The following is a 227,341-nucleotide window of genomic DNA, read 5'->3' on the forward strand; positions in this document are numbered from 1 at the left end:
CACGCCGCCAGCGTTCATCCTGAGCCAGGATCAAACTCTCCGTTGAAGTAAAACAGACACAACCGGCACCCCCGGGAAAACGGGAGAAACCAGCTGCACAAAATTTGAAACCAGCCAAAAACACCAGACCACACCACGGGGTGGCGGGCCCGGCAAATTCAACCAATTCAATACAATAAATTGGTATCAACAAACTTGGCACACTATTGAGTTCTCAAACAACAGACACATTCGAATACTTACCGAAACAATTCATTTCCACGAATTTTTTATTTCGCTTTTCTTCGCTGCGATGTTTACAGCTTATTTCATTCATTTCCACTTTGCAAATTCGCGATTTTCATCGGAATTTCGCTTTGTGGAGCGAATCCGCCCAGCAGAATTGAAGCAATTTTCATTATGTGCGCCTGGCGCATGAAGAATTGCTTCTCATTTGTGGGGGTTTGTCACCACTCAACGGCGGCAACTCAGAAAACAATACACGCTCCTCCCCGACCGTGCAAATCGGCCGGGGAGGAGCGTGCAGGTGCGTATTCAGTACTGGTCAGTATCCGGTACTGCTCAGGACGCGGCGACTTCCACCGTTGCCAAGTTCTTCTTGCCCCGGCGCAGAAGCAGGTAGCGCCCGTGCAGCAACTCGCTGGCCGCAATGACGGCGTCGGGGTCGGATACCTTCGCATTGTTGACGTAGGCGCCGCCCTCCCCCACAGTGCGGCGAGCGGCGGACTTGCTCTCGGACAGACCCGAGGCAACCAGCAGCTCGATGATGCCCAGGGCGCCGGCGCCGACCGTGGCGGAGGGCAGCTCGGAGGTCGCCGCCTTCAATGTCGCTTCGTCGAGTACGGAGAGGTCGCCGTTGCCGAACACCGCGGCGGAAGCCGCAATGACCTTCTCGGTGGCGTCCACGCCATGGACGAGCGAGGTCACCTCGTAGGCCAGCTTCCGCTGGCCCTCGCGGGCGAAGGGCCGTTCGGCGATCGCGAGCTCCAGTTCCTCAATCTCGGCGCGGCTCAGGAAGGTGAACACTTTGAGTCGGTCCGCGACGTCGGCGTCCGCCGTGTTAAGCCAGAACTGGTAAAACGCGTACGGGCTGCACATGGCTGGATCCAGCCAGATCGCGTTGCCCTCGCTCTTGCCGAACTTGGTGCCGTCAGAGTTGGTGATGAGCGGCGTTCCCAGTGCGTGGACGTGCTTGCCCTCAACCTTGCGGATGAGCTCGGTGCCACTGGTGAGGTTGCCCCACTGATCCGAGCCGCCGGTCTGCAGCATGCAGCCGTAGTCACGGAACAACTGCAGGTAGTCCATGCCCTGCAGGATCTGGTAGCTGAACTCCGTGTAGCTGATGCCTTCGTCGGAACTGAGGCGGGAGGCAACGGCGTCCTTGCGGAGCATGGTGCCGACACGGTAGTGCTTGCCGATCTCGCGCAGGAAGTCGATGGCGCTCAGGGGCGCCGTCCAATCCAGGTTGTTGACCATCCGGGCAGCGTTGTCGCCCTCGAAGCTCAGGAACCTACGGACCTGGGCCTGAAGGTAGCCCACCCACTCAGACACTGTGTCCTTGGTGTTCAGGGTGCGTTCCGCCGTCGGACGCGGATCACCAATCAAGCCCGTGGAGCCGCCCACCAGTCCGAGCGGCTTGTGGCCGGCCAGCTGGATCCGGCGCATGAGCAGCAGCTGGACAAGGTTGCCCAGGTGCAGGCTCGGCGCGGTCGGATCGAAACCGCAGTAATACGTCACGGGGTCGCCGGCGAGGAGCTTTTCGAGCTCCGCCTCATCCGTGGAGACGTGGACAAGGCCGCGCCATTTCAGCTCCTGCCAGATATTGGCAAAGCTGGGATCGTTCTGCTGGGCATCGAGAATATTTAGCTGGGACACGGAATCTAAGTTAGCAGGATCAACCGGGCCGCAGCGCAGGTGACGCCTGCCGGCCCGGACCTACTCCTCGATGCCCGCCGGGACTCCGGCGGCGGCGATGAGCCGCAATCGCTGGGTGGGCCGGGTCATGGCCACGTACAAGTCACCCACCCGCCCGTGCTCATGGTTGAGCATGTCCGTCGGTTCCAGGACCACGACGCCGTCGAACTCCAGTCCCTTTGCCTCACGGGGACTGATGACCACGATGTCCTGCGCGTAGCTCCCCGCGCCCGTCCCGACCCGGTGGCCATACACGGCCCGCAGTGCCGCGCTGGCCTCGGGGAGAAGATCGCCGTCGGCGATGACCGCCAGCAGGCCGCCCTCGATGGCGTCCAGTTCCTCCGGAAGCACCTCGACGAGCTTGTTGACGATCTGGCCATGGCCGACCTTGTCGATGACCGGGGACCAGCGCCCCTCCCGCACGGCCTTGGGCGCCGAAACCACCAGTCCGGCCGCGGTCGCCATGCGGGCCGCGGCCTCGGCGATCTGGGACGGGGTGCGGTAGTTGACGGTCAGCTCCTCGAGCTGCCAGCGGTCGCCGAACATGGGCCCCAGCGCGCTGTGCCAGGAGTTGGCGCCGGCAACGGAACTGGTCTGGGCGATGTCGCCCACGATCGTAAAGGACTTCAGCGGGCAGCGTCGGACCAGCAGCCGCCACTGCATGGGTGACAGCTCCTGCGCCTCGTCCACCACAATGTGCCCGAAGGCCCAGGAACGGTCCGTGGTGGCACGCTCTGCAGCGGTCAGCCGCGTCTCACGCTCCTGGTTCTGGTCCACCAGGTCTTCGGCCGTGACAAGGACATCCACGCCGGCGGTTTCCATATTGACCAGGGTCTGCTTGGCGTTGGCCAGGTCGCGGGCACGGTCCTGTTCCTGCTGCGCCAAGCCGCGCCCGGCGGCGGCATCAAGCTCGCCAAGCAATTCGGCAGCCTCATCCAGCAGCGGAACGTCGGACTCGGTCCAGGGCGAATCGGCCGGGCGGAGCAGCAGCGCGCGTTCTTCCGGGCTGAGGTTCGGGGTGCATGCCTCGAGGATGGCCGGCTTGCTGAGCAGCTCCCCCACGAGTTTCTCCGGGGTCATCGGCATCCAGCACAGGTTCAGGGCGATCCGGACATCCCGGGCCGAGCGGACATCCTCAGCCAGGTAGGAGCGGTCGGCGTTGTTGCCGATGTTGCCTGCCTCCACCAGCTCCGTCATCTGCTCGGTCAATTCGCGGAGCAGGATCTTGACGAAGGAGACGCGGGCCTCGTTGTGCGGTTTGCCCGTGGCGCGCGCCCTCTCCTTGGCGCGGCGGACCTGCCTGGGTGTGAGGACCAGTTTGCGGCCGTCCACCTCGAGGGTCCGGTTTCCGGCCGGAATGCGCTGCCGGTTGGCCACGGCGTTGGCGACCACCTCGGCCATGTCGAGCCGGCCCTTGATGGCGGCGACGGCGGCGTCCGGCTCGGCGACGGCGGTGATGCCGGGCATCAGCCGGCCCAGGCTTGCCATGACGACGCCGGTCTCGCCGAGCGAGGGCAGCACGCGTTCGATGTACTTCATGAAGGACGACGTCGGCCCCACCAGCAGGACGCCGGCGCTCTTGAGCCGGTCCCGGTGTGTGTAAAGCAGGTACGCAGCGCGGTGCAGGGCGACGGCGGTCTTGCCCGTGCCCGGGCCACCCTGGACCACGAGGGCGCCGGAGATGGAGGAACGGATGATCCGGTCCTGCTCGGACTGGATGGTGCCGACGATGTCTGACATCCGGCCCGTCCGCTTGGAGTTCAGTGCAGCCAGCAGGGCGCCCTCGCCCTGGAGCGAATCGTTGTCGGCGAGCATGTCGGCGTCGAGCACGTCGTCCTCGATTGCCTTGACCTCGCGGCCCTGCAGGATCAGGTGACGGCGGCGGCGGACGCCCTGCCGGTCGAACGCCGTGGCCTGGTAGAAATGCCCGGCCTCGGGCGCACGCCAGTCCACCATGAGCCGCTGCAGGTCCTCGGTGGTCAGGCCGATGCGGCCGATGTACTGGGCCTCTCCGGAATCCAGATCCAGGCGGCCGAACACGAGCCGGTCATCGACGGCGTCGAGCTGGGCGAGGCGGTCCTCGTAGAGGGCGGCGAAGGCATCGCGTTCGGAAACGTTCTGCATGGTGCCCACGGCACCGGCCCGGCGCACCTGGGCCAGCTGGGTGCGCTTCTCCGCCCGCAACTCATCGAGCCGGGCGTAAAGTCCGGCCACATAGTCGCGTTCATGGGCCAAATCAGCGTCGTGCATCGAACGTTCCCCTATCGAAAAAGACAGACCCACCATTCTACAGCCATTTCGGCGGCAAGGCTGTTGCATGTCGCCGAACAATGCCAAGGCAGTCTTCGTCAGGGAATTCTACCGACACGTCCCGGATGGTCCAGCCCGGCAGGCCCGCTAGACCCGCAGCAGGGACCGGACGTTGTGGCCGGTCAGGGCCGTGCGGCCGCCAAGTTCGTCGAGTTCCATGACCACGCCGATCCCGGCCACATGGATCCCGCACCGCTCGAACAGCCGCGCCGCGGCGCCGAGCGTTCCGCCCGTGGCGAGCACGTCGTCGAGGATCAGCACCCGGCTGCCGGGCGCCAGGTCCGTGGTGTGCAGCTCAAGGGTGGCGGTGCCGTACTCCAGGGCGTAGTCCTCGGAGAACACCTCGCGCGGCAGCTTGCCGGCCTTGCGGACCGTGATGACTCCGGTCCCGGTGGCGTAGGCGGCGGCCGCCGCGAGCAGGAAGCCGCGGGCTTCCACTCCGGCGACGGCGTCGAACTGGCCCTGGAAAGGTCCCACCAGGGCATCGACGACGGCCCCGAAGGCGGCCCCGTCTGCGAACACCGGGGTCAGGTCCTTGAAGCTGACCCCGGGTTTGGGATAGTCCGGGATGGTGGCGCACAGGCTCTTGATCAGCTCATCCACCGGCGTTGCAGTCGTCGTCTGGTTCAGGTCGCTTTGATTCACCCATCCACCTTACTGGCTGGTAGCGGGAACCCCCCGGGCCCCGGCCTCCCGGGCCGGCGGCTCCGCGGCAACCCACCGGCCATCCAATGTTCACGCAGTCGGTGCCGGATTCGCCGCTCCTGTCCATCGCGCCGGTGATTGAATGCTCGAATGCGACACGAAATCGTCCTCTCGGGCCATGGGGTTCGGCTGGTTCCGCTGGTCCCGCACCATGCGGCAGGTCTCTTCGATTTTGTGGACGCCGGCATGTGGGCAGGCATGGCAGCACCGATGCCGGGGACGGCCCGTGAGCTGGCGGCGCTGTTCCGGTCACGGCTGGAGGATCCCGCCACCATCCCGTTCGCCGTGACGGACGGGCGCACCGGCGCCCTGCTGGGCACGACGTCCCTCCGCGACTACGTTCCGGACCAGCAACGCCTGGAAATCGGCGGAACATTCTACGGGCGGCAGTTCTGGGGCAGCCACGTCAATCCGGCGAGCAAGCACATGCTCCTCGCCTACGCCTATGAGGTACTGGAAGTGGACCGGGTGGCTTTCCGCTGCGACGCCCGCAACACCCGGAGCGCGACGGCGATCGAACGGCTCGGCGCACAATTCGAGGGGGTCCTCCGCGGCCACCGCGCGGCGCCAGGCGGGGGACGCGCGGACACAGCCGTCTTCTCGATCCTCTCGCAGGAGTGGCCGCAAGTACGCGAAGACCTGCGGCGCCGGCTCGCCCCCTTCGCCGTCGGCGCCGACTTCTCGCTGGGCAGCTTCGCCGCCACCTGGAACCACTAATCCCCTGCCGGTGGACGAAGGGCGTCCGGAGGAACGGGAGGACCGGCATCTGGAGGCAAGGAGTCCGGTTCCGGCGGGCGGAGGAGCTCGTTGGCAAGCCCGTAGGAGACAATGTCCAGCGCTTTTCGGAGCGCGCGCTCGGAGTCGAACCTGCCGGCCGCCACGCGGCTCAGCCGGGCGTAGTCCCCCGCCCATCCGGACCGGCGGAACCTGTCGGCGTCACCGTGAAGGAGCCGTCCGTAGAGGACGTCCTCGAACAAGTCATGGTCAGCCAGGGCGATTTCGGCCATCAGCGCCTCGCGGTCCCGGATCATCCCGTTGGTAAACATCCCGGCCGCTTCCGCTGCGCCCTCGGCTAGCCGGGGGTCCCCCGAGTAGTTGCACAGGCGCAGCGCCCGCACCACGAGTTTGAGCGAAACATGTTCTTCGGGGACGATGAATTTGCGCAGCAGGGCCGCGCGGAAGAGCTCAACCCAGTGCCGGCGCTCGGCCTCGACGGAGTCCGCCGCGACCTGCCGGCCGTCAGGGGTGAACAGTTCCACCATGCGGAAGTATTCGGTGGCCAGCTCCGCGAACATCTGGAGCCGCTCCAGCTCACTGCCCGGTTTTCCGCGCTTCCCCTCGCCCATAATGCTCCATCATCCCCCACCGCATGTGCCGGCATCAGGGCACGGGGCGGAGGTGCATGCAGTGGCAGCAACCTCACGCGCCGCGGACCCTTGACGCCTTTGCCGGCTTTGCCGGCTTTGCCGCTTTTGGCGCCTTTGCCGCCTTGTAGCGGGAGACGGTCGGGTCGCCGCTGAGCCAGAACCGCCAGGGGTACTCGTGGCTGCCGCCGTCGCCGGAGACGCCGACGCGCGGACCGGAGCTGATGCCCGCAGCGACCCCCTCCGGCGGGTGCGCGGCCGGTTCCAGCCGGAACGGCGGCGCGAGGGCATCCCGCCCGCTGTCTGCCGTCGTCAGCCCCAGCGCGGTGGCCAGCCGGGCAGGCCCGCTCGCGAGGTCGACATCCGATTTCGATGTCGGCCGCCTGGCCCTCGCCAGCTCATGTCCCGCGACCACTTCGCCGGCCCGCAGCAGGAGCGCCGACGCCACGCCCTCGGGCCCGCACACGATATTGGCGCAATGGTGCATCCCGTACGTGAAATACACGTAGAGGTGGCCGGCCGGGCCGAACATCGGGGCGTTGCGGGCCGTTTGGCCGCGGAAGGTGTGGGACCCGGGGTCAGGGTGGTGCGAATCATGCGGGCCCAGGTATGCCTCCACTTCGGTAATCCGAACCGAGACGGGTCCGCCGGGCCCGTCGTGCGTCAATACCGCGCCGAGGATCAGCGGCGCCACGTGCCGGGCATCGGCCGAGAGCAGCTCGCGGACGGACCCGGCCGCGCCGGACTCCGCGCCGGACTCGGCCGGAAGCGGGCTGGAAGTCATGCTCAGACTTTAACAAACACCGCCGACGGAGCGTACGGCCGTGTCCGAATTCCGCTAGCAGCTGCTCCGCGAAGCTGGCAGGATGGGGTGATGGACTTCTGGCAGCGCTACCGGGCAATCGATGCCCGGGACACCCGATTCGACGGGCAGTTCTACACGGCTGTCCGGACCACCGGCATCTATTGCCGGCCCTCGTGCCCCGCGCGGACACCCAAGGCGGACAATGTCACGTTCTATGAAACGTCCGCCGCGGCGCACGACGCCGGCTACCGCGCGTGCAAACGCTGCCTGCCCGAGGCCGTGCCGGGTACGCCGGCCTGGAACGTGCGCTCCGATATCGCCGGCCGGGCCATGCGGCTCATCAATGACGGCGTGATCAACCGCGACGGCGTCGAGGGGCTCGCGGCCCGGCTCGGATACTCCTCGCGCCAGCTCAACCGGATCCTCAGCCACGAACTCGGCGCCGGCCCGCTGTCCCTGGCCCGGGCCAGCCGCGCCCAGACTGCCCGCACCTTGCTGGTCTCCACCACCATGAAAGTCTCGGACATCGCCTTCGCCGCCGGATTCAGCAGCGTTCGCCAGTTCAACGAGACCATCGGCGAGGTCTTTGCGATGACGCCTTCCGCGCTCCGTGCCACAGCCAGGCATCACCGCTCCCCCGCGGCGACCACAGCGCTCACGCTCAACCTTCCGTACCGCGAACCGTTCGACCCGGGCGTCTTCGATTTCCTGGCCGTCCGCGCCATCCCCGGGATCGAGGAAGGTACCTCCACTTCCTATGCCAGGACCCTGCGGCTGACCCACGGCGATGCCCGCTTCCGGGTGGATTACGACGCTGGCGCGGCCGGGCGCCCGCTCGTGCTGACCATTGGCGCCGTCGACCTCCGGGATCTGGCCGCCCTGCTGAGCAGGGTCCGCCGGCTGCTGGACCTGGACGCCGATCCGGTCGCCATCGATGCCGCCCTCGCGGCCGACTCCCGGCTTGCCGCCGCGGTGGCGCGCACGCCGGGCATGCGGATGCCCGGCGCCGTTGATCCGCAGGAACTGCTGATCCGGGCCATGATCGGCCAACAGATCACCGTGGCCGCCGCGCGGACCGCCCTGGTCCAGCTTTCCGTGGCGGGGAGCGCGAGCCTGGTGCCCGACGACGGACTCCACCGGCTGTTCCCGACGGCCGCCGAGATCGCCGGGACGGGATTCGAACTGCTCCGCGGCCCGCAGCGGCGGATCGATGCTGTCCGGGGCGCCGCGGCGGCGATGGCCTCGGGCGACCTCGACTTCGGCTACGGCGATGACGTGCAGGGACTGGAGGCCAAACTCCTGCCCCTGGCCGGCGTCGGGCCGTGGACCGTCGGATACGTCGCGATGCGGGTCATCGGCGCGCCGGATGTGTTCCTGGCCAACGACGCCGCTGTCCGCAACGGTATCCGTTCACTCGCCGCTACCCCCGACGGCGCCACCCTCACCCCGGATTTCCGTGAGGTCAGCCCCTGGCGCTCCTACGCCACCATGCACCTGTGGCGCGCAGCAGCGGCTGCCCAAGCCGCGGCGCGCAAGCCCTCCCTGCCGCCGAGGCAGGCTCCACCGCAGAACCACAAGCAGACTCCGAAGCAGACTCCGACGGAAGCGAAACCATGAAAGCCCAGCTGTTGACCATGTCCACCCCGGACGGTCCGTTCACCATCATTGCCCGGGACGGGGCTGTCCTGTCGTCGGGCTGGACCGCCGTTCCCGGCGAGCTGACCGGGCAGATCCACGCTGACCTGCTTCCGGCCGAATTCGAGACCGTCACCGGGCTCGGCGATATCTCCGAGGCCGTGGAGGCGTTCTACGCCGGCGATCCGGAGCCGGCCATGGTAGTGCCGGTGCTGCAGAAGTCCGGTCCGTTCCGCAGCCATGCCTGGGACGTGCTGCGCACGGTCGCGCCGGGGCGCCCGGTGACCTACACGGAGTATGCGGGGCTGTCCGGCAATGCCAAGGCCGTCCGCGCGGCGGCCAGTGCTTGCGCCTTCAACGCGGCGGCCCTGTTTGTTCCCTGCCACCGCGTCATCCGCACCGACGGGACGCTGGGCGGCTTCCGCTGGGGGCTGGCCGTCAAGGGCAGCCTGTTGGACCGGGAACGCGAAGCAGCCCTCGCGGCGGCACGGCCCTAGGCCATAATCCACAGGCCCGCCGGACCCGGGCGTGCTCAGTTGTTGACGGGCACACTGTGTGCGAGGAACGGCCTGCCGGACCCGGGCCTGCTCAGTTGTTGACCGGCACACTGTGTGCGAGGAACGGCCTGCCGGAGCCGGGCCTGCTCAGTTCTTGACCGGCACACTGTGTGCGAGGAACGGCCTGCCGGACCCGGGCCTGCTCAGTTCTTGACCGGCACACCGGCAGGCCAGGGCAGCAGCTCCGGAAGGTCGACGCCGTCGGCCGCGGCGGTGGCGCGCAGGCTGCCGAGGGTGGGCGTGCGGCCGGCGAGCCACGCGGCGATGTCCGTGAGCATGCCGTTGATCACGGTTGATTTTCCGCCGCTCCCGATGGCCACCGCGGGCAGGCCGAGTGGCTGCAGCACGAAGCGCTGGCCCTCGGGTACCCGGGCGGAGAGGAACTCGAAAAGGTGCCCGCAGAAGGGGCGGCTCCAGGTTTCCGGTCCGTGGCCGGTGCCGAGGTCGGCGGCATGGATGACGAGTTCACGCCACAGTGCCAGGCCGCCGTCGAACACGACTCCTCCGCGGTAGGTGATGGGCTCACGCCAGCCGGCCGCGTCGAGGGAGTCGAAGGCGCGCAGGGCCCGATCCAACGCTGCGTCGAGGTCGGCCCGGTGCTGCGCGAGGGTGTGGCCGGCCGCCATCTCGATGGCGCGGTTCCGCCCCTCGAAGCCGCCGTCATAGAGTTCGATGCCCTCGCCGCGGGCGGCATATTCGAGCTGCCGGCCCATCGCGCTGGCGATTCCGCAGATATGGGCCAGCACGTGCCCGCGGCTCCAGCCGGGCAGTTCCGACGGAGCTTTGATGTCCTGTTCCGTCAGCTTCGCGGCGATTCCGGCCACGACTCCGGCGGCGCGGTGCAGTTCTGCCCGAAGGTTCTCTGGTGTGATTGAGGTCATGGCGCCCATCCTAAACCGAGCCACCCGATTAAATTGGATTAACTGAGCGTTGCCCGGTCAGCGGGGCGCGTAGCGGTGCCGGATGTGTCGGCGGTCGTGGCGGGCCTGCCAGAATTCGATTTCGCGGGGCCGGATGGCGTAGAGCTGCCACTGCGGATTGTCACCGCCGTCGGCACCGGGCCGGGCGCGCCAGTCGGCGGCCGATGCTTCCGCGGACAGCTCCACGACGTCCCCGGCCACCCGCACCTGGCGGCCCTGCTGCTGCCAGAAGAAGTTCAGCGACGCGTGCGGGTTGGCCGTGAGCTCCTTGCCCTTGCGGGATTCCCGGGAGGTTGCGAAGTGCCAGCCGTCGGCGTCGATGTCCTTCAGGATCAGCATCCGCGACGACGGCCGGCCCTGCTCATCGGCGGTGGCCAGGCTGCACGCGTTGGGCTGCGGCACCCCGGCCGCCAGGGCCTCGTCCAGCCACTGCCGGAACAGCTCCGCAGGGTCCGCGGGCGCCTGCGCCGGATCAAAATCCGGCAACTCGGCCGGGAAATCGGGCAGCGCGCGCAGGAAACCGCGGAACGATTCGCTCATCCCGCCATGCTAGCCGGGAGTTGTCCGGCGGCAAACGCACAACGCTCCCTCACTTTCGGCAGGAAATCCACAGACGCTCCCGCAATTGGTGCGGGAGCGTCGGTGGAAACACGACCGGAAGTGAGGGAGCGTCTGTGGCTACCCTGCGTACTCGCGCACGCCGGCGAGCTCGCCCTCGAGGGCAAGCAGCTGGCGTTCGACGGCGGCCGGTGCGGTGCCGCCCTGAGAGTTCCGGCTGTTGAGCGAACCCTCGGTGGACAGGACCGTGCGGACCTCCGGCGTCAGGTGCCCCGAGATGGCGGCGTATTCCTGGTCCGTGAGGTCCCAGAGCTCGACGCCGCGGCTTTCGGCCTGCTTGACTGCGGCGCCGGAGAGCTCGTGCGCCTCACGGAACGGCACACCCTGGCGGACCAGCCATTCGGCGATGTCCGTCGCCAGCGCGAAACCCTGGGGAGCCAGCGCTTCCATCCGTTCGGTGTTGAACGTCAGCGTCGCGATCATCCCGGAGACTGCCGGGAGCAGGACCTCCAGGGTGTCGGCGGCGTCGAAGACCGGTTCCTTGTCCTCCTGCAGGTCGCGGTTGTAGGCGAGCGGCAGGCCCTTCAGGGTGGCCAGCAGCCCGGTCAGGTTGCCGATCAGCCGGCCCGCCTTGCCGCGGGCCAGTTCCGCCACGTCCGGGTTCTTCTTCTGCGGCATGATGGAGGAGCCGGTGGAGTAGGAATCGTGCAGGGTGACGAAGGAGAACTCCTTCGTGGCCCACAGGATCACTTCCTCCGAGACCCGGGACAGGTCCACGCCAATCATGGTCGTGATCCAGGCGAACTCGGCGAAGACGTCGCGGGAGGCGGTGCCGTCGATCGAGTTGTGCGTCGCCGAGAAGAAGCCCAGGTCCGCGGCGACGGCCTCGGGGTCCAGGCCGAGCGAGGAGCCCGCCAGGGCACCGGAGCCGTAGGGCGAAACCCCGGCGCGCTTGTCCCAGTCGCCCAGCCGCTGAACGTCGCGCAGCAGCGCCCAGGCGTGGGCCAGAAGGTGGTGGCTGAGCAGGACCGGCTGGGCGTGCTGCAGGTGGGTGCGGCCGGGCATGGCCACTCCCTGGTGCGCCTTGGCCTGGTCCACGAGCGCGTCAATCGTGGCGAGCACGCCGCGGGCGATGATCCGGGCGTGGTCGCGCAGGAACATCCGGCCCAGGGTGGCCACCTGGTCGTTGCGGGACCGGCCGGCGCGGAGCTTGCCGCCGAGCTGGGTGCCGGCGCGCTCGATCAGGCCGCGCTCCAGCGAACCGTGCACGTCCTCATCGGACTCCGCCGGCAGGTAGGCACCGGAGGCGACGTCCTCATCCAGCTGGGTCAGCGCGGCCAGCATGCCGTCGAGTTCGGCGTCGTCCAGCAGCCCGGCTTTGTGCAGCACTCGGGCGTGCGCCTTGGACCCGGCGATGTCGTAGCGGGCCAGCCGCCAGTCGAAGTGCGTGGACTTGCTCAGCGCGGCGAGGGCGTCCGCGGGGCCGCCGGCGAACCGGCCGCCCCACAGCGCTCCCGTATTAGTAGCTTCGGATTTGGTCCCCGGGCGCACCCCGGCCTCGCTTCGCTCGGCCGGGGACCCCTGCGCCCGTGGGCCCTGCTGCTGACTCACTTTCCTGCGACGCGGATGTCGCGGCCGGAAGCAACCTTGGCGGACATGCCCCACAGCTCGATGAAGCCGCGCGCCATCGACTGGTCGAAGGTGTCTCCGGTGTCGTACGTGGCGAGGTCGAAGTCGTAGAGCGAGGTCTCGGAGCGGCGTCCGTTGACGATCGCCTGGCCGCCGTGCAGCACCATGCGGATGTCGCCGGAGACGTACTTCTGGGTGTCCTCGATGAAGGCGTCGAGGGAGCGCTTGAGCGGCGAGAACCACTGGCCGTCGTAAACCAGCTCGGCCCAGCGCTGGCCGACGGTCGCCTTGAAGCGGGCCTGCTCGCGCTCGATCGTGATGTCTTCGAGGTGCTTGTGCGCCGTGATGAGCGCCATGGCGCCCGGTGCCTCGTAGATCTCGCGGGACTTGATGCCCACGAGGCGGTCCTCGACGACGTCGATCCGGCCCACGCCCTGGGCGCCGGCACGGCGGTTGAGTTCCTTGATGGCCTGCAGCGGGGTGACCTTGACGCCGTCGATGGCGACCGGCACGCCGGCTTCGAAGGAGATGGTGACCTCATCCGGTGCCGGCGGGAATTCCGGGGTGGCAGTGTAGTCGTAGATGTCCTTGGTGGGGGCGTTCCAGATGTCTTCGAGGTAGCCGGTTTCGACGGCGCGGCCCCAGACGTTCTGGTCGATCGAGTACGGGTTCTTCTTGGTGGTCTCGATCGGCAGTCCCTTTTCCTCGGCGAAGGCGATGGCCTTATCGCGGGTCAGGGCGAGGTCGCGGACCGGGGCGATGCACTTCAGGTCCGGACCGAGGGTCTGGATGCCGACTTCGAAGCGGACCTGGTCGTTGCCCTTGCCGGTGCAGCCGTGGGCGACGGTGGTGGCGCCGAATTCGCGGGCGGCCTTGACCAGGTGCTTGACGATCACCGGGCGGGAGATGGCCGAGACCAGCGGGTAGTGGCCCTGGTAGAGGGCGTTGGCCTTCAGCGTGGGCACGCAGTACTCGTTGGCGAACTCGTCGCTGGCGTCGGCGACGTAGGCCTCGACGGCGCCGCAGCCCAGCGCGCGTTGGCGGATGGTCTCCAGCGATTCGCCGCCCTGTCCGACGTCGACCGCCACGGCGATGACCTCGGCGCCGGTGGCTTCACCGATCCAGCCGATGGCTACGGAAGTATCCAGGCCACCGGAGTAGGCCAGAACAATACGCTCAGTCACGGAAATGCTCCTTAGTTGTTGGTGATGCTTTAAGTCTGGGAAAAGCTCTGTTGCAAGCCTGTCACACAGCCCGGGTGCCCGGTCCTGTTAAGGGGCTCATGGTGTTGCTTATTGGCCGGCTTCCTCGGCGAACTGCAGGAAGCGTGCGGCGATGTCCGCGCCGCCCAGGGGGTCCCGGGTGACAAGCAGGACGGTGTCGTCCCCCGCGATGGTGCCCAGGATCGAGGGCATCACGGAGTGGTCGATGGCGAGGGCCAGGAAGTTCGCGGCGCCCGGCGGGGTCCGAAGCACCACGAGGTTGGCGGAGGCCTCGGCGGTGACGAGCAGTTCCCCGCACAGCCGGGTCAGCCGGGCGTCGAGGATTTCCTGGGTGACGCCGCTCTTGGCCGCCCGTTCGCCGCCCTCCCCCGGGACGGCGTAGACCAGCACGCCGTCCTTGCCGCGGACCCGGACGGCGCCGAGTTCCACGAGGTCGCGGGACAGCGTGGCCTGGGTGACCTGGACGCCGTCGTCCGCGAGCAGCGCCGCGAGCTCGGCCTGGGAACGGACAGATTCGCCCGTGAGGATCGCCGTGATCCGCGCCTGCCGGGCTGTCTTGGTGGCCGGGCTGGCCCCAGGAGAGGCTGGCTGGACGGACATCAGGCCGGGCCGCCCACCGGTGCCAGCCCATCGACCGGTGCGAGCCCGTCAACCACAGCCAGACCGGAGCGGTGCATGAGCCAGGCCATGAGTGCTTTCTGCGCGTGCAGCCGGTTTTCGGCCTCGTCCCAGACCACCGACTGCGGGCCGTCAATGACGTCCGCGGCGATCTCGTAGCCCCGGTAGGCCGGCAGGCAGTGCAGCACGACGGCGTCCGGCGCCGCGAGCTTCATCGCGTCGGCATCCACGGAATAGGCGCGGAACAGCTTCATCCGCGCTTCCTTCTCCGCCTCCTGGCCCATGGAAACCCACGTGTCGGTCGCGACGACGTCGGCGCCCAGGAGGGCTTCGGCGGCGTCGACCGTCACCAGCACCGAGCCGCCGGTCTCAGCGGCACGGTCCTCGGCGGCGGCGATGATCTCCGGAGACGGCAGGTAGCCCTCCGGGCCCGCGATGCGCACGTTCATGCCCGCCGTCACGCCGGCCAGCAGGTAGGAGTTCGCCATGTTGTTGGCCGAGTCGCCCAGGTACGCCATGGTCAGGCCCTGGAGCGAGCCCCTGTGCTCCTTGACCGTCAGCAGATCGGCCAGGAGCTGGCACGGGTGGTAGTCATCGCACAGGGCGTTGATGACCGGAACGCGGGAGTTCGCGGCCATGGCCACGAGCCCGGCATGCGCACCCGTGCGCCACACAATGGTCGAGACCATGCGTTCGAGCACCTTGGCAGTGTCCTCGACCGATTCTTTGTGCCCGATCTGCGCCTCGCCGGGGTTGATGATGAGCGCGTTGCCGCCCATGTCCGCGATGCCGGTGGCGAAGGAGACCCTGGTCCGGGTGGAGGTCTTGTCGAAGATGACGGCCACCGTCCGGCGGCCGTTGCCGTCCGCGGCAAAGGGCTGCACGCTGTAGGGCGCGGCCTTCATCCGGACGGCGAGCTCGAGGACCTCGGCCTGCTCGGCCGGGCTGAGGTCCGTGTCCTTGAGGAAGTGGCGGACGGGTCTTGTCGAGAGTTCAGTTGTGGTCACGGCGGCGGTCACTTGGCGTCCTTTGCAGCGTTGGTCTTGGCGGTCTCGAGCAGCGCGGGCAGGGCGGCCAGGAAAAGGTCTGCCTGCTCGGTGGTCAGGATCAGCGGGGGCGCCAGCCGGATGGTGCGCGGGCCCGGGCTGTTGACGATGAACCCGGCGTCGAGGCCGGCGGCCACGACGCCCGGGGCGACGTCGGCGTCGAGGTCGAAGCCGATCAGCAGCCCCTCGCCGCGGACCTCGGTCACGCCGGCGATTCCGGCGAGGCCGGAGCGCAGATGCTCCCCCAGGTTCCGCACGTGGGCCAGGATGTCCTGGTTTTCCAGGACGTGCAGGGTGGCGAGGGCAGCGGCGGTGGCCACCGGGTTGCCGCCGAATGTCGTCCCGTGCTGGCCGGCGGTCAGCAGCGCGGATGATTCCGGGCCGAACGTGACGAGCGCGCCGACCGGGAAGCCGCCGCCCAGGCCCTTGGCGAGGGTCACGGCGTCGGGCACGATCCCGGCGTCCTCGCTGGCCAGCCACTTGCCGGTGCGGCCGATGCCGGTCTGGACCTCGTCGAGGATCAGCAGGGCGCCGGCCGCGCTCGTGGCCTCGCGGGCCGCCTTGAGGTAGCCGGCAGGCAGCGGCCGGACGCCGGCCTCGCCCTGGATCGGTTCGAGGAAGACGGCGGCCGTGGTCTCGTCGATGGCGGCTTGGAGGGCCTCGATGTCACCGAACGGAACATGCACGACGCCGCCGGGCAGCGGCGCGAACGGCGCCCGGTAGGCCTCCTTGGAGGTCAGTGCGAGGGCGCCCATGGTGCGCCCGTGGAAGGCGCCTTCGAGCGCGATGATCTTGGTGCGCGGCTTCGCTGCTGAGTCGGGGCCGCCGCCACTGTTCCGGCGCGCCAGCTTGAAGGCCGCCTCGACGGCTTCGGTGCCGGAGTTGGCGAAGAACACCTTGGAACCGGCCGGCGCCTTGGACAGTTCCAGCAGCTTCTCGGCCAAGGCGATCTGGGTGGGGCTTGTGAAGAAGTTCGAGACGTGGCCCAGGGTGGCCAGCTGGCTGGAGATCACCGAGGTCACGAATGGGTGGGCGTGGCCGAGGGCGTTCACCGCGATGCCGCCGAGCAGGTCCAGGTATTCCTTGCCGTCGGCGTCCCATACGAGGCAGCCGGCGCCGCGGACCAGGACCCGCTGCGGGGTGCCGAAGACGCCCAGCAGGGAGGACGAGTAGCGGGACAACCACTGCGCGCCACTACTCTTTCCAGTCATAACGGAAGCTGTGGGGGCCGAGCCGGCAATGGGGGCCCCGCCCGTCCCCCCACCCCTGTTGCGGCCTTCAGCGGAATGGCTCAGTTCAGTGCTGCTCACTATGCGTTCACTTCCTCGTCGGGGACGACCTGGGTGCCGATGCCGGCGGTCGTAAAGATTTCCAGGAGCATCGAGTGCGGCAGACGGCCGTCCACGATGTGGGCGCGCTCGACGCCGTCGTCAATGGCTTTCAGGCACGCCGCCATCTTCGGGATCATGCCGGACTCAAGGCGCGGCAGCATCTCGCGCAGCTCGGACGCCGTCAGCGACGAGATGAGCGATGACCTGTCCGGCCAGTTGGCGTAGAGGCCTTCAACATCGGTCAGGATGACCAGCTTGGAGGCACCCAGGGCCGAGGCGACCGCGGCGGCCGCCGTGTCCGCGTTGACGTTAAGTACCTGACCGGTGGTGGATCCGGCGTCGTCAATTTCCGGGGCGACGGTGGAGATCACGGGAATCCGGCCGGCCGCGAGGATGTCCACGATGCCTTCCGGGTTCACCCCGACCACCTCGCCCACCAGGCCCAGGTCCACCTCTTCGCCGTCCACCACGGTGCCGGTGCGGACGGCGCGGAGCAGGCCGCCGTCCTCGCCGGACATCCCGACGGCGTACGGGCCGTGGGAGTTGATCAGGCCCACGAGTTCGCGGCCCACCTGGCCGGTGAGGACCATCCGGACCACGTCCATGGCCTCGGGCGTGGTGACGCGCAGGCCGCCCTTGAATTCGGATTCGATCCCGAGCCGGCTGAGCATGGCGTTGATCTGCGGCCCGCCGCCATGCACCACCACCGGGTGGATGCCGACGTGGTGCAGGAACACGACGTCCTCGGCGAAGGCGCGGCGGAGCTCGTCGTTGACCATGGCGTTGCCGCCGTACTTGATCACCATGGTGCTGCCGGCAAAGCGCTGGATCCAGGGCAGCGCCTCGATCAGGGTGGCGGCTTTGTCCCGGGCGTCGGACTGGGAGGTGGTCTCGCGTGTCTGGGTGCTCATGGGCGTTCGTCCTTCCGGGAACGGCCTAGCTGGAGTAGGCGCTGTTTTCGTGGACGTAGTCGTGGGTGAGGTCGTTCGTGAGGATCGTGGCCTCGGCTGTGCCGGCCTGCAGGTCGATTTCGACGAGGACCTCGCGCGGTTCGAGGTCCACGAGGTTCCGGTCATCGCCGATGCTGCCGTTGCGGCAGATCTGCACGCCGTTCATGGACACGTTCAGCTGGTCCGGTTCGAAGGCCGCGTCGGTGGTGCCGACGGCGGACAGCACGCGGCCCCAGTTGGGGTCCTTGCCGAAGATCGCGGTCTTGAACAGGTTGGAGCGGGCGACGGCGCGGCTGACGATTTCGGCGTCCCGCTCGCTCGCGGCGTTGAACGTCCGGATCGCGATGTCGTGGCTGGCGCCCTCGGCGTCGCCGATCAGTTTGCGGGCCAGCTCGGCGCAGACCTGGGTCAGGCCCGTGCCGAAGTCGGCGGCGGACGGCGCGGCGCCGGAGGCCCCGGATGCCAGCAGCACCACGGTGTCGTTAGTGGACATGCAGCCGTCCGAGTCCGCCCGGTCGAAAGTGACCCGGGTGGCGTTGCGAAGTTCGGCGTCGAGCACGTCCGGCGGGACGTCGGCGTCCGTGGTGAGGACCACCAGCATGGTGGCCAGACCCGGGGCCAGCATGCCGGCGCCCTTGGCCATGCCGCCGATGGTGAACTGTGTGCCGTCCGCGGCCGTGCCGGTGAAGACGGCCTGCTTGGACACCGAGTCCGTGGTCATGATCGCGGTGGCTGCCGCGGGGCCGCCGTCGGCGGCCAGGGCGGCGGTGGCGGAACCGATCCCGGCCAGGATTTTCTCCATGGGGAGCTGTTCGCCAATCAGTCCGGTGGAGCAGACCACGACGTCGGTGGCGGAGACGCCGAGGGCTTCGGCGGTCTTTTCCGCGGTGGTGTGCGTGTTCTGGAACCCCTGGGGCCCGGTGCAGGCGTTGGCCCCGCCGGAATTGAGGATCACGGCATCCACGCGGCCGTCCTTGACCACTTCGCGGGACCAGTGCACGGGGGCCGCGGCGACGCGGTTGGACGTGAAGACCGCCGCGGCGGCCTTGGACGGGCCGTCGTTGACCACGAGGGCCACGTCCGGCTTGCCGGAAGCCTTGAGCCCGGCCGTCACGCCGGCGGCGCGGAATCCCTGCGGTGCGGTGATGCTCACGGTGCGACTCCCTGGAGGTTGAGGCCGGCGGATTCCGCCAGGCCGAGGGCGATATTCATGGACTGCACGGCCCCGCCGGCGGTCCCCTTGGTCAGGTTGTCGATGGCGCAGCACACGATCACGCGACCGGTGTGCTCATCGAAGGCGAGCTGCATGACCGTGTGGTTCGATCCCTGGACCGATTTGGTGGAGGGCCACTGGCCCTCCGGGAGCAGGTGCACGAACGGTTCGTCGTCGTAGGCCTCGGCCCATGCGCGGCGGAGCTCCTCGGCGGTGACACTGCGGTCTGGCTGCTGCCGCACCTTGGCTGTCGCCGTCGTGAGGATGCCGCGGCTCATCGGTGCCAGCGTGGGCGTGAAGGAGACGGTGACCGGGGCCCCCAGCGCCTTGGAGAGTCCCTGCTCGATCTCGGGGGTGTGCCGGTGTCCCCCGCCGACCCCGTAGGGGCTCATGGAGCCCATGACTTCGGCGCCGATCAGGTTGACCTTGGCAGCTTTGCCGGCCCCTGACGTTCCGGAGGCGGAAACGATCACGACGTCGTCGCCCTCCAGCAGCTGGTTGCTGAAGCCGGGAGTGAGGGCCAGCAGGGCCGAGGTCGGGTAGCAGCCGGGGACGGCGATCCGGGTGGCGCCGCGGAGGGCATCGCGCTGGCCGGGCAGTTCAGGGAGGCCGTAGGGCCAGGTTCCGGCGTGGGCCGAACCGTAGAACTTCTCCCAGGCCTCCGGGTCCTCGAGGCGGTGGTCCGCGCCGGCGTCGATGACCAGGGTCCCGGCGGGCAGCTGCGCCGCGATCTCCGCGGATGCCCCGTGCGGAAGAGCCAGGAACACGACGTCGTGCCCGGCCAGGTTATCCACGGTGGTGTCTTCAAGGATCCGGTCCGCGAGGCCATGGAGATGCGGCTGCAATTCCCCTAGTCTGGAACCGGCGTTGCTGTGGGCCGTGATGGCGCCGATGGTGACGTCGGGATGACCGGCGAGGAGCCGCAGGACCTCGCCGCCGGCATAGCCGCTCGCCCCGGAGACGGCAACAGAAATAGTCATAAGCACGACTATACAGCAAGAGTATGCATAGATGCCGATATTTATGCATCGATGGGCGTGTGTCCGAGGCCTCCGAATGGCCCGCCGCGGAAACCCGGGGGCGTATGCTTGGTAAAGGGTGATCCAGACCGTGCCGCTGCGAATGTCAGCTGCAGCGTTGCCCGTAACCGTGACGAGGCAAGCGCCCTATGACCGCCACTTCCACCCTTACCGCCGAAACGCAGGCGCGGCCGCCATCGCGCGTCCGGCAGCCCAACGCCGTAGTCCTGAGCTACTCGGAACTCCTCAAGAGCGTCAAGACGGCCGGCCTCCTCGAACGGCGCGTCGGGTTCTACATCACGGTGTTCGCCAGCCTGGTGCTCCTGATGGCCGCCACCTGGTTCGGGTTCGCGCTGATCGGTGACAGCTGGTTCCAGCTCCTGATCGCCGCCGCCCTGGGCATCATCTGCACGCAGTTGAGCTTCCTGGCCCACGAGGCCGGGCACCGGCAGATCTTCGCGTCCCGCCGCGCCAACGACTGGGCAGCACGCCTGCTCGCCACCTCCGTGGCCGGGATCAGCTACTCCTGGTGGGAGCAGAAGCACGGCGCGCACCACAACCACCCGAACGTCATCTCCAAGGACCCGGACATCGCGCCCGGCCCCATCGCCTTCCACCCCGAAGCCGTAGCCGACCGCCAGGGACGCCTCGCGTTCCTGACCCGCAAGCAGGGCTGGTTCTTCTTCCCGCTCCTGTTCCTGGTGGGCCTGGGACTGCAGATCGACTCCGTGAAATTCATCGTCCGCCGGGCCAAGGTCACACACCGCTGGGTCGAAATCCCGATCCTCGCGGTCCGGCTCAGCCTCCTGCCGGTCCTCGCGTTCACCTTCCTGCCACTGGGCATGGCGTTCGCCTTCATCGGCGTCCAGCTGGCCGTGTTCGGCTTCTACATGGGCGCGTCCTTCGCGCCGAACCACAAGGGCATGCCGGTGCTGCCGGCAGACAGCCGGGTGGACTTCTTCAGCCGCCAGGTCCTGACTTCCCGGAACATCTCGGGCGGCCGCTTCATGGACATCCTGCTCGGCGGCCTCAACCGCCAGGCCGAACACCACCTCTTCCCGGACATGGCCCGCCCGCAGCTGCACCAGGCCGCCAAGATCGTCCGCGAGTACTGCGCCAAGCACCAGGTCCCGTACACGGAAACCACGCTGATGCAGTCGTACGCCATCATTGTCCGCTACCTCAACGACGTCGGACTCGCCGCGGGCCGCCACTTCGAATGCCCGATGGCAACGGTAACCCGCCGCTACTAAAGCTCGGACCGCCGGCGGCCGCGCAGGGGCCGCCGCCTCCGGGCGACGTCGGCCTTAACATCACGTGACGGCTGGTTACGGAAGGCCCCTTCATGGTTACCCCCGGTGTCCCTAGGATGGACCCAGGGACCGGGACAGAATTCCCCGCCCGGAAAAGGAGCCACATGATGCACGCAATCGTCGCCCGCCAGGCCGGCGGCCCCGAGGTCCTCGAACTCGACAAGACAGCCCGGCCCGTTCCCGGGCCCGGCCAGCTGCTGGTCAAGGTCGCGGCCGCGGGCGTGAACTTCATTGACACCTACAAGCGCAGCGGCGTCTACAAGGTCAGCTACCCCTTCACGCCAGGTTCCGAGGCCGCGGGCACCGTGGAGGAGGTCGGCGACGCCGTCACCGGGTTTGCTCCCGGTGACCGGGTGGCCACGGCCGAGGGCACTGACTGCTACGCCGGCTATGCACTCGTCGATGAGGACAAAGCCCTCCCGGTTCCCGACGGCCTTGATGATTTCACCGCCGCCGCGCTGCCGCTGCAGGGCGTGACGGCCCACTACCTGATCAACTCCACCTTCAAGGTCGAGTCCGGCCACACCGTGCTGCTCCACGCCGGCGCCGGCGGTGTGGGGCTCCTGATGATCCAGTTGCTCAAGGCCAGGGGCGCCAACGTCATCACCACCGTTTCGACCGATGCGAAAGAGCAGCTGGCCCGCGAGGCCGGCGCCGACCACGTGCTGCGCTACGACGGTTTCGCCGACCGGGTCCGGGATCTGACCAACGGCACCGGCGCGGATGTGGTGTACGACGGCGTCGGAAAAGACACTTTCGACGCCTCCCTGGCGTCCCTGCGCATCCGGGGAATGCTGGTCCTCTTCGGCGCAGCGTCTGGCCCGGTCCCGCCGTTGGACCCGCAGCGGCTCAACGCCGGCGGCTCGCTGTACCTCACGCGGCCCACCATGGGCCATTACCTGCGCGACGCCCGGGAACGCCGCTGGCGCTCCGACGAAGTCTTTGCCGCCGCGGCCGAGGGCAGCCTCAAGGTCAGGATCGGCGCACGCTACCCTCTCGGCGAGGCATCCCGTGCCCACGAGGACCTTGAACAGCGCCGCACCACCGGCAAAGTCATCCTCGTCCCCTAAGCTGCACGGTCCCCCAAGCCGCGCTGAAACACTATCCGTTCATCTCCTGCAGGGACAATGCGCCAGTGACCGAGCAACGACTGACCCCCAGTGAAGCCCCCGACGCCGGTGCGGTGCAGAGTCTTGCCGCTCCCCCTCTCACCGTCCACGAGCCCCAGCTGCCGGGTGCCCTTTCCGCCCCGCCGGAGCGGACGCTGATAGACATCATCCGGGATACTGCCGCCCGGTACCCGGACGCTTCGGCGCTCGACGACGGCCACCGTTCGCTCAGTTACGCCCAGCTCATGGACGAGGTCAGGGCCACCGCCCGGAAACTGCACCTCGCCGGGCTGGGTGCAGGCGACAAGATCGGCGTCCGGATCCCGTCCGGCACCAACGAACTCTACGTCTCGATCCTGGCGGTGCTGCTGGTCGGTGCGGCCTATGTCCCCGTGGACGCCGACGATCCCGATGAGCGGGCCAAGCTGGTCTTCGGGGAGGCGAGGGTGGCCGGCATCCTCCGCGCCGGCGGGAAGATCGTTACGGACAGCAACCACCCCCGCCCGTTCCCCGACGCGAGGCCGCCCGGCCCCGACGACGACGCGTGGGTCATTTTCACCTCCGGCTCCACCGGCACCCCCAAGGGCGTCGCGGTCCAGCACCGCTCGGCCGCCGCGTTCGTGGACGCCGAGGCCCGCATCTTCCTGCAGGCCGATCCGGTGGGCCCGCAGGACCGGGTGCTGGCCGGCCTGTCGGTTGCCTTCGATGCCTCCTGCGAGGAAATGTGGCTCGCGTGGCGCCACGGCGCCTGCCTGGTTCCGGCGCCCCGGGCGCTGGTGCGGACCGGCATGGACCTCGGCCCCTGGCTCATCAGCCACGGCATCACCGTGGTCTCCACCGTCCCTACACTCGCCGCTCTCTGGCCCGTCGAGTCACTGGAAAGTGTCCGGCTGCTGATCTTCGGCGGGGAGGCGTGCCCGCCCGACCTTGCCGAACGGCTCGCCATCGAAGGACGCGAAGTCTGGAACACCTACGGGCCCACCGAGGCCACCGTGGTCGCGTGCGCCGCGCAGCTCGGCGCCCCCGGCCCCGTCCGGATCGGCCTGCCGCTGGACGGCTGGGACCTCGCCGTCGTCGACACCGATTCGGTGCCCGTCGCTGAAGGCGCGGTGGGCGAACTCATCATCGGCGGCGTCGGGCTGGCCCGGTACCTTGACCCGGTCAAGGACGCGGAAAAATATGCCCCCATGCCGTCCCTGGGCTGGCCGCGCGCCTACCGCTCCGGCGACCTCGTCAGGTACGAAGCCGAAGGCCTCATTTTCCAGGGCCGCGCCGATGAGCAGGTCAAGCTCGGCGGCCGCCGGATTGAGCTCGGCGAAATCGACGCCGCCCTGCAGTCCCTGCCGGATATCGCCGGCGCCGCCGCCGCCGTGCAGACCACCGCGGCCGGCAACCAGATCCTGGTCGGCTACCTGGCCGCCGTCGCGGGCCGTGACATCGACCTCGCGGCCGCCCGCGAACTGCTGGGCGAACGCCTGCCCGCGCCCCTCATTCCGCTGCTGACGCTCGTCGATTCGCTGCCGACCAAGACCAGCGGCAAAGTGGACCGCCACGCCCTGCCCTGGCCACTCAGCGGAACCGGAGCGGCAGAGGCCGAAGGTGCCCCGCTGAACCTGCCGGAGGACGCGCAGTGGATCGTGGAGCAGTGGAGCGCCGTGCTGGGAAGCCCGGTCACCAGCCTCGATGCCGACTTCTTCGCCTACGGCGGCGGCTCGCTGGCCGCCGCACAGCTCGTGTCCGCCCTCCGCGTCCGCTATCCCACCATCACGGTGGCCGATATCTACGCGACACCCAGGGTGGGCGCCCTGGTGGACGAGGCCCGGCAGTCGCTGCCGGAGGGTGGCGCCGTCGCTGCCCCGGAGCGGACCGTCCGGCCCACCGCGCGGAAGTCGCAGGCCTTCCAGACGCTCCTGGGCATTCCCTTGCACATCCTGGTCGGCATGCGCTGGCTGACCTACCTGATGGCAGCCAACAACCTGCTGGCCGCCTTCGCCGGATTCAGCGCCGCGCCAACGATCTCATGGTGGTGGGTGGGCGCTTCCTGGCTGGTCTTCGTCAGTCCCGCCGGGCGGATGCTGCTCTCCGTTGCCGCGGCCCGCATCCTGCTGCGCAACGTGGTGCCTGGCACCTATCCCCGGTCCGGGCGGGTGCACCTCCGGCTCTGGCTCGCGGAACAGATCCAGGACCTGGCCGGCGCCATCAGCCTGGCCAGCGCGCCTTGGGTGCCCTACTACGCGAAAGCGCTCGGGGCGAAGATCGGCGAGAACGTCCAGCTGCACTCGCTGCCGCCCGTCACCGGGCTGCTGACCCTCGGCACAGGGTCCAACATCGAGCCCGAAGTCGATCTGTCCGGTTGGTGGATCGACGGCGACCGTGTCCACATCGGCGCCATCCGGATTGGCCCCGGCGCAAGCGTGGGGGCCCGCAGCACGCTGATGCCGGGAGCCACGGTGGGTGCCGGGGCGCAGGTGGAGCCGGGTTCCGCTGTGATCGGCAAGGTCAAGGCGGGCCAGCTCGTGGCCGGGTCGCCGGCCGAGCGCCGTGGCAAGGCCCGGCACTCGTGGCCGGACTCCCCGGACGAGCACCGGCTGATGGGCCGGCTGTGGTTCGCCGGTTTCGCCGCCGCCTCCGCCATGCTGGCGCTCATCCCCTACGTCTCCGCCGCCGTCGCGGCCTTGGTGATCTTCGCGTTCATCCAGGGCAGCCCCTCCCTGCCCGCGGCGCTGCCCGGCATAGCGCTCTCGATCCCGCTGGCGGCGCTGGCATGGTTCCTGACCAACCTGCTGCTGATCCTGGCCACGACGAGGCTCCTCAGCGTCGGCCTCGCTGAAGGCTACTACCGGGTCCGGAGCCGGATCGGGTGGCAGGTCTGGGCGACCGAGCGGGTACTGGATCTGGCCCGTGATCTGCTGTTCCCGATCTACGCCAGCCTCTTTACGCCGGTCTGGCTGCGGCTTCTCGGTGCGAAGGTCGGCCGCAACGTGGAGGCCTCGACAGTGCTGCTGATCCCGCGCATGACCACCGTGGGCGAAGGCGCGTTCCTGGCCGACGACACGATGGTGGCGTCCTACGAACTCGACGGCGGCTGGATGCACATAGCCCCGGCCAAGATCGGCAAGCGGTCTTTCCTGGGCAACTCGGGCATGACGGCGGCCGGGCGCAGCGTGCCCAAGAACTCCCTCGTGGCCGTCTTGTCCGCGACGCCGGCCAAGGCGAAGTCCGGCACCTCATGGCTCGGCAGCCCGCCTGTGCGGCTGCGGCGCACCGCCATCGCCTCCGACGACACGCGGACCTACCAGCCGCCCCAGAGGCTGAAGGTCGCGCGCGCCCTGTGGGAGCTGTGCCGGTTCGTCCCGGTCATGCTGACAGTCGTTATCGCCGTCGGCGTCATGCTCGCGTTCGACGCGATGGCGGCCCTGTTCAACTACGGAATCGCCGCTCTCCTGAGCGGGGTGGTGATCCTGCTCGCCGGGGCCACGGCCGCGGGCAGTGCCGTCGTGGCCAAGTGGCTGCTGGTGGGCCGAATCCGTCCCGGCGAGCACCCGCTGTGGAGCTCCTTCATTTGGCGGAACGAGGTAGTGGACACATTCATTGAGATGGTCAGCGCCCCGTGGTTCGCGCGCGCTGCCACGGGGACACCAGCGCTGGTGTGGTGGCTGCGGGCTCTCGGTGCGAAAATCGGTGCCGGTACCTGGTGCGAAAGCTACTGGCTGCCGGAGGCGGACCTCGTCACCCTCGGCAGGAATTCGACCGTCAACCGCGGGTGCGTGGTCCAGACCCATCTGTTCCATGACCGTGTCATGAGCATCGACACTGTTACGCTCGATGACGGAGCCACCATGGGCCCGCACGGCGTCATCCTGCCGCAGGCCAGGATTGGCAGCGGCGGCACGGTGGGGCCGGCGTCCCTCGTCATGCGGGGCGAAACCGTCCCTGCCGGGACGTACTGGATGGGCAATCCGGTCAGCCCCTGGGACGGGCCGGCACCGCCCGCCGGGCCCCGTTAGGCCCGGCGCCTGCGCACGTCCACCAGCACCACAACCGAAGGTCCGTCCATTGAGCACCAGCGCACCAAGCAGCAGCGGCGCCGCCGCCCGCGGGGAGATCAGCGGGGAAATCAGCCGCGAAATCAGCCGGGCCACCAGCCCGGAAGCCGGCGCCCCGGACCCCTACATGCCCGGCCACGGGACCAATGCCTACCGCGTCACCCGGTATGAACTCGATCTGGACTACCGGGTCAGCAGCAACCGCCTTGCCGGGCACGCCGTCCTGCACGCCATCACGCAGCTCCCGACGTCGGCGATCGTCCTGGACCTGGCCGGCTTGCGGGCCACGAAGATCCAGCTCAACGGGCGCAGGGTACGCCGGTTCACCCAGCGGGCCGAGCAGCTCGTCGTCTACCCCGACAACCCGCTGCTCGCCACCGAGGCCTTCACGCTGGACATCCGCTACGAGGGCTACCCCGCACCGCGCCGCGGTGTGTGGGGCGAAGTGGGCTGGGAAGAGCTCTCCGATGGCGTGCTGGTCGCCGGGCAGCCCAACGGCGCAGCCTCCTGGTTTCCGTGCAATGACCACCCGCGGGATAAAGCGACTTACCTCATCACCGTTACCACCGACGCGAACTACCGGGCCGTGTGCAACGGCGTGCTGCTCTCCCGCACCAGCAGGGCCAGCCGCGAGACCTGGGTCTTCGAGCAGGCCGAACCCATGGCCACCTACCTGGCCACGGTCCAGATCGGCCGCTACGAGCTCCTGACGCTCAATGCCGACCGGCCCTCAGGGCACGTTCCGCAGTATGTGGCCGTGCCGGCGTCGCTGCAGGCGGGCGCCCGGGCCGCCCTGGCACGCCAGCCCGACATGATGCGGACCTTCACCAGCTGTTTTGGTCCGTACCCCTTCCCGGAGTACACGGTGGTGGTCACCGACGACGTCCTGGAAATCCCGCTGGAAGCGCAGACACTGTCCATCCTGGGGCCCAACCATCTGCGGCAGGACTGGGAATCACAGCGGATGATCGCCCACGAACTCGCCCACCAGTGGTTCGGGAATTCCCTGACCACGGCGACCTGGAAGGACATCTGGCTGCACGAGGGCTTTGCCTGCTACGCGGAATGGATCTGGTCTGAAGAGGCCGGCATCATGTCGGCGGCGGCCCGCGCCCGCGCCGCCTGGCGCAAGCTCGCCGCTGCCCCGCAGGACCTGATGGTGGGCGACCCCGGCCCGGAACTGATGTTTGATGACCGGGTCTACAAACGCGGCGCCCTGGCCCTGCACGCCCTGCGGGTACGTTGCGGCGACCTGGCGTTCTTCGCCCTGCTGCACGACTGGACGGACCGTTTCCGCCACGGCACCGTGACCACCGCCGACTTCATCGTCGCGGCCGCCCACACGACAGGCCTGGACGCAGAGGCCCTGTTGCACCCCTGGCTGTTCGCCGACGCCCTGCCGCCGCTCCCGCAGGCAACGCCGCCCAAGATCTGAGGGCAGAGTTCCGGTGGCAAACTGCCGGCGGCACAATGCCGAGGGCAAATTGCCGACGTCGGCCGGCCGACGGCAGATTGCCGACGGCGGCCGGAACCTGACGCAGCGGCCGGCTGCAAAAAAGTCGGAGCCGGCAGGTTTATGGAAGGCCCGCCAGGGCGACGGCGGCCACGAGATCAGCGGGCAGGCCTGTCTCTGCCGGCGGCAGGTCCCGGAGCCCTGAGCGGCCGTTCACTGTCGGCGCCAGCACGTCCAGGGTGTCCGGTGCCGTCTGCAGCCCGGTGCCCAGCATTTTGAGCCAGGCCTCCTTGCGCGCCCACAGGCGCGCCCTGCCCTGCAGCATCGCGATGCCGGCCAGTCCGGCGAGGTGCCGTTGTTCCGCCGGGGTCAACACGACGTCGTCGAACCCGTCGAAGTCCGCCCGGGCCGGATCCTCGACGTCGATGCCCAGATGCTCGCCGGGGTCCGGGTCCACGACCCCGGCCAGTAGCGTCCAGCCGGCCGCACGGGACAGACTCAGCAGCAGCGGCGCCGCCTGGCCCCGGAGCAGGTAGCCGGGCCGGCCGTGTGAGATGTCTGTGCCGGTGCCGCACCGTGGGCAGCTGTACCAGGCGGTGAGATCCGATGCCGGAACGCCGAGCAGGCCGGCGGCGAACCGGCGCTGCGCGAGCCGCCCGTACAGGAAGTCCTCCCGGGTCCGCGGGGTCATGGCCCGGGCCCGGAGGAGCTCGGCCCCGTCCAGCAGGGAGCGCGAGTCGCGTTCCAGCTCCGGTTCCGGGTACAGGTCTGATGCCGCGGCCACCGGTGCCCCCAGGTCCCTGGGAACACCGGGGTCGCCGGGAACACCGGGGTCGCCGGGAACGCGAAAGGGCGGGCAGGCACGCACAACAAGGTGTGATGCCATGACCCGCCCCTTTCAGCTAATCTGCGCTGTCACCGGCGCAGTTCTCAGCGCTGCACCGCTCCGAATCGTTCGTGGGCGGCGGCCACGGCACCTTCACGGGCCTCCGAGGCCTCGTCCGCGGTCAGCGTGCGGTCGTCGGCGCGGAAGCGCAGGCTGAACGCCAGCGACTTCTTGCCTTCCTCGATGCCCTTGCCCGCGTAGACGTCGAACAACGCGACGTCCTCGAGCAGTTCGCCGGCGCCTTCACGCAGTGCAGCCAGCACCTCCCCCGCCGGGACATCCTGCGCCACCACCAGGGCCACGTCCTGCGTGGCCACCGGGTACGTCGAGATGTGCCGGGCCACGATCACGTCGGCGGCGGCCTCGAAGAGGGCGTCGGCGTTCAGTTCCAGCGCCACGGAACGGGCCGGCATGTCGTGCGCCGCCAGCAGCTTCGGGTGCAGCTCGCCGGCGTAGCCCACCACTTCGCCGGTGCGCAGTTCAAGCTGCGCGGCCCGGCCCGGGTGGAAGGCCTGATGCCGGCCCTGCGTGACCAGGAGCTCGACGCCGAGCACGTCGCCGGCGATCCGGGCGATGTCCACCGCGTCCGCCCAGTCCCAGGCCCGCGGGGCGTGGCCCGGGGCGGCGGGAGAGTCGTGACCGGTGAGCACGGCGCCCAGGTGCAGCGGCTGGTCCGGGACGCCGTCGTACAGGGCATCGAGCACATCGTCGCCGGGCTTGACGCCAAGCGGCGGAATCGCGGAGGTGCCCAGCTTCTCGCCCGGCAGGAACACGAGCCCGGCCTCGAAGAGGGCGAGGTCGCGGAAGCCTCGGGAGTGGTTGCGCTTGGCCACCTCGATCAGGCCCGGCAGGACGGAGGTCCGCAGGAAGCCGTGCTCCTCGCTGATCGGGTTGGCCAGCTTGAGGGCCTTGCGCGCCGCACCCTCGGCGGGGACGCCAAAGGTGTCATTGGCGGCCTTCGAGACGAACGGATACGCCAGCACCTCGGTGAGCCCGGCGTCGGCGAGGGCCTGGATCAGGCGGCGGCGCTGCTGCTGGACGCGGGTCAGGCCACGGCCCGGAGGCGCCACCGGCAGGGTCGCCGGGATCTTGTCATAGCCAACCAGCCGGGCGATTTCCTCGGTGAGGTCGTCCTTGGTCTCGAGGTCCTGGCGCCAGCTCGGGGCGGTCACCGTGTAGCCGTTGCCGGACTTGGCAACGACGGCGCCGAGGTCCTCGAGCGAGGTCAGGATCTGTTCCTCGGTGAAGTCGATCCCGATCCGGGCTGCCGCGTACTCTGCCGGCAGCTCGATGGTGACGGCGTCCGGCGCGGTCCCGACGTCGGTCCCGGCCTCGTCGGCCGTTCCGCCGGCGAGTTCGACCAGCAGGTCCACCACACGCTGGGCGGCCACATCGGCCACCTGCCAGTCCACGCCGCGTTCGAAGCGCTTGGACGCCTCGGACGGCAGCTTGTGCCGGCGGCGGGCGCGGGCGATCGAAACCTCGTCGAAATGCGCGGCCTCGACCAGGACGTTCGTGGTGGTGTCCGAGACTTCGGTGTGGGCACCGCCCATGACACCGGCGATTCCGATGGGCCCGGATTCGTCCGTGATCAGCAGATCCTCGACGTCGAGCGTGCGCTCCTTGTCGTCCAGGGTGGTGATCTTCTCCCCCGCCGTGGCCCGCCGGACCACGATGTCGCCGGCCAGCTTGTCCAGGTCATAGCAGTGGTTCGGCTGCCCGAGCTCGAGCATGACGTAGTTGGAGATGTCCACCGGAAGGGAGATGGACCGGATGCCGGCGAGCCGGAGACGGGAGGTCATCCACGGCGGGGTGGGCCGGGTGGCGTCCACACCGCGCACGGTACGGGCCACGAAACGGTCGCAGCCGGGCTTGCCGTAGATGGGGGCGTCGTCGTTGAGCTTGACGCCGTAGCCGCCGGAGAGCGACTGCGGAACCTGGACCTTGGATACGGGGTCCGTGAAGACGGTGCCGGTGGCGTGCGCGTATTCGCGGGCCGCGCCGCGGATGGAGAACGCATACCCCCGGTCTGGTGTCACATTGATCTCGGCCGCCTGGTCGTAGAGGCCCAGCAGCTCCATGGCGTCGGTGCCGATTTCCGGATCCAGCCCGATCCGGGACAGCACCAGGATGCCGTCGTGGTCCTCGCCGATGCCGAGTTCCCGCACGGACGCGATCATGCCGGCGGAGAGGTGTCCGTAGGTTTTCCGCGCGGAGATGTGGAAGTCTCCCGGCAGCACGGCACCCGGGAGGGTGACCACCACTTTGTCGCCCTCAACGAAGTTGTGGGCGCCGCAGATGATGCCCTGGACGCCGGAGGGGTCGATGCCGTCGCCGGTGAGCGTCTGCGGCTGGCCCTCGGGGACAACGCGGACCTGGCACCAGTTGATGGTCTTGCCGTTGGTCTGGGGTTCCTTGACGATGCTGAGCACCTGGCCCACCACGATGGGCCCCCGGAGGGCGTCCGTGGGGCGGTGGACTGCTTCCTCTTCAAAGCCGACCTTGACGAGTTCGGCCATGACGTCTTCGGCCGATGCTCCGGCCGGTACCTGCGCGAATTCGCGCAGCCAGGAAAGTGGGATACGCACTGTTAGATCTCCATCCCGAAGTGCTCGCTGAAACGTACGTCGCCTTCAATCATGTCGCGCATGTCGCCAACCTCGTTGCGGAACATGAGGGTGCGTTCGATGCCCATGCCGAAGGCAAAGCCTGAATAGATGTCCGGGTCGATGCCTGCGGCGCGCAGGACGTTGGCGTTGACCATGCCGCAGCCGCCCCACTCGATCCAGCTGGGGCCGCCCTTGGCGCCCGGGTGCCAGATGTCGAGCTCGGCGGACGGCTCGGTGAACGGGAAATAGTTGGGGCGCAGCCGGATCTGGGCTTCCGCGCCGAACATCTGGCGTGCGAAGTGCTCCAGTGTGCCGCGGAGGTCCGCCATGCTCAGCTTCTTGTCGATGGCCAGGCCCTCGAACTGGTGGAACACCGGGGTGTGCGTCGCGTCGAGCTCGTCCGTACGGAACACCTTGCCCGGGCACAGCACGTAGATGGGCAGCTCCCGTTCCAGCATGGAGCGGACCTGCACCGGCGAAGTGTGCGTGCGCATGAGCAGGTGGGCCTCGGGCGGCTCGACGAAGAACGTGTCCTGCATGTCGCGGGCGGGGTGGTCCGGCTTGAAGTTCAGGGCATCGAAGTTGAACCATTCGGACTCGACCTCGGGTCCCTCGGCGATTTCCCAGCCCATGCCGACAAAGATGTCCGCCACGCGGTCCTGCAGCGTGGACAGCGGGTGGCGTGCACCGGCCTTGCGCCGGCGCGGCGCTGCCGTGACATCCACGGTCTCTTCGACGAGGATCCGCGCGTCGTTTTCGGCCTCGAGCGCGACCGTGCGGTCCGCGAGCGCCTTGTTGACCCGTCCCCTCGAGGCACCCATGAGCTTGCCGGCGGCGGCCTTCTGGTCCTTGGGCAGCGCGCCGATCTCACGGTTGGCGAGGCTCAGGGCGGACTTCTCGCCCGTGTGCGCGAGGCGCACGGCCTTAAGTTCATCGAGGGTCGCGGCGGCGGCGATGGCGGCAACGGCCTGGTCTACGGCGGCGGTAATGGCGGCTTCATCCAGAGGATTCGGGACGGCTGCGCCCGGCAAAGTTTCAGTCATCTACTGTTCTTAGCTACGAGTCGGATCATGCCAACAGCGTGCGCCGGGCACAGGGCGCGGCGCAGGTTGTCGGCAAGGCTTGTGGTCACTGTCCCCAGTCTAGTAGACGGCCGTCGGCGGCATGGCACGGCAGCCCCGCACGTGGCGCCGCGGTGCCGGCTGCTCCTGGGCACGCCGACGCCGGGATCCCACGGCACGGGACATCCCGGCGGGCCCCTGACTGCCGGGCGCACCCCCGGCTACCATGGCCTCATGACGCCCGGACAACGGCTTCGCCAGATCGCCAACCTGCTCAACGGCTCCACCCTGCTGGGCCTGCTGCTGGCAGCCTGTGCGCGGACAACCGTCAGCTCCGGTCCGCGCGGATTGCTGATCGCGGGCCGGTACCGCTGGCCGTTGCCGTTTGCTGCGGCCTTCACGGTGGGCAACGTGATCCTCTTCCGCGCCGGACCGGAATCCGCCCGCACCAATCCAGTGCTGCTGGGCCACGAAGAGCGCCACAGCACCCAATACGCCTGGTGCCTCGGGCTGCCCTTCCTTCCGCTGTACTTCATAGCCGCCGGCTGGTCCCTCTGGCGCACGGGCAACCCGGGCAGCGCCAACATCTTCGAGCGCCACGCCGGCCTGGAAGCAGGCGGCTACCCCCGGCCCGGCATGCCCGGGACCAGACCAAGCACGCACCGCAGATTGGGCGTGCCCGCCCCCGAACGTTACGAGGCCTGACATGACAGACAGCCCCCGCAGCATCTCCGTTGCAGGAACCGGCACCGCCGAAGCGGTGCCGGACCTGCTGACCGTGTCGATAGGCGTGGAATGCCGCCGCGATACCGTGGCCGAGGCCTACACCGAGGCGGGAACACGGTCAGCCGCCATCACGTCGGAGCTCCGGCAACACGGGGTGGACGACGCGGACTTGTCCACGTCCGGGCTGAACGTCCGGGCCGAGCTGAACTGGCAGGATGGCCGGGGCCAGACCGTAACCGGCTATCTGGCCTCCAGCACGCTCACCGTCAGGATCCGCGAGTTGTCCGCGTCCTCGCAGATCCTTGCCGCGGCGGTTGCCGCCGGCGGCGACGCCGTCCGGCTGAACGGGCTGACCCTCGGCTTCGCCGACTCCTCGGCCGTGGAGGCCCGGGCCCGGGAGGCCGCCTGGCAGGACGCCCGCACCACCGCCGAGCATTACGCCTCCCTCGCGGGAACCGGGCTGGGCAGGGTCCTGTCCCTCACCCAGCACACCGGTTTCCAGGCGCCGATCCCCGTGGCGAAGATGCAGCGGGAGGTGGCGGTCGCCTCACTCACCGTCGAGGCCGGCGAGTCGGGCGTCACCGCCACGATCGGCGTCGTCTGGGAACTGCTGGACTGATTGTCCAGTAATTGTGGGAGTAGTTGTTTCGCGTCGCCGACGGCGGCCGCCTCCGGTTCGGGCGCGGCCGGATGACCCGCTGGAGCTAGTGGGTTGCGCCCGCAGGGAGCTTGAGATCCGCCGTCGTCGCCAGCGCAGTGCGCACGACGACGGCGAGCGCCGACGCCATCTGGGCGGCCGGCAGCGATGGGGCGCTGCTCCCGGCCGGAAGCTGGGTGTCCTCGTAGGGGACGTGGACAAAGCCTCCCCTGGTGCCCGGACGTAGCCGCAGGGCGTGCATGAGCGCGTAGAAGACATGGTTGCAGACATAGGTCCCGGCACTCTGGGATACTTCGGCCGGGATCTGCTCTGCGCTCAACGCCGCGAGCGCCGCCTTGACGGGCAGCGACGTGAAATAGGCTGCCGGTCCGCCCTGAACCACGGGTTCGTCCACAGGCTGGTTGCCGGCATTGTCCGGAATCCGGGCGTCGTCACAATTAATGGCTACCCGTTCCAGCGAGATGCGCGCCCTTCCGCCGGCCTGGCCGGCGCACAGCACAAGCTCCGGCGTGAAACGCTCGAGGGCCTCCGCCAGCACCTTGGCCGACTCGCCGAAGACGCAGGGCAATTCCACCGCCTCGACATCCAGCCCTTCGGATTGGAGCAGCCGTGCCGCCGAGCGGGCCGCTGCCCACGACGGGTTGGCCGTAGCGCCGCCAAATGGCTCGAACCCGGTCAGGAGAATCATGGCCCCAGCCTAGCAACGCGCTCCCACTGCCGCGGCAAGGCGGCACCCCGCGGCACCCTCAACCCTGGCCCGTCCACGCTTGGCCCCCAGGGCAGGTGCCGCTCCGGCCGCCTCACGCGTGCGTCCGCGTCGGCAGGGTGAGGATTTCGGCCCCGTCGCTGGTGATGGCGATCGTGTGCTCACTATGTGCTGTCCGGCAGCCGGTCGCGCTCCGGAGCGTCCACCCGTCGGCGTCGGTGATGAGCTCAGCGGTGTCGGCCATGACCCATGGCTCCAGTGCGAGCAGCAGCCCGGGGCGCAGCTTGAAGCCCCGGCCCGGCCGTCCGGCGTTGGGAACGTGCGGGTCCTGGTGCATGGTCGATCCGATGCCATGGCCCCCGAACTCGGTGTTGATCGGGTACCCCGCCTCTGCAAGGACTGAGCCGATGGCGTGGGAGATGTCGCCGATCCGGGCGCCGGGCCGGGCAGCGGCTATCCCTGCGCCCAGCGCGCGCTCCGTCGCGCTGATCATCGCGACGCTTTCCGGGGGCTTTGAGTCTCCCACGATGAAGCTGATGGCGGAGTCCGCGGCGACTCCTCGCTTGGAGACGGCGAGGTCGAGTGTCACCAGGTCGCCATCGGCCAGCGTGTAGTCGCGTGGCAGCCCGTGGAGCACGGCGTCGTTGACTGCCGTGCAGATGTAGTGTCCGAACGGCCCGCGGCCGAAGGATGGCTCGTAATCGACGTAACAGGACTGCGCACCAGCCTCGGCGATCAGGGCCCGCGCCCAACGGTCGAGGTCCAGGAGGTTCGTGCCGACCGTGCTGCGGCTCTTCAGCGTCTGCAGGATGTCAGCGACAAGGGCGCCAGTCTCTTTTGCCCGGGCCACTTCGGTGGGATTCAGGATCTCGATCATGCGGCGCCTTTCTCACGTTTCCAATAACTATACCGGTCATATTATCCCGGTATAATCGAGGCCATGGTCAGGTTGCCGCTCACATTCGCAGAGATCGAGCGCGGACAGCGCCTCGGCGCCCTGTTGCGCCGCGCCAGGGGGAAGCGCTCGATGCTCGACATCGCGCTCGATGCACAGGTCTCACCGGAGACACTGCGGAAGATCGAGACGGGCCGCGTAGCGACCCCCGCCTTCCCGACCATCGCCGCCATCGCCGATGTCCTCGGACTCTCCCTCGATGCGGTGTGGGCCGAGGTCAACCAGACTAAACGCGGCACTGAACCGACCGGCCCTGATCACAACGCCCGTGAGTGGCTGGCTTCGTAAGCCCCCATCCCCGCAGCTGCGCAGGCCGCCCCAGGCTGCAACCGGCGGCCTCATGGCCCGTCAGCATCCTTGACATTTAGTCGAACATACATTCGAATGTAGGCATGAGATGGGACGCACAGGCACTTGAGCGCGGCGATTCCCCGGCCGCCGTTTCCACCGCTTCGCCCACGGCTGCCCTGCTGCCGCTGGCCGGACTCGTGCGGACGGTCTCCACACCGGAGTTTGCCGGGATCACCTTCCATGAGGTCGCCGCCAAATCGGTGCTCAACAAGGTGGTCGCCGGTTCCCGGATGCCGTTCGACTGGACCATCAACCCCTACCGCGGCTGCAGCCATGCGTGCGTCTACTGCTTTGCCCGGAAGAGCCACACCTACCTCGACTTCGACGCCGGCCTGGACTTTGACAGCCAGGTGGTGGTCAAGATCAACGCCGCCGAAGTCCTGCGCAAGGAACTGGCCAAGTCCTCCTGGCGGCACGAGCACGTGGCCCTTGGCACCAACACCGACCCCTACCAGCGCGCCGAGGGCCGCTACCAGCTCATGCCCGGCATCATTGGCGCCCTGGCCGATTCCGGCACTCCGCTGTCCATCCTCACCAAAGGCACGCTCCTGGCCCGGGACATCCCGCTCCTCAAGCATGCGGCGGCTCAGGTGCCGGTCGGGGTGGGCATTTCGCTGGCCATGACCAACGAGCAGCTGTCCGAGGCCGTGGAGCCGGGCACGCCTGGGCCACGGGCCCGGCTGAAGCTTATCTCCCGCCTGCGGGAAGCGGGCCTGCCGTGCGGTGTCATGGCCATGCCCATCCTGCCGTGGCTCTCCGACAGTGATGAGGCCCTCGATTCCCTCTTCGGGGCCCTCGCGGTGGCCGGTGCCACAGGGGTCACGGCCGGCGCGCTGTACCTGAAGCCGGGCACGCGTGAATGGTTCATGCAGTGGATCGCCCGGGAACATCCGCAATTGGCGGGCAAGTACCGCCGCCTGTACGGCAGCGGGTCATACGCATCCAAGGAATACCGGGCGTGGCTGGCAGGGCGGGTCCGGTATTTCAAGGACCTGCACGGCTTCTCCGGATCGCAGGGCTTCAGCCACCGGGACCTTGACGGGGGCAGCGACCATGACAACGCCCGGGAGGAAGAAGCCCAGTACCCGGCCGGGAGCATCCCGGACACCGCCCGGCACGCAAGCCCACGCCACTCGGGCGCTGCCGATTCCGGCGCCAATTCTTCCGGCGCCATCCATTCCGCCACCGCCCAGCCCACACTGTTCTGAAGTCCGCTCCACCTCAAGCACACGGAGCCATCAGCACCCCCTGCGCAGTGAGCTGGGCGGAAAGCGCCCTGAGCCGCCTGGCGCAGGATGCCTAGAGCGCCTTGACCGCGCCGAGCACCCTGGCCAGCGAATCCTTGGCGTCCCCGAACAGGAGGGTGGTCTTGGGATCGTGCAGGAGCTCGTTCTCGATGCCGGCAAATCCCGGCCGCATCGACCGCTTCAGGAACACGACCTGCTGGGCCTGCACCACTTCCAGGATCGGCATCCCGTAAATCGGCGAACCCGGGGAGGACTTGGCCGCCGGGTTGACGACGTCATTGGCCCCGACTACTAGAACGATGTCCGTGGTCGCGAATTCGGGATTGACTTCCGCGAGCTCGCGCAGTGACTCGTACGGCACGTTGGCCTCGGCCAGCAGCACGTTCATGTGGCCCGGCATGCGCCCCGCGACGGGGTGGATGGCGAACACGACGTCCACGCCGCGGGCGCCCAGTGCCGCGGCAAGCTCCGCCACAGTGTGCTGGCCCTGGGCCACGGCGAGCCCATAACCGGGAACGATCACCACCCGCTGGGCGTAGCCGAGCTGGACGGCAATGTCCTCCGGGGACGAGGAACGCACTGGCCGGTCGCTTAGGGCGGTGGAACCCGCCGTCGAGCCGCCCTTGAACGCCCCGAACATGATTCCGCCGACCCCGCGCCCCATGGCCGAGGCCATGACCTTGGTCAGGATGGTGCCGCTCGCGCCCACGAGGGTCCCGGCGACCAGCAGCAGGACATTGCCCAGGACCACGCCGGACGCTGCCACGGCCAGCCCCGTGAAGGCATTCAGTAGGGAGATCACGATTGGCACGTCCGCCCCGCCCACGGGCAGCACCAGGAGCAGCCCGGCGGCGAGGCCCAGGCCCAGCAGTGCGAGCGACCAGCCCAGCGACCCGGTCAGGACCACCAGAGCTCCTGAGGTGACCGCCCCCAGCAGGACGGCCCCCATCACCCAGGGCATCCCGGGGAACAACAGCGGCCGGGTGCTGATGAGCTCCTGCAGCTTGCCCACGGTCACCGCGGAGCCGGCGAAGGACACCGCGCCCACGAGCATGGTGAAGACCACGGCCAGGCGGACCCAGGGATCCTCCTGGTGGCCAAGTTCCAGTACGGCGACGAGCGCCGCGGCCCCGCCTCCGACGCCGTTGAAGAGCGCCACGAGTTGGGGCATCTGGGTCATCTGCACCCGCCGTGCCACGGGGAAGGCAATCGCGGAGCCCACGGCGATGGCCGCGAGGATGAGCGGAACGTTTTCCAGCCGCGCCGAGAAGAAGACGGTGACGACGGCGAGGAGCGCCCCGGCGGCGCCGATGGCGTTGCCGCGGCGGGCCGTTCGTGGCGAGCTGAGGCCCTTGAGCGCCAGGATGAAGCAGACGGCGGCCACAAGGTAGAGCAGGGCTGTCCATTCGGGGCTCAGGAGGCTCATTTGGACTCCCCCGCCGCGCCGGCGGAGCTCCCCTCTCCGGGGTGTCCTTCGCCCGCGGTTCCGCCGGCCTTGGCGGCGCCGGTTGAGGCGGGGATGCGTGTCCGCTTGTGGGCGCTGAACATCTCCAGCATCCGGTCTGTGACCACAAAGCCGCCCACCAGGTTTAGGGTGGCCAGGACGACGGCCAGGAGCGCGATGCCGAGTATCCACGGGTCACTGGCCTGACCGGCCACGATGATGGCGCCGACCAGGATGATGCCGTGGATGGCGTTGGCGCCGGACATGAGCGGTGTGTGCAGTTTGCTGGTGACCTTGGAGACGACTTCGAAGCCGACGAACACCGCGAGTACCACCACGGTCAGCAACGCGACGGGGCCCATCACGCCTCCCTTTCCAATGCTTCCGCGGTAGGGGCGTGCCGCACCGTGCCGCCATGGGTCAGGCACGTTCCGGCGACCACGTCGTCGTCGAAGTCCGGTGCCACCAAGCCGCAGTCGGTCATGAGCGCGAGGAAGTTGCTGACGTTCCGGGCGAAAAGCCGGGACGCGTCCGAGGGCATGGCGGATGCCGCGTCCTGCAAACCCACGAGCGTGACCGATCCGCCGTCGACCGGCACCTGCACGTCCTGGCCGGCGATCACGCCTTCGACGTTGCCTCCGGACTCCGCGGCGAGGTCGACGACGACGGACCCTGCCCGCATGCCGGCCACCATGGCGGTGGTCACCAGCAAGGGAGCGGGGCGGCCGGGAATGGCGGCCGTCGTGATCAGGACGTCCGCCGCCGCTACATGGGGGGCCAGGAGGCTGCGCTGGCGTTGCGCCCGGTCCTCACCGAGGGCACGGGCGTAGCCTCCGGTTCCGTCTGCCGCCACATCGATGTCCAGGTTGATGAAAGTGCCGCCCATCGAGGCGACTTCCTCGGCGGAGGCGGCCCGGATGTCATTGGCCGAGACCCGGGCGCCGAGCCGCTTCGCCGTGCCGATCGCCTGCAGCCCGGCGACACCGGCCCCCAGGACCAGCACCCTCGCCGGCGGGATGGTGCCGGCGGCGGTCATGTAGAGCGGGAAGAACCGCGGGTAGCGGACGGCGGCTTCCAGCACGGCGCGGTAGCCCGTGACCAGGGACTGGGAGCTGAGCGCGTCCATGGACTGCGCCCGGGAGATCCGCGGAAGCAGTTCCAGGGCGAACGAGGTGATCCCGGCCGCGGCGAGTGTCCGGACGGTCGGCAGTTCCGAGGACGGCGACGCCAGCCCGATAGTGACCGTGCCGGGCCGCAGCCTGGCCGCGGCCTCCGGGGTGAGCGGGCGGACATGCAGCAGGACGTCCAGGGCCTCGAACGGGAGCTCGGAGATCACCGTCGCGCCGGCCTCCTTGAAGGCGGCGTCGGCGAAGCCTGCTTCGGTGCCGGCACCGCTCTCGACCAGGAGATGGAGCCCGAGGGCTGTCAGCTGACGGGCCGTCTCCGGTGTGGCCGCGACGCGGCGTTCCCCGGCTCGCTGCTCTCGTCCAACACCGACTTGCACGGGCCACTCCTCTCGGTTGGGATCAGAGTAGGCACATGCCTGACGGTTTGGCGAGAGGCGGGCTCCCGAAGCGCGGCGGCGAGTCCGGTCAGCGGCCCAGGCCCGCTTCCACTCCGCGCGGCCCGGTGGCCTGCACTGCCGCCAGGAGGGCCTCGACGATGGGGAGGTCCGCCGGGATCCACGGCAGGTCCAGAACCCCAGCCGGATTGCGGAGGTCGAGCCAGCGCAGTTCGTCGTGGTCCTCCAACGGCCGGGGTTCCCCCTGCGCGAGCTCCGCGAACCAGACCCTCATCGCCGCCTTCGCGTTGAGCGGCCAGCCCGCGGCGGTTTCCGCGGGCAGCTCCGCACCGAGCCGCACCAGCACGCCCAGTTCTTCCCGGAGCTCGCGGCGCAGGGCGTCCTCGGCGGCCTCGCCGGGCTCGACCTTTCCGCCCGGGAACTCCCACATTCCGGCAAACTGCGGCGGCGCCGTGCGCCGCGCCACAAGGAGCATGCCCGGGTCGGCCAGGGAGTCCACTACTGCGCCGCCAACGACGCCTATGAGTCCAGTCACGCCCTCAAGTCTAAGGCGGGCGAAAGGTCCGGCGCCCGGGGGCCGGAGCCGGGGCCGGAGTCGACGCCGGCCCGGGTAGGGGACAATGGTGGAGGCGGCCGCCACGACACCTACCGGAATATTCGGCGCCCCCTCCCGGTTCTTAAAAGCATATTTATCTGTCCGATCCATCCGGTCTCTCCCGGAAAATCACTCCGAAAAGACGAATGACAACCACCACACACGCCCCGGCGCCGTCCAAGACCGGCACCCGTCACGTCGCCCTGGCAATCATTGCCCTCGCGATGGGCGGCTTTGGCATCGGCACCACGGAATTCACCATGATGGGCCTGCTCAAGGAGATCGAACAGGGCCTGAACATCAGCACGCCCGAGGCAGGTCACCTGATTTCGGCCTACGCCCTCGGCGTCGTGATCGGCGCGCCGGTGCTGGCCGCGGTCGGAGCCAAACTCCCGCGGAAGTATCTGGCCCTCGGGCTCATGCTCTTCTTCAGCATCGCCAACCTCAGTTCCTTCCTCGCCCCGGACTACGGCTCAATGCTGCTGTCCCGGTTCGCCGCAGGACTCCCCCACGGCGCCTTCTTCGGGGTCGCGGCCGTGATTGCCGCCTCCCTGGTGGCGCCGACCAAGCGGGGTTGGGCCATTTCGATGGTCATGGCCGGGCTGACGGTGTCCAACGTCATTGGCGTCCCCTTCGCCACATGGCTGGGCCAGAACTACGGGTGGCGGCTGCTGTTCCTGCTGGTGGGCCTGATCGGCATCATTACGCTCTTCATGCTGTGGAAGTTCGTCCCGTTCCAGAAACCGCACGCGGATGCCAGCTTCCGCCGGGAGCTCGGCGCGCTCAAGCGGCTGCAGGTGTGGCTTGCCATCCTGGTCGGTATCGTCGGCTTCGGCGGGTTCTTCGCGACATACACCTACATTGCGCACACCATGACCTCCGTCGCCGGCCTCCCGGCGGCCTGGCTGCCGCTGGTCGTGGCGCTGTACGGCGTGGGCATGGTGGTGGGCAACATCGTCGGCGGCCGGATCGCTGACAAGTCCGTCATGGGCACGATTTACTGGGTGCTGCCCGGCACGGCGGTGGCCCTCGTGGTTTATGCCGTGGGCGTCCACTGGGCCTGGTCCGCGCTGGTCATGGTGTTCGTCGTTGGCGCCGCCGGGTCCATGCTCGTTCCCGCCCTGCAGACCAGGCTGCTGGATGCGTCCCCTGATGCACCGTCGCTGGCATCCTCGCTGAACCATGCTGCGCTCAACGTAGCCAACGCCCTCGGTGCCTTCCTGGGCGGCCTGGTGATCGCCTGGGGCTGGGGCTACGTCGCCCCCGCGCTCGTGGGCGCCGTCCTGGCCGTGCTGGGTCTCGGGGTCGCCGCCTTCAGCGGCGCCGTGGAACGCAAGCGGCCGCTGGCCTCCTAGCCACCCCCGCCGCCACGGCAGAACCGCCCCGCCAGAACAGCCCCAGCCAACGGCAGCGGCCGAGGCCGAGGCCGCAGCGTGCAAAATGCTCCAAAAAACAGCAGTCCGGTCCAGTGATGCACTGGACCGGACTGCTGTTTTGTTGAAGGGCTGCCGTTCCATCTGGCGGCTGCCGTTCTCCCTATGGGCTCTGTGCTACCTATGGGCCGCGCGGCTCAGGGGGCGCTGACGCGCTGCACGTCCGGCTCCAGGTAGATGACCCGGGCAATCGGGACGGCTTCGCGGACCCGAACCTCCGCGTCATCAATTGCCTTGGCAATGTCCTGGCCCGAGTCCGAGCGGCCGATGCTGATCTTGGCCGCCACCAGCAGCTCCTCAGGGCCAAGGTGCATGGTCTTGAGGTGAATGATGCTCGTGCCGCCGGCCTCGATCGCGCTGCGGATCTTGGCGACGTCATCGCGGGTGGCCGACTCGCCCAGCAGCAGGGACTTGGTTTCCATGGCCAGGACCACGGCGATCGCCACGAGCAGCAGACCGATCATCGCGGTGCCGAGGGCGTCCCAGATGCCGTTCCCGGTCAGGAGCGTCAGGCCCACGCCGAAGAGCGCGAACACCAGGCCCACGAGGGCACCGAAATCCTCGAGCAGGATGACCGGGAGTTCCGGCTGCTTGGCGTTGCGGATGAATTTAACCCAGCTTTGCTTCCCGCGGAGCGGGTTGGATTCGATGATCGCTGTCCGGAACGAGAAGGACTCGGCAATGATCGCGCCGATCAGGACGGCCAGCGGCACCCACCAGAAGTCACCCTCGATGGCGTGCGGGTGCTGGATTTTTCCCCAGGCCTCGTACAGTGCGAACAGGCCGCCGACGCTGAAAAGCACAATCGAAACGATGAAGGCGTAGATGTAACGCTCGCGGCCGTAGCCGAAGGGGTGCTCGGGGCTCGCTTCCCGCTTCGCGCGTTTGCCGCCGAGCAGGAGCAGCAGCTGGTTGCCGGAGTCTGCGAGGGAGTGAATCGCCTCGGCCAGCATGGACGAGGACAGCGTCAGAAAGTAGGCGACGAACTTCAAAACGGCGATGGTCAGGTTTGCGGCCAGCGCCGCTAGAATCGCCTTGGTACCGCCATTTGCAGCCACGTGAGCTTCTCCTTATGGGGTTCTTCCGGGGTGTACGCGAACACCGGAAGAACCCAGCGCCCACAAGGAATACCGTACCGGTTTCCGGGCCGGCGCCGAACCGCGGCAGGGACCAACGCTGCCACGTAACGATTGAGCAGTCCCCTGCTGACAAGCAATCCGCCCTATGTTAGCTTGAAGCCATATTCGGAATTCACAATTTGGATGCCGAAAAATATGTAGGAGGAGACATGGGCTTTCTTGGCTGGATCATTCTCGGACTCATAGTGGGTGCAATCGTCAAGGCACTCTTGCCCGGCAGGGTCGGTGGCGGCTGGGTTACCAGCCTCGTGCTCGGCGTCGTTGGCGCAATTGTTGGCGGCTGGATCGGGGACCTGCTGTTCGGCGGCGGCAAGATGGAATTCTGGAATCTCGGTTCCTGGCTCCTGGCCATCGTCGGTGGCCTCGCGGCCGCGCTCATCTACGGCGCCATCACAGGGCGCAACAAGACCACCACCTAATTCTTCAAAGCACTGGCCGCACACTTTGTGTGGGGGGCGGCAGTGACAGCACGACGGCGGGGCTCACCATTCGGTGGGCCCCGCCGTTCGTTTGGCCTGCTTTTTTCGGGCAGGAATTCCTGCCGGACCCGCCGGTTTCCTGCTGGGCATCTAGGGGGTTTGCTGGGAGCGGGCGCTGGCGTACAGGCAGACGGTGGCTGCGGTGCCGAGGTTCAGGCTTTCCGCTTCCCCATACACCGGCACGGCCACCCGGTGGTCGGCAAGCGCAATCTCGTCCTCGGACAGGCCTTGGGCCTCGTTGCCGAAGAGCCAGGCGGTCGGCTGTTCCAGGGCATAAACCGATTCGGCGGCGGAGGCCCCCAGGCGGCGGGCCGCGTTCTCGTCCTGGAGGCGGTCCAGGTCCAGCTGTCCCTTGCCGTCCGCGGCCAGCACGCCGACGCCACGCTCCCGGCAGCGGGCCACGACTTCCTCGACCTCCGCGCCGAGTACAACCGGCAGATGGAACAGGGAACCCGCCGTCGACCGGACGGCCTTGGGGTTGTAGATGTCCACGCTCGAGCCGGTCAGGATGACAGCGTCGGCGCCGGCGGCGTCGGCCGCCCGCAACACGGTGCCGGCGTTGCCGGGGTCACGGACCTGGCACAGGACGGCAATCAGCCGCGGGCCGGCGTCGAGCACGTGCTCCAGGCTGACGTCCAGGAAGCCGCAGACGGCGACGATGCCCTGTGGGGTGACGGTGTCAGCCATCGCAGCGATCACTTCGTCGGTTGCAAGGTGCGCGTGGGTTCCCTCGGCCAGCTGCTCCAGCTCCGGGTGGCGGTCCAGGCAGGCCTCGGTGGCGTACACCGCATAGACGATGCCGGGCTCCCCCGCGGCGATCCTCTTCCGGTGCAGGACCAAGGCCTCACGGACCGCCTGCGGGCCTTCGGCCAGGAACTCGCGACGCTTTAAACGGGCCGGGCGCCCGGCAAGCTGTGCCACCTTCCTCATCCGATCAGCTCGGGGGTTGGAGAGTGGAAAGTCTTGCGGGCGCCCGGTTTCGTTCATATAAGAACCTTAGTGGCTATTGCCGCCGGCTCTTGAACGAGGCAGTCTTTCAACTGCCGGAGGAACTACTTTGCAGCCTCGTCGGCGGCCTTCTTGGCAGCAGGCTTCTTCGCGGGAGCCTTCTTGGCAGCCTTGGGAGCCGGGGCAGCCTCAGCCTGGACGGCCGGAGCGGACGTGTCGGCAGGCAGCGAGTCCTTGGCGACCTTGACCAGCGCGGCGAAGGCGTTGGCGTCGGAAACGGCCAGCTCGGCCAGCATGCGGCGGTCAACCTCAACCTCAGCGGCCTTCAGGCCCTGGATCAGGCGGTTGTAGGTCAGGCCGTTGGCGCGGGATGCAGCGTTGATGCGCTGGATCCAAAGGCGGCGGAAGTCGCCCTTCTTCTTCTTGCGGTCACCGTAGCTGTATACAAACGAGTGCAGCAGCTGCTCTTTTGCCTTGCGGTACAGGCGTGAACGCTGTCCGCGGTAACCCTTTGCGCGTTCGAGGATAACCCGGCGCTTCTTGTGGGCGTTAACCGCCCTCTTCACACGTGCCACGTGCGTACTCCTTAGAAAATTTCTGATCCCAAGCGTCTACTGCCGGAACGGTCCGGCTGGCCTGAGAAGCCTTTTTGGTAGTTGACTGCTGCCAGGTGGCGAACAGTCAGAGAACTTGGAACTTAGATGCCGAGCATCTTCCGGATGACCTTGGCGTCGCCCTTGAAGACGATCTTGTCGCCGGCAAGGCGACGGGTCAGCCGGGAGGACTTGTGCTCGAGGTAGTGGCGGCGGTTGGCCTGCTGGCGGCGCAGCTTGCCGGTACCGGTCAGCTTGAAGCGCTTCTTAGCACCGCTGTGGGTCTTCATCTTCGGCATGGGAACCGATCTCCTTACGTATCCGCAGAAAAGTCTGCAGCTCTTTCGTGCAGCCACCCCTGCGGGCGGCGTGCTGGTTGTCTGCTGCCGGACATTGCTGTCCGGCAGCCGTGAACTAGTTGGTCTTCTTGGTGCCAGGCTTGGCGGCTGCCCGGGGGGCGGCCGGCCGTGCGGCGGGCTTCGGCGCTGCGGGCCTCGGTACCGGCTTCGGAGCGGCAACCGGTTTCGGTGCTGCTGCCGGAGCGGCTGCCTTTTCCTCGGGAGCCTTCGCTGCCGCCGGGGCCGGAGCGGCCTTCGGAGCCGCGGGAGCCTTGGCAGCGGCAGGCTTCTCGGCTGCCTTCGGAGCCGCCGGAGCCTTCGCTGCTGCAGGCTTCTCAGCCACCTTCGGAGCCGCCGGAGCCTTCGCTGCTACCGGCTCCTCGGCCGCCTTCGGAGCGACCTCCGTCGGCGCGTCCTGGGCGGGGGCCACGTCGGCCTTGGTCTCTTCGACCGGAGCCGCTTCAACCTTGGCTTCTTCAACCTTGGTCTCTTCAACCTTGGCTTCTTCGGCGGGGGCCTCAGCTGCGGGTGCCTCCGACGATACGACGTAGCCTTCCGGCAGGAGGTCGGACAGCGTCTGGGTCAGCGGGGCGTTGCCACCGGAAACATCGACGCGTCCCGAAGCCTTGGCTTCGTTCTCAGCCTTGGCTTCTGCGCGCTGCGTTGCGCGGCGTGCCTCCGCCTTGGCTTCGGCCTTGTTCTTCAGCGGGCCAACCACCATGACCATGTTGCGGCCATCGATGCGCGGGCTGGACTCCACCACACCAACTTCGGCGACGTCGTCGGCGAAGCGCTGGAGCAGGCGGATGCCCATCTCGGGGCGCTGCTGCTCGCGGCCGCGGAACTGGATCATGGCCTTGACCTTGTCACCGGCACCGAGGAAGCGGAGCGCGTGGCCGCGCTTCGTTTCGTAGTCGTGGGTGTCGATCTTCAGGCGGAAACGGATTTCCTTCAGGACCGTGTTGGTCTGGTTCTTCCGGGCCTCGCGTGCCTTGACAGCGGCTTCGTACTTGTACTTGCCGAAGTCCATCAGCTTGCACACCGGAGGCTTCGCCTGCGGTGCAACTTCAACGAGATCAAGATCGGACTCGGCAGCCAAACGCAGGGCATCCTCAATACGGACAATTCCTACTTGTTCGCCTGCAGGGCCGACCAGCCGCACCTCGGGGACGCGGATACGCTCATTGATTCTTGGCTCGCTAATGTTAAAGCTCCTGTGTTCGTGAGGGGTATTCCACCGGCAAAAAGAGAAGGCCCCCAATTGCCGGAGCAATCGAAGGCCTCGAGATCGGAACTGCCGCCCTCAATGGGGCAACATGCACTTCCTGGGGACCGGAGTCCGAGGTAGTGCCCGACCAGGTACCCGGCAACCTTGACTCCTGGAGAGGAGGGGCTTCCCGAAGGAAGTTTCGCGGCTGACGCGGGTGGGAGAGAACTCCGCTTGCAAACTAAAGCCAACTCTACAGAAAGACACCCGCTCAACGCACGTATGCGTCGCCGGGCGCCAACTTCAGTGACTAGCACTGTCAGTCAGAACAACTGCATTCTATAAAAGCTTGAGAATAACGACATTTAGTCGGTCTGTGACAAGCTTACCAGCATGAGCACTTCAGATAGTAATTCCCACGTCTTCGAGCCCGCGGCCGCCCAGGCGGACGTCTCGCAGCAGATCCGCGACATCTCGGAAGTCCCGTCGATCGAGGTCATCACCACGGCCGCCGTGCACCTGATGAGCGCCGCCGCTGTAAAGCTCGGCCTCGCCGCCGAGGAAAATGCCCAGGAACTCAAGGACCTGGACGAGGCCCGCAAGCTGATCACCGCCCTCGCCGGTCTGGTGACCGCGGCGGCGCCCGAAATCGGCTCACAACACGCTGGACCGTTGCGCGACGGACTCCGTTCGCTCCAGCTGGCCTTCCGCGAAGAATCGATCATCCCGGACGCTCCCGGCAAGGGCCCGGGCGAGAAGTACACCGGCCCCGTCAACTAAGCACTCTTCAGCCAGGACATCGCCGGCGTGCGGACCACCCAGGTCCGCCCGCCGGCGTCGTTATTTTCCGTTCGGTGGATTTCCCGCTCGCACGATTTTCCGTTCGCGGGTTTCCCGTCCGCACTGCCAGGCGCGTGCCCGGATTGGCGCAGTGGGGCCGGCCCGCGTTCAGACGCGGGCCAGGCGGCTGCGCCGGACCTGTTGCAGGGCCAGCCCCACCAGGCAGAGGGCCACACCCGCCAACCCCACTGAGACGAAGCCGGCCGACGGGCCGACGAGGTCGATGAAGAGCCCGGCAAGCGGCGCGCCCAGGGCCACCCCGCCGGTGAGCGATGACCCGTACCAGCCCATGGCCTCGCCGCGCCGGCTTTCATCCACCAGTTCTGCCACCTTTTCCGAGGCCGCGGACAACACCGGCGCGCACAGCAGACCCGGCAGCAACGCGAGCAGGCTGAGCGTCCAGACGTCGGTCGCGAAGGCCATCGGGATCGTCAGCGCTGACATGCCCAGCAGCAGGAGGATCGGGGAAATGGCCCGGTGCATGGCACCGTAGAGGACGCCGCCCACCACCGAGGCCGCGCACCAGAAGAGGAATACGATGCCGATTTCGGCCTGGTGGCCGCCGGTCTGGAGCGCCGCGACGATCCCGACGTCGGTGCCGCTGAGGACCATGCCGGCACCGGCGCCGACGGCAAACACGGAGGCTACGGCGGCGGTGAACCAGCTGAAGTTGTGGATGACCCTGTGGCGCAGGCCGGAGCCCCGCCGGCGGCGCTCCCCGGCGGCGGCCGCCAGGGGTGCCAGTTCGGCTGCGGCTTCCTGCAGGCGGGCCGGCGCGGCGGCGACCACTGCGGCTTCCGCGCACTCCAGCTCCTGCGCCTCCAGCCCGGCGTCCGGGGAAGCACTCCGGGTGGGCGGGTTGAACCACATGAGGAAGAGCCCGGAGACGGATGTGGCCACTCCCACGACTGTCAGGCCCAGGACGGACTGGCCGCTGGTGGCGACGACGGCGCCGACGGCCGGGCCGATCATGAAGACCAGCTCGGTGGCGATTGCGTCGAGCGCAAAGGCAGTCCGGCGCTGTTCCCCGGGGGCCAGCACGCCCAGCGACTGCCGCACCACGCTGAAGATGGGCAGGGTCAACAGGCCCCCGATGAAGACCAGGGGCAGCAGGGCCTCGTACGACACGTGCGGCACGATCGACCAGATCACGGCCTCGGAGACCACGGACGGAATGAGCGCTTTTCTCAGGCCGACGGTGTCGACCCGGCGTCCGCGCCAGGGCGCGCCGACGGCGATACCGATCGTCATCACGGCGGCGGCCGCTCCGGCCGCGGCGTAGCCCTGGCCGAGGGTCAGGACGATGTGCAGGGTCAGCAGGACTCCGGCCGCCGAGTGCGGTATGCGGGCGATCATGCCGACCAGCAGGAGGCGCCTGATGGGCCGGACGGCCAGCAGCTGACGGTAAAGCGCGAAATTCACGGACTATATCCTTCTGGTACTGCCGCGGCAGCACCGGGAGGTCCCCCCGTTGGGCCGTCAGCTATGGTGCTGCGCGCTGCAGCTTGACCTCGATCGAATCAACCCGCTCGGCAAAGATTTCATTCCGGGCCCAGGCGTTGTTGAGGCCGGCGACGATCGACTGCACGCCGGCGGCGTCGAGACCGTCTTCAAGGTAGAGGACCACACGGAGTTCCGGGCCGGCTCCCCCACCGGGGAGCCGCCTGCCATCGGCCGTGGCCGAGGCAACTCCACCCCCCGGATGAATTTCAACACGGCGGACCGCCGGAAAGCCAACCGCGCCTTCCCCGAGTGCTCCCGCGAGATCGGGATCGGCGTACGACGGCGTCCAGGGCTGCTGCTGGGCGAGGGCCCAGACTGCCGGCCGGCGGACCACGAACGTCACTTCCGAGCCGGGATCGAGCACGAGCAACTCCGCGCCCTCAGCGACAGCTGACAAGGCGGCCCGGGCCGCGTACACGGCGACCGGCCTGGCCTCCGGGTGCCACGCCGTCAGTGACGCCGCCGAGGTGAATACCGGCATGGCCGTCCGCCCGTCCGGCGCCTTGAGCGTCACCAGGGCCATGTCGGCCTGCTTGTCCGAGTGCAGCGGATCCCCGTGGGGGCCGGCCGCGGCCTCGCCTTCTTCGGCGAGCTGGGCGAGAATCGGCACGAATACCCGGGCGGTGGCCAGCGCGGCCACCACGGCCGCCTCGTCGCCGGTGCCCGCGGCGAGGCTGGACAAAGCCGCCAGATAGCCGGCGTCGGCGGTGCCGTCGTCGTCGTCGAAATTGTGGATCTTGGCGTCATCGCCGGACAGGCTGCGCCCTGCCCAGGGTTGGCCGGCGGAGTCGGTGGCCCCGCCCGCGCCGGCAAGGGCCGCCGCAATGTGCCCGGGCAGCTGCCTGACGGGACCAGCCCCGGTCGCCTCCTGCACTGCCGCAGGAGGGTTACTCGGGTCGTGGGCGTCGTGGGTGTGCGTCATTGGCGTCTTCGCCGCTAGCGGCGGCCGGCGACGTCGAGGGCCTCGGGCAGGGTGAAGTTGCCGTTGTAGAGGGCCTTGCCGACGATGGCGCCTTCGACGCCGAGCGGCACCAGGGAACGCAGGACCTTGAGATCCTCGAGGCTGGAAATGCCGCCGGAGGCGACCACCGGCTTGCCCGTTTTCTCGACCATCTGGCGCAGCAGTTCGACGTTGGGACCCTGGAGCGTGCCGTCCTTGGTCACATCGGTCACGACGTACCGGGCGCAGCCGGCGTCCTCAAGGCGGCCGAGCACGTCCCAGAGGTCCCCGCCTTCCTTGGTCCAGCCCCGGCCGGCGAGGGTGGTGCCGCGGACATCCAGGCCGACGGCAATCTTGTCGCCGAAGCGCTCGATCACCCGGGCCGTCCATTCCGGGTTCTCCAGTGCCGCCGTGCCCAGGTTGACGCGGGCGACGCCGAGGTCGAGGGCCTTCTCAAGGGATTCGTCGTCGCGCAGGCCGCCGGAGAGCTCCACCTTGATATCGAGCCGGCCGACGACCTCGCGCAGGAGCTCGGCGTTGGAACCGCGCCCGAACGCGGCGTCCAGGTCGACCAGATGCACCCATTCAGCCCCCTGCTGCTGCCAGTTGAGGGCGGCCTCCAGCGGGGTGCCGTAGCTCGTCTCGCTGCCGGCTTCGCCCTGTACGAGCCGGACGGCCTGTCCGTTGACGACGTCGACGGCGGGCAGGAGCTCGAGTACGGGCAGCGGGGTTTCGGTGGTCATCGTGGAGTCCTCAGCTTGGGGATGGTGGTGGGGAGGGGGCGGTCAGGACGCCGGCAGGGTCAGGAGGTAGGCGGCCAGCAGCGACATGCCGGCGAGGATGTAGAAAACGATCTGCACCCAGAGCGGACTTTTCTGCTGGCGGAAGGAGATCCCGCCGCCAACCAGCAGGCCGGCCACGCCCATGAGCACCAGGGACCACATTTAGGCGGTCCCTTCCGGGGCTGCGGTCCGGTCCGGGGCTGCGGGGCGCAGGCCCTGGACCCAGTTGCGCAGCAGCCGGGCGCCGGCGTCGCCGGACTTCTCCGGGTGGAACTGGGTGGCACACAGCGGGCCGTTTTCCACGGCCGCGATGAACGGGGCACCGTGGTCGGACCAGGTCACCAGCGGTGCAGCCATTCGCGGCTGGATGACGTCGAAGTCCCACTTCTGGACACCGTAGGAGTGCACGAAGTAGAAGCGCTCGCCCTCGACCCCGGCGAAGAGCCTGGACCCTTCGGGGACGGCGACGGTGTTCCAGCCCATGTGGGGCACGACGTCGGCAGGCAACAGTTCCACCTTGCCGGGCCACTCCCCCATGCCCTCGGCTTCGGTGCCGTGTTCGACGCCGGCCTCGAACAGCACTTGGAGCCCGACGCAGATGGCCAGCACGGGGCGGCCTCCGGCGACTCGGCGGCCGATCATGCGGATGGCGTCAACGGCCTTGAGTTCGCGCATGACGGTTTCGAAGGCGCCGACACCGGGGACGACGAGGCCGTCGGCATTGAGGACATCTTCAGGCTTGGAGCTGAGGATGACTTCGGCGCCGGCCCGCTCGAGCGCGCGGACGGCGGATCGGACATTCCCGGAGCCGTAGTCCAGCACCGTGACGGTGGGCTTTCCCTCCGGGGAGACCGGCTTGGTCGCGGCGGCTGGGTCGATGATGGCCCCGTCTCGGAGCAGCGGGCCGGTCACAAAGCACCCTTTGTCGACGGGATGCCTTCGACGCGGGGATCCGGCTCGACGGCTGCGCGCAGGGCACGGGCAAAGGCTTTGAACTGGGCCTCGACGATGTGGTGGGGGTCGCGCCCGGCAGTGACGTTCATGTGCAGGCAGATCCCGGCGTGAAGGGTGATCGCCTCGAAGACGTGGCGGGTCAGGGAGCCGGTAAAGTGGCCGCCGATCAGGTGGTATTCCTGGCCTGCCGGCTCGCCGGCGTGGACCAGGTAGGGACGGCCGGAGACGTCCACGACAGCTTGCGCGAGGGCCTCATCGAGGGGAACGGTCGCCTCGCCAAACCGGCGGATCCCGGCTTTGTTGCCCAGGGCGGTCCGCAGAACCTCGCCGAAGGTGATCGCCACGTCCTCGACAGTGTGGTGGACATCGATGTGGGTGTCGCCGGTGGCCTTGACGGTCATGTCAATCAGGGAGTGCTTGCTGAGGGCCGTCAGCATGTGGTCGTAGAACGGGACCGACGTGCTGATGTCTGAAACGCCGGTGCCGTCCAGGTTGATCTCGACCAGGACCGAGGACTCACTGGTGGTCCGTTCCATGCGTGCGGTCCGGCCCTCGGCGGTGGTGGATCCGGTGTTGCTCATGTAGATGTGTCCTTTGGAAGAAGGCAGGGTGTTGGGCAATCTGCGGGGACGATCGGGCTCCCCACCAAGTCTAGGCCTGCGGCTTTGCGGAGCCGGCCAGGATGAGTTCAAGCGCCTCCAGGAAGGCTGTGGTTTCCGTCTCAGTGCCGGCGGTGACGCGAAGGTGCCCCGGAATGCCCACGTCGCGGATCAGGACACCGGCCTCCAACATGCGCTGCCAAACCTCATGGGGGTTCTCGAGGCCGCCGAAGAACACGTAGTTGGAATCGGACGCGGCCGGCGTCAGGCCCAGCCGCGTCAGTTCCGACACGATCCGGTCGCGCTGGCGCTTGATGTCCTCGACGTCCGCCATGAGCGCCTCCCGGTGGTGCAGGGCAGCCAGGGCCGCGGCCTGGGTGATGGCGGAAAGGTGGTACGGGAGACGGACCAGGCGCAGGGCATCCGCGACCTCCGGGGCCGCGGCCATGTAGCCGAGGCGCGCGCCGGCGAGGGCGAAGGCCTTGCTCATGGTGCGCGAGACAATGAGCCGCTCCCGGCCAGGCAGCAGCGTGAGGGCACTGGGCGTGCCGTCGTGGGCGAACTCGTGGTAGGCCTCGTCGACGATCACGATGGTCTGGCTGGCCTCGCCGGCGTCATAGACGGCCTCGACCACATCAAGGCCCAGCCCCGTTCCGGTCGGGTTGTTCGGGGAGCAGAGGAAGACAATGTTGGGCTGAAGCTCGCGGACTTGCTGTGCCGCCGATTCCGCGCTGAGCCCGTAGTCTGACGCGCGGGCCCCGACGATGTATTCCGTATCCGTGCCGGAGGCCAGCAGCGGGTACATCGAATACGTGGGAGGGAACCCGAGGGCCGTCCGGCCGGGGCCGCCGAAGGCCTGGAGGATTTGCTGAAGGACCTCGTTGGAACCGTTCGCGGCCCAGATGTTCTCCGCGCCCAGCCCATGGCCAAGGTATTCTGCGAGGGCTTCGCGCAACTCGGTGAACTCGCGGTCCGGATAGCGGTTCAGCCCGGCTGCGGCGGCGCTCACGGCCTCTGTGATCGCGGCGCGGACATCGGCCGGGACCCCATGGGTGTTCTCGTTGACGTTGAGCAGGATGGGGACGTCCAGCTGCGGCGCGCCATACGGACGCAGGCCACGCAGATTGGTTCGGAGGGGCAGTCGGTTGAGGCGCTCAAGCTGGTCAGTCACGTGACCAGTTTAAGTGGTAGCGGGACGGGCGCTGAAACTGTGACGCCCGCGACGGCACCCGAGGTGGTTACTTGGACGGGACGAACAGCTGCTGGCCCGGCATCACACGCGCGGCGTCCAGATTGTTCAGCTGCACGATGTCGGCCACGACGTCGCGGGGATCGCGCTCCGGAGCCACCGACCCGGCAATGGCCCAGAGGGACTCCCCTGGTTGGACTGTGACGGATACGGTCGGAGTCACCGAGAGCTGGTCCGCGGAATCTGCCGCTTTCGCGGGAGCGTTGAGGAATCCGCTGAAGGACAGGACGAACGCCGCCAGCAGGATCAGGGGGACGCCGAAAAAGACGAAGCGTCCGCGCCGGGTGAGCCGCAGCGGCGGCTGCTTGGTCCGGCCGGCGGAAACCGCAGCCGTGGCTCCTCGCGGCGCCTGCGACGGTGCGGAGCCGCGGCGCCGGGCGTTGAGCGGGTACACGTTGCCGTGACGGGAGCTGCCGCGGTGGCGGGTCGTGACGCCCTGAATGTTGGTGCCGTCAAACGCGCTTGAAACTGACATGAACTGAGCCCTCCTGGACCATAAGTTGCCGCCCGGCGTACTCACGTACTCGCCGCCAACCGGCCGAACCTTCGAACATAGAACCGAACATCGCTTGCGAACCCAGATCGTCGGAATCGAACACATATTCGAATCTTGCTATGTCTGTTTTAGCACTTACTAACGAACGATGTCGAGACTCGCTAGAACAAATGTTTGAAAAAGGTCTGTGGCTGGCCTATTTTTGAGGGACAGGACAACCACTTTCGAACTCCCGTGGGAGTTCATTCGTAGTTGATCAGCAGGGTCTGACATTTCAGGCCGGAAGTTCCCGGTGACAGCAGCCACGGCAGCCGGGCGGAACGGAAAGGCGTTGGCGAACATGGCAGCACAAGCCACCGGCGGCAGGGCCACCCCACGGAGCCCGCAGCCCGCCCGGGCCCCCAAGAGCCTCACCGTCCGGCAAAAGAAAATCCTGGAGACCATCCAGCGGTCCGTTACGGACAAGGGCTATCCGCCGTCCATGCGGGAAATCGGCGACACCGTCGGTCTCGCCAGCCTGTCGAGCGTGACCCACCAGCTCTCCCAACTGGAAAAGCTCGGCTACCTGCGGCGTGATCCGAAGCGGCCCCGGGCCATGGAAGTGCTCATGCCGCTGACCCTGGACGAGGGGACCACGCCGATATCGGGTATCGAGAAGTCCAGCCCCTTGCGGGCCGTCGGCGGCCTGTCGGTAACCGAGCTCGCCAGCGCCACTGACACGGCAATGGTGCCGTTCGTCGGACGCATCGCCGCCGGCGGGCCGATCCTCGCGGACCAAGTGGTGGAGGACGTCATGCCGCTGCCCCGCCAGCTCGTGGGCCATGGCGAACTCTTCATGCTCAAAGTGGCCGGTGATTCGATGATCGACGCCGCCATCTGCGACGGCGACTGGGTGGTTGTCCGCCGCCAGGGTGATGCCGTGAACGGCGACATCGTTGCCGCCCTGCTGGACGACGAAGCCACTGTCAAGACATTCCGCCAGCGCGACGGCCACACCTGGCTGTTGCCGCAAAACACCCAGTACGAGCCCATCCTGGGCGACCACGCCGTCATCATGGGCAAGGTCGTCTCGGTGCTGCGCTCGCTCTAAACTGCGTTCGCTCTAAACCGCGCTCCCTTTAGCCAACCCACGCCAGGCCGCCAGTTCGGAGCGGCCACCCCGCGGCGGATTTCCGCGCAGGGTGGCGGCCCGGTTTGGGGCCTAGGCCTTCGCGGAGTCTTTCGCCAGGCGCTTCAGGGCTGCCATGGCTATCGATGAATCGGTGGTGGGCCAGAACGGCGGCAGCGCGGCGCGCAGGAAGCCGCCGTAACGCTCCGTGGAGAGCCGTGAATCCAGCACAGCCACCACGCCCTTATCCGAGGTCGAGCGGATCAGCCGACCCGCGCCCTGCGCGAGGCGGATGGCTGCGTGCGTCGCCGAGACTGCCATGAAGCCATTGCCGCCGGCCTGGGCAACGGCCCGCGAACGTGCCGTCATCAGCGGGTCGTCCGGCCGCGGGAAGGGAATCCGGTCGATGACCACCAGCCGGCAGGACACGCCAGGGACATCGACGCCCTGCCAGAGGGACATGGTGCCGAACAAACACGTGTCAGGTTCGTCGGCAAACTGCCGCACGAGCGCCGTCATGGTCGATTCCCCCTGGCACAGGATGCTGAGGCCCAGCCGGGGCCGCATAGCCTCGGCTGCTTCCTCTGCGGCGCGCCGCGAGGAGAACAGGCACAGGGCGCCCCCGCCGGAGGCGCGGATCAGCTTCTCAAGTTCGTCCAGGGCCTCGGGGGACGTTCCTCGGCCGGGTTTGGGCAGGTGCCGGGCGACGTAGAGGATGCCCTGCTTCGGGTAGTCGAACGGGGAGCCGACGTCGACGCCGGTCCAGCTCGGGGCGCCGTTGCCAACCAGGCCCAGGCCGCCGGCGGCGGGTTCGAAGGCAGCGCCGATGGCCAGTGTGGCCGAGGTCAGGATGACGGTGTGGTCCGCGAACAGGCCCTCGCGCAACCGTCCTGCGACGCTCAGCGGGGCGACATTGATCAAGGCCGGCGCGCTCTCGTCCGGCTGGGAATAGCCCTGCGCCGGGTCGAAGCTGCTGTTGCGCGAGAACCACACGACTTCGCGGTTTTCGCGCGCGGCCAAGAGGCGTTCACAGAGTTCCAGGATCACCATGAGGCGCGAGCGGGCCAGCTGCCGTCCGCCGTCCGCCGTCGTCGAGCTGTCCCCCTTGGAATCGGACAGCGCGGCGCGGCACGCGTCGCGCAGCTGGTCGATGCAGTCAAGCTGCTCGCTGTTCAGGCCATTGGGCATCAGCCCGCTGGGGACGCCGTCGATGGCCAGCTCCAGGTGGGCAACGGCATTGTTCAGCGCATCCACGGTGATGCCCGTGTGCTTCCGGGCCCCGGACGCGGCGGCGTGCACCATCGCCACGGAGAGCTGGCCAGTGACCGCACCCGTGACGCGGTCCTGAAGTTCGTGTGCTTCGTCCACCACGACGACGTCGTACTCGGGCAGCACCGCCAGGCCCTCGAAGGCACTGACGGCGAGCATGGCGTGGTTGGTGACCACGACGTCGGCATCGGCGGCGTTCTGCCGTGCCAGCTCGCTGAAGCATTCGGCCGCGAGCGGGCATTTCTGCGCACCGAGGCACTCCATGGAGGTGACCGAGACCTGGCGCCAGGCCCGGTCCGTGACGCCGGGCATGAGCTCGTCGCGGTCCCCCGTGGCGGTTTCCTCGGCCCATTCGCGCAGGCGGACAACTTCCTTGCCCAGCTGGGAGGACGGCCCGCCAAGTGCGGCAGCGAAATGCGGCACGCTGGTGTCTTCGCCGAGGGAAAACAGCTGTCCCTCGGAAGGTTCTTCGGACGGGAACCCGCCCTCGAGTTTGTGCCGGCAGACGTAGTTGGACCGGCCCTTGACCAGGGCGACCTTGACGGGCCGCTCCAGGGCAGGCGTGATGGTCTTGAGCAGCCTGGGCAGGTCACGGCCCACAATCTGCGTCTGCAGCGCCAGGGTGGCGGTGGAGACCAGCGTGGGTTTGTTGCTGGTCAGCGAATGCGCGATCAGCGGAATCAGGTAGGCCAGCGACTTGCCGGTGCCGGTGCCGGCCTGGACCAGCAGGTGGTCGCCGCTATCTATCGCGCGCGCCACCTGCCGGGCCATTTCATGCTGGCCATCGCGGCTCTGACCGCCCATGCCGGACACGGCACGGTCGAGCAGCTTTACAACAAACTCCTCGCCGGCCGCGCCAGCAACCGAACCGGCGCCGGTGTCTGCTTCGGCTGATCCAGCTTCAGCTGGATCGGCGTCAGTTGAATCGGCGTCTGCCGGTTCGGCGTCGGCCCTGGTCACCGCGGCCTCAGTCATTGCTGATGAAGGGATCCAGTTCGGCGGCGAGTCCTTCACGAACCATCACCACGGCGCGGGTCCCGGTTTCCTCGTGGTCGAGGCTGAGGATCTCGGCGTCGCTTTCGTGGAGCTTGCTGATCAGATCCCCGCGGTTGTACGGGATGAGCAGTTCAAGCTTCACGCTGGGCCGCGGAATGCCGTCGCTGATGGCCTTGAGCAGTTCCGGAATGCCTTCGCCGGTGCGGGCCGAGACCACCACGTGGCGCGGCTCGCGCTGCTTGAGCCGTTCGACCACGAACGGGTCAGCGGCGTCGGCCTTGTTCAGGACAATGATTTCCGGAACCTTGCGCGCGTCGACTTCGCTGAAGACCGTCCGGACAGCGGCGATCTGGCCTTCCGGATCCGGGTGCGAGACGTCCACGACATGCAGGATCAGGTCAGAGTCGGCCACCTCTTCCAGCGTGGAGCGGAATGCCTCCACGAGCTGGGTGGGCAGGGAACGGACAAAGCCCACGGTGTCGGCCAGGGTGTATCCCAGCCCGTCAGCGGTTTCGGCCTTGCGGACGGTGGGGTCCAGGGTGGCGAACAGGGCGTTTTCCACCAGCACCCCGGCATCGGTCAGCCGGTTCAGCAGCGAGGACTTCCCGGCGTTGGTGTACCCGGCGATCGCGACAGAAGGCACGGCATTACGACGGCGGTTGGCGCGCTTCGTTTCCCGGGCAGGCTTCATGGCGGCGATTTCGCGCCGCAGCTTGGCCATCCGGGTGCGGATCCGACGGCGGTCCAGTTCGATCTTGGTCTCACCGGGACCACGCGAGCCCATGCCGGCACCGGCGCCGCCCACCTGGCCACCGGCCTGGCGGGACATCGACTCACCCCAGCCGCGCAGGCGCGGAAGCAGGTATTCGAGCTGAGCGAGCTCCACCTGTGCCTTGCCTTCACGGCTCTTGGCGTGCTGGGCGAAAATGTCCAGGATCAGCGCTGTGCGGTCAATGACCTTGACCTTGACGATGTCCTCCAGGCCGCGCCGCTGGGACGGGGCCAATTCGGCGTCGACGACGACGGTGTCGGCGCCGGTGGACATCACGATGGCCTTGAGCTCCTGTGCCTTGCCGGAGCCGAGGAATGTCCCGGGATCGGGCTTGGCGCGCCGCTGGACGAGCCCGTCGAGGACCTCGGAGCCGGCCGTCTCAGCGAGGGCGGCAAGTTCGCGCAGGGAGTTCTCGGCGTCCGCGAGGGTGCCCTCGGTCCAGAGGCCGGCCAGGACGACGCGCTCAAGGCGCAACTGCCGGTATTCGACCTCTGTGACGTCTTCGAGTTCGGTGGACAGGCCGGCCTTGCGGCGCAGTGCGTGCCGTTCCTCAAGGTCCTGCTGGTCGCCGTCGAAGTTGGTGTAGACCTCGTCCAGGCGGGAGATGGCCTGCGCCTTGCCGAGCACCGACGTCGGGCTGTTGGTACCAGCGCCGGCGGCGGTGCCGTGGCTGGTGCCGCCGCCGCGGCCTGGGGCGGGGGTGTCCTTGGAAAGGATCCGGTCGATTACAGCTTGAATCTCCTCAGGGCTCATGTCCTGGGCTGCTGAATCGGGTCCGGTGTTGGGGTGGCTGGTCATGGTCTCCTTTAAAGGTTCGGCTCTTTCACAATAGTGCCGATTGTTGCTCTGTGGGGCGGTATTCGCGCTGGGCTGACGGCGGGGGGTCATGCGGGCCTCCTGGAATGCCTGCGGCAACGGCGCCGGGGCAGGGCTGGCTCCGTGCGGAGCGGCGGCTGGGTGAGGATGGGAGCGGCAAGAAATGCGCGCGGCTGTGGGGAACACAGTGAGGTAGTTGTCGTCCGCTGGGCCTCGGATCAGCCGAGGAGTGCCGCGCCCCTGAAACACGGTGCCTGAGAAACACGGGCACCGCGCAACACACGTCTGGGAAACAGAGTGTCTGGGACAGCGGCTGGATTCCAAGTGGTGCGGGGGCCCGCGGGTGAGAAAACTCACCCTGCAATGGCGCACTCAGCGGAAGGCGTTTACCTGCGTCGCTACGGAGTCCCTCGAGTCCCTGACAAAGGACGGGACGGGACCGTGCCGGCTACTTGGAGATCAGGATCATGTTTTGTAGCGTAGCAGACGCCGGCGCCCCGGCCCGGTTTCCCATACGGGCTGGCCGCGAACTAATCTGGCCCATTATGGAGTCTGCACACTATTTCAGCGCCCAGCCGGCCGGGCCCTTCACCCGTAAGCCGCTCACCGTGGATCTTGCCGGTGAGACGCGCCGGCTGCAGACGTCCTCGGGGATCTTCAGCCCGGACGGGATCGACAAGGGAACGGCCGTGCTGCTCGCCGATGTCCCGGCGCCGTCGCCGCAGGGCAACCTGCTGGATATCGGCTGCGGTTGGGGACCGATCGCCCTGACCATGGCCCTGCGGGCACCGCACGCCCAGGTCTACGCGGTGGACGTGAACGAACGCTGCGTGACCCTGACCAATGAAAACGCCGGGCTGTTGGGGCTGCGCAACGTATCCGCCAGCACGCCGGACGCCGTGGACCCCGACCTGCGCTTTGACACCATCTGGTCCAACCCGCCGATCAGGATCGGCAAGGATGAGCTTCATGCCCTCCTGCGCCTGTGGATTCCCAGGCTGGCGCCGGGCGGATCGGCCTGGCTCGTGGTCCAGAAAAACCTCGGCTCGGACTCGCTGCAGCGCTGGCTCTCGGCGGAGCTCGACGCCAGCTTCAACGTGACCCGGGAGAGCACGTCGAAGTCGTTCCGGATCCTTCGAATCAGGAAAGCGTCCCGCTAGCGACGATCACGGCCGGGCCGCTGAGTTCGACGTGTTCGTGCCCCTCCGGGCCCAGGAAGAATTTCACGCCGACGACGCCGCCGGGGACGTGGACGTTCCACGCGTCCGGTGCGCCCTGGCCGGCCCAGTGGCGAATCGCGACGGCGGCGGCGCAGGCGCCCGTGCCGCATGACTGGGTCTCCCCCACTCCGCGCTCGTGGACCCGCATGGTGATGGTGCCGGTGCCGTCGTGGACCAGTGGTTCGGAAGGCACAACGAATTCGACGTTGGTGCCGTGCGGCGGCGTCGGGTCCACCCGGGGGGCCGTGAACAGCTGCGTGGCCTCCAGTTCGGCAGTTTCGGCCAGGGCCACGACGGTGTGCGGGTTGCCCATGCTGACGGAGAGGGCGGGCCGCGCCACTTCAAGCCCGTCGGCGCTGACCAGCGAGTCCATGGCCCGCGCGGTCGCTTCGCCCGGGAAAATGAATTCCCAGGGGCCCATGTCCACGGCGTAGCCCGCAGCTGTCCGGACGATCGTCTTGGCACCGCCCCGGGTTCCAATGACGAGCGATTCGCCGGCCGGCAGGTCCACGAGGCCTTCGGCGATGAGGAAGTGCACAAAGACGCGGACGCCGTTGCCGCACATCTCGGAGAGCGAGCCGTCGCCGTTGCGGTAGTCCATGAACCACTCGGCATCGGGGTGCGCGGTCAGCAATTGCAGTCCCTCCGGCAGGAGCCGGGAAGGCACGGCGCGGATCAGGCCGTCGCCGCCGATGCCGCGGTGCCGGTCGCAGAGCGCCGCGACGTGCTCCGGGCTGAGCTCGAGCGTGCCGTTAGGGTCTGCGATCAGGACAAAGTCGTTGCCCGTTCCGTGGCCTTTGGAAAACTTCAGACCGCTCAGCGGTGCGGTATCGCCGGCAGTACGGTCAACGGCTACGGCTTGGGATTCGTCCATGCTCCAAGGTTACCGTTCCGCCCCGACCGCTCCCGCCCCGTGGCCTAAGCGCTACGCCGGAGGCAGAACCGTCGTAGCCCGGCAGAGGCCGGCAGCCGCGGCCACGAGGTCAGGATCGTGCCAGCCCAGCCAGGTGACCCGGGGATCCGCCCGGAACCAGGTCAGCTGGCGGCGCGCGAACTGCCGCGTGGCGATGATGGTTTCGTCCGCGGCCTGCTCCACGTTGGAGGCACCGTCGAGCACCCGGAGGAACTGGGCGTAGCCGAGGGCCCGCGGCGCGGTCCGGCCGCTGCGTAGCCCTGCGGCGTCCAGCCGGCGGACTTCGTCCAGGAGCCCCCGGTCCACCATCGCGTGGACCCGGTCGGCCAGGCGCTGCCGGAGCAGTTCCCGGTCCACCTCGAGTCCGATCTGGACGGCAGGCTGGAAGTATTGACGGGCCGGCATGAAGGAGCTGAATGGCCGCCCGGTGAGCTCGAAGACTTCCAGGGCGCGGATGATCCTGCGCTCATCGCCGAGTCTGCCTGCGGAGACGGGGTCCACTGCCTCGAGCCGTTGCCGCAGGGGCGCGGGTCCCGCGGTAGCCAGTTCCGCCTCGAGCCGGCCGCGGATGCCCGGGTCCGTGCCGGGGAATTCCAGGACATCAAGGGCGGCGCGGACGTAGAGTCCGGAGCCGCCGGCCAGGATGGCCCGCTTACCCCGGCCGTGGATGTCGGCGATCAACGCCCGGGCCTGCTGCTGGAAGTCCGAGACGCTCGCTTCCTCGGTCACGTCCAGAATGTCCAGCAGGTGATGTGGCACACCGCGCCGCTCCGCCTCGGTGATCTTGGCGGTGCCGATATCCATGCCGCGGTAGAACTGCATCGAGTCGGCGTTGATGACTTCACCGTCGAGTTCGAGGGCGAGGGAGACGGCCAGGTCTGATTTGCCGGATCCTGTGGGCCCGACGACGGCGATCACCGGCGGCGCGGCCGGCTGTGCCCCCGGCACCGACGCAGTTTGGGACGTGTCCTGGCGGACTGTGTCCTGTTGGGCTGCGTTCTGGACTGCTGCGTTCTGGACTGCTTCGTTCCGGGGGGCGCCCTGAGGGCCGGGCACGGCGCTAACGGCCGCGGACCGGGAGGCTGGGCATGCCCAGCGACACGCCGGAGGTGCCCGACGCGCTAGTCTTGCCCGCGGGGCTAATCTTGCCCGCCGGGCCAGCGCCGCAGGAATCTGCCTGGGAACGGTCCCAGGCATCGCCGGCGCGGGACCGGCGCAGGCTGTAGTCCTCGGCCGAGGCGGGGTCGGAGACGAGATGGAACGCCGCCGCCTCCGTGATGATGACGGTCACCAGATCGCCTGGCCGGGGCGCTTCGGCTCCAGCGGGCACCGAGAAGTGCACCAGCCGCTGGTCCTGGGACCGGCCGGAGAGGCGGTGGGTTTCCCCAGCCTTGCGGCCCGACTGGGCCGTCACCATGACCTCGACGCGGCGGCCAAGCTGCCGGGCGTTTTCCTCGGCGGCAATCCGGTCCTGCAGGGCAGTGAGGCGCTCGAAGCGTTCCTGGACCACGGCCTTGGGCAGCTGGTCCGGCAGGTCCGCGGCGGGCGTGCCCGGCCGCTTGGAGTACTGGAAGGTGAAGGCGGTGGCGAACCGGGACTTCTCCACGACGTCGAGGGTGGCCTGGAAGTCCTCCTCGGTCTCGCCGGGGAACCCGACGATGATGTCGGTGGAGATGGCGGCGTGCGGGATTTTCTCGCGGACCTTGTCCAGGATGCCCAGGAACTTGGTCGAGCGGTAGGACCGCTTCATGTCCTTGAGGACCTTGTCCGAGCCGGACTGCAGGGGCATGTGCAGCTGCGGCATGACGTTGGGGGTCTCGGCCATGGCGTCGATGACGTCGTCGGTGAAGGCCGCCGGGTGCGGGCTGGTGAACCGGACCCGCTCCAGGCCAGGGATGTCGCCGCACGCACGCAGGAGCTTGGAGAACGCCTGCCGGTCGCCGAATTCGACGCCGTAGGAGTTCACGTTCTGGCCCAGCAGGGTGACCTCGATGGCACCGTCGTCCACGAGCGCCTGGATTTCGGCCAGGATCTCGCCTGGGCGGCGGTCCTTTTCCTTGCCCCGCAGGGCCGGGACGATGCAGAAGGTGCAGGTGTTGTTGCAGCCCACCGAGATCGATACCCAGCCTGAGTAGACGGAGTCCCGCTTGGTGGGGAGGGTGGAGGGGAAGACGTCCAGCGATTCGAGGATCTCCAGCTGGGCCTCATTGTTGTGGCGGGCCCGGTCAAGCAGCGCCGGCAGGGCACCGACGTTGTGGGTGCCGAACACGGCATCCACCCATGGGGCCTTCTTGAGGATGGTCTCCCGGTCCTTTTGTGCGAGACATCCGCCCACGGCGATCTGCATTCCGGGGTTGGCTGCCTTGACCGGGGCCAGGATGCCGAGGTTGCCGTACAGCTTGTTGTCGGCGTTTTCCCGGACCGCGCAGGTGTTGAAGACCACGACGTCGGCCAGCTCGCCGGCGGAGGGGACGTAGCCTGCGGCTTCCAGCATGCCGGCCATCCGCTCGGAATCGTGCACGTTCATCTGGCAGCCGAAAGTGCGCACCTGGTAGGTGCGGGGCTGGGCCGGGACGGGACTTTCCGGTGCGGAAACGGGGTCCACACCCAATGTCTGGGGCCCTGCCGGCTGCACCGCCGGAGGCGCTGTTGAAGAAGTCGTGCCGGCTGCTGGGGAGGGAATGGTAAAACTCACCTGTTAAGGGTAACGGGTAAGGGTAGCGGGCAGCGGCCGGGCCGGCGCAGACCCCGCCCCAGCGGCCCTAGTCCCCGTCCCCTGCATGGCCGGCGGCAGCATCGAGCACCTCGCCCACCACCCGGAAGGCGAGCGACGGCTGGTATCCCTTGCGCGCCAGCATTGAGGCGAGGCGACGCGTAATTTTGTCGCGTTCGGCACGGTCTTCGCCGCCGGTGAATCCCCGCAGCTTGCGCTCCACGAGCTCCCTGGCGGCCGTTTCCTCGTCGGCGTCGCTGAGCTGATCCAGTGCGCCGGCAGCGATCTCCGCGTCGATGCCCTTGTCCGCAAGTTCGCGCCGCAAGGCCCCTTTGGCGAGCTTGCGTGTCTGGGACCTGCTGCGGACCCACATGTCGGCGAACTCGGCGTCGTCAACCAGCCGCACTTCCTCGAAGCGGTCCAGCACGGCCTCCGCGACGTCCTCGGGGACGTTGCGCTCGGCCAGCTTGCGCGAGAGCTGCAGCCGGCTCTTGGGCGAATTCGTCAGCTGCCGCAGCACGATGGCACGCGCCACAGCCGCGGGGTCCGCGTCCCGGTCCTGCCCGGCCGGCGAATCCGCGCCATCGGTGCACGCCGCCGGCTGGTCGGGGCCGACAAAGCCGGGGGCAGGATTCCGTGATGGAAATCCTGCCCCTTGGCGCCGCCGGCTGTTAGAAGCCGTCAACGGCCTTCAGCTTCGGAGATTCCTCGGTCTCGGCCGGGGCTTTGACGCCAACGCCGAGCTTTTCCTTGATCAGGCGCTCGAGTTCCGCCGCCAGCTCCGGGTTGTCGCGCAGGAAGCGGCGGGAGTTCTCCATGCCTTGACCCAGCTGGTCGCCATCGTAGGTGAACCAGGAGCCCGACTTTTTGATCAGGCCGTGCTCGACACCCATGTCGATGATGCCGCCCTCACGGGAAATGCCCTGGCCGTAGATGATGTCGAACTCGGCGATTTTGAAGGGCGGGGCCATCTTGTTCTTGACGATTTTGGCCTTGGTGCGGTTGCCGACGGAATCGGCGCCCTCTTTCAGGGTCTGGATGCGGCGGACGTCGATGCGGATGGAGGCGTAGAACTTCAGCGCCTTACCACCAGTGGTGGTTTCCGGGGAGCCGAAGAACACGCCGATCTTCTCACGCAGCTGGTTGATGAAGATGGCCGTGGTCTTCGTTTGGCTCAGGCGGCCGGTGATCTTACGCAGGGCCTGGCTCATCAGGCGGGCCTGCAGGCCCACGTGGCTGTCGCCCATGTCGCCTTCGATTTCCGCGCGGGGAACGAGGGCGGCCACGGAGTCGATGACGATGACGTCAAGGGAGCCGGACCCGATAAGCATGTCCATGATTTCCAGCGCCTGCTCGCCGGTGTCCGGCTGGGAGACCAGGAGCGCGTCGGTGTCGACGCCCAGCTTGGCGGCGTATTCCGGATCGAGGGCGTGCTCGGCGTCGATGAAGGCGGCAATGCCGCCCTGGCGCTGGGCATTGGCAACCGCGTGCAGCGCGACCGTGGTCTTACCGGATGATTCCGGACCGTAGATTTCCACGACGCGGCCGCGGGGCAGGCCGCCAATTCCCAGGGCGACGTCCAGTGCGATGGACCCGGTCGGGATGACTTCGATGGGTGCACGGACTTCATCGCCAAGGCGCATGACCGAGCCTTTGCCGAACTGCTTGTCAATCTGGGCAAGCGCTGCGTCGAGCGCCTTCTGGCGATCCGGGGCTGCGGCCATGATTCACACCTCTAATACTTTCTCGCTGTGGAGTGGCCGTGGAGGCCTTTGTCTGTCATCACTGACGCTACTGGCACCCTCCGACAAAGTTGTCGGGAGAACCACGTATGTGGAAAACGGTCTGAAAAAAAGCATATCGCTATCCGAACAGATATTCGAACAAGCGGGCGGCGTGTCAGGCGTCAGCGGGGCCCATCCGGCGTCACCGCCACGGCGCCGGCGGCGTGTCAGGCGTCAGCGGGGCCCAGCCGGCGTCACCGCCACGGCGCCGGCGGCGTGTCAGGCGTCAGCGGGGCCCAGCCGGCGCGGGCGGCGTGTCAGGCGCGAGCGGGGCCCAGCCGGCGTCAGCGCCACGGCGCCGGCGGCGTGTCAGGCGTCAGCGGGGCCCGGTGGTGTCACGGGGTTTGACGTCCCGGCCCAGGCGGCGTTCCTGCGGGACGTCCTGGACGTCGCACACGGCAATCCACACCTGGCGCGGCGGAACGCCGGCGCTGAGGGCCTGGTCCGCGGTGCGGCCCCCGACCCCAGCCAGGACCAGCGAACTGCTCAGGACGCGGGAGTATCCCGCGCCGAACTCGTCGTCCATAAGCCGCCAAAAGTCACTGATTCGCACGAGTAAAGTCTCTCACGGCCCGGGACTCTAGAATGGTTGCCATGAGCAACCCAACTGAGTCCGCGGGAGATCCCGCTCCCGATACCGCCGGCGCGGACGCCGCCCTGGACGCCGTCGAGAACCAGCTGAGCCTGCTCTGGCGCCGGGGACGCTCTATTTCCCATCAACTCTCGCGCCAGGTCCACCCGGACATGGAACCCGCCGCCTACGGCCTGCTCAGCGTGATCCGCCAGCAAGGCCCTATCCGGTTGACCGATCTCGCCTCCTGCATCGGCGTCGGCAAGCCATCGGTGAGCCGGCAGATCGCCTTCCTCGAGGGCCTCGGGCTGGTGTCGAAGGAGGCTGACCCGCTGGACGGCCGGGCACAGGCCATCCGGTTGACGTCCGAAGGCGAGGAAAGGATGCACCAGGTCCAGGACGCGCGGCGTGAGGTGTTTCGGGAACGCCTGGCGGAATGGCCGGCCGAGGATCTGCAGGCTTTGGCCATGTACATGGCCAAGCTCAATGCCACCTACGAGCGCGACGGTTTCCCCCGGGACGAGACCGCCTGACTCCTCCACCGGGAACCCTGATCACCGACACACGTCAAAGGACCTCCGGCCTGGGCCGGAGGTCCTCTTTTGTGTCTTAGGTCTTAGGTGGGCTGGCGGCTAGCGCGCTCCGGAAAGGAGGCCCTTGGCCAGCTCGTCGGTGAGATCGGAGTTGAGTTCCCGGTCGAGGTCGCGGCCATAGCGCTGCGCAAACTCCTGGGGAACAGTGTCCGGAACCGCGACGCCCTCGGCGACCGCGACGCGGTCGCTGACTTCGCGGAGCATGCTCGAAAGCGGAACATCGAGGGCCGAGCAGATCGAGGAGAGCAACTCCGAGGAGGCTTCCTTCTGGCCGCGTTCCACTTCGCTCAGGTAGCCCAGGGAAACGCGGGCACTGTGCGAGACTTCGCGGAGCGTACGGCCCTGGCGCTGGCGGACATCGCGCAGGACATCACCGATTTCGTGACGTAGTACAACCATCTTGCGCTCCTTCTGTTCGCTCTTGGCCTGATCGGCGAGGCCCACATCCTTCCAGCGGACAACGCCGTTTACGGATACGGGCTGCTTTACCATCTGTATCGCCTTGCTCCTCGTACTGTCGAGTCCGCCGGTGGGGGCGGACTCTGCTGATGATTTCATCCTAGGCGCCTCCCTCATTTGGAAGCGACACAATGTAACAACTATTCGGACTCAACTTTTGTTCCCGGCAACTTTACGCCCGGTAGCCTTCGGAAGATAGGGCCTCCAGCAGACGCTCCAGCGCGGCGCCGCAGGCGAGTGCGCGGATCTCGGCGCGGCTGCCGTCAAAGGAATAGGGGTACGACGTCGATCCTTCCGCCGTGGCGATGCCGACAAAGACCGTGCCCACCGCTTTGCCGTCGTGCGGTTCGGGACCGGCCACGCCGGTGGTGGACACGCCGATATCGGCACCGCAGATGCGGCGCGCCCCGTCGGCCATGGCTGCGGCTACCTGGCCATCCACGGAGCCGACGGCGTCGAGCAGCTCACCGGGGACGCCGAGGACGTCGGCCTTGACCTTGTTGGCGTAGGACACCACGCCGCCCTTCAGCATCCCGGAGGCGCCGGGCGTGTCGGCCAGTACGGCGGTGACCATCCCGGCGGTGAGCGATTCGGCGGTGGCGGCGGTCAGGCCGCGGCCGAGGGCGCCGGTGACGGCCTGCTCCGCCAGACGGTGCAGGTTGGGGTGCAGGTTGGGGTGAGGAGCGGGGTCCGGCTGGTTCATGGCTTGTTCTCCCTTGAACGTTGTTTCTCTGCCTTGATGCCGGCGGCCCGCAGCTTGAGCGCCTCAATGACGTATTCGCCGCCGGTCCACAGGGTGATGGCCAGGGCGGCCATCATCACGATGAACGCCACCACGCCCAGCCACGGGGCGAGGGATGCCAGCGGAAGGACGTAGAGGAAGATGGCCGCCGTCTGCACCACCGTCTTGAGCTTGCCGCCGCGCGAGGCCGGGATGACGCCGTAGCGGATGACGAAGAAGCGCAGCGCGGTGATGCCCCACTCCCGGACCAGGATCAGGATGGTGACCCACCAGGGCAGTTCCTGGAGCAACGAGAGCATGACCAGCGCGGAGCCGATCAGGAGCTTGTCGGCGATCGGGTCGGCAATCTTGCCAAAGTCGGTGACGAGGCCGCGGGACCGGGCGATGTCGCCGTCGAGCTTGTCCGTGTAGATGGCGACCGCGAAGACGAAGGCGGCCGCCCAGCGCCAGACGCCGTTCTGGGCCTGCAGCCCCGGCGCGTCGAGGAGCAGGAACCAGACGAAGAACGGCACCAGCACTATCCGCAGCATCGTGAGGACATTCGGCAGGTTCCAGATCCGCGAGGCGGATCCGGCGTTGGCTTCGGCGCTATTCACCTTCCTAGGCTACCGTCTGCGCTACCGGCCGGTGAGCGACCAGGCGTCCTCTGAGCCGTCCTCGTCGCCGGAACCGCCGTCGGCGCCGTCGTGGTAGTCGATCGCCTGGGTGCGGTTCTCCAGGTCGGCCGCCACGAGGTCCTCGGCGTAACCGCCCTGGGCGATGTTCGCGTTGGCGTTATCGCTCAGCGCCGCGGTCTGCGAGTCGGTGGACACCGGGCCGTCCTGGCCCTTCATCGCGGCCAGCACGGCGGCGAGGTCATCGGGTTTGACCAGCACGTCGCGCGCCTTGGAACCTTCGGAGGGCCCCACCACTCCCCTGGACTCAAGCAGGTCCATCAGGCGGCCGGCCTTCGCGAAGCCGACGCGGAGCTTGCGCTGGAGCATCGAGGTGGAGCCGAACTGGGTGGTGACCACGAGCTCGGTTGCCTGGAGCAGGACCTCAAGATCGTCCCCGATGTCGTCATCGATCTGCTTCTTCTGCGCCTCGGGCGCGACGTCGTCGCGGTAGACGGCCTTGAGCTGGCCCTTGACGTGCTCGACGACCTTGTGGATCTCGGACTCGGTGACCCATGCACCCTGGACACGCATGGCCTTGGAGGCGCCCATCGGCAGGAACAGGGCATCGCCCTGGCCGATGAGTTTTTCGGCACCCGGCTGGTCCAGGACCACCCGGGAGTCGGTGACGGAGGAGGTGGCGAAGGCCATGCGGGAGGGCACGTTCGCCTTGATCAGGCCGGTCACGACGTCGACCGAAGGGCGCTGGGTGGCCAGAACCAGGTGGATGCCGGCCGCACGGGCCAGCTGCGTGATGCGGACGATCGAGTCTTCGACGTCGCGCGGAGCCACCATCATGAGGTCGGCGAGTTCATCCACGATGACCAGCAGGTACGGGTAGGGCTTGATGACGCGCTTGGAACCCTCGGGCGGGTGGACCTTGCCGGCCCGGACAGCCTTGTTGAAGTCATCGATGTGCTTGAAGCCGTAATTGGCGAGGTCGTCGTAGCGGGCATCCATTTCCCGGACCACCCACTGCAGGGCCTCGGCCGCCTTCTTCGGATTGGTGATGATTGGGGTGATGAGGTGCGGGACCCCCTCGTAGGCCGTGAGTTCCACGCGCTTGGGATCCACCATGACCATCCGGACCTCGTCCGGGGTGGCCCGCATCAGGATGGAGGTGATCATCGAGTTCACGAACGAGGACTTGCCGGCACCGGTGGCGCCGGCCACGAGCAGGTGCGGCATCTTGGCCAGGTTGGCCACGACATACCCGCCCTCGACGTCCTTGCCGACGCCCATCACCATGGGGTGGTCGGTGCGGCGGGCGTTCTGGCTGCGGAGCACGTCACCCAGGGACACGGTTTCGCGGTCCGTGTTGGGGATTTCGATGCCGATGGCCGACTTGCCCGGGATGGGGCTCAGGATGCGCACATCCGAGCTGGCCACGGCATAGGAGATGTTCTTGGACAGGGCGGTGACCCGTTCCACCTTGGTGCCCGGGGACAGTTCGATTTCGTAGCGGGTCACGGTGGGGCCGCGGCTGAAGCCGGTGACCTGCGCCTCCACGTTGAACTGGTTGAGGGTCTCGGTGAGCGAGGCGACAATCGCGTCGTTGGCCTCGGTGCGTTCCTTGGGGATGGAGCCGGGCGTCAGCACGTCCGACGCCGGCAGGGTGTAGGTGACGTCGCCGGCCAGGGAAAGCTGCTCGGTGCGTTGCGGAATCGGGGTGGGCAGCGGTGCGGGCGCGACCGGGTTGGAGGGGACCTTGGCGGCCGCAGCGGCGGCATTGAGCGATCCCGCGGCCACCATCCCCGGCGTGACCAGCGGGATGGCCTCGGTGGCGTCGCCGCTGGACTCCGCTGCGCCGGCGGATCCTGCCGTGCCGAGCCCCTGGGCGGCTTTGATCTTTTCGACGGCGATTTCGGCCTGGGTGGGACGGCGGACGCCGGGCGCGACGTCGGGCGCGGCGTCGGCTGCGGCGCCAGAGCGCGTCCTGCCCTTCGCACCCTTGGCGGGAGGTGCGTCGGCCGCCTCCTCATCTGCGATGAGGGCGCGTTCGAAGGCCTCGTCGCCGACGTAGCCTTCCAGACCGGACTCGTCGTCGTGGTCCTTGCCGAAGAGGCGCTTGCGCTTCTTCTTGGGGGCCGGTGCGTCGTTCTCGTACAGGTAGCTGCGGTCGTGGCGGTCGCCGTCGTCGTCGTCCTGCAGGTCGATGCCCATCAGGTGCTCGTAGGCGTCGCGCAGGCGGCCGGGAATGGCGCCGAAGGGCGTCGCGGTGACGATCAGCAGCGAGGTGAAGGCCAGCAGGCCGTAGACCGCGACGGGGACGGCGGTGTGCACGGCGGCCAGCGGGGCGGCGGCGAGGTAGCCGAGCATGCCGCCGGCGCGGCGCAGGCCATCGAAGCCGTCGGCGACGGTCGGCTGGCCGCCAATGATGTGGGCCAGCCCGGAACCGGCGAACGTCATGATGAGGAAACCGATGCCGACCCGGTTGTTGCCGCGGCCGTCGTCTGGCTGGCGGAACAGGCGGAAGGCGCACACAAACAGCATGAGCGGCAGCAGCAGGGCCATCCAGCCGAACGTGCCGTTGACGATCGCAAACACGAGGTCAGGAAGCCAGCCCTGGAACCCCCACCACGCGAAGGTGGCAACGAAGACTCCCAGGGCCAGGTTGAACAGGGCGGCGCCGTCGCGGCGTTCCTCGGGGGCGAGGTCGCTGACGTCGTGGCCGACCCGCCGGATGCCGGCACCGATCACGTGGGCGACGCCCAGCCAGGCACCGGCCAGCACCCTCACCACCCAGGGCTGGTGCGGCTCAACAACGGCCAACTGCCGGGTCCGCGCGGTGCCCGTGGTTCCGCCTGCGGCTCCCCGCGGCCGGGCGGATTTGGATGCGGCGGGACGGGACCCCCGGCCGGGAGAACTGCCTGATTTGCCGCTTGAGTTTCCTCTAGGCGCGGAAGAAGTACGAGTCGCCATACCCGCCACGGTACCGGATGCCGGGCCGAAAACCCCGAATTTCCGGGCGTCCGGGATCATGTTGCCGCCACCGCCAACGGGAACGGCCTCCCCCGCCTCCCGCGGCGCGCAGGCTGCGGGTTGGCCGGGAAGGCCGTTGACCAGGCATGTGCCCGGCAGGGTGAAGGAGCTACACCCCGTGAACCACCTGAGGCTTACGCCCGGTGAACCACCTGAGGCTTACGCCTCAAGGACCACCTGAGGCTTACGCCTCAAGGACCACCGGGATGATCATGGGCTTGCGGCGCAGCTTGCGGTTGACCCACGTGCCAACGACCCGGCGGACGACCTGCTGCAGCTGGTGCGTCGTGTGGTCCGTGCGGTTCAGCACGGCTTCCTCGAGGGCCTCATTGATCTTGGGGATGATCTCGTCGAAGACGGAATCGTCCTCGGCCACGCCGCGGGCGTGGATCTCCGGCCCGGACACCACCTTGCCGGTGGCACGGTGGATGACCGTGATGATGGAGATGAAGCCCTCATCGCCGAGAGTCTGGCGGTCCTTGAGGTCTGCTTCGGTGACTTCGCCGACGCTGGAGCCGTCGACGTAGACGAAGCCAACCTCGACCTGGCCCACGATGTCGGCCTGGTGGTCGCGAAGATCGATCACTGTGCCGTTGTCCGCGAGCAGGATGCTTTCCTCCGGCACGCCGGATTCGAGGGCGATCTTGCCGTTGGCGATGAGGTGGCGGGTTTCGCCGTGCACCGGCATGGCGTTGAGCGGCTCAAGGATGTTGTAGCAGTACAGCAGCTCGCCGGCGGCGGCGTGGCCGGAGACGTGCACCTTGGCGTTGCCCTTGTGGATGACGTCGGCACCGAGCTTCAGCAGGCCGTTGATGATGCGGAAGACGGCGTTTTCGTTGCCGGGGATCAGGCTCGAGGCGAGGATGACGGTGTCGCCCTCGCCGACGACGACGCGGTGGTCGCCGTTGGCCATGCGGGACAGGGCGGCCATGGGCTCACCCTGGGAGCCGGTGGACATCAGCACAACCCGGTTGTCCGGCAGGTTGTCGATGTTCTTGATGTCGACCAGGATCCCGGCCGGGACCTCGAGGTAGCCCAGTTTCGCGGCGATGGCCATGTTCCGGACCATGGAGCGGCCCACGAAGGCAACCTTGCGGTTGTGGTTGGCGGCGGCGTCGAGAACCTGCTGGACGCGGTGCACGTGCGAGGAGAAGGACGCGACGATGATGCGCTTGGAGGCCTGTCCGAACAACCGGTCCAAGGTCGGCCCGATTTCCTTCTCGGCGGTGGTGAAGCCCGGGACGTCGGCATTGGTCGAATCCGACATGAACAGGTCCACGCCTTCTTCGCCCAGCTTGGCGAAGTGCCGGAGGTCGGTGATGCGGCCATCCAGCGGCAGCTGGTCCATCTTGAAGTCACCGGTGTGCAGGACGGTGCCGCCCGCGGTGCGGAGGAACACGGCCAGGGCGTCCGGGATGGAGTGGTTGACGGCGACGAACTCACATTCGAAGGGCCCGTACTTCTCGACCTGACCCTCGACGACGATCTTCGTGTTCGGCTTGATCCGGTGTTCCTGCAGCTTGGCCTCGATGAGGGCCAGGGTCAGCTGTGACCCGACGATGGGGATGTCGGCGCGCAGGCGCAGGAGGTAGGGGACGGCGCCGATGTGGTCTTCGTGACCGTGGGTCAGGACCACGGCGACGATGTCCTGGAGACGGTTCTCGATGTAGGAGAAGTCCGGCAGGATAAGGTCGACACCGGGCTGGGTCTCTTCGGGGAAGAGCACGCCGCAGTCAACGATGAGGAGCTTGCCATCGATCTCGAAAACGGTCATGTTCCGACCGATTTCCCCGAGTCCGCCGAGCGGCACGATCCGCAGGGTGTTCTTCGGGAGGCGCGGCGGCGTGACAAGGCCGGGAAGGGCGGTTTGGGTCATAGTGCACTACTTTCCAGGCTGAAGCCGGGCTGGTTCTTAACCATCAGGATTGGCTCCCGATCAGGAAAAGACCATCCCCGCTTCCGCCAAATCCTCGCGGATGGTTGCGATCTCGGCCTCGCCCGGCTCCACGAGGGGCAAACGGACAACCGAGTTGGGCAGGACTCCCTGCCACTTAAGAACCTGCTTGGCAGCGACAGCACCCTGAATGTGGGTCATCACTGCGCGGACCACGGGGTCCAGTTCGAAATGTAGGGTGCGGGCGGTAGCAAAATCGCCTGCAAGTGCGGCATCGATCAGCACACGGAATTGACGTGTCGCGACGTGCGCGGAGACGCTGACCAGCCCGACGGCGCCGGCGGCCATCCACGGCAGAGTGAGGCCGTCGTCGCCGGAGTAGACATCAAGATCGGTGTTCGCCAGAACGCGCGTGACGGCGCTGAAGTCGGCCTTGGCGTCCTTGAGGGCGACGATCCTGGGGTGGTCGGCGAGCCGGATCATGGTCTCGGGCAGGATGGGCACGCCGGCGCGGCCGGGGATGTCGTAGACCATGACGGGGAGGTCGGCGGCGTCGGCCACGGCCTCGACGTGCGCCTGGATGCCCGCCTGGCTGGGCTTGTTGTAATACGGCGTGACGATCAGCTGGCCGTGTGCTCCGGCCTTGGCGGCGCGCTTGGCCATCTCGATCGAGTGCGAGGTGTGGTTGGTCCCGGTTCCGGCGATGACCTTGGCGCGGTCGCCCACGGCCTCGACGATGACGCGGAAGAGCTTCTCTTTTTCGTCGTCCTCGAGCGTGGAGGTCTCCCCCGTGGTGCCGGAGATCACGAGGGCGTCATTGCCGTCGTCGACGAGCTTGCTCGCCAGTTCCGCCGACTGCCGGTAGTCGACCTCACCGTCCGATGTGAAAGGCGTGACCATGGCAGTCACGAGGGTCCCGAACGTGTAAGAGCGAATATCAGAGTCAGCCATATGAAAAACGTTACCTTGTCTGCGGCATGTTAGGACAATGGCGGCGGTGTGACGAACGTCAAACTCGGCGGCCGTGCGTCACGTTTCGGCGGCCCGGCCGGACTCAGGGCCGCCGAAACCGCGCCAGCACGCTGTGTTGAAGACTGGCGGTCAGCACCTCGGTACCGGCGCCGGCCGCCTGCCGCAGCGGGAGCCCGTCAGGACCCCAGAATCCGCTCAGGCCACACGACGGGCCGAGCGGCGTGGCGCCCGCCAGGTTCGCCAGGACGGAGAACATCCGGTTGTCCATGGCCCGGGCGCCGAGATGCAGTGCCAGCCGGTGGTCTTCGCCGGCCGTGTAGAGGGCCGAGACGGCATAGATGTCCGCCCCGGCGTCCGCGGCCCATTCCGCGTGGCCAGGGCGGGCTGCGTCGAAGCAGATCGCCAGGGCGACCTTCCAGCCGTCGATCTCCAGGACCGCGGGATTGCTGCCGGCCACGAAGAGATCCTGCTCGGGTCCGTGCAGGTGCGTTTTGAAGCTGGTCTCGATGGAGCCTGTGGGGTGCACTGCGAGGGCGGCAAGCCGCGGCGTGCCGTCCGTGTCTTTGAACGCGGCCCCGACCACGGCGGTTATGCCGGTGCGCCGGCAGATTTCCCGGATGCCGTCCAGCCGCCGGTCAGCCGCGCTCAGCCACTCCCCGGGGCCCTCCAGCAGGTCCAGCCGGTATCCCGTCAGCGAGAGTTCGGGAAAGATGACAAGCCGGGCTCCATGCGACTCGGCGTCTTCGATCAGCCGGATGTGCTCGGGCACATTGGCGGCAACGCCACCATCCAGGGCCTGGTATTGGACGGCGGAAAGCGTCAGCGCGGTGATTGAGCCAGTGGTCACCCTGCCATCCTATGCACCCCGCCTTTCGCCGGAGGGAGCCGAGGGCGCGGAGCAGTAACGCCCAACGGCGGTTTCGCGGAGGGCCTCTGCCCAGGCTGCTAGGCGCTGGGCCGCCCGCACATAGTCGAACAATTCGGTTGGAGTGAGGGCGTCGAGGTCCGTCTCGGCCAGCCGGCGGGCCAGCTCAGCTCCCGGCGGCACCGCAGCCAGCGCCGCTCCCTCCTTCCCCCACTGGACGTCCTCGGCCGGCTCCCCTGCGACCAGTCGCCGGAAGAGGAAGTCCACGACGCCCGGGCTCATGGCCTTGAGGACGCCGGCCGCCGGCTCGCCACCGTTCGTCCGTCCGCCAGGCGTCGCGCTGGTCCGTCCCTGGCCCGACGGATCCGGGCCCGGAAATTGTCGGCTTCTGGATTCCCGGCCGGTGAATTCGGGCTTCAGGAAGGCTGGCTCTGGGGCGTCGTTCATGCGCCCATCGTATTCGAACATATATTCGAATACAAGACTCGAACGGAGAAGGATCGGCGCTGTGGGCAGGCCGAAGTTGAGACGATCACCGGGCCGATCGTGAGACGATCAGATGATGACGGCGCGCGGAATGACTACTGCTGCCCGGACCGTCCGGGGCCCTTCCTCCGGCGTCCGGCTGGCCGGTATTGACGCCGCGCGCGGCCTGGCCCTGCTGGCCATGATGGCCACCCACGTGCTGGCGACCTTTGAGCCGGACCCGCAGCTCACACCCACCTGGATCGGCCTGGCGTTTTCCGGACGGGCAGCAGCGCTGTTCGCCGTGCTGGCCGGAGTCGGCCTTGCCTTGTCCACGGGGAAGCAGCAGCCGCTCGAGGGCGCCGAACTGAGGGCGGCCCGCAGAGGCATCGCCCTGCGGGCGCTCGTGATCGGCGCCGTCGGGTTCTCCCTGGGCGGGCTGGAAGTCAACATCGCCGTAATCCTGGTCCACTACGCCCTGCTGTTCCTGTGCGTGCTGCCCTTTATCGGGCTCGGGGTGAGACGCCTGGCCGCCTTCGCGGTCCTCTGGATTCTGGCAGCCCCCGCCCTGGCCTACCTCCTGCGGCCCTGGCTGCTGTCCGCCGATCCACCCCTGCGGCTGGGACACAACCCCAGCTGGGAGGATCTGGCCACCCCGGACAGGCTGCTGGGCGACCTCTTCCTCACGGGCTACTACCCTGTCCTCCAGTGGATCGCTTATCTCCTCGTCGGGCTGGTGATCGGCCGGATGGCGCTGTGGAAAGGCGCTGTGCCGTTCCTGCTCGTTGCTGCCGGCACGGTGGTGGCCGTCATGTCCAAGTGGCTGGGGACGCTCATGTTGGAGGACTGGGGTGGCAGGCAGGCCCTTCAGGCGCACATCGGCGATCCCGCCTACCCGCTGGAGAGCCTGCTGCAGGTCAACCTGGCCGGCATCGACCAGTCAGGCTCAGCGTGGTGGCTCGCCACGAGTGCACCGCACTCCGGCACCACGCTGGACCTGTTGCACACCTCGGGGGCCGCTGCCGCCGTGATCGGCCTGTGCCTGCTGCTGGGCCGCCTGGGCGACTGGCTGGAACTGGATCTGCTGCTGCCGCTGCGCGGAGCCGGGGCCATGACGTTGAGCCTCTACACTGCCCACCTGTGCATCATGGCCGCCCTGCACGATCAGCCGTTGATGCCGGGCTGGAGCGTGGAGGGCGTGTATTTCGCTCAGGCTGTCGGGATGCTGGTGACCGGCGGAGTCTTCGCGGCCATGGCGTGGCGCGGGCCGCTGGAGTGGGCGACCCATGCAGCCAGCCAGGCCGGCCGCCACCAGCCGGCCCAAGTCCGCCGGCCCCGACGCCTGCGCTAAGTTCCGCCGCCAGGTCCGGCACCGCCCACCGGCCTTTCCGCCGGGGGACGCTAGTTCTTCTGCACCCCGGAGCGGAACATCCGCACGGCGTCGCGCATTGAGGCGCGGGCGCGCTTGCGGTCTCCGGCAGCATCGTAGGCGCAGCTGAGCCGGAACCAGGAACGCCAGTCCTCGGGGGCCGCTTCGGCCTCGGCGCGGTACTTTTCAAATTCGGCGTCGGCGGCTTCGCGGATGATCCGGCCGGCGGGCGTGCGCGGCAGCGTGTCCTCCGGCAGGCCTCCCTCGGCTTCGAGGATCTTCGCCAACCGCTCGGTCCGCGCACCAAACAGCAGTTCCCGAATCAGTGCCCAGGCCCCGATGACCGGCAGCACCAGGTAGGCGACGCCGATCGCCTTCGCCACGAGGCTGGGGTCGGACATCAGGAGCACGGAACGTTGAAGGGACACCACCAGGTAAAACACGAGCAGCAGGGTGACGGCCCCCACCCAGATCTTGGTGCGGTTCGCTTTCAGGGCTGTCAAGGCAGCGGACATCGGACTCAGAGTCCCAGGTCCAGGTAGCCGTCGAGTCCCACGGTGAGGCCGGGGTGAGCGGCGACGCTGCGGATCCCCAGCAGCACCCCGGGCATGAAGGACGCACGGTCGAAGGAGTCGTGGCGGATGGTCAGCTGCTCCCCCGGCCCGCCCAGCAGGACCTCCTGGTGCGCGACAAGACCGGCCAGCCGGACACTGTGGACCCGGATGCCGTCGACGTCGGTGCCGCGGGCACCGGCGAGTTCCGAGGTGGTGGCGTCCGGGCTGGACGGCACGCCAGCCTCGGAGCGCTCGGCCGAGATCAGCTGTGCCGTGCGCACGGCCGTGCCGGAGGGCGCATCGACCTTATCCGGGTGGTGCAGCTCAATAATTTCAACGGACTCGAAGTACTTGGACGCCTTGGCGGCGAAGGCGGAGGCCAGGACGGAGCCGAGGGCGAAGTTCGGGGCGATCAGGACGCCGACGCCGCGCCGGTTGGCGAGGAGTTCTTCCAGCCCCGCGAGCCGGCCGGCATCCCAGCCGGTGGTGCCGACCACGGCGTGCATGCCGTGCTCGATGGCAAAGCGAACGTTCGCCTCGGTGCTTTCGGGGACGGTCAGGTCCACGACGACCTGCGCGCCGGAGCTGACAAGGGAGTCGAGGGAGTCGTTGCGGCCAAGCGCCGCGACGAGCGTCAGGTCCGCGGCGGCGTCAATGGCCTTCACGGCCTCTGCGCCCATGCGCCCGCTGGCGCCCAGCACGGCGACGGAGAGTTGTTCGGTCATGCCATCAACCCTACCGCCGGGGCCGGTGCGTTCCGGAACCGGCGGCCCTTGGTTACAGGGCCGCCGCCAGGGGCGATAGCCTGACCGCCACGGAGCCTGAGCAACGTTCCGCAAGGCCATGGCCGCCGGCTCGATGGGTCACACGCCAGCCCGGGCCTGTCAGGCTGGATTGGCGCCGCGCGTCTGTCAGGGTTCTTTCCTCCTGATCCGGAGCGGGCTTCCTGCCGGTCACCACTGGTCTACTCGCCGGCGCCGACCCACTCCACAGTGCCGTCGGCGAAAAACTGTTCCTTCCAGATCGGCACTTGGGCCTTGATCCGGTCGACGAGTTCTGCGCATACGGCGAAGGCCTGGCCGCGGTGGGCCGCCGAGACGGCGCACACCAGGGCCGGATCGCCGATCTCCAGCATGCCGATCCTGTGGGCCGCCCAGATCCGCACCGGCTGCCGCTCTTCCTGGGCGGCGACGGCACCGCCGGTGCCGGCGGCGGCGTCCTCCGGAGATCCGCCGGGCGCGCCGTCGCCGGCCGGGGCCGAGTGCTCCGCCACAAGCCCGGCGACGACGTCGGCGATCACCTGGTGCGCCGTGGGGTGGGCGCTGTAGCTGAGCCGGGAGACCTGCTTGCCGCCGTCGTGGTTGCGGACGACGCCGCTGAAGCTGACCACCGCTCCTGCCGTGTCCGACTCGACCGCCGCGATGGCCTGCTCCACCGAAATGGGTTCGGCGCTCAGCACGGCGTGCACGATTTCAAATCCGGTATTAGTGCCCATGGCTGCCTTCCAGCTGGTCGCAAAGGTGTCCAAGAATGGGATCCAGCACGGCCAGGCCGTCCATCACACCCTTCGGGGATCCGGGCAGGTTCACGACGAACGTCCGGCCGGCCGCGCCCGCGTGGCCCCGGCTGAGCATGGCCATCGGCGTCTTGGCCGTTCCGGCGTTCCGAATGCCCTCCATGATCCCCGGGATTTCCCGGTCCAGCAGGGGCAGCGTCTGCTCCGGCGTCGCGTCGGTGGGGCTCAGCCCGGTGCCGCCGCTGGTGATGATGACGGCCGGCTGCTGGCTCAGCAGGGCCCTCAGCGCGGCCCCGACCGGCGCCCCGTCCGGCACCACCATGGCCGGGAACGGCTCGAAGCCGTGCTCGGTGAGCCAATCGATGATCACAGGACCCGTGAGGTCCTCATAGACACCGGAGGCCGCCCGGGTGGAGGCGATCACGACGCCGGCCTTGCGGCCTGTGGCCTCGCCGTGGCGGTGGGGTTCGGGCATGTTCATAGGGTCCAGTCCCCGCTCTTGCCGCCGCTTTTGGCGAGCACTTTGATATCGGTCAGGACCGCGTGCTTGTCCACGGCCTTGATCATGTCGTACACGCTCAGTGCCGCGACCGTCGCGGCAGTCAGGGCTTCCATCTCGACCCCGGTGACGCCGCGGGTCTTGACCGTGGCGAAAATTGTCACGGCGTCGGTGTCGAGCTCAAAGTCGACGGTGACCTTGGCGATCGGCAGCGGGTGGCACAGCGGGATCAGGTCCGGCGTCTTCTTGGCCGCCATGATCCCGGCGATGCGGGCCACGGCCAGGGCGTCGCCCTTCGGGAGCTCGCCGCCGCCGAGGAGGGACAGGACCTCGGCCGTGCTGCGGACTGTCGCGGTGGCCGTGGCTTCCCGGGTGGACTGCGCCTTGTTGGACACATCCACCATCTGGGCCGTGCCGTCGTGGCGGAGGTGGGTCAGGCGGGTGTTGCCCACTGCGCTTTTGTCCGTTTCGCCGTTGTCCGCTGGCGCGGCATCCGCTTGAGGGTTTTCTACATCATTCACAGGATCCATACTTCCACTTCGTCGCCCGCTGCGAGCGCCGCCGTTCCCTCTGGCACGTGGACCAGGGCGTTGGAACGGGCCAGGGCATGAACCAGGTGGGAGCCGGCGCCGCCCTCCAGCCTGACTGTGCCGTCCGGAGCCAGCGTGCCGCGCCGCACCTGGTGCTTGCCGGCCGGGGATGTCAGCGGTTCGGCGAGGCGCGCGCGGACGGCGGGCCGGGGCGCCGGGGCGCCGAACAGTTCCGTGAGGACCGGGCGCAGGAACATTTCGAACGACACGAGGCAGCTCACCGGGTTACCCGGGAACCCCAGCACTGGGACACCGTCGAAGCTGCCGATCCCCTGCGGGCCGCCCGGCTGCATCGCCACGGCGCCGAATTCGACGTCGTGTCCGGCCATCGCCTGCCGGACCACCTCGTAGGCACCTTTGCTGACGCCGCCGGTGGTGACGATCAGGTCCACGGCGGGGGCGTGCCGGCGCAGCAACACGGCGAGCTCATCCGGATGGTCAGAGGAGATGCCCGTCCGTGTGACCTGGAGTCCGGCCTGGCGCATAGAGGACTCGAGCAGTGTGCCGTTGGAGTCGAAGATCTTGCCCGGTCCCAGCGGGCTGCCCGGTTCCACCACCTCGTCGCCGGTGGTGACCAGGAGGACCCGGAGGGCGGGACGGACGGGCACCTCCGTGTAGCCCATGGCCGCCAGCAGTCCCAGCTGGCCGGGGCCGAGGAAGGTCCCCGCGCCGAGGGCGAGCTCGCCGGAGCGGATGTCGCTGCCGGCGTCGCGCACGAACGTTCCGGCGGCGGCCGCCGGCAGCTGGACCGTGGCGGGCTCCCCCGGTACCGGGAAGGAATCGGGCACGGCCTGCTCGATGGGAACGACGGCGTCTGCCCCGGCCGGCATCATCGCGCCGGTCATGATCGGGGCGGCCGTGCCGGCGGCCAGTTCCGCCGGTGCGGCACCGGCCGGGACGGGCGCGACGACGCGCAGTTCCCTGCCGCCGTCGGGCACGTCGGCGCTGCGGATCGCGAAGCCGTCCATCTGCGAGTTGGCGAAGGGGGGAAGGGCCAGCGGCGCCAGGATGTCGGCGGCGAGCCCCCGGCCCAGGGCTTCGAGCAGCGGGAGCCGTTCCACCCGCCCTTCGGTGCGCAGGGGGGCCAGCAGGGCCCGCACCTTGTCCCGGTGTGCTTGAACGCTGACATGCCTTGTCTCGGTGCGGTGCATGCGTTTCCTGACCTCTGCTCGGCTCGCTAGGACTTCACGTCAACTCTAACCGTGTGGTAACCCGTGGCTCCGTTCGGCGCGACCGGGGCGGATTCCTCGGCCTGCGGCACGCCGTCGAGGGCTGTGGCCCGGACCTGGACCTCGTATTGTCCCGGTTCCAGCGGCAGGGCCAGCTTCCACTGGTACCAGGTGTCCTTGGAGATGCCGGTGGCCAGCTCGGCCTGGTGCCAGTCGCCGCGGTTGACCCGCAGCTCCACCTTGCCGATGCCCGTGTGCTGGGCCCACGCGACGCCGCCGAAGACAACTGTGCCGCCCTTCACGTTGGCCCCGTCGCGCGGCACGTCAATGCGGGACGATGTCTTGATGGGCCCGCGCTCGCTCCAGCCGCGGGGCGTCCAGTAGGCGACGTCGTCCGCGTACCGGGTCACTTTGAGTTCGGTGACCCACTTCGTGGCGGAGACGTAGCCGTAAAGCCCGGGCACGATCATCCGGACGGGGAATCCATGTTCGAGCGGGAGCGGTTCCCCGTTCATGGCGACGGCCAGCAGCGCGTCGCGGTTGTCCGTGAGGGCCTCCAGCGGGGTCCCTGCCGTCCAGCCGTCCGTGCTGCGGGAGAGCACCATGTCCGCCCCGGGCTGGGGGCCGGCCATGGCGAGCAGTTCGCGCACCGGCCAGCCGAGCCAGCGGGCGTTGCCGATCAGGTCCCCGCCGACCTCGTTGGAGACGCAGGCGATGGTCACGTGCCGTTCGGTCAGGGGTTTGGTCAGGAGGGTGGCGAAGTCGAGCTCGATCTCCCGTTCCACCAGGCCGGTGACTTTCAGCGTCCATTCCGCAGGATCCACCAGCGGGACGCGCAGGGCGGTGTCGATCCGGTAGAAGTCCCTGTTCGGCGTCACGAGCGGGCCCAGCCCGTCCAGCCGGATCTCGGCGCCGGCCGGGATGGGCGGCGCGGGAGCTGCGGGCACCGGGAGGACCAGCTTGCTGCGCACGTCGCTGACGACGGCGGCCGCTCCCCTGAGGGTGGAGGCGAGCACACCGGCGACGGCGGCAACCGCGGCTGTCCCGCCCAGCGCCAGCAGGAACCGGCGCCGCGCCGGACCGGATTCGTTGGCTATAGCATCTGCAGGGGCCACGGCAGGGGCGTCCTGCGGGGCCGGCTCAGCCGGTGGTGTTTCCGGCGGACCGGGCGCCACCGCCGGTCTGCGTCCAGCATCGGGTTGCCACTCCAACAGTTTCCGGATGAGCCACCGCAACAGCGCGATCCCCACCAGTGCCACCAGCACCGGGACGGGGATGGCGTTGGCGGTCAGGTCGGCCCGGCTCAGCACGGCCACGAGCCCTACCGCGCCGAATACCGCGATGAGAATCACGCCGGCGAAACGGCGCCGCACTTCAAGGACTCCGGACAGTGCCGCGAGTGCGGCGATGACCAGGGCCATGCCGCCCAGCAGTGCCACCTTGTCCGCCGTGCCGAATAAGGAAATGGCCCACTCCTTGACGCCCGGCGGGACGGTGTCGATCACGGCCCCGGCGACGGCCGTCACCGGAGACACCGTGGGGCTCACCAGGCTGGCCGTGAGTTCCCCGAGGACCACCGCCGTCCCCACGGCCACCAGTCCGGCCCCGGCGGCCCACAGGTCCCGGGACTGCCGCTGCCGGACTCCCGGTTCCGTAGGCTGCTCTTCCCTGCCGGAGAGTGTCCCGCCGGTTTCCTTCCCCTGCCCGTCAAAGCCGACCCCGCTGCTCACTGTGCCCGTCCCGTCCGGAGTTTTTCCTCTACCGCGTCGCGCGGAATCCTGTTGTGTGCTCCCGGGGCTGCTGCTCCCCCGGCGGCAGGCTCCCCGGCAGAAGTGCCGTGGCTGCCGCCCGGCTCCTGGCCGGCTGTTCCCTGGCCGGGGAGCAGCAGCGAGAACCGGCATCCGCCGTCGACGTTCTCCACGGTGACGGTGCCCTGATGGGCGCTGACGATTCCGGCGACAATGCTCAGGCCAAGGCCGGCGCCGCTGTAGCGCATGACGCCTGCCGGCTCATCCTGCCCGGGCACCCGGAAGCCGCCGCCCGGGGCCGCGCCATCAGGGGCCATACCGTCCAGTCCGTCCTCCGGGGCGGCCCAACGGCCGGCCTGCCGCCGTGCCGGGTCCTTCTGCCAGCCGGTTTCGAACACATGCGGGAGGTCCGTTTCGGGGATCCCGCCGCAGCCGTCGGTGACCGCTACGACGGCCCGGTCACCGTCCCGGCCGACTTCCACGGTGACCCGCGAGCCGGGTCTGCTGTGGACGATCGCGTTGAGCACGACATTCCGGATGGCACGCCCCATCGAGGGGCCGTCGGCGAGGGCCAGGCTTTCCCGCTGGCCGCCGCCGTCGAGCGTAATGCCGTGCTGCTCCGCCAGCGCGGCGAGGTCGGCAATGGCGTCGCTGGCGAGGTCGTACAGGTCCAACGGCTCGGCCTTGAGCCGCATCGTTCCGGCATGGATCTTCGACAGTTCCAGGAGGTCGTTGACCATGCCGGCCATGAGGTCGGTCTGCGCGATGAGCTTGCGGTAATAGCCGGGGACATCCGCGGCCATCCCGTCTTCCAGGGCCTCGGTCATGGCGCGCATGCTCGCCAGTGGCGTCCGCAGGTCGTGGGAGATCCAGCTGACCAGTTCGCGGCGGGCGTTTTCGACGGCGGCCTCCCGTTGCCGGGAGGCTTCCAGCATCCGACTGCTGGATTCGAGCTCGGCGGCGAGGGCAGCAAGTTCGTGGCTCATCACCGGGGACTGGATCCCGGGGCTCTCGCCGCGGCCGATGCTCCGGGCAGCCTCGACCAGCGCCTTGGCGTTCCGCGAGACCCTCGATCCGAGCACGAGCGCGATCGAAACAGCCACGGCGGAGGCCACGGCCAGGACGTACCACATCACTTCGAGGTCCCGGGCCGAGATGAACATCGCATTGAAGGCGCTGACCATTCCGGCCGTCAGGACCGCCACGGCGGCGAGCACCACCACACAGATCTGGACCGCGAACGAGGCCCTGCGCAGGGATTTCAGGATCAGCAGCGACGCGGCCCCGATCACGGCTCCCCAGGCCACGGCCCAGCCGATGATGGTCAGGAGTTCAGAGGTCTGCATCGGCGGACTCCTCCTCGTCGCTGGGGTCCAGTCGGTACCCCACGCCCCAGACCGTTTTCAGGACAGAGGGTCGGGTGGGGTCGTCCTCGATCTTCTCCCGCAGCCTCCGCACGTGCACCGTGACAGTGGACAGGTCCCCGTAGTCCCAGCCCCAGACGGCCTTCATGAGTTCCTCGCGGCTGAAGACCTGCCGGGGACGGCGGAGCATGAAGGCCAGCAGGTCGAACTCCCGGGCCGTCAGTGCCAGGGGCCGGCCGTGGCGGGAGACGGTGCGCGCGGCCGGGTTGAGGTCGAAACCGCCCACTTCGACGGAGGGCTCCGGGCTGAATTCGGGAATGCTCCTGCGCAGGACCGACCGGACCCGCAGTACCAGTTCGCGGGGTGAGAACGGCTTGGTGACGTAGTCGTCCGCGCCGGCTTCCAGGCCGAGGATCCGGTCGTCTTCCGTTCCGAGGGCAGTGAGCATGATGACCGGGACACTGTGTGCGGCACGGAGCCTGCGGCAGACTTCCACGCCGTCCAGGCCCGGCAGCATCCGGTCCAGCAGGACGAGGTCCGGTCGGCGTTCGGCCGCAAGGCGCAGGGCCGTGAACCCGTCGGCGGCGAGGACCACCTGGTATCCAGCCTGGACGAGGTAGTCCCGGACCACTCCTGCGATGGTCGGTTCGTCCTCGACGAGGAGGATGCGCCGGTACTCCGTTGCGTCCGGGGCCGGCTGGGTCTTGTTCACGCTTCCAGCATAGGTTCGCGGCCACGGTCAGGGCAGGGCTCCGGATCCCGGCCGGACATCGTTCCCGAATCCGTAATATCCGTGCCGTCATGCGGCTGTGACGTGGGCCGCGAGGTGGCGTAGCCTGACACTATGACAGTTCAACTGGGTATGCCCCAGCCCCGCGTGGCAGGCAGTCCCGGAGCGGGAACGCCTGCTGCAGCCGCGCTGCCCGGGCGTCCGGAGGGCCTGCCTGCCGGGCTCGTGGATCGCTACGGCCGCCGTGCCACGGACATGCGCCTCTCACTGACGGACAAGTGCAATCTGCGTTGCACCTATTGCATGCCGGCCGAGGGCCTGGAATGGCTGTCCAAGCAGGCGGTGATGTCCGCGGAGGAAATCGTCCGGATCGTGCGGATCGGCGTCGACACGCTCGGCGTGCGTGAACTGCGGCTGACCGGCGGCGAGCCCCTGGTGCGGGCGGACCTGCTGCAGATCATCGCCGCGCTCCGCCAGGCCCACCCCGACCTGCCAATCTCGATGACCACTAACGCCGTCGGCCTGGACAAGAAGGCCGCCGGGCTCAAAGCCGCGGGACTGACCAGAATCAACGTCTCGCTGGACTCCCTGCATGAAGAAACCTTTGCCAAGCTGACCCGCCGGCCCTTCCTGGACCGGGTCCTCGCCGGCGTCGACGCCGCCTGGGCCGCAGGCCTGGGCCCGGTCAAGCTCAACGCTGTACTCATGCGCGGGATTAACGACGCCGAGTCCCCGGCCCTCCTGGCCTGGGCACTGGACCGCGGCTATGAACTGCGCTTCATCGAACAGATGCCGCTCGACGCGGACCACGGCTGGACCCGGCGGAACATGATCACAGCCGCGGAGATCCGGGAACTGCTCTCGGTCGACTACGTGCTCAGTTCCGACCCGCGGGACCGCGACGGCGCCCCGGCGGAACGGTTCGAAGTCCGGGCACGGGTTCCCGGCACCGACCGGGCCACCGGCCCTGTGCTCGGCACTGTGGGCATCATCGCCTCCGTCACGGAGCCGTTCTGCTCGGACTGCCGCCGGACGCGCATCACCGCGGAGGGCAAAATCATGAGCTGCCTGTTCTCGCGCGAGGAAGTGGATCTGCTGGGGCTGCTGCGCGAGGGCGCCAGCGACGAACAGCTCGCCGAACGCTGGCAGGATGCCATGTGGATCAAGCCCAAGGCCCACGGCATGGACCACGTGGGCCTCGACGCGCCCGACTTCGTCCAGCCGGACCGCAGCATGAGCGCCATCGGAGGCTGATCTTTTCGTGAATGTACGCTACTTCGCTGCCGCGCGCGCTGCCGCCGGCGTGGATGAAGAACGCTACGACCTCGCCGACGGCGACACCCTCGCCTCCCTGCTCGAGGCGATCCTCGCTGTCGAGCGCCCCGAACCGCCGGCCGGGACGCCGCCGCTGGCACGCATCCTGTCCCGCTCCAGCTTCCTGCTCAACGAAGTTGCCGTGCGGGACCATGCCGCAGCGCTGCAGCCGGCCGACGTCGTCGACGTTCTGCCGCCGTTCGCCGGCGGCTAGGACGGGCACGCCCGCGCGATGAAGCCGGTACGTCGGGTCCAGGAACTCCTGGGGTATCGCGTTTAGCTGACCGGTTCTAGAGTGTGGAATATCCGCCGCGGCGGGCAACAAACACCAACGAGGAGGGCAGCATGTTCACCTTGCAGATCGAGCATAAAATCAAAGATTTCGCCCTGTGGAAAGCGGCGTTCGACCGTGATCCGGTCAACCGCGCGGCGTCGGGCGTCACCGCGTACCGCATCAACCAACCCGTGGACGACCCGCACTTTGTCGTGGTTGAGCTGGACTTCGAGCAGCGCGAGCAGGCGGAGGCCTTGTTGGCCAATCTTCAGGCGAAGGTGTGGAACTCCGCCGAGGCGGCGCCCGCCCTTGAGGGAACTCCGAAGACCCGGATCCTGCAGGGAGCCGCCTGAGACCTTATGCCGGGGACCTTATGCCGGGACGAAGCCTCACGCCGGGACGGCAGCGCCCTCCGCGGCGCGGCGGCACACGGTGGTCATGAAGGGGGTGAAGTCGCTCGCCCTGCCCAGGCGGAGACCGGCTGCGTGTGTCAGTTCGCCGTCATCGACCCGGAAGGTGTGCCGTGCGGTGCCCCGGTCGCTGCGCCGTTCCACGGTCAATGTGCCATCTTCCATGCTGGCGCGCGCGGGCGCCTCGGGCGGCTGACCCAGGCTGTTGACGTGGTACCAGAGGGTGTCGGGGTGGTCCGGGTCCGTCGTAAAGACCCCATGGCCTTCGGAGCGGTTGCCGTCCGGGTCCGTGTGCCGGTAGCTCTGGGTGACGGCAAGCCCGGCGGCCGCCCGGGAAAAGATGATCTCGGTGTCCGCGCTGCGCGCCGGACCCCACGCGGTCGCCTCCCAGTGCGTCATCCCCGTCCAATGGCCCAGGAACCCCTCAAGCGCCTCGCATGCACTGCCTGGCAGTGGCCGGTCCACAGTTTCTCCCATATGGAGTTCCTCCCGAGTGACCCCGCCACCATCATGACGCCGCTCGAGTTGCAATGTCTAGGCCAGGAGTCCGAACGTCTCGGTTTCCTCGAACGGGCCGACCACCGTGACGGTCCGCGGGGCTGCCGCGAGCTCACGGGCAAGCTCCTGGACCTCCGCGGCTGTGACGGCCTTGATCTGGCGCAGGGTCTCATCGATGTCCTGGTACTCGCCGGACACCAGTTCCGCGCGGCCCAGCCGGGACATCCGGGAACCGGTGTCCTCCAGCGCCAGCACGATTCCGCCGCACAGCTGGCCCTCTGCTTTGCGGAGCTCCTCGTCAGAGATGCCGTCGGCGGCCAGCTTGTCCAGCTCGGCGCCCAGCAAATCGATGACCTGCCGGACCTTCGACGGGGTGCATCCGGCGTACATGCCGAAATAGCCGGCGTCGGCGTAGGAGGAGGCGAAAGAGTAGGTCGAGTAGACGAGGCCGCGCTTTTCCCGGACCTCCTGGAAGAGGCGCGAGGACATGCCGCCGCCGAGGACGGCGTTGAGCACACTCATTACAAAGCGGCGGCCGTCGGTGGCGACCAGCGAGGGGCAACCCATAATGATGTTGGCCTGCTCCACCTGCCTCTTGACCACATGCAGGCCGGCCGTACCGGTAATCGATGCACGTTCGGTGGAGCGGCGCTGCACGGGGGCGGCCGCGGCCTCAAGGTTCCATCCGGCGGAGTGCAGGGCATCCACCACGAGCCCGCAGACGACGTCGTGGTCCAGGCCGCCGGCCGCGGTGACCACGAGCTCATCGGGACGGTAGTAGCGGCGGTAGTGGTCCCACACCGAGTCGCGTGCCACGGCCCGGATGGCTGCCGGGGTGCCGCCGATGGGGCGGCCCAGCGGGTGCGTTCCCAGCACTGCGGCCACGAAGTTCTCGTGCGCGACGTCGGTGGGGTCGTCGCTGTCCATGGCGATTTCCTCGAGGATGACGTCCCGCTCCTGCTCCATCTCCTGCGGGTCCAGGACCGCGCCGGTGATCATGTCTGCAATGACGTCGATCGCCATGGGAAGGTCCGTGTCCAGCACGCGGGCAAAGTAGCAGGTGCTTTCCTTTGCGGTGGCGGCGTTGGATTCCCCGCCTACCTCGTCGAAGGCCGAGGCGATCTCCAGCGCGGTGCGGCGCTTGGTGCCCTTGAAAAGCAGGTGCTCCAGGAAGTGCGTGGAGCCGTGCTGGCCGGGGGCTTCATCGCGCGAGCCGACGCCAACCCAGAAACCGATCGTGGCAGAGCGTTGGCCGGGCATGGCCTCGGTCAGGACGCGGACGCCGCCGGGCAGCACCGAGCGGCGCACCTCAGAGCCGCCGTCGGCGCCGTGGATCAGGGTGTCAGCGTGCTGGTTCTGCTCTAGCGGCAGGGGGACGACAGTCATCAAGGCCTTTCATTGAACACATGCCAAATCTGCCTGCAATCCTACCTTTAACAGCAGCAGGGCCGGTGGTTGATCCACCGGCCCTGCTTTTTGACTCAGGAGAGACTACTCTGCGGCGTCCGCGGAGACCTCAGCGTTGTCAGCGTTCTCAGCGCCAGCCTCCTCAGCCACGACGGGCGAGAGGGACAGCTTTCCACGATCGTCGATCTTGGTGATTTCCACCTGGATCTTCTGGCCCACGGAGACGACGTCGTCGACGTTGTCCACGCGCTTGCCGCCGGCGATCTTGCGCAGCTCGGAGATGTGCAGGAGGCCGTCCTTGCCCGGGGTCAGGGAAACGAAGGCGCCGAAGGTGGTGGTCTTGACGACCGTGCCCAGGTAGCGCTCACCGATTTCCGGGATCTGCGGGTTGGCGATGGCGTTGATCGCGGACCGTGCTGCGTCGGCAGACGGGCCGTTGGTGGCGCCAATGTAGACAGTCCCGTCGTCCTCGATCGAGATGTCGGCTCCGGTGTCTTCCTGGATCTGGTTGATCATCTTGCCCTTCGGGCCGATGACCTCGCCGATCTTGTCAACCGGGATCTTGACCGCGATGACGCGCGGCGCGAACTCGGAGAGCTCGTCCGGGGTGTCGATCGCTGAGTTCAGGACGTCCAGGATGTGCAGGCGGGCTTCGCGGGCCTGCTTCAGGGCCGCGGCCAGGACCGAGGCGGGGATGCCGTCGAGCTTCGTGTCCAGCTGGATGGCCGTGACGAACTCGGAGGTACCGGCAACCTTGAAGTCCATGTCACCGAAGGCATCTTCGGCGCCGAGGATATCGGTCAGGGCGGCGTAACGGGTCTGGCCGTCGACCTGGTCGGAGACCAGGCCCATGGCGATACCGGCAACGGCAGCCTTCAGCGGCACGCCTGCGTTCAGCAGGGACAGCGTGGAGGCGCAGACGGAACCCATCGACGTCGAACCGTTGGAGCTGAGAGCCTCAGACACCTGGCGGATGGCGTAGGGGAATTCCTCGCGGGACGGCAGCACCGGCATGATGGCGCGCTCTGCGAGGGCACCGTGGCCGATTTCGCGGCGCTTCGGGGAACCGACGCGGCCGGTCTCGCCGGTGGAGTACGGCGGGAAGTTGTAGTTGTGCATGTAGCGCTTGCGCGTCACGGGAGACAGCGAGTCGATCTGCTGTTCCATCTTGAGCATGTTCAGCGTGGTGACACCCATGATCTGGGTCTCGCCGCGTTCGAAGATGGCCGAGCCGTGGACGCGGGGCAGGACCTCAACCTCGGCGGTGAGCTGGCGGATGTCCGTCAGGCCGCGGCCGTCGATGCGGATCTGGTCCTTGAGGATGCGCTGGCGCACAACCTGCTTGGTGACGGAGCGGAAGGCTGCGGACAGCTCCTTCTCGCGGCCTTCGAACTGGCCGGCCAGGGAAGAGGTGACCTCGTCCTTGAGCTCGTCGGACGCGGTGTCGCGTTCCTGCTTGTCGGCGATCTGGAAGACAGCGGCCAGCTTCTCGGCGGCAGCGGACTCCACAGCGGCGTAGACGTCGTCCTGGTAGTCCAGGAAGACCGGGAACTCGACGGTCGGCTTGGCGGCGCGGGCTGCCAGGTCGGACTGTGCTTCGCAAAGGGCCTTGATGAACGGCTTGGCAGCCTCGAGGCCTTCGGAGACAACCTCTTCGGTCGGGGCGGTGGCGCCCTGTTCCTTGATGAGGTTCCAGGAGTTGTCGGTGGCTTCGGCTTCAACCATCATGATGGCGACGTCGTCACCGGCGATGCGGCCGGCGACGACCATGTTGAAGACGGCATTCTCGAGCTGGGAGTGCTTCGGGAACGCAACCCACTGCGAGCCGTTCTCGTCGGCGACGAGGGCAACGCGGACGCCGCCGATCGGGCCGGAGAAGGGCAGGCCGGAGAGCTGGGTGGACATCGAGGACGCGTTGATCGCGACGACGTCGTAGAGCTCGTCCGGGTTGATGGACAGCACGGTGACGACGATCTGGACTTCGTTGCGCAGGCCCTTGACGAACGCGGGGCGCAGCGGGCGGTCCATGAGGCGGCAGGCCAGGATGGCTTCCGTGGAGGGACGGCCTTCGCGGCGGAAGAACGAGCCCGGGATGCGGCCGGCGGCGTACATACGCTCTTCGACGTCGACGGTCAGCGGGAAGAAGTCGAAACCTTCACGCGGGTGCTTGCCGGCGGTGGTTGCGGACAGCAGCGCGGTCTCTTCATCGATGTAGACCATCGCTGCGCCGGCTGCCTGCTTGGCAAGGCGGCCGGTTTCAAAGCGGATTACACGCTTGCCGAAGCGGCCATTGTCAATGATTGCTTCTGAGAACTGGATTTCGGGACCCTCCATAGAGAGTCACCTCCGTTTCTTGGTTCACGGAGCCCAGCCGCATCAACCCAGCCCAGCATCTGTCTACTGGCCTGCACTGCACCCGGTCATCGATCGAGACCCACGGGCCGGGCCTCATTCCTTGAGGCCGTTCCCGGGGATCACTACCGAGGACCGCGAATGCGTGATGCGGTTGATCCTCCTGTTTAGTTTTTTCCTGAAGAAGGCGGCCCTTTCCGGTCCGGAAGGGGCCGCCCCTTAAAGCTGACTAGCGACGCAGGCCGAGGCGCTCGATGAGCTTACGGTAGCGGGTGATGTCAGTGTTCTTGAGGTAGGTGAGCATGCGCTTGCGACGACCAACCATGGCCAGCAGACCGCGCTGGGTGTGGTAATCGTGCTTGTGCTCCTTCATGTGCTCAGTGAGATCCTTGATCCGCTGAGTCAGGACTGCAACCTGGACCTCCGGCGAACCGGTGTCGCCCTCGGACGTTGCGAAATCCTTGATGATGGACTGCTTTACAGCGGCTTCAAGTGCCACAATAACTCCTAGAGATGTGCCGTGAGGCCCGAATCAGTAATGCACTGCCGGGGGTGCCGTCCCGGAATTTTCCCGCCGAAGCCGGGCATTCCGTACACAACAGGAGCCAGCCGCCACGGACTGCAGCCGGATCCAACGTTCAGTTTAGTGGCACGTCCGCGGTCTTGTCGAAACCGCCGGGCGCGGCGGCCGACTCCCCTGGCGATGCGGATCCACTTTCCTGGGCTGCGAGCAGCTCGCGAATAGCGGCGACGCCCCGGTAAAGCTCCGCATAGGACGTGCTGAGCGGCGAGAGCCCGATCCTGATGCCCTGCGGGGCGCGGAAATCGGGAATTACGTCCTGGTCCCACAATGTAGCCGTCATTTCCCGGAAGGCCGGGTGGTCGATGGTTACGTGGCTCCCGCGCAGTTCTGCCTCCCGCGGGGTGGACAGCTGCACGCCGGCCGGCGCCAGCCAGGCGTCGTAAAGTTCGAGGGCATAAGCGGTCAGCAACCGTGACTTCTCCCGCAGGGACGCCATCCCCGCTTCCTCGATCAGGTCCAGGGTGCCGCGCATGGCGAGCATCCCGAAGATCGCCGGAGTGCCGCTAAGGAAGCCGCGGATGCCGGGGGCGGCCTCGTAGCCGGGACCCATTTCGAACGCGTCCTTGCGCCCCATCCAGCCCCAGATGGGCTGCTGCAGCCCGGCCAGGTGCCGGGCGTTGATGTAGGCGAAGGCGGGCGAGCCCGGTCCCCCGTTCAGGTATTTGTAGGTGCAGCCTGCCGCGAAGTCGACGTCGGCGTCGTCCAAAGCGATCTCTACCGACCCGGCGGAGTGGCACAGGTCCCAGACCACCAGGGCGCCGGCGTCGTGGATTGCCGCGGTGATGCCCGGCAGGTCCGCGAGAAAGCCGGAGCGGTAGGCGATCTGGCTCAGGACCACGACGGCGGTGGCCGGGCCGGTGGCGTCCCGCACCTGCTCGACGGTGACGCCGGAGGCGGGATCGGCGTCGATCCAGCGCAGGGTCAGGCCTTCTTCACGGGCGATTCCCTCCACCAGGTAGCGGTCGGTGGGGAAATTATCCTTGTCCAGGACGATCTCGGTCCGGGCCGGATCAGTGACGGCTGCCAGAGCGGCGCGGATGAGCTTGTACAGCACCACGGTGGTGGAATCGGCAATGATCGTCTGCCCCGGCGCCGCGCCGAGCACGGCACGGCCGAGCTGGTCGCCGATCTTCTGCGGCAGTTCGAGCCATTCCTCGTCCCAGCCCCGGATCAGGCGGCCGCCCCAGCTGTCCTGGATGAAGCTGCCGATGTCGGTGACGGTCCGCTTGAGCGGACGGCCCAGGGAGTTGCCGTCAAGGTAGGACAGGTCCGTGTCCGTGCCGACGAAGTGGTCGCGGTAGCCTGCCAGCGGATCCGCGGCGTCGAGGTCGAGGGCGCGCTGCCACAGGATGTCCGTCGCTTCGGTGTTGGCGGAGCTACTCACTGGCCGATCTCCGTCCGCACGGCGAAGAGCTCGGGGAAGAAGGTCAGTTCGAGGGCCTTCTGCAGGAACGCGGCGCCGCTGGATCCTCCGGTGCCGGCCTTCATGCCGATGGTCCGCTGGACGGTGCGCAGGTGGCGGAAGCGCCACAGCTGGAAGTTGTCCTCAAGGTCCACAAGTTCCTCGCAGGCCTCGTAGGCGCCCCAGTTGCTGGCGGCGTTCTCGTAGATGTACTTGAACACCGGGACCAGTTCGGGGCAGAACTCGTGGGCCTTGGTGACGTCGCGCTCCAGCACGGAGGCCGGGACGTCGAAGCCCTGGCGCTTGAGATAGGCGAGGAAATCGTCGTAGATGCTGGGGGCTTCGAGCAGTTCGCGCAGCATTTCGTGGGCCTCGGGGTCCGATTCGAACACCGGAAGCATCTTGGCGTTCTTGTTGCCGAGGAGGAACTCGACCGCGCGGTACTGGCTGGACTGGAATCCGGACGAGTTGCCGAGGAAGCCGCGGAACTGGGAGTACTCGGTGGGCGTCAGGGTGGCCAGCACGGACCATTGCTCGGTGAGCGTCTTTTGAATGTGCTTGACGCGGGCGATCGCCTTCAGGGCGGACCCGAGGTCGTCCGACCGCAGCCACGCGGCGGCGCTGCGCAGCTCGTGCAATACCAGCTTCAGCCACAGCTCCGTGGTCTGGTGCTGGATGATGAACAGCATCTCGTCGTGGTGTTCCGGGGTGCTGACCGGCTGCTGGGCGCTGAGCAGGGTGGGCAACTGCAGGTAGGACGCGTAGCTCATCCGCGCACTGAAGTCCCGGACAATGTCCTGGTCCAGTTCCCTCGTGTTTTTCTCGATGGTCACGTGTTTTGCCTTCCTTGCCACATGGCTGCCAATCAGCGCGCGGCTCCAGTGAATCAGAACATTGTCAGCGCGGGGCCGACGCCGATCCGGCCCGGTTTTTAGCGGGCGAACAGGAGGTCGTGGGCCTGGACGACGTCCAGGCGCATCTGCTCCACCAAAGCTTCCGCCCCACGGTACGCCACCATGCCGCGCAGCCTGGCGACAAATTCCACCACAACTGTCTGGTCGTACAGATCGAAGTCGTCGGGAGACTCTTCCGGGCGGTCGATCACGTGGGCCTCGACCTGACGGCTCACGCCGTCGAACGTCGGGTTCGAGCCCACGGAGATGGCGGCGGGCCAGCGCGTGCCGGCCTGGTCCACGAGCCAGCCGGCGTAGATGCCGTCCGCGGGGATGTACCCGGTGGCCGTCGAGGAGAGGTTCGCGGTGGGGAAGCCGAGGTCGCGGCCGCGTGCGGCACCGTGCACCACCTCGCCGCGCATCCGGTGCGGCCTGCCGAGGACAGCAGCGGCAGTGGCGACGTCGCCCGCGCGCAGGGCCTCGCGCACCCACGTGGACGAACAGCGGCGGTCCGTGCCGCCGTCGTCGTGGATGGGAAAGCCCTCCGAGCCGAACTCGCTGATGACCAGCACCTCGAACCCGAGCTTCTTGCCCAGCTCCTGCATGGTGGCGAGGTCCCCGGAATTGCCGCGGCCAAACCGGGCGTCGTGGCCGATCACCACGTGGCTGGCCTTGAGGCTGTCGACCAGCACTGTCGCGACGAATTCCTCGGGGGTGAGGCTGGCGAGCTCCATCGAGTACTTCATCACCAGGACGGCATCGAGACCGAGCTCTCCGAGGGCCACGAGCTTATCCTCCAGCCCCATGATCAGCTCGGGAGCCGATTCCGGGCGGTGTACCTGCGCGGGGTGCGGGTCGAAGGTGATGGCGACGGCGCGTGCGTGGTTCAACCGGGCGGTACGGATGAGCTGCGACAGCACCTGCTGGTGGCCGCGGTGCACGCCGTCGAAATTGCCGAACGTGACAACCGAAGGACCAAAGTCCGCCGGGACCTCGGACAGATCGTTCCAGATGTGGACCATCAACCTCGCCTTTTGCTGCCTGCCATGAACTCCTCCGGAGCGACCGTGCCGGCTCCGGAACTCTCTAAGATTACCCGCAATCCGGGCAACTCCCGGACGGTCCGCCGGGCGCCGGGGCAGCCTCGTAAACGCCCCGCCGGAGGGACCACGGTTAATCGGAGGCAGGGCGAAGGTGTGAGGCGGGCGGGCACTACCGCCCGAGCAAAAGCCGCCGCTCGCTGTCGCGCACCGCCTGTTTCCGCCAATTCCGCCAATGCAGCAGCACGGCGACGAGGATGAGGGGGACGTGGAGCCCAGGCAGGATATTCGCTAACCACCGCGGCAGGTAGATGTCCGTGACGGAGCCCGAGCCGTCGCCAAGATTTTTCGCGACGACGGTCAGCGGGCATTGGAAGCCGGTGCCCGCAAAAATCAGCGATTCGCCGGCGACCACGACGGCGGCAGCCCTCGTCTTCCTGTCATTGCGGCCCGTGATGCCGGCGTACAGGACGTAGGCCATACAGGCCTCGATGACGAGCCACGCAACGGTGTGGAGCGTCTTCACTGCCCGCAGCATCAGACTGCGCTGGTCCATGCCTCCACCCTAGGCCCACCGTGGCGCCCATGCTTGGGACTTTCGGCCCGGTGCAGGGAGCCCGGCGACGTGGGAGCGGATTCTGGGGTGCCACCGAGCCAGTCGAGGCGAGGTTCAGTCCAGCTGCGGGGTCACCCCGGGCGAGCTTCAGTCCAGGCGAGCTTCAGTCCAGGCGCGGTGTCACTCCAGGCGAAAGTATGTGTTCCGTCGGGGCGTCTGGGCGGGGTCGAGATGCGGTGGCGGGATGAACCAGGGGATGCCCGTCCGCATACGGATGCTCCAGTGTTCCTTGTGGATCACGTGGTGGTGATAGCTGCAGAGCAGGGTTCCGTTCTCGGTCCCGGTGGTTCCGCCGCGGGACCAGTAGGTGATGTGGTGGGCCTCGCACCACGGCGCCGGAATGGTGCATTGCGGGAAGGCGCAGCCCTGGTCCCGGGCCGTGATGGCCTTGCGGATATGGGGCAGGAAGACCCGGGAGGCACGGCCGACGTTCAAAACCTGCCCCTCCCCACCCAGCACGACCGGGATGATGTCGGCGTCGCAAGCGATCTTGCGGATGCTGCCGGCGGTGATTGGGCCGGTGAACATCAGCGATCCCGTGCCGCCCTCGTTGTCGCTGCCAAGCCGCTGGACGAGGTCCCGGTAGTCGATGGTGGCCATGACCTGGGGCCGGAGCCCGCCCGCCGTGGGCAGCCCTCCGGTTGCGAGGGCCACTTTGCAGGCACCGACCAGGCCATCCAGCAGCCGTTGCGGCCGGGAACGGAGGTCGAGTGGTCTCCCTTCGCCGTCCTCGACGGCGACTGAAACCTCCGCAGGTGCTGGGACCATCGCACGGCCGCTGCCAGAAGTATCGCCACCCTCTGTGCGGGGGTTGGTGGCGGTGTTCATCACGGTCACCAGGTGCTCGAACTGGTCCGCGGTCGCGAATATTTCCAGGTGCTGCAGGCCGTGCCGGGGTTTGCGGAGGAAGGCACCCTGGAGCTGGCGGAGCAGTTCCTCGGAGGGTTCCGCGCCGTCCTGGTCCATCGCGTCAGTCCATCGCCGGGCGATCCGGGCCAGGAAATCGGCGTCGTTTTCGATGGCCGTCACGGTCAGGGCATGTTCCATGGTGGCGGCGGCCTCGGGGAGGCAGCTGTGCCGGACCCGATCCAGGGCGAGCGTGATGAGGGTTGCGGCGCGTGAGGCGACGTCTCCGGACGCGACGGCGGCGGCGAGCTCCTCCCGCACCGGCGGCCCGGTATGGCCGCCGCTGCCGGTGCGGGGCAGCAGCTCGGCGGCGAGCGTTAGCCTCCGCCGGGCCTCCGCGGCGCTGATCCGCAGCCGCGCCCGCAAAAACTCCGTGGCATTCCGGTAGCCGTCGTCCGCAGCAGCGGACATCCCAATTTGCCCGTCCAAGTCACCGCGGGGCTCAGTGCCGGCCCCGGCAGGCGTCCCGCCGACCGGAACGCCGGGAGCCCCGACGTACGACACGGCATCAGCTCCCCCGCCGGATCCGGCATCCGTCCTGCCGTCGGATTCCTGTTTCCAGCCTGTGAGCCAGCCCGCCTGGGCCGCTTCCGCACCCCACCCGTGTGCGGCCGGCGGGGTCAACGCGGCCTGTTTGCGCGTCCGCTCCACCGCGGCCGCGGCAACGAGCTGGAAGTATTCGACCGTGCGGAACAGGTCCTCGACGTGTCCGGCAAAGTCCGCGGCCTCCCGCAATCCAAACCAGGCGGCGTCGGCATCCACAGTCGGGCTCGAAGCCCGCAGCACCGCCAGCGCCGAGTCCACCGCCGCACCCGCGGCGCCCAGAGCACCCGGAGCGCCGCCGGCTGCGTCAGCCGCGCCGGGAGCGGCGGCCAGGCGGGGATGCCGGGAGGACACAGCCGGGCCGGCCCACGGGGCCCGGTCCGGGATGAACTCTCCAACGGCTTCCATAACTAAACTCTGCCAGAGGGGTACGACAGCAACAGCAGAAGCGATTTCGCGGCCGCGCGACGCGGCCGCGACTCATACTGGGTGACTCTCGGCAGCACCTCAGGGCACCTAAAGCCCACAGGGCACGCCGAGCACGTAACACTGCGTACGACGCCCGCCCTCCTACGGACCGGTGCGTGGCAAGCTGTAGGGATGGACAGCACAGCCGCGCCCCGAGTCGGGGAATCACCGTTCGCACCACCGCTGCCGGGCGATCCGCGCCGCCCGTTGGGCCCACGCGATCCTGGCGATGCCTGGGTCGAAGGCGACCGGGGACGGTTCTGGGGTCGGTTCGGTTCCGCCGGGCTCCTGGTCCACGACCCCGCCAAGGGGGTCCTGCTCCAGCACCGCGCGCTATGGAGCGATCAAGGCGGTACCTGGGGGCTCCCGGGCGGCGCCTTGCATCAGGGGGAAGAGGCCATCCACGGCGCGCTGCGGGAAGCACGGGAAGAAGCGGCCGTGCCGTCGGAGAACGTCCGCGTCCTGTTTACGTCCGTGTTCGACGTCGGTTACTGGACTTACACGACGGTCGTCGCCGAAGCAGTGCAACCCTTCGACGCAACAATCAGTGATCCGGAAAGCCTCGAACTGCAGTGGGTGGGGATTGACGCCGTCGGCAGCAAGCAACTGCACCCGGGCTTCGCGGCGGCCTGGCCGGGGCTACGCAGCAGGCTCACGGAGGCCGGGCGCATCGCCGGCCGGGTGTAGTCAGCCGGAGCTAGTGGTCCCGGGGCGCGGGCCGGCGGCGGTACAGCCAGATGAGTCCCAGGATCGGCAGCAGGAGCGGGATGAATCCGTAGCCGCGGCCAAACAGGGACCACACTGTCTCGTGCGGGAAGTTCACCGAGTCGAACACGCTAAGTGCTCCCACCACCAGGACGCCCACAAGCTCCACCAGGACTGCCGCGACGGAAACCTTGAACGCGGTGCGCCCCGGCTTCGCCAGGGACACGGTGGCCACGACGTACACGACGGCGGCGAACGCGGACAGCAGGTACGCCAACGGTGCCTCGGAAAACTTCGTGAGAATCTGGTAGCCGGCCCTGGCAGTCGCCGAAATCGCGAAGATGGCATAGACAGCAATCAGCAGCCGTCCCGGCCCGGTGTTGCGGGTATCGGTCGTCGCCGGCGCAGTGTCAGTCGCACCTGCGCCCGGGGCCGCGGTTTCCGCCGGCGCAGTGTCAGCGGACCCAGCGTCCGCCGGCCCAGTGGTCCGGGACGCCGGCCCAGCCGGGTTTCCGGTGCCGTCGTGCGGGGAGTTTGCGCTCACGTTTTCTGCCTCTTCCATCTCAATACCAGATCTGGTTCATACGCGCCGCCATCACCAGGGCGGTGACGCCGACGGCGGCCAGGACAAAGTTGCTCCAGCGGGTCCGTTCCAGGATGGACCAGTACACGGCCCCGATCGGGAGGATCAGCGCCGTCGCCAGATATCCCCAGAACTCCCAAGACTCCCCCGCGATCCGCTCGCCGCTGGCCACCCGGACAATCGAACCCGCCAGATAGACCAGGAGGGCAAGTTCGACGGCGGCCACCGACAGAATCGTCGTGTCGTTGGGCGCCTTCTTCAGGAGGCCCGCGACGACGCAGATGATGCTGGAGAGCAGGCCAACCACCAGAATGATGTAGAAATACGCGTCCACTACTGGCCGGCCAGCTTTTCCGTACCCGGCTTGCCGTTGCCGGGCCTGCCGTTGCCGGGCTTTTCATTATCCGGCGCGAAGACCAGCACAGGTTTGGCGTAGCTTCCCGCATCGGCCAGGAGGGCCACGAGCGAACCGTCCGGCGCAAACGCCGCTGCCGGTTTGTCCGCGGTCGCTGCCCCCGGCGTGCCTGCCGCTGCTCCAGCGGCGATCCTGCGTCCGAAGGAAATCTCGGTGGTTTCCGCCTCGCTGAGTTCACGGTTCGGCATGAGTGCCCGGGCAGCGTCCGAGATCTCCAGGACGTCCAGCGTCTCGGCCAATTGTTCGAGGGTATGCGCCTGATTAAGGGTGTACGGACCCACTTGAGTCCTGCGCAGTGCCGTCAGGTGGCCGCCGACGCCGAGAGCATCACCGAGGTCGCGGGCCAGGGCACGGATGTAGGTGCCGGAGGAGCACTCCACGGTGACGTCGACGTCGAGGGCCTCGCCGTCGTGGACGGGACGGGTCTCGTGGATCTCAAAGCGGTGGATCGTCACGGGCCGGGCTGCGAGCTTGACCTCTTCACCGGACCGGACCCGGGCGTAGGCGCGTTCGCCGTTGACCTTGATGGCACTGACGCTGCTGGGAACCTGTTCGATTTCCCCGGTCAGTGCCGCGACGCCGGCGCGGACGGCGTCTTCGGTGACCCCGGCGGCGCTGCGGGTGGCAGTGACCTCGCCTTCGGCGTCGTCCGTCACGGTGGATTCACCGAGCCGGATGGTGGCCGTGTAGGTCTTGGACGTCCCCACGATGTAAGTCAGCAGGCGGGTGGCCTTGTTGATGCCCACCACCAGAACGCCGGTGGCCATCGGATCCAGTGTCCCGGCGTGGCCGACCTTTCGGGTACCGGCAATCCGCCGCATCCGTCCAACCACATCGTGGCTGGTCCAACCTTGCGGCTTGTCTACTATCACCAGTCCAGAAAGCACGCCTCCCAGTATATGCGGGCGAGCCCTGCCCCGACGCCCACGGCCCTCACCGCCCACCGTGGACGACGGGCGTTAGGATGGCACACATGCCCGAGCTTGCCGCACATGTCCGTGACGTCCCGATCAACCAGATCCGCGAGATCACCGAAGCCGCGTGGGGAACGCCCGGTGCGATCGTGCTCAGTATCGGCGAGCCGGGCTTCGCAGTCCCCCGCCACGTCCTTGAGGCCGGGATGGCCTGCCTCGACCGGGACGAGACCAACTACACACCCAACGCCGGGATCCCGGCACTCCGTGAGGCCTTCGCGGCCCGCTTCCGTGAACACAACGCGACGGCGGTCGGCGCCGAGCGCGTCTACGTGGTCGACGGCGCGCAGCAGGGCCTGCATTTTGCCATGAGCCTGTTGCTCTCCCCCGGCGACGAGATCCTCATCCCCAATCCCGGCTACCCCACCTTCGCGATGACCAGCAGCCTGCTGCACGCCGTTCCGGTCCGCTACCCGCTGTACCCGGAGCACGATTTCCAGCCGCGGATCGAGGACATCGAGGCGCTCATCACGCCCCGGACCAGGGTGCTGATCCTGAATTCCCCGTCCAACCCGCTCGGCGCTGTCCTGGGCGAGGACCTGACCCGCCGGCTTGTGGAGCTGGCGAGGCGGTACGACCTGTGGGTCATCTCCGACGAATGCTACGAGGCGTTCACCTACGATGTCCCGCACGTCAGCCCGGCCCGCTTCGACAGCGACGTCCCGGGCGAAGCACGCGTTTTCACCTCGCTCACGCTCTCCAAAACCTATGGGCTGACGGGACTGCGGATCGGTGCGCTGATCTGCCCGCCGGGGCTGGAACAGAAGATGAACAACGTGATGGAATCGATCGTGTCGTGCGTGGCCTCGCCGTCGCAGTACGCCGCGCTGGCAGCGCTGACCGGTCCGCAGGACTACGTCAGCCACGCCCATGCCCACTACCGGGCCAACCGCGACGCGGCTTCGGCGGTGCTGAGCGCCCACGGCATCCCCTACCTCGCGGCCCAAGGCGCGTTCTATTTGTGGGCGGACGTCTCGCATGCCAGTGGCGGGGATGTCCGGTCATGGACGCGCCGCTTCCTGGCGGACTCCGGCGTGGCCTTTGCCCCCGGCACGGCGTTCGGCTCCATCGGCGAGGGCTGGATCCGGATCGCGCTCTGCGGCAGCCGGGCCGATCTGGTGGAGGGACTCGGGCGCGTCCCTGCACGCGAGCCGGCAGCGGACACCGACAGGTCCACCGGCCCTATCGCCGGGCCGGCCGGCGCCCTAGCCTAAACTCACGGCGATTCCAGGCTGGCCCGCCTATCCTGGCGTCGGACCTGGCCCGTCAGGGCGCCGTGGATTTCCAGCCGAGGGAGTACATCGTGTGGTGGCAAGACCTGCTGTGGGGTTTCTGGAATGGGCTGACGGCATGGATCGTCCTGATCGCCCATGTATTCGGGTTCTGGAGTGAATTCCCGTTCTATAACTCCGCCCGCGCGGGGAACTGGTACGACTTCGGCTACCTCCTGGGCATGGGATCGCCCGTGCTGGGCGGCGGGCTGGGAGCCCGGGGACGCTCAAGACGCCGCTAGGCGGACAGTGCGGCGTCGAGCCAGCTGCGGAGGGCGGCCGACGGCGGCGCACCGGCCTGGCGGGCTGCCACGGCCCCGTTCTTGATGACGAGCAGCGTGGGGATGGCCTGGATATCGAACCGCCGGGACAATCCCGGGGAGGTGTCGACGTCGACCTTCACCAGCTTGAATTTTCCCGCCCGCTCCACGGCCAGCTTGTCCAGCACCGGGCTGACCATTCGGCACGGCCCGCACCACGCCGCCCAGAAATCGACGAGGACCGGAACGGTTGATTGCTCGGCGACAACAGGGAAGTCGGAGTCGGACGCCGCCACGATCCAGGCAAGGTCCTTGCGGCAATTGCCGCAGCGCGGGTGCCCGGCAACGGCCGCGGGAATCCGGTTGGTCTTCCCGCAGTGCGGGCATTTGGTCAGGCTGGACTCCACGGCCCTCCGCCACCTTTGCGCATAACTGCGGTCGTTGATGCTTCTATGTTCGCCAACCGTGGCCCGGCCGTCCACCTGCGCTTTCCATCCGTATCCCTTCCAAGTCCGGTTCCCGTCGAAGTAGTGTGCAGAACTTCACGGAACTCCCCCTGAACCAGAGCACCCAACCTGCCGGGACTGTGCCCTGCAGCTAAAGTGGTCCCCCGCCACATTCCGGCGAAGACCCCGTTAATTCCGGCCATCTCTGGATCGTTCCGAGCGGATACGACAGCAGGGGCCGGATCCGTTACCGGTTCCGGCCCCTGCTGTGGAAGGCATTCCTACTTGTTGCGGTCCTCATCGATGGCGTCGTTGTCGATGAGGTCCAGGTCCTCTTCGTCAAAGTCGTCCTCGTCGAGCTCCACGTCCTGCGGGGTGTCACTCTTGTAAGGATCGGCGTCGCCGGCGTGCTTTGCACTTTCGGCAAGCGCGGCCACCTCGGCGTCGCGCTTCTTCGCCGCCCGGAGCAGCTCCTCAAGGTTCGAGGCGTTGACGGGGATCTGGTCGGCCACGAACTCGAGCGTCGGAGTCAGCCGCACGGTGATGTTCCGCCCGACTTCCTGCCGCAGCACGCCCTTGGCCTTCTCCAGCCCCTTGGCGGCATCGGCCTGAGCCACTTCGTCACCGAACACGGTGTAGTAAACAGTCGCGTGCTGCAGGTCGTTGGTCACCCGCGAGTCGGTCACGGTGACGCCTTCCAGGCGGGGATCCTTCACCCTCCGGCCCAGCGCCTCAGCAACGACAACCTTAATCCGCTGCGCCAACTTGGCAGCCCGTGCGGGATCAGCCATTTCCACTCCTAAAAAATTTGGATGTACGACGGCGCCTGTTAGGCGGGGTCGCTCGTTTCAGTTTTCTGCCACGCACTACGGTGAGTCAACGACGGACTCCCGTTGGAATTTTTCCGGCGGCCTGGGAGTGGCATCGGGCCTGCCGAAGCTGGGCGGCAATGGATCGCAGATCCATTGCCGCCCAGCGTAGGGGCGGGGCCGCCGGAAAAATTCCGACCGCCCCACCCGCGAAGCAACACGTTAGACGCGCGGCTTCTCGCGCATCTCGAAGGTCTCGATGATGTCGCCTTCGGTGATGTCGTTGAACGAGCCAAGACCGATACCACACTCGAAGTCCGTGCGGACCTCGGTGGCGTCGTCCTTGAAGCGCTTGAGCGTCTCAACGGTGAGGTTGTCACCGATGATCTTGCCGTCGCGGCTGATGCGGGCCTTGGCGTTGCGCCGGATAACACCGGAGCGGACGATCGAGCCTGCAATGTTGCCGAACTTGGAGGAACGGAACACTTCGCGGACCTCGGCGGTGCCAAGCTGGACCTCTTCGTACTCCGGCTTGAGCATGCCCTTGAGGGCTGCCTCGATGTCATCGATTGCTGCGTAGATGACGGAGTAGAAGCGCATGTCCACGCCTTCGCGGTCTGCCAGTTCGGCAACACGCTCGGCGGGCTTGACGTTGAAGCCGATGATGACGGCGCTGTCGACCGTTGCCAGGTTGACGTCGTTCTGCGTGATCGCACCGACACCGCGGTGGATGACGCGGAGCTGGACACCCTCGCCGACGTCGATCTTGAGCAGCGCGTCTTCGAGGGCTTCAACGGCACCGGACACGTCACCCTTGAGGATGAGGTTGAGGGTGTCGATCTTGCCATCGGCGACGGCCTGGTCGAAGTCTTCCAGGCTGATGCGCTTGCGGCGCTTGGCCAGGGCGGCGTTGCGGTCGGCAGCTTCACGCTTCTCGGCGATCTGGCGGGCGGTGCGCTCGTCAGCGGTCACGAAGAAGGTGTCACCGGCGCGCGGGACGTTGGACAGACCCAGCACCTGCACGGGGCGGGACGGGCCGGCCTCGGTCAGGGCGCTGCCGTCGTCGTCGAACATCGCACGGACGCGGCCGTGGGCCGTGCCTGCCACGATGGTGTCGCCGACGTGCAGGGTACCGGACTGAACCAGGACGGTGGCCACGGAACCGCGGCCCTTGTCCAGGTTGGCTTCAATCGCGATACCGCGGGCGTCCTTGTTCGGGTTGGCGCGCATGTCCAGGGCAGCGTCTGCGGTGAGCAGAACGGCGCCGAGGAGCTCGTCGATGTTCAGGTTCTGGCGGGCAGAGACCTCAACGAACATGGTGTCGCCACCGTATTCTTCCGGAACCAGGCCGTACTCGGTCAGCTGGCCGCGGACCTTGTCCGGGTTGGCGCCTTCCTTGTCGATCTTGTTCACGGCCACGACGATCGGCACGTTGGCCGCCTGGGCGTGGTTGAGGGCTTCAACGGTCTGCGGCATGACGCCGTCGTCCGCTGCGACCACCAGGATGGCGATGTCGGTGACCTTCGCACCACGGGCACGCATGGCGGTGAACGCCTCGTGGCCCGGAGTATCGATGAAGGTGATCTTGCGATCGATGCCTTCGTGGGCGTGGGTGACCTGGTACGCACCGATGTGCTGCGTGATGCCGCCGTGCTCGCCCGCCATAACGTCGGACTTGCGGATGGCATCGAGCAGTCGGGTCTTACCGTGGTCAACGTGACCCATGACGGTGACAACCGGAGGACGTGCCTCGAGGTCTTCATCGCCTTCGGCTTCCAGTTCGGCGTCGAAGTCGATGTCGAAGGTGGAGAGCAGTTCGCGCTCCTCGTCCTCCGGGGAGACAACCTGGAGCTTGTAGCCAAGCTCCTCGCCGAGCAGGGCGAAGGTCTCTTCATCGAGCGACTGGGTGGCCGTGGCCATTTCGCCGAGGTGGAAGAGGACGGTCACCAGTGCTGCGGGGTTTGCCTCGATCTTGTCGGCAAAGTCCGTGATGGACGAGCCACGGCGAAGCCGGACTACGGTGTTGCCGTCGCCGCGGGGTACGCTCACGCCACCCAGCGACGGAGCACTCATCTGCTCCAGTTCCTGACGCTTGGCACGCTTCGATTTGCGCTGCTTGCCACGGCCTGCGCCGCCCTTACCGAAGGCTCCCTGGGTGCCGCCGCGACCGCGACCGCCCTTACCAAAGCCACCACCGGCCGGAGCGCCGCCACCGGCACCGGGAGCACCGGTACCCGGAGCGCCACCCGGACGGCCCGGACCACGGCCTCCGCCGCCGGGACGGCCGGCACCAGCGGGTGCGGGACGTTCGGTGCGGTTGGGCATCATGCCGGGAGTCGGGCGGTTGCCGCCGGCTCCTGCCGGACGACCGGCGCCGGGAGCACCGGCCGGACGCGGGGCGCCGGGGCGGGGGCCGCCTGCGCCTGCTGCCGGACGGGGACCACCCGGACGGGGGCCGCCTGCGCCTGCTGCGGGGCGCGGACCACCGGGGCGTTCACCCTCGGTGCGGCTTCCGCCCGGACGGGGCATGCCCTGGGAAGGAGCGAACGGGTTGTTGCCCGGACGCGAGGGACGTTCGTTGTCGCCGCCGCGGCCGCGGGGCATGCCCTGGGACGTGGCGAACGGGTTGTTGCCGGGACGGGGACCGCCCGGACGCGGTGCAGAACCACCCTGGCGTGCCGGAGCAGCCGGGGTTTCAGCCTTAGGGGCCGGGCGCGCGCCGGGCTTGACGCCCGTCGACGGAGCGGCCGGGGCTTGGGCAGCGGGGGCTGCCGGAGCCTGGGCGGCGGGGGCGGCCGGAGCGGCGGGCGCGGCGGCAGGTGCCGCAGCGGCCGGAGCCGGAGCTTCAGCCTTGGGCTCTGCAGCCTTGGGCTCTGCAGCCTTGGGCGCAGCGGGGCCAGGCGCGGGCGCCGGACGGTTCGCTGCCGGGCTGGCAGATGCCTGGGGGGCGGACGCCGGAGCTTCAGACTTCGAAGCTGCGGGGGCGTCGGGGAAAGCGTTGCGCAGTTTCCGCACAACGGGAGCCTCGATTGTTGACGAGGCGGAGCGAACGAATTCGCCCAGTTCCTGCAGTTTGGTTACTGCATCTTTGGAAGTAATACCGAGCTCTTTAGCAAGCTCATGTACGCGGACCTTGGCCACATTTCTCCTGTCTCGGTCCGCACCGAGCCAGGCACGAACCGTCTACTTCTTACTGCGGGCCTCCGCCGCGAATGCAGCTGAAAGGCCCATTGCAGAGCGCAACAAAGTTGTCATCGTTGCGCACTCATCGCTGGGAACTCATCGGGTTTCCATCAGTTTTCTGACCCGCTTTCAGGTTGGACGGTTGTTGCTGCGGCCACCGGGGTGCCCACGGCTTCCGTGCCGGCAGTGATCCGGCGTTCAACATCGGCTGTACCGGCTGCGCCGTTGAGGGCGCGGCCGAACGCTCGACGTTTGACCGCCAGTGCCAGGCACTTTTCGCTGGGGTGCAGCCATGCTCCCCGGCCAGCCATCCGGCGTCGTTCATCCACCACGACGGCGGACGAACCACCGGCGCCGGCGACGAGCCGGAGTAACTCCGACCGCGACCCTTTTTGTCGGCATCCGATACAGGTGCGCTGCGGCTGATTCCCGAGGTGTTGCACATGTGCCACGTTCGAGTATCTTCCTGCCAGTACAACTGCTTGGTGAATCACCGCGTCCCGGGAATCCGGGAAAACCCAGACGCGCCAAAGACACACGGATACCGGCCGTGAGGCGCGGTCATGTCTATTCTAGCCCCTCCGGCGCCCGGGTCCCGAACCCAGGCATGCCGGTCGGCTTGGAAATCACGGCCAACCCGTGAGAGCGCACACAGGCTGCGGGCCGCGATGGCGGCCCGCAGCCTGTTGGTGTGGAGGCGCCCCGCGCTATTTGCCGGTGTTGACGGCGGCGTCGGAGACGATGTCGATTCGCCATCCCGTGAGCTTGGCGGCGAGGCGGGCGTTCTGGCCCTCTTTGCCGATGGCGAGGGAGAGCTGGTAGTCGGGAACGACCACCCGGGCCGAACGCGTCGCCTCGTCGGTGATTGTGACCGAATTCACGCGCGACGGCGAGAGGGCGCTGGCGATGAAGGTCGCCGGATCGTCGTTGTAGTCAACGATGTCGATCTTCTCGTCGTTCAGTTCTGTCATGACCGCCCGGACACGCGAACCCATTTCACCGATGCAGGCACCCTTGGCGTTTACGCCGGGGGTGTTTGCCTTCACGGCGATCTTGGTGCGGTGGCCGGCTTCGCGGGCAAGCGCCACGATTTCGACCGAGCGGTCCGCGATCTCGGGTACTTCGAGTTCGAAGAGCTTCCGGACGAGCCCGGGGTGGGAGCGGGACAGCGTGATGGACGGGCCCTTGGTGCCGCGGTGGACGTCGATCACGAAGGCGCGCAGCCGGTTGCCGTGGGTGTACTTCTCGCCGGGAACCTGCTCGGGCGGCGGCAGCAGTGCCTCCACCGTGCCCAGGTTCACCTGGATCATGTGCGGGTTGTTGCCCTGCTGGATGGTGCCGGCGACAAGCTCACCTTCGCGGCCCTTGAACTGACCAAGCACGTTGTCGTCCTCAGCGTCCCGGAGGCGCTGCAGAATGATCTGCCGTGCGGTGCTCGCCGCGATGCGGCCGAAGCCCGCGGGGGTGTCCTCGAACTCGCCGATCGGGGCGCCGTCGTCGTCGATCTCGGTGGCCCAGATGGTCACGTGGCCGCTCTTGCGGTCGAGCTCGGCCCGGGCCTTTTCGAAGGCGCCGGGGGTCTTGTGGTAGGCCACCAGCAGTGCCTGCTCGATGGTTGGAATCAGGAGATCCAGCGGGATTTCACGCTCACGCTCCAGGAGTCTCAGTGCGCTCATGTCAATATCCATCAGGCCTCCTCAGAAGGTCCATTGTTTGCTTTTTCCAAGCCGGCCTCTTCGAGGTGGCTGAACTCTATCTCGACTTTTCCGCTGCGGATCCTGTCGAAAGGAAGCTTGACGGGTTCACCCTGTTTGGGCTTCATGCCCTTCTTGACGGCAATTTCCGGAACGATGGTGACTCCCCCATCGTCCACGGACTGGACCCTGCCGGTGACGTTGTCGCCCTGGATCACGTTCACGTTGACCATCCGCCCGCGGGCGCGGTGCCAGTGCCGCTCCTCTGTCAGTGGACGGCCGACGCCGGGTGAAGAGACTTCGAGCTCATAGGGGCGCGCGTCCATGCTGGGGTCGTTGTCCAGGGTGTCCGAGAGGGTCTTGGAGATCTCGGCGATGACGTCGAGCCCGACGCCCCCGGTCTCCTCCTGCGGCAGGTCCACCACTACGTGGACCACCCGGTTGGCGCCGGCGACATGGATGGATACGTCCTCCAGGTACAGCCGGTTCGCCAGCACTGCGGGTTCCAGGAGTGCGTGAAGGCGCTCGGCCTCGACATTTTGAACGGTTGCGGCTTCAGCCTTTCCCGTCCCGGTCCGGTCTGTTGAAGTCGTGGCTTCTGCGTTGGTCATGATGCCGGCCGCCTCCCGCTAGATGATGTTGTGTGTACTAGCCTAGCGATTTTCCGGGCGGCGTGGTGCACGCAGTTCCGGGCCGGCATGACAACATGGTCTGTTGTGAAAGACGACACCAGGGAAAAGCGATGGCAGGATCACTTTCCCCGGTCGCTCGCCCGCTATGTGCTTTTGGCGTGCCTCGCCCTGGTGGTGGTGAGCCTGGGCGTGGTCCTGACGCCGGCCCGGCCGCCGGAGCCCGCGGCGCCGCCCTTTTCGGAGCAGGCGCGCGCCGCCGCACTGGCAGAAACCCGGCAACTGCTGAACGCCGGCAGCCAGCTTGGCACCGCGGCCCGGACCGGATCAAAAGACAGCCCGGCGGAGGACGCGGATGGCCGTCCGGCCGCTGCCGGGAATCCCGCCATCGAGCGGACTGTGACCTTGCTGACACTCCAGGCGCAAGCGCTGCTGGCGCCAGGAGAAAGTCCTGCGGACGCGGCCGGCGCGGCTTCCGCCTCCGCCCGGGCAACACCCCAGGCAGCGTCCTCCGCCGCATCGTCTCCGTCCGCTTCCGGAGCGCCGGGCGCCGGGGCGTCCGCCGCACCCGTGCCGGTGACCGCAGCCGGGCTGGTGGCGGCCTTGGCAGGCAGCGGCCGCCAGCGCCTCGCGGACGCTGCCGTGGCCGACGGCGGCATGGCACGGCTGTTGGCGGCCGTCGGCACCGCGCAGCTGCTGCAGGCGTCCGCCCTCGCCGCCGGCACCGGAACGGCGGCGCCGGCAGCCGACGTAACCTCGTCCCCGGTGTCCGGCACCTGCCCGTCGCCGTCCGCGACGGCGCCTTCCACAGGGGGTCAGGCCGCAGCAGAACCGTCCACAGCAGCGCAGAATGAAGCAGAGCCATCCGCGGCCGCATCCAGCCTCGGCGGCGCCCTGGCATCGGCTGCGCGGACCGAGGCGCAGACCATCTACGGCTACCAGGTGGCGCTGACCCGGCTCGACGGCGACGCGGCGAAATCCGCGGCCGAGGAACTGGCCCATCATGACGCACTCCTGGGCGCCGTGGAATCCCTGAGCCGGCTGCACTGTTCCGCGGTCCCGCCACGCGAGGCGGGCTACACGCTGGAACCGTCCTTCCTGGCCTCCCCCGCCGCCGGGCTCGGCGGCCTGGAAGCCGCCGCCCTGCCGGTTTATGGCGACCTCGTGGCGCTGAGTGAGGGCGGGACCCGGCAGTGGGCCATCGCTGCCCTGTTCGGGTCTGCGAAGCGGGCGGTGCAGTGGGGTGCGGATCCCGGCGCCCTGCCGGGCCTGGACCGGGCCTCGATGCCGACCCGGCCGGCGGGTGAAACGCCGTCGCAGCCCGCAGGCTGAACGCCGGAGCAAGCCTCGGCTAATTTTGGTAAGCCTTGGAATACTGGCAAGGCACCGGCCCGGATGGTTTGCTGTACGCATGGACACGACCGGCCCCGCAACCCTTCATGAGAACGAGCCCCACCACAACGACCTCGCGCACCGCCTCAATTGGCTCCGTGCGGGTGTCCTGGGGGCAAACGACGGCATCGTCTCTGTCGCCGCGATCGTCGTCGGCGTCGCCAGCGCCACCCCCGACACCGGACCGATCCTGATCGCGGGCGCGGCAGGGGTGGTGGGCGGCGCTATTTCGATGGCGCTGGGTGAATATGTCTCCGTCAGCAGCCAGAAAGACAGCCAGCACGCCTTGATTGAAAAGGAGCGCCGGGAGCTGGCGGAACAGCCGGAGGAAGAGCTCGAGGAACTCGCGGCGATCTACCAGGGCAAAGGCCTTAGCCCCGCGACGGCACGGACGGTGGCCAAGGAACTCACGGCGCACGATGCCCTCGGCGCCCACCTCTCGGCTGAACTCAACATTGACGAGACCGACATCGTGAGTCCGTGGCACGCGGCGTTCGCTTCTGCCATCGCGTTCCTCGCCGGTGCAGTCCTGCCCATGCTGGCCATTCTGCTGCCGCCTGAAAGCATCAGGATCCCGCTGACCTTCGTGGCCGTGCTTGTGGCGCTGGCGGCCACCGGCGCCGTGGGCGCGTGGATTGGCGGCGGCTCAAAGCTCAAGGCAGCCATCCGCGTGGTGATTGGCGGCGCCCTGGCGCTGGTGGCCACGTTCGCAATCGGCAACGCGCTAGGCGCGAGCGGCATCGTCTAAGGGCACCCGGGTCGCAGAGGAACCATCCGTGGCCCGTCTGGGGCCCGCCAACGCGGCGGCGACCCCTCCGGCCCTACGATAGGTCCCGTGAACGCGATCCCAGACGTCCCCATCCCGCCTGATCTTTCCCGCCGGTACGCCCGTACCCCTGCGGGACGCACGTGGCTGGCGTCACTTCCTGGCCTGATCGGGCAGTTCCTCGACCAGTGGGACCTGGAGCCGGATCTGGAACCGGGTGCCGTTCCCTGGAACGGACACGGCGGCGTCGTCATTCCGGTGCGGCGCCGGGATGGGCCGGGGTCCCCGGGCAAGGGCGAGGCAGCCGTGCTGAAGCTGGCTTTTCCGCATGAGGAGGCCACCCGGGAACACCACGCCCTCGCCCTCTGGGGAGGCCACGGCGCCGTCAGGCTGCTGGCCGCCGACGCCGGTTCCTGCGCCCTGCTACTGGAGCGCCTGGACGCCTGCCGCTCCCTCCTGGATGTCCCGTTGGACACGGCGGTGACCGTCTGGGGCGGCGTGGTCCGCCAGCTCAGCGTGGTCCCGGACGGCCGCCCGGAGTGGCGGGAAATCGACCACGTGGCGGCGCGGGCCGAGCAGTGGAGCGATGAATTCCCGGAGGCGTGGGAACACCTAGGCCGGCCGTTCCCCCGCTGGCTGCTCGAGGCGGCGCTGGAGGTCTGCCAGACCCGCGGCGCCGTCGGCCGGCGGTCCGGCAAGGACGTCCTGGTCCACGCGGACCTGCATTACCTGAACGTCCTGGCCCGGCCCGGCGTCCCGGAGCCGGCAACCCGGAACCAACCACCGGCGGGGCCGGAAGAGTACGCTGCGATCGATCCCCAGCCCATGATCGGCGAGGCGGAGTTCGCCGTGGCCCCGGTGCTGTGGAACAGGATCCGGGAACTGCCCCAGCACGATCCCGGGCGGGCGCTGCTCGCGCGGTGCGCGGATTTCAGTGCCGCAGCCGGTCTCGACGCCGAGGCCGCCCGGCAGTGGAGCCTGGCACGTGAGGTCGGGAACGCCCTCTGGTATGCCTCGCTGCGTCACCACGACGGCGATCTGGCCCGATCGCTGTGGGTGGCGAGCACGCTGGCCGGCCGGACGCTTCCCGGCCTGCCCGCGCCGCAGGAGCTGCCGGTGCCCGGGGAAGCCGGCGGGATGGCCGGCGGCTAGCCCCGCACGGCCGCCAGAGCGTCGCGGACGGCGTCGACGGCGACTCTGACATCGGCGTCGTCCGTGCTCCAGTTGCTCACCGAAATCCGCAGGATATCGCGGTCCTGCCAGCGGGACCCGGACATCCAGACCCGGCCATCGCCCATGACCCTCTCCGTCACGGCCCGGGTCACGGCGTCGTCGCCAAACGCCAGGGACACCTGGGTGTAGTCGACGTCGTTGAGCACCTCCACGCCGTCCAGCGCCGCGAGCTGGTCGGCCAGCTGCGCGGCCCGGTGCACGAGCGTGCGGACCTGGCCGGCGACGCCGTCGCGGCCCAGCGATTTCAGCGCCGCCCACACCGGCACGCCGCGGGCCCGGCGGGAGAGCTCGGGCACTCTTTCGGACGGGTCCCCGGCGCCGTCCGCGGCCTGGATCAGGTAGCTGGCGTGCAGCCCCATTGCCGACCGCAGGGCCTGGGCGTCGCGCACGATCACGATCCCGCAGTCGTAGGGGACATTGAGGGTCTTGTGCGCATCTGTGCCCCACGAATCGGCCAGGCCGAGTCCCGCGGTCAGGGCGGACAGTTCGGGCACGGCGGCCGCCCAGAGCCCGAACGCCCCGTCCACGTGGACCCAGGCGCCGTGCGCCTTCGCGACGGCGATGGCCTCGGCGAAGGGGTCGAAGGCACCCGAATGCAGGTTGCCGGCCTGCAGGCACACAAGCGCCGGGGCGGGGCGGGCGCCCTCCCCCGCGCTGAACGCAAGGTCCAGGGCGCAGTCCAGCTCGGCCGGGATGATGCGCCCCTGGCGGTCGGAAGGCACTACGGTGGGGTGCCCGAGGCCCAGATAGCGCAGGCCGAGGTCGATCGTTTCGTGGCGCTCCTGGCCCACGAAGCAGCGGATCCGGGGCGCACCGGCGAGCCCGTCGCCGTCGAGGTCCCAGCCCGCATCGGCCATGAGCCGCCAGCGGGCGGCGGCGAGCCCGGTGAAGTTGGCCATGGTGGCGCCCGTGGCAAAGCCGACGTCGGACTCCTCGGGCAGGCCCAGCAGCTCAAGGATCCATTTGCCGGCGGCTTCCTCGATCGCGGCGGTGGCGGGCGTGGCGAAGCGAAGCCCCGTATTTTGGTCCCAGGCGCTGAGCAGCCAGTCCGCGGCCAGGGCGGCCGGCAGTGTGCCGCCAATGACCCAGCCGAAGAACCGCCCGGACGGCATGGCCATCAGCCCGGGTTCGGCCTTGGCCGCGAGATAGTCCACCACCTCCGCGGCCGGCATCCCCTGTGGGGGCAGCGGGCCGCCGAAGTCGGCCGCGAGCTCGGCCGCCGTGGCCTGTGGTCCGATCCGGCGTGTTTCCTGGCTCTCGAGCCACCGGCGTGCGTGCCCGGCCGCGGCGTCGAGGGCATCCCGGTAGCGTTCCTCACGTGCCGACATAGCTGCATGCTACGCCCGCGACCAGCGGACCGGGAGTCCCATGCCGGTCTTCCCGGCCGAGGCGGCTCAGGACAGGTTGTCCTGCCAGACGTCGGAACCGAGCTTGATGATCAGCGCGCCTACCACCACCAGGAACACGATCCGGATGAACTTGCTCCCCTGCCGGACCGCAGTCCGGGCACCGAGGTAGCCGCCGGCCATGTTCGCCATGCCCAGCAGCAGCCCGAGCCCCCACAGCACGGCGCCGTGCGGCACGAAGAACAGCAGGGCACCGGCGTTGGTGGCCACGTTCACGATCTTGGCCTTGGCGCTGGCCTCCAGGAAGGCGTAACCCATGGCCGAGACGAGGGCGATGATCAGGAACGATCCGGTGCCGGGACCGATCAGGCCGTCGTAGAAGCCGATCACGCCGCCGATCAGGCAGGCCACCACGTAGTGCCGGTGCCCCTCATGGCGCAGTTTGGTCAGCTGACCGATGCCGGGCTGGAAGGCGGTGAAAAGCGCGACGGCGATCAGCGCCAGCACGATGATCGGCTTGAACACGCTGGCCGGCAGGTTGGCGGCCAGCGCCGCACCGCCGTAGCTGCCCGCCAGCGCGATCGCTGCCATGGGCAGCGCGGTGCGCAGATCGGGCCGGACGCGGCGGTAGTACGTGGCCGCGCTGGTGCTGGTGCCGAAGATGGAGCCCATCTTGTTGGTCGCCAGCGCCTGGACCGGGCTGATGCCCGGCACCAGGAGCATGGCCGGGAGCTGGATGAGCCCGCCGCCGCCGACGACGGCGTCGACCCAGCCCGCTGCCAGGCCGGCCACGACAATCAGGATGACAGTTCCGAGCTGGATCGATTCGAGTCCGGAGACCATTACCTAGTGCGGCCCGGGACGGCGCGGCATCAGCTGTTGCGCACGGCGTTGACCACATAGTCAACAGCCTTGTCAACGGCTACATTCTCGGCATTGCCGCTGCGGCGGTCCTTGATCTCCACGACGCCGTCCACGAGTCCGCGCCCGACGGCGAGGATGGTGGGGACGCCGACGAGTTCGGCGTCGCCGAACTTCACGCCAGGGGAAACCTTGGGGCGGTCATCGTAGATGACGTCGAGGCCGGCAGCCTCGAGCTCCAGGGACAGTTTTTCGGCGGCGGCGAAGATTTCCTCGCCGCGGCCCACGGCCACAACGTGGACGTCGGCGGGGGCGACGGCGCGCGGCCAGACCAGGCCCCGGTCGTCATGGTTGGACTCGGCCAGGGCCGCCACGGCGCGGGTGACACCGACGCCGTAGGAGCCCATGGTCACCACCACCTGCTTGCCGTTCTGGTCCAGGACTTTCAGGTCCAGGGCGGCGGCGTACTTCCGGCCGAGCTGGAAGATGTGGCCCATTTCGATGCCGCGGGCGGTTTCGAGGGGACCGGAACCGTCGGGAGCCTCGTCGCCGGCGCGCACCTCGGTGCACTCGATGACGCCGTCCCAGCCGAAGTCGCGTCCGGCCACGAGGCCGAAGACGTGCTTGCCGGCCTCGTTGGCCCCGGTGACCCAGGCGGAGCCGCTGACGACGCGGGGATCGACGAGGTAGAGCAGCTTTGCGGCGCCCTCGCTGCCCAGCAGCGGCGCATCCAGGGACATGCCGGGGCCGAGGTAGCCCTTGACGATCAGGGGCTGCTTCTTGAGGTCGTCCTCATTGGCGGCTTCGAGCGTGATCTCGCCGGCAATCGGCAGGAAGGACCCGATGTTCGCCTCGACGCGCTTGAGGTCCACGCCGCGGTCGCCGGGGAGGCCGATGACCACGATCTGGCGTTCGCCGGTGGGCGGCGTCACTGCGAGGACCACGTTCTTGAGCGTGTCGGCGGCGGTCCAGGGACCGCCGCCGGCCTCTGCGCGCGGAACCAGGACGTTGGCCGCGTCCACGAGGGTTTCGATGGTGGGGGTATCCGGGGTGTCCTTGACTTCGGCGGCCGGGGCGTCGCTGAAGTCGATGTCCGCGGGGACCACTGTGGTGACGGCCTCGACGTTGGCCGCGTAGCCGCCGGCCGAGCGCACGAAGGTGTCCTCACCGATCTCGGTGGGGTGCAGGAATTCCTCGCTCTTGGATCCGCCCATGGCACCGGCGGTGGCGGCAACCGGAATCACTTCGAGGCCGAGGCGCTCGAAGATCTTCAGGTACGCGCCGCGGTGGGCGGCGTAGCTGTTGTCCAGGCCGGCGTCGTCGACGTCGAAGGAGTAGGAGTCCTTCATGATGAATTCGCGGCCGCGCAGCAGGCCTGCGCGGGGACGCGCCTCGTCGCGGTACTTGTTCTGGATCTGGTAGATGCTCAGCGGCAGGTCCTTGTACGAGGAGTACAGGTCCTTGACCAGGAGGGTGAACATTTCCTCGTGGGTGGGGGCCAGAAGGTAGTCGTTGCCCTTGCGGTCCTTGAGCCGGAAGATGCCCTCGCCGTATTCGGTCCAGCGGTTCGTGGCCTCGTAGGGTTCCTTGGGCAGCAGCGCCGGGAAGTGGACTTCCTGGGCCCCGATGGCGGTCATTTCCTCGCGGATGACCTGCTCCACCTTGCGCAGCACGCTCAGCCCCAGCGGCAGCCAGGTGTAGATGCCGGGCGCGGCCCGCCGGATGTAGCCGGCGCGGACCAGGAGCCGGTGGCTGGCCACCTCGGCGTCGGCGGGATCTTCGCGCAGGGTGCGCAGGAACAGCTTGGAGAGTCGAAGGACCACAGGTGGGGTATCCGTTTCTGGGGAAGTGCGGGCAAAGCCGGGAAAAGCATCTAGGTACTAATCTACCGTCCAGAGCGCACCGCTTTGCCGCGCCGGCCCTGCTGCGCCCCCCCGCTGCCGCCCCGTGTCTCCCCCGCTTAACCCGGCTTCTGCGGAGCGCGGCGCATGGAAGAGCCACGCCATAACTGATGGAAGCCCCTGGCCGTTTCCGGCTGGTCATCCCGTCATGGCGTGGCTCCCGTGGCCCCAGCACCCCCAGATCTCAGGCTGCGAGCTACTTGGTGTCGCCTCCAGGCGTCGCCTTCCCCGGAATTTATACCGAGGTATAGACAGCAGGATGTGCGCGCCTGTGCGACACGGCTAGGTCGAACCTATGTGACATAGGGTCCGGAATCAATAGTCTGCAACCGGATATTTTGGTCATGTCGTTGTGGGTCCTCTGCGCGGCAGCAAATCGGGCTACTTCCCGACGAGCGCCGCGGCCTGATCCAGTAATTTTCCGGCCCGGGAGATGGCATCGGCCTCGCTGCCGCCACCCACCGCACTGACGGTGATGAGAACGCTGTCCTGGATCACCTGTCCGGTGATCGCGGACTGCTTCCGGCCGCCCGGCAGGGAGGTGTCCGTCCGGTACGCGACGGTGCCCGGGGTTGAGCCGAATCCGGCCAGCTTTGTCAGTTTGAGGTCCACTTTGGTGCCATTGGTCGTGAATGAAAGGGCTGAGCACTTATCGAAGTCCCCGCCCTGGGCGATTCCCTTCTCGAGGAGCCTGGCGTCAGCCCGGAACGCCAGGGAGACACCCGTGGAAGCGCCCGTCGCGGCATCTTGGGCCACCCCCGCCGCGACCGCTGTGCCCTCGGTCGGGGCTGCCTGACCGCCAAGGGCCAAAGCTGCGCACTCCGCGGGTTCCACCGAGATCGATGCCAGCAAGGACTTTGCCTGTTCAACCGACTTCTTGAGGTCGGCAAGCGGCATCACGGTGAGCGGCTTGCCCTGCGCATCCTTCAACTGTGCCACGAGGGCCGTCAGTTCATCGCTCGTGTAAGCCTTGGCTTGCGTCTGGGTGGGAGCAGGCGTCGTGGTCGCGCTGGGAACGTGCTTGCTGCCTGGGCTTGCGCACGCCCCAGGCAAGGAGCGCCGAGGCCCCGAAAATGCGCAGCACTGATGTCTTCATGTGTCCCCCAAAAAAACTAGACCGGCAGCCGGCATTTGCCCGCTAAAAGAGCACTGTAGCGAACGTGCCCACCTGGCGAAAGCCCACCCGATCGTAGGTGGCGCGCGCCTTGGCGTTGAACCCGTTGACGTACAGGCTGGTCACCGGCGCGAGGGTCTGGGCGAGGACGACGACGGCGGCCATGTAGCCCGCGCTCAGTCCCAGTCCGCGGAACTCGGGATTCATCCATACGCCCTGGACCTGGGTCACTTCCGGCGTGACGGCGCCGAGTTCGGCCTTGAAGACCACATCGCCGGCGGCGTTCACGTGCACGAGGGAATGGCCCTGGCGGATGAGGCTCTTGACGCGCCGGCTGTAATACTCCCGGCCGCCGAGGTAGGGCGAGTAGCCCACTTCTTCCTCAAACATTGCGGCGCAAGCGGGCAGGATCTTGTCGAAGTCAGCCAGCTGGCCAAAGCCGAGCGCGGGCTCGGGCCGGACAGCGGGCGGGCCCGAGATCGTCAGGAGGGGCTGGTGGTCCCGGACTTCGTGGGCGGTCTGGCCGAGCTGCTCCAGCGCCGCGTAGAGAGCCAGGACAGTTTCCGCGGGGCCAAAGATCGAGGCGTAACGGCGCCCGGAGCGGTGCGCGGCCATCGCAATGAGGCCGGCAAGCTCGGGCGCCAGCTCGATCGGCACCAGGTTGGCGCCGGCCCAGCAGGCACCGAGGAGGGAGCCGCCGTCGAACACGCCAAAAATGCTGGCGCCCCCGGCCGTGGGAGACGCCGTACCGGCGGTCTCCAGGTGCGAGAGGATGAAGACATTGGCGACGGCGTCCCGGTGCGCCAGCGCCAGCAGCTGTCCGGTGTCCGCGCCGCCAAGGACCCGGACGACGACGCCGGGAGCGGCGTCGTCCTTACGAGACGCTAACCACGGGGCTACCCTTGACAGCATCTTCGCCATCGGCGTCCCCCATCTCTTCTGCGATACGCATGGCTTCTTCGATCAGTGTCTCAACAATCTGATCCTCCGGGACAGTCTTGATGACCTCGCCCCTGACAAAGATCTGGCCCTTGCCGTTGCCGGAGGCAACCCCGAGATCGGCCTCGCGGGCCTCGCCGGGACCATTGACCACGCAGCCCATCACTGCCACGCGCAGCGGGACCTCCATCCCTTCCAGGCCAGCGGTGACCTGCTCAGCGAGCGTGTACACGTCCACCTGGGCACGGCCACAGGACGGGCAGGAGACGATTTCCAGCTTGCGGGGGCGCAGGTTGAGCGACTGCAGGATCTGGTTGCCCACCTTGATCTCCTCGACCGGCGGGGCCGAGAGGGAGACGCGGATGGTGTCGCCGATCCCGCGGGAGAGCAGGGCGCCAAACGCCGTGGCGGACTTGATGGTGCCCTGGAAGGCCGGACCGGCCTCGGTGACGCCGAGGTGCAGTGGCCAGTCGCCCTTTTCGGCCAGCATCTCGTAGGCGGCAACCATGATGACCGGGTCGTTGTGCTTGACGGAGATCTTGAAGTCGTGGAAACCGTGCTCCTCGAAGAGCGAAGCCTCCCAGACGGCGGATTCCACGAGGGCTTCCGGGGTGGCCTTGCCGTATTTCTTCATGATGCCCGGTTCCAGGGATCCGGCGTTGACGCCGATCCGGATGGAGGTGCCGTGGTCCTTGGCGGCGCGGGCGATCTCCTTGACCTGGTCATCGAACTTGCGGATGTTGCCCGGGTTCACGCGCACGGCGGCGCAGCCGGCCTCGATCGCGGCGAAGACGTACTTCGGCTGGAAGTGGATGTCCGCGATCACCGGGATCTGGGACTTCTTGGCGATGATCGGCAGCGCCTCGGCGTCATCGGCCGACGGGCAGGCGACGCGCACGATGTCGCAGCCGGAGGCCGTGAGTTCCGCGATCTGCTGCAAGGTGGCGTTGATGTCGGTCGTCGGCGTCGTGGTCATCGACTGGACGCTGATGGGCGAATCGGAGCCGACGCCGACTGATCCCACCTTGATCTGGCGCGTCTTGCGGCGGGGGGCAAGAACGGGGGGCGGTGCTGACGGCATTCCCAGGCTGACCGAGGTCACATGGACTCCCTTTTAGAATTCGAAGTTGCGAAGGTGCGGGCGGGACGGGCTAGGCGTGCTCGGCCAGAAGACCGGTCAGCGGCGCCCACACGGTGGTGCGGGTGCCCGAGATGGCACCGGCGGCTGCGAAGGGGTCCTGCCGCAGAAGGTCATTCAAGGCCGCCTCATCGGCGGCCTTGAAGATGAGCAGCGCGCCTGCACCGTCGCCGTAGGGGCCGCTGGCCAGCAGGGCGCCTTCACGGGCAAGATCCGCGGTCCATTCGCGGTGTGCCGGGCGGCTGGCATCGCGGACCTCGGATGATTCGGCGTCGTACACGTACTCCACAGCAAAAACAGTCATATGGATACACTATCGCCCCGTTTGCCCGGTTCCCATCCGGAGGCGCCGGGGCGCGCGGTCAGCCGAGGAAGAGGACCTTGGCCAGGGCGGCGACACCGGCTGCCCAGAGCATGGAGGTGAGGGTTCCGATGATGAACCGCTCGGCGGCCACCGGGGTGGCTTTCAACTCGGCAAACCGGCCGAGGCCCTTGATCGCCACGACGTAGGCGATGGCGACGGGCTGGCCGGCCAGGATCGCCAGGCACACGGCGAACCGTTCCAGGATGCCGATAATGGCGCCGCCGCGCAGGATGCGAACGCTGCTGACGGTCTCGGCGGCGGGCGTGGTGGACGCCGCTGCCGGGGCTGGCGCTGGGCCGTCCGGCGCGGCCGGCTCCGGGGCCGCCTGGAGGTCGGGGTCCGTGGTGGAGTCGGCGGCGGGGTCCTCAGCCGCGTCCCCGCCGGCAGCGGCGCCGCTTCCGGCGTCGGCCCGGTCATCAATGGTGCGGGCGAGACGGAACACCCAGGCAGTGACCGGCCAGCCGACGAATCCTGCGGTGAGCAGGGCCAGCGTGATCCAGAGGGCGTTCACTTCTCTCCTTCGGTGCAGTCGTGGGCGAGGGTCAGCAGCAGTTCTGCGGCCGGCCTCGCGGCCCATTCTTCCTGCCAGCCCGAGCGGAGGACTGCGCGGCTCACCGACTGCTCCGTGATTCCGAGTTTCTGTGCTGCGATTTTTTGGCTGCCGTGGGTTCCGTGGGTGTCGTGCCGCACCGAGCGCAGCACGTCCACCACCTTCCATTGCGCCGCGGTCCGGTCCTGGACCAGGCGACCAATCAGCCGGAGCACCGCCTCCGCATTGGCGCAGGCCCTGGCCCCCTGGGACCCGCTTGCGCCGTCCGCGGCCGTGGTTGCTGCATTTGCCCGACGGCGGTCCCGGCCGGCAACCACGGCGAGGGGAACATGGGCGGCCGCCCCCTTGGCCCGATCGACGGCGGCCCGGGCCGCCACGAACGCGGGGCCGGAGCCTTCGCGCGGGCTGGCGGGCAGCGGCAGGTCCACCTCCCCCACCCCGATCCCGACATACCAGCGGCCGCTGCGCAGGGCGTGCAGGGCAATCTCCACCACCTCGTCGGCCCGTTCCACGACGCCCTGGACCTCGTCGCCCACCGAACGCTCGAAGCGCCCCGCGGTGGAGAGTGCGCTGAGCCCCTCCAGGAGGCCGGGGACCCGGTCGATGTCGCCCGTACTGCCGCGCTGGTCGATTGTCATGACGTACATGACCCCAGCCTAGGGAGGTGATCCGGAATAATCAACCATTTTCAACTGATTATTTAAAATCAGCCGAAATAGGCTTATGGACTGTAGTCAGCGGAATTTGGCTGAAATGCCAGCCGGGCTATCCGAAGAGGTTGACCGGCTTGACGATGTCGGCGTAGATCAGCAGCGCGCCCATGCCCATCAGCAGCACCGCCACCACATACGTCACGGGCAGCAGCTTGGCGATGTCGAAGGCGCCGGGATCCGGGCGGCCGAACAGCTTGGCGATCTGGCGGCGGGCCCCCTCGTACAGCGCGCCCGCGATGTGGCCGCCGTCGAGCGGCAACAGCGGAATGAGGTTGAAGACGGCCAGGGCGAAGTTGAGTCCGGCCAGCAAACCCACCAGGGCCGCGAAGCGGGACTGCAGCGGGACCTCCTCCATCGCGGCGACCTCGCCGGCCACGCGGCCCACGCCCACCACGCTGATGGGGCCGTTGGGATCCCGGGGTTCCTCGCTGAAGGCTGCCTTGGCCACGCCGGCCACGCGCTCCGGCAGGTTCACCACCACACCGGCGACCTGCTTGATGTTCTCCCCCGCCATGGGCAGCACGGCCGACGCCGGCCGCTGCACGAGTGCCGTCTGGGCGCCGATGCCCAGGAAGCCGACGTTCTGGTACTGCAGGCTTCCGTCAGCGGCCTTGGCCTGACGGCCGTCCGGACCGAGAACCGGGCGGGATGAGAGCACGGGGGTGACGGTCGTCGAGACGGTGGCGCCGCCGCGCTCCACGGTGATGCTCACCTCCCGGCCCGCCGAGGCGCGGATCCAGCCGGTGAGTTCGTCCCAACCGGTGACGGCCTTGCCGTCGAAGGAGGTGATGGTGTCGTTCGGCAACAGGCCCGCGGCCGCGGCCGGGGTGGGCTTGCAGGCGGCGGAGTCCGGGTCCACGGTCTCGCCGGCCTTGACCTGGCACTTGGAGACGTCAGCGATCGTGGTGGTCTGGCTGGCGGTGCCGAATCCCATCAGCAGCACCGCGGTCAGCACGACGCCGATCAGCAGGTTCATCGCTGGCCCGCCGAGCATGATGATGATCTTTTTCCAGACCGGCAGCCGGTAGAAGACCCGGGTTTCGTCGCCGGGGCCGATTTCCTCGTGGGCCAGGGAGCGGGCGTCGGATGCCAGCGACTGGAACATCCCGGTGCTGGAGGTGCGGACGGTGCCGTCTTCCTTGTTCGGCGGGTACATCCCGATCATGGACACGTAGCCGCCCAGCGGGATGGCCTTGAGGCCGTACTCGGTTTCGCCCCTTTTCTTCGACCATACGGTGGGTCCGAACCCGATCATGTACTTGGTCACGCGGACCTTGAAGAGCTTGGCCGGGAGCAGGTGCCCGACTTCGTGCAGGGCAATGGACACGGCGATGCCGATCGCCACAAAGACGACACCGAGGACAAAGAGGAGGACGGGGCTCATACTGTGATCTGCTGCTTCCTAGACGCTTCTTACGGCTAAACGTTCGTGGGTGCGGGCGCGTGCCCATCTTTCAGCATCCAGTACGGACTCCACCGTCAGCCCGGAGGAGCCTGAGTGTTCGCTGAGGACGGCATCGATGGTGTCCACAATGTCGGTGAACCGGATCTGCCCGGCGTGGAAGGCCATCACGGCTTCCTCGTTCGCGGCATTGAACACAGCCGGGAAGGTGCTGCCCTGCATGGCGGCCGCCTTCGCGAGGTCGACGGCGGGGAACGCCACGGTGTCCAGCGGCTCGAACGTCCAGCTGGTGGCCTTGCTCCAGTCGCAGGCGCTGGCGGAACCGGGAACGCGGTCCGGCCAGCCGAGGCCGAGGGCAATGGGCAGGCGCATGTCCGGCGGCGAGGCCTGGGCGATCGTGGAGCCGTCGACGAACTGGACCATGGAATGCACCACGGACTGCGGGTGGACCACGACGTCGATCTTCTCCAGGGGGATGTCGAAGAGCAGGTGTGCCTCGATCACCTCCAGGCCCTTGTTGACCAGGCTGGCGGAGTTGGTGGTGACCATCAGGCCCATGTCCCACGTGGGGTGGGCGAGGGCGTCCTGCGGCGAGACGTCGTGCAGCTCGTCCCGGGTCTTGCCGCGGAAAGGCCCGCCCGATGCCGTCAGGATCAGCCGGTCCACTTCCGCGGCGGAGCCGGAGCGCAGGCACTGGGCAATGGCCGAGTGCTCCGAATCCACCGGCACGATCTGCCCTTCGCGGGCAGCGGCCTTGACCAGGGCACCGCCGACGATCAGGGACTCCTTGTTGGCCAGTGCCAGCGTGGCCCCGGAGGCGAGGGCCGCCAGGGTGGGGGCAAGCCCGATCGAACCGGTGATGCCGTTGAGGACGACGTCGGCGGTGATTTCCGCGACCCTGGTGGAGGCGTCGGGGCCGGTGATGAGTTCGGGGCTGTACCCGATGAGTCCTGCCGTGCGGGCGGCGTCGTCGATCATGCGCCGGAGGGCGGAGGCATCCCTGGAGGCGACACCGACAGCCTGGGCGCGGGTGTGGACGGCCTGCCGGGCCAGGAGTTCGAGGTTGCCGCCGCCGGCGCTGAGCGCGACGACCTCAAAAAGGTGCGGGGCGCCGTCGACGACGTCAATCGCCTGTGTGCCGATGGAACCGGTGGACCCGAGGAGGACGATTTTGCGCGGCTGCATGATTCAAGTATCCCGCACCGCGCCGGTGCGCCGCGTCCGCATCGAGGTGGCACTTCACGGCAGTAGCGGCGGGCAACACTGCCGTAAAGGGCTACCTCCACGCCGGCCTGGTCGAGCCGGCCCCCACTCGTTGACGCAGCAGGGCGGAGGCGTAACGTGGACAACGTGGAGTGGACCGCGTGGTTCGACGCGCCGGAGTACGAGTTCGCCCGGCAGGTGCTGCAGCGCAGCACCGCCACCCTGTATTTCGTGGCCTTCCTCTCCTCGCTCAACCAGTTTCCGGCCCTCCTCGGCGAGCGCGGCCTGTTGCCGGTGCCGGCGTATCTCGAGGGCTTCAACCGGCTGGGCCGGCCCAGCCTGTTCCGCTGGCGCTACTCAGACCGGCTGCTGCGGACGGTGTGCTGGAGCGGCATGGCCATTGCCGCCACGCTGGTTGCCGGGCTGCCGCAGCTCGGGCCGCCGTGGGTTCCGCTCATCGCGTTCCTGGCCCTGTGGCTGTTGTACATGTCGATCGTGAACGTGGGGCAGACGTTCTACGGTTTCGGCTGGGAGATGCTGCTGCTCGAGGCCGGGTTCACGGTGGCCTTCCTCGGCTCCGACCAGACTCCCCCGCCCCGGACCATCCTGATCCTGCTGGTCTGGCTGGTGTTCCGGCTGGAGTTCGGCGCCGGCCTGATCAAGATCCGGGGCGGCCAGGAATGGCGGGACCTGACGGCCCTGTACTACCACCACGAGACCCAGCCGATGCCGGGGCCGCTGAGCCGGCAGGCCCACCTGCTCCCCAAGGCCTGGCACCGGCTGGAGGTCCTGGGCAACCACTTCGCCCAACTGGTGGTGCCGTTCTTCCTCTTTGCCCCGCAGCCCCTGGCCAGCGCCGCCGCCGGAATCATCATCTTCACCCAGCTGTGGCTGGTGGCGAGCGGAAATTTCGCCTGGCTGAACTGGATGGCGATCATCCTGGCCTTCGCGGCGGTCAGCGATCCCCTGGCGCACGCCCTGATTCCGGCGATCCCGCTGGACTGGCACGCCGCGTCCGCGCCCGCAGGAACAGGAGCGGCGGTGGGCGCAGCCGGGGTGGGCAGCCAGGCCCCGGCTCCTTGGCTGGTGGTGGTCCTGGTGGCCACCGTGCTGCTGGTGGTGCTCAGCTACCGGCCCATCGAGAACCTCTTCTCCCACCACCAGTTGATGAACGCATCCTTCAACCGTTGGCAGCTGGTCAATACCTATGGCGCATTCGGCACCGTCACGAAGCGGCGGATCGAGATCGTGGTGGAGGGGACCCTCGACGAGGACCCCGGGGACGACGCTGACTGGCGGGAGTACGGGTTCAAGGGCAAGCCCGGTGACGTCCGGCGCATCCCGCGCCAGTACGCCCCGTACCATCTGCGGCTGGACTGGCTGATGTGGTTCCTGCCGCTGCGTACCGTGCACGAGGAGTGGTTCTACGCGTTCCTGGCCAAACTGCTGGCGGCGGACCGGCCCACGCTGCGGCTGCTGCGCCACGACCCGTTCGACGGCGGACGGCCGCACTGGATACGTGCCACCAGCTACCTCTACCATTTCTCCACCCGGGCCGAGTTCCGTGCGACGGGCCAGCGCTGGATCCGGACCCCGCTGTATGTCGCCATCCCGCCGTCGCGGCTCCCTGCTGCGCGCCCCACGTCGGGGGCGTGAGGCCCGGCGCGGCGCGGCCCTGGCCGGTTCGTTCTCGTGGGCCGTTTACCGCAAATGGCCGGGATGAGGGCAGCCATTCCGGCCATTTGCGGCAATTCGGTGGATCGCCCGCGCTTAGACGGACACGTCTTCCTTCACCGGCGCAGCCTCCAACGTTCCCTGGCGGCGGCGCAGCCACCACGAGGCGGCGAAGATCAGTGCCATGGAGACGTACACCACCAGGGCGAACGGCGAGGAGAACAGGGCCGTGGGGTCGTTTTGCGAGAGCTGCAGCGAACGCCGCAACTGCACCTCGAACATCGGTCCCAGGATCATCGCCACCACCATGGGCGCCACGGGATAGCCGTAGCGGCGCATGAAGTAGCCCAGGATGCCCACCACCAGCAGGATGCCGACGTCGCTCGGGGAGAAGTTCACCGAGAAGGCCCCGAGGGCGGCGAAGACCAGGATGCCGGCGTAGAGGTAGGGCCGCGGGATCTGCAGGATCTTCACCCACAGGCCCACCAGGGGCAGGTTCAGCACGAGCAGCATGAGGTTGCCGACGTACAGCGACGCGATCAGGGTCCAGACAAGCGCGCCCTGGTTTTCGAACAGGAGCGGCCCGGGCTGGATCTGGTAGCGCTGGAACGCCGTGAGCATCATGGCCGCCGTCGCCGTCGTCGGGATTCCGAGGGTCAGCAACGGCACCAGGACACCGGCGGCCGCGGCGTTGTTGGCCGCTTCCGGTCCGGCGACGCCTTCGATCGCGCCCTTGCCGAACTGGGCCTTGTTGGCACCCTTGGCCAGCTTCCGTTCGGCGGCGTAGGACAGGAACGTGGAGACGTCCGCGCCGCCCGCCGGGACAGTGCCGATCGGGAACCCGATGAAAGTTCCGCGCAGCCACGGCTTCCAGGACCGCTTCCAGTCCTCCTTGGACAGCCAGGCGTTCTTGCCCTTGCTGACCGGGATCAGCTCCACCGGGCCGTGCCGCAGCTTCGAAGCGACATAAAGCGCCTCGCCGAGGGCAAAGAGGCCCACGGCCACGAGGACCATGTCGACGCCGTCCACCAGGGTGGGGTTGTCGAACGTGAAGCGCTGCTGGGCAGTGCTGTCATCGATGCCGATCAGGCCGATGAACAGCCCGAGCGCCAGGGATGCCAGGCCGCGCAGGACGGAGGCGCCCAGCAGCGCACCGACGGTCAGGAAAGCCACCACCATGAGGGCCACGTAGTCCACGGGGCCGAGGCCGACGGCGAAGTCGGCCACGACCGGCGCCAGGAAGGTCAGCAGGACCGTGGCGATGGTGCCAGCGATGAAGGATCCGATCGCCGCCGTCGCCAGGGCTGCCGCGCCCCTGCCGGCCTTGGCCATCTTGTTTCCCTCAAGCGCCGTGACGATCGAGGAGGACTCGCCCGGCGTGTTCAGCAGGATGGAGGTGGTGGAACCGCCGTACATGCCGCCGTAGTAGATCCCGGCGAACACGATCAACGCGGCCGCGGGATCCAGGGCGTAGGTGATGGGCATGAGCAGGGCCACGGTCATGGCGGGGCCAATACCGGGCAGCACCCCGACGGCCGTGCCGACGAAGACACCGCCCAGCGCGTAGAGCAGGTAGACGGGCTGCAGCGCGGTGCTGAATCCCTCGAGCAGGAGCATGACGCTATCCATGGAAGAACGGCACCCCCTCGAGCAGCGGCCCTGGCGGCAGGGACACGCCGAGCAGGCCGCCGAAGACGTACTGCAGCACCAGCGCGAGGATCACGGACACGCCGATCGCCTTCCAGAGGGGTTTGGCGTCCAGGGACCAGGCGGCACCGCTGAAGAGCACGGCGGCGGCCACCGGCCAGCCGGCCGGCTCGATCAGGAAGATGTGCAGCACCACGAAACCCACCAGTTTGGCCAGGGCCACCCAGTCGGTCTTGGCGGTCACGTCCAGATCTTCGCTGTCCTCGGCCTGCCCGACTTTGCCCCGGAGGACCTGCAGGACCACCCCGGCGCCGCACAGCACCAGCAGGCCGCACACGATGTAGGGGAAGGCGCGCGGGCCGATGCCGGTCTCCGACGGCGGGATCGGAATGGATCCCGCCGTCGCCAGGCCCGCGACGCCCACGCTGACGAACACGAGGGCGAACAGGATCTCCCCGGTCGGCCGTTTGGCGGGCGCTGCGGCGGGAGCCGACTTTGATGCGAGGGCAGACACTGTTACTTGACCAGGCCGATCTGCGTCAGCGTGGTCTTGACCTTGGCGATGTCCTCGGTCAGGAAGGTCTTGAAGCCGTCACCGGCCAGGAACGCGTCGTCCCAGTTGTTCTTGGTCAGGGTGGACTTCCAGGCCTCGGACGCGTGCAGCTTGGTGACGACGTCGGTCAGCTTTGCGCGCTGGGCGTCGTCGATGGAGCCGGGGGCCACCACGCCGCGCCAGTTGGTCAGCACGACGTCGATCCCCTGGTCCTTGAGCGGCTTGATCCCAGGAAGGGCCGGGGCCTCGGCCTTTCCGGAGACGGCGAGCGCCCGGACCTTGCCGGCCTTGACCTGTTCGGCATACTCGCCCACGCCGGAGATGCCGGCCTGGACCTTGTTGCCGAGCAGCGCCGCGATGGACTCGCCGCCGCCGGAGTAGCCGATGTAGTTCAGCTTGTCCGCCTCCACGCCCTGGGATTTCAGGATCTGCCCGGCCAGGATGTGGTCCGCGCCCCCGGCCGAGCCACCCGTGATGGCCACGCCCTTGCCGTTGGCCTTGATGTCCGCGACGAGGTCGGCAACCGACTGGTACTTCGACGATGCCGGCACTACGAGAACCAGCGGCTCTTCGGTGAGCCGCGCGATCGGCGTGGTGTCTTCGAGCCGGGTCTTGGCGCCATTGGTCTCGACCGCACCCACCATGACGTAACCCATCACCATGAGGGTGTTGACGTCCTTCTCGGTGGCGAGCTTGGCGAGGCCGTTGGTCCCGCCGCCTCCGCCGATGTTGGTGACCTGGGCGGAGGAGACGAGCTTGTTGGTCTGCAGGTCCTGCTGCATGGCGCGTCCGGTCTGGTCCCAGCCGCCGCCGGGGTTGGCCGGGACGATGATGCTGAGCTTCTTGATGGGATCGGCGCCCGCGGGTGCGCCGGCAGCCGTGCCGGTTCCGCTTCCCGCGCAGGCGGACATGGCCAGGACGACTCCGGCGGCGCCGGCAATGAGGGCGGCGCGCCGGGTGTGGGTGGAACGCGTGAATGTGGGCCGCGTGAAAAAGTTCTGGGCAGTCATGGTTTCTCCTAGGGCGAATGTGATGCACATCATTGGAATCACGTCACTGACCCTAGGAGGGCCCGCCGAAGGGCAACAGCATTTGGCCGTAGAGGTAGTAGTGGTCATATTGGTCACGGGTCTGGCCGTCTTTTTGGCGGGCTGGCTGCGTTCCCAATGGGAAACTTGTGACATGTTTCACAGGATTCCCCTTCGGTTCCAGCTGGTCGCATTGCAGCTGGGCATCGTGCTGGCTGTGCTCACGGCGGTGGGGGCCGTGACCATCCGAATGCAGGAACAACAGCTCCGTGACGCCTACAAGGGCCGGCTGATCGGCGTCGCCGAAAGTGTTGCCCAGCTGCCCTCGGTCATCAACGCCTTCGGAACGCCATCGCCGGCCCAGACCATCCAGCCGATCGCGGAAGTCATCCGGCAGGCATCCAACGTCACCTATGTGGTCGTGACGGACCGGCACGGGGTCCGGCAGTCGCACCCCAATCCGGCGGAAATCGGCCGGCCGGTCTCCACCGATCCTTCCGTGCCGCTGTCCGGGGAGATCTACGTGGGTACCCAGACGGGCACGCTCGGTGAGTCCTGGCGGGTGAAGGTTCCCATCTTCGATGCGTCCGGCGCCGTGATCGGCTCCGCATCCGTGGGGGTGCTGGAGAGCACCCTGGCCGCCGACCTCCATGAGGACATGCCGCAGCTGTTCGGCTGGCTGCTCGGGGCGGCGCTGCTGAGTTCGCTGGGCGCGATGTATGTCTCGAAACTGGTGTGGCGGCGGATCTACAAACTCGAGCCCGAGGACATCGCTGCCCTGCTGGAAACGCGCGACGCCATGCTCCACGGCCTGGGTGAAGGCCTGGTGGCGGTGGACGCCGACGGCAGGGTCGCGCTGGTCAACGATGAGGCACGCCGCCTGCTCGCCCTGGCCGGGGACATCACCGGGTCCCCTGCCGCGGCAAGCCTGGAACCGGCGGTCCTCCGCTTGCTCTCGGCCGGGTCCGCCACGGAGGAACTGGTGCTCTCGGGTGAACGGATCCTGCTGGGCAAGGTCAATGCGGCCACCGTTGACGGCCGCGAGGTCGGCAAGGTACTGATCCTGCGCGACCGCACCGAACTCCACACCGTCCTGCGTGACCGCGACGGCGCCGTGGACGTGACGCAGGCACTCCGCGCCCAGGCGCACGAATTCGCCAACAAACTGCACGTCATCTCCGGGCTGCTGGAGCTCGGAAAGCAGGACAAAGCCATCGAATACCTGGGCCGCAGCCACAACGACGCCGTCTTCGCGAACCGCCCGCTGGCGGCCGGAATCACCGACCACGGGGTCCAGGCTCTGCTGATCGCCAAGTCCACAGTCTGCGCCGAGCGCGGCATCGAGATCATCGTCAGCCCGGATTCGCTGTGCTCGGTTGATGACTCGGGCGACGTCATCACGGTGCTGGGCAACCTGATCGACAACGCTGTGGACGCTGCGGGTTACGACAGCACTGTTGCCATCCGGCTGGGCGAGAGCGCCGACGGCGGGCGGACCATCGTGGTGGAGGACGACGGACCCGGCGTGCCGGTTCCTGAACGCGCTAAAGTGTTCGAGCCCGGCGTGACCAGCAAGGAGGCCGAGGGAATCAACAGCCGCGGCTTTGGGCTGGCCCTGGTCCAGCGGATTGCCCTCCGGCGCGGAGGCCGGGCCGCGGTATCCTCATCGGCGATGGGCGGAGCCTGCTTCTCGGTAGTGCTCAGGACAAAAGAGGCGGAACTACAGAACCAATGAGCGCCATACGCACCCTCATCATTGACGATGACGTAGCAGTGGCCGGGATCCATCACGGGTTCCTGCTGGCACGCGGCGGATTCGACGTCGTGGCAATGGCCCACACCGGGCAGCAGGGCCTCGATCTGGCCGCGGAGCTGGGCCCGGAGCTGGTGTTGCTGGACATCCATCTGCCGGACATGTCCGGTCTGGACGTCCTGCAGCGGTTGCGCGCGCGCCGGCGGCCGGTGGATGTCCTCGTGATCACCGCATCCAGGGAGCTTGACACGGTCCGCGGCGCGATGGCCGGCGGGGTGCTGCACTACCTGGTCAAGCCCTTCTCCTCGCAGGCATTGAACGAACGGCTCGACGAGTACGTCATGCTGCGGGACGACCTCGCCTCCGGCGCTTCCGGACCGCTTGACCAGGCGAGCATCGACCGCCTGGTGGCTCCCTCCCGCCGGTCTGCGGTGGAGGCAACCCCGGCGGGTCAGTCCGCCCAGCCGGAGCAGGCCGCCGTACGGCTGCCCAAGGGACTGTCGCGCCCCACCCTGGACGCGGTCATCGAGGCACTGAAGGCCAGTCCGGAGGACGTCTCCGCGGCCGGCCTGGCGCTGCAACTGGGCCTGTCCCGGGTCAGTGCCCGCCGCTACCTCGAGTACCTCGTGGTTCACGGCCATGCCCGGCTGACGCCCCGCTACGGAGCCGCGGGCCGGCCGGAGAACAGGTACCTCTGGCGCCGCTGAACATGTCCGGTTGTTGGAGGCAGCACTGAGCATGTCCCGTTCTTGAAGACAGCACTGAGCATGTCCCGTTCTTGAAGACAGCACTGAGCATGTCCCGTTCTTGAAGGCAGCCCGGGACACGTGGCACACATGCGAAGCACGGGCCTCGAATACTCGTCGAGGATTCAGCGCCACAGAACACCCATTTGACGCAGATGGCCGCAATAGGACCAGCCAATCCGGCCATCTGTGGCGAATCGACGAGCTTCACGCGGCAGAGCTTCACCCGGGCACGTGTCGGTGGGCACGTGTTGGTGGGCACACGTCGGTGGGCGCAAGCTGGTGGGCACGTTGTTGGTGGGCAGCTGGCCCTCGGTCAGGACCCGACGCGGCCCGCGCGGCGCAGTGTGGACGCGGCGTGCTTGAGGATGGGCCCGTCGACCATCTTGCCCTTGAACTGGAAGACGCCCGAGCCGGCCGCGGAGGCGGCATCGAGCAGCTCGGCGGCAGCCGAGACGTCGGCCTCGGAGGGTGCGTAGGCTTCGCGGACCACGGCCACCTGGTCCGGATGGATGCAGGCCTTGGACGAGAATCCGGACGCCACCGCGTCACGGGATTCGAGGGCCAGCCCGGCCAGATCCGGGATGTTGACGTAGACGGCGTCGATCGCGTCCTTGCCGAAGGCGCCGGCGGCCAGCAGCACGCTGGAACGGGCGTGCAGGGCGACGGCCCGGTAGCTGCCGTCCTCCGCCCGGCTGGAGGTTCCGCCGAGCGATGCCAGCAGGTCCTCCGCACCCCACATCAGGGCCACCACATTGGGCTCGGCGGCGATGGCGGCGGCGTTGAGGACACCGGCGGCCGTCTCGCAGAGGGCAATCACGCTGTAGCCCTCGAGTTCCCTCAGCTGGGCAGCGCTCTCGGCCTTGGCCAGCATGATGTGCCGGTATGGCGTGTGCTTGAGGCAGTGCAGGTCCTTCTCGAACTCGTCCGTGCCGGCCGGGTTGACCCGGACGATCGTGCGGGAGGGGTCCAGTTCCGGGACGTCGCCGGTGGCGCCGAGCTGGGCGAGGATGGCGCCGCGGGCCCGCTGCTTGTCGGCAGGGGCGACGGCGTCCTCGAGGTCCACGATCACGGTATCGGCGCGTTCCGCGGCTTTCTGGTACCGCTCGGGGCGGTCGGCGGGGCAGAACAGCAGGGCAGGGCCCATCAGGAAACTCATGTCTCTATTCTCCCCTTTTGCGCCGCTTCCAGCTCGGCAGCGGCGTGGGCCTCGCGTGTCCACATCAGGCAGCTGCGGGCGGCGAGCGCCACCACGTCCCCGTGCTGGTTCCGTCCGGTGTGCTGCATGGTCACGATGCCCTGCCCGGGGCGGGACGCGGACAGCCTCTTCCCGGTCACCACCGTCTCCGTGTACAGGGTGTCCCCGTGGTACAGCGGGTGCGGAAAGGACACATCCGTCAGGCCGAGCTGGGCGATGATGGTGCCCTGGGTCAGCTGCGGCACGGACTGGCCCACCACGGTGGCGAGGGTGAACATCGAATTCATCAGCCGCTGGCCGAAGGGCTGCCCGGCGCTCCAGGCCGCGTCGAGGTGCAGGGCCTGGGTGTTCATGGTCATGGTGGTGAACAGGACGTTATCCGTCTCCGTGACCGTCCGGCCCGGACGGTGGGCGTAGACCACGCCCTCATCCAGCTCATCGAAATAGAGGCCGCGCTGCTCGATCACCCGGGGGTTGCCGTTACTCGGGTGTGCGCCTGTGCCCGGTGGAGTCGTGCTTGCATCACTCATACGGTCAGTTCCTGGTCTTCCTCAAAGAGTTCGGCTCCGGTGGCCGCCACGACGTCCTCCACGGACACGTTCGGGGCCAGTTCCCGCAGCACCAGCCGGGACTTCCCGCCCTCGGTCACGACGTCGATCACGGCGAGGTCGGTGATGATCCGGTCCACGCAGCCCTTGCCGGTCAACGGCAGCGTGCAGCTTTCCACGATCTTCGGCTTGCCGTTCCGGTCCACGTGATCCATCATCACGATCACTTTCTTAGCCCCGAACACAAGGTCCATTGCGCCGCCCATGCCTTTGACCATCTTGCCCGGGATCATCCAGTTGGCGAGGTCGCCGTTGACGGCGACCTCCATGGCGCCGAGCACGGCCACGTCGACGTGGCCGCCCCGGATCATGCCGAAGGAGGCTGCGGAATCGAAGAACGCCGCGCCCTTGTTGACCGTGACGGTTTCCTTGCCGGCATTGATCAGGTCCGGATCGACTTCATCCTCGGCCGGGTACGGCCCGACGCCCAGGATCCCGTTCTCCGAATGCAGCACCACCTCGACGCCGGCCGGAATGTAGTTGGGGATCAGCGTCGGCATCCCGATGCCGAGGTTGACGTACTCGCCGTTGTGCAGCTCCTGCGCCACCCGGGCCGCGAGTTCGTTGCGGGTCCAGCCCTTGCCCTCAATACCGGCGGCGTGTTCGACGGCGGAGCGCCGGTATTCGTGGCGCACGGCCTCGGGGCGGGGCGGGGCCTCTGGGGCTTTGTTCGTTTCCACGGCTAGGCTCCTGCCTGCTCTGGCGACAGTTGTGGTGCGCCGGAGGCGCCGGTGGCCACGGCAACCGTCCGCTTCTCAATGCGTTTCTCGCCCTGCGGGGCGAGAACCACGCGCTGGACGAAGATCCCCGGGACGTGGACGTGCTCCGGGTCCAGCTCCCCCGGCTGCACGAGCTCCTCGACCTCGGCGATGGTGATCTTCCCTGCCATGGCGCACAGCGGGTTGAAGTTCATGGCTGTGGCGTGGAAGACGAGGTTGCCGTGGCGATCACCCTTCCAGGCGTGCACGAGGCCGAAGTCGGGCGTCAGCGATTCCTCCAGCACGTAGTCGGCGCCGTGGAAGCTGCGGACTTCCTTCGGGGCGGAGGCAATCGCGACGTTACCCTCGGCGTCGTACCTCTGCGGCAGGCCGCCGTCGGACACTTGGGTGCCGACGCCAGCCGGGGTGTAGAACGCCGGGATGCCCGCGCCGCCGGCGCGCAGCTTTTCGGCCAGCGTGCCCTGCGGAGTGAGGACCACCTCCAGTTCGCCGGAAAGGTACTGCCGGGCGAACTCCTTGTTCTCCCCCACGTAGGAGCTGATGGTGCGCCGGATCCGGCCGTCTTTGAGCAGGATCCCGAGGCCCCAGTCGTCGACGCCGCAGTTGTTGCTGACGGTTTCCAGGTCCGTGGCACCGCGCTCATGCAGGGCCTCGATCAGCGTCACAGGGATGCCGCACAGCCCGAACCCGCCGACGGCGAGGGAGGCGCCGTCGTGAATGTCCGCGACAGCCTCGGCTGCGCTGGCAACAACTTTGTTGATCATCGGTGATCCTTCCGGCCGGCTACAGTCCCAGTTCGCGGGCGATCAGCATCAGCTGGACCTCCGTGGTGCCCTCGCCGACTTCAAGGATCTTGGAGTCGCGGTAGTGGCGTGCCACGGTGAATTCGTTGATGAAGCCATAGCCGCCGAACACCTGGGTGGCGTCCCGCGCGTTGTCCATGGCTGCCTCGCCTGCGACCATCTTAGCGATGGCCGCCTGGGTCTTGAACGGCTTGCCGGCAAGCATCCGGGCGGCCGCGTCGTAGTAGGCCAGCCGGGCCGTGTGGGCGCGGGCTTCCATCCGGGCGATCTTGAACGCGATGGCCTGGTACTTGCCGATGTTCTGCCCGAACGCGCTGCGTTCCTTGGCGTATTTCACCGACTGGTCCACGCAGCCCTGGGCCGCACCGACGGCCAGTGCCGCGATCGCGATCCGGCCTTCGTCCAGGATGGAGAGGAAGTTGGCGTAGCCGCGGCCCTGGGTGCCGAGCAGGTTTTCCTCCGGGACGTGGACGTTGTTGAACGTCAGCGGGTGGGTGTCCGAGGCGTTCCAGCCGACCTTGTTGTATGCCTTTTCCGCGGTGAAGCCCGGGGTGTTGGTGGGCACCAGGATGGTGGAGATTTCCTTCTTGATGCTGCCGTCCGCACGCTCCTCCTGACCAGTCACCGCGGTGACGGTGATGAGCCTGGTGATGTCCGTGCCCGAGTTGGTGATGAATTCCTTGTTGCCGTTGATGACCCACTCGCCGCCGCCCAGTTTGGCCGTGGTCTTCGTGCCGCCGGCGTCGGAGCCGGCTTCCGGCTCGGTCAGGCCGAAGCCGGCGAGCGCCTTGCCGGAGGCCAGCAGCGGCAGCCATTCCTGCTTCTGGGCCTCGTTGCCGAAGCGGTGGATCGGCATCGCACCGAGCGAGACGCCGGCCTCGAGGGTGATCGCGACGGACTGGTCCACCCGGCCGAGCTGTTCCAGGGCCAGGGCCAGGGCGAAGTAGTCCCCGCCCATGCCGCCGAACTCCTCCGGGAACGGCAGGCCGAACAGGCCCATGTCCGCCATCTGGGAGACGACCTCGTAGGGGAAGCTGTGCTCTTCGTCGTGCTTGGCGGAGACCGGGGCCACCACTTCGTCGGCGAATTCGCGGACGGTGTCGCTAAGGATCTGGTAGTCCTCGCTGAGTTCAAAATCTGGCATGGGGTGACTCCTGTTTCTGAGGTACATCTGTGGTCTGTTGAAAAGTGTTGGTGCACTGGGTTGGCTGCGCCAGGGTTGGTCAGCCCGGGGTGGAGGCGGTGGGATCAGTACGGTTCGGTCATTCGGCCGCGCCCATCGCGATGACGGCTTCCTCGATCGTGTCCTCCGCTGCGTTCTCTGCCGAGGGCGGCCCGCCCGGCACTGCGGGGTGGATCGTCGCCACCACCTGGTCGGCCTTGACGAGGTCGCCGGAGCCGACGCTGATGTGGACGGTTCCGTCCAGGGGCGCCACGAGCTGGTGCTCCATCTTCATGGCTTCCACTGCGACAAGGACCTGGCCGGCCTCCACGGTGTCACCGTTGCTGACGGACACCGACACCACCGTCCCGGGCATCGGCGAGCGCACCGCCGGGTCGGCGGCGCCTTCCTCGCGTTCGATCGCGGCCAGCACCCGGGCCAGCCGGGCCTCCCGGGCGAGCACCTCGAGCCGGCAGGACCAACCCTCGTTGCCGAGGAACACTTCCGTTGGCATCGGGCTGCCGGGGCCAGGGGGGACGGGCCCGCGGTGGACCGGCACCAGCGCGTAACTGCGGGATTCGTCGCCCAGAGTGATCTCCGCGGCGCCTGGCTTGGCGGCCCGAAATGATGCCGGGCGTCGCGGACCGCCGTTGATTGCCACGGTCGCCGTCCCCCGCTCCAACGACCCGGATACCTGCACCGTGGCGATACCGCCGTCCGGGGTCCCCAGGCTGATCCGGAGCGGGGCAGCTGCACCGAGCCGCCACCCGTTACCGAGCTGCCAGGGACCTGTCCAGGCGTCCTGCGTTTCATGCTCGTGCATCGCAGCGGCGAAGACGGCAGCAGCGGCCACTTCGAAGTCGCCCGCATGCCGGAAGGAGAACTCTGGCATTTTCCGCTCGATCAGGCCGGTGTCGAGGCGGCCGGCGCGGACGTCGGCGTCGTTGATCAGCAGCCGCAGGTATTCAACGTTGGTGTCGATGCCCAGCGCGGTATACCCGGCGAGCGCCTCATCGAGGGTGTCCAAAGCCTCCGCGCGGTCCTCGCCCCACGCGATGACCTTGGAAATCATCGGGTCGTAGCTGCTGGAGATTTGGAGGCCCTCCAGCAGGGCCGAATCGACACGGACCTTGCCACTCGCGGTGTCCGGCAGTTCGTCCAGCAGCACGACCTGTCCGATGGAGGGCAGGAAGTTCTTCTCCGGCACCTCGGCGTAGACGCGTGCCTCCACCGAGTGGCCGGTCAGCACGACGTCGGCCTGGGTCACCGTGAGTTCCTCGCCGCCGGCGATGCGCACCTGCCATTCGACGAGGTCCACGCCGGTGACCATCTCGGTGACGGGGTGTTCGACCTGGAGGCGGGTGTTCATCTCCATGAAGAAGAACTCGTCCGGGGCGGCGTCCGAGACCAGGAATTCCACGGTCCCGGCCCCGGAGTAGTGGACGCTGCGCGCGGCCTGGCAGGCGGCCTCGCCGATCCGGGCGCGGATCTCCGCTCCGTCGGGCAGGGATTCCAGCAGCGGGGACGGTGCTTCCTCGATGACCTTCTGGTGGCGGCGCTGCAGCGAGCACTCGCGCTCCCCGAGGTGGATGACGTTGCCGTGGTTGTCCGCCAGGATCTGGACCTCGATGTGCCGCGGGGTGGTGACGAGCCGTTCCAGGAACAGGGTGTCGTCGCCGAACGCACTCGCGGCCACCCGGCGTGCGGTGGCCAGGGTGGCTTCCAGGTCCTCGGGGCGTTCGACGATGTGCATGCCCTTGCCGCCGCCGCCGGCGGAGGGCTTGATCAGCAGCGGGAAGCCGACGCCGGCCGCGGCCTCGATCAGCTGCGCATCGCTCATGCCGGGTTCGGCGATGCCCGGGACCACGGGGACGCCGTAGCCGGTGACGTGGTTTTTGGAGCGGATCTTGTCGCCCATGACATTGAGGGATTCGACGCCGGGGCCGATGAACGTGATCCCGGCGGCTTCGAGGGCGCGGGCGAAGTCGACGTTCTCGCTCAGGAAGCCGTAACCCGGGTGCACGGCCTCCGCGCCGGTGTCGCGGCAGGCCTGGATGATGGCCTCGATCTTGAGGTAGCTCTCGGTGGCGGCAGCCGGGCCGATCCGGACCGCTACGTCGGCTTCCCGCACATGCCGCGCGTCGGCGTCGGCGTCGGAATAGACGGCGACCGAACGGATGCCGAGGGCGCGCAGGGTCCGGATGACGCGGCAGGCGATCTCGCCGCGGTTGGCGACGAGCACGGTGCCGAACAACGGGGTGCCGGTTGTGGCGTTGGCTGGCGGGGTGGCCACGGACGGAGTGGCGGGCGAAGAAATGGTCGACGAAGAAAGATTCATGGCTGGCTCACATCCGGAACAGGCCGAAGGAGGTCTCCGGCAGCGGGGTGCGGGAGACGACGTCGAGCGCCAGTCCCAGGACGGTGCGGGTGTCCGCGGGGTCGATCACGCCGTCGTCCCAGAGGCGGGCGGTGGAGTAATAGGGACTGCCCTGGTCCTCGTACTGGGCCTTGATGGGGGCCTTGAAGGCTTCCTCGTCCGCGGCGGACCATTCCTCGCCGCGGGCCTCGTACTGGTCCCGCTTCACGGTCGCGAGCACGCTGGAGGCCTGGTTGCCGCCCATCACGGAGATCCGCGACGCCGGCCACATCCAGAGGAAGCGCGGCGAGTAGGCCCGCCCGCACATCGAGTAGTTCCCGGCGCCGAAGGACCCGCCGATCACGACGGTCAGCTTGGGAACGCGGGCGGTGGCGACGGCGGTGACCATCTTGGCGCCGTTCTTGGCGATGCCGCCCTGTTCATAGTCCTTGCCGACCATGAAGCCGGAGAGGTTCTGCAGGAAGATCAGCGGGATGCCGCGCTGGTCGCACAGTTCGATGAAGTGCGCTCCCTTGAGGGAAGACTCACTGAACAGCACGCCGTTGTTCGCCACGATGCCCACCGGGTGGCCGTGCAGCTTCGCGAAGCCCGTGACCAGGGTGGTGCCGTAGTTCTTCTTGAACTCGTGGAACCGGCTGCCATCGACCAGCCGGGCAATGACCTCGCGCACGTCGTACTGGGCGTTGACGTCCGTGGGCACGGCACCGTAGAGCTCGTCCGGGTCGGCAACGGGCTCGACTACGGTGTCCACGTCCCAGACGGGCGCGGACGGTTTCGGCAGGGTGGAGACGATGTCCCGGACGATCTGGAGGGCATGCTCATCGTTCTCGGCCAGGTGGTCCGTGACCCCGGAGATCTTCGAGTGCACGTCGCCGCCGCCGAGTTCCTCCGCCGTGACGATCTCGCCGATCGCGGCCTTCACCAGCGGCGGGCCGCCCAGGAAGATGGTGCCCTGGTTGCGGACAATCACGGTCTCGTCGCTCATCGCCGGAACGTACGCGCCGCCGGCGGTGCAGGAGCCCATCACGGAGGCGATCTGCGGGATCTTCGCCGCGGACATCTTCGCCTGGTTGAAGAAGATCCGGCCGAAGTGTTCCTTGTCCGGGAAGACCTCGTCCTGCTTGGGCAGGAACGCCCCGCCGGAGTCCACGAGGTAGATGCAGGGCAGCCGGTTCTCGAGCGCAATTTCCTGCGCGCGGAGGTGCTTCTTCACCGTCATCGGATAGTAGGTGCCGCCCTTGACGGTGGCGTCGTTGGAAATGACCAGCACCTGTCGGCCGTGCACCAGCCCAATGCCGGCAATGACGCCGGCACCGGGCGAGTCGCCGTCGTACATGCCGTCCGCGGCCAGCGGGGCGATCTCCAGGAAGGGGCTGCCGTCGTCCAGCAGCTGGTCTATGCGCTCCCGCGGCAGGAGCTTGCCGCGCGCGACGTGGCGTTCCCGGGACTTCGCCGGCCCGCCCAGCGCGGCGGTGGCGAGCCGTTCCCTCAGCTCGCCGGCCAGCCCCAGTTGGGCCTCCCGGTTCGCGGCGTAGGCGGCGCTCGTCGCATCCACCCGGCTGGCGATTGTCTCCATTGACTGCTTCCATTCCCTGACCTGCGCGGACTTGCGCGCCGGAGCGGCAACTCAAGCCGCCCGACTATTTCGGTTAGTACCGCATAACTGAGATTTAGGTTAGTCTCTATTAACTGTGATGTCCAACACAGGGATCATTCTGCAACGAGGGGTGCGCCGGTGACCGAGCCCAGCCAGACTGCCCAGCTTCCGTCAGCCCAGGCAGCCTCAACGCAGGCAGTCTCAACCCAGCGCAGCCAGGCCAAGGCGAACAGGCGGCAGGCCCTCCTGTCCGCCGCCGCTGCGCTTTTTGCCCTGGAGGGCTTCAACCGCGTTTCCCTGGAGGATCTCGGGGCGGCGGCCGGCGTCAGCGGTCCGGCGGTCTACCGTCACTTCGCCGGCAAGCAGGCCGTCCTCGGCGCCCTGCTGCTCAGCGTCAGCCAGGACCTGCTCGACGGCGGCCGCAAGGTGGTGGCCGATGCCGACGGCGATCTGGCGGCATTGGGCGGGCTGGTGGCCTTCCACGTCGACTTTGCCCTGAGCAACCCGGACGTCATCCGGGTCCAGGACCAGGACTTCAGCAACCTCGCCGGCGAGGACCAGGCCGAGGTCCGCACGCTTCAGCGCAACTACGTTGAACTCTGGGTGGACGTGCTGGCCGGACTGCACGAGGGCACGGAGGCCGCCGAACTGCGGATGCGCGCGCACGCCACGTTCGGCCTGATCAACTCGACCCCGCACTCGGTGCGCAGCCACGGGCGCCGCATCGGCGTCCGCCGCGCAAGGCCGCTGCTCGAAAGCATGGCGCTGGCCGCGCTCCTGGCACCGGCCACCCTGCCGGAGTAGTTCGGCTAAGCAACTCCCCCACCCCCGGCGCCCTCCCGCGTCCGCGTGTCCACGGCTCACCCCAGGGCGCACGTGTCCACGGCTCACTCCGGGGGCACTTTGGCGACGACACGCCGTCAACGGGGCCGCCGCCGTCGTGGATTGTGCCCAAAGTGCCCCCGGACGGAAGCAACCCCGCCCAAAAATAGCCCGCACACAAAAAACTGCCGGCTGCCCCTTCCTTTCGGACGGGGCAGCCGGCAGCTGTGTCGCAGGGACCTAGACCATCGCGAGGACCATGCCCGGATCGGCCAGCATGGCCCCGAGGTCCTGGAGGAACCGCGAGCCCTGCTCGCCGTCCACCAGCCGGTGGTCGAAGGAGAGGCTGAGCGTCATGACCTGGCGCAGCGCGACCTCGTCCTGGTACTCCCACGGCATCTTCCGGACCGCGCCGAGGGCCAGGATGGCTGCCTCGCCCGGGTTCAGGATGGGCGTGCCGGCGTCGATGCCGAAGACGCCGATGTTCGTGATGGAGATCGTGCCGCCGGAGAGCGCCTCAGGGCTCGTCTTCCCGGCCCGGGCCGTGTCCGTCAGTTCCGTCAGGGCCGAGGAGAGATCCATGAGGGACATCCGGTCCGCGTCCTTGATGTTCGGAACCGTCAGCCCCCGCGGGGTCGCGGCAGCGATGCCCAGGTTCACGTAGTTGAACTGGACGATCTCCTGGTTGGCCTCGTCCCACCGGGCGTTGAGCGTCGGGTGGTTGCGCAGCGCAATCAGCACCGCCTTGGACACCAGCGTCAGCGGCGTGAGCTTGTACCCGGCGAAGGCGCGGCTGGCCTTGAGCCGTGCCAGCAGCTCCATGGTGGGCGTGACGTCGACGGTCAGGAACTCGGTGACGTGAGGTGCGGTGAAGGCACTGGCCACCATCGCGGCGGCGGTGAACTTCCGCACGCCCTTGATCGGCGTGCGGGTCTCGCGCTCGCCCGGGGCCTGGACAGGCCCTGCGGCCTGCGCCGTCGCACGGGCGGGCTCTTGAGCGGTTGCGGGCAGCTCCCCGCCGCCGACGAAGTTCAGCACATCGTCGCGGGTGATGAGCCCTCGCTCCCCGGTTCCGGTTACGGCCTCGAGGTCGACGCCGAGATCCTTGGCCAGCTTGCGCACCGGCGGCGTGGACCGCGGGCGCTCCCCCGCCGCGGAGGTGGCCGGCTGGGTTTCGACCGGCTTGGATTCGGCCGGCCCAGCAGCACGGACCGGCGCGGCCGGCTCGGTTGCGCGGACCGGTGCCACCGGCTCGGCCGCGACGGCCGGAGAAGCCGCCGGGGCGGCGAAGGTGCGGGCGCGGCGGGCCGGCCGGCCGGAGGCTTCGAGGACGGCGCCATAGCCGACGAGGTTCGGCTCACGCTTGCCGCCGGCCGCGTCCGTACCAGCACCGGGCGCGGAACCGGCTGCGCCGTCGTCGCCCTCGATCTCGAAGGAGACGATCGGCTTCCCGACCTCAACGACGGTGCCGGGCTGCTCGTGCAGGGCCGCGACCACGCCGGCGAACGGCGAGGGCAGCTCGACGACGGCCTTGGCCGTCTCTACCTCGGCGATGATCTGGTTGAGGGTGACGGTGTCCCCTACCGCGACCTTCCAGGCGACGATTTCCGATTCCGTCAGTCCCTCGCCGAGGTCCGGGAGCCTGAATTCCTTGATCATGGTGGCACTCATCCTTCCAGCCCGCTGAGGGAGTTGGGGCGGCCGAGGGCACGGTCAACGCCGTCGAGAATCCTGTCAAGGCCCGGCAGGTGGTGCATTTCCAGCTTGGAGTAGGGGTAGGGAACGTCGAAGCCCGTCACGCGGACGGGAGCGACCTCGAGGTGGTAGAAGCAGCGCTCGGTGATGCTCGCGGCGACTTCGGCGCCGAGGCCGCCGGACTGGCTGGCCTCGTGCGTGATGACCAGACGGCCGGTCTTGCGGACCGAGGCTTCAAGGGTGGCGAAGTCCAGCGGTGCCAGCGAGCGCAGGTCGATGACCTCAATCGAGATGCCTTCGTCGGCGGCCGCCAGGGCGGCGTCGCGGGCGGTTTTGACCAGCGGGCCGTAGGCCACGAGGGTGACGTCCGAGCCCTCGGTGACAACACGGGCCTTTTCCATGGACAGGGCAGTGTTCAGGTCCAGGGTCTCGTCCACCTCGCCCTTGTCGTGGTAGCGCCGCTTGGGCTCGAAGTACAGGACGGGATCATCGGAGGCGATGGCCTGCTGGATCATGGTGTAGGCGTCCTGGGGGTTGGACACGCTGATCACACGCAGCCCCGAGGTGTGGGTGAAGTAGGCCTCGGGCGATTCCGAGTGGTGCTCCGGCGAGCCGATGCCGCCGCCGAACGGGACGCGGATGGTGATGGGCATCTTGACCGCGCCCTGGGTGCGGTAGTGCATCTTGGCGACCTGGCTGACGATCTGGTCGAACGCCGGGTAGATGAACCCGTCGAACTGGATCTCCACCACCGGACGGTAGCCGCGGTAGGCCAGGCCGACGGCGGTGCCCATGATGCCGGACTCGGCGAGCGGGGTGTCCACGACGCGGTGCTTCCCAAAGTCTTTCTGCAGCCCGTCCGTGACACGGAAGACACCGCCAAGGGCGCCGATGTCCTCCCCCATCAGGACCACCTTGGGATCGTTTTCGAGGGACTTGCGCAGGCCCGAATTGATGGCTCGGGCAAAGGTCATCTGCGTCATCAGCGTGCACCTTCTTCAGAAGCGGCTTCTGCGGGATCACCGAAGGAAGCCAGGTAACGGGAGTAGTGCTCCTGCTGGCGATCCAGCCAGGAGTGAGGCGTGCTGTACACGTGCTTGAAGATATCCAGTGGCTGCGGCTCGGGCATGTTGATGGTGCCGGCCCGGAGTTCCTTGGCCACGGCGTCGGCCTGCGCGGCGACGGCGGCCTCGACGTCCGCGGTCAGCAGCCCCTTTCGTTCGAGCAGCGATTTCATCCGGCTGATCGGGTCCTTGGCGGCCCAGTCCTCGAGTTCGTTGGCATCCCGGTAGCGGGTGGGGTCATCCGCCGTCGTGTGCGGGCCCATCCGGTAGGTCACGGCCTCGATGAAGGTGGGACCGCCGCCGCGCCGGGCGCGGTCCAGGGCGATGCGGGTGGCTGCCATCACGGCGAGGACATCGTTCCCGTCGACCCGCATGCTGGGGATGCCGAAGCCGGATGCCCTGTCTGCGAGCTGGATGTGGGACTGGAGCCGCACGGGTTCGGAGATGGCCCAGTGGTTGTTCTGGCAGATGAAGACGACGGGCGCCTGGAAGCTCGCGGCGAAGACCATGGCTTCGTTGACGTCGCCTTCGCTCGTGGCGCCGTCGCCGAAGTAGGCCACGGCGACGCAATCGGCGCCGTCGTTCTGGATGCCCATGGCGTAGCCCGTGGCGTGCAGGCTCTGCGCGCCGATGATGATCTGCTGGGTGGCAACGTTGACGGTGAACGGGTCCCACCCGGCGGAGGCGTTGCCACGCCAGGCACGGACGAGGTCCTCCGGCTTCACTCCCCGGCAGTAAGCAACGCCGTTGTCGCGGTAGCTCGGGAAGACGAAGTCGTCCTCGCGGAGGGCGCGGGCCGAGCCGATCTGGGATGCTTCCTGGCCGAGCAGCGGCGGCCACAGCGCCAGTTCGCCCTGCCGCTGGAGGGCCGTGGCCTCGGCATCGATCCGGCGGATGACCACCATGTCCTCATAGAGCGCGCAAAGCTGCTCATCGCTGACGTCCTGGAGCCAGGGATCGAACTCGGGATGGCTGATGCGCTCGCCCGCCGGGGTGATGAGCTGGACGAGGTCGCCGCCCGTCCGCCTCATAGAATTTTCACTGTTTCCGGGGCCCCCGGCGGCAATGCCGCCTTTGCCCGCGTCGTCGGTAAACACTGTTGTCCGCACCTTCTGACGTCGTCTGACCGGAACTCGCAGGACTCGTGATCCCGCGGCGCGCCAGCCGCCCGGGCGCCGTTGCCCCGGATAATTGTGACCCTACTCACAATGCTCATCGGGTACAACCACCCGCAAATAAGTTGAGCATTATGCACTGTTTGGGATCCGCCAACCGTGCTAATCTTGCGCATTATGCAAACCTTGGATGGCACTGACACCCGCCTGCTTTCGGCCATGGCGCGGGACCCCCGGCGGACCGTGGTGGCCCTCGCCCAGAAGCTCGGACTCTCGCGCAATACGGTGCAGGCCAGGATGGCCCAGCTCGAGAAGAAGCACGTGTTCCTCTCCTTCGAGCGGCGGATCAATCCGGTGTCCCTCGGGTATCCGCTGATGGCTTTCATCTCCGTCCACGTCCAGCAACAGAAACTCGGACCCCTCGCCGTCGAGCTCGCCGGGATTCCGGAAATCCTGGAGGGCTACGGCCTGACGGGCTCGGCCGATCTGCTCCTGCGGGTGGTGGCGCTGGACGCCGAGGACCTGTTCCGGATCAACGGCAAGATCCTGGCCTGCGACGGCGTGGACCGGACCGATACCGCACTGGCGATGGGCGAGCTGATCCCGTTCCGGATCCAGCCCCTGCTGGAGCGCGGATCCGCCGATAACTGATCTGCTTTTCATCTGTGCCGTAGGCGGCCGCGGCGCTAGGCTGTGTCCGTTGGGTCCCCCTGAGTTCTTGGGTCCGTTCACGCGGCCCAGTGCAACAGGCAGTGGCTTGTCTGGACTGCCGGAAAGGCTTGAACCGTGAGCAGCCCCGAGGAACCACACCGCCCGGTACCGCCGCAGCCCGGGCATGAGCCTGCAGCCGGCCACCCGGCGCCCGGCCAGCCGCCCGTTCCCTACTACGTCCCGCCACCCGGGCCACCCGCCGACGCCGCGGCACCCAACTATGCGGCACTCAACTACCCGCCACCCGCGGCCGGCGCGGCACCCAACTACCCGCCACCCGCCAACGGCGCACCTCCGTACTACGGAGGGCCGGGGCAGCCGCCGCCCTACTACGGCGGCGCCGCCCAGCCGCCCCCGAAAAAGAGCCGCAAGGCCCTGTGGATTGTCCTCGGGATCGTCGGCGGGGTGCTCCTGCTGGTGAGTGCCGGCGTCGTCGTCCTGCTCAACGTGGTGGGCGGAGCCACCAACCAGGCCCGGGGCATCGCGGACGATTTCACGAAGCTGCTCATCGCCGGCGAGGTCAGCACCGCTTACGAGAAGTACCTGGATCCGGCCCTCATGCGGAAGATTTCCCCGGCAGAGTTCGCCGCGGGGGTGCAGAGCCTGGAGCTTGACGGCAGCTGTAAACCCAACTTTTCAAGCCTCAACGTCAACTCCAACAACGGCTCCAACTCCGCGGACGTCGCCGGAACGATCGACTGCGACACGAAAAGTGTGGAGCTGGCATACCGCTTCGAAGGCCGCGACGAGTTGAAGATGGTGAACATTCGGCTGAGGCCTCAGCGCTGACTTCGGCAAACTCTGTCGAAGCGGGCGCCCATCCACAGGAGAGGCTCCCGTGCTGTTGCACGGGAGCCCCTCTGTTGGTGCGGCCTTCCTAGTGGTTGGTAGCCTTTTCGGCGCCCACCCCGGTCAGGGAACGGACCTCCATTTCGGCCTGCTTTGTGGTGTCTTCCTTCCGCTTGTCCAGGACGGTGCCCAGCCAGCCCAGGAAGAACGCGAGCGGGATGGAGACGATGCCCGGGTTGCTCAGCGGGAAGATGGCGAAGTTGGCGCCCGGGATCATCGACGTCTTGGCCCCGGAGGCCACCGGGGAGAGCGCAATCAGGATGATGGCCGCGGACAAGCCGCCGTACATGCTCCACAGGGCACCCTGGGTGGTGAACCGGCGCCAGAACAGCGAGTAGAGGATGGTCGGAAGGTTGGCGGAGGCAGCCACGGCGAACGCGAGCGCCACGAGGAACGCAACATTTTGTCCGTTGGCGAAGATGCCGCCGGCGATGGCCAGCAGGCCGATTACCACCACGGTGCGGCGGGCAACCTTGACCTCGGTGGCGGCGTCGGCCTTCCCCTTGGCGATGACGCTGGCGTAGATGTCGTGTGCGAAGGACGCCGCCGCAGTAATCGTCAGGCCGGCGACGACGGCCAGAATCGTCGCGAAGGCCACCGCCGAGATGAAGCCCAGGAGCAGCGGGCCGCCGAGGTGGAAGGCGAGCAGCGGCGCGGCCGAGTTCACGCCGCCGGGGGCTGCCTTGATGGTGTCGGCACCCACCAGTGCAGCTGCGCCGTAGCCCAGGACCAGGGTGAACAGGTAGAAGATGCCGATGAGCCAGATGGACCACACCACCGACTTGCGGGCTTCCTTTGCGGTCGGAACCGTGTAGAAGCGCATCAGCACGTGGGGCAGGGCTGCGGTGCCGAGCACGAGGGCCAGGCCGAGGGACAGGAAGTCGATCTTGGATGTCTCGGTCTTGCCGTACTGCAGTCCCGGGTTGAGCAGGTTCGGGTTGCCCGAGGTTTCCACCGCGCCGCCCAGCAGGTCCGAGAGGTTGAAGCCGTAGATCGCGAGGACCCAGAAGGTCATGACGGCGGCTCCGGCGATCAGGAGCATGGCCTTGATGATCTGCACCCAGGTGGTGCCCTTCATGCCGCCGATCAGGACGTACATGATCATCAGGGCGCCGACGACGATGATCACCAGGGCTTGTCCGCCCCAGTCGCTGATGCCCAGGAGCAGCGAGATGAGGCTGCCGGCACCGGCCATCTGGGCCAGCAGGTAGAAGAAGCAGACGGCCAGTGTGGAGATGGCTGCCGCGATGCGCACGGGGCGCTGCTTGAGCCGGAAGGAGAGGACATCGGCCATGGTGAACTTGCCGGTGTTGCGGAGCAGTTCGGCGACGAGCAGCAAGGCGACGAGCCAGGCGACGAGGAAGCCGATGGAGTACATGAAGCCGTCGTAGCCGTTGATGGCGATGGCTCCGGTGATGCCGAGGAAGGACGCCGCGGAGAGGTAGTCGCCGGCGATGGCGGTGCCGTTCTGCGGGCCTGTGAAGGATCGTCCGGCCGCGTAGTAGTCGGCTGCCGTCTTGTTGTTGCGGCTGGCCCTGATCACAATGACCATGGTGATCGCGACGAAGAGGGCGAAGATGCCCATGTTCAGCAGGGTGGTGTCCTTGAGATCCGCAACGTTTACTGCGGGAACCATGAGTGTCATTTTGCAGTCCCCCCAACCGGGTTGCCGTGCTTGTCGAATTCGTGCCCCTCGATTTCCTGGCGGATCTCGGAGGCAATGGGGTCCAGCTTGCGGTTCGAATAGCTGACATACCAGCCGGTGATCGCGAACGTGGAGACGAACTGCAGCAGGCCCAGGATCAGCCCGACGTTGATGTTGCCCCAGAGTTTGATGGACATGAATCCCACCGCGTAGTCGGCCAGCAGGACATAGGCGAAGTACCAGAGCAGAAAGGCTATGGACAGCGGGAAGACAAAGCTGCGGTGACGTGTGCGCAGTTCCTGGAACTGCTCCGTCGACTGGACTTCCTTGAAGTCCACGGCCGCCGCAGCGTCCGTTTCTTGGGCGTCGTGACCCATCGGTTCCTCCTCATTGAGACTGGTGAGTCCACACCGGCTGCCGTGGTCTGCGCGGGACGCACCCTGCAACCCATCATGCCGATGTGACTGCAATCACTGTGCACCGTGACGTGAGTTACCTTCTACAGCCGGGGCGACCTGCGTCGCTCAGCGGTCCCGACGCTGCGCCAAACGGCGCCCCGGCCGCCGAAAGGAACCCCGGCGGTAGGCTGGCATCATGCCGGACTCTCCCCTGCTCACCGCCGCCGCCGTCGCGGTGATTGCCCTGGCGATCGCGGCTGTCGTCGCCGTGGGGCTCAAGGTCCTCCGGTCCTTCCGCGATCTCGGCACCGATGCGGAGCGCGCCACCTACCAGACCCTCCACGCCGCGTCCCGCGCCGGCCAGTACCTGCGGACTGGCCTGAATCCGGCCGGCGCGGCCAAGGCCAGCAAACAGCTGCGCAGCCTCCTGGGCTGCGACGCCCTGGCCATCACCGACACAACCGGCGTGCTCGCGTGGGACGGCGCCGGCGAGGAACTCAGGCCTGCCTTGATGGGGCTCGCGTCAAAAGTGTTCGACGGCGGCCACCTCGCCGTCATTCCGGCGGGCGAACTCCAGCTCCTGGCCGCTGGCGACGGCGGCGTGACGCTGGCGCCGGAGGTAGAGCGCGCCGTCGTGATCGCCCCGATCAAAACCGGGACGCGTGTGGTGGGTGTGGTGGCCGCCTTCGCGCCGTCCGCTGGCGCTGGACTGGTCCGCGCCACCGGCGAGGTGGCTGACTGGGTGGCCACCCAGGTGGAACTCGCCGAGCTCGACGCCTCCCGCACCCTCCTGATGGAGGCGGAAGTCCGGGCCCTCCGCGCCCAGATCAGCCCGCACTTCATTTACAACTCGCTGAACGCGATCGCCTCATTCATCAACACGGATCCGGTCCGGGCGCGCGAGCTCGTGGTGGAGTTCGCCGATTTCACCCGCTACTCCTTCCGCCGCCACGGCGACTTCACGACCCTGGCCGAGGAACTGCGCTGCATCGACCGCTACCTGCTCCTGGAACGGGCCCGCTTTGGCGACCGTGTGCAGGTCAGCCTGCGGATCGCTCCGGAGGTCCTGAGCACGGTGATTCCTTTCCTGAGCCTGCAGCCGCTGGTGGAAAACGCGGTCCGGCACGGCCTTGAGGCCAAGGAGGGCCCGGGCCACATCTCCATCACGGCGAACGACTCGGGTGCCTTCGCGGAGGTGACGATCGAGGACGACGGCGTGGGCATGGACCCGGACCAGCTCCGCTCTGTCCTTGCCGGGCACAGCGACGGTGACCACGTCGGATTGCGCAACGTCGACGCCCGCCTGCGCCAGGTGTACGGGGACGAGAACGGCCTCGTGATCGAGACCGCACCTGGCGAGGGCACCCTGATCACGATGCGCGTCCCCAAGTCCCAGCCCCGGCACGACGCCTGATTCCGGTCTGTTCCCGGCGGTGTTGTGCCCGGCGGCAGGTGGCTGACGGGCTGAGCCGGTCAAAATGGCCGCGGCAGTAGGCTAGTGCCATGATTAACGTCCTCGTCGCCGACGACGAGCTCCCCGCCGTTGAGGAACTGGCTTTCCTGCTCGGCAGGGATGACCGGATCGGCACCATCCACCGCGCCTCTTCGGGCGCCGAGGCCCTGCGGGCACTGGAGGCCGAAGAAGTCGATGTCGTCTTCCTCGACATCCACATGCCGGCGCTGTCCGGGCTGGACATTGCCCGGGTCATCTCCCGCAGCGCCCACCCGCCCGCCGTGGTCTTCGTTACCGCGGACGAGGACTGCGCGCTGGAGGCCTTCGAGCTCGCGGCCGTGGACTATCTCCTGAAGCCCGTGCGCGCCGAACGGCTGGCGAAATCGATCGGCCGGATCAGCGAGCTGCTCAAGGACGGCGCGCCGGCCCCGGAAATGATTACCGTGGACCTGGGCGGGACCACCAAGATGATCCGGCGCGAGGACGTGACGTACGTCCAGGCGCAGGGCGACTATGCACGGCTGCACACGGCGGAGGCGAGCTACCTCATCAGGGTTCCGCTGGCCGACCTTGAGCAGCAGTGGGCCGACGCCGGGTTCCTGCGCATCCACCGCTCGTACCTGACCGCACTGGGCCACATCAGCCACATGAAGCTCGCCGCGGCGCGGCCCAGCGTCACCGTGGCCGGGGCCGAACTGCCCATCAGCCGCCGGCACCTCCCGGCGGTCCGGGAAAAGCTCGAAGCCAGCCGTATCCGGCCGCAGGCATGACGCGGGTCCGGGTCACGGCGCCGCGCAGCGTCACACCGGGCAGCGTCACAGCGGGCAGTGCCGCCTTGGCCGGCGGGCGCTCCGCGGCGGCCCCGCAGGAGGCGGCAGAGGAATCCGACGCCGGGCAACTGTTCGTCCGTTCGCTCATCCGGTCCCAGCTCCGGCTGGGCCTCGTGGTGGCCTTGGGATTCCTGCTGATCATGCTCGCCTTCCCGCTCGTGCTGGGGCTGGTCCCGGGCCTGGCGGACTCGACCATTGCAGGCCTTCCTTTCGACTGGGTCCTGCTGGGTGCCGGCATCTATCCGGTGATCGGTCTCAGTGCCTGGCTGTATGTGCGGACCTCGGCAAGGAACGAGGCCCGGTACCGGGACCTCGCCGGCGACAAGTGACCGAACAGGTGCGGGCCCGCGGGAACGGCCCGGCGGGCGGCCACGCACGGGGCCGGGTGAGCGGAACGTGAACCCCGTCGTCGGGGTGGCGGCATTCGCCGCCGTCTCACTCGCCACGGCAGTCATCGGTTTCTACGGACTGCGGATCTCGCGCACCACCGGAGACTTTTACGTGGCGTCCCGGACGGTCAAGCCGTGGTGGAACGCCTCGGCGATCGGCGGCGAGTACCTCTCGGCCGCGAGCTTCCTGGGGGTCGCCGGGCTGATCCTGCTCTCCGGTACCGACGCGCTGTGGTACCCGGTGGGGTACACGGCCGGCTACCTGATGCTGCTCCTGTTCGTCGCCGCCCCCCTGCGCCGCTCCGGGGCCTACACGATCCCGGATTTCACCGAGGCGCGCCTCGATTCGCGGGCCGTCCGCCGCGTCACAAGCCTGGTGGTGGTCCTGGTCGGCTGGCTCTATATCGTCCCGCAGCTGCACGGCGCTGCCCTGGCCATCCGGATCACCACCGGGCTGCCGGCGTGGGTGGGCCCGGTGGCGGTGGTCGGCGTCGTCTGTATCACCGTGGTGGCAGGCGGGATGCGCTCCATCACGTTTGTCCAGGCGTTCCAGTACTGGCTGAAGCTGACCGCTGTGGCGGTGCCCATCGTGTTCATGCTGCTGGCGCTGGGCGGCAACAGCTCCCCGGTGGAGGCAGTCCCCGCGGTGAATCCGACGGCGCTGGCACCCTCGGGCCCCTATCAGGTCATCTCGCTGCTCGTGGCCCTGCTCTTCGGAACCCTCGGCCTACCGCACGTGCTGGTCCGGTTCTACACCAACCCGGACGGGCAGTCGGCCCGCCGCACCACGCTGATTGTCCTGGGCCTGCTCTCGGTCTTCTATATGTTCCCCACGGCCTACGGCATGATCGGCCGGGCCTACGCCCCCGACCTCGCCCGCAGCGGGCCGGCCGATGCCCTGGTGCTGCTCCTGCCCGGACGGATGATTGGCGGGGTGGCCGGCGACCTGCTGACGGCGCTGGTGGTGGCCGGAGCGTTCGCGGCGTTCCTGTCGACGACGTCCGGCCTGGTGGTCTCGCTGGCCGGCGTGATCAGCCAGGACGTGTTCGGCGGCAGTGTCCGGGGCTTCCGGCTGGCAGCAGTGGTCTCGGCCCTGGTCCCGCTGGGGATCGCCTCGATGACCGAATCGCTGGCATTGGCCGGCAGCGTGGGGCTTGTGTTTGCCTTTACCGCGTCCACGATCTGCCCGGTCCTGCTGCTGGGCATCTGGTGGCGGGGGCTGACGGACGCCGGGGCTATCGCGGGCATGGTGACCGGCGGTGTGCTCTGCGGCAGTGCGATGGTGGCCGGCTCGGTGCTTGGTGCTGCACAGACGCCGTCGTGGCTGGCGCAGCCCGCCGCCTGGACGGTGCCGGCCGCGTTCGCCGTCACGATCCTGGTGTCGCGGGCCACACGGGGCCGGGTGCCGCGGACGATGACGCGGGTGATGACCCGGCTGCACACCCCGGAACGGCCGCTCGCGACGGAACGGTGATCCGGGAATGGTGACCCAGCCGGCGTCGGCGGCCCGGTCGGGGGGTTCCGGCGTTGGTGACACGGATGGGACTCCGCGCGGGGCGTGACTAGTCGATGGCCGCCATGAGCTCGACGGCGCGCTCCAGGAATGCATCGACCTGGCTCTCCTCATATCCCTCCCGGCCCACCGCGGGGCGGAACACAGCGCGCCGGACGTTGTCCACGCTCAGCGGCTGGTCCTCCTCGAGGTAGCCGATCAGCTCGTGGCAGAGGTCGTCGACGTCGGTGGTGTTGTAGCTGCGGGCCTTGGGTTTGGACGGGCGCCGGAAGCGCTGGCCGTCCGGGCGGTGCAGGCGCCCGCGCAGGACGCCCGCGAGCCGGCCGATTTCGCGCAGCCAGGCATCTTCGCCGCGTTCGGCAACGAGTTCATCACGCTCGCGCCGGGCGAGGGCGTCTTCGAGCCGGTCCAGCGCGGCGTCCACGCCGGCCGCGGCGTAGCCGCCCTTCACGGGATCGAAGGACACGGCGCGGACGTCCGAGCTCTTGATGGCGCGGGAGGCCGAGGACGGAGCTTCGAATGACACCCGTGCGCGCTGCAGGAAATCGTCGACCTGCCTGGCGTTGTAGCCATACTGGTTCCGCTGCACGCGGTCAAAAGACGCAGGAATCTGCCGTTGAATGTCCACTGTTACTTTGTTCCTTTGATGCCGTTCGGCTGGTTTGCTCGGCACCATTCTAGGCGCCGGGAGTGCTGGTCCGGTGCTTCTAGGCAGCTGTGAGGGCCGAGAACAGGATGAACGCCACCGGCGAGGCGAAGACGATCGAGTCCAGCCGGTCCATGACGCCTCCGTGTCCGGGGAGGATGCTGCTCATGTCCTTGATGCCGAGCTCGCGCTTGACCATGGATTCGGCGAGATCGCCGGCGGTGGCGGCTGCCACCATGCCCACGGCGAGCACGACGCCGAACCACCACGGTTCGCCCAGCACGAAGATCATGGCGAGCACGCCCACGACGACGGCCCCGGCGATCGAGCCGGCGAAGCCTTCCCAGGTCTTCTTGGGGCTGATCTTGGGGGCCATCGGATGCTTGCCCAGGGAGGCGCCCACGAGGTAGCCGAAGGTGTCGTTGGCCACCACCAGGAGCAGGAGGGTCGCGATTTCCCACGCCCCCGCCGGAATCACCCCGTCAGGCCACAGGCCTACCGGCGTCTCGCCGTCGGCGGTGTGCAGCAGCAGGGCCGCAAAGCTGATCAGGAAGGGCACCCAGGACAGGGTGAAGACCCCGGCGAAGATGCTCCGCGCCGAACCGGCGGCGCCTTCCAGGGTCCGCCACAACAACACCGCCACGCTGCTGACGAGCATGGCGAAGAGCAGGCTTTCGAGGCCGCCGAAGTAGGCGGCGATCGGCATGGCGACCGTGCCGACCATCACCGGCACGATCGGCAGGCGGGTGCCTGCGGCCTCCAGCGCGCGGAAGATCTCCCAGACGCCGAAGATCGCAAAGGTGGCGGTCACCAGGACAAAGCCCAGCGGGAGGAACAGCAGGCCGCCGAGCACGCACACCAGCATGCCAACGCCCACCACGGTGGCGGCGGGCAGGTTCCGGCCCGCTTTGGGCGTTGGGTTCTCGCGCTGCTTCCCCCGCCTCCGGGCGCGCGGCCCGGAGGCCTCCTGTGCCTGATTCATCAGACCTCGAGCAGCTCAGCTTCCTTGCGCTTGAGCAGCTCGTCGATCCCGTCCACGTGTGCCTTGGTCATGGCGTCGAGTTCCTTCTCACCGCGGGCGCCTTCGTCTTCGCCGGCGTCGCCGTCCTTGACGAGTTTGTCCAGCGTTTCCTTGGCTTTGCGGCGGATGTTGCGGATGGACACCTTCGCGTCCTCACCCTTGGACTTGACGATCTTGACGTATTCCTTGCGCCGTTCGGACGTCAGCTCGGGAATGGTGATCCGGATGACGTTGCCGTCGTTGGACGGGTTGGCGCCGACCTCGGAGTCGCTGAGGGCACGTTCGATGTCGCGCAGGGCCGTCTTGTCGTAAGGGGTGACGAGGATGGTGCGGGCATCCGGGACCGCGAAGGAGGCCAGCTGCTGCAGCGGCGTCGGCGTGCCGTAGTACTCGACGATGACCTTGTTGTACAGGCCAGGCGTCGCGCGGCCGGTCCGGATCGAGGCGAAGTCTTCCTTGGCTACCTCAACTGCCTTGTCCATCTTGTCCCCGGCTTCGAGCAAGGTTTCTTCGATCACGGTCTCTCCTCAGAAATTGGTGCGTCCCGGGGGCCGGGGCGCGGCACGTCTTCTTTGTGCGCCTGATGTATTCCGCCGGGCGCTTTTGTCTTCCGCCTGGCGGCGGAAAGGTCCTGAAAACATCCTAGCCGTTGCTAGGGGGTGACGACGGTGCCCAGGTCTTCGCCCCGGATGGCGCGGGTGACGTTGCCCTCGCCTTCCATGCCGAAGACCACCATCGTGAGGTTGTTGTCCTTGCACATGGTCATCGCGGTCTGGTCCATCACGCGGATGTCGCGGCGGAGGGCGTCGTCGTAGCTGAGGCGGTGCAGTTTCTCCGCCGTCGGGTCCTTCTTAGGGTCGGCGGTGTAAACGCCGTCGACGCCGCTCTTGGCCATCAGGACGACGTCGGCGTGGACCTCCATGGCACGCTGGGCGGCCACGGTGTCCGTGGAGAAGTACGGCAGGCCGGCGCCGGCGCCGAAGATGACAACCCGGCCCTTTTCCATGTGGCGGATGGCGCGGCGGGGAATGTAGGCCTCGGCCACCTGGCCCATGGTGATGGCGCTCTGGACGCGCGTTTCCACCCCGGCCTGCTCCAGGAAGTCCTGGAGCGCGAGGCAGTTCATGACGGTTCCGAGCATGCCCATGTAGTCGGCGCGGGAGCGGTCCATGCCGCTCTGGGACAGTTCGGCGCCGCGGAAGAAGTTGCCTCCGCCGACGACGATTGCGACCTCCACGTCGGGAACTGCGGCGGCGATCTGCTTGGCCACGCCGCGGACGGTATCCGGGTCGACGCCCAGTTTCCCACCGCCGAAGACCTCGCCGGAGAGCTTCAAGAGGACGCGGCGCCTGTTCTTCTTTGGCTGGGCTGAAGTGGTGACGGTTTCCATGGTGCCTTCCCGTTGGTGAACTCTGAGTTAGGTTATCGTGCTGGGCGCCCAAGGCGGCATTCCGGCCGTGACCGGAACCGGTGCCTCACGGGTGCATGCAAAAGGGGTGGCCACCGTGGTGACCACCCCCTTAGCGTGTCTGGCTAGTGCCTGACTGGTGTCTGGCCAGTCTGACTAGGAACCGACGCGGAAGCGCGTGAAGGCAGTTGCCTTGACGCCGGCTTCTTCGAGGACCTGTGCGACAGACTTCTTGGCATCCTTGGCGAATGCCTGGTCAACGAGGACCTCGCCCTTGTAGAAGCCGGTAACGCGGCCTTCGACGATCTTGGTCATCGCAGCTTCGGGCTTGCCCTCGGCCTTGGCCGTTTCCTCGGCGATGCGGCGCTCGGACTCGACGAGATCGGCCGGAACGTCCTCACGGGTGAGGTAGTTCGGAGCCATGGCGGCGACGTGAACGGCGACGTCGTGGGCTGCGGTGGCAGCCGCTTCGCCTTCGCCGTCAACAGCGAACAGCACGCCGACCTGGGCCGGGAGGTCCTTGGAGGTCTTGTGCAGGTAAGCGTCGACCGTGGCGCCCTCGATGCGGGAGATGCGGCGGACAACAACCTTCTCGCCCAGAACGGCGCCCTCTTCGATGACGACCTCGGACAGCGGCTTGCCGTCGACCTCGGTGGCGAGCAGGGTCTCGAGGTCGGCAGCGCCGGACTCGACGGCCACAGCCAGGACCTTGTCGGCCAGCTGGATGAACTTGTCAGCCTTGGCGACGAAGTCGGTCTCGCAGTTGACTTCGATCATCACGCCGACGCCGTTGGCGACCTTGGCGGCAACCAGGCCTTCGGCGGTGGAGCGGCCTTCGCGCTTGGTGGCGCCCTTCAGGCCCTTGATGCGGATGATTTCGATGGCCTTCTCGGCGTCACCGTTGGCTTCGTCAAGAGCCTTCTTGACATCCATCATGCCGGCGCCAGTGCGCTCGCGCAGAGCTTTGATATCAGCGGCAGTGTAGTTCGCCATGTGAACCCCTCTGTCTAGAAATTTATGTGGTGTACGGACCGACAGGACGGCTGCTCACCGAGTGAGCGGCCATCCTGTCGGTACCCCCTATGCAGCGGAGCGCATGTGGGGAGATCCAGATTTACTTGTCTGACTACTTGGCTTCGTCGGCGGCCGGTGCTTCTTCAGCCGCGGGCGCTTCCTCAGCAGCCGGAGCAGCTTCGGCGGCCGGTGCTTCAGCAGCCGGTGCAGCCTCAGCGGCGGGCGCTGCGGCAGCTTCGGCCTTGTTGCCTTCGAGGAGCTCGCGCTCCCACTCGGCCAGCGGCTCTTCCGGAGCTTCCGTGGTGCCGGTGGCGCGCTGGTTGCGGGCGATGAGGCCCTCAGCAACGGCGTCGGCGACAACGCGGGTCAGCAGGTTGACGGAGCGGATGGCGTCGTCGTTACCCGGGATCGGGAAGTCGACTTCGTCGGGATCGCAGTTGGTGTCCAGGATGGCCACAACCGGGATGTTCAGCTTCTTGGCCTCGTCGACAGCAAGGTGTTCCTTCTTGGTGTCAACGATCCACAGCGCGGACGGCGCCTTGGTCAGGTTGCGGATACCACCGAGGTTGGTTTCCAGCTTGGTGAGTTCGCGGCGAAGGAGCAGCAGTTCCTTCTTGGTGTAAGCCGAACCGGCGACGTCGTCGAAGTCGATCTCTTCGAGTTCCTTCATGCGCTGGATGCGCTTGGAGACCGTCTGGAAGTTGGTCAGCATACCGCCGAGCCAACGCTGGTTGACGTAGGGCTGGCCAACGCGGGTGGCCTGCTCGGCGATGGATTCCTGCGCCTGCTTCTTGGTGCCGACGAAGAGAACGGTGCCGCCGTGTGCAACGGTGGCCTTCACGAACTCGTAGGCACGGTCGATGTAGGACAGCGACTGCTGCAGGTCAATGATGTAGATACCGTTGCGCTCCGTGAAGATGAAGCGCTTCATCTTCGGGTTCCAACGGCGGGTCTGGTGTCCAAAGTGGACGCCGCTGTCAAGCAGCTGGCGCATAGTTACGACGGGCATGCCGACGCTCCTTCCGGCAGGTCATTCATGAGAGAGCCCATGGCCCTCTTACCCTGCCAATAGTTGACGGTTGTTTAGCATTCGCCCGGGCGGGCGTTGCTCCTGGCATCCACTGCGCTTCCCATCCGCGCCATATGGACTTGCCATGTGGAACGGACCGCAGGAGGCGCAGTCCTCCGCATCGGAAGTTTCAGGCTTCTTTTGAGGAGGGCTGGATACGCGTAGTCAGCTGCTGCTCCCCCGCACCCCTGAATGAGGCGTGCCGGCTTTGGCAATCACGAAGTATCGCGACTTACAAGCGTGAGGGCACAGCAAACTGCTCCAGCAAGTGTACTACAGCGGCCCTGCCCAGGAGGACGGTTTTGCCGCGGCAACGGTGCGGGGTTCCGGGGCTTTGGCGGGGGCCGGCGGCCACCTTATCCACATAGCCATGGCGGGAGATTCCGCCCGGGGTTCTGCCTTGGCAGGCTGGGGCCATGAAGCTCCCACTTGGCCTGCGGGCCTTGCTCCTGGCGGCATTGTTACTGGCAACGTTCCTGGCAACGTTCCTGGCGCCTCCCCCCGTCACCGCCGACGCCGACATCTCCGCGGCTGCCGCCGGCTACTCCGACGTTGCCCAGGCCTCCGCCGCCGACGCCGCCCACATTCCCGACGCCCGCTCCGGCCGCACAGCCGCCGGCCACTCCGCCATTGCACCCCGGGCTGCGATTTCCTCCGGCCGGGGCTCTCCGAGGGCGGGACCGCTCGCTGCGCCTGCCTGGAGCTGGCCGCTGAGCCCCCGGCCGGCGGTGCTCCGCGCCTTCGATCCCCCGGCCAAGCCGTGGCTCAGCGGTCACCGCGGCGTCGATCTTGAGACGGCCTTCGACGGCGTCCCGCTCAAGTCCCCAGCCGCCGGGACGGTGAGCTTTGTCGGGACGGTGGTGGACCGGCCTGTCATCACGGTCGATCACGGCAACGGGCTGCGCAGCAGTTTCGAGCCGGTGGCGAGTTCACTGAGGGCGGGGTCCGCGGTGGCGGAGGGTGATGTCCTGGGGCAGGTGCAGGCCGGCCACTGCGGCCCGGCCCCGCCCTGCCTCCACTGGGGCGTCCGCCGGGGCGAAGACTACGTCAACCCGCTGGCGTTCGTGATGGACCTTCGGCCTTCCGTTCTGCTCCCGCCCCTGAAGCAGGTCCGTGATGCAGCATCTGACGCCGGCTTTGATGCGCGGCCCGTCCGTAGACGCCCGCGGGCAGACACGGCGGCGGCCGCTTGGCTTTGATGCGGGGCTCGTCCGTTGACGCCCGCGGCAGCCGCCGCGGCCGCCTGGCGCCCGTCAGACGATCGCGGAAATGCCCGTGATGGCCCGGCCGGTGACGAGGGTGTTGATTTCGTGCGTGCCCTCGTAGGAGTAGATGGCTTCGGCGTCCGCAAAGACTTTGGCCATCTCGAAGTCCGTCACGATCCCGTTGCCGCCGAGGATGCTCCGGCCCAGGGCCACGCTTTCGCGCATCCGCGCGGTGGTGAACGCCTTGGCCAGGGCGGACTGCTCGTCCTTCGCCTCCCCCGCGTCCTCCAGCTGGGAAAGCCTCACCATCATGCCCATGGAGCTGACCGCATTGCCGAGGATCTGCACGAGCTGGTGCTGGATCAGCTGGAAGGAGGCGATCGGACGGCCGAACTGGCTGCGTTCCACGGCGTAGCGGCGGGCGACGTCGAAGGCCGCGAGCTGCTGGCCCACTGCTTGCCAGGCCACGGCAAGCCGGGTGACTTTCAGGACCTTGTTCGTGTCGCGGAAGCTGTTGGCGTTGGCGAGCTTGAAGAACTCCGGCACCACAACGTTGTCGAGCGTGATGTCAGCGTTCTGAACCGTGCGCAGCGAGATCTTGTTCTCGATTTTCACGGCACTGTACCCCTCGGTCTTGGTGTCCACGAGGAACCCTTTGACCTGGTTGTCGTCGACGTCGCGGGCGTATATGACCACCCAGTCGGAGAAAGTCGCGTTGCCGATCCAGCGCTTGGCTCCATTGAGGATCCAGCTGTCGCCGTCACGCCGTGCCGTGGTGCGCGTACCGCCGGCGACGTCGGAGCCGCCCAGGGGCTCGGTGAGGCCGAAGGCGCCGATCTTCTTGAGCGAGTAGATCTCGGGAAGCCACGCATCCTGCTGTTCCTGGGAGGCAAGGGCCTCGATGGAGCCCGTGAAGAGCCCGTCATGGACGCCCATGAACGTCGCGATCGACGTGTCGGCGCGGGTGGCCTCCGCGTGCAGGATGCCTGCGAAGAGGTTCGAGTAGCCCTGCCTCCGGACGGGGCTGACCAGGTCGATTTCGGCGAGCTTCGGGATCAAGTCCATGGGGAACTCAGCGCGATTCCAGCAATCGACGGCGATCGGCCGGACTTCGCGGGTAAGGAACTCGCGGACTTCCGCCAGCCTGTCCTGCTCCTTGGCGCTGAGCAGCTGCTCGAACGCAAAGAAGTCGCCATCGGCGTAGGGCAGGTTGTGGATGTCGATGGCAGCTTTGGACATGGTGTTCCTTCACTCGATCAGCGGGGACCAAACGGGCGCGGGCTTCGCGCCGGCGATATGTTACTCACGAGTAACTTATCGCAGTGTCGGGGCGCCCGCAAGTGCCGGGCCAACGAAAACCCGACAAAAAACAATAAGACCCGACAAGAAGAAAGCCGCGGCCGACGTCGGACGTCAGCCACGGCTCCCGTGGTTGCGGACCCCGGATGAGGAGGCTGCCGCAGAAATGAATGTAGGGCTACTCGGACTTGAACCGAGGACCTTAGGATTATGAGTCCCGCGCTCTAACCAGCTGAGCTATAGCCCCCTGCGCCCGGAGCCAGACCTGGCCCGCGGGGGCCGGATTGGTTCCGGGCAAAAATACTCTAGCAATAGTAGACGCATCCCACGTGCATGCCGCCACCGGGAGGCGGCCTGCCGCAACTGACCCGGATGCTGTTGGACTGGACGCCCTGGAACTTGGAGCGTTCGGGGTGGATGCAGTTCTGCCCGGCGGTGTGCCTAGAGGACCAGGTCGTCGTAGCTCGCGCCCCGGTAGATGTCCTCAAACGTCTGCAGCGTGCGCGCGATACCGTGGCTTTCGACCATTTCGCGGCTGGTCTTTCCCATCGCATCACGCTCGTGGTCGGGCAGCGAGAACACGAGCGCCAGCTTGGCGGCGAGGTCATCGCTGTCGTTGGGGATAAAGAGATAGCCGTTTTCCCCGTCGCGGACCAGGTGCGGCAGCGCCATGGCGTTTGCCAGCAGGACTGGCGTCGACGCCGACATCGCCTCCAGGGTCACGAGGGACTGAAGTTCTGCCGTGCCGGGCATGCAGAACACATCGGCCGTGATGTAAGCGGTGCGAAGTTCGGCGTCGCTGGCCAGGCCGAGGAACCTGACCCGGTCCTTCAGTCCGAGCCGGGCGACCTGCGCCTCCAGGGCAGGGCGGACTTCTCCGCCGCCGACGATTTCGAGGTGGATGTCCAGTTCTTTGGGCGTCTTGGCGACGGCATCGATCAGGACGTCCACGTGCTTCTCCTCCGCCAGCCGGCCGGCGAAGAGCACCGTGGGGCTGGCGTGGCGTTCCACCGTTTCGTCGGGACGCAGCTCATAGGCTGCGGCGTCGATGCCGTTGGACAGGGGCAGAACCTGGCGGAGGAAGGCGTGCTGGTGCATGGCTTTGGCGGCAAGCGGCGTGGGTGTGGTCACGACGTCGGCCTGGCCCATGACCTTGCCCATGTCCCGCCAGGAGATCCGGCCCACAATGTCTTTAAACCACTGCGGGAACGGCAGGAAGGGGTTCAGGTTTTCGGGCATGAAGTGGTTGGTCGCCACCACCCGGATGCCGCGCTTCACGGCCTCGTACAGGACATGCTCGCCGATCATGTAGTGGCTCTGGATGTGCACCACGTCCGGCTGGATGCGGTCGAACAGCAGCCCGATTTCTTTCTTGATCTCCCAGGGGAAGGTGACCCGGAAGTACTCGTGCGTGGGCACCGAGTGGGAGCGCAGGCGGTGGACGGTGGCCTCGTCGCTGAACTCGCTATAGCTCGGGCCCTTGCCCGGGCGGCACGCCAGGACGTGGACATCGTGACCGCGGGCTGTCATCCCCTTGGCCAGGCGGTAGCCGAACTGGGCGGCGCCGTTGACGTGCGGCGGGTACGTGTCAGCGGCGATCAGGATGGTCAGCGGAGGCTGGTTGTCGGACTTGGTCACGTGGGGAGCTCCTGGTGGTCGCTGTGCGGTCAGCTGGATCAAAGGTGGCCGGCTGGCCATCGGCGCACGGGCGCCGGGCCTGCAGCCGAAGTCTGGGCGGACGCCCTAGGACCTGCCCGCAGCCTTCCGCGCGTCCTTCTTGCGCTTGGTGACTTCCGGGTGGTGTCTGGAAAGGGCTATCACTCCCACGATAGCAAGTGATGCGGCCGTCCCCATGGCGATAGCCATCACAGGCTGGACGTCGGGACGCAGTTCTCCCAGAATCACGATGCCGATCGCGATGCCCACAATGGGGTCGATCACGGTCAAACCGGCGATCACGAGGTCTGGCGGTCCGCTGGAGTAGGCATTCTGCACGAACCACGATCCCAGAACGCCTGCAGCCACAATTGCCACGGCGCTGTACCACGGAACATTCAGCAGGAACTGCCCGTTCGGGTCCAGCAGATGCCGGCCGATGATGCGGGTCAGGACCGCCACGAAGCCGAACAAGACACCGGCGCCGAGGATGTAGACGAAGGCGCTCATGCGGTGCCTGAACAGGACGGCGAGCGTCCCGAAGAGCCCGACCGCCAGGGCCAGGAGCAGCACGATGGCCAGCTCGTCCGAGCTGCTGACGTTGTGGTTTTCCTGCGTCACATTGACGGCCAGCACCACGAAGAGAGCTGAACCTGTCACGCAGAGCGAGATGGCTACGATGGTGGCCCGGTTCATGCTCAGGCCCTGGTCCTTGGTATTGACCACGGTAGTGATGACCAGGGCGATCGCGCCGATCGGCTGCACCACCGTCAGCGGGGCCATGACGAGCGCGACGGCGTTCATCGCCATCCCGACGCACAGCAGCATGAAACCGAAAACCCAGCGCGGATTTCGCGCGAGCCGTAGCAGGCCGTGGGTGCTCAGCGCCAGGCCGCCGGTATCGGCCTTGACCGCGCTGCCCTGCCGCTGGGCGCCAAAGGCCAGGCAGAAGGCACCGAGTACCGCAAGCAGAACCGCAAGCCAGACCATCAGTGGGAGCCGCCGTCGTTGGCGCGAAGCTGCCTGCCCTTGCTGATGATGGCCCAAACGTAGTTATAGGCCGCGATCCAGTGCCCGACGAGGCCCAGGCCCAGGAAGATCCACGCGACCGTGGCGTAGACGTCCGCGGCGGGCACCGGAAGCTTGGAGAGCACCAGCAGCGGTGTGCCCACCAGCAGCAGGCCAGTCCGGATCTTTCCGATGCGGCTCACCGGCAGATCCGGGTGGCCGTGGAAATAGAACACTGACAGTGCCAGCAGGACCGCGTCCGGGACAAGCAGCGCGGCGAGATACCACCACTCGACGACGCCCGCGATCACGAGGGTCACGGCGACGGCGATCAGCGAGAGCCTGTCCGCAATCGGGTCCATGACCCGTCCGAGGTTGGACATTTGATTGAAGCGGCGGGCGATGTAGCCGTCCACCCAGTCGGTGCTGGCCATGACCGCGAGCACGAGGGCACCGTAGCCGTACTCGTGCTCCGAGAGGACCAGCCAGATGAATAGCGGAACGCCAAGGAAGCGCACCACGGTCAGGACATTGGGAACCGTGAAGACCGCGTCGCGGTGGACGAGGGGCTGCCCGGGGCGGGCGCCTGCGCCGATGAACTTCATCGATTCCCCCTTTCCGTGGACGGCAACGGTTTGGCGTTTAGGTTCAGGGATCTGTCTAGCCCTTTATTAGCCTGCGCACTAGGACCGCGAGGGCGGCTCCAGACGCGGCGAGCACAGCCAGGGGCTTCCAGCGCTGCTTGATCGTGTCGGCCAGGCCCTGCCCGTCAGCGGATGTGGCCCGCCCCGCCGAGGAGCGGGCTGAGGAGCGGAAGCCTGCGATCTTGTCGCTGAGCTGCTCCTTGCCGTCCTGGAGCCGGGCCTGGGTGGCGGCCAGCAGGACTTGGGCCTGGGTCTTGACATCGAGTTCGCGACCGAGGTCGTCCCGCACCCCGGTGAGATGCGTGCGCCGCAGGTCCACCCGGCGTCGGAGTTCGGCCTCTGTGGGGGGCGGCCCGAAATCGGGTTGGGCGGCCGCTTTGGCTTCCTTCTCCGCCTTCGCCTTGGCAGCGGCGGCTTCCTTGGCGGCCTTCGCCGCTTTGTACTGCTCGGTGCTCGGATCCAGGACCCTGGCGTCGAACGCGGAGCCCTCCTTGGCGATGCCGAGATCGTACTTGAGCCCCCGGATCGTCTCCTCGGGGACCAGAGGCATGAGCTTCTTGAACTTGTTCAGCCCGATGAGCGCCCCGATCGCGGCGATAATCAGGCAGACCGCGCAGACCAACAGGGCCGCGAGCCACGCGGGCATGATCGTAGCCAGACCCATGATCGCGGCGACCATCAGCCCGATCACGAGGAGGCCAACGAAGACAAGGGCGACGGCGAAGAAGGCACTGGCGACGCCGAGCTGGCTCCCCTTGCGCTTGATTTCGGCCTTGGCCAGGGCAATCTCGTCACTGAGTTGCCGGGGCGCCAGCTTGAAGATCATCTTCAGGGTTTGCGGCAGCGCGGAAATGCGCAGCCCACCGCCTGTCCCGCCGCTGTGACGTCCGCTCATCGGTCCCGCCTAACTGGTGCCATCCGTCGATCCGCTCGCGCGGGCTTGCCGGGTCTGGACAGCTTCGCACAGACCCCGGTGTCAAAACTATCATTTAGGCTCTTGGGAGGCCTTTTCGGGCAGGGTGTGGCGCGCCCGCCCAGCCACCGGCTGGCCACCCCGGCGGGCCCTAGGATGGACCTCTGTGAGCACACCCCACAATCCCGGTGATTCCCTGAGCCGCCGTCGCAAATTCCTCTACATCCTGACGCTCGGCGCTTTGACCGCCCTCGGGCCGTTCACGGTTGACCTCTACTTGCCCGCATTCCCTGCCCTGGAAGACAGCCTTGGCGTCTCCGCGGCCGCGGTGCAGCTGACGCTCACGGGGACGACCATAGGTTTCGCGCTGGGGCAGCTGGTGGTCGGCCCGCTGAGCGACAAGTTCGGCCGGCGCCTGCCCCTGATCGTGGCGACGGCGGTCCACATCGCGGCGTCCCTGGGCGCCGCGCAGTCCACGGACATCGCCACGCTGGGCTTCTTCCGCGTCCTTATGGGTGTCGGGGCTGCCGGAGGCGGTGTGGTGGCCATGGCCATGGTCCGTGACCTGTTCAGCGGCTACGCGATGGTTCGGATGTTCGCGAGGATGGCCCTGGTCAACGGGCTGGCCCCGATCCTCGCCCCGGTCATCGGCTCCCAGCTGCTGTTGCTGATGCCCTGGCCCGGCATCTTCTTGTTCCTGGCCGCCTACGGGACCTGCGTCATCATCGCGGCCCTCTTCGTGATCCGGGAGACCCTGCCGCCGGAACTGCGCGGCAAGACCGGGATGACCATGGGCCAGCGTTACAAGGTGCTGTTCTCCGACCGGATCTTCGTCGGCCTGCTGCTGGTGGGCGGGATGAACTTCGCGGGCCTCTTCACGTACCTGTCCGCCTCGCCGTTCCTGTTCCAGAATGTCTACGGGTTCACACCCCAGCAGTACGGCCTGCTCTTTGGCGTCAACTCGCTGGGCATCGTGGCAGGCGTGCAGACCAGCGCGCGGCTCATCAAGCGCGTCCCGCCGCAGTGGATCCTGGCTTGTTCCACGGCCTGGATGTTCGTCATGGCCGTCCTGATTGTCGTCTTCGACCAGCTGGGGTTCGGGCTGTGGGGCGTCCTGGTGCCGCTGTGGTTCTACATCCTGGGCGCCGGTTTCACCTTCCCCACCGTGCAGGTCCTGGCGCTGGCCAAACACGGAGCCCAGGCCGGAACCGCGGCTTCACTTCTCGGCGCGGCGACCTTCTTGATGGCTGGCCTGGTCTCGCCGGTGGTCGGCTGGCTCGGCGTCAGCTCCGCAACCCCGATGGGCGCCGTCCAGGCCGCCTGCATCCTTCTGGCGGCCGCTGCACTGTGGCTGGTTGTTCGGCCCAGCACGGTGCCACCGATCCAGTAGCTGGCCCCATTCGGGGGACATGCCCATTCTTGGCGGCCTCCCCCGCGGGACATGCCCATTCTTCACAGCCTCCCCCGCGGGACATACCCATTCCTGGCGCCCGGGGTTGGACATATTGGCACTATGTCCACCCGTCAGGACCACCACTGGGCATGTCCACCGGGCAGCCCCAGTTCTGCGGACAATGTGACCCGGCCCTGTGCCAGTGGCGTTGCCCCGCCGCACCTTGCACACCTGCACACGCGCAGCCCCGCAGCCCTGCGCTCCGGCCTGCGGTCCCACCAACACAGCCTGCAGCCCTGCGCTCCGTCGCACCCTGTTCGACGTCCACGGCGGGCGATAAAGTTATTTCATGCCCGACAGGCAGGATCACCCGCCCCTTCCGGCCACTTGGCAGCGGTGCGACGCCGGAATCCTGCCCCTGTGGTGGGATCGCTTGTGCGCTCAGACCAGTCCGCAGTCGGCGGCCCTGTTCGCCGCCGGCCTGTTCACCGAAGACCGCCGCCGCCCAATTGCCCAGTGGTACAACCCCGCATATGACTCCGCCCTCCTCGTGGCACCGGAATCTTCCCCGGAGTGGCCGGTGCAACGGTTCGGCATCTTCTATGCGCCCCCGGGCGGCGGATTCACCCAGGTGCACTCGGCGCCGCATGAATGGCACCCGCGGGAACCTCGGAAGTCCCCCACAGAGCTGGAGGCCTTCCAGGCGGCGGTCGCCGAGGCCCAGCGCTTCCTCCAGGTGGAAATGTACTTCGTCTGAACCTCCACCTGAACTGCCCGCCACTGCGTTGCCCGGCGGAAAGTCTTCGCCATAGACGGAGCCACAAAACGAGGAAATAAAAAAGGTCCCGCGGCTGGTTTTCACCGGCCGCGGGACCTGTCCGCTCCTCCTGCTGGACTTGAACCAGCAACAATAAAATAAACAGTCGAATGATAAGCAAATTGAGCAAAGGAGGAATGAAGCAGGTACGACATTAGCAAAGGTTTTGCCGGTAGGGAAATCGGCCACGGGGCCAGCGCCAGCCAGTCGCGAAATACCCCCTCAGGGTACAAAAAAGTCCCCGTTCCGGAACCCGGAACGGGGACTGCGCGCTCCTCCTGCTGGACTTGAACCAGCAACCCTTCGATTAACAGTCGAATGCTCTGCCAATTGAGCTAAGGAGGAATGAAGCGGGTATAAGCCTAGCAAACACCAGCCCGCGAAACGAAATCGGCGGCTCAGGCGTCCGAGCGCAGGGACCGCCGCTCCATCTCAAGTTGCATGAGCTCGCGATTCAGCCGCTGGAATTCCTCGGGGTCGGCCGAAGCGTCCAGACGCTGCAGCTGGCCCATCTTCTCGGCCTTGACCCGGGTGATCTGGAGTTCGAACAAACGGGCGAGGATGTCCTTGCAGTAGCGCAGGACGCCTTCGGGAGTGTTGGCCGGCAGGGGCACCACGGAGAGCTCGGACACGAGCGGGCGCAGGGGCTCGGGGACCTCCTGCAGCAGCTGCTCGACCCAGCGCACCGGATCCCCCGAAAACCCGAGTCCGGTGGCCCGGATGGCCTCGTGGATGGCGAGGTAGGCGGGTGTGGAGAACCGCGCTTCCGAGAAGCGTTGCCACGTCTCGCCCTCGAGCATGCCGGGTTCCTGCAGCGCGACCTCGAGCGCCTGGCGCTCCATCGCGGCCACTGGGTCCCGGGGATCAGGGCGGTTGAAGGACGGGAGCACGGCCGACGGCGGCAAGGGGGCGACGCCGGGGGCGGTCCCGGCAAAGCCGCGGCCGGACCCTGCATAGCCCTGCCCGCCGCCCTGCGCGTGGCTCTGGCCGCCGCCCGGCGGAGCCGACGCAGCCTGTGCGGCGCGCTTGGTCGCCGCGCCGACGGCCCTGCTGACCTCCTCGACCGGCATCCCCAGCCAGCCGGCGAGCTCCCGGGCATAGGCGGGCCGGATTCCGGCGTCGCGGATTTGCGCCACCACGGGCGCGGATTCACGCAGGGCCGCGATCCGGCCCTCGACCGTGTCCAGGTTGTGCCGCTTCAGGGTGGCCCGGATGGCGAACTCAAACAGCGGGCGGCGGCTACCGATCAAATCGCGGACGGCGGAGTCGCCCTTGGACTGGCGCAGTTCGCAGGGGTCCGCGCCATTGGCTTCGACCGCCACGAAGGTTTGTGCGACAAACCGCTGGTCCTCTTCGAAGGCGCGCAGGGCCGCCTTCTGCCCGGCGGCGTCGCCGTCGAACGTGAAGATGACCTCTCCCCCGCTGCCGTCGTCGGAGAGCAGCCGGCGCGCGATCTTGATGTGCTCGGTGCCGAAGGCGGTCCCGCACGTGGCTACCGCCGTCGGAATGCCGGCCAGGTGGCAGGCCATGACGTCGGTGTAGCCTTCCACGACCACGAGTTGGCGGTCTTTGGCGATGTTGCGCTTGGCGAGGTCGATTCCGTAGAGGACCTGGGACTTCTTGTAGAGCGCGGTTTCGGGGGTGTTCAGGTACTTCGGGCCCTGATCGTCCTCGTAGAGCTTGCGGGCACCGAAGCCGATGGTGTCGCCGGCGATGTCCCGGATGGGCCAGATCAACCGGCCGCGGAAACGGTCATAGATCCCCCGGCCGCCTTCAGAGAACATGCCAGTCAGCTTGAGTTCCGGGTCCGTGTAGCCGCGGCCGCGGAGGTGCTTGAGGAGCGAGTCCCAGCCCTGTGGCGCGTAGCCCACACCGAACTGTTCGGCGGCCGCGCGGTCGAAGCCGCGCCCGTAGAGGAAGTTGCGGCCCTCCGCGGCGCCGGGGGTGAGCAGCTGGGCACGGAAGTACTCGTCGGCCACTTTGTGCGCGTCGAGCAGCCGCTGGCGCCGGCCGATGTCCTCCCGGTTGGGCCCGGAACCGCCGTCCTCGTAATGGAGCTCGAAGCCGATCCGGTGGGCCAGCTTCTCGACGGCCTCGTGGAAGGAGATGTGGTCCAGCTTTTGGACGAAGGAGATGACGTCGCCGTCCTCGCCGCAGCCAAAGCAGTGGTACCGGCCAACCTGGGGTCGGACGGTGAAGGAGGGTGAGCGCTCGTCGTGGAAGGGGCACAGACCCTTGTAGGACCCGAGCCCGGCTCCCTTGAGCGTCACGTAGCCATCGACGACTTCCTTGATGTCGGTGCGCTGGCGTACTTCATCGATGTCTTCGCGTTTGATCAGGCCGGCCACATTGCCATCCTAGTCCCCGGGTACGACGCCGACGGGCCGGCCGTGGTGGCCCTCACCACAGCGACGGAAGGCTGCCCACGAGACGCTCGTACATGGCCAGCGCCGAGCCATCCGTCAGTGACGCGACCTGATCGATGACGACACGCAGCCGCGCGGCGTCGTCGCCCGCGTCGAGCCAGTCGGCGGCGAACATCGGTTCCAAGTGGCGGTCCCCCGTGGCGCTGAGCGCGGTGACGAGGGCATGCAGGACCTCGCGCTGGCGCTCGTAGATGGGCTGCCGGTGTTCGGTGGTCATCACGAAGGTGGTGGCCAGGCCCTTCATGACCGCGATTTCCATGACGGTCTCATCCGGGACGATCAGCTCCGCGTTGTAGCGGGTCAGGTTTTCCGGGCCGTAGACCGTGCGGGTGGCCTCGAGTGCGCTCTGGCAGAAGCGGCCGATCAGCTGGCTGGTCATGTCCTTGAGCGCCGCCATGGCCTTGCGGCTGCCGTCGGCCTCGCGCACCCAGACGTTCGTGGCCTCCAGCCGGGCGAGGGCGGCGTCGATCGCGGCGGGATCGTTGTGCGGCAGGTACCACTGCTTGGCGTAGCCGACGACGCGGGCGCGGTGGTCCGGGTTGTCCATCCAGCGCAGCTGGAAATGCCCTGCCACGATCGCGTCCTCGACGTCGTGCACCGAGTAGGAGATATCGTCCGCGAGGTCCATGACCTGCGCTTCGAGGCAGGACCGGCGTTCCGGGGCGCCGTCGCGGATCCAGTCGAAGATGGGGAGGTCGTCCTCGTAGGCACCGAACTTGCTGGTCCGCTCCCCGTGGATGACCGGGGCGTTTACAGCGGACCACGGGTATTTGGCGGCGGCGTCGAGGCTGGCCCGGGTCAGGTTCAGGCCGGCCGGGCGGCCGTCGGCGGTGAGGACCTTTGGCTCCAGCCGGCTCAGCAGCCGCAGCGTCTGGGCGTTGCCTTCGAAGCCGCCGATCCCGTGCGCCACCTCGTTGAGGGCGGCTTCGCCATTGTGGCCGAAAGGCGGGTGGCCGAGGTCGTGGCTGAGGCATGCGGTGTCCACGACGTCGGGGTCACAGCCCAACGCACGGCCCAGCTCGCGGCCCACCTGGGCAACTTCGAGGCTGTGGGTGAGCCGGGTCCGGACGAAGTCGTCAGTATCCGGGGCCACCACCTGGGTCTTCGCGCCGAGCCGGCGCAGCGCCGAGGAGTGCAGGACCCTCGCACGGTCACGCTCGAAGTCCGAGCGGTAGGTGCTCTTGGGCGGCTCCTCGACCCAGCGGGCCCAGTCGCGGGAGGTATACCCGTCCAGGACGGGCGCAGTGGTCCGGGTCTCAGCCACCGGAGACATCCAGTTCGGCGAAGGAAATATCGCGGGTCTGGGCGTCATCCAGCGTCCGGTTCAGCAGCCAGTCCTTTGGCAGTGCCGGTTTTTTGGGCGAACCGGCGCGGCCGCGCGGACCCTCGGCGTCGCCTCCGGGATACGGCGAGTCGAGGTCCAGCTGGTCCAGGGTGCCGCGCAGCACCTCCAGGCTGGTGACGAGCGCCAGCTTGGTCCGCAGTTCGCTGCCGACCACGTAGCCCTTGAAGTACCAGGCAATGTGCTTGCGGATTTCGCGCAGGGCCTTGCCCTCGTCCCCGAACGTCTCGACCATGAGTTCGGCGTGCCGGTACACGCTCTCGGCAACGTGGCGCAGGTCCGGCCGGTGCCGCTGGTCGCTGCCTTCGAACGCGGCCATGAGGTCGCCGAACAACCAGGGCCTTCCCTGGCAGCCTCGGCCGACGACGACGCCGTCCACACCCGTTTCGCGGACCATCCGGACCGCGTCCTCCGCGGACCAGATATCTCCGTTGCCGAGGACGGGAATGTCCGGCAGGGCCTCGCGCAGCCGGGCGATGGCGGACCAGTCGGCCTGGCCGGAATAGAACTGGGCGGCCGTGCGGCCATGAAGGGCGACGGCTGCGACACCGGAATCGCGGGCAATCCGGCCGGCATCGAGGTAAGTCAGGTGGTCCTCGTCGATGCCCTTGCGCATCTTGATGGTCAACGGGACATTGCCCTTGGAGGCTTCCTTCACCGCGGTCTGGACGATCGAGGTGAAGAGGTCGATCTTCCACGGCAAGGCCGATCCGCCGCCGCGCCGGGTGACCTTGGGCACGGGGCAGCCGAAGTTGAGGTCGATGTGGTCCGCCCGGTCCTCCTCCACCAGCATCCGCACGGCCTGGCCGACGGTGACGGGGTCCACGCCGTACAGCTGGACGGAACGGACTTTCTCGTCGTCGTCGTGCGAAATGATGCGCAGCGACTCCGGCGTGCGCTCGACGAGGGCGCGCGAGGTGACCATCTCCGCCACATACAGGCCGCCGCCGTATTCACGGCACAGTCTGCGGAAGGCGGAGTTGGTGATGCCCGCCATGGGAGCCAGGATCACGGGGGTGTCCACCGTGATCGGGCCCAGCTTCAGGGGCGGGAGTTCCAGCTTGGGGGCGGGAGGGGTTGCTACAACAGTCACCCGACCATTGTCTCAAAGACGGGCAAATCGGCCCGGTCCCGCTCCGGCTATGTGGAAATCTTCCCGATCTGGCAGCGTTCGGGGTGCCGGCAGATTCCTCGTCAGCCCCGCAGTGCGGCCCGCCGCCCGCGGCGCGTGGCAGCACCGGCGCCGTCGGACCCGCCCCACTCCGGCACGGCCCCATCCGGCACGGCCCCATCCGGCGCGGTCCGGTCCGGCCGGCCCCGATCCGGCGCGTCCCCATCCGGTCGGCCCGCATCCGGCATGGTCCGTTCCGGCGCAACCCTTGCCACCGCACCGCCCCTGATGCCGGTGGCCTTGACCACCAGCACGGCGATGAGGGTGGTGACCGGCACGGCCAGGACGAGTCCCACGGAGCCGACGAGGGTGCGGATGACTTCCTCGGAGAGTTCGGCGCTGGTCAGGGCGTCCCCGAGCGGGCGCTCATAGAGCATGACCAGGATCAGCACCGGCAGGGCCGCGCCGGCGTAGGCAAACGCGATGGTGTAGACGGTGGAGGCGATGTGGTCCCGGCCGATCCGCATGGCGGACGTGAAGAGCTGCCGGGCGCTGGTTTCGGGGGCGAGTTCCCACAGTTCCCAGACGGCCGAGGACTGCGTGATGGTGACGTCGTTGAGCACGCCCAGCCCGGAAATGATCAGTCCGCACAAGATGATGCCGGAGATCGAGATGTTGTCCGAGATGTTGGTCAGTGTGGCAGCGTCGTGGCTGCCCACCCCGGCGAGGTTGGCGGCGTCGGTGGCCCAGGCCGCCAGCAGCGCCGTAATGGCGAGTCCGAACATCGTCCCGAGCAGCGCCGTCGACGTGCGGGCGGAGAAGCCGTGGGCGAAGTAGAGCACCCCGATCATGATCACCGTGGATCCCACGAGCGCCAGCAGCAGCGGCGGCTTGCCCTCGACCAGTCCGGGCAGCATGAACGAGACAAGCACGACGTACGCGCCCACCAGCCCGATCAGGGCCCGCAGTCCGCGCCAGCGCGCCACGGCGATCACCACGAAGGCGTAGAGCACGGCCAGGAAGATGATGGGCAGGGTCCGGACAAAGTCGACGAAGACGTAGGCCGGAGCGCCCTGGCCCGCGGCGCCCTGCACCTTCGAGAGGTTCAGGTAGCGGATCCCGTCCCCGGGCTTCACCCCGTGGGACTTCGCGATGTCAGGGTTGATGACCACTTTCACCGGGTTGCCGCCCTTGTCCGGCTCGGTATAGGCGAACGTGCATTGGGAGCCCTCGTTCGGGGGCTGCGGCGCGGCGCCGGAACCGGAGGTGCCCTGCTGGGCGGCCTCACCGCCGGCCTGGACATCCGAACAGCTGCCGACGACGACCCGCTGGATCTTGCCGGTGTCAAACGTCACCCCCGGGGCCGCCGCGTACGGGCTGGCCAGCGTGATGCCTTCCTTGCTTCCCGACGGCCACATGAAAGCCATGGCCGCCAGGGTCAGCAGCGTCAGCGGGATCAGGATGGCAGCCAGGATCCAGTTGGCCTTCTTCCGCGCAGCCAGCGTTTGAGGCGCCGGCTCCGGATGTTCGTTGTGGGAGTGCGAGTGTCCGGCGCCCATCAGCAGTTCAACCTCATGCCGAAAACTTTACGGCGTGGGCGGTTCCGCTCCGGACCGATGACGCCGCGCTTACGCCGGCGCGATGTTCTGGTTGACGTGGAAGAGGTTCTGCGGATCGTATTTGGCTTTGACCTCCCTCAGCCGCTTGTAGTTCTCCCCGTAGTTCTCCGCGACCCTGGGCAGATCATCGCCGTCCATGAAGTTGATGTAGCCGCCGGGGGCCGAATAGGGCCGCAGGGCGGCCGCGTAGTCCCGCACCCACGCGATGTTTGCCTCGTTGTCCGCGGGGTCCATCCACTGCGCCGCGATCACGGGCGAAAACTTCACGTTCCGGTTGGCGAACGCCGTGTCCGTCGCGCCCACCCGCTGGACCGCACCATCGATGGGGTAGAGGTGTACCGCGGTCTGCACGCTGGGGACCTTGCTGCCGTGTTCGATGTGCGCAGCGATGGCACCGTCGTTGAGCTCCGCCAGAAAATCCGCTTTCCAGTAGGCCTGCATGCCGGGGGGCTGCAGCGGGTCGAAAGCCGAGTTCAAGGCGGGGTACGGCATTGGTCCCACCATGGATCCCGCAGCCGGCGCGGCGTCCAGGAACGGCTGCCAGCGTGCCGGACCTTCCGCCGGATCACCGGTCCACATGCCGACGATGACGCACACCGGTTTGCCGTGCCATTCCTCGGGCAGGAACGGAACGGGAGGACCCTGGTGGAAGCCCAGGAACGCGCCGAACTCTTCAGGGGCGGTGGCCATGTGGTCCCGGTAAAACCTCGCCACCGTCTCGGCATGCTCGATGGGGTAAATGATGATGCCGGCGTGGACCATGTCCACGGGGTGCATCCGGTACTCGAACGACGTTACGACGCCGAAGTTCCCGCCGCCGCCGCGCAACGCCCAGAACAGGTCCTCGTTCTCGCTTTCGCTGGTGGTAAGGAACTTTCCCTCGGCCGTGACGACGTCGGCAGAGAGGAGGTTGTCGCAGCTGAGGCCATACTTGCGGCTCAGGTATCCAATGCCGCCGCCGAGGGTCAGCCCGGCGATGCCGGTCGAGCCGACAATGCCGCCGGGGGTTGCCAGCCCGAAGGCATGGGTCGCGTGGTTGAAGTCGGCCCACGTCGCACCCGGCTCCGCGCGCGCCGTCGCGGCTGCCGGATTAACCCGGACGCCGGTCATCTTGGAGAAATCGATGACCAGGGCGTCATCCCACGTGCCAAAGCCCGGGGCGCTGTGTCCTCCCCCGCGGACCGCCAGGTCCAGGGAGTTGTCCCGGGCGAAGTTGACGCAGGAGATGACGTCGGCCACCTGGGATACCTGGGCCACCGCTGCCGGCCTCTTATCGATCATGCCGTTGAAGACGGCCCGTGCCGCGTCGTAGCCGGCGTCGCCGGGCGTGATGATCTGCCCGCGGACTTGCCCGCGCAGGCTATCGAACTGTGTTCCGTTCATTTTGTATACCGTCGATTTCGTCGTGAGATTCGACCGGACGGTCCTCTGCGCTCCCAGCCGGCGTGGCGCCCGGAGGTTTACCTGCTCATGCCTACTCTTCCCGCATTTCCCCGTCAAGGGTTCACGGCAAGCCGCACCCATCACCGGGGGCGCCGGCTCCGAATCCATATTAGGGACCACCGGCCTTGACGGGAGGGGGCCGCAACCTATGGTTGGTAATTGACGGACGAAGGACCGGAAGGACACATACGTGGCAATGCGCAAACTCGACGACCGCGAGCCGGAGGCGGGCCGTTCCGGGCCCGTCGCCAAAGCCGTGCTGACCATCGCCGAAGCCGCCGGGGAGACCCGCGGAGTCGTGTTGATCCTGCACGGCGGCCGGGCCGACAGTTTTGACGCAGTCCGCGGCCGGCACCTGAGTCCGGCCCGGATGGTGCCCTTCGCCCGGGCGCTGCACAGGAAGGGCGGCCCGCACGGGCTGGCCGTGTGGACCCTGCGCAACCGCTACCGCGGCTGGAACGGGGAAGACATGTCCCCCGTTCATGATGCCCGCTGGGCGCTCGCCCGGATCAGCCAGGAACATCCCGGCGTGCCGGTGTACCTGCTGGGCCACTCCATGGGCGGTCTCACGGCGCTGTGCGTGGCCGACGACCCGCAGGTCGAGGCCGTCGTCGCGCTCGCCCCGTGGGTGAGCCACAAGACTTCGGTCCGGCCTGTCGCGGGCCGCCGCGTCCTGATCGTCCACGGGACCGACGACCGCTGGACCAGCCCGGCGAACTCACTGGACTACGCCCGGCGCGCCGAGGGCGTCGCCGCGTCCGTTGACTACGTCTCGCTCAAGGAGGCCGGCCATTTCATGATCCGCCGGGTGGCACTGTGGAACGTGCTGGCGAACGGCTTCGTCCTGGACGCCTTCAGCGAAGCAACGGGGGCCGATGTCTCCGGCGCCAGGGACGCATTGCGCAGCGCCCTCGGCGGCCCGCCGGCGGCCGGAACGCGCATGCCGGTGGTGTTGTGATGCCGCCGTTCCCGCTCGATGCCTTCCTTGCCAGCCTGCCCTGGGTCATCGCGGGACTCGCGGTGCTGCTGGGAGTGACTTTCGCGGTCGCCGTGCGGCAGAACCGGCACTCCGTCATCGACACCGTCTGGGGTCTGGGCTTCGTAGTGGTGGCCGGCATCTCCTGGGTCCTTTCCGCCGGATACGGCGACGCCGGCAGGCGGCTGCTGATGCTTGCCCTGGTCGCGGTGTGGGGCATCCGCCTCGCCGTCCACATCGGGGCACGCGCGCGCGGCGGCCACGAGGACCCGCGCTATGTGGACATGCTTTCCGGGGCGCCCGGATCACGCAACGTCTATGCCCTGCGGCGGGTCTACCTGCCCCAGGGGCTGGTGATGTTCTTCGTCTCCCTCACCGTCCAGGTCGGCATGTTCGCCACGGGAAGCCTGGGCTGGCTGGCGTTCGCCGGCGTGCTGCTCTGGATCCTTGGCTTCGTGTTCGAGACGGTCGGGGACTGGCAGCTGACGCAGTTCAAGGCCGATCCCGCCAGGCGCGGCACCGTCCTCAACACCGGCCTGTGGCGGTACACCCGCCACCCCAACTATTTCGGCGACGCCGCCGTCTGGGCAGGGCTGTTCCTCGTGGCGGCCGATTCCTGGCCCGGTGTCCTAACTATCCTCTCCCCCGCCCTGATGATCTGGACGCTCGCCGGCAAGACCGGGAAGCCGCTGACAGAAAAGGCAATGTCCGCGCGTCCCGGGTACAAGGAATACATCGAATCCACCTCCGGCTTCCTGCCCTGGCCGCCCCGGCGGCGGGTGGGCGGACACTGACGTGCGGGGCCCGGGGGGTGCCCGGCATGGGCTGGGCTGGTGGCCCGTGAAGTGGCGGCCGGAGCCCAGCGACCGGTTCTACCGTTTCATTGTCCACACCGGGCTGGCGCTGCGCTGGCTGTTCCGGATCCGCGTCCTCGTCACGGGGCGGGAGCACCTGCCGCAGTCCGGGCCGCCCGATCCGTCAACCCGCGGCGCATCAACCCGCCTCCCGTCCCGCCCGGTGGTTCCCGGCGAAGGCGCCGTGGTCGCGATCACGCACTTCGGCTACCTCGACTTTGCCTTTGCCGAGATGCTGCTGTGGTGGCACAACCGGGCCCAGCTGCGTTTCCTGGTCACGCAGGGCGCCGCCGACCACTGGTTTGCCGGCCCCGCGGTCAGCGCCGCCGGTCATGTGGTGGTCGGATACGGATCGGGAGCACACGCCTACGACGCCGCCGTCGCCCGGCTGAGGGAGGGCGAATACGTCGCCGTCCTGCCCGAGGCCGGCGTGAGCCGCAGCTTCACGGTGCGCGAATGCAAGACCGGTGCGGTGCGGATGGCCGCCGAGGCCGGCGTGCCGATCATCCCGGTCTCCATCTGGGGCGCCCACCGGCTGATGACCCGCCACCATGCCTTCTCGCCCCGGCGCGCCTGGCGCGCCCCGGTCCGCATCCACGTCGGCGAGCCGATCCTTCCCGGCTCGCTCCCGGACCCGGCCGCCGACGCCCGGACCGCGACGGCGCGCCTGGCCAAGACCCTGCAGGACGGAATCGACGCCGGCATCGCCGATTTCCCCCTGCAACCGGCCCCCGGGGCCTGGTGGATGCCGGCCGGCCTCGGCGGCGGCGCCCCGACTGAGGAGGAAAGACGCCGGCTCGACGACGCCGACGGCCCCCGGCGCGCAGGTGCCAAGCGCCGATAAGCCCTACTTCCGCCATCGTCTTGACTAAACTCCGTGGGGTACAAAAAGAACTCAATGGAGAGGGACACCTGTGGCAAGCACAGTCGTGACCAAAAGCGGAACCGAAGAACGCGGTCTCGCACGGATAGCCCAACGAATGGCGGCGTGGACGGAGCGGTGGTTCCCGGACGCCTACATCTTCGCCCTCGCAGGCGTCGTCATCATCGCGGTGGCCGCACTCGCCATCGGCGCCACGCCCCAGGCAATCGCCGACTCGTTCGGCAACGGCTTCTGGGACCTGACGGCCTTCACCCTGCAGATGGCCATGGTGGTCCTCACCGGCTACGTCGTCGCCACCTCCCCGCCCGTGGCGAAGCTGATCAACAGGCTGGCGCTGGTGCCGTCAACCGCGCGGACCGCGGTGAGCTTCGTGGCGGTGCTCGCCATGTCCGTGTCCTTCCTCAACTGGGGGCTCAGCCTGATTTTCGGCGGGCTGCTGGCCCGCGCGATTGCCCGCCGCAAGGACCTGACGGTGGATTACCGTGCCCTGGGCGCGGCGGCGTTCATGGGCCTCGGCGCCGTCTGGGCCCTGGGGCTGTCCTCCTCTGCCGCGCAGCTGCAGGCCACGGCCGCATCGCTGCCGCCGGCGCTGCTGAAGATCACGGGCATCCTGGACTTCGGCACCACGATCTTTACCTGGCAGTCGCTGCTGACGCTGGCCATCCTGATGGCCCTGACCACCGTGATTGCGCACTTCTCCGCGCCCCAGGGCGGCTCGATCCGCACCGCGGAGGACCTGGGCGTGGACCTGGACGATGAGCCGGCCGGGTCCGCGCCGCGTTCCCGGCCGGGCGAATGGCTCGAATACAGCCGGGTCCTGCCGATCCTGGCGGGCGTCCTCACGCTCGGCTGGCTCGTCTCGCAGTTCCTCACCAAGCCGTTCCTCAGCGTGGTCAGCAGCCTCAACGGCTACCTGCTGGTGTTCCTCATCCTGGGCCTGGTCCTGCACGGGACGCCGCGGAACTTCCTGCAGGCCGTGACGAAGGCCGTCCCGGCCACCGCCGGAATCCTCGTGCAGTTCCCGCTGTACGCGGCGATGGCGGCCATCCTGACCAAGGCCACGGGAACCGGCGGCATGAGCCTCTCCACACACCTCGCGGCGTTCTTCTCGGACATCGGCAGCGGCGGGGGCTTCGCCGTCGTCATTGCCCTGTACACGGCTGTACTGGGCATCCTGGTCCCCTCCGGGGGCGGAAAATGGCTGGTGGAAGCGCCCTACGTGATGCAGTCGGCCACCGACGTGCAGATGAACCTCGGCTGGACCGTGCAGATCTACAACATCGCCGAGGCGCTGCCGAACCTGGTCAACCCGTTCTTCATGCTGCCGCTGCTCGCGGTGCTGAGGCTGCGCGCCCGGGACCTGGTGGGCTTCACCTTCCTGCAGTTCGTCTTCCACCTGCCCGTGGTCCTGCTACTCGTCTGGCTGCTGGGCATGACCTTCGACTTCGTGCCGCCGGTGATGCCCAAATAACTGCGCCCCCAAACATCTGTGTCTTAACGCAGACTGACCCGCAGCTGCGGCCGTTATCAAGCTTCGTTACGGCCACAGCTGCGGGTCAGTCGGGTTAAGGCCTAGGCCGGGTCGGAGACGACGAGCGTTTCCGAGCCCTGGACATGGGCCTTGCCGCTCTCGAGCAGCGGTTCGACGACGGTGCGCAGCGCGGTCATGGCGTCGTCCAGTTCGAGCATCACCGGGTGCTGGTAGGCGATCAGGGCCAAGAGGTCCCGGACGGCGGCCTCGGCCTCGTCCGCGCCGAGCTTGGGCTCGTGCCCGAGGAACACCTCAGTAGGCTCCGTGGTCGAGGCCGCACCGCCGGCACCGGCATCGGCGCCGGCGTCCGCCCCCGGAATTCCCTGGGCGTAGCTGATGGCGAACCCCTCCAGCCGGCCCTTGCGGCTGGCCGCGATGCCGTGCCCGAAGGCACTGGCCTTGGGCGCCCGCAGCACGATCGCCCCGTGGGCGCCGCTGAGGTCATCGAGGAACAGGCGCTGCACCGCGGCGACGCTGAGCTCCCCCGGGCTGTCCCAGCCGTGCACGGCTGTGTAGTAGCGTCCCACGACGTCGCTGAGCTCCACCGAGCCCGTGGCCAGGTCCTCGACCTGGTCGGTGGCCGCGGACTCCGAACCGTCGCCGAACACCGGCAGCTTAAGCGGGGCAGGGTCAACGACGACGAGGCGGGAGCGCTGGATCGGGGCCAGGCCCGCGGCCTCGGCAAACGCCGCCCCGGGGGTGCCAGGCTCCACTTTGCAGCGGAGTCTGGACACGCCCGACGGCGCCTGGGCGGCCTCGTGCCGCAGCATGGTCAGCAGCGTGGACCCCAGGCCGGCGCGGCGGTGGTCCCGGGCGACCTCGACATACGCCCAGAGCCGTTCGGGGTGCAGCGAGGCCTCGTGGACCACGGCGGCCGCCACCGGAATGGCGACACCGTCCACGACGTCCTCGGCCACGATGCAGCGGCGCCACGGGGAATTGCCCGAGGGCGCCAGCGTCCCGCGGAACTGTCCGGCCTGGACGGTCTCAGGGCCGCCCCAGATTTCCAGCAGCGCAAGGTCGTCGCCTTCCCGCCATTCCCGGTATGCGATGGCCACGATCAGGCGCCGATCAGCCGTGCGGCCAGGTAGCCCTCCACCTTGTCCAGGGAGACGCGTTCCTGGCTCATGGTGTCGCGTTCGCGGATGGTGACGGCCTGGTCCTCGAGCGTGTCGAAGTCCACGGTGATGCAGAACGGGGTGCCGATCTCGTCCTGGCGGCGGTAGCGGCGGCCGATGGCGCCTGCGTCGTCGAACTCGATGTTCCAGCTCTTGCGCAGCTGCGCTGCGAGGTCCTTGGCCTTCGGGGACAGGTCCTCGTTGCGGCTCAGCGGCAGCACGGCCGCCTTCACCGGCGCCAGGCGCGGATCGAGCTTGAGCACGGTACGGATGTCCACCCCGCCCTTGGCGTTGGGGGCCTCGTCCTCGGTGTAGGCATCGATCATGAAGGCCATGAACGAACGGGTGAGGCCGGCGGCGGGCTCGATCACATACGGGGTGTAGCGCTCGTTAGTGGCCTGGTTGAAGTAGCTCAGGTCCGCGCCGGAGGCCTTGGCGTGGGTGGAGAGGTCAAAGTCGGTGCGGTTGGCGATGCCCTCGAGTTCGCCCCACTCCGAGCCCTGGAATCCGAAACGGTATTCGATGTCCGTGGTGCCCTTGGAGTAGTGGCTGAGCTTGTCCAGCGGGTGCTCGAAGAAGCGCAGGTTCTCTTCGCGGATGCCCAGGCCCGTGTACCAGGACATGCGTTCCTTCATCCAGTACTCGTGCCACTGCTCGTCGGTGCCGGGCTCGACGAAGAATTCCATCTCCATCTGCTCGAACTCGCGGGTGCGGAAGATGAAGTTGCCGGGCGTGATCTCGTTGCGGAAGGACTTGCCGATCTGGCCGATGCCGAAGGGCGGCTTCTTCCGCGAGGTGGTCAGGACGTTGCTGAAGTTCACGAAGATGCCCTGGGCCGTTTCGGGCCGCAGGTAGTGCAGGCCCTCTTCGCTGGCGACGGGGCCAAGGTAGGTCTTGAGCAGCCCGGAGAATTCATGGGGCTCAGTCCACTGGCCGCGGGTGCCGCAGTTGGCGCAGGCGATGTCCTTGAGGCCGTTCTCGGCGGGACGGCCCTTCTTCTCCTCGTACTCTTCCTCGAGGTGGTCCGCGCGGTAGCGCTTGTGGCAGGACAGGCACTCCACCAGCGGGTCGGAGAACACATCGACGTGGCCGGAGGCCTCCCACACCTGACGGGGCAGGATGACGGAGGAATCCAGGCCGACGACGTCGTCGCGGCCGCGGACCACGGACTGCCACCACTGGCGCTTGATGTTTTCCTTGAGCTCGGCGCCGAGCGGCCCGTAGTCCCAGGCAGAACGGGAGCCACCATAGATTTCACCGGCCTGGAAAACGAATCCCCGGCGCTTGGCGAGGGAAATGATCTGGTCGAGGACGGATTTTGCTGCCATGGGAACTCCAATTTTCTACAGGGCCGCTGGGTGCGGTCCGTGGTGTTGGCCCCGGGACGCCGGCTGGTTGCCGGCCGGGACGATACGAACAAAGCGATATTGCGATACGAACAGTGCGATGCAAACTCCAAGCCTACCGGCCCGCTACCGCTTCAGCGCGCCCTTAGGCCAGGGCAGGGTGGCCAGGACGATGGCGCCGAGCGTCAGGATGGTGCCGAGGACCGTCGGGAGGGCGATCACCGTTCCGGGCACCGGCAAAATCAGGTCCAGTCCGAGGGACCCCAGCAGCTGGCCGGCGATCATCCCGAGGCCGGTGACCAGGACGCCCAGGCTGCGGACGAGGAGGGCGCCGATGCCGATGAAGATGCAGCCGAGCGGGCCGCCAAGGTAGTACCACCACTGCGCCGGGAGGGGGTTGCCGGCCCCGGCCACCGCGAGTTTGATCAGCCACGCCACCCACAGCAGGGCCGCTCCGGCGATGAAGTTCACTAGTGTCGCGGCGATGGGGGTGCCGTAGTGCACCGTGGCTGTGCCGTTCATGGCCTGCTGGAAACTCATCAGGAAACCGGCCAGAAGCGGAAGCAGCACGGGAACCAGCAGCTGCAGCCCGGAATCCCCGGCGCTGAACCTGGGCGACACCGCCCAGGCGACGGCGGCGACGGTGAGCACACTGCCGAGCACCCGGATGCCGGTAATGGGCCTCTTCCCCGCCGGTCCGATGCCCATCCGGTCCACCAGCAGGCCGCTGAGGGTCTGTCCCGTCACGGCGGCCACCGTGAAGAGGGCTACGCCGAGCAGTCCGATGGTGAAGGACTGGGCGAAGACGAAGAGGGCGCCGATGCAGCCGGCCAGGACGTAGTACGGCGGAAACTGCCGTTCGCGCACGGCCGGCAGGATCCGCGCCAGCCCTGCCCGGCCCCGGGGCAAAGCCAGGGAAATGACCGTCATGACCACCAGTCCGGTGCTGAAGCTGACGACGGCGGCACCGATTCCGTCCCCCAGCGCCGCCCCGAGGGCGCCGTTGATCCGGCCCTGGATCGGGATGAACAGTCCCGTCGCGACGGCCATGGGCAGACCGACGATCAGCGGAAGACGGGGGTGATGGGTCATAGGTGCCACCTTAGGTCAGGCATCATTGCTTGTATGAGCAATCCGGAATTCGAAGACATCACCATCCGCGACAGCATGATCCGGCTGGGCCAGCTGCTGAAGCTCGCGAATCTGGTCGAGGACGGCGTGGAGGCCGCGGAACTGATCAAGAACGGGCTGGTGAAGGTCAACGGCGAAATCGACGAGCGCCGGGGCCGCCAGCTGCACGACGGCGACACCGTCACCGTGAACGGCCGGACCGTGCGGATCAGCGCACCCCCGGCCGCCTAGCCGCCCGCCCGGCGCCCGCTTCCCGGGGCACACTTCCCCGGCGCGCCTACTTCCTGGAGTTGAGCACCACGTGCGTCAGGAACTCCGAGACGTGGCCGATCTCCTGCTGGTTGATGCCGTGCCACATGCCCGTGTAGAGGACCTTGGTGAGCTTCACGTGCTTGCGCACCCAGCCGATGGTGTAGTCGATCTTGTCCTCGGTGATCACGGGGTCCTGCTGGTCCCGCCCCCAGAACAGCGGTACAGTGCCGTCCAGTTCACCGTCGCGGAAGCTGGGGTCGTCGCCCGCGTCGACGACAAACCCGGAGAGCCCGACGACGGCGGCAAAGTCCGCAGGCCGCTGCCGCAGCAACGTGGTGGCCATGGCCATGCCCATCGAGAATCCCAACAGCGTCACCGACGGGTGGTTGGCTTTGACGCCGTCGAGCCAGTCCTGAACGTAGTCTGCGGCGACCTTGACGGCGTCGAGCGAATAGTCAATGGACGCTGTCAGCGGGAACCAGGTGAAGCCCGGTCCCATGGCGATCGGGGCGCGCAGGGAGGCCACCGCGAATTCCTGCGGCAGCATCCCTGCCAGGCTGAGCAGATCCTGTTCGTTGGCGCCGTAGCCGTGCAGCAGGACAAGAAGCGGCTTGCCGGCCCGTTCCTGCTCCGGCTGGGACCATTGGACGACAGGGGCGGGGAAGGCGTCAGCATGAGTCATGGAACTATTCTTACAGTTACCCGGCGGTAACAAATTACGGTGGCGCAGCTTAACGGGAACAGTGCAGGATAAGGGGGTGAGCAATACCAATCCCCTGGAAAATTCACCGGACACCCCCGCCGAGACGACCGCAGACACCGTGACCCACCCGTGGACCCGGTATGTGGCAATGGGCGACTCATTCACGGAGGGCATCGGCGATCCGGAACCGGCCAGTCCGGGCGGCCATCGGGGCTGGGCGGACCGCGTGGCCGAGGAACTCAGCCGTGGGCACAACGACTTCGCCTACGCGAACCTGGCCGTCCGCGGCCGGCTCCTGCAGCAGATCGTGGACCAGCAAATGGCTCACTGCCTGTCCCTCAAACCGGACCTCATCACGCTCTCCGCAGGCGGGAACGACCTCATCCGCCCGGGCGGCGATCCGGACGTGCTGGCCGAAAAGCTGGATTCAGTGGTACAGATCCTGAGCCTGGGCGGCGCCACCGTGGTCCTGTTCAACGGTCCGGATACCGGCTCCACGGTGCTGGGCCGGATCCGCAGCAAGGTGGCCATCTACAACGAGAACCTGCGCACGATCGCCGCGCGCCACGACGCCGTGATCGCGGACATGTGGTCGCTGCGCCAGCTCAACGACCCGCAGATGTGGAATGTCGACCGGCTGCATTTCTCACCGCTGGGCCACCACACGATCGCGGCCATGGTGCTGGACTCGCTGAACGTCGAGCACACGCTCCAGCCCCTCTCCCCCAAACCGCTGCCACAGCGCAGTTGGCGCGAGGCGCGCAGCGGGGACCTGGTGTGGGCCAGGGAGTATTTTGTCCCCTGGGTGGTCCGCCGGCTGCGGCACCGCTCCTCCGGCGACGGCATGACGGCCAAGCGGCCGCTGGCCGGCCCGGTGTTCGGTCCCGGCGTTCCGCTTGGTTCCGGCGAAGGCCCGCCCGGCGCCGAGGACGCGGTGCGGTCCTGAGCCTGCGGGGCATAAGCTGGAGGAACACTTCTCCGGCCCTACAGATGAGCCCGCAGATGAGAAGGCCCAGCAGCTGAAAGGCCCAGTACCGTGAGCAGTATGTTCTTCTGGATCATCGTGTTGTCCTTCCTGATTCCCGTGGCGATGCGCCTCTACCGCAGGTCTGCCCGCGGCCGGAACCAGGGCAGGCCGGGACAGTTCGGCCGGTTCCCGGGCAGGCAGAACAATCCCGGCCAGGGCAACCAGCCGCGGGATGGCTACACCCAGCAGGACTACTTCGGCGGCTTCGGCCAGCTGGGCGGCCCGAAGCAGCCGGGCCCGGCCAACGAACCGTATCCCAACCCGCAATACCCGAACGCGGAGTACCCGAACCCGCAGCACCCCAGTCCCCGGTTTCCGGACCAGCCGTTCCCGAACCAGCCGTACCCCGGCCAGCAGTACCCGAACCCGGCCGGCTACCAGTCCCCCGTCCCGTACGAGGACAGCCCCGAGTACCTGAACAACCCGCCGCAACCGCAGCGGCACGAACCGGCGCCGGGCGCGGGACAGGCGCAGGCGCCGCAGTCGCCCCCGCCGCCGTCGGCTGGGCAGGGCTACCGGGCCCGCAAGCTCGCCGAACTCGACCAGCAGTACACCGACGGCAAGCTGTCCATGGAGGACTACATGGCCCAGCGCGCGGAAATCATGAAGGGCTAGGGTCGCGAAGGGCTAGGATCATGCAGTGCCTGCGAACTCGACGTCGGCCGCGTTGACGGTACCCGCCGTCCGCCCCGGCGCCCTGTGGTACTGCCAGTACAGATTGGTGTGCGCCACCACCAGAGCCGGCGGCGGGGCGCCATATTCGGTCAGGTCCTCGGTGGTGTGGGCGTCGGCGACCAGCGTGACGTCGTAGCCCCGGGTGATCGCGCCGTGCAGGGTCGAGCGGATGCACTCGTCGGTCTGCGCACCAGCCAGGAAGAAGCGCCCGATGCCGCGCCCGGCCAGCACGGATTCCAGGTCGGTGGCCTCGAAGGCGTCGCTGTACTCCTTGGCCACGAGCGGCTCCGAACTGCGGCGCGCGAGCTCCGGCACATACTGCCAGCCGTCGCTGCCGCGCGGCAGGTCCTCGCCGCTGTGCTGCACCCAGACGACGTCCACCCCGGCGTCGCGGGCCTTATCCACGAGCGCGGCGATGGTTGCGACGACGTCGTCGCGGCGGTAGGCCCCAGCGACGACGCCGACCTGCATATCGACGACGAGCAATGCCGTGTTGGGACGGTTGACGAGGGTGGTCATGGTGCCTCCCGGATCCTGGCTGTCCCTGCGTGCCTACTCTAATCCCCGCCCCTAAAGCAACGCGGGGTCACTTACGGCCCATGATCCGGTGCCGGATGGGCGCGAAGTGACCCCGCGTTGCTTGGACGAGGGGGACGCCTCAGTCGACCTGGGGGAAGCCGAGGTCGATCACCGAGGTGGACGGGTCCGGCCAGCGGGTGGTGACCACCTTGCCGCGGGTGTAGAAGCGGATGCTTTCCGGGCCGTACATGTGGGTGTCGCCGAACAGCGAATTCTTCCAGCCGCCGAAGGAGAAAGTGCCCACCGGCACCGGGATGGGCACATTGACGCCCACCATGCCGGCCTCGACGTCGAACTCGAACTGGCGGGCGGCGCCGCCGTCCCGGGTGAAGATGGCCACGCCGTTGCCGAACTCGTTGTCGTTGACCAGCTTCACGGCGTCGGCGTAGGTCTCGACGCGGACCACGGAGAGGACGGGGCCGAAGATCTCGTCGTCGTAGACCTTCATTCCGGGCTTGACGTGGTCGATCAGGCTCACGCCGATGAAGAAGCCCTTGGAGTCGAATTCGTGTTCGCGGCCGTCCACCACCACGGTGGCGCCCTCGTTGGCCGCGCCGGCAACGTAGGAGGCCACCTTGTCGCGGTGCTCGGCCGTGATGAGCGGACCCATCTGGGAGGCCGGGTCCGTGCCCGGACCGATCGTGAGGGCAGCCATGCGGGTGCTGATCGCCTCCACGAGGTCGTCGGCGATGCTGCCGACCGCGACGAGGACGCTGACTGCCATGCAGCGCTCCCCGGCGGAGCCGTAGGCGGCCGAGACGGCGGCGTCCGCAGCCATGTTGAGGTCCGCGTCCGGCAGGACCACCATGTGGTTCTTCGCCCCGCCCAGGGCCTGGACGCGCTTGCCGTGATCGGCGGCGCGCTTGTAGATGGACTGCGCGATCGGCGTCGAGCCGACAAAGCTGATGGCCTTGACCGCCGGGTGTTCCAGCAGGACATCGACGGCTTCCTTGTCGCCGTGGACCACGTTGAGCACCCCTGGCGGCAGGCCGGCCTCAGCGAAGACCTCGGCGATGAAGATGGCGGAGGACGGGTCCTTTTCACTCGGCTTGAGCAGCACGGTGTTCCCGCAGGCCAGGGCGCTCCCGATCATCCACAGCGGCACCATGGCGGGGAAGTTGAACGGCGTGATGCAGGCGACGACGCCGACCGGCTGGCGGACCGAGTGGACATCGACGCCGCCGGAGACCTGCTCGGAGCGCTCGCCTTTGAGCATGTGGGAGAGGCCGGTGGCGAATTCGATGTTCTCCAGGCCGCGGGTGATTTCACCTTCCGCGTCCGAGAGGACCTTGCCGTGCTCGCTGGTGAGCAGGGCCGCGAGTTCGGGCCGGCGCTGCATGAGCAGTTCACGGACCTTGAAGAAGATGGCGGTGCGCCTGGCCAGGCTCGTGGCGCGCCAGCCGGGCAGGGCGGCGCGGGCGGCCTCGACGGCCTCCTCGACGCGGGCGGCGGAGGCCAGGGCGACCTCTTTCTCCTGCTCGCCGGTGGCCGGGTTGAACACGGGGCCGAAGCGCTCGGCGTCGGCAATCAGGGCGCCGTTGATGAAGTGCGGAATGCGTTCCATGGGTGGGTCTCTTTCGTGAAGGGCAGGGCCGTGTAGGGCAGGGCCGTGAGGGGCTAGTTGGCGGACTCGAGGGTGCCGTCGACGAGCTTGACGATCATCGAGCAGTCCTGGCCGGACTGGCCGGAGTCGATGAGCCGCTGGAAGAGCTGCTGGACGTGCTCGCCGAGTTCCAGCGGGGTGCCGGTATCCCGCGCGGCGCTGATGGCCAGGCCGATGTCCTTGTTGGCCAGTTCGGTGGTGAACGTCGGGGCGAAGTCGTTGTTGGACGCGGCGGTGGGCACGACGCCGGCCACGGGGTACCAGGTGCGCAGCGCCCAGCTGTCGCCGGAGGAGACCGACGCGATGTCCCAGAAGACCTGCTTGTCCAGACCGAGCCGGTCGGCGAGGACCGCGCCCTCGGCGGTGGAGGCGAGGTTGATGAAGAGCATGAGGTTGTTGCAGATCTTCGCGGCCTGGCCGGTGGTGGCGCCGCCGGTGGGGATGATGTTCGCCGCCATGGGGCGGATATATTCGGTGGCCTCGGCAACGGCTCCGGCCTCACCACCGATCATGAACGTCAGGGTGGCGGCCTTCGCGCCGCTCATGCCGCCCGAGACGGGCGCGTCGACAAAGCGGAAGCCAGCGGCAGCGGCGGCGTCGTGCAGGGCCTGCGCGGAGGCAATGTCGATCGTGGAGGAGTCCACCAGCAGGGTGCGGGTGTCCGCGTGGGCCAGGACGCCGTCCTCGCCCAGGTACACGGCGCGGGCGTGCTCGCCCTTGGGGAGCATGGTGAAGACGACGTCGGCGCCGGCGACGGCCTCGGCGATGCTGCCGGCTGCTTTGACTCCCCCGGCCCCGGCGGCAGCAACGGCTGCGGTGTTGAGGTCGAAGCCGCGGACCTCATGTCCGGCGTTTGAGAGGTTGACGGACATGGATCCGCCCATGTTTCCGAGTCCGATCCAGGCGATGACTGCCATGGCTTAAGCTCCTTTGCTTGATGTGCTGCCGGGCGCTCCGACCTGAAGGCCGAAACCCGGCGTCCCAGTGTCCAGCATCACACCGCTGATAGAGTGCAATCAAGGGAAAAAATCACAGATGCCATGTGCACAGATGCACACCGGCGGTGGCGGTTCCCCGTATCCGTTGATGACGCACTCGCTGCAGAGGGGACAAGAGTGGACTTGCGCCGGCTTCCGAGCCCCGACGACCTGCTGATCCTGCTGACCGTGGCACGGCTGGGCCGGTTCAACGCCGTGGCCGAGACGCTCGGCACCACCCACACCACCATTTCCCGCCGCGTCCTGGCCCTCGACAAACAGCTCGGCGGCCGGACGCTCGAACGCAGCCCGCACGGCTGGGAGCTGACCGAACTCGGCAGCCAGGCGGTCGCGGCGGCGGAAGCCATCGAGGGCACTCTCGCTGCCCTCTCCAGCAGCATTGCCCGCTCCGGCGATGTGGTCTCCGGCCTGGTCCGGATCAGCACCCCGGACGGCTTCGGTGCCGAATTCCTGGCCCCGGCCCTCGTGCGGCTGCAGCGGGCGAATCCGCTGCTCAACGTCGAACTGCTCAGCGCCACCCGCAAGGTCAGCCAAAACCGCTCCGGCGTGGACCTGGAAGTGGTGGTGGGCAACATGGACACCACCACCGCCCGCGCCATCTTCCTGAGCAACTATTTCCTCAGGCTGTACGCCAGTCCCGGCTATGCGCAGGAGCACGGGCTTCCGGCAACGCTCGACGACGTCGGGCGGCACGGCTTTGTCTCCTACGTGGAATCGGCGCTGCAGGTCGCAGAGCTGGGCCACCGTTCAACCCAGCTGCCGGTGCCGCGGTCCAGCTTCCAGGCCACAAGCGTCTTCGCCCAGCTGGAGGCCGTCCGGCGGGGCGCCGGGATAGGCCTGCTCCCCAATTTCCTCGTGGCGGGCCGGCCGGGCTTCCTGCCCGTGCTGCCGGACGACTTCCAGCGCCAGCTGCCGATCTGGGCTGTGGCCCGGCCCGAGGCGCTGCGTTCGGCCCCGGTCCGTGCCGTGCTGGAGGCGATCCGCGGCGAAATCCGGGAGCGGCAGGATGTGCTGTCCGCCTGAGGCGGTGCCAGCGCAGCTGATCCAAGGCAGGCCGCGTTAACGCAGACTGCCCGGGTCCGCACGGTGCGCGGATCCGGGCAGTCTGCCCCCAAACGGGTTTCGCCTGGGAGAGGATTACCGCTTGGCGGCGGCCAGGAGGTCAGCGGTGCCCTGGGCGTCGGCGGCATCGACGTCACGGAGCGAGATACCGCGGGTTTCCTTCAGGAAGAACACCGCAACCATCGTGACCACACAGGCGCCGAGCAGGTAGATGGCGACCGGGACGGACGACTTGTACTGGCTGAGCAGGGCGACGGCGATGATCGGGGCCAGCGAACCGGCCACAATCGAGGTGACCTGGTAGCCCAGCGAGACACCGGAGTAGCGCATCCGGGTCGGGAACATCTCGGCCATGAGCGCCGGCTGGCCGGCGTACATCAGGGAGTGGAACAGCAGGCCGATGATGACGGCGGCAAGGATCATGAAGTCATTCTTGGTGTCCATCATCGGGAAGGCGAAGAAGCCCCACGTTCCGCCAAGGATGGCGCCGGCCATGTAGACCGGTTTGCGGCCGACGTTGTCCGAGAGCTTGCCGACCATCGGGATCACGGCGAAGTGGACGATGTGCGCCACGAGCAGCAGCAGCAGGATTCGCGAGGTGTCCGTCTGGACGACGACCTTCAGGTAGGTGATGGAGAAGGTGACCACGAGGTAGTAGAGGATGTTCTCGGCGAAGCGCAGGCCCATGGCGGTGAAGACGCCGCGCGGGTAGCGGCGGAAGACCTCGGCCACGCCGTAACCCTTGTTCTCCAGGGCCACTTCTTTTTGGGCCTCCAGGAAGATGGGGGCGTCCTTGACCTTGGTGCGGATGTAGTAGCCGACCAGCACGATCACGGCGGAGAGCCAGAAGGCAACGCGCCAGCCCCAGCTAAGGAAGTCGGCGGAGGACAGCAGGGAGGAGAGCGTGAACAGCACGGCGGTCGCCAGCAGGTTGCCGAGCGGAACGGCGGACTGCGGCCAGCTGGCCCAGAAGCCGCGGGACTTGCTGGGGCTGTGCTCGGCGACGAGGAGGACGGCGCCGCCCCATTCACCGCCGACGGCGAAGCCCTGGGCGAAGCGCAGGAAGACCAGCAGCGCCGGGGCCCAGTAGCCGATCTGCTGGAAAGTCGGCAGGCAGCCCATCAGGAAGGTGGAAACGCCCACCAGCAGGATGCTGACCTGGAGCAGCTGCTTGCGGCCGAACTTGTCGCCGAAGTGGCCGAAGACAATACCGCCGATCGGGCGGGCAACGAAGCCGACAGCGTAGGTGAGGAACGCGGCGATAATGCCGTCCAGTTCCGTACCCGAATTGGGGAAGAACAGCTTGCCGAAGACCAGGGTGGCGGCGGAGGCGTAAAGGAAGAATTCATACCACTCCACCACCGTGCCGGCCATGGAGGCCGTTACTACCTTCTTCAGGCCGGACGATTTGACGTCCGTTTCTTCAGCGCGCCTTGCGGCGTTGTCCGTACTCATTGTGACTCCTTCGGTGTCTCCGTCGACACCCTGTGGACCATTGGGCTGAGGACGCCAGTGATGTAGGGCACATGGCGTCATTACCCATGAGTATGGACGCTCCCGCCCTGGGCCTCAACGGCCATTAGTGCAGAGCGCATCTGCATAAATGCACACGCGGTCGGGCCTAGTGGCCGAAGAAGGTCTCCCGCAGCTGGCTGCTGAGCTGGCCGATTTCGGTCAGGAAGCCGTCGTGGCCGATCGGCGCTTCAATGATGTGCACGTCGGGGCCGCCCGGCAGGGCTTCGGCCAGTTGACGGGACTGGGCCGGGAAATAAAGGCGGTCCGAGTCCACGGCCGCCACCAGGAACTCGGCGGTGGCCGGGGCCAGGGCCTCTCCGAGGCTTCCGCGCCCCCGGCAGACATCGTGGCTCATGAGCGCTTCGGTAATGGCGATGTAGCTGTTCGCGTCGAAGCGCCGGACCAGCTTGCTGCCCTGGTGGTCCAGGTAGCTTTCCACCTGGTAGCGCCCGCGTCCGGCCAGCGATCCAGCTTCCAGGGGCGCCTCGGGCTCCTGCGCGTTCCGGCCAAACCGGCCGTCCAGTTCGGCCGCGGAGCGGTAGGTGATGTGCGCGATGCGGCGGGCGAGGGCGAGCCCTGCCTCGGGTTCCGGGCCGCCGTAGTAGTTTCCGCCGTTGAAGTGGGGGTCCTGGCGGATGGCCAGGGTCTGGGCCTGCGCGAAGGCAATCTGTTCGGCTGTGCTGCTGGCGCCGACGGAAATCACGGCGCAGCGCCGGACCCGGGCGGGGAACGTGACGGCCCATTCAAGGGCGCGCGCGCCTCCGAGGGAACCGCCCAGCACGGCGTACCAGCTGCCGATGCCCAGGGCGTCGGCCAGCCGCGCCTCCGCGGCGGCGGTGTCCCGCAGGGTGACGAGCGGGAACCGCGATCCCCAGGGCCGCCCGTCGGGGGCCGGTGTGGAGGGTCCCGTGGATCCGTGGCAGCCGCCGAGGATGTTGATGGAAACGACGAAGTACTTGTCCGTGTCCACGGGGGCCCCGGGTCCGGCGAGCTGTTCCCACCAGCCGGGCTCTCCGCTGTCGCCGCGGGTTACGTGCGTGTCGCCGGTCAGGGCGTGCTCAATGAGGACGGCATTGGAGGCGTCAGCGTTCAGGGTCCCCCACGTCTCATAGGCGAGGACCACATCCGGCAGCGGATTCCCTGATTCGAGCTGCAGGTCACCGATCCTGACGTACTGGACGGTTCCGTCCGGGTTGCGGGATGGCTTGGTTTCGGGAACACCCTTGCGGGTGACGGCAATCGTCATGTGAGGACCTATCTTCGCGCTTGCCTGCCGTCAGCTGACCGGCAGGCCAGGTCTTCACCCGGGGCACCCCGCCGCAAAAGGAGGGTTGCCGGCCAGCAAGCCGGGGCTGTCGCTGGCACTCATGACCTGGTACGAGTCTACGAAAGAGGGTGCGGATATCACGAAGATTGTGACTTCCATGTGACAGCCCGGCGGCCGGCCGCCCTCATCCAGGAGAGACCGGCCGCCGGGGCGCCTAGGCGGACTTGGCCGCGCGGAATCCGGCGTCGAGGTCCGCGAGGATGTCGTCAATGTGCTCCAGTCCCACCGAAAGCCGCACCAGCCCGGGATTCACCCCGGCGATCACCTGCTGTTCGGGCGAGAGCTGGCTGTGGGTGGTCGACGCCGGATGGATCACCAACGACCGGACATCGCCGATGTTCGCGACGTGCGAATGCAGTTCGAGGGCGTCGACGAACCGCTTGCCGGCCTCCGCTCCCCCGGCAATGTTGAACGCCACGACGGCGCCGGTCCCCTTGGGCCCGTACTTGCGGCCGCGCTCGTACCAGGGGCTGGACGGCAGCCCGGCGTAGGCGACCGATTCGACGTCGTCCCGCCCCTCCAGCCATTGCGCCACCTTCGTGGCGTTGGCCACGTGGCGCTCGACGCGCAGGCTCAGCGTTTCGATGCCCTGGGCGATGAGGAAGGCGTTGAACGGGGACACCGCGGAGCCAAGGTCGCGCAGGAGCTGGACCCGGGCCTTAAGGATGTAGGAGAGGTTCGCGCCCAGCGCGCCGTCGGCTCCGAGGTCGCGGGCGTAGACCAGGCCGTTGTAGGTGGGGTCCGGGCTGTTGAAGCCGGGGAACCGCTCCGGGTCCTTCCCGAAGTCGAAGTTGCCGGAGTCCACGATCACGCCGGCGATTGCGGCGCCGTGCCCGCCGAGGTACTTGGTGGCGGAATGCACCACGATGTCCGCGCCCCACTCGATCGGCCGGATCAGGTAGGGGGTGGAGAGCGTGTTGTCTACCACCAGCGGCACGCCGGCCTCGTGCGCCACGCCGGAGACGCCCTCGATGTCCAGCACGTCCTGGCGGGGGTTGGAGACCACTTCGCCGAAGAACAGCTTGGTGTTGGGCTGGACGGCGTCCCGCCACTGGTCCAGGTTGTCCGGGTCTGCCACGAAGGTAACGGAGATGCCGAACTTCTTCAGCGTGTGCGCGAGCAGGTTGTAGGTACCGCCGTAGAGGCTGGGGCTGGCCACCACGTGGTCGCCGGCCTCGGCGATATTGAGGATCGCGAACGTCTCGGCGGCCTGGCCGGAGCTGAGCAGCAGCGCCGCGAGGCCGCCTTCCAGGCTGGCGACGCGCTGTTCGACGGCGTCCTGGGTCGGGTTGCCGATCCGGGTGTAGATGGGCGCGAGCTCGGCGAGCGCGAAGCGGTTCGCGGCGCTTTCGGCGCTGGGGAACACGAACGACGTCGTCTGGTAGATGGGCAGGGCACGCGCGCCGGTGGCGCTATCCGGCTCCTGGCCGGCGTGGATCTGGCGGGTTTCAAAGGACCAGGCGTTGGACATTGGTGCTCCTCGAGTCACTGGGCACAGCACCGGCCGGGGCTTTCGGCCCGAACCGGAACAGGCGCCGCGCTTGCCCTCCGGCGGGCGCCGGACGGCCAGGTCTTCACCCGGGGCACCCCACCGCGATACGAGGGTTGCCGGCCAGCAAGCCGGGGCTGTGCGCTGGCACTCATGACCTGGCTTCAGTGTAGGAATGGCGGCGCAGCCCTGGATAGCTTTGTGACGAAGATGAAGACGGCCGCCGTGACGGAGCATCGGGGCGCCGCGTTCGGCGCCCCGGGACGTCCCATGACGGTTAGGGGAGCCTAAGCTGAGAGGTCCATCACAAAGTGCCAAGATGATGGCATGCGCATGGATCACGTCTCTTACGCCTGTGAACACGATGGCTTGGCAGCCACCACTGAACGTATTGCGTCTGCCCTCGGCGTTGAAGCCGTGAAGGGTGGAGTGCACCCCCGTTTCGGGACACGCAACATGATTATCCCGCTCGCGGGACACAAGTACCTGGAAGTCGTGGAGGTCCTGAACCACCCGGCCTCCGACAAGGCCCCGTTCGGCCAGGCCGTCCGGGCACGCTCCGAGGCCGGCGGCGGCTGGATGGGCTGGTGCGTCGAGGTTGACGACCTGGCCCCGTTCGAGGAGCGGCTCGGCCGCGCCGCCGTCAACGGCAACCGGAAGTTTCCCGACGGCCGCGAACTGGTCTGGAAGCAGATCGGCATCCTGGGGCTCATCGCCGACCCCCAGGTGCCGTACATGCTCAAGTGGGAGGGCGACCCGGAACTGCACCCGTCCAACGCCTACGCGAGCGATGTCAAGATGTCCGCACTGACCATTGCCGGTTCGGCCGCGCGCGTCACGGAGTGGCTGGGCGAACCAGTTGAAAAGCCGCTGGAAGACGTCGCCGTGAACTGGATCGCGCCGCACGGTACTCCCGGCATCCTCTCTGTCACCTTCGAGACCGCCTCCGGAGCGGTCACGATCTAACGCTCCACCTGCCCCACGCTTCGGCCGCCATCTCTTAGGTGCCAACGTTGTCACCTAGGAGACGGCGGCCGAGATCATTTAAGGCCGGGCGATGGCGCCGGCAGTACAACCAGCACCATCAGCCCAGGCCCACGGCCTTGCCGAACAGGCTGAACCCCACGAACGCCACAGTGTCCAGGATGGCGTGGGCGATCACCAGCGGCATCACCCGTTTGGTCCGCGTGTAGACCAGCGCGAAGACGACGCCCATCACCGCGTTGCCGATGAACGGCCCGAACCCCTGGTACAGGTGATAGCTGCCGCGGAGCAGGGCGCTGGCGGCGATGGCCGCCGGCACGCTCCAGCCCAGTTTCCCGAGCCGGTCCAGCAGGTACGCGACCACGATCACTTCCTCGACCACCGCGTGCCGGATCGCGGACAGGACCAGCACCGGCACGGTCCACCAGTACGCGTCCAGGGCGCTGGGGATGATCGCCGTCGTGATCCCCAGCGCCCGGCCGGCGGCGTAGAGCCCCAGGGACGGAATGCCGATGAGCGCGGCGAGTCCGAGACCCTGCAGGAGGTCCTTGCCGGGCCGGGCGAAGTCGAAACCGATCCTTCGGAACGCCGAGGTTCCGCGCTCCCCGGCCGGCCAGTGCTCGGTGAGGAAATAGATCACGAGGGCCACCGGCACCAGGGCGAAGATGATGTCCAGCAACTGGTAGGTGAGGTCGAAGTATTCGCGTGCGCTCTGTGAGCGGTTCAGGGTGGATGTGCCCTGGGCCAGCGGCGCCGTGGTCATCTTGTCCAGCAACTGCACCAGGGAGTAGATCGCGGACTGCCCCAGCGACAACCCCAGGACAATCAACACTTCGAACCGCAGCCGGCGGCGGGAGGGAACCAACATGGTTCTATCTTGCCTGCACTTGCCGATAGTTTGCTGGTGCCCGCGTGGCGCCGGCCGAACGGGGTTTTGCCTGCGGCACCTGCTTTTGGGAGCCCTATGCTTGGGGATTATGAGTGCGCCCCGGAAAATCATCATGATCCGGCACGGCCAGTCTGCCGCCAATGCCGACACCTCGATCTACAACCGTGTTCCGGACTACCGGATCCCGTTGACCGCGCTGGGCCTGGAGCAGGCCACCGCGGCCGGGGAGGAAGTCCGGCGCCAGCTGGACGGCCGCCCGGTGTGCGTCTACGTCTCACCGTATCTGCGCGCCTACCAGACCCTCGAGGCGCTGAATCTCGGCCCGCTCGTCGAGCGGGTGATCGAGGAACCGCGCCTGCGCGAACAGGACTGGGCCAATTTCCAGATCGCCGGCGACATCGAGGACCAGAAGGAGCTCCGCAACGCCTACGGGCACTTCTTCTACCGCTTCCGCGAGGGCGAGTCCGGTTCCGATGTGTATGACAGGATTTCTTCCTTCATGGAAACCCTGTACCGGCACTGGTCCAGGCCCGGCAATGCCCCGAACGCGCTGTTCGTGACGCACGGATTGACCATGCGGCTGTTCTGCATGCGCTGGTTCCACTGGTCGGTGGAATATTTCGAGTCCCTGAACAACCCCGAGAACGCCGAGGTCCGCACCCTGCTGCGCACCTCGCACGGCAAGTACGAGCTCGACAAGCCCTTCACACAGTGGGAGAAGAGGCGCGTGGACGAGACCGTCCTGGACGCACCGCCCATGATGTTCTAAGGCCCGTCAGCGGACCGGCTGCGCCACGCCGGCGCGCCACACCGCGTGCGTCAAAGGGATGCCGGGCCGGTAGGCCAGGTGCGTGGCGGAAGGCGCGTTGAGCAGGTGCAGGTCCGCACGGTGTCCGACGGCGATCGAGCCCACCGCGCGGCCGCCGTCGACGTCGTTCCCGGACTCCCGGCGCAGGGCCAGCGCGCCGCCGTAGGTCGCGGCGCGCACCGCCTCGTGGACGCTGAGCCGCATCTGCAGCACGGCGGTGGTGACACAGAACGCCATGGAGCTGGTGTACGACGTGCCGGGGTTGCAGTTGGAGGCCAGCGCCAGCTGCACACCGGCGTCGAGCAGTTCCCGGCCGGGGGCCAGCGGCTGCCGGGTGGAAAGATCGCAGGCCGGCAGGCACGTGGCAACCGTGCCCCGCGTGCCGCTGCCGCCGGCGGCGTCCCAGCCGGCCCAGCTGCCGGCGAGGGCATCGACGTCCCCGGCCGACAGGTAGTTCACGTGGTCCACGCTGGCGGCACCGACTTCCACCGCCAGCCGGACGCCGGGGCCCTCGCCGAGCTGGTTGCCGTGGACGCGCAGGCCCAGCCCGGCGGCCTTGCAGGCCAGCAGCACCCGGCGGGACTGGTCCTCGTTGAAGGCGCCCTGCTCGCAAAAGACGTCGGCCCAGCGGGCGTAGGGCCGGACGGCGGTGAGCATCGGCCCGCAGACCAGCTCCGTGTATTCCTCCGCGTCCATCCCGGCAGGAACGAGGTGCGCCCCCAGGTAGGTCACCTCGTCCGCCACGGTGGAGGCGATGCGGGCGCTGCGGGCCTCGTTCTCGACGTCCAGGCCGTAGCCGGTCTTGGTCTCCAGGTAGGTGGTGCCCTGCGACACCGCCTCCGCGACGCGGCCCATCGCCAGCCGGGTGAGGTCGAAGTCGCTCGTGCTCCGGGTGGCGTCGGTGGTGACGGCGATCCCGCCGGCGCTGTAGGTCTCCCCCGCCATCCGGGCCTCGAACTCGGCCGTGCGGTCCCCCGCGAAGATCAGGTGCGTGTGGGAGTCGACCCAGCCCGGCAGGAGCGCCCGGCCCCCGGCATCCACCCGTTCGTCCGCCGCCGGGGCCTCGGCCGCAGGCCCGAGCCAGGAAATCCGCTCCCCCTCGATCACCACCGCCGCGTCGCGGAGGACGCGGTGTTCCGCGTCCTGGGTCATCAGTTCGGCGATATTGGTGATGAGGGTACTCATGGATCCATTCTTCAGCGCCGGATGGACCAGCGGGTCGCGGCCAGCGCCTCCGCTGTCCGGGATGCCGGACTAGCGTCCCGCGCCGGGGCGGAGCCCTGGCCCGCGAGGATCAGCCCGGCGGCCAGTTCCGCGACGCCGGATGAGGTCTGGAATCCGTACCCGCCCTGGCCGGCGAGCCAGAAGAATCCGGTGGCCTCGGCGTCGAACCCCACTACCGGGACGCCGTCGGCCGCCTCCGTGCGCAGCCCCGTCCAGGCTGTGCGGACGTTGCGGATCCCGAGCGTCGTGATCGCGTTGAGCCGGGCGATGACCCGTTCGACGTCGCCGGGATAGGGCCGGGCGTCCTCGGGTCCGCTCGGCACGTGTTCGGCGGGCGAGATCAGGACCTGGCCGTCGTCCGGCCGGAAATAGAAGCTGTCATCGGCCGCCGCCACCATCGGGCAGGCTTCCGGAAGGGGATTCTCGACTTCGACGATCGCCGCGGTGCGCCGGTACGGCTGCAGGCCCAGCTTCTCGACGCCGCTGAGGACGGCGAGCTCGTCGGCCCAGGCACCGGCGGCGTTGACCACGACGGCGGACTGGAAGCCTTCCTGCCCGGCGCCCAGTTCCCAGCCGGTGCCCAGGCGCTGGGCCGAATGGACCCTGGCGCCGGTAATGATGTCCACGCCGCCGCCCGCGGCGAGCCGCCGGTGGTCCTCGAGCAGCACGGGGGCGTTGCAGGCGAAGGATCCGGTGTCCAGCCCGGCAGCGCTGAACGAATCCGGGACCAGGGCCGGGCACAGCTCCAGTGCCTCGGCGTGGGTGATCCGGTGCATGTGTCCGCTTGCCTCCGCCCGGACGGTGGCGTCGTCGCCGATCAGCATGAAGCTGCGCGGAGTGAGCACTGGTTCCGGACGTCCGGTGTCCTGGGCCGCGATGAGCTCGAGCGTCCGGACGGTGAGCTCCTGGACCACCGGCGGGCCGTAGCTGGGAATCAGTTGCCGGGCCGAGCGGGCCGACGTGTGGTACGCCAGGGTCTGCTCGGCTTCGATCAGGGCCACGCTGCAGCGCCCGGCCAAGGCGGAGGCAAGGGACAGGCCGGCGATCCCGCCGCCGACAATTACGACATCGTAATGAGCTGACATGGTCCCATCCTTGCAGATTGTCCGGGGCCGGTGATCCACGTCCCGGTATCCGGCGGTTGCCCCAACCTGCGCCCGGGCGGCAGTATCCGACAAGACGCCAGTGGATCGTTCGAAGGTGGCTGACGTGCCATCTCCACGTTCCGCACCACTGGACATGTCCCTTCTTCGTCCGCATCGCTGGACATGTCCCCCGTTGCCGCGTGCCGGCCCGGGACACGCCCTTCCCTGGTCCGCACGACTGGGCATGTCCCCCTTTGCCGCCGGCCAGCCCGGGACATGCCCGTCGTTGGCCGTGGCCATTGGACATAGTGGCATCAAGTCCAGTCCTCGCTGCCGGGACTGGGCATGTCCCGCGGACAAGCCAGTGCAGGACGCCGGGATGAACGAGCAGGGCCGGACCCCGTCCTGAAAGTGGGGCCCGGCCCTGTCGACCAGGCGGGCTAGGCTGCGGCCACCACCGCGCGGCTGCGGACGAATGCCTGGACGCAGGCCTCGACGTCGTCGGAGCTGTGCGCAGCGGAGAGCTGCACGCGGATCCGTGCGGCACCCTTGGGCACTACCGGGTAGCTGAACGCGGTGACGAAGACGCCGTTGTGGAGCATGGCGTCAGCCACCTTGGCGGCCATGACGGCGTCGCCGAACATCACCGGGACAATGGCGTGCTCGCCGGGGAGCAGGTCGAAACCTTCCTCGCTCATGCGGTTGCGGAAGAGTTCAGCGTTCGCGAAGAGCTTGCCGCGCAGTTCGCCGGAGTTTTCCACGAGGTCCAGGGCCTTGAGCGTGGCCGCGACGATCGCCGGGGCCAGCGAGTTGGAGAACAGGTACGGGCGGGCCTTCTGGCGGAGCATCGCCACGACCTCGCCGCGGCCCGAGACGTAGCCGCCGGAGGCGCCGCCGAGGGCCTTGCCGAACGTGCCGGTGTAGATGTCCACGCGGTCCGAGACGCCGGCGTGTTCCGGTGTGCCGGCACCCGTGGTTCCCATGAAGCCCACGGCGTGGGAATCGTCCACCATGACCAGGGCATCGTACTTGTCGGCGAGGTCGCAGATCGCTTCGAGCGGGGCCAGGAAGCCGTCCATCGAGAAGACGCCGTCCGTGACGATGATCTTGCGGCGGGCCGGGTTCTCCTGCGTGGTGGCCTCGATCAGCTTGGATTCGAGGTCCGCCATGTCCTGGTTGGCGTAGCGGAAGCGCTGGGCCTTGCAGAGCCGGATGCCGTCAATGATGGACGCGTGGTTCAGGGCGTCCGAGATGACGGCGTCTTCCGGGCCGAAGAGGGACTCGAACACGCCGCCGTTGGCGTCGAAGCAGCTGGAGAACAGGATGGTGTCCTCGGTGCCGAGGAACGCCGAGACGCGCTTCTCCAGTGCCAGGTGCAGGTCCTGGGTGCCGCAGATGAAGCGGACGCTGGCCATGCCGAAGCCGCGCTCGTCCATGGCGGTCTTCGCCGCGGCGATGATGTCCGGGTGGTCGGCGAGGCCCAGGTAGTTGTTGGCGCAGAAGTTCAGCACTTCGGCGCCGGACTCGCCGATCTGCCCGGCCTTGATGCGGTTGGCCTGCGGCGAGTCGATGTGCCGCTCGGTCTTGAACAGGCCGGCGCTGCGGATCTCATCGAGTTCGTGCTGCAGCTGGTCCTTGATGGCTGAATACATGGGTTGGCTCCTCGGCTGGTTGGATGCGGGGGCAAAATGCTGTGCGTGGAAGGCGGTGTCTGGCAGGGGCCCCGGAAGCGGGCGGTGCGGAAAGGGACCTAGAAAACGGTCCAGTCGAGGACCACCTTGCCGCCGACTCCGGCGCGGGCCACCTCGAAACCCTTTTCCCAGTCGGTGGCCGGCAGCGTGTCCGTGACCACGGCCGAGATGTTCGCGTGCAGGACCGGGTTGGAGGAGAGCATGGCGCTCATCGCGTACCAGGTCTCGAACATTTCGCGGCCGTAGATGCCCTTCATGGTCAGCATGTGCGTGACCACCTTGCCCCAGTTGATGTCTATGGACTGGCTGGGCAGTCCCAGCATCGCGATCCGGCCGCCGTGGTTCATGTTGTCGATCATCTCAGGCAGCGCGGTGGGGTGTCCCGACATTTCCATGCCGATGTCGAAGCCTTCGCGCATGCCGAGTTCGCGCTGGGCGTCCTTGACCCGCATCTTCGAGACATCGATCGCGAGGTCGACGCCGAGCCGGCGGGCCAGTTCCAGCCGGGGCGCGGAGACGTCGGTGATCGCGATCTTGCGGGCGCCCGCGTGCCGGGCGACGGCGATCGCCATCAGGCCGATGGGTCCGGCGCCGGTGATCAGCACGTCCTCGCCGACCAGCGGGAAGCTCAGGGCCGTGTGGACGGCGTTGCCGAAGGGGTCGAAGATGGCGCCGAGCTCCGGGGTGACGGAGGGGTCCTGGTGGACCCAGACGTTGGTCTCGGGGATCACCACGTACTCGGCGAAGGCGCCGTCGCGCTGGACGCCGACGCTGACGGTGTTGATGCACATCTGCCGGCGGCCGGCGCGGCAGTTGCGGCAGATGCCGCAGACGATGTGGCCTTCGCCGGAGACCCGGTCCCCCACCTTGACGTCCAGGACGTCCTCGCCGGTCTCCACGACCTCGCCGTAGAACTCGTGGCCTGCGATCAGCGGGGCGTTGATAATGCCTTGCGCCCAGGCGTCCCAGGACTGGATGTGCAGGTCGGTGCCGCAGATGCCAGTGGTCATGACGCGGATCTTGACGTCGCCGGGGCCGGTCTCCGGCTCGGGACGGTCAACGAGCTCGAACCCTGCGTGGGCGCCGGCCTTGTAGAGAGCCTTCATGGGCCTTCCTAACTGTGCTTTTTGTGTCCTGCTCCGCGCGTCCTGTTCGCCGTGCGGCACGGGCGTGTGGGTCAACTCACCCCATTAGACCCACCAGAAAGCATTAGCACAACCGAATTTTTCTCAATCGACGAATTAGCAATAGCTGTTGCATAGAATGGCTGGCATGGAAATCCACCAGCTGGAGATGTTGCGCGAACTCGGAGCACTGGGCAGCGTCAAGGCCGTCGCCGAAACCCTCCTGGTGACGCCGTCTGCCGTGTCCCAGCAACTGGCCGCGCTGCAGAAGACCGTGGAGGTGCCGCTGACCCGCAAGGAGGGCCGGAACCTGGTGCTTACGGAGGCCGGCCAGGTGCTGGCGGACGCCGGGGCCGCGGTGGTCAGCGCCATGGCGGATGCGAAGATGGCGATCGGCGCCTACCATGGCTCACCGGTGGCGCCGGTGACGCTCAGCGGTTTCCACAGTGCCGGGCAGGCGTTGTTCGCGCCGCTGGCCCGGCTGCTGGACGGCCCGGGCCAGCCGCGGATCCTGCTCTCCGACGAGGACGTCGCGCAGCAGGACTTCCCGGCCCTGACGGCGCGCTATGACCTGGTCCTGGCCCACCGGATGGATCACAGCCCGCGCTGGCCCGAGGAACGCGTCGCCGTGATCCCGCTCGCCCACGAGCCGCTGGACGTGGCGCTGCCGGCCGGGCACCGGCTGGCAGGGCAGCGCGCGGTGACGGCGGACGACGTCGTGGGCGAACCGTGGGTGACGAGCCGCGCCGGCTACTCCCCCGCCGACGTGCTCTCCGCCGTCGCGGCGGTCTCCAGCCGTGAGCTGAACATTGTGCACCGGATCAACGACTACTCGACCGTGGCGGCGCTCGTGGCGGCCGGCGGTGTGATCGGCCTGCTGCCGCGGCATACTGCGCGGCCTGTGCTGAACCCGGACATTGTGCTGCGGCCGCTGGAGGGCATCAGCACCCGGCGCCGGATCGACCTCCTGGCGCGGCCGGAGAACCTTAAACGCACATCGGTCATGATGGTCTGCGAAGCACTGCAGACCATCATGACCGATTTAGTGGGCGGTTAGGGGCTAGCCCTCGACGCCGAGGCGCTCCAGGATCAGCTCCCGGACGCGGCCGGCGTCGGCCTGGCCGCGGGTGGCCTTCATGACGCCGCCGACGATCGCGCCGATCGCCTGGATCTTGCCGCCGCGGATTTTGTCCGCGACGCCGGCCTGCGCGGCGAGGGCCGCGTCGATGGCTTCGAGCAGCGGGCCGTCGTCGGAGACCACGGCGAGGCCGCGCTTCTCGACGATTTCCGCCGGGGTGCCTTCGCCGGCGAGGACGCCGTCCAGGACCTCGGAGGCCATCTTGTTGTTGATCTTGCCGTCTTCCACCATCTTGTTCAGTTCCACGATGGTGGCCGGGTTGACGCCCAGCTGGCCGGGATCGACGTCGGCGTTCTTGGCGCGGCCGACGATCTCGCCCATCCACCATTTGCGGGCCACGGTGGCGGTGGCGCCGGCGGCGATGGTTTCCTCGATCTCGTCCATGACGCCGGCGTTGACCACGTCGCGGAACTCCAGGTCCGAGTAGCCCCAGTCGGCCTGCAGGCGCTTGCGGCGGGCGGCCGGCGGCTCGGGCAGGGTGGCCCGGAGCTCCTCGACCCATTCGCGGGACGCGGTGATCGGGACCAGGTCAGGTTCCGGGAAGTAGCGGTAGTCGTCGGCGTCGGACTTGGCCCGGCCCGACGTCGTGGTCCGGGTGTCCTCGTGCCAGTGGCGTGTTTCCTGGATGACCGGCTCGCCGGAGTCCAGCACGGCGGCGTGCCGCTGGATCTCGTAGCGGACGGCGTGTTCGACGGCGCGCAGCGAGTTGACGTTCTTGGTCTCCGAGCGGATGCCGAAGCGTTCGCGGCCGTGCGGGCGCAGCGAGACGTTGGCGTCGCACCGGACGTTGCCGCGTTCCATCTTCGCGTCCGAGACCCCGAGGTTCTTGACGATTTCACGGACGGCGGCCACGTAGGCCTTGGCGAGTTCGGGGGCGCGGCTGCCGGCGCCCTCGATCGGCTTGGTGACGATCTCGACGAGCGGCACGCCGGAGCGGTTGTAGTCCACCAGGGAGTAGTCCGCGCCCTGGATGCGGCCGGTGGCGCCGCCCATGTGGGTCAGCTTGCCGGCGTCCTCCTCCATGTGCGCGCGTTCAATTTCGACGCGGAACACGGTGCCGTCGGAGAGCTCGATGTCCAGGTAGCCGTCGTACGCGATGGGCTCGTCGTACTGGGAGGTCTGGAAGTTCTTCGGGGTGTCCGGGTAGAAGTAGTTCTTCCGGGCGAAGCGGCATTTCTCGGCGATCTTGCAGTTCAGCGCCAGGCCGATCTTGATCGAGGACTCGATCGCGGTCTTGTTCACCACCGGCAGCACGCCGGGCATGCCAAGGTCCACCTCGTTGACGTTGGTGTTCGGCTCGTCGCCGAAGACGTTCGGCGCGGAGGAGAACATCTTGGTCTTGGTGTTGAGCTCCACGTGGACCTCGAAACCCAGGACGGGATCGTACTTGTCCATCGCCTCTTCGAAGCTGAGGGTTGCGTCAGTCATTAGTGTGAGCCTCCGTGGCTTGAAACGGCAGAATCAGTGAGCGAGGGGGCCTTGTCCAGCAGCGGGCCGCCCCACTGCGCCTCGAGCAGGGATTCCAGGACCGCGCCGACGCGGTACAGGCGGGCGTCCTGGCGGGCCGGGGCCAGGAGCTGGATGCCCACGGGCAGCCCGTCCTCGTCGGCCAGGCCGCCGGGCAGGGACAGTCCAGGGACGCCTGCCATGTTCGCCGGGATGGTGGCGACGTCGTTGAGGTACATCGCCAGCGGGTCGTTGAGCTTCTCGCCGAGCTTGAACGCCGTGGTCGGTGCCGTCGGGGAAATCAGCACGTCGGCCTTTTCAAACGCGGCGTCGAAGTCGCGCTGGATCAGGGTGCGCACCTTCTGGGCCGAGCCGTAGTAGGCGTCGTAGTAGCCGGCGCTCAGGGCGTAGGTGCCCAGGATGATGCGGCGCTTCACCTCGTCGCCGAAGCCGGCGGCGCGCGTGGCGCCCATGACCCGCTCGATGGTCAGCGGTCCCTGTTCGGGCAGGACCCGCAGGCCGTAGCGGACGCCGTCGAACTTGGCCAGGTTGGAGGAAGCCTCAGACGGCATGATCAGGTAGTAGGCGCCCAGGGCGTACTTGAAGTTGGGGCAGGAGACCTCGACGATCTCGGCGCCCGCGCCCTTGAGCAGCTCGAGCGATTCGTTGAAGCGGTTCTCGACGCCGGCCTGGTAGCCCTCGCCGTGGAGCTCCTTGATGATGCCGATCTTCATGCCCTCGACGTTGCCGGTCCGGGCCGCGGCCACGAGGTCCTCGAGCGGGTCCGGCAGCGAGGTGGAGTCGCGCGGATCGTGGCCGCCAATCACCTGGTGCAGCAGGGCCGAGTCAAGGACGGTGCGCGAGACCGGGCCGATCTGGTCCAGCGAGGAGGCCATGGCGATGGCGCCGTAGCGGGAGACGCCGCCGTAGGTGGGCTTGACGCCGACCGTGCCGGTGACGGCGCCGGGCTGGCGGATGGAGCCGCCGGTGTCCGTGCCGAGGGCCAGCGGGGCTTCGAAGGCTGCGACGGCGGCAGCGGAGCCGCCGCCGGAACCGCCGGGGATGCGGTCCAGGTCCCACGGGTTGTGCGTGGGCCCGTACGCGGAGTGCTCGGTGGAGGAGCCCATGGCGAATTCGTCGAGGTTTGTTTTGCCCAGGATCGGCATCTTGGCGGCGCGCAGGCGCTCGACGACGGTGGCATCGTAGGGGCTGTGCCAGCCTTCGAGGATCTTCGAGCCGGCCGTGGTGGGCTGGCCGATCGTGACGATGAGGTCCTTGACGGCGATCGGGACGCCCGCGAGGACGTGGAGCTCTTCGGCGGCGGCACCGCCGGCGGCGCGGATCGCATCCACTTCGGCGGCGACGGCGAGCGCCTCGTCGGCGTTGACGTGCAGGAAGGCGTGGACCTTGCCGTCAACGGCGGCGATGCGGTCCAGGTACGCCTGGGTGACCTCGACGGCGGTGATCTCGCGGGCGGCCAGCTTCTCGGCGAGCGCGGCGGCGGAGAGGCGGATCAGTTCGTTGTTCTCAGTCATGGTCTTAGTCCTCATCCAGGATTGCCGGGACCTTGAAACGGCCTTCGTACGCGTCGGGGGCACCGGAGAGGGATTGCTCGGCCGTAAACGTGTGGCCCACGACGTCCTCGCGGAACACATTGGTCAGCGGAATCGGGTGGGACGTGGCCGGGACGTCATCACCGGCGGCTTCACTGACGGACTTCACTGAATCCACGATGACGGCGAGTTCGCCGGCCATCCTGTCCAGCTCTTCAGCACTCATCTCGATGTGCGCGAGTTGCGCGAGATGCGCGACGTCGTCGCGGTTGATCGCAGCCATGGATCTCCCCTGCAAGGTATGGATAATTTTCCGTCCCAGTCTACGTGGGTTGAACTGCTGTTACTGTCCGGCGCCGAGAAGGACGACGACAAACAACGCGGGGTCACTTACGGCCTATCCGGAGGTCCGGGATGGGCGGTAAGTGACCCCGCGTTGTTTCGTGCAGGGGCGGGCTGGTCAGCCGATGCCGATGGCTCCGGTGAGCACGCCGACGCCGAGCATCACCAGGGAGATCACGGCCGTGCGCCACAGGACCTTCTTGTGGTGGTCGCCCAGGTCCACCTTGGCGAGGGAGACCAGGAGCAGGATCGCCGGGACCAGGGGGCTCTGGAGGTGGAATGGCTGGCCGGTGATGGAAGCGCGGGCCATGTCGGCTGCGCTGACGCCGTAGTGGGCCGCCGTTTCGCTCAGCACCGGCAGGACGCCGAAGTAGAAGGCGTCGTTGCTCATGAAGAACGTCATCGGGATGCTCAGGACACCGGTGATCACGGCCATCAGCGGGCCCATGTCGGACGGGATGATCTGGACCAGCCATTCCGACATGGCCTTGACCATGCCCGTGCCGTTGAGGACGCCGGTCAGGACCGAGGCGGCCATGACCATGCTGACGACGGCGACAATCGAGGGAGCGTGCGCGATCAGCTGGGCGCTCTGGTCCTTGACCTTGGGAAAGTTGACCAGCAGGGCGACGGCGGAGCCGACCATGAAGACGAACGGGAGCGGAATGACGTTGGCGACGAGCGTCACCATGACCGCGACCGTGAGGGCGAGGTTGAACCAGAACAGCTTGGGACGGAGGGTCTTGCGGTTGGGGTCCAGGGCGGTGTCGGCCATGGCGGAGTCGCGGTCGTCAACGAGGGAGTCGGCGCGCTCCAGCACTGCAACGGAGGATCCTTCCGGCGAGAGGGGCGAGGCTCCTGGGCCCTTGCGGCCGCGGATTCCGGTACCGCCGGCCGAGCTGCCGCCGGCTGCGCCGTCTGCATCGCCGTCGAAGGCTGCAGCTGTATCCGGGACGCCCCAGATCTCGGGGGCGACGGCGCGGAGGCGGTTGCGTTCCTGCAGGCCGAGCAGCCAGGAGAAGACCAGCACGACGATGAGTCCTGCGATGAGGGACGGGACCATGGGCACGAAGACATCGTTGACGTCGATCTTCAGCGCGGAGGCGGCGCGGGCGGTGGGGCCGCCCCAGGGCAGGATGTTCATGGTGCCGTTGGCCAGGCCGGCCACGCAGGTCAGGACCACGGGGCTCATCTTCAGCCGCAGGTAGACCGGCAGCATCGCCGCGGTGGTGAGGATGAAGGTGGTGGAGCCGTCGCCGTCGAGGGAGACCGCGGCCGCGAGGATGGCCGTGCCCAGGACCACCTTGGCGGGATCGTTGCCGAGCTTGCGCAGGATGAACCGGACCAGGGGGTCAAAGAGCCCGACGTCGATCATCAGCCCGAAGTAGATGATCGCGAACATCAGCAGCGCGGCGGTGGAGGTCATGGATTTCATGGAGTCCATGACCATCGGGCCGATGCCGAGGCCCGCGCCGGCGAAAAGCCCGAAGACTGTGGGAACAATGATGAGCGCCAGCACCGGCGTCAACTTCTTCGTCATGATCAGCACCATGAATACCGCGATCATGGCGAATCCTAGTAATACCAGCACGGCCGGCTCCTTCTTCGTTGAATGACACCACTCCGGTGTGATGCGCACTACAGACGTTAGAGTGGCGCCCGTCACGACTGGGCCTTTGGCTCAATTGATTGGCATACTGCTTATTGGATGCATTTTGCGCATTTTGCTCACGTCCGTTCCAACCCCAGGCAGGAGCCCGATGAAGCGCCGCACAGCTCTGCCGGCCTTGCGCTTTTCGACCCAGACACTGTTGCTGCAGCTCGGCGTCGTGGCGCTGGTGGTGCTGCTGAGCAGCGCCGTCCACGCTTGGCTGAGCTACGACCGGCTGGGCCGCGAGGCGGAGAACCAGGCGCTGACCCTGGCCCGGACCGTGGCCTCGGACCCCTCCGTGCGGGCAGAGGTCCAGGCCATCAGCGCCCTTCCCTCCGCTCCCCCGGCCGCCGAGCTGTTGGCCGGTCCGTTGATGGCCGCCGCGGAGGGTGCCCGCACCCGCACCGGGGCCCTGTTCGTGGTCATCACGGACGAGACCGGCATCCGGCTGGCGCACCCGGACGCGGAGCGGCTGGGCGAAAAGGTCAGTACCGACCCCTCGGACGCCCTCGCGGGCCGGGAGGTCACCACGCGGAACACGGGCACGCTGGGCCCGTCCGCCGGCGCCAAGGTCCCGGTCTACGCCCCGGACTCGACGGCGGTGGTGGGCGAGGTGAGCGTGGGCTACTCCACCGAGACGATCAGCCAAAGCCTGGCCCGCGACATCATCCCCATCGCCGTCACGGCCGCCGGCGCGCTGCTGGCCGGCGTGCTCGCCTCCTTCCTGCTGCGGCGGCGGCTGCAGCGGCTGACCCTCGGGCTTGAACCCGAGGAGATCAGCACCCTGGTGCACGATCAGGTGGCCGTGTTGCAGGGCGTCGACGACGGCGTGATCGGCGTTTCCGCCGACGGCAGGGTCAGCGTTTTCAACGCCGCCGCCCAGCGGCTGCTCGGTGTCCCCGACCTCGCAGGCACGGCCTGGGCCGACGCGCCGGTCCCGGAGCAGCTCAAGGCCCTGACCCGGGCCGATGCGGCCGAGGGTGAGGCGGTCGAACTCGTGGCCGGCGGCCGGGTACTGGTGGTGAGCGCCCGCAAGGCCCTGCACGGCCGCGAGGATCTGGGCTGGGTGGTGATGCTGCGGGACCGGACCGAGCTGCAGCAGCTGACCCGCCAGCTCGACGCCGTCGGCACCATGTCCGCGGCATTGCGGGCCCAGCGCCACGAGTTTGCCAACCAGCTGCACACGATCGCCGGTTTCATGAGCATCGGCCAGCCCCAGCAGGCCCAGGACTATCTCGCCAAACTGGCCGGCACCGGGCCGCTGGCGTTCCCCGTGGACCAGGCCGAGCTGCTCCAGGATCCCTACCTGCAGGCCTTCCTCGGTGCCAAGGGCGTCGAGGCGGACGAGCGCGGCGTGAGCCTCCGGCTCGGCCCGGAATCGGTGGTCCGAGGGCACGTTACCGAGCCCCAGGACGTCACCACGGTCTTGGGGAACCTGATCGACAACGCCGTGAACGCCGCCGTCGCCGGTTCCGCGGCCGAGCGCTGGGTGGAAGTCGAAGTGCTGGACGAACCGGGCATCAACGGAGGCGCCGGCACACTTCACATTGTGGTCGCCGATTCCGGCGACGGCCTGGGCGCCGGAATGACCGCCGCCGAGGCGGAGGCGGTCTTCGCGGAAGGCTACACGACCGCGGTCCGGCCGGCGCGCCCTGGCGCCGGGCACGGCCTGGGCCTGGCGCTGTCACGGCAGCTCGCGCGCCGCCGCGGCGGAGACGTGCGGGTGCTCGAAGCCGGCTCCCCCGGCGGCCCGGGTGCCGTTTTCGTCGCCACGCTGCCGGGAACCACCGAACCGGGGCCAACCTTGCCGGGAACCACCGAACCTACAACCACTGAGCTGCGAGCCACCGAAACACGCCGGGAGGACAATGATGTCTGAGGATTTCAGGGTGCTGATTGTCGATGATGATTTCCACGTCGCCAAGCTGCATGCCGCCTATGTGGATTCGGTGGCCGGTTTCCTGGCGCTGCCGCCGGCCGGCTCGGCGTCCCAGGCACTGCAGGCCATCCACAGCCTGCGCCCGGACCTGGTGCTGCTGGACGTCTACCTGCCGGACGCTTCGGGCCTGGACCTGCTGCACCAGCTGGACGTCGATACAGTGATCCTCAGCGCGGCCTCGGACACGGCCTCGCTGCGCCTCGCGTTCCGCCGCGGGGCACTGGGCTACCTGCTCAAGCCGTTCACGGCCGAATCGCTCTCGCAGCAGTTGCGCTCTTATGCACGCTACCGCCGGATCCTGGCCCAGCCGGGGTCCGTCAGCCAGGAGACGGTGGAGCGCGCCAAGCGCGCCCTGATCCCGGGCGACGTCGTCGCCTCCGCGCGTCCGCGCTCCGCCACCGAGGCCGCGGTGCTGGACTCCCTGGTGCCGGGCGAGCAGTATTCGGCCGCCGACGTCGCCGCCCGGGTGGGCGTGTCCCGGGCCACCGCCCAGCGGTATCTGTCCGCGCTGGCGGACGACGGCGCCGTCGACATCCAGCTGCGCTACGGCACTACCGGGCGGCCCGAGCACCGTTACGGAATCCCCGCTCCGGCCGGCCACTAGGCGCCTCGGCACAAACAGCGAGGGCAACCTAGGCGCCGTCGGGCTCCTTCTGTGCCGCCGCCTGCTCCGCCTGCACGGCCCGGTGGATGTTGCCGTGGATCATGCCCGACCCGATGCGCTCGATCACGCCGTCCCGCTCCAGGACCGCCCGGACCGCGGGCTTCAGCCGGGTCAGGCGCAGGTTGACCCCGGACTCCCGGGCGAGGGTGACGATGTCCGCCACCTTTGCCGCCCCCTGCGAGTCGACGAAGTTGATCCCGCCGCAGTCGAGCACGATCCCGGTGAGCCCCGGCGTCGACTGGATGACGTCGCGCAGGCGGTCCTCCAGTGCATCGGCCGTGGCGAAGAACAGGCCGCCGTCGAACCGGATCACGGCAATGCCGGGAACGGTCTCGTCGCCGGGATGCTCGCCGGCGTCACGGAAGACCTGGGTTCCGGGCTCGCGGCCGAGGGCGGGCATCTCCGGGTGGGTGGCCACCCGGACGAGCCAGATGAGCGAGAGGCCGATCCCGATGACGACGCCCGCCAGCACGCCGAAGATAAGGGTCCCTATGATCGCCGCGACCGCAATCCAGAAGTCGAACTTCTGCACGCGCGCCAGCCGCCGCATCTCGGGGACGTTCATCATCCCCATGACGACGGCCTCGATAATCAGCGCCGCCAGGACCGGCTTGGGGAGGATCGAGAACAGCGGCGCCAGGAAGAGCAGCGTGAGCAGCACGGTGATCCCCGAGGTAAGGGAGGCCAGGCCGGTCTTCGCCCCCGAGTGGTCGTTCAGCGAGCTCGCGGACAGGCTCGTCGAGACGGGCATCCCCTTGAAGAGTCCCGAGGCGATGTTGGCCATTGACTGGGCAATGGATTCCTGGTTGATGTCGATCTGGTAGCGGTGTTTGGCCGCGAACGCCCGGGCATCCCCGGCGGTCTGGGAGAAGCCGATCAGGACGAGTGCCACCGCCGCGAGGGCCACGGTGCCGATGTGGTCCCACATCAGCTGGCCGTCCGGGACCTGCAGCGAGGGAAGCCCCCGCGGGACGTCCCCCACAAGGGCCACCCCCTTGGCCCCAAGATCGAACAGCGCCTCCGCCGCCAGTCCCCCCACCACCAGGACCAGGGCGCCGGGGACTCCGGGGGCGATCGCTTTGAGTCCGAAGACCACGGCCAGTGCGATGACGCCAACCACCACGGTCGCCACGTGCGCCTCCCCCAGGGTCCCCAGCCACGACCACAGCTCCTGGATGGGGTTCGAGCCGGTGACCTCGGTCCCGGTGAGCTTGGGGAGCTCCCCGATCACGACGTCGATCGCCGCGCCGAAGAGGAAGCCGGTGACCACGGCCTTGGAGAGGAACTGCGCGATCCAGCCCATCTTGAGGACGGCAAGGAACAGGAACAGGATCCCGGAGGCGAGGGTGATTCCCGCAACGAAGGAGGCGACGTCCTGCTCTCCTGTGATGCCCGCCGCGAGCACGGCGCTGGCGGCCACTGCCGCCAGGCCCGAGCTGGGGCCCATCGAGATCTGCCGGCAGGTGCCGAAGATCGCGTACACGATGGCTCCGGCGGCCGCGGCGTAGAGGCCGTTCTGCAGCGGTATCCCGGCGATGCCGGCGTACCCCAGGTTTTTCGGGACTATCAGGGCCGCGACGGTGACCCCGGCGATCAGATCGCCGCGCAGCCACGAACGGTCGTAGGAGCGGAACTGGCCGATGAGGGGTACCCTGCCGGGCCCCGGCCCGGGCGCCTTGGTCATGCGCCAGTCTTACTCCGAGTCCGGACGTTCCGCCAGAGTCCAGGTGACCCCAGGCAGGTTTCTAGGTGGCGCTCTTCTGGGCGACGAGTTCGATCTCGACGAGCATCCTGGGATCCAGGAACGGCAGCACGTGAACGAGGGAGAGCGTGGGGCGGATGTCGCCGAAGACCTCGCCGTGGGCCCGGCCGGCCTCTTCCCACTGGCCGATATCCGTCAGGTACAGCTTGGACTGCACCACGTCCTCGAAGCCGAAGCCGGCCTCGGCCAGCACTGCGCCGAGCTTCTGCAGGATGTAGCTGGTCTGGGCGTAGAAGTCCTCGCCCACGATTCCGTCCTCGCCGCTGGCGGCGGTCGCGGAGATGTAGAGGGTGTTGTCCACCTGGACAGCCCGGGAATAACCGAGGGTCTGTTCCCAGGTGGAGCCGGTGCCGAAGGTCTTGCGCATGGTGGGCCTTTCGCAGTTTGCCGCAGGGATCGGCACAACTGTAGGGCGCCGGGCGCCCGGCCCGCCAAACCGGGTTGTTTTGTGTCGGCGGGCCTGCGTGGGGCCTCGGCGCCAACTAGTACAGCTAGAGTTCCTGGCGGTAAACGAGCAGTTTGATGTCCGTGCCCGGCACGAGCCAGTCGCGCTCCGGAGCCCGGAGGAAGCCGGTCTTCTGGTAGAGGCCGTGGGCGCTTTCCCAGCTCTCGCCCGTGGTGAGGGCCACGGCGTGGATACCGGGAAGGGCCCTGGCGTGCTCGATGATGGCCTGGACCATGGCCTTGCCGGCACCGCTGCGCTGCACGGAGGGGTCCACCACGAGCATCCTGAACTCGAGCTCGTCGCTGAAGGCGATGTCCGCGTAGGGCTCGCCGGCGACCGCCAGCGTCACGGAGCCGAGGATCCGGCCCTCACGCTCGGCGACCCAGACCGTCGCGGCCGCCGCGCGCTGCCCGACGTTCTGGATCTGCTGCATGTACGGGTGGTCGGCGCTCTCAAAGTAACCCGCCGCCAGGTAGGCGTCCCGGGTGATGCGCGCTATGGCGTCGAAGTCGGCCGGAACGGCGGGGCGAATGAGGATCTGCGAAGGCACCTGTCAATGGTACGGTCGCCCGGCCCGGGCCGTGCCCGGAAAGGCCGTTTCCGTGACTGAACTATCACTAAGGCCAATCTGCCAGGCGTATCACTCCAGCTGGGAGCCGGCCCGGCTGGACGACTTTAGAGCGGGAACTTGCCGGAGAGTTCCAGCGGTCCGGCGCACGTCCATGCGGCCAGGCGCTCGTCGTCGGACGGGCCGCCGGCCAGGGGGCTGGTGAGCCGCGGCCGGCGCACCCAGCAGCCTGCCTCCTCGGCGATCAGGGCCCCGGCGGCGAAGTCGTGTTCGTTGAGCCCGCGCTCACCGAAGGCGTCGTGCGTGCCGTCCGCCACGAGGCACAGGTCCAGTGCGGCGGACCCGAGCCGGCGCATGTCGGCGAAGCCGTCCATCAGGCTGCCGAGGCCTGCGGCCTGTTCCGCCCGGACGCCGGGATCGTAGCTGAAGCCCGTGGCCAGGATCTGGCCGGTCCGTCCGGGGACCGGGCCGAACAGGGCGGTCACCTGGCCGTGCTCCTGGAGCCAGGCGCCCTCGCCGCGGGACGCGTAGTAGGTGCGTCCCAGCGCCGGTGCGCTGACGACGCCGGCCAGCCAGACGCCGTCGGCGTCGGCCACCGCCACGGAGGTGGCGTAGTAGACGATGTTGCGGATGAAATTCGTGGTGCCATCGAGCGGGTCGATGGACCAGCGGTAGCCGCTGGGCTCCGCCGGCAGGACGGTGCCGCCTTCCTCTCCCGTGATGATGTCCCACGGCCGGGCTGCGGTGATGACGTCCCGGACGGCGGCTTCGGCGGCGAGGTCGAAGGCGGTCACCCAGTCTCCTGAGTCGCCTTTGTTGCTGACGTCCAGGGCCGCGGTTTTCCGGGTGGCCAGGACCGCGGCCCCCGCCGCCGCGGCCGACTTGGCCAGTTCGAGCAGCCCCGGAATACCAGGTGCGGGAGAACCCGCGGAGTGCGAACTCATTCGGCCGCCGCAACCCCGGCGCCGGGGGCCCCGCTGTCGTCGGCCGGCGCCTGGACTCTGTCTGGGCTGCCGTCCGCGCTGCTGCCCTGCACGCTCTCTGCTCTGCCGTCTGCCCCGGTGCCGGCCGGCCCGTTCGCCAGCAGGGCGCGGAAGCCGTCCTCATCCAGGACCGGGACGCCGAGCTGTTCGGCCTTGTCCAGTTTGGTGCCGGCGTTCTCGCCCGCCACCACGTAGCTGGTGTTCTTCGACACCGATCCGGCCGCCTTGCCGCCGCGGATCAGGATGGCTTCCTTGGCCTCATCGCGGCTGAAGCCCTCGAGACTCCCGGTCACCACCACGGTCAGCCCCTCCAGTGTCCTGGGCGTCGACTCGTCGCGTTCGTCCGCCATCCGGACGCCGGCGTCCGCCCAGCGGTCCACGATGTCGCGGTGCCAGTCCTCGGCGAACCATTCGGTCAGCGCCTGGGCGATGACCGGGCCCACGCCGTCGACGTGGGCGAGCTCCTCCTCGGAGGCCTGCCGGATGGCGTCCATGCTGCCGAACGCGGTGGCGAGGGCGCGTGAGGCCCGCGGGCCGACGTGCCGGATGGACAACGCCACCAGGATCCGCCACAGCGGCTGGGATTTCGCTTTTTCCAGCTCCCGGAAGAGCTTGTCCGTCGTGGCCGTGGGCTTGGACGGGGTCTTGGTGGTGGCCTTGGTGAAGAAGTAGGGCACCAGCTCGAATTCCCCGGTGCCGACGCCCTTGGAGCGCTTCTCCCGGCGGACACGGACGTCCGCGAGCTGCTCCGGAGTGAGGTCGAACAGGGTCGCCTCGGTGGTCAGCGGCGGCTCTGCGGGCTCGGCCGGCTGGGTCAGTGCGATGGCGGCTTCCCAACCGAGGGCCTCGATGTCGAAGGCGCCGCGGCCGGCAAGGTGGAAGACGCGTTCGCGCAGCTGCGCCGGGCAGGACCGGGAGTTGGGGCAGCGGATGTCCACGTCCCCTTCCTTCCCGGGGGCGAGCGGCGTGCCGCAGGCGGGGCATTCGGTGGGCATGATGAAGTCGCGGACGGGAGGGTCCTGCTGGTCCCGCAGCGCCAGCACCGGGCCCACAATTTCCGGAATCACGTCTCCGGCTTTGCGCAGCACCACGATGTCGCCGATCTTCACGCCCTTGGCCTTGACCACCTCCTGGTTGTGCAGGGTGGCCATTTCCACGGTGGAGCCCGCGACCTTCACCGGTTCCATCACGCCGTACGGGGTGACCCGGCCGGTGCGGCCGACGTTGACGGCGATGTCGAGCAGCTTGGTGTGGACCTCTTCGGGCGGGTACTTGTAGGCCACGGCCCAGCGCGGCACCCGGGTGGTGTAGCCCAGGGCCCGCTGGGTGGCGAAGTCGTCCACCTTGACCACAATGCCGTCGATCTCGTGGGTGAGGCTGTGCCGTTTGTCGCCGTAGCGTTTGATGAATTCCAGCACGTCGGCCAGCCCGGCCAGGACCTCGAAATACGGGCTCGTGGGCAGGCCCCACTCGGCGAGCCTGCGGTAGGTCTCGGACTGGCTGGCAGTGTCGAGACCCTCGCGGGCGCCGATGCCGTGGACGTACATCCGCAGCGGCCGCTTGGCGGTTTCCGCGGGGTCCTTCTGCCGCAGCGAACCTGCGGCGGCGTTGCGGGGGTTGGCCAGCGGCGCCTTGCCGGCCTCGATCAGGGCTTCGTTGAATTCCGCGAAGGCCTGCGAGGGGATGAAGACTTCGCCGCGGACTTCCATCTCCGCCGGGAAGCCGGTACCGCTGAGCTGCTGCGGGATTTCCTTGATGGTCAGGACGTTGTGCGTGATGTCCTCGCCGGTGGTGCCGTCCCCTCGGGTTGCGGCCCGGACCAGGGCCCCGTCGCGGTAGAGCAGGTTGACGGCCAGGCCGTCGATCTTCAGTTCGGTGAGCCACGACGGCGGGTTCCCGCCGTTGCCGAGCTTGGCGACGCCCGCCTCGGCCTTGACCATCCAGGCCTCCAGCTCCTCGAGCGAGAAGACATCCTCCAGGCTGTACATGCGCTGCAGGTGCTGCACGGCGGCAAACGCCGCTGACACCTCTCCGCCGACTTCCTGCGTGGGCGAATCGTTGGCCACCAGTTCCGGATGCATGGCTTCGAGGGTTTCCAGCCGCCGGTAGAGCTCGTCGAACTCGGCGTCGGAGATGATCGGCGCGTCCTGCTGGTAGTAGGCAAAGCGGTGCTTGCGGACCTGTTCCACAAGGTCCTCATACTCCGCGCGGATGTCCCCGGAGGGGACCTGCTCCCCCGCGGGGCCTTGAGGATCCGTGACGTGTCCGGGGCCTGCTTCGGCTGCTTCTTCAGTCCCTGCTGCGGTCTCTGCTGCGGTCTTCCCTGTGCTCACAGACCTATCCTGCCCTAGATCACCGACATTGTCCGGTCAGGGGTCCGGTCCAGGGTCCGGTCAGGGGTCCGGTCCAGGGTCCGGTCAGGGGTCCGCTTCCGCAGCGGGTCTGACGCTGACCGTGAGGTCAGGCGGGCTCGTCCCCGTTTGCAGTCCGGGCGTCGACCACGATCGCCGTGATGTTGTCCCGGCCGCCGCTGCGCAAGGCCGCCTGGATCAGTTCGTCCACGGCCCCCTGGGGGTCGGCCTCGGCCGCGAGGATGCCGGCGATCTTCTCATCGCTGAGTTCGCCATTGAGGCCGTCGGAGCAGACCAGCATCCGGTCGCCGTCTTCAAGGGGAACCAGCCAGAAGTCGGCCTCGGAGTCATCCCCGGTTCCCAGCGCCCGGGTCACAACGTGCCGGCGGGGGTACACGGCGGCCTCGGCCTCGGTGATCTGGCCGGTGTCGAGGAGTTCCTGGACCTCGGAATGGTCCACGCTGATCTGGGCGAGCCGGCCGTGGCTGTACCGGTACGTGCGGGAGTCCCCGATGTTGAGGACAAGCCAGTACGGAACGTCCTCTTGTTCCACCACCACAACACCGGACAGGGTGGTTCCGGCGCGCGATCCGGTGGCGTGACGGATGCCCGCATCGGCCATGAGCAGGTACTCCTGCAGGATGTCCGCCGTCGCATCCCGGCTGCCGGTCTTGAACTGCGGCAGCTCGGCCAGGGTGCGCACGCAGATGCCGCTGGCGACTTCGCCGGCTTCGTGGCCGCCCATGCCGTCCGCCACGGCGAAGACGGGGTCCGTGGCAATGAAGGCGTCCTCGTTCGCCTCGCGGCGCAGTCCCCGGTCCGTGCCGTACCCGCAGCGCAGCCGCGGTCCCTGTTTTCCGTCCGACGGCGGGATGGGGGCGTCTGGCGATGGGTTCATGGCGGTCCTCAATACAGTGGTGCGCGGCTTCACCGGTGCGCGGGGGTTGACGGCGTTCACAACCCGGCCGGATCGCAACTGCCGGTCCGACTATTGCATATGCGCCGCTCAGCTGAGAAGCCCGCCACGGCCTACCGCTGAGAAGCCCGCCACCGGCTACCGCCGGGCTGGTCCGGCGTTCAGTCCAGGACCAGGCCCCGGCCGCTGCCGGGCAGCAGCTGCACCGGGTGGATTTCACCGAACCCGCGGACGTCCTCGGCCGGCCGGGGCACCAGGACGAAGCGTTCGTCCTGCTCCAGCGCGGCCGCCGTCATCGAATCCACCAGCACGGTTCCCGGGTCCGCGAGGGCCGTCAGGCGGGCGGCGAGGTTGACAGTGGGTCCGTAGATGTCGCCGAGGCGGGAGAGGATGCGGCCCCAGACCATGGCCACACGGGCCTGGGGCAGGATCTCGTCGTCAGTGAAAGCGCGGGAGAGCGCCAGGGAAATCTCGGCTCCCGCCGCCGGAGTCTCGGCAATATACAGGACTTCGTCGCCGACGGTCTTGACCAGCCGGCCGCCGCCGACCGAGATGATTTCGGCGCACTTGTTCTCGAAGCGCTGCACCAGCTGGGCGAGCGTCTTCTCGTTCATCCGGCGGGACAGGCTGGTGTAGGAGACAAGGTCGGCGAAGCCAACGGCCCGGGCCAACGGCAGGGGGGCATCGTCCTCATCGCCCTCGCGGCCCTCTTCGCTGGACTGCAGTCCGGCTTCGGCCCGAACGGCCAAGCGCTGCACAGCGGCGTTGAGCTGGCGGCGCCAGGAGTAGGTGAGCATTTCCTCGAGGGGGTCGATCAGGTTCGGCAACTCGCTGACGAGCCGCTTGCGGGCAACGGCGTCAGTCACGCCCTGTTCCTGAACCATGTCCTCCACGAGGGCCTCGATCTGCCACACCACCATCCGGTCGGTCATCTGGCCGATGGCCCGGGTGATGGAGATTGCGGCTTCTTCGGTGAGCTTGCCGTCGCGCACCAGGTCCACGATGGTGGACAGGGCGGCCTGGTCACGCTCGGTGAAGGCGACATCTTCATCCCCGAGGTTCGGAAAACCCAGGGCGCGCCAAAGTTTCCGGGCAGAGAGCAGCGAGAGCCCTGCACCGGCGGCGACTTCACGACGCCGAAGCTTGCGCTCCCCGCCCAGAAGCCGCGCTTCCAGGGCCTTGGCAGCGAGCCGTTCAGCGGACATCGTGCCGGTGGGAGGGGCCACGGGTTCAGCTTCGGCGGCTTCAAGTTCGGGCTCGAGTTCTGGTTTGGCGGGTTCGAATTCTGGTTCGATGAGCGCGCCTGCCTCGGTGCCGAAGGCGGTCCCGGCGTCACTGTCGGCGGCAGCCGAACCGGCGGCATCCTCGGGATCCCGGGGCAAATCCGGGGCAGCGAGATCGATGTCCTGGTGGACGTTCTCAGCGTTCATCTCTTCCACCTTCTTTCGTCTCCCACGGCCAGGCCTCGCCCGGGTTGTAGGTCATGCCATCGGCGCCGGACGCCTCGCCCTGCGGGAGGTCGTCGATGGCGTCCAGCAGGAAATTACGGAATGTCGCGACCTCCGGGACATCGGGGACTACCGTTCCAAGCGGGTACCCGGTCTCCAAGGATATATTCCCGGAGTGCAATAGGCGCTGCAACAAGGATTGCTCAATGGCCACATGGCGGACGGCGGCGAGGGGGACCTGTTCATCGCGCCGCCGTAACATGCCGTAGCGGGCAACTATGCGCTGGCTGGTGAGGATGTAGCGGGTGGCGTGCCACGCAATGACCCGCGGGAGGCAATAGCCCAGCAGCACCCACGCCGCCAGCGCCAGGCACACGGCGACCAGCCAGGGCGTCCACTCTTTCGGGATGAGTGGGATGAGCCGCGCCGGGCCGCCCTTGACAACCCAGGCGCAGGCGTACGCGGCCAAGGCCGACACCACAACGAACATCAGCGCCGGGACAATGAGCATCCTGGGCTGGGGCCGGGTCACCACAATCACTTGCTCTCCCGGCAGGAGCACTCTACGCATAGCCGCTTTCTGCTCCGCCGCTGCCGTTGCCCCGGCCGCCGGTCCCAGCCGGGTTCCACGGCCTCAGGTGCACGACGTCGCCGGCGGTCACCACATGTTCATGGCCCGCGGCATCGACCACCAGGAGTGAGCCGTATTCGTCCAGGCGCGTCGCGTGGCCAATGATCTCGTGGTCGCCCGGGAGTTGGGCCCGAACCTGCTTGCCGAGGGTTGAGAGGAAGTGCTCCACGCGTTTGTGCAGCGACGGGCCGCCGGCCAGGCCGGCGGTGGGGTCGCCGTCGGCGTTGCAGAAACTCCGGTAGAGGGTGGCGAAGCGGGACAGGTAGCTCTTCAGGAGCTCCGTCCGGTCCACTGTGTCCGGATTCTCCAGCAGCACGGAGGTGGCAGTGGGAACGGGGAGTTCGGGCTCCGTCAGCGTGACGTTCAGGCCGGTGCCGAGGATGACCGGCGGCGCGCCGCCGGCGCCGAGCGGGCCGAGCTGGGCCAGGATGCCGGCGATTTTCCGGCCCCGGACCAGGACGTCGTTGGGCCATTTGAGTTCCGCCGGAAGGCCTGCTGTTTCCGTCAGGGCCTCACGCAGGGCGAGGGCGGCCAGGAGGGAGAGCCAGGAGTACCTGTGGGTCGGCAGCGGCCGGCCGGCCCCGTTGACCGGCAGGAGCACCAGGGAGACGGAGACCGCGCTGCGGGCCGGCGCCTCCCACCGGCGGTCCAGCCGGCCGCGCGCGTCGCTCTGGTACTCGGCGGTCAGCACTGACAGGTCCGGCCACGCGCCGGGATCCTCGGTCACCCCGCGGAGTAGATCGGCGTTGGTGGAGCCGGTGGACTCGAGCACCGTCAGGCGCGGAATTCCGTTGGCGGAAAGGAACGCCTCATCGCTGAGGGCGCTCAGGTCCAGGGGCGGACGGTCCGGGGTTTCCTGCGCGGGTTCCATCCTTGAATCCTACCGAGGAAAGCGCACCGGGGCCCCTGCCACCTGCCTCACATGCCTCCGCCGAAACTCCCCGCCTGTGGCCGGGATGTCCGGCGGGTCGGCCGGACACACCGCTGATTGCGGCACCCGGCCCCCAAATGAGGGGAAATTCCGCGGGGCCGACGGCCGCAAAACACCCAGCAAGTTCAGAGGAAGATGTCCGGGACCAGCTCGGCCTCCGGCGCGCCGAGGCTGTACGGGCTGAAGTCCGTCACCCCTGCCGCCGCGAGGACCTGTTCATCGGTGTAGAAGTTGCCGCTCCGGCTGCCGTGGGCGGGGACCGCGTTGCCGCCGGTCAGCACGGCGTGGGCGGCGTCGGCCATGATTTCGGGGCTGCGGGCGCCCTTGACGATCATGTCGCCGCCGGGCATGTTGCGGATTGCCGCGGTGTCGATCAAGGTACACGGCCAGAGCGAGTTCACGGCGACGCCATCGGCCTTGAGCTCCTCGGCCAGCCCCAGCGTGGTCAGGCTCATGCCGTATTTGGCCATGGTGTAGGCCAGGTGCAGGCCGGCCCACTTCGGATCCAGGTTCAGGGGCGGGGAGAGGGTGAGGATGTGCCCGGACCCGGAGGCGCGCAGGGCCGGCAGCGCCAACTTCGAGAGCAGGAACGTCCCGCGCACGTTGATGTCCTGCATGAGGTCGTAGCGCTTCATGTCCACGTCGTCGGTGGTGGAGAGGTCAATCGCCGACGCATTGTTGATGACGACGTCGATCCCGCCAAAGCGGTCCACGGCGGCGCCGACTGCACCGGCGACGTCGGCGTCGTTGCGCACGTCGCCGACCAGCGGCAGGGCCTGGCCGCCGGCGGCCTCGATCTGTTCGGCGGCGGTATAAACCGTGCCCTCCAGCCTGGCGTGGGGCTGTCCGGTCTTAGCCATCAGGACGATGTTGGCGCCGTCCCGGGCTGCGCGGAGCGCGATGGCCAGGCCGATGCCACGGCTTCCCCCGGAGATGAGGACAGTGCGGCCCTGGAGGGAACCGGCGGCCTGGTACGGCCCTGCGGCGGTGCCCGAAGCATCGTTGCTTGAAGTCATGCCCACACTCTAGCCGACCAATGTTACTGACGGGTAACAAAGCGGTGACGGAGCTTCGCGGCGGGAAAATTGTAGGTTCCCTACAGCGGCACCGGCCAATACCGTCACTAGACTTGCCAGCAGAGCCCTGCTTTTGTGGATCCCATCCAAAGGACCCCACGCGACGGGCGCCGTACAACCCTTGCGACAGAGCCGGAGAAACTTGATGAGCCACGATCTGACCACGACTGCGGGAAAGATTGCAGATTTCCGCGACCGCCAGGCCCGTGCCGAACAGCCCTCCGGCCCGGAAGCGATCGCCAAGCAGCACGCGCGCGGCAAGAACACCGCCCGCGAGCGCATCGACCTGTTGCTGGATGCCGGCTCCTTCGTCGAATTCGACGCGCTGGCCGTGCACCGCTCCACCGCGTTCGGCATGGAGAAGAAGAAGCCCCTCGGCGACGGCCTCGTCTCCGGCTACGGCACCGTGGACGGCCGCCCGGTCGCTGTCTACAGCCAGGATTTCTCCGTCTACGGCGGCTCGCTGAGCCAGGTCAACGGCGAAAAGATCGTCAAGGTCCAGGAGTTCGCGCTGCGCAACGGCTGCCCCGTGGTCGGCATCCTCGACGGCGGCGGTGCCCGCATCCAGGAGGGTGTCGCCTCCCTGGCGATGTTCGCGGACATCTTCCGCAACAACGTCCACGCCTCCGGTGTCGTCCCGCAGATCTCGCTGATCATGGGCCCCTCCGCCGGCGGCGCAGCCTACTCCCCCGCCCTGACCGACTACGTCGTCATGGTGGACAAGACCTCGCACATGTTCATTACCGGCCCGGACGTCATCAAGACGGTGACCGGCGAAGACGTGGACATGGAAACCCTCGGAGGCGCGCGGCAGCACAACGCCAACACCGGCACCTCGACTTACCTGGCCTCCGACGAGGCCGACGCCGTCGAATTTGTCCGCGAACTGCTCGACTTCCTGCCCTCCAACAACCTCGCCGAGGCCCCGGTGCTGGAACACCAGCAGGAACTGGAGGTCGACGACGACGACCTCGCCCTGGACGCGCTGATCCCGGACTCGGCCAACCAGCCGTACGACATGCGCAAGGTCATCGAACAGATTGTTGACGACGCCCACTTCCTGGAGATGCAGTCCCTCTATGCCCCGAACGTGATCATCGGCTACGGCCGGGTCGAGGGCCACACGGTGGGCATCGTGGCCAACCAGCCCATGCAGTTCGCCGGCACCCTGGACATTGCGGCCTCGGAAAAGGCCGCCCGCTTCGTCCGTCACTGCGATGCCTTCAACATCCCCATCATCACTCTCGTGGACGTGCCAGGCTTCCTGCCGGGCAAGGACCAGGAGTTCCAGGGCATCATCCGCCGCGGCGCCAAGCTGCTCTACGCGTATGCCGAGGCCACCGTGCCCAAGCTGACCGTGATCACCCGCAAGGCCTACGGCGGGGCCTACATCGTGATGGGCTCCAAGAAGCTCGGTGCGGACCTCAACCTCGCGTGGCCCACCGCCCAGATCGGCGTCATGGGCGCCCAGGGTGCCGTGAACATCCTGTACCGCCGCGAACTCGCCGCGGTGGCGGAGGACGGCGGCGACGTCGAGGCCAAGCGCGCCGAGGTGATCCGCCAGTACGAGGAAGAGCTGCTCAACCCCTACCAGGCCGCCCAGCTCGGCTACGTGGACGCCGTCATCGCACCGTCCGAGACCCGGCTGCAGATCATCAAGGGCCTGCGCGCCCTCCGGGACAAGCGGGCCGCCCTGCCCGCCAAGAAGCACGGGAACATCCCGCTATGATCCCCACCGGCTCCCAGCCCTCGCAAGCTCACGCCGGGCCCCTCGCCGGCGTGGGCCCATCCACCGGCTCCCAGCCCTCGCAAGCTCACGCCGGGCCCCTCGCCGGCGTGGGCCCACCCACCGGCTCCCAGCCCTCGCAAGCTCAGGCCGGGCCCCTAACAGGCCCTGAGACTCCAGACCCACCTCTGCTTGCTGTCGTGAAGGGCGAGCCGACGCCGGAAGAGCTGGCGGCGTTGACCGCCGTCGTACTGTCCCTGGGGCAGACCCAGCAGGCGGCACCGGAAGGCCCCGGCGTGCGGCACTGGGTCCGCCGGCAGCAGCTTCGGCTCGCGCCCAGGCCCGGGCCGCAGGCCTGGCGCCGCAGCCTGGGCTGAGCCGACGCGGTTCAGCGTCCTGGCAGGGCCGGCCCGCAGTCGAAACCTGCACAGGAAAGTTGCGCGTGAAAAAGTTCAGCGACTCTTTCATAACCACGGCGGCCGGGCTAGTCTCGTCGGGTGACTACCGAAACCATCGCCTCAGACAACACTGCCCCCGCGCGCCAGCAGACGGCCATTGACGCCGTCGCCGACGCCTACACGGACACCCTGATCCGGCTTAACCCGAGCTTCGCCACCGAACTCGGCTTGCCCGGGCACGAGACGGAGTACCAGGACTTCTCCCCCGCCGGCCACGAGGAATTTGCGGCCGCCGCCCGCGAGGCACTCGCGGCGCTGGACGGGCTGGCGCCGGTTGACGACGTCGACGCCGTCACGCTCGACGCCATGCGCGAGCGGCTGGGCCTGCAGCTGGAAATCCACGAATCGGGCTGGGCCACGGCCGATCTGAACAACATCGCCTCCCCGTCCCAGGACATCCGCGCGATCTTTGACCTCATGCCGACGGATACCGCCGCGCAGTGGGAGCACATCGCCGGCCGGGCCCACAATGTCACCGCGGCAATCGACGGCTACATCGAGTCGCTGCGTTCGGCGATGCAGGACGGCAAGGTGGCCGCGGCCCGCCAGGTTTCGATCGTGATCGAGCAGGCCACCAAGCACGCCGCGGACGACGGCTTCTTCGCCAAACTGGCCGCCGGCGCCAAAACCGCGGACGGCCCGCTCCCGGCGGAACTGCAGTCCCGGCTCGACACCGGCGCGGCAGCCGCCCGGGTGGCGTACTCCCGGCTCGCAGGTTTCCTCGAGTCCGAGCTCCTGCCCGTTGCCCCGGCCAAGGACGCTGTGGGCCGCGCCCGCTACGCCCTGGCCTCCCGGGACTTCCTCGGCGCCACCGTGGACCTGGAGGAGACCTACGAGTGGGGTGTCCAGGAACTCGACCGCCTCATCGCCGAACAGGAACGGGTGGCCGGCGAAATCCGGCCCGGCGCCACGGTGGAGGAAGCCAAAGAGATCCTCAACAACGATCCCGCCCGCCAGCTGAAGGGCACCGACGCCCTCCAGGCCTGGATGCAGGAACTGTCCGACAAAGCCGTCGCGGAGCTTGCCGGGGTCCACTTCGAGATCCCGGACGTCATGAAAACGCTGGAGTGCCGGATCGCGCCCACCGATGAAGGCGGCATCTACTACACGGGACCCTCGGAGGACTTCAGCCGCCCGGGCCGGATGTGGTGGTCCGTGCCGGCCGGTGAAGACACCTTCACCACCTGGGCCGAAACCACCACCGTGTACCACGAGGGCGTGCCCGGCCACCACCTCCAGGTCGCCACCGCCACCTACCGTCGGGAGCTGCTGAACAAGTGGCGCCGCAGTGTGTGCTGGACCTCGGGCCATGGCGAAGGCTGGGCGCTCTATGCGGAGAAGCTCATGCAGGAGCTAGGCTACCTCAATGATCCGGGCGACCACATGGGCATGCTGGACATGCAGCGCATGCGTGCCGCCCGCGTGGTGTTCGACATCGGCGTGCACCTGGAACTCGAAGTCCCCGAGCGCTGGGGCAGCGGCATCTGGACCTCGGAGAAGGGCTTTGACTTCCTCCGCGCCAACCTGCCGATCAGTGAGGGGCAGCTGAAGTTCGAGTTCACCCGCTACCTGGGCTGGCCGGGACAGGCTCCGTCCTACAAGGTGGGCCAGCGGCTCTGGGAGCAGATCCGGGAAGAGCTGGAGTCCCGCCCCGGCTTCGACCTCAAGGCCTTCCACACGAAGGCCCTGAACATCGGCTCGGTGGGCCTGGACACCCTCAACCGCGCGCTGCTGGGGTAAGCGGGCTTCCCGGGGTCGTCGAGAAGGCCGTTCGCGGCAGTGGCTCCCCGGAGCATTGCCGCGAACTGTCATCTCGCGCGTCACCGGGCGGCCGGGCCGGCCGGTGACGAGACAATCGCCACACCGCTGGCCGGAATAACTTCACAAAAGCCCCTTCCCGCGCGGAAATCCCGGGCATTCCGCGGCGCGGGGCCACCAGTGACGCCGTAACATTTCTCAACATCCGTTCGTCATGCTATTGGCAACGGTCCTAGCGTGTTCCGGTGACCACTCAGACAAGCACCCCCGCACCCGCTGGAAAGACCGGGTTCCAGCTGCCCAAATGGGCCGGCTCGTTCGGCTTCCAGATCATCGCCGCCCTGATTGTCGGCCTGGGCCTTGGCCTGCTGGCCAAGTACACCGGCAGCACCAAGGCCAACCCCAACGCCCTCGGCACCACGCTGCAGACCATCGGCTCGAGCTACGTCTCGCTGCTGCAGACCGCCGTGGTCCCGCTGATCTTCACCGCCGTCGTCAGCTCAATCTCCAACCTGCGCGCCGTTTCCAACGCCGCCCGGCTGGCCTGGAACACGCTGCTCTGGTTCGCGATCACCTCGCTGATCGCGGTGCTGATCGGCATCGGCCTGGGCGTGCTGCTGCAGCCCGGCGCCGGAACCGGCATCAACCAGGAAGCGAAGTACGCCGGCAAGTCCGGCGACTGGTGGGCCTTCCTGACCGGGCTGTTCCCGAAGAACTTCCTGGGCCTCGGCGCGACCACCACCGTCACTGACGGCGTCGCCACCACCGCCGTGAGCTTCAACGTCCTCCAGATCCTGGTGATCGCGATCGCCGTCGGCATCGCCGCGCTGAAAGTGGGCAAGGCGGCCGAACCGTTCCTGGCCCTGAACGCCTCCGCCCTCGCCGTCATACAGAAGGTCCTCTGGTGGATCATCCGGATCGCGCCGCTGGGCACGATCGGCCTGATCGGCAACGCCGTGGCCGTCTACGGCTGGGACACCATCGGCTCGCTGGGCAAGTTCACCGTGGCGATCTACATCGGCCTGGCGCTCGTGCTGTTCGTTGTCTACCCCGTGCTGATCCGCAGCCATGGACTGTCCATCAAGCAGTACTTCTCCGGCGTGTGGCCGGCCGTGCAGCTCGCCTTCGTCTCCCGCTCCTCGATCGGCACCCTGCCGCTGACCCAGCGCGTGACCGAACGGAGCCTGGGTGTTCCCCGCGCCTACGCCTCCTTCGCGGTGCCGCTCGGCGCGACCACCAAGATGGACGGCTGCGCGGCGATCTACCCGGCCGTGGCGGCGATCTTCGTGGCCCAGTTCTTCGGCATCCAGCTCGACTTCACCCAGTACCTGCTGATCGCGCTGGTGTCCGTGCTCGGCTCGGCCGCGACCGCCGGCACCACGGGCGCCGTCGTGATGCTGACGCTGACGCTCTCCACGCTGGGTCTGCCGCTGGCCGGCGTCGGCCTGCTGCTGGCCATCGACCCGATCCTGGACATGGGACGCACCGCCGTCAACGTGGCCGGGCAAGCATTGATCCCGGCGATCGTGGCCAAGCGCCAAGGCATCCTGGACGAAACGCTGTACAACGCGCCGCGGAACGGCGATCCGTTTAGCGACGACATCGACGACGCCGATGGCACCGCCGCCGACCCCTCCGCCGCCGCGGCTCCCGCGGCGGGTCGGGACGAGCGGGAACTGGCTGACGCCAGGGCGTAAGAACAGAACGAGTGTCCACCAGAGAAGTCCCCGGGAATCCCCGGGGGCTTCTCTGGTTAACCGGCTTCGGCTCTAACCGGCCTCGGCCCAGGTCCGCACGGGCCTAACGTCCGCCGATCACACCCTTTTCGGCGGCCTTGGTGACGGCGTCCGCTTCTGCCTGAGTCAGGGTGCCGTCCTTAACGGCCTGGTCCAGACGGGGCTTCAATGCCGCGGCGTGATTGGCCTGTTCCGCGGTACGCATTTCCTCCAGGGCAGCAGTGACCTTGGCTTCATCGATGCCGAGCGACTTCGCCAGGGACGCGGCCAGGGCCTTCTCCATTGCGACGCGGTCCGGCTTCTGCCCTGGGGCCGGCGGGGTGGCCGGCCTGTTGGCTTCGCGGAAAGTCTTCAGGGCGTCGGTGACCTTCGCCTCGTCGACGCCGAGCTTGGCGGCGAGTTCCTTGGCGCGGGCGCCGAACTCCGCACCGCCGTGGCCGCGGTGTCCACCGCGCATGCCGTGCCCGTCGGCGAAGTTGTTCCCGGGAGCACTTGAGCTGGGTGTCGGGGCGGGCGTCGGCGTCGTGGTGGCGGACGCCATCCCGGCCACCCCGAGCCCTGCGCCCACTGCCACGGCCGCCGCCCCGAGGCCTAGCGCGATTTTCGTTGTGCGTGTCATCTGCTATCTCCTGGATCTGCCGCACGGTGACGGCGCTTGAAG

The 227,341-nt window shown here is 68.0% G+C and carries 209 protein-coding genes, 2 tRNA genes and 2 riboswitches; of the genes, 57 read left to right on the forward strand and 154 right to left on the reverse strand.

The window, feature by feature from the left end; translation table 11 throughout:
• Window positions 1–561: 561 nt before the first annotated feature.
• The 3 genes from tyrS to B5X90_RS06620 form a co-directional block, all read right to left on the reverse strand.
• Window positions 562–1,875, reverse strand: coding sequence for a tyrosine--tRNA ligase (tyrS, locus tag B5X90_RS06610; protein ID WP_079551224.1), 1,314 nt, complete (start codon window positions 1,873–1,875; stop codon window positions 562–564).
• A gap of 60 nt (window positions 1,876–1,935) precedes the next feature.
• Window positions 1,936–4,164, reverse strand: coding sequence for a HelD family protein (locus B5X90_RS06615; protein ID WP_079551226.1), 2,229 nt, complete (start codon window positions 4,162–4,164; stop codon window positions 1,936–1,938).
• Window positions 4,165–4,311: 147 nt separating this feature from the next.
• The gene (locus B5X90_RS06620) at window positions 4,312–4,869 is read right to left on the reverse strand and encodes an adenine phosphoribosyltransferase (protein ID WP_079551228.1); all 558 of its coding nucleotides are present in this window, start codon (window positions 4,867–4,869) and stop codon (window positions 4,312–4,314) included.
• Window positions 4,870–5,019: 150 nt separating this feature from the next.
• Between B5X90_RS06620 and B5X90_RS06625 the strand changes: the two genes are divergently transcribed.
• The gene (locus B5X90_RS06625) at window positions 5,020–5,646 is read left to right on the forward strand and encodes a GNAT family N-acetyltransferase (protein ID WP_079551230.1); all 627 of its coding nucleotides are present in this window, start codon (window positions 5,020–5,022) and stop codon (window positions 5,644–5,646) included.
• Here the strand turns inward: B5X90_RS06625 and B5X90_RS06630 are convergent.
• Together B5X90_RS06630 and B5X90_RS06635 are read right to left on the reverse strand one after the other, a co-directional pair.
• A complete protein-coding gene (locus B5X90_RS06630) occupies window positions 5,643–6,275 on the reverse strand; it encodes a hypothetical protein (protein WP_079551232.1) in 633 nt (210 codons plus the stop codon). The two genes, B5X90_RS06625 and B5X90_RS06630, sit on opposite strands and share 4 nt — an antisense overlap.
• Before the next feature lie 73 nt (window positions 6,276–6,348).
• Window positions 6,349–7,077: a DNA-3-methyladenine glycosylase gene (locus B5X90_RS06635; RefSeq protein ID WP_079551234.1), complete on the reverse strand. Its 729-nt coding sequence runs from the start codon at window positions 7,075–7,077 to the stop codon at window positions 6,349–6,351.
• 90 nt (window positions 7,078–7,167) lie between these two features.
• Between B5X90_RS06635 and B5X90_RS06640 the strand changes: the two genes are divergently transcribed.
• Complete coding sequence (locus B5X90_RS06640) at window positions 7,168–8,715, forward strand: DNA-3-methyladenine glycosylase 2 family protein (RefSeq protein ID WP_079551236.1); 1,548 nt, start codon at window positions 7,168–7,170, stop codon at window positions 8,713–8,715.
• Window positions 8,712–9,230, forward strand: coding sequence for a methylated-DNA--[protein]-cysteine S-methyltransferase (locus B5X90_RS06645; RefSeq protein WP_079551238.1), 519 nt, complete (start codon window positions 8,712–8,714; stop codon window positions 9,228–9,230). Before B5X90_RS06640 ends, B5X90_RS06645 begins: the two co-directional genes overlap by 4 nt.
• A gap of 203 nt (window positions 9,231–9,433) precedes the next feature.
• On the opposite strand, the gene B5X90_RS06650 is transcribed toward B5X90_RS06645, so the two are convergent.
• The 10 genes from B5X90_RS06650 to argC form a co-directional block, all read right to left on the reverse strand.
• Window positions 9,434–10,171, reverse strand: a complete 738-nt coding sequence (locus B5X90_RS06650; RefSeq protein ID WP_079551240.1) for a maleylpyruvate isomerase family mycothiol-dependent enzyme — start codon at window positions 10,169–10,171, stop codon at window positions 9,434–9,436.
• Window positions 10,172–10,228: 57 nt separating this feature from the next.
• On the reverse strand, window positions 10,229–10,750 hold the full coding sequence (locus B5X90_RS06655; protein WP_079551242.1) for a pyridoxine/pyridoxamine 5'-phosphate oxidase: 522 nt from the start codon (window positions 10,748–10,750) through the stop codon (window positions 10,229–10,231).
• Window positions 10,751–10,888: 138 nt separating this feature from the next.
• Complete coding sequence (gene argH / locus B5X90_RS06660; protein WP_079551244.1) at window positions 10,889–12,379, reverse strand: argininosuccinate lyase; 1,491 nt, start codon at window positions 12,377–12,379, stop codon at window positions 10,889–10,891.
• Window positions 12,376–13,581 carry an argininosuccinate synthase gene (locus B5X90_RS06665; protein ID WP_079551246.1) on the reverse strand — a complete coding sequence of 402 codons (1,206 nt, stop codon included), beginning with the start codon at window positions 13,579–13,581 and terminating at the stop codon, window positions 12,376–12,378. Before B5X90_RS06665 ends, argH begins: the two co-directional genes overlap by 4 nt.
• Before the next feature lie 108 nt (window positions 13,582–13,689).
• Window positions 13,690–14,220 carry an arginine repressor gene (locus tag B5X90_RS06670; RefSeq protein WP_079551248.1) on the reverse strand — a complete coding sequence of 177 codons (531 nt, stop codon included), beginning with the start codon at window positions 14,218–14,220 and terminating at the stop codon, window positions 13,690–13,692.
• Window positions 14,220–15,257, reverse strand: coding sequence for an ornithine carbamoyltransferase (gene argF, locus B5X90_RS06675; protein ID WP_179129075.1), 1,038 nt, complete (start codon window positions 15,255–15,257; stop codon window positions 14,220–14,222). The genes B5X90_RS06670 and argF overlap by 1 nt, the downstream gene beginning before the upstream one ends.
• Window positions 15,254–16,495, reverse strand: coding sequence for an acetylornithine transaminase (locus B5X90_RS06680; protein WP_079551693.1), 1,242 nt, complete (start codon window positions 16,493–16,495; stop codon window positions 15,254–15,256). The genes argF and B5X90_RS06680 overlap by 4 nt, the downstream gene beginning before the upstream one ends.
• A gap of 98 nt (window positions 16,496–16,593) precedes the next feature.
• Window positions 16,594–17,526, reverse strand: coding sequence for an acetylglutamate kinase (gene argB / locus B5X90_RS06685; RefSeq protein ID WP_079551250.1), 933 nt, complete (start codon window positions 17,524–17,526; stop codon window positions 16,594–16,596).
• A gap of 25 nt (window positions 17,527–17,551) precedes the next feature.
• Window positions 17,552–18,718 carry a bifunctional glutamate N-acetyltransferase/amino-acid acetyltransferase ArgJ gene (gene argJ, locus B5X90_RS06690; RefSeq protein WP_079551252.1) on the reverse strand — a complete coding sequence of 389 codons (1,167 nt, stop codon included), beginning with the start codon at window positions 18,716–18,718 and terminating at the stop codon, window positions 17,552–17,554.
• Window positions 18,715–19,758 carry an N-acetyl-gamma-glutamyl-phosphate reductase gene (gene argC, locus B5X90_RS06695; RefSeq protein WP_079551254.1) on the reverse strand — a complete coding sequence of 348 codons (1,044 nt, stop codon included), beginning with the start codon at window positions 19,756–19,758 and terminating at the stop codon, window positions 18,715–18,717. The genes argJ and argC overlap by 4 nt, the downstream gene beginning before the upstream one ends.
• Before the next feature lie 188 nt (window positions 19,759–19,946).
• Between argC and B5X90_RS06700 the strand changes: the two genes are divergently transcribed.
• From B5X90_RS06700 to B5X90_RS06715, 4 genes are all read left to right on the forward strand, one after another.
• On the forward strand, window positions 19,947–21,050 hold the full coding sequence (locus B5X90_RS06700) for a fatty acid desaturase family protein (RefSeq protein WP_079551256.1): 1,104 nt from the start codon (window positions 19,947–19,949) through the stop codon (window positions 21,048–21,050).
• Window positions 21,051–21,214: 164 nt separating this feature from the next.
• Entirely contained in the window at window positions 21,215–22,180 is a 966-nt protein-coding gene (locus tag B5X90_RS06705; protein WP_079551258.1) for a quinone oxidoreductase family protein, read from the forward strand.
• A gap of 113 nt (window positions 22,181–22,293) precedes the next feature.
• Window positions 22,294–26,226, forward strand: coding sequence for a Pls/PosA family non-ribosomal peptide synthetase (locus tag B5X90_RS06710; RefSeq protein ID WP_079551695.1), 3,933 nt, complete (start codon window positions 22,294–22,296; stop codon window positions 26,224–26,226).
• A 49-nt stretch (window positions 26,227–26,275) separates the two neighbouring features.
• Window positions 26,276–27,700, forward strand: a complete 1,425-nt coding sequence (locus B5X90_RS06715) for a M1 family metallopeptidase (protein ID WP_256860096.1) — start codon at window positions 26,276–26,278, stop codon at window positions 27,698–27,700.
• A 139-nt stretch (window positions 27,701–27,839) separates the two neighbouring features.
• Here the strand turns inward: B5X90_RS06715 and B5X90_RS06720 are convergent, their stop codons facing one another.
• The 3 genes from B5X90_RS06720 to pheS are packed head-to-tail and all read right to left on the reverse strand — an operon-like array spanning window position 27,840 to window position 32,256.
• Window positions 27,840–28,604, reverse strand: coding sequence for a 4'-phosphopantetheinyl transferase family protein (locus B5X90_RS06720; protein ID WP_079551260.1), 765 nt, complete (start codon window positions 28,602–28,604; stop codon window positions 27,840–27,842).
• Between the two features lie 44 nt (window positions 28,605–28,648).
• Complete coding sequence (gene pheT / locus B5X90_RS06725; RefSeq protein ID WP_079551262.1) at window positions 28,649–31,192, reverse strand: phenylalanine--tRNA ligase subunit beta; 2,544 nt, start codon at window positions 31,190–31,192, stop codon at window positions 28,649–28,651.
• Between the two features lie 2 nt (window positions 31,193–31,194).
• The gene (gene pheS, locus B5X90_RS06730; protein WP_079551264.1) at window positions 31,195–32,256 is read right to left on the reverse strand and encodes a phenylalanine--tRNA ligase subunit alpha; all 1,062 of its coding nucleotides are present in this window, start codon (window positions 32,254–32,256) and stop codon (window positions 31,195–31,197) included.
• 252 nt (window positions 32,257–32,508) lie between these two features.
• Between pheS and B5X90_RS06735 the strand changes: the two genes are divergently transcribed.
• The gene (locus tag B5X90_RS06735) at window positions 32,509–32,979 is read left to right on the forward strand and encodes a hypothetical protein (protein WP_079551699.1); all 471 of its coding nucleotides are present in this window, start codon (window positions 32,509–32,511) and stop codon (window positions 32,977–32,979) included.
• Window position 32,980: 1 nt separating this feature from the next.
• Window positions 32,981–33,619 carry an SIMPL domain-containing protein gene (locus tag B5X90_RS06740; RefSeq protein ID WP_079551266.1) on the forward strand — a complete coding sequence of 213 codons (639 nt, stop codon included), beginning with the start codon at window positions 32,981–32,983 and terminating at the stop codon, window positions 33,617–33,619.
• 85 nt (window positions 33,620–33,704) lie between these two features.
• Here B5X90_RS06740 and pcp read toward each other — a convergent pair whose 3' ends face one another.
• Together pcp and map are read right to left on the reverse strand one after the other, a co-directional pair.
• Window positions 33,705–34,346, reverse strand: coding sequence for a pyroglutamyl-peptidase I (gene pcp / locus B5X90_RS06745; protein ID WP_079551268.1), 642 nt, complete (start codon window positions 34,344–34,346; stop codon window positions 33,705–33,707).
• Window positions 34,347–34,458: 112 nt separating this feature from the next.
• Window positions 34,459–35,241 (reverse strand): type I methionyl aminopeptidase, encoded by a 783-nt coding sequence (map, locus tag B5X90_RS06750; RefSeq protein WP_079551270.1) that lies wholly within the window; start codon window positions 35,239–35,241, stop codon window positions 34,459–34,461.
• A gap of 63 nt (window positions 35,242–35,304) precedes the next feature.
• Between map and B5X90_RS06755 the strand changes: the two genes are divergently transcribed.
• Window positions 35,305–35,607, forward strand: a complete 303-nt coding sequence (locus tag B5X90_RS06755) for a helix-turn-helix domain-containing protein (RefSeq protein WP_079551272.1) — start codon at window positions 35,305–35,307, stop codon at window positions 35,605–35,607.
• Window positions 35,608–35,711: 104 nt separating this feature from the next.
• Window positions 35,712–36,878 carry an Rv2578c family radical SAM protein gene (locus B5X90_RS06760; protein WP_079551275.1) on the forward strand — a complete coding sequence of 389 codons (1,167 nt, stop codon included), beginning with the start codon at window positions 35,712–35,714 and terminating at the stop codon, window positions 36,876–36,878.
• A gap of 91 nt (window positions 36,879–36,969) precedes the next feature.
• Here B5X90_RS06760 and B5X90_RS06765 read toward each other — a convergent pair whose 3' ends face one another.
• From B5X90_RS06765 to B5X90_RS06780, 4 genes are all read right to left on the reverse strand, one after another.
• A complete protein-coding gene (locus B5X90_RS06765; protein ID WP_079551277.1) occupies window positions 36,970–38,343 on the reverse strand; it encodes an NAD(P)(+) transhydrogenase (Re/Si-specific) subunit beta in 1,374 nt (457 codons plus the stop codon).
• On the reverse strand, window positions 38,340–38,723 hold the full coding sequence (locus B5X90_RS06770) for an NAD(P) transhydrogenase subunit alpha (protein ID WP_079551279.1): 384 nt from the start codon (window positions 38,721–38,723) through the stop codon (window positions 38,340–38,342). The genes B5X90_RS06765 and B5X90_RS06770 overlap by 4 nt, the downstream gene beginning before the upstream one ends.
• Entirely contained in the window at window positions 38,723–39,865 is a 1,143-nt protein-coding gene (locus B5X90_RS06775) for a Re/Si-specific NAD(P)(+) transhydrogenase subunit alpha (protein ID WP_079551281.1), read from the reverse strand. The genes B5X90_RS06770 and B5X90_RS06775 overlap by 1 nt, the downstream gene beginning before the upstream one ends.
• 88 nt (window positions 39,866–39,953) lie before the next feature.
• Window positions 39,954–40,418, reverse strand: coding sequence for a (deoxy)nucleoside triphosphate pyrophosphohydrolase (locus tag B5X90_RS06780; protein ID WP_079551283.1), 465 nt, complete (start codon window positions 40,416–40,418; stop codon window positions 39,954–39,956).
• Window positions 40,419–40,624: 206 nt separating this feature from the next.
• Between B5X90_RS06780 and B5X90_RS06785 the strand changes: the two genes are divergently transcribed.
• Entirely contained in the window at window positions 40,625–41,833 is a 1,209-nt protein-coding gene (locus B5X90_RS06785) for an MFS transporter (RefSeq protein ID WP_079551285.1), read from the forward strand.
• 215 nt (window positions 41,834–42,048) lie between these two features.
• On the opposite strand, the gene B5X90_RS06790 is transcribed toward B5X90_RS06785, so the two are convergent.
• Entirely contained in the window at window positions 42,049–42,969 is a 921-nt protein-coding gene (locus B5X90_RS06790) for a cation diffusion facilitator family transporter (protein ID WP_079551287.1), read from the reverse strand.
• Between the two features lie 230 nt (window positions 42,970–43,199).
• On the opposite strand from B5X90_RS06790, the gene B5X90_RS06795 reads away from it, so the two are divergent.
• Window positions 43,200–43,469, forward strand: coding sequence for a GlsB/YeaQ/YmgE family stress response membrane protein (locus B5X90_RS06795; protein WP_028277246.1), 270 nt, complete (start codon window positions 43,200–43,202; stop codon window positions 43,467–43,469).
• Between the two features lie 150 nt (window positions 43,470–43,619).
• Here the strand turns inward: B5X90_RS06795 and B5X90_RS06800 are convergent, their stop codons facing one another.
• The 4 genes from B5X90_RS06800 to infC form a co-directional block, all read right to left on the reverse strand.
• Entirely contained in the window at window positions 43,620–44,516 is an 897-nt protein-coding gene (locus B5X90_RS06800) for a TrmH family RNA methyltransferase (RefSeq protein WP_079551290.1), read from the reverse strand.
• A 65-nt stretch (window positions 44,517–44,581) separates the two neighbouring features.
• Window positions 44,582–45,052, reverse strand: a complete 471-nt coding sequence (rplT, locus tag B5X90_RS06805) for a 50S ribosomal protein L20 (protein WP_028277244.1) — start codon at window positions 45,050–45,052, stop codon at window positions 44,582–44,584.
• Between the two features lie 122 nt (window positions 45,053–45,174).
• A complete protein-coding gene (gene rpmI, locus B5X90_RS06810) occupies window positions 45,175–45,369 on the reverse strand; it encodes a 50S ribosomal protein L35 (protein WP_003798720.1) in 195 nt (64 codons plus the stop codon).
• A gap of 115 nt (window positions 45,370–45,484) precedes the next feature.
• The gene (gene infC / locus B5X90_RS06815; RefSeq protein WP_372702874.1) at window positions 45,485–46,570 is read right to left on the reverse strand and encodes a translation initiation factor IF-3; all 1,086 of its coding nucleotides are present in this window, start codon (window positions 46,568–46,570) and stop codon (window positions 45,485–45,487) included.
• Window positions 46,571–47,008: 438 nt separating this feature from the next.
• On the opposite strand from infC, the gene B5X90_RS06820 reads away from it, so the two are divergent.
• Window positions 47,009–47,395 (forward strand): DUF1844 domain-containing protein, encoded by a 387-nt coding sequence (locus B5X90_RS06820; protein WP_018774440.1) that lies wholly within the window; start codon window positions 47,009–47,011, stop codon window positions 47,393–47,395.
• A gap of 168 nt (window positions 47,396–47,563) precedes the next feature.
• Here the strand turns inward: B5X90_RS06820 and B5X90_RS06825 are convergent, their stop codons facing one another.
• The 8 genes from B5X90_RS06825 to B5X90_RS21575 all read right to left on the reverse strand — a co-directional run bounded on the left by B5X90_RS06825 (window position 47,564) and on the right by B5X90_RS21575 (window position 53,957).
• Window positions 47,564–48,877, reverse strand: a complete 1,314-nt coding sequence (locus B5X90_RS06825; RefSeq protein WP_079551294.1) for an MFS transporter — start codon at window positions 48,875–48,877, stop codon at window positions 47,564–47,566.
• A gap of 61 nt (window positions 48,878–48,938) precedes the next feature.
• A complete protein-coding gene (locus B5X90_RS06830) occupies window positions 48,939–49,880 on the reverse strand; it encodes an SseB family protein (RefSeq protein ID WP_256860097.1) in 942 nt (313 codons plus the stop codon).
• A gap of 14 nt (window positions 49,881–49,894) precedes the next feature.
• On the reverse strand, window positions 49,895–50,641 hold the full coding sequence (gene priA / locus B5X90_RS06835; RefSeq protein WP_079551296.1) for a bifunctional 1-(5-phosphoribosyl)-5-((5-phosphoribosylamino)methylideneamino)imidazole-4-carboxamide isomerase/phosphoribosylanthranilate isomerase PriA: 747 nt from the start codon (window positions 50,639–50,641) through the stop codon (window positions 49,895–49,897).
• Window positions 50,642–50,683: 42 nt separating this feature from the next.
• Window positions 50,684–50,842 carry a hypothetical protein gene (locus B5X90_RS21240; protein ID WP_164468561.1) on the reverse strand — a complete coding sequence of 53 codons (159 nt, stop codon included), beginning with the start codon at window positions 50,840–50,842 and terminating at the stop codon, window positions 50,684–50,686.
• Entirely contained in the window at window positions 50,843–51,592 is a 750-nt protein-coding gene (gene hisH, locus B5X90_RS06840; protein ID WP_079551298.1) for an imidazole glycerol phosphate synthase subunit HisH, read from the reverse strand.
• Complete coding sequence (gene hisB, locus B5X90_RS06845) at window positions 51,589–52,215, reverse strand: imidazoleglycerol-phosphate dehydratase HisB (protein ID WP_026538327.1); 627 nt, start codon at window positions 52,213–52,215, stop codon at window positions 51,589–51,591. Before hisB ends, hisH begins: the two co-directional genes overlap by 4 nt.
• 70 nt (window positions 52,216–52,285) lie before the next feature.
• Window positions 52,286–53,404: a histidinol-phosphate transaminase gene (locus tag B5X90_RS06850; protein ID WP_079551300.1), complete on the reverse strand. Its 1,119-nt coding sequence runs from the start codon at window positions 53,402–53,404 to the stop codon at window positions 52,286–52,288.
• Between the two features lie 67 nt (window positions 53,405–53,471).
• Window positions 53,472–53,957: a LysM peptidoglycan-binding domain-containing protein gene (locus tag B5X90_RS21575; RefSeq protein WP_256860098.1), complete on the reverse strand. Its 486-nt coding sequence runs from the start codon at window positions 53,955–53,957 to the stop codon at window positions 53,472–53,474.
• 361 nt (window positions 53,958–54,318) lie between these two features.
• On the opposite strand from B5X90_RS21575, the gene lexA reads away from it, so the two are divergent.
• Window positions 54,319–55,068: a transcriptional repressor LexA gene (lexA, locus tag B5X90_RS06860; RefSeq protein WP_079551705.1), complete on the forward strand. Its 750-nt coding sequence runs from the start codon at window positions 54,319–54,321 to the stop codon at window positions 55,066–55,068.
• Between the two features lie 111 nt (window positions 55,069–55,179).
• Here the strand turns inward: lexA and B5X90_RS06865 are convergent, their stop codons facing one another.
• Window positions 55,180–57,330, reverse strand: coding sequence for an ATP-dependent DNA helicase (locus B5X90_RS06865; protein WP_306292820.1), 2,151 nt, complete (start codon window positions 57,328–57,330; stop codon window positions 55,180–55,182).
• Complete coding sequence (gene hflX, locus B5X90_RS06870; RefSeq protein ID WP_079551303.1) at window positions 57,323–58,921, reverse strand: GTPase HflX; 1,599 nt, start codon at window positions 58,919–58,921, stop codon at window positions 57,323–57,325. Before hflX ends, B5X90_RS06865 begins: the two co-directional genes overlap by 8 nt.
• A gap of 563 nt (window positions 58,922–59,484) precedes the next feature.
• Here hflX and B5X90_RS06875 point away from each other — a divergent pair.
• Window positions 59,485–60,099, forward strand: a complete 615-nt coding sequence (locus B5X90_RS06875; protein WP_079551305.1) for a class I SAM-dependent methyltransferase — start codon at window positions 59,485–59,487, stop codon at window positions 60,097–60,099.
• On the opposite strand, the gene dapF is transcribed toward B5X90_RS06875, so the two are convergent.
• From dapF to B5X90_RS06905, 6 genes are all read right to left on the reverse strand, one after another.
• A complete protein-coding gene (gene dapF, locus B5X90_RS06880) occupies window positions 60,080–61,033 on the reverse strand; it encodes a diaminopimelate epimerase (protein WP_079551307.1) in 954 nt (317 codons plus the stop codon). The genes B5X90_RS06875 and dapF overlap by 20 nt on opposite strands.
• Window positions 61,034–61,084: 51 nt before the next feature.
• Entirely contained in the window at window positions 61,085–62,020 is a 936-nt protein-coding gene (gene miaA, locus B5X90_RS06885) for a tRNA (adenosine(37)-N6)-dimethylallyltransferase MiaA (RefSeq protein WP_079551309.1), read from the reverse strand.
• Between the two features lie 112 nt (window positions 62,021–62,132).
• The gene (gene miaB, locus B5X90_RS06890) at window positions 62,133–63,677 is read right to left on the reverse strand and encodes a tRNA (N6-isopentenyl adenosine(37)-C2)-methylthiotransferase MiaB (protein ID WP_256860099.1); all 1,545 of its coding nucleotides are present in this window, start codon (window positions 63,675–63,677) and stop codon (window positions 62,133–62,135) included.
• 157 nt (window positions 63,678–63,834) lie between these two features.
• Window positions 63,835–64,320 carry a regulatory protein RecX gene (locus tag B5X90_RS06895; RefSeq protein ID WP_079551314.1) on the reverse strand — a complete coding sequence of 162 codons (486 nt, stop codon included), beginning with the start codon at window positions 64,318–64,320 and terminating at the stop codon, window positions 63,835–63,837.
• A 136-nt stretch (window positions 64,321–64,456) separates the two neighbouring features.
• Complete coding sequence (gene recA, locus B5X90_RS06900) at window positions 64,457–65,509, reverse strand: recombinase RecA (protein ID WP_018774457.1); 1,053 nt, start codon at window positions 65,507–65,509, stop codon at window positions 64,457–64,459.
• 376 nt (window positions 65,510–65,885) lie between these two features.
• Window positions 65,886–66,122 (reverse strand): DUF3046 domain-containing protein, encoded by a 237-nt coding sequence (locus B5X90_RS06905; protein ID WP_079551316.1) that lies wholly within the window; start codon window positions 66,120–66,122, stop codon window positions 65,886–65,888.
• A gap of 41 nt (window positions 66,123–66,163) precedes the next feature.
• Between B5X90_RS06905 and B5X90_RS06910 the strand changes: the two genes are divergently transcribed.
• Complete coding sequence (locus tag B5X90_RS06910) at window positions 66,164–66,673, forward strand: MarR family winged helix-turn-helix transcriptional regulator (protein WP_079551318.1); 510 nt, start codon at window positions 66,164–66,166, stop codon at window positions 66,671–66,673.
• Window positions 66,674–66,772: 99 nt separating this feature from the next.
• Here B5X90_RS06910 and B5X90_RS06915 read toward each other — a convergent pair whose 3' ends face one another.
• The 8 genes from B5X90_RS06915 to B5X90_RS21580 all read right to left on the reverse strand — a co-directional run bounded on the left by B5X90_RS06915 (window position 66,773) and on the right by B5X90_RS21580 (window position 75,747).
• Window positions 66,773–67,225, reverse strand: a complete 453-nt coding sequence (locus B5X90_RS06915) for a helix-turn-helix domain-containing protein (RefSeq protein WP_026538316.1) — start codon at window positions 67,223–67,225, stop codon at window positions 66,773–66,775.
• 139 nt (window positions 67,226–67,364) lie between these two features.
• Window positions 67,365–67,895 (reverse strand): CinA family protein, encoded by a 531-nt coding sequence (locus B5X90_RS06920; RefSeq protein ID WP_079551321.1) that lies wholly within the window; start codon window positions 67,893–67,895, stop codon window positions 67,365–67,367.
• On the reverse strand, window positions 67,892–68,530 hold the full coding sequence (gene pgsA, locus B5X90_RS06925; protein WP_079551323.1) for a CDP-diacylglycerol--glycerol-3-phosphate 3-phosphatidyltransferase: 639 nt from the start codon (window positions 68,528–68,530) through the stop codon (window positions 67,892–67,894). The genes B5X90_RS06920 and pgsA overlap by 4 nt, the downstream gene beginning before the upstream one ends.
• A 21-nt stretch (window positions 68,531–68,551) precedes the next feature.
• Complete coding sequence (locus B5X90_RS06930) at window positions 68,552–71,509, reverse strand: FtsK/SpoIIIE family DNA translocase (RefSeq protein ID WP_079551710.1); 2,958 nt, start codon at window positions 71,507–71,509, stop codon at window positions 68,552–68,554.
• Between the two features lie 244 nt (window positions 71,510–71,753).
• Window positions 71,754–73,445, reverse strand: coding sequence for a ribonuclease J (locus tag B5X90_RS06935; RefSeq protein ID WP_079551325.1), 1,692 nt, complete (start codon window positions 73,443–73,445; stop codon window positions 71,754–71,756).
• Between the two features lie 60 nt (window positions 73,446–73,505).
• Window positions 73,506–74,414, reverse strand: a complete 909-nt coding sequence (gene dapA / locus B5X90_RS06940) for a 4-hydroxy-tetrahydrodipicolinate synthase (protein ID WP_079551327.1) — start codon at window positions 74,412–74,414, stop codon at window positions 73,506–73,508.
• Window positions 74,415–74,517: 103 nt separating this feature from the next.
• The gene (locus B5X90_RS06945; RefSeq protein WP_079551329.1) at window positions 74,518–75,282 is read right to left on the reverse strand and encodes a carbon-nitrogen hydrolase family protein; all 765 of its coding nucleotides are present in this window, start codon (window positions 75,280–75,282) and stop codon (window positions 74,518–74,520) included.
• A 9-nt stretch (window positions 75,283–75,291) separates the two neighbouring features.
• On the reverse strand, window positions 75,292–75,747 hold the full coding sequence (locus B5X90_RS21580; RefSeq protein ID WP_256860100.1) for a hypothetical protein: 456 nt from the start codon (window positions 75,745–75,747) through the stop codon (window positions 75,292–75,294).
• A gap of 115 nt (window positions 75,748–75,862) precedes the next feature.
• On the opposite strand from B5X90_RS21580, the gene B5X90_RS06955 reads away from it, so the two are divergent.
• A complete protein-coding gene (locus B5X90_RS06955) occupies window positions 75,863–77,116 on the forward strand; it encodes a heparan-alpha-glucosaminide N-acetyltransferase domain-containing protein (protein WP_079551711.1) in 1,254 nt (417 codons plus the stop codon).
• A gap of 50 nt (window positions 77,117–77,166) precedes the next feature.
• Here the strand turns inward: B5X90_RS06955 and B5X90_RS06960 are convergent, their stop codons facing one another.
• The 9 genes from B5X90_RS06960 to B5X90_RS07000 form a co-directional block, all read right to left on the reverse strand.
• Window positions 77,167–77,649 (reverse strand): hypothetical protein, encoded by a 483-nt coding sequence (locus B5X90_RS06960; protein WP_079551331.1) that lies wholly within the window; start codon window positions 77,647–77,649, stop codon window positions 77,167–77,169.
• 5 nt (window positions 77,650–77,654) lie between these two features.
• Window positions 77,655–78,413, reverse strand: a complete 759-nt coding sequence (dapB, locus tag B5X90_RS06965) for a 4-hydroxy-tetrahydrodipicolinate reductase (protein ID WP_079551333.1) — start codon at window positions 78,411–78,413, stop codon at window positions 77,655–77,657.
• A 239-nt stretch (window positions 78,414–78,652) separates the two neighbouring features.
• Window positions 78,653–79,183 (reverse strand): molybdenum cofactor biosynthesis protein MoaE, encoded by a 531-nt coding sequence (locus B5X90_RS06970; protein WP_079551336.1) that lies wholly within the window; start codon window positions 79,181–79,183, stop codon window positions 78,653–78,655.
• The gene (locus B5X90_RS06975) at window positions 79,173–79,685 is read right to left on the reverse strand and encodes a MogA/MoaB family molybdenum cofactor biosynthesis protein (RefSeq protein WP_018774473.1); all 513 of its coding nucleotides are present in this window, start codon (window positions 79,683–79,685) and stop codon (window positions 79,173–79,175) included. Before B5X90_RS06975 ends, B5X90_RS06970 begins: the two co-directional genes overlap by 11 nt.
• Complete coding sequence (gene moaC / locus B5X90_RS06980; protein WP_372702875.1) at window positions 79,682–80,233, reverse strand: cyclic pyranopterin monophosphate synthase MoaC; 552 nt, start codon at window positions 80,231–80,233, stop codon at window positions 79,682–79,684. The genes B5X90_RS06975 and moaC overlap by 4 nt, the downstream gene beginning before the upstream one ends.
• The gene (gene glp / locus B5X90_RS06985) at window positions 80,221–81,444 is read right to left on the reverse strand and encodes a molybdopterin molybdotransferase MoeA (protein ID WP_079551338.1); all 1,224 of its coding nucleotides are present in this window, start codon (window positions 81,442–81,444) and stop codon (window positions 80,221–80,223) included. The genes moaC and glp overlap by 13 nt, the downstream gene beginning before the upstream one ends.
• A gap of 26 nt (window positions 81,445–81,470) precedes the next feature.
• On the reverse strand, window positions 81,471–83,039 hold the full coding sequence (locus tag B5X90_RS06990; protein WP_256860115.1) for a molybdopterin-dependent oxidoreductase: 1,569 nt from the start codon (window positions 83,037–83,039) through the stop codon (window positions 81,471–81,473).
• Window positions 83,040–83,188: 149 nt separating this feature from the next.
• Window positions 83,189–84,556, reverse strand: coding sequence for a sensor histidine kinase (locus B5X90_RS06995; protein WP_079551340.1), 1,368 nt, complete (start codon window positions 84,554–84,556; stop codon window positions 83,189–83,191).
• Window positions 84,543–85,286: a response regulator transcription factor gene (locus B5X90_RS07000; protein WP_079551342.1), complete on the reverse strand. Its 744-nt coding sequence runs from the start codon at window positions 85,284–85,286 to the stop codon at window positions 84,543–84,545. The genes B5X90_RS06995 and B5X90_RS07000 overlap by 14 nt, the downstream gene beginning before the upstream one ends.
• Window positions 85,287–85,418: 132 nt before the next feature.
• On the opposite strand from B5X90_RS07000, the gene moaA reads away from it, so the two are divergent.
• The 3 genes from moaA (at window position 85,419) to B5X90_RS07015 (ending at window position 87,245) form a co-directional block, all read left to right on the forward strand.
• Window positions 85,419–86,558: a GTP 3',8-cyclase MoaA gene (gene moaA, locus B5X90_RS07005; RefSeq protein ID WP_179129076.1), complete on the forward strand. Its 1,140-nt coding sequence runs from the start codon at window positions 85,419–85,421 to the stop codon at window positions 86,556–86,558.
• 7 nt (window positions 86,559–86,565) lie between these two features.
• Window positions 86,566–86,832, forward strand: coding sequence for a MoaD/ThiS family protein (locus B5X90_RS07010; protein WP_079551345.1), 267 nt, complete (start codon window positions 86,566–86,568; stop codon window positions 86,830–86,832).
• 131 nt (window positions 86,833–86,963) lie between these two features.
• On the forward strand, window positions 86,964–87,245 hold the full coding sequence (locus tag B5X90_RS07015; protein ID WP_079551347.1) for a hypothetical protein: 282 nt from the start codon (window positions 86,964–86,966) through the stop codon (window positions 87,243–87,245).
• Window positions 87,246–87,281: 36 nt separating this feature from the next.
• Here the strand turns inward: B5X90_RS07015 and B5X90_RS07020 are convergent, their stop codons facing one another.
• The 9 genes from B5X90_RS07020 to B5X90_RS07060 all read right to left on the reverse strand — a co-directional run bounded on the left by B5X90_RS07020 (window position 87,282) and on the right by B5X90_RS07060 (window position 97,950).
• Window positions 87,282–87,779 (reverse strand): DUF1579 domain-containing protein, encoded by a 498-nt coding sequence (locus tag B5X90_RS07020; RefSeq protein ID WP_256860102.1) that lies wholly within the window; start codon window positions 87,777–87,779, stop codon window positions 87,282–87,284.
• Window positions 87,780–87,836: 57 nt separating this feature from the next.
• Window positions 87,837–89,186 carry a M16 family metallopeptidase gene (locus tag B5X90_RS07025; protein ID WP_079551351.1) on the reverse strand — a complete coding sequence of 450 codons (1,350 nt, stop codon included), beginning with the start codon at window positions 89,184–89,186 and terminating at the stop codon, window positions 87,837–87,839.
• A gap of 105 nt (window positions 89,187–89,291) precedes the next feature.
• A complete protein-coding gene (locus B5X90_RS07030) occupies window positions 89,292–91,541 on the reverse strand; it encodes a polyribonucleotide nucleotidyltransferase (protein ID WP_079551353.1) in 2,250 nt (749 codons plus the stop codon).
• 247 nt (window positions 91,542–91,788) lie between these two features.
• Entirely contained in the window at window positions 91,789–92,058 is a 270-nt protein-coding gene (gene rpsO, locus B5X90_RS07035) for a 30S ribosomal protein S15 (protein WP_018774485.1), read from the reverse strand.
• A gap of 139 nt (window positions 92,059–92,197) precedes the next feature.
• A complete protein-coding gene (gene kynU / locus B5X90_RS07040) occupies window positions 92,198–93,526 on the reverse strand; it encodes a kynureninase (protein WP_079551356.1) in 1,329 nt (442 codons plus the stop codon).
• Window positions 93,523–94,377, reverse strand: a complete 855-nt coding sequence (gene kynA, locus B5X90_RS07045) for a tryptophan 2,3-dioxygenase (protein WP_079551358.1) — start codon at window positions 94,375–94,377, stop codon at window positions 93,523–93,525. The genes kynU and kynA overlap by 4 nt, the downstream gene beginning before the upstream one ends.
• Before the next feature lie 98 nt (window positions 94,378–94,475).
• Window positions 94,476–95,459, reverse strand: a complete 984-nt coding sequence (locus B5X90_RS07050) for a bifunctional riboflavin kinase/FAD synthetase (protein WP_079551360.1) — start codon at window positions 95,457–95,459, stop codon at window positions 94,476–94,478.
• Window positions 95,460–95,649: 190 nt separating this feature from the next.
• Entirely contained in the window at window positions 95,650–96,033 is a 384-nt protein-coding gene (locus B5X90_RS07055) for a hypothetical protein (protein ID WP_079551362.1), read from the reverse strand.
• 180 nt (window positions 96,034–96,213) lie between these two features.
• Window positions 96,214–97,950 (reverse strand): HNH endonuclease signature motif containing protein, encoded by a 1,737-nt coding sequence (locus B5X90_RS07060; RefSeq protein WP_079551364.1) that lies wholly within the window; start codon window positions 97,948–97,950, stop codon window positions 96,214–96,216.
• Between the two features lie 192 nt (window positions 97,951–98,142).
• On the opposite strand from B5X90_RS07060, the gene B5X90_RS07065 reads away from it, so the two are divergent.
• Window positions 98,143–98,697, forward strand: a complete 555-nt coding sequence (locus B5X90_RS07065) for an NUDIX domain-containing protein (RefSeq protein WP_079551366.1) — start codon at window positions 98,143–98,145, stop codon at window positions 98,695–98,697.
• Between the two features lie 10 nt (window positions 98,698–98,707).
• Here B5X90_RS07065 and B5X90_RS07070 read toward each other — a convergent pair whose 3' ends face one another.
• From B5X90_RS07070 to truB, 3 genes are read right to left on the reverse strand one after another with little or no spacing between them, the layout of a single operon-like run.
• Entirely contained in the window at window positions 98,708–99,259 is a 552-nt protein-coding gene (locus tag B5X90_RS07070; protein WP_256860103.1) for a hypothetical protein, read from the reverse strand.
• Window positions 99,260–99,278: 19 nt separating this feature from the next.
• A complete protein-coding gene (locus B5X90_RS07075; protein WP_079551371.1) occupies window positions 99,279–99,632 on the reverse strand; it encodes a hypothetical protein in 354 nt (117 codons plus the stop codon).
• A complete protein-coding gene (truB, locus tag B5X90_RS07080) occupies window positions 99,632–100,600 on the reverse strand; it encodes a tRNA pseudouridine(55) synthase TruB (protein ID WP_079551373.1) in 969 nt (322 codons plus the stop codon). Before truB ends, B5X90_RS07075 begins: the two co-directional genes overlap by 1 nt.
• 86 nt (window positions 100,601–100,686) lie before the next feature.
• On the opposite strand from truB, the gene B5X90_RS07085 reads away from it, so the two are divergent.
• Together B5X90_RS07085 and B5X90_RS07090 are read left to right on the forward strand one after the other, a co-directional pair.
• Window positions 100,687–101,901 carry a pyridoxal phosphate-dependent aminotransferase gene (locus B5X90_RS07085; RefSeq protein WP_079551376.1) on the forward strand — a complete coding sequence of 405 codons (1,215 nt, stop codon included), beginning with the start codon at window positions 100,687–100,689 and terminating at the stop codon, window positions 101,899–101,901.
• A gap of 89 nt (window positions 101,902–101,990) precedes the next feature.
• Window positions 101,991–102,200, forward strand: coding sequence for a hypothetical protein (locus B5X90_RS07090; RefSeq protein WP_028278246.1), 210 nt, complete (start codon window positions 101,991–101,993; stop codon window positions 102,198–102,200).
• Here the strand turns inward: B5X90_RS07090 and trxA are convergent.
• From trxA to rimP, 6 genes are all read right to left on the reverse strand, one after another.
• Entirely contained in the window at window positions 102,197–102,625 is a 429-nt protein-coding gene (gene trxA, locus B5X90_RS07095) for a thioredoxin (protein ID WP_079551379.1), read from the reverse strand. The genes B5X90_RS07090 and trxA overlap by 4 nt on opposite strands.
• Before the next feature lie 320 nt (window positions 102,626–102,945).
• Window positions 102,946–103,455 carry a 30S ribosome-binding factor RbfA gene (gene rbfA, locus B5X90_RS07100; protein ID WP_018774499.1) on the reverse strand — a complete coding sequence of 170 codons (510 nt, stop codon included), beginning with the start codon at window positions 103,453–103,455 and terminating at the stop codon, window positions 102,946–102,948.
• Between the two features lie 240 nt (window positions 103,456–103,695).
• A complete protein-coding gene (gene infB / locus B5X90_RS07105; protein WP_079551381.1) occupies window positions 103,696–106,614 on the reverse strand; it encodes a translation initiation factor IF-2 in 2,919 nt (972 codons plus the stop codon).
• A gap of 152 nt (window positions 106,615–106,766) precedes the next feature.
• A complete protein-coding gene (locus B5X90_RS07110; RefSeq protein ID WP_306292821.1) occupies window positions 106,767–107,195 on the reverse strand; it encodes a YlxR family protein in 429 nt (142 codons plus the stop codon).
• Window positions 107,196–107,363: 168 nt separating this feature from the next.
• Window positions 107,364–108,344: a transcription termination factor NusA gene (gene nusA, locus B5X90_RS07115; protein ID WP_079551383.1), complete on the reverse strand. Its 981-nt coding sequence runs from the start codon at window positions 108,342–108,344 to the stop codon at window positions 107,364–107,366.
• Window positions 108,344–108,961 (reverse strand): ribosome maturation factor RimP, encoded by a 618-nt coding sequence (rimP, locus tag B5X90_RS07120; RefSeq protein WP_018774504.1) that lies wholly within the window; start codon window positions 108,959–108,961, stop codon window positions 108,344–108,346. Before rimP ends, nusA begins: the two co-directional genes overlap by 1 nt.
• Before the next feature lie 105 nt (window positions 108,962–109,066).
• Here rimP and B5X90_RS07125 point away from each other — a divergent pair, with 105 nt between their 5' ends.
• The 3 genes from B5X90_RS07125 to B5X90_RS07135 all read left to right on the forward strand — a co-directional run bounded on the left by B5X90_RS07125 (window position 109,067) and on the right by B5X90_RS07135 (window position 112,289).
• A complete protein-coding gene (locus B5X90_RS07125) occupies window positions 109,067–110,311 on the forward strand; it encodes a ferritin-like domain-containing protein (RefSeq protein ID WP_256860104.1) in 1,245 nt (414 codons plus the stop codon).
• Between the two features lie 79 nt (window positions 110,312–110,390).
• Window positions 110,391–111,119, forward strand: a complete 729-nt coding sequence (locus B5X90_RS07130) for a VIT1/CCC1 transporter family protein (protein WP_079551389.1) — start codon at window positions 110,391–110,393, stop codon at window positions 111,117–111,119.
• An 87-nt stretch (window positions 111,120–111,206) separates the two neighbouring features.
• Entirely contained in the window at window positions 111,207–112,289 is a 1,083-nt protein-coding gene (locus tag B5X90_RS07135; RefSeq protein WP_079551391.1) for an aminoglycoside phosphotransferase family protein, read from the forward strand.
• Here the strand turns inward: B5X90_RS07135 and B5X90_RS07140 are convergent.
• The 11 genes from B5X90_RS07140 to dxr all read right to left on the reverse strand — a co-directional run bounded on the left by B5X90_RS07140 (window position 112,286) and on the right by dxr (window position 123,883).
• Window positions 112,286–113,698 carry a pyridoxal phosphate-dependent decarboxylase family protein gene (locus B5X90_RS07140; protein WP_079551394.1) on the reverse strand — a complete coding sequence of 471 codons (1,413 nt, stop codon included), beginning with the start codon at window positions 113,696–113,698 and terminating at the stop codon, window positions 112,286–112,288. The genes B5X90_RS07135 and B5X90_RS07140 overlap by 4 nt on opposite strands.
• Window positions 113,699–113,764: 66 nt before the next feature.
• Window positions 113,765–114,559 (reverse strand): sulfite exporter TauE/SafE family protein, encoded by a 795-nt coding sequence (locus B5X90_RS07145; protein WP_079551396.1) that lies wholly within the window; start codon window positions 114,557–114,559, stop codon window positions 113,765–113,767.
• A gap of 29 nt (window positions 114,560–114,588) precedes the next feature.
• Window positions 114,589–116,400 (reverse strand): proline--tRNA ligase, encoded by a 1,812-nt coding sequence (locus tag B5X90_RS07150; protein WP_079551398.1) that lies wholly within the window; start codon window positions 116,398–116,400, stop codon window positions 114,589–114,591.
• A 459-nt stretch (window positions 116,401–116,859) separates the two neighbouring features.
• Window positions 116,860–117,417: a hypothetical protein gene (locus tag B5X90_RS07155; RefSeq protein ID WP_079551401.1), complete on the reverse strand. Its 558-nt coding sequence runs from the start codon at window positions 117,415–117,417 to the stop codon at window positions 116,860–116,862.
• Window positions 117,418–117,616: 199 nt separating this feature from the next.
• The gene (locus B5X90_RS07160) at window positions 117,617–118,504 is read right to left on the reverse strand and encodes a GNAT family N-acetyltransferase (RefSeq protein WP_079551717.1); all 888 of its coding nucleotides are present in this window, start codon (window positions 118,502–118,504) and stop codon (window positions 117,617–117,619) included.
• Entirely contained in the window at window positions 118,467–119,633 is a 1,167-nt protein-coding gene (gene ispG / locus B5X90_RS07165; protein WP_028277109.1) for a flavodoxin-dependent (E)-4-hydroxy-3-methylbut-2-enyl-diphosphate synthase, read from the reverse strand. Before ispG ends, B5X90_RS07160 begins: the two co-directional genes overlap by 38 nt.
• 49 nt (window positions 119,634–119,682) lie before the next feature.
• Window positions 119,683–119,973, reverse strand: coding sequence for a YciI family protein (locus B5X90_RS07170; RefSeq protein WP_079551403.1), 291 nt, complete (start codon window positions 119,971–119,973; stop codon window positions 119,683–119,685).
• A 58-nt stretch (window positions 119,974–120,031) separates the two neighbouring features.
• Window positions 120,032–120,544, reverse strand: coding sequence for a hypothetical protein (locus tag B5X90_RS07175; RefSeq protein ID WP_079551406.1), 513 nt, complete (start codon window positions 120,542–120,544; stop codon window positions 120,032–120,034).
• Window positions 120,541–121,230 carry a MarR family transcriptional regulator gene (locus tag B5X90_RS07180; RefSeq protein ID WP_079551408.1) on the reverse strand — a complete coding sequence of 230 codons (690 nt, stop codon included), beginning with the start codon at window positions 121,228–121,230 and terminating at the stop codon, window positions 120,541–120,543. Before B5X90_RS07180 ends, B5X90_RS07175 begins: the two co-directional genes overlap by 4 nt.
• A 118-nt stretch (window positions 121,231–121,348) precedes the next feature.
• On the reverse strand, window positions 121,349–122,680 hold the full coding sequence (locus B5X90_RS07185; protein ID WP_079551410.1) for a M50 family metallopeptidase: 1,332 nt from the start codon (window positions 122,678–122,680) through the stop codon (window positions 121,349–121,351).
• 18 nt (window positions 122,681–122,698) lie between these two features.
• Window positions 122,699–123,883: a 1-deoxy-D-xylulose-5-phosphate reductoisomerase gene (gene dxr, locus B5X90_RS07190; protein WP_079551412.1), complete on the reverse strand. Its 1,185-nt coding sequence runs from the start codon at window positions 123,881–123,883 to the stop codon at window positions 122,699–122,701.
• Between the two features lie 165 nt (window positions 123,884–124,048).
• Here dxr and B5X90_RS07195 point away from each other — a divergent pair, with 165 nt between their 5' ends.
• Window positions 124,049–125,557 carry a lipase maturation factor family protein gene (locus B5X90_RS07195; protein ID WP_079551719.1) on the forward strand — a complete coding sequence of 503 codons (1,509 nt, stop codon included), beginning with the start codon at window positions 124,049–124,051 and terminating at the stop codon, window positions 125,555–125,557.
• Window positions 125,558–125,671: 114 nt separating this feature from the next.
• On the opposite strand, the gene B5X90_RS07200 is transcribed toward B5X90_RS07195, so the two are convergent.
• The 3 genes from B5X90_RS07200 to B5X90_RS07210 are packed head-to-tail and all read right to left on the reverse strand — an operon-like array spanning window position 125,672 to window position 128,785.
• On the reverse strand, window positions 125,672–127,204 hold the full coding sequence (locus tag B5X90_RS07200; RefSeq protein ID WP_079551414.1) for a tripartite tricarboxylate transporter permease: 1,533 nt from the start codon (window positions 127,202–127,204) through the stop codon (window positions 125,672–125,674).
• Window positions 127,197–127,736, reverse strand: coding sequence for a tripartite tricarboxylate transporter TctB family protein (locus tag B5X90_RS07205; protein ID WP_079551416.1), 540 nt, complete (start codon window positions 127,734–127,736; stop codon window positions 127,197–127,199). Before B5X90_RS07205 ends, B5X90_RS07200 begins: the two co-directional genes overlap by 8 nt.
• 2 nt (window positions 127,737–127,738) lie before the next feature.
• On the reverse strand, window positions 127,739–128,785 hold the full coding sequence (locus B5X90_RS07210) for a Bug family tripartite tricarboxylate transporter substrate binding protein (protein ID WP_079551418.1): 1,047 nt from the start codon (window positions 128,783–128,785) through the stop codon (window positions 127,739–127,741).
• A gap of 172 nt (window positions 128,786–128,957) precedes the next feature.
• Between B5X90_RS07210 and B5X90_RS07215 the strand changes: the two genes are divergently transcribed.
• Both B5X90_RS07215 and B5X90_RS07220 read left to right on the forward strand, forming a co-directional pair.
• A complete protein-coding gene (locus B5X90_RS07215; RefSeq protein ID WP_079551420.1) occupies window positions 128,958–130,538 on the forward strand; it encodes an ATP-binding protein in 1,581 nt (526 codons plus the stop codon).
• Window positions 130,535–131,263 (forward strand): response regulator, encoded by a 729-nt coding sequence (locus tag B5X90_RS07220; protein ID WP_079551422.1) that lies wholly within the window; start codon window positions 130,535–130,537, stop codon window positions 131,261–131,263. Before B5X90_RS07215 ends, B5X90_RS07220 begins: the two co-directional genes overlap by 4 nt.
• 355 nt (window positions 131,264–131,618) lie before the next feature.
• Here B5X90_RS07220 and B5X90_RS07225 read toward each other — a convergent pair whose 3' ends face one another.
• The 7 genes from B5X90_RS07225 to B5X90_RS07255 all read right to left on the reverse strand — a co-directional run bounded on the left by B5X90_RS07225 (window position 131,619) and on the right by B5X90_RS07255 (window position 139,745).
• Window positions 131,619–132,461, reverse strand: coding sequence for an HpcH/HpaI aldolase/citrate lyase family protein (locus tag B5X90_RS07225; protein WP_079551424.1), 843 nt, complete (start codon window positions 132,459–132,461; stop codon window positions 131,619–131,621).
• A complete protein-coding gene (locus B5X90_RS07230; protein ID WP_079551426.1) occupies window positions 132,458–133,030 on the reverse strand; it encodes a MaoC family dehydratase in 573 nt (190 codons plus the stop codon). Before B5X90_RS07230 ends, B5X90_RS07225 begins: the two co-directional genes overlap by 4 nt.
• Window positions 133,027–133,788, reverse strand: coding sequence for a CoA transferase subunit B (locus B5X90_RS07235; RefSeq protein ID WP_079551428.1), 762 nt, complete (start codon window positions 133,786–133,788; stop codon window positions 133,027–133,029). The genes B5X90_RS07230 and B5X90_RS07235 overlap by 4 nt, the downstream gene beginning before the upstream one ends.
• Window positions 133,789–133,790: 2 nt before the next feature.
• Window positions 133,791–134,591 (reverse strand): CoA transferase subunit A, encoded by an 801-nt coding sequence (locus B5X90_RS07240; protein ID WP_079551430.1) that lies wholly within the window; start codon window positions 134,589–134,591, stop codon window positions 133,791–133,793.
• A gap of 19 nt (window positions 134,592–134,610) precedes the next feature.
• Window positions 134,611–135,774 carry an acyl-CoA dehydrogenase family protein gene (locus tag B5X90_RS07245; RefSeq protein WP_079551432.1) on the reverse strand — a complete coding sequence of 388 codons (1,164 nt, stop codon included), beginning with the start codon at window positions 135,772–135,774 and terminating at the stop codon, window positions 134,611–134,613.
• Between the two features lie 118 nt (window positions 135,775–135,892).
• Entirely contained in the window at window positions 135,893–138,130 is a 2,238-nt protein-coding gene (locus B5X90_RS07250) for an acetyl/propionyl/methylcrotonyl-CoA carboxylase subunit alpha (protein ID WP_079551434.1), read from the reverse strand.
• 7 nt (window positions 138,131–138,137) lie between these two features.
• On the reverse strand, window positions 138,138–139,745 hold the full coding sequence (locus tag B5X90_RS07255; RefSeq protein ID WP_079551436.1) for a carboxyl transferase domain-containing protein: 1,608 nt from the start codon (window positions 139,743–139,745) through the stop codon (window positions 138,138–138,140).
• A gap of 159 nt (window positions 139,746–139,904) precedes the next feature.
• On the opposite strand from B5X90_RS07255, the gene B5X90_RS07260 reads away from it, so the two are divergent.
• Complete coding sequence (locus B5X90_RS07260; RefSeq protein WP_079551438.1) at window positions 139,905–140,570, forward strand: SACE_7040 family transcriptional regulator; 666 nt, start codon at window positions 139,905–139,907, stop codon at window positions 140,568–140,570.
• Between the two features lie 258 nt (window positions 140,571–140,828).
• On the opposite strand, the gene B5X90_RS07265 is transcribed toward B5X90_RS07260, so the two are convergent.
• The 3 genes from B5X90_RS07265 to pdhA are packed head-to-tail and all read right to left on the reverse strand — an operon-like array spanning window position 140,829 to window position 144,444.
• Window positions 140,829–142,259 carry a dihydrolipoamide acetyltransferase family protein gene (locus B5X90_RS07265; RefSeq protein WP_079551440.1) on the reverse strand — a complete coding sequence of 477 codons (1,431 nt, stop codon included), beginning with the start codon at window positions 142,257–142,259 and terminating at the stop codon, window positions 140,829–140,831.
• Window positions 142,256–143,266, reverse strand: a complete 1,011-nt coding sequence (locus B5X90_RS07270; RefSeq protein WP_079551442.1) for an alpha-ketoacid dehydrogenase subunit beta — start codon at window positions 143,264–143,266, stop codon at window positions 142,256–142,258. Before B5X90_RS07270 ends, B5X90_RS07265 begins: the two co-directional genes overlap by 4 nt.
• Complete coding sequence (pdhA, locus tag B5X90_RS07275) at window positions 143,266–144,444, reverse strand: pyruvate dehydrogenase (acetyl-transferring) E1 component subunit alpha (protein WP_079551444.1); 1,179 nt, start codon at window positions 144,442–144,444, stop codon at window positions 143,266–143,268. The genes B5X90_RS07270 and pdhA overlap by 1 nt, the downstream gene beginning before the upstream one ends.
• 195 nt (window positions 144,445–144,639) lie before the next feature.
• Here pdhA and B5X90_RS07280 point away from each other — a divergent pair, with 195 nt between their 5' ends.
• Complete coding sequence (locus B5X90_RS07280; RefSeq protein ID WP_026266622.1) at window positions 144,640–145,113, forward strand: Lrp/AsnC family transcriptional regulator; 474 nt, start codon at window positions 144,640–144,642, stop codon at window positions 145,111–145,113.
• Window positions 145,114–145,248: 135 nt separating this feature from the next.
• The gene (locus B5X90_RS21585; RefSeq protein ID WP_256860106.1) at window positions 145,249–145,962 is read left to right on the forward strand and encodes a hypothetical protein; all 714 of its coding nucleotides are present in this window, start codon (window positions 145,249–145,251) and stop codon (window positions 145,960–145,962) included.
• 88 nt (window positions 145,963–146,050) lie between these two features.
• On the opposite strand, the gene B5X90_RS07290 is transcribed toward B5X90_RS21585, so the two are convergent.
• Window positions 146,051–147,667, reverse strand: coding sequence for a solute symporter family protein (locus tag B5X90_RS07290; protein ID WP_079551447.1), 1,617 nt, complete (start codon window positions 147,665–147,667; stop codon window positions 146,051–146,053).
• Window positions 147,664–148,044, reverse strand: a complete 381-nt coding sequence (locus tag B5X90_RS07295; protein ID WP_079551449.1) for a DUF485 domain-containing protein — start codon at window positions 148,042–148,044, stop codon at window positions 147,664–147,666. The genes B5X90_RS07290 and B5X90_RS07295 overlap by 4 nt, the downstream gene beginning before the upstream one ends.
• 217 nt (window positions 148,045–148,261) lie before the next feature.
• Here B5X90_RS07295 and B5X90_RS07300 point away from each other — a divergent pair, with 217 nt between their 5' ends.
• The 4 genes from B5X90_RS07300 (at window position 148,262) to B5X90_RS07315 (ending at window position 152,211) form a co-directional block, all read left to right on the forward strand.
• The gene (locus B5X90_RS07300; RefSeq protein ID WP_079551451.1) at window positions 148,262–149,479 is read left to right on the forward strand and encodes a sensor histidine kinase; all 1,218 of its coding nucleotides are present in this window, start codon (window positions 148,262–148,264) and stop codon (window positions 149,477–149,479) included.
• A gap of 89 nt (window positions 149,480–149,568) precedes the next feature.
• On the forward strand, window positions 149,569–150,288 hold the full coding sequence (locus B5X90_RS07305) for a LytR/AlgR family response regulator transcription factor (RefSeq protein ID WP_079551453.1): 720 nt from the start codon (window positions 149,569–149,571) through the stop codon (window positions 150,286–150,288).
• Entirely contained in the window at window positions 150,285–150,677 is a 393-nt protein-coding gene (locus B5X90_RS07310; RefSeq protein WP_079551455.1) for a hypothetical protein, read from the forward strand. Before B5X90_RS07305 ends, B5X90_RS07310 begins: the two co-directional genes overlap by 4 nt.
• 67 nt (window positions 150,678–150,744) lie before the next feature.
• A complete protein-coding gene (locus B5X90_RS07315; RefSeq protein WP_079551457.1) occupies window positions 150,745–152,211 on the forward strand; it encodes a sodium/solute symporter in 1,467 nt (488 codons plus the stop codon).
• Window positions 152,212–152,299: 88 nt separating this feature from the next.
• On the opposite strand, the gene B5X90_RS07320 is transcribed toward B5X90_RS07315, so the two are convergent.
• The 6 genes from B5X90_RS07320 to rpsB all read right to left on the reverse strand — a co-directional run bounded on the left by B5X90_RS07320 (window position 152,300) and on the right by rpsB (window position 157,348).
• Window positions 152,300–152,926, reverse strand: coding sequence for a DivIVA domain-containing protein (locus B5X90_RS07320; RefSeq protein WP_051082302.1), 627 nt, complete (start codon window positions 152,924–152,926; stop codon window positions 152,300–152,302).
• 31 nt (window positions 152,927–152,957) lie between these two features.
• Window positions 152,958–153,878: a phosphatidate cytidylyltransferase gene (locus tag B5X90_RS07325; RefSeq protein WP_079551459.1), complete on the reverse strand. Its 921-nt coding sequence runs from the start codon at window positions 153,876–153,878 to the stop codon at window positions 152,958–152,960.
• A complete protein-coding gene (gene frr / locus B5X90_RS07330) occupies window positions 153,878–154,435 on the reverse strand; it encodes a ribosome recycling factor (protein ID WP_018774548.1) in 558 nt (185 codons plus the stop codon). The genes B5X90_RS07325 and frr overlap by 1 nt, the downstream gene beginning before the upstream one ends.
• 134 nt (window positions 154,436–154,569) lie before the next feature.
• Window positions 154,570–155,307, reverse strand: coding sequence for a UMP kinase (gene pyrH / locus B5X90_RS07335; protein ID WP_018774549.1), 738 nt, complete (start codon window positions 155,305–155,307; stop codon window positions 154,570–154,572).
• 174 nt (window positions 155,308–155,481) lie between these two features.
• Window positions 155,482–156,318 (reverse strand): translation elongation factor Ts, encoded by an 837-nt coding sequence (gene tsf, locus B5X90_RS07340; protein ID WP_028275233.1) that lies wholly within the window; start codon window positions 156,316–156,318, stop codon window positions 155,482–155,484.
• Window positions 156,319–156,451: 133 nt separating this feature from the next.
• Entirely contained in the window at window positions 156,452–157,348 is an 897-nt protein-coding gene (gene rpsB / locus B5X90_RS07345; protein ID WP_079551461.1) for a 30S ribosomal protein S2, read from the reverse strand.
• Window positions 157,349–157,824: 476 nt separating this feature from the next.
• Here rpsB and B5X90_RS07350 point away from each other — a divergent pair, with 476 nt between their 5' ends.
• Entirely contained in the window at window positions 157,825–158,607 is a 783-nt protein-coding gene (locus B5X90_RS07350) for a M23 family metallopeptidase (RefSeq protein WP_256860107.1), read from the forward strand.
• Between the two features lie 54 nt (window positions 158,608–158,661).
• On the opposite strand, the gene B5X90_RS07355 is transcribed toward B5X90_RS07350, so the two are convergent.
• The 6 genes from B5X90_RS07355 to B5X90_RS07380 form a co-directional block, all read right to left on the reverse strand.
• Window positions 158,662–159,852 (reverse strand): acyl-CoA dehydrogenase family protein, encoded by a 1,191-nt coding sequence (locus tag B5X90_RS07355; protein WP_079551463.1) that lies wholly within the window; start codon window positions 159,850–159,852, stop codon window positions 158,662–158,664.
• Window positions 159,853–160,085: 233 nt separating this feature from the next.
• Window positions 160,086–160,159, reverse strand: a tRNA-Ile gene (locus B5X90_RS07360).
• 194 nt (window positions 160,160–160,353) lie between these two features.
• Window positions 160,354–161,550 carry a glycosyltransferase gene (locus B5X90_RS07365; RefSeq protein WP_079551465.1) on the reverse strand — a complete coding sequence of 399 codons (1,197 nt, stop codon included), beginning with the start codon at window positions 161,548–161,550 and terminating at the stop codon, window positions 160,354–160,356.
• 105 nt (window positions 161,551–161,655) lie between these two features.
• On the reverse strand, window positions 161,656–162,558 hold the full coding sequence (locus tag B5X90_RS07370; protein ID WP_079551467.1) for a DMT family transporter: 903 nt from the start codon (window positions 162,556–162,558) through the stop codon (window positions 161,656–161,658).
• Complete coding sequence (locus B5X90_RS07375) at window positions 162,558–163,181, reverse strand: CDP-alcohol phosphatidyltransferase family protein (RefSeq protein ID WP_079551469.1); 624 nt, start codon at window positions 163,179–163,181, stop codon at window positions 162,558–162,560. The genes B5X90_RS07370 and B5X90_RS07375 overlap by 1 nt, the downstream gene beginning before the upstream one ends.
• 55 nt (window positions 163,182–163,236) lie before the next feature.
• Window positions 163,237–164,115: a phage holin family protein gene (locus B5X90_RS07380; RefSeq protein WP_079551471.1), complete on the reverse strand. Its 879-nt coding sequence runs from the start codon at window positions 164,113–164,115 to the stop codon at window positions 163,237–163,239.
• A gap of 184 nt (window positions 164,116–164,299) precedes the next feature.
• Here B5X90_RS07380 and B5X90_RS07385 point away from each other — a divergent pair, with 184 nt between their 5' ends.
• Both B5X90_RS07385 and B5X90_RS07390 read left to right on the forward strand, forming a co-directional pair.
• A complete protein-coding gene (locus tag B5X90_RS07385; protein ID WP_079551473.1) occupies window positions 164,300–165,523 on the forward strand; it encodes a multidrug effflux MFS transporter in 1,224 nt (407 codons plus the stop codon).
• 352 nt (window positions 165,524–165,875) lie between these two features.
• Window positions 165,876–166,283 carry a hypothetical protein gene (locus B5X90_RS07390; RefSeq protein ID WP_079551475.1) on the forward strand — a complete coding sequence of 136 codons (408 nt, stop codon included), beginning with the start codon at window positions 165,876–165,878 and terminating at the stop codon, window positions 166,281–166,283.
• A 332-nt stretch (window positions 166,284–166,615) separates the two neighbouring features.
• Here B5X90_RS07390 and B5X90_RS07395 read toward each other — a convergent pair.
• The 6 genes from B5X90_RS07395 to B5X90_RS07420 all read right to left on the reverse strand — a co-directional run bounded on the left by B5X90_RS07395 (window position 166,616) and on the right by B5X90_RS07420 (window position 174,224).
• Window positions 166,616–166,688 (reverse strand) — tRNA-Asn (locus tag B5X90_RS07395).
• Window positions 166,689–166,741: 53 nt separating this feature from the next.
• Window positions 166,742–168,691 (reverse strand): DNA primase, encoded by a 1,950-nt coding sequence (dnaG, locus tag B5X90_RS07400; RefSeq protein ID WP_079551477.1) that lies wholly within the window; start codon window positions 168,689–168,691, stop codon window positions 166,742–166,744.
• Window positions 168,692–168,743: 52 nt separating this feature from the next.
• Window positions 168,744–170,042: a deoxyguanosinetriphosphate triphosphohydrolase gene (locus B5X90_RS07405; RefSeq protein WP_079551479.1), complete on the reverse strand. Its 1,299-nt coding sequence runs from the start codon at window positions 170,040–170,042 to the stop codon at window positions 168,744–168,746.
• Window positions 170,026–171,204 (reverse strand): tRNA dihydrouridine synthase DusB, encoded by a 1,179-nt coding sequence (dusB, locus tag B5X90_RS07410; protein WP_079551482.1) that lies wholly within the window; start codon window positions 171,202–171,204, stop codon window positions 170,026–170,028. The genes B5X90_RS07405 and dusB overlap by 17 nt, the downstream gene beginning before the upstream one ends.
• A gap of 101 nt (window positions 171,205–171,305) precedes the next feature.
• The gene (locus tag B5X90_RS07415) at window positions 171,306–172,781 is read right to left on the reverse strand and encodes a YibE/F family protein (protein WP_079551484.1); all 1,476 of its coding nucleotides are present in this window, start codon (window positions 172,779–172,781) and stop codon (window positions 171,306–171,308) included.
• A 69-nt stretch (window positions 172,782–172,850) separates the two neighbouring features.
• The gene (locus B5X90_RS07420) at window positions 172,851–174,224 is read right to left on the reverse strand and encodes an FAD-binding oxidoreductase (RefSeq protein WP_079551487.1); all 1,374 of its coding nucleotides are present in this window, start codon (window positions 174,222–174,224) and stop codon (window positions 172,851–172,853) included.
• 256 nt (window positions 174,225–174,480) lie between these two features.
• Here B5X90_RS07420 and B5X90_RS07425 point away from each other — a divergent pair, with 256 nt between their 5' ends.
• The 4 genes from B5X90_RS07425 (at window position 174,481) to B5X90_RS07440 (ending at window position 178,468) form a co-directional block, all read left to right on the forward strand.
• A complete protein-coding gene (locus tag B5X90_RS07425; protein ID WP_079551489.1) occupies window positions 174,481–175,242 on the forward strand; it encodes an alpha/beta hydrolase in 762 nt (253 codons plus the stop codon).
• Entirely contained in the window at window positions 175,242–176,054 is an 813-nt protein-coding gene (locus B5X90_RS07430; protein ID WP_079551491.1) for a DUF1295 domain-containing protein, read from the forward strand. Before B5X90_RS07425 ends, B5X90_RS07430 begins: the two co-directional genes overlap by 1 nt.
• Before the next feature lie 46 nt (window positions 176,055–176,100).
• The gene (locus tag B5X90_RS07435; RefSeq protein ID WP_079551493.1) at window positions 176,101–176,958 is read left to right on the forward strand and encodes a lysophospholipid acyltransferase family protein; all 858 of its coding nucleotides are present in this window, start codon (window positions 176,101–176,103) and stop codon (window positions 176,956–176,958) included.
• 70 nt (window positions 176,959–177,028) lie between these two features.
• Entirely contained in the window at window positions 177,029–178,468 is a 1,440-nt protein-coding gene (locus B5X90_RS07440) for a short-chain fatty acid transporter (RefSeq protein WP_079551495.1), read from the forward strand.
• A 101-nt stretch (window positions 178,469–178,569) separates the two neighbouring features.
• Here B5X90_RS07440 and B5X90_RS07445 read toward each other — a convergent pair whose 3' ends face one another.
• The 3 genes from B5X90_RS07445 to B5X90_RS07455 form a co-directional block, all read right to left on the reverse strand.
• Window positions 178,570–179,586, reverse strand: a complete 1,017-nt coding sequence (locus B5X90_RS07445; protein ID WP_079551497.1) for a GNAT family N-acetyltransferase — start codon at window positions 179,584–179,586, stop codon at window positions 178,570–178,572.
• 2 nt (window positions 179,587–179,588) lie between these two features.
• Window positions 179,589–180,974 (reverse strand): glycine--tRNA ligase, encoded by a 1,386-nt coding sequence (locus B5X90_RS07450; protein WP_028278290.1) that lies wholly within the window; start codon window positions 180,972–180,974, stop codon window positions 179,589–179,591.
• A 144-nt stretch (window positions 180,975–181,118) separates the two neighbouring features.
• Window positions 181,119–182,084 (reverse strand): DMT family transporter, encoded by a 966-nt coding sequence (locus tag B5X90_RS07455; RefSeq protein ID WP_079551499.1) that lies wholly within the window; start codon window positions 182,082–182,084, stop codon window positions 181,119–181,121.
• A gap of 33 nt (window positions 182,085–182,117) precedes the next feature.
• Here B5X90_RS07455 and B5X90_RS07460 point away from each other — a divergent pair, with 33 nt between their 5' ends.
• Window positions 182,118–182,354, forward strand: a complete 237-nt coding sequence (locus tag B5X90_RS07460) for an RNA-binding S4 domain-containing protein (protein ID WP_018774572.1) — start codon at window positions 182,118–182,120, stop codon at window positions 182,352–182,354.
• Between the two features lie 46 nt (window positions 182,355–182,400).
• On the opposite strand, the gene B5X90_RS07465 is transcribed toward B5X90_RS07460, so the two are convergent.
• A complete protein-coding gene (locus tag B5X90_RS07465) occupies window positions 182,401–183,057 on the reverse strand; it encodes an alpha/beta hydrolase (RefSeq protein ID WP_079551501.1) in 657 nt (218 codons plus the stop codon).
• Window positions 183,058–183,226: 169 nt separating this feature from the next.
• On the opposite strand from B5X90_RS07465, the gene B5X90_RS07470 reads away from it, so the two are divergent.
• Both B5X90_RS07470 and B5X90_RS07475 read left to right on the forward strand, forming a co-directional pair.
• Complete coding sequence (locus B5X90_RS07470; protein WP_256860116.1) at window positions 183,227–184,024, forward strand: SGNH/GDSL hydrolase family protein; 798 nt, start codon at window positions 183,227–183,229, stop codon at window positions 184,022–184,024.
• A gap of 99 nt (window positions 184,025–184,123) precedes the next feature.
• Window positions 184,124–184,720 (forward strand): hypothetical protein, encoded by a 597-nt coding sequence (locus B5X90_RS07475; RefSeq protein WP_256860117.1) that lies wholly within the window; start codon window positions 184,124–184,126, stop codon window positions 184,718–184,720.
• Between the two features lie 18 nt (window positions 184,721–184,738).
• On the opposite strand, the gene B5X90_RS07480 is transcribed toward B5X90_RS07475, so the two are convergent.
• The 3 genes from B5X90_RS07480 to mmsB form a co-directional block, all read right to left on the reverse strand.
• A complete protein-coding gene (locus B5X90_RS07480; RefSeq protein WP_306292822.1) occupies window positions 184,739–185,266 on the reverse strand; it encodes an isochorismatase family protein in 528 nt (175 codons plus the stop codon).
• Window positions 185,267–185,438: 172 nt separating this feature from the next.
• Window positions 185,439–186,923 (reverse strand): CoA-acylating methylmalonate-semialdehyde dehydrogenase, encoded by a 1,485-nt coding sequence (locus tag B5X90_RS07485; protein ID WP_079551507.1) that lies wholly within the window; start codon window positions 186,921–186,923, stop codon window positions 185,439–185,441.
• Between the two features lie 53 nt (window positions 186,924–186,976).
• On the reverse strand, window positions 186,977–187,879 hold the full coding sequence (gene mmsB / locus B5X90_RS07490) for a 3-hydroxyisobutyrate dehydrogenase (RefSeq protein WP_079551509.1): 903 nt from the start codon (window positions 187,877–187,879) through the stop codon (window positions 186,977–186,979).
• Window positions 187,880–188,083: 204 nt separating this feature from the next.
• On the opposite strand from mmsB, the gene B5X90_RS07495 reads away from it, so the two are divergent.
• Window positions 188,084–188,983: a LysR family transcriptional regulator gene (locus B5X90_RS07495; RefSeq protein WP_079551511.1), complete on the forward strand. Its 900-nt coding sequence runs from the start codon at window positions 188,084–188,086 to the stop codon at window positions 188,981–188,983.
• A 114-nt stretch (window positions 188,984–189,097) separates the two neighbouring features.
• On the opposite strand, the gene B5X90_RS07500 is transcribed toward B5X90_RS07495, so the two are convergent.
• The 3 genes from B5X90_RS07500 to B5X90_RS07510 form a co-directional block, all read right to left on the reverse strand.
• Window positions 189,098–190,477 carry an MFS transporter gene (locus B5X90_RS07500; RefSeq protein WP_079551513.1) on the reverse strand — a complete coding sequence of 460 codons (1,380 nt, stop codon included), beginning with the start codon at window positions 190,475–190,477 and terminating at the stop codon, window positions 189,098–189,100.
• 166 nt (window positions 190,478–190,643) lie between these two features.
• A complete protein-coding gene (locus B5X90_RS07505; protein WP_079551515.1) occupies window positions 190,644–191,783 on the reverse strand; it encodes a homoserine O-acetyltransferase MetX in 1,140 nt (379 codons plus the stop codon).
• Between the two features lie 11 nt (window positions 191,784–191,794).
• A riboswitch (SAM riboswitch) is annotated at window positions 191,795–191,910 on the reverse strand.
• Between the two features lie 108 nt (window positions 191,911–192,018).
• Window positions 192,019–193,335 (reverse strand): bifunctional o-acetylhomoserine/o-acetylserine sulfhydrylase, encoded by a 1,317-nt coding sequence (locus B5X90_RS07510; protein WP_079551517.1) that lies wholly within the window; start codon window positions 193,333–193,335, stop codon window positions 192,019–192,021.
• A gap of 61 nt (window positions 193,336–193,396) precedes the next feature.
• A riboswitch (SAM riboswitch) is annotated at window positions 193,397–193,512 on the reverse strand.
• A gap of 168 nt (window positions 193,513–193,680) precedes the next feature.
• On the opposite strand from B5X90_RS07510, the gene B5X90_RS07515 reads away from it, so the two are divergent.
• Window positions 193,681–194,319, forward strand: coding sequence for a VOC family protein (locus tag B5X90_RS07515; RefSeq protein ID WP_026266630.1), 639 nt, complete (start codon window positions 193,681–193,683; stop codon window positions 194,317–194,319).
• 118 nt (window positions 194,320–194,437) lie between these two features.
• On the opposite strand, the gene B5X90_RS07520 is transcribed toward B5X90_RS07515, so the two are convergent.
• Entirely contained in the window at window positions 194,438–195,205 is a 768-nt protein-coding gene (locus B5X90_RS07520) for a CPBP family intramembrane glutamic endopeptidase (RefSeq protein ID WP_079551520.1), read from the reverse strand.
• A 109-nt stretch (window positions 195,206–195,314) separates the two neighbouring features.
• Here B5X90_RS07520 and B5X90_RS07525 point away from each other — a divergent pair, with 109 nt between their 5' ends.
• Window positions 195,315–195,995, forward strand: a complete 681-nt coding sequence (locus B5X90_RS07525) for a histidine phosphatase family protein (RefSeq protein ID WP_256860108.1) — start codon at window positions 195,315–195,317, stop codon at window positions 195,993–195,995.
• Between the two features lie 6 nt (window positions 195,996–196,001).
• On the opposite strand, the gene B5X90_RS07530 is transcribed toward B5X90_RS07525, so the two are convergent.
• The 4 genes from B5X90_RS07530 to tdh form a co-directional block, all read right to left on the reverse strand.
• Window positions 196,002–197,219: an imidazolonepropionase gene (locus tag B5X90_RS07530; RefSeq protein WP_079551522.1), complete on the reverse strand. Its 1,218-nt coding sequence runs from the start codon at window positions 197,217–197,219 to the stop codon at window positions 196,002–196,004.
• 11 nt (window positions 197,220–197,230) lie between these two features.
• Window positions 197,231–198,343 carry an NAD(P)/FAD-dependent oxidoreductase gene (locus B5X90_RS07535; RefSeq protein ID WP_079551524.1) on the reverse strand — a complete coding sequence of 371 codons (1,113 nt, stop codon included), beginning with the start codon at window positions 198,341–198,343 and terminating at the stop codon, window positions 197,231–197,233.
• 440 nt (window positions 198,344–198,783) lie between these two features.
• On the reverse strand, window positions 198,784–199,995 hold the full coding sequence (locus B5X90_RS07540) for a glycine C-acetyltransferase (protein ID WP_079551526.1): 1,212 nt from the start codon (window positions 199,993–199,995) through the stop codon (window positions 198,784–198,786).
• Window positions 199,996–200,093: 98 nt separating this feature from the next.
• Window positions 200,094–201,140, reverse strand: coding sequence for an L-threonine 3-dehydrogenase (gene tdh / locus B5X90_RS07545; protein WP_026537692.1), 1,047 nt, complete (start codon window positions 201,138–201,140; stop codon window positions 200,094–200,096).
• A 166-nt stretch (window positions 201,141–201,306) separates the two neighbouring features.
• On the opposite strand from tdh, the gene B5X90_RS07550 reads away from it, so the two are divergent.
• Window positions 201,307–202,215 carry a LysR family transcriptional regulator gene (locus B5X90_RS07550; protein WP_079551528.1) on the forward strand — a complete coding sequence of 303 codons (909 nt, stop codon included), beginning with the start codon at window positions 201,307–201,309 and terminating at the stop codon, window positions 202,213–202,215.
• Window positions 202,216–202,218: 3 nt separating this feature from the next.
• Here B5X90_RS07550 and gatB read toward each other — a convergent pair whose 3' ends face one another.
• The 4 genes from gatB to B5X90_RS07570 all read right to left on the reverse strand — a co-directional run bounded on the left by gatB (window position 202,219) and on the right by B5X90_RS07570 (window position 207,228).
• Window positions 202,219–203,724: an Asp-tRNA(Asn)/Glu-tRNA(Gln) amidotransferase subunit GatB gene (gatB, locus tag B5X90_RS07555; protein ID WP_079551530.1), complete on the reverse strand. Its 1,506-nt coding sequence runs from the start codon at window positions 203,722–203,724 to the stop codon at window positions 202,219–202,221.
• Window positions 203,724–205,277 carry an Asp-tRNA(Asn)/Glu-tRNA(Gln) amidotransferase subunit GatA gene (gene gatA / locus B5X90_RS07560; protein ID WP_079551532.1) on the reverse strand — a complete coding sequence of 518 codons (1,554 nt, stop codon included), beginning with the start codon at window positions 205,275–205,277 and terminating at the stop codon, window positions 203,724–203,726. Before gatA ends, gatB begins: the two co-directional genes overlap by 1 nt.
• A 4-nt stretch (window positions 205,278–205,281) precedes the next feature.
• Entirely contained in the window at window positions 205,282–205,578 is a 297-nt protein-coding gene (gene gatC, locus B5X90_RS07565; protein WP_026537696.1) for an Asp-tRNA(Asn)/Glu-tRNA(Gln) amidotransferase subunit GatC, read from the reverse strand.
• A gap of 177 nt (window positions 205,579–205,755) precedes the next feature.
• On the reverse strand, window positions 205,756–207,228 hold the full coding sequence (locus tag B5X90_RS07570) for a CitMHS family transporter (protein WP_079551535.1): 1,473 nt from the start codon (window positions 207,226–207,228) through the stop codon (window positions 205,756–205,758).
• Window positions 207,229–207,397: 169 nt separating this feature from the next.
• On the opposite strand from B5X90_RS07570, the gene B5X90_RS07575 reads away from it, so the two are divergent.
• Complete coding sequence (locus B5X90_RS07575) at window positions 207,398–209,167, forward strand: sensor histidine kinase (RefSeq protein ID WP_079551537.1); 1,770 nt, start codon at window positions 207,398–207,400, stop codon at window positions 209,165–209,167.
• Window positions 209,160–209,831: a response regulator gene (locus tag B5X90_RS07580; protein ID WP_079551539.1), complete on the forward strand. Its 672-nt coding sequence runs from the start codon at window positions 209,160–209,162 to the stop codon at window positions 209,829–209,831. The genes B5X90_RS07575 and B5X90_RS07580 overlap by 8 nt, the downstream gene beginning before the upstream one ends.
• Window positions 209,832–209,859: 28 nt before the next feature.
• On the opposite strand, the gene B5X90_RS07585 is transcribed toward B5X90_RS07580, so the two are convergent.
• From B5X90_RS07585 to B5X90_RS07630, 10 genes are all read right to left on the reverse strand, one after another.
• Window positions 209,860–211,575, reverse strand: coding sequence for a SulP family inorganic anion transporter (locus B5X90_RS07585; RefSeq protein WP_079551542.1), 1,716 nt, complete (start codon window positions 211,573–211,575; stop codon window positions 209,860–209,862).
• A 61-nt stretch (window positions 211,576–211,636) separates the two neighbouring features.
• Window positions 211,637–212,020, reverse strand: a complete 384-nt coding sequence (locus B5X90_RS07590; RefSeq protein ID WP_079551544.1) for a RidA family protein — start codon at window positions 212,018–212,020, stop codon at window positions 211,637–211,639.
• A 124-nt stretch (window positions 212,021–212,144) separates the two neighbouring features.
• On the reverse strand, window positions 212,145–212,648 hold the full coding sequence (locus tag B5X90_RS07595) for a GNAT family N-acetyltransferase (RefSeq protein WP_018774599.1): 504 nt from the start codon (window positions 212,646–212,648) through the stop codon (window positions 212,145–212,147).
• 125 nt (window positions 212,649–212,773) lie between these two features.
• Window positions 212,774–213,610, reverse strand: a complete 837-nt coding sequence (locus B5X90_RS07600) for an inositol monophosphatase family protein (protein ID WP_079551546.1) — start codon at window positions 213,608–213,610, stop codon at window positions 212,774–212,776.
• A complete protein-coding gene (gene ligA, locus B5X90_RS07605) occupies window positions 213,607–215,862 on the reverse strand; it encodes an NAD-dependent DNA ligase LigA (RefSeq protein WP_079551730.1) in 2,256 nt (751 codons plus the stop codon). The genes B5X90_RS07600 and ligA overlap by 4 nt, the downstream gene beginning before the upstream one ends.
• Before the next feature lie 247 nt (window positions 215,863–216,109).
• On the reverse strand, window positions 216,110–216,898 hold the full coding sequence (locus tag B5X90_RS07610) for a PP2C family protein-serine/threonine phosphatase (RefSeq protein WP_079551548.1): 789 nt from the start codon (window positions 216,896–216,898) through the stop codon (window positions 216,110–216,112).
• Window positions 216,899–217,077: 179 nt separating this feature from the next.
• The gene (locus tag B5X90_RS07615; RefSeq protein WP_143264679.1) at window positions 217,078–218,346 is read right to left on the reverse strand and encodes an adenylate/guanylate cyclase domain-containing protein; all 1,269 of its coding nucleotides are present in this window, start codon (window positions 218,344–218,346) and stop codon (window positions 217,078–217,080) included.
• Window positions 218,336–218,935, reverse strand: coding sequence for a PH domain-containing protein (locus B5X90_RS07620; protein WP_079551550.1), 600 nt, complete (start codon window positions 218,933–218,935; stop codon window positions 218,336–218,338). Before B5X90_RS07620 ends, B5X90_RS07615 begins: the two co-directional genes overlap by 11 nt.
• Window positions 218,928–219,866, reverse strand: a complete 939-nt coding sequence (locus B5X90_RS07625; RefSeq protein WP_079551552.1) for a biotin--[acetyl-CoA-carboxylase] ligase — start codon at window positions 219,864–219,866, stop codon at window positions 218,928–218,930. The genes B5X90_RS07620 and B5X90_RS07625 overlap by 8 nt, the downstream gene beginning before the upstream one ends.
• Window positions 219,867–220,051: 185 nt before the next feature.
• The gene (locus B5X90_RS07630) at window positions 220,052–220,942 is read right to left on the reverse strand and encodes an SDR family oxidoreductase (protein WP_079551554.1); all 891 of its coding nucleotides are present in this window, start codon (window positions 220,940–220,942) and stop codon (window positions 220,052–220,054) included.
• A 205-nt stretch (window positions 220,943–221,147) separates the two neighbouring features.
• Between B5X90_RS07630 and B5X90_RS07635 the strand changes: the two genes are divergently transcribed.
• The 4 genes from B5X90_RS07635 to B5X90_RS07650 all read left to right on the forward strand — a co-directional run bounded on the left by B5X90_RS07635 (window position 221,148) and on the right by B5X90_RS07650 (window position 226,641).
• On the forward strand, window positions 221,148–222,731 hold the full coding sequence (locus B5X90_RS07635; protein ID WP_079551557.1) for an acyl-CoA carboxylase subunit beta: 1,584 nt from the start codon (window positions 221,148–221,150) through the stop codon (window positions 222,729–222,731).
• Window positions 222,732–222,916: 185 nt separating this feature from the next.
• Window positions 222,917–223,105 carry an acyl-CoA carboxylase subunit epsilon gene (locus tag B5X90_RS07640; RefSeq protein WP_256860118.1) on the forward strand — a complete coding sequence of 63 codons (189 nt, stop codon included), beginning with the start codon at window positions 222,917–222,919 and terminating at the stop codon, window positions 223,103–223,105.
• Between the two features lie 120 nt (window positions 223,106–223,225).
• On the forward strand, window positions 223,226–224,926 hold the full coding sequence (locus tag B5X90_RS07645) for a DUF885 domain-containing protein (protein WP_372702876.1): 1,701 nt from the start codon (window positions 223,226–223,228) through the stop codon (window positions 224,924–224,926).
• A 263-nt stretch (window positions 224,927–225,189) separates the two neighbouring features.
• Window positions 225,190–226,641: a dicarboxylate/amino acid:cation symporter gene (locus tag B5X90_RS07650; protein ID WP_079551560.1), complete on the forward strand. Its 1,452-nt coding sequence runs from the start codon at window positions 225,190–225,192 to the stop codon at window positions 226,639–226,641.
• 103 nt (window positions 226,642–226,744) lie between these two features.
• Here the strand turns inward: B5X90_RS07650 and B5X90_RS07655 are convergent, their stop codons facing one another.
• Complete coding sequence (locus B5X90_RS07655; RefSeq protein WP_079551563.1) at window positions 226,745–227,299, reverse strand: Clp protease N-terminal domain-containing protein; 555 nt, start codon at window positions 227,297–227,299, stop codon at window positions 226,745–226,747.
• Between the last annotated feature and the right edge of the window lie 42 nt (window positions 227,300–227,341).

Origin of the sequence: Arthrobacter sp. 49Tsu3.1M3 (genome assembly GCF_900168135.1) — a bacterium.
Classification (GTDB): domain Bacteria; phylum Actinomycetota; class Actinomycetes; order Actinomycetales; family Micrococcaceae; genus Arthrobacter.

Coding starts and splice junctions, on each gene's coding strand:
- gatC (WP_026537696.1), bottom strand. CDS start 205,578: ATGGCTGCGATCAACCGCGACGACGTCGCGCATCTCGCGCAACTCGCG.
- B5X90_RS06865 (WP_306292820.1), bottom strand. CDS start 57,330: ATGACTGAGGCCGCGGTGACCAGGGCCGACGCCGAACCGGCAGACGCC.
- B5X90_RS06720 (WP_079551260.1), bottom strand. CDS start 28,604: ATGGCATCACACCTTGTTGTGCGTGCCTGCCCGCCCTTTCGCGTTCCC.
- gatB (WP_079551530.1), bottom strand. CDS start 203,724: ATGACTGACGCAACCCTCAGCTTCGAAGAGGCGATGGACAAGTACGAT.
- B5X90_RS06625 (WP_079551230.1), top strand. CDS start 5,020: ATGCGACACGAAATCGTCCTCTCGGGCCATGGGGTTCGGCTGGTTCCG.
- B5X90_RS07250 (WP_079551434.1), bottom strand. CDS start 138,130: ATGAATCTTTCTTCGTCGACCATTTCTTCGCCCGCCACTCCGTCCGTG.
- B5X90_RS07310 (WP_079551455.1), top strand. CDS start 150,285: ATGACGCGGGTCCGGGTCACGGCGCCGCGCAGCGTCACACCGGGCAGC.
- mmsB (WP_079551509.1), bottom strand. CDS start 187,879: ATGGCAGTCATCGCCTGGATCGGACTCGGAAACATGGGCGGATCCATG.
- B5X90_RS07295 (WP_079551449.1), bottom strand. CDS start 148,044: ATGGGTCACGACGCCCAAGAAACGGACGCTGCGGCGGCCGTGGACTTC.
- dxr (WP_079551412.1), bottom strand. CDS start 123,883: ATGCAGCCGCGCAAAATCGTCCTCCTCGGGTCCACCGGTTCCATCGGC.
- B5X90_RS07390 (WP_079551475.1), top strand. CDS start 165,876: ATGCCCGACAGGCAGGATCACCCGCCCCTTCCGGCCACTTGGCAGCGG.
- B5X90_RS06700 (WP_079551256.1), top strand. CDS start 19,947: ATGACCGCCACTTCCACCCTTACCGCCGAAACGCAGGCGCGGCCGCCA.
- B5X90_RS07065 (WP_079551366.1), top strand. CDS start 98,143: ATGGACAGCACAGCCGCGCCCCGAGTCGGGGAATCACCGTTCGCACCA.
- B5X90_RS07055 (WP_079551362.1), bottom strand. CDS start 96,033: ATGGACCAGCGCAGTCTGATGCTGCGGGCAGTGAAGACGCTCCACACC.
- B5X90_RS07290 (WP_079551447.1), bottom strand. CDS start 147,667: ATGACACTCATGGTTCCCGCAGTAAACGTTGCGGATCTCAAGGACACC.
- B5X90_RS07030 (WP_079551353.1), bottom strand. CDS start 91,541: ATGGAGGGTCCCGAAATCCAGTTCTCAGAAGCAATCATTGACAATGGC.
- B5X90_RS07525 (WP_256860108.1), top strand. CDS start 195,315: ATGAGTGCGCCCCGGAAAATCATCATGATCCGGCACGGCCAGTCTGCC.
- B5X90_RS07255 (WP_079551436.1), bottom strand. CDS start 139,745: ATGGAGACAATCGCCAGCCGGGTGGATGCGACGAGCGCCGCCTACGCC.
- B5X90_RS07170 (WP_079551403.1), bottom strand. CDS start 119,973: ATGACTGTTTTTGCTGTGGAGTACGTGTACGACGCCGAATCATCCGAG.
- rpsB (WP_079551461.1), bottom strand. CDS start 157,348: ATGCCCGTCGTAACTATGCGCCAGCTGCTTGACAGCGGCGTCCACTTT.
- gatA (WP_079551532.1), bottom strand. CDS start 205,277: ATGACTGAGAACAACGAACTGATCCGCCTCTCCGCCGCCGCGCTCGCC.
- B5X90_RS07225 (WP_079551424.1), bottom strand. CDS start 132,461: ATGAGTTTCCTGATGGGCCCTGCCCTGCTGTTCTGCCCCGCCGACCGC.
- B5X90_RS07535 (WP_079551524.1), bottom strand. CDS start 198,343: ATGTCAGCTCATTACGATGTCGTAATTGTCGGCGGCGGGATCGCCGGC.
- dapA (WP_079551327.1), bottom strand. CDS start 74,414: ATGGCTGACTCTGATATTCGCTCTTACACGTTCGGGACCCTCGTGACT.
- B5X90_RS06875 (WP_079551305.1), top strand. CDS start 59,485: ATGGAGTCTGCACACTATTTCAGCGCCCAGCCGGCCGGGCCCTTCACC.
- B5X90_RS07550 (WP_079551528.1), top strand. CDS start 201,307: ATGGAAATCCACCAGCTGGAGATGTTGCGCGAACTCGGAGCACTGGGC.
- B5X90_RS06970 (WP_079551336.1), bottom strand. CDS start 79,183: ATGGGCACTAATACCGGATTTGAAATCGTGCACGCCGTGCTGAGCGCC.
- B5X90_RS07270 (WP_079551442.1), bottom strand. CDS start 143,266: ATGACGCAGATGACCTTTGCCCGAGCCATCAATTCGGGCCTGCGCAAG.
- B5X90_RS07460 (WP_018774572.1), top strand. CDS start 182,118: ATGAGCAATCCGGAATTCGAAGACATCACCATCCGCGACAGCATGATC.
- B5X90_RS07405 (WP_079551479.1), bottom strand. CDS start 170,042: ATGTCTCCGGTGGCTGAGACCCGGACCACTGCGCCCGTCCTGGACGGG.
- B5X90_RS06755 (WP_079551272.1), top strand. CDS start 35,305: ATGGTCAGGTTGCCGCTCACATTCGCAGAGATCGAGCGCGGACAGCGC.
- B5X90_RS06770 (WP_079551279.1), bottom strand. CDS start 38,723: ATGGGCCCCGTCGCGTTGCTGACCGTGGTGGTACTCGCGGTGTTCGTC.
- B5X90_RS07465 (WP_079551501.1), bottom strand. CDS start 183,057: ATGACTCATGCTGACGCCTTCCCCGCCCCTGTCGTCCAATGGTCCCAG.
- pcp (WP_079551268.1), bottom strand. CDS start 34,346: ATGATTCTCCTGACCGGGTTCGAGCCATTTGGCGGCGCTACGGCCAAC.
- glp (WP_079551338.1), bottom strand. CDS start 81,444: ATGCACCGCACCGAGACAAGGCATGTCAGCGTTCAAGCACACCGGGAC.
- B5X90_RS07625 (WP_079551552.1), bottom strand. CDS start 219,866: ATGGAACCCGCGCAGGAAACCCCGGACCGTCCGCCCCTGGACCTGAGC.
- B5X90_RS06645 (WP_079551238.1), top strand. CDS start 8,712: ATGAAAGCCCAGCTGTTGACCATGTCCACCCCGGACGGTCCGTTCACC.
- B5X90_RS07230 (WP_079551426.1), bottom strand. CDS start 133,030: ATGAGTGATGCAAGCACGACTCCACCGGGCACAGGCGCACACCCGAGT.
- B5X90_RS07430 (WP_079551491.1), top strand. CDS start 175,242: ATGCCGCCGTTCCCGCTCGATGCCTTCCTTGCCAGCCTGCCCTGGGTC.
- B5X90_RS06930 (WP_079551710.1), bottom strand. CDS start 71,509: ATGGCGACTCGTACTTCTTCCGCGCCTAGAGGAAACTCAAGCGGCAAA.
- B5X90_RS07470 (WP_256860116.1), top strand. CDS start 183,227: ATGGGCGACTCATTCACGGAGGGCATCGGCGATCCGGAACCGGCCAGT.
- B5X90_RS07145 (WP_079551396.1), bottom strand. CDS start 114,559: ATGGTCTCCGGACTCGAATCGATCCAGCTCGGAACTGTCATCCTGATT.
- B5X90_RS06830 (WP_256860097.1), bottom strand. CDS start 49,880: ATGACGCACACCCACGACGCCCACGACCCGAGTAACCCTCCTGCGGCA.
- B5X90_RS07600 (WP_079551546.1), bottom strand. CDS start 213,610: ATGAGTTCGCACTCCGCGGGTTCTCCCGCACCTGGTATTCCGGGGCTG.
- B5X90_RS21240 (WP_164468561.1), bottom strand. CDS start 50,842: ATGTGGTCCCTGGTGCTCATGGGCGTGGCCGGCCTGCTGGTTGGCGGC.
- B5X90_RS07585 (WP_079551542.1), bottom strand. CDS start 211,575: ATGACCAAGGCGCCCGGGCCGGGGCCCGGCAGGGTACCCCTCATCGGC.
- B5X90_RS07240 (WP_079551430.1), bottom strand. CDS start 134,591: ATGATCAACAAAGTTGTTGCCAGCGCAGCCGAGGCTGTCGCGGACATT.
- B5X90_RS06820 (WP_018774440.1), top strand. CDS start 47,009: ATGAGCACTTCAGATAGTAATTCCCACGTCTTCGAGCCCGCGGCCGCC.
- B5X90_RS06995 (WP_079551340.1), bottom strand. CDS start 84,556: ATGCAGACCTCTGAACTCCTGACCATCATCGGCTGGGCCGTGGCCTGG.
- B5X90_RS06705 (WP_079551258.1), top strand. CDS start 21,215: ATGATGCACGCAATCGTCGCCCGCCAGGCCGGCGGCCCCGAGGTCCTC.
- argB (WP_079551250.1), bottom strand. CDS start 17,526: ATGAGCACCCAGACACGCGAGACCACCTCCCAGTCCGACGCCCGGGAC.
- B5X90_RS07630 (WP_079551554.1), bottom strand. CDS start 220,942: ATGACTTCAAGCAACGATGCTTCGGGCACCGCCGCAGGGCCGTACCAG.
- B5X90_RS06765 (WP_079551277.1), bottom strand. CDS start 38,343: ATGAGCCTCCTGAGCCCCGAATGGACAGCCCTGCTCTACCTTGTGGCC.
- B5X90_RS07140 (WP_079551394.1), bottom strand. CDS start 113,698: ATGTCGGCACGTGAGGAACGCTACCGGGATGCCCTCGACGCCGCGGCC.
- B5X90_RS07420 (WP_079551487.1), bottom strand. CDS start 174,224: ATGAACGGAACACAGTTCGATAGCCTGCGCGGGCAAGTCCGCGGGCAG.
- B5X90_RS06760 (WP_079551275.1), top strand. CDS start 35,712: ATGAGATGGGACGCACAGGCACTTGAGCGCGGCGATTCCCCGGCCGCC.
- B5X90_RS07220 (WP_079551422.1), top strand. CDS start 130,535: ATGAGCGCCATACGCACCCTCATCATTGACGATGACGTAGCAGTGGCC.
- B5X90_RS07635 (WP_079551557.1), top strand. CDS start 221,148: ATGAGCCACGATCTGACCACGACTGCGGGAAAGATTGCAGATTTCCGC.
- priA (WP_079551296.1), bottom strand. CDS start 50,641: ATGACCACCGAAACCCCGCTGCCCGTACTCGAGCTCCTGCCCGCCGTC.
- B5X90_RS06785 (WP_079551285.1), top strand. CDS start 40,625: ATGACAACCACCACACACGCCCCGGCGCCGTCCAAGACCGGCACCCGT.
- B5X90_RS07580 (WP_079551539.1), top strand. CDS start 209,160: ATGTCTGAGGATTTCAGGGTGCTGATTGTCGATGATGATTTCCACGTC.
- B5X90_RS06935 (WP_079551325.1), bottom strand. CDS start 73,445: ATGACCCAAACCGCCCTTCCCGGCCTTGTCACGCCGCCGCGCCTCCCG.
- B5X90_RS07375 (WP_079551469.1), bottom strand. CDS start 163,181: ATGAAGTTCATCGGCGCAGGCGCCCGCCCCGGGCAGCCCCTCGTCCAC.
- B5X90_RS07510 (WP_079551517.1), bottom strand. CDS start 193,335: ATGTCCAACGCCTGGTCCTTTGAAACCCGCCAGATCCACGCCGGCCAG.
- B5X90_RS07015 (WP_079551347.1), top strand. CDS start 86,964: ATGTTCACCTTGCAGATCGAGCATAAAATCAAAGATTTCGCCCTGTGG.
- B5X90_RS21580 (WP_256860100.1), bottom strand. CDS start 75,747: ATGAACGACGCCCCAGAGCCAGCCTTCCTGAAGCCCGAATTCACCGGC.
- dapF (WP_079551307.1), bottom strand. CDS start 61,033: ATGGACGAATCCCAAGCCGTAGCCGTTGACCGTACTGCCGGCGATACC.
- B5X90_RS06795 (WP_028277246.1), top strand. CDS start 43,200: ATGGGCTTTCTTGGCTGGATCATTCTCGGACTCATAGTGGGTGCAATC.
- B5X90_RS07450 (WP_028278290.1), bottom strand. CDS start 180,974: ATGGCAGCAAAATCCGTCCTCGACCAGATCATTTCCCTCGCCAAGCGC.
- B5X90_RS06615 (WP_079551226.1), bottom strand. CDS start 4,164: ATGCACGACGCTGATTTGGCCCATGAACGCGACTATGTGGCCGGACTT.
- tdh (WP_026537692.1), bottom strand. CDS start 201,140: ATGAAGGCTCTCTACAAGGCCGGCGCCCACGCAGGGTTCGAGCTCGTT.
- B5X90_RS06630 (WP_079551232.1), bottom strand. CDS start 6,275: ATGGGCGAGGGGAAGCGCGGAAAACCGGGCAGTGAGCTGGAGCGGCTC.
- B5X90_RS07355 (WP_079551463.1), bottom strand. CDS start 159,852: ATGTCCAAAGCTGCCATCGACATCCACAACCTGCCCTACGCCGATGGC.
- B5X90_RS06670 (WP_079551248.1), bottom strand. CDS start 14,220: ATGTCCGTCCAGCCAGCCTCTCCTGGGGCCAGCCCGGCCACCAAGACA.
- B5X90_RS06975 (WP_018774473.1), bottom strand. CDS start 79,685: ATGAACATGCCCGAACCCCACCGCCACGGCGAGGCCACAGGCCGCAAG.
- B5X90_RS07500 (WP_079551513.1), bottom strand. CDS start 190,477: ATGAGTACGGACAACGCCGCAAGGCGCGCTGAAGAAACGGACGTCAAA.
- B5X90_RS07130 (WP_079551389.1), top strand. CDS start 110,391: ATGGACACGACCGGCCCCGCAACCCTTCATGAGAACGAGCCCCACCAC.
- B5X90_RS07265 (WP_079551440.1), bottom strand. CDS start 142,259: ATGAGTGCCACCATGATCAAGGAATTCAGGCTCCCGGACCTCGGCGAG.
- map (WP_079551270.1), bottom strand. CDS start 35,241: ATGATCGAGATCCTGAATCCCACCGAAGTGGCCCGGGCAAAAGAGACT.
- B5X90_RS07300 (WP_079551451.1), top strand. CDS start 148,262: ATGCCGGACTCTCCCCTGCTCACCGCCGCCGCCGTCGCGGTGATTGCC.
- pheS (WP_079551264.1), bottom strand. CDS start 32,256: ATGACTGAAACTTTGCCGGGCGCAGCCGTCCCGAATCCTCTGGATGAA.
- B5X90_RS06920 (WP_079551321.1), bottom strand. CDS start 67,895: ATGAACCAGCCGGACCCCGCTCCTCACCCCAACCTGCACCCCAACCTG.
- B5X90_RS07485 (WP_079551507.1), bottom strand. CDS start 186,923: ATGGAACGCATTCCGCACTTCATCAACGGCGCCCTGATTGCCGACGCC.
- B5X90_RS07505 (WP_079551515.1), bottom strand. CDS start 191,783: ATGACGATTGCCGTCACCCGCAAGGGTGTTCCCGAAACCAAGCCATCC.
- B5X90_RS07210 (WP_079551418.1), bottom strand. CDS start 128,785: ATGACTGCCCAGAACTTTTTCACGCGGCCCACATTCACGCGTTCCACC.
- B5X90_RS06910 (WP_079551318.1), top strand. CDS start 66,164: ATGAGCAACCCAACTGAGTCCGCGGGAGATCCCGCTCCCGATACCGCC.
- nusA (WP_079551383.1), bottom strand. CDS start 108,344: ATGGATATTGACATGAGCGCACTGAGACTCCTGGAGCGTGAGCGTGAA.
- B5X90_RS07540 (WP_079551526.1), bottom strand. CDS start 199,995: ATGTATTCAGCCATCAAGGACCAGCTGCAGCACGAACTCGATGAGATC.
- B5X90_RS07020 (WP_256860102.1), bottom strand. CDS start 87,779: ATGGGAGAAACTGTGGACCGGCCACTGCCAGGCAGTGCATGCGAGGCG.
- dapB (WP_079551333.1), bottom strand. CDS start 78,413: ATGACCGAACAACTCTCCGTCGCCGTGCTGGGCGCCAGCGGGCGCATG.
- B5X90_RS07085 (WP_079551376.1), top strand. CDS start 100,687: ATGCCCGAGCTTGCCGCACATGTCCGTGACGTCCCGATCAACCAGATC.
- B5X90_RS06800 (WP_079551290.1), bottom strand. CDS start 44,516: ATGAACGAAACCGGGCGCCCGCAAGACTTTCCACTCTCCAACCCCCGA.
- B5X90_RS07515 (WP_026266630.1), top strand. CDS start 193,681: ATGCGCATGGATCACGTCTCTTACGCCTGTGAACACGATGGCTTGGCA.
- B5X90_RS07320 (WP_051082302.1), bottom strand. CDS start 152,926: ATGGTGCCGAGCAAACCAGCCGAACGGCATCAAAGGAACAAAGTAACA.
- B5X90_RS07520 (WP_079551520.1), bottom strand. CDS start 195,205: ATGTTGGTTCCCTCCCGCCGCCGGCTGCGGTTCGAAGTGTTGATTGTC.
- B5X90_RS07050 (WP_079551360.1), bottom strand. CDS start 95,459: ATGGTCCACATCTGGAACGATCTGTCCGAGGTCCCGGCGGACTTTGGT.
- B5X90_RS06960 (WP_079551331.1), bottom strand. CDS start 77,649: ATGTCCGCTGCCTTGACAGCCCTGAAAGCGAACCGCACCAAGATCTGG.
- pyrH (WP_018774549.1), bottom strand. CDS start 155,307: ATGGAAACCGTCACCACTTCAGCCCAGCCAAAGAAGAACAGGCGCCGC.
- B5X90_RS07655 (WP_079551563.1), bottom strand. CDS start 227,299: ATGACACGCACAACGAAAATCGCGCTAGGCCTCGGGGCGGCGGCCGTG.
- hisB (WP_026538327.1), bottom strand. CDS start 52,215: ATGAGCAACACCGGATCCACCACCGCCGAGGGCCGGACCGCACGCATG.
- recA (WP_018774457.1), bottom strand. CDS start 65,509: ATGGCCGCAGCCCCGGATCGCCAGAAGGCGCTCGACGCAGCGCTTGCC.
- B5X90_RS07575 (WP_079551537.1), top strand. CDS start 207,398: ATGAAGCGCCGCACAGCTCTGCCGGCCTTGCGCTTTTCGACCCAGACA.
- lexA (WP_079551705.1), top strand. CDS start 54,319: ATGGCAGCACAAGCCACCGGCGGCAGGGCCACCCCACGGAGCCCGCAG.
- tsf (WP_028275233.1), bottom strand. CDS start 156,318: ATGGCGAACTACACTGCCGCTGATATCAAAGCTCTGCGCGAGCGCACT.
- B5X90_RS06650 (WP_079551240.1), bottom strand. CDS start 10,171: ATGACCTCAATCACACCAGAGAACCTTCGGGCAGAACTGCACCGCGCC.
- B5X90_RS07305 (WP_079551453.1), top strand. CDS start 149,569: ATGATTAACGTCCTCGTCGCCGACGACGAGCTCCCCGCCGTTGAGGAA.
- moaC (WP_372702875.1), bottom strand. CDS start 80,233: ATGGATCCTGTGAATGATGTAGAAAACCCTCAAGCGGATGCCGCGCCA.
- B5X90_RS07415 (WP_079551484.1), bottom strand. CDS start 172,781: ATGGGCGCCGGACACTCGCACTCCCACAACGAACATCCGGAGCCGGCG.
- B5X90_RS06655 (WP_079551242.1), bottom strand. CDS start 10,750: ATGAGCGAATCGTTCCGCGGTTTCCTGCGCGCGCTGCCCGATTTCCCG.
- argC (WP_079551254.1), bottom strand. CDS start 19,758: ATGACTATTTCTGTTGCCGTCTCCGGGGCGAGCGGCTATGCCGGCGGC.
- moaA (WP_179129076.1), top strand. CDS start 85,419: ATGACAGTTCAACTGGGTATGCCCCAGCCCCGCGTGGCAGGCAGTCCC.
- B5X90_RS21575 (WP_256860098.1), bottom strand. CDS start 53,957: ATGTCAGTTTCAAGCGCGTTTGACGGCACCAACATTCAGGGCGTCACG.
- hflX (WP_079551303.1), bottom strand. CDS start 58,921: ATGACCAGCCACCCCAACACCGGACCCGATTCAGCAGCCCAGGACATG.
- B5X90_RS07180 (WP_079551408.1), bottom strand. CDS start 121,230: ATGTACGTCATGACAATCGACCAGCGCGGCAGTACGGGCGACATCGAC.
- B5X90_RS07280 (WP_026266622.1), top strand. CDS start 144,640: ATGCAAACCTTGGATGGCACTGACACCCGCCTGCTTTCGGCCATGGCG.
- B5X90_RS07620 (WP_079551550.1), bottom strand. CDS start 218,935: ATGCGTAGAGTGCTCCTGCCGGGAGAGCAAGTGATTGTGGTGACCCGG.
- B5X90_RS07160 (WP_079551717.1), bottom strand. CDS start 118,504: ATGCTGTCAAGGGTAGCCCCGTGGTTAGCGTCTCGTAAGGACGACGCC.
- B5X90_RS06915 (WP_026538316.1), bottom strand. CDS start 67,225: ATGGTAAAGCAGCCCGTATCCGTAAACGGCGTTGTCCGCTGGAAGGAT.
- B5X90_RS06955 (WP_079551711.1), top strand. CDS start 75,863: ATGACGGCGCGCGGAATGACTACTGCTGCCCGGACCGTCCGGGGCCCT.
- rbfA (WP_018774499.1), bottom strand. CDS start 103,455: ATGGCTGATCCCGCACGGGCTGCCAAGTTGGCGCAGCGGATTAAGGTT.
- B5X90_RS07325 (WP_079551459.1), bottom strand. CDS start 153,878: ATGAATCAGGCACAGGAGGCCTCCGGGCCGCGCGCCCGGAGGCGGGGG.
- B5X90_RS07200 (WP_079551414.1), bottom strand. CDS start 127,204: ATGGATAGCGTCATGCTCCTGCTCGAGGGATTCAGCACCGCGCTGCAG.
- rpmI (WP_003798720.1), bottom strand. CDS start 45,369: ATGCCGAAGATGAAGACCCACAGCGGTGCTAAGAAGCGCTTCAAGCTG.
- rimP (WP_018774504.1), bottom strand. CDS start 108,961: ATGACCAACGCAGAAGCCACGACTTCAACAGACCGGACCGGGACGGGA.
- B5X90_RS07615 (WP_143264679.1), bottom strand. CDS start 218,346: ATGAACGCTGAGAACGTCCACCAGGACATCGATCTCGCTGCCCCGGAT.
- B5X90_RS07455 (WP_079551499.1), bottom strand. CDS start 182,084: ATGACCCATCACCCCCGTCTTCCGCTGATCGTCGGTCTGCCCATGGCC.
- B5X90_RS07380 (WP_079551471.1), bottom strand. CDS start 164,115: ATGAGCGGACGTCACAGCGGCGGGACAGGCGGTGGGCTGCGCATTTCC.
- B5X90_RS06680 (WP_079551693.1), bottom strand. CDS start 16,495: ATGACTGGAAAGAGTAGTGGCGCGCAGTGGTTGTCCCGCTACTCGTCC.
- B5X90_RS07025 (WP_079551351.1), bottom strand. CDS start 89,186: ATGACTGTCGTCCCCCTGCCGCTAGAGCAGAACCAGCACGCTGACACC.
- B5X90_RS07475 (WP_256860117.1), top strand. CDS start 184,124: ATGTTCTTCTGGATCATCGTGTTGTCCTTCCTGATTCCCGTGGCGATG.
- B5X90_RS06635 (WP_079551234.1), bottom strand. CDS start 7,077: ATGACTTCCAGCCCGCTTCCGGCCGAGTCCGGCGCGGAGTCCGGCGCG.
- B5X90_RS07245 (WP_079551432.1), bottom strand. CDS start 135,774: ATGCCAGATTTTGAACTCAGCGAGGACTACCAGATCCTTAGCGACACC.
- B5X90_RS07215 (WP_079551420.1), top strand. CDS start 128,958: ATGTTTCACAGGATTCCCCTTCGGTTCCAGCTGGTCGCATTGCAGCTG.
- B5X90_RS06740 (WP_079551266.1), top strand. CDS start 32,981: ATGACAGACAGCCCCCGCAGCATCTCCGTTGCAGGAACCGGCACCGCC.
- B5X90_RS07590 (WP_079551544.1), bottom strand. CDS start 212,020: ATGCGCAAGACCTTCGGCACCGGCTCCACCTGGGAACAGACCCTCGGT.
- B5X90_RS06735 (WP_079551699.1), top strand. CDS start 32,509: ATGACGCCCGGACAACGGCTTCGCCAGATCGCCAACCTGCTCAACGGC.
- B5X90_RS07425 (WP_079551489.1), top strand. CDS start 174,481: ATGCGCAAACTCGACGACCGCGAGCCGGAGGCGGGCCGTTCCGGGCCC.
- B5X90_RS07370 (WP_079551467.1), bottom strand. CDS start 162,558: ATGGTCTGGCTTGCGGTTCTGCTTGCGGTACTCGGTGCCTTCTGCCTG.
- B5X90_RS06640 (WP_079551236.1), top strand. CDS start 7,168: ATGGACTTCTGGCAGCGCTACCGGGCAATCGATGCCCGGGACACCCGA.
- B5X90_RS07610 (WP_079551548.1), bottom strand. CDS start 216,898: ATGAACCCATCGCCAGACGCCCCCATCCCGCCGTCGGACGGAAAACAG.
- B5X90_RS07185 (WP_079551410.1), bottom strand. CDS start 122,680: ATGAGCCCCGTCCTCCTCTTTGTCCTCGGTGTCGTCTTTGTGGCGATC.
- B5X90_RS07060 (WP_079551364.1), bottom strand. CDS start 97,950: ATGGAAGCCGTTGGAGAGTTCATCCCGGACCGGGCCCCGTGGGCCGGC.
- B5X90_RS07350 (WP_256860107.1), top strand. CDS start 157,825: ATGAAGCTCCCACTTGGCCTGCGGGCCTTGCTCCTGGCGGCATTGTTA.
- B5X90_RS07530 (WP_079551522.1), bottom strand. CDS start 197,219: ATGAGTACCCTCATCACCAATATCGCCGAACTGATGACCCAGGACGCG.